The following is a 230686-nucleotide window of genomic DNA, read 5'->3' as shown; positions in this document are numbered from 1 at the left end:
ATGTATGAAAAATCAATGCTTGTGGATGAATTGGAAGAAAATTTTAATGGCATATTTTTTCGAGCAAGGGGCTACTATGCCTTTCAAAATGAGCAGGAATTAAAGCTATTGTATGAAAATTTGGAGAATTTCGAAGTTCTATTACAGCAGTTTTCGCAACTGGATTTAACGGAAGAAGAACGAGGGCTCTATAATGAGCTAGTTGATTTTCATTATAATTATAAAACAGTTACTCTCCCAAAAGGGTTAAGCTTTGCGAAGATGGGGGATTATGAGGCTTTGCGAGAGCTTTCGAATAGTGGCGCAAATGACCTTGTCAATAAATTTATTGCCTATACAAAATCCTATAAGAAAAAAACAGACCACTCCTTAAACCAAATTTTTAGCAAGACAGTGGAGCAGGGGCAATTATTTACTTTTATTTCGCTCATGATTAGCGGTCTCATTTTACTATTTGTTGGGGTCATTTTACGAAGAGTGCTGGATAATATGATTCGACCAATTGAACAATTAACACTTGCGACAAACGCTTTGGCGTCAGGGAAATCCATTGATTTAGGTAATCTTGTACAAAAGGAGGATGAGTTAGGCATTCTAGCGAACTCATTTCTTAAAATGATACTCTCCATTCAGGATAAGGAAGAGGTACTGACCACTCAAAATGAGGAGCTTTTAGCGCAGCAGGACGAGCTTCAAGAAAATCAACTACAATTACAAAATTCATTAAATTATTTAGAAAAGTATAATCAATTAAATCATGTACTAACCTTTACGTTAAATAAACAGAAACTAATCGATAATCTCCATAATTATTTAAACGACATTTATCAATATGATACGAGTGTGCTGTATTGGATGGAGGGTAATGTGTATGCAACAAAAGGCTTATCACATCAATCTGCTGCAGCCCTAGTTGATAATTTTGACATGGATAAACAAGCGCGATTAAAGCAGGAAAAATCCTTTGTTATTAAACGTCAATTAACAGCAAATGAAAAAGGAATTGCACAAGATTCTTATTATGCCTACGATTTGTATTCGTCCGTGTTTAATTCTAAACGAGAGCTAGTCGCTATTTTAATGGCGACACGAGAGGGGCATCCCCACAATGATCGGGATATAGATAGTTTAAACGGACTATTAAATCGTGTGTCCATCGCATTTGAACGCATTCTTATGTATGAAGAGGTGGAAAAATCGAGGACGTTAAATCAAGCGATTATTGATAATGTCAACGAAGGAATCCAGTTAGTTTCTGTTACAGGCGATACCGTTCTTATCAATAGTGCGCTATGTGGCATTGTTAACTTCCTTAACTTGACAACAGAAACAAGTATCCCTAAAAAGGATTGGCTCCAGCATTTCCAAAAATGTAGTGCCCAACCAGATGAATTAATTGAATTTTTAGAGGCATCTATTATGGAAAGCTTTGAGGATACACGAAAATACCGCTATTGTATGACGGCTGAACATGAAATCTTTGTCGAGGTATATGCAACCTGTCTTTTTGATGGACAGGAAAAAGTAGGCACAATTTTTGTGCATCGTGATATTACAAGAGAATATGAAGTAGATCAAATGAAATCCGAATTAGTGAGTACGGTAAGTCATGAACTGCGAACGCCTTTATCGAGCGTACTTGGCTTTACAGAGCTTCTGTTAACGAAAAATATAAAACCCGAACGACAAAATAAATATATCGATACAATTCATAGAGAAGCGGTGCGACTAACCAATCTTATAAATGACTTCTTGGATTTACAGCGAATGGAGTCAGGCAAGCAGCAATATAACATGGAGACACTACAATTAAATGAAATAGCTTTTGAAATTGTCAATCGCTTCCGACATGAGCAAAAGCATAATGTCCATCTAATTGATAAGGCAAGAGAGGTCCATGTCAATGCAGATCAAGATAGACTCGTTCAATTATTTATTAATTTAATAGGAAATGCGATTAAATTTTCTCCACAAGGTGGGGATGTGGAAATTTTGTTAGAAAACAAAAATAATAAAATTCAAGTGAGCATAAAAGATGAGGGCATTGGCATATCTAAACAGGATATTGCTCAGTTGTTCCAAAAATTCAAACGAATCGATAATAGTTTAAGACGTAAAATAGGAGGCACTGGACTGGGTCTCTCCATTTGTAGAGAAATCATCTTAAAGCATGAAGGAGAAATATGGATAGAGTCGGAAGAGGGACAAGGTACTACTGTGTACTTTACTTTACCACTTGCAAATAACACTATCACCTTCGATGAAGAGGATGTAATGGAGGATAGCAAAGGCTTAAACATTATGATCGTCGAGGATGACTTAAGCTTAGCTCTATTGTTGTCTGAAGAGCTTAAAAGCAAGGGCTTTACCGTAATTCATCATCATGACCCAAAAAAAGCTTTTGAAGATACACTCAATACGCCTTTACTTGGTATTGTGATTGACATAATGCTTGGCGAAGAAATGAGCGGCTGGGATTTAGTCCATGCACTAAGAGAAAGAGAGCATACAAAAGAGATACCGATTATTATATCCTCAGCATTAGATGAGGTAAAAGAAATGGTGGACCAATTTCAAATTAAAAAATACTTAACCAAACCATACCCACCTGAAGAAATATCAAAACTGTTTGTAATAGGATAGCTGGATTCATTGTCCGTAGCATTAAATTGTAAATAAAATGTGAGTGCAGTAGCGCAACGATGAACAACTTATGATAAAGCTTATGTCATATTTAGCCTGTTAAATATTTTTTCTGTATATTATAGTGGTATAGAGTAAAGTGCAGACAGTCTACTTATTAGAATGTCTCTGCTTCTATAATAGAAGTCTCTTAAAAAATAGTGAATAAGGTTCTTTCTCTACCAATAAAATAGAAAAATAAGTTTCCCATAAAACCAGGTATTGTTTAACAGTACCTGTTTTTTTTAGTAATCCAGTGTTAATTAAATTAATGTATAAAAATACATCTATTAAAAAAATTAATTTACACCCTTTCCAATTTAGGGGATTTGAAGTAAAATAATTCTTACAAAAATACTGCATGTTTATTTCTAAATTCCTAGGGATTATGTGTAAGTACCTGTTTTTTTAGAATGGTGGTGAAAAAATTATGAATAATAAAAGTTATAATAGTGATTTTTTGCGGAAAAGTAAAAATATCATAAATGGCATGTAAAAATAGTAAAAGAATGCATCACTGGTACATAGTAGCAAATAACGGCTTATTCCCTTGTTTGTTCATAGGGAAAGTATTACCAGATTAGTAAGTGTAAAAATTTTCATTTTAAGGTTTATTTTTGAATGAAAGAGGGGGGATCGTTATGAAGTTCAAATCATTGCGGACAAAAATCTTATTCGGATTTTTCATCATTCTAATAGGGATTATGATACAAAGTGGATATATTATTTATTCAAATATCCAAATGAATAAAGAGATTGAAGATATGGTGCATCGGGAGCTGGAATTGTCTATTGTCGATCAGCACTTAGCCAACTCTATTTCGGTGAGAATCGGTGCTGCCAGAGGATATGTATTAACAGGCAAGAAAGTATATAAAGATACATATGAAGAATATACAAAATTGTCTTTAGCAAACGAGGAAAAAGCTCGGCAAATACTTGAATCGCCAGAACTGGAGGTAGTTGCGGCAAGAGCAAAGGAATGGCGTCAATATGTGGAGGAAAATGTCTTTCCAATCTATGAAGGTGGCAATAAAGAATTAGCCGTTAATAACCTAATTAGTAAAGAGGATGAAATTAGGGCAGTACGTGAAGGCTTTGAAGCGCTGGCAAGCTCACGCGAGGAGTCGATTCGCCAGGCTGGACAAACATTAATAGAGAATAATGAACGTCTCAATACAATTAGTATTGGGGCATTTGGTATCGTTGTTTTATTAGCAATTGGAGCCGGTCTCACTTCGGCATTATCAATTTCTAGACCTGTTCAGCAAATTTCAGAACGAGTGAAGCTGATTGCGCAGGGTGATTTAAGCCATGAGATGCTAGCTATTAAGGCAAAAGATGAAATTGGAGAATTAAGTGCTTCCACCAATACGATGACTACGAGAATGAAGGACATGCTTCAGCGAATTCAAGATGTGTCCAATGAGGTAGCTGCACACAGTGAACAACTTCTACAATCCTCGATTGAAATTAAGTCAGGAACCGGGCAGGTAGCACTGACAATGAATGATATTGCAGAGGGAACAGAATCACAGGCAAATAATACGAGTGACCTATCCAATTTGATGAGTGATTTTGTCATTCGAATGAATGAGGCAAGTCAAAACGGTCAACACGTCCAGAGTAATTCCAATCATGTTCTTTCTCTAACAAATTCAGGTCAACATTTAATTAAAGCGTCTACCAATCAAATGACAAAGATTGATGCCATCGTCCATGATGCAGTTGATAAAGTAGAGGGATTAAATCATAAATCTCAGGATATCTCCAAGCTTGTCGTTGTCATAAATGATATTGCCAAACAAACGAATTTATTGGCACTCAATGCAGCAATTGAGGCGGCACGGGCAGGTGTGCAAGGTCAGGGCTTTGCCGTGGTGGCAGAAGAAGTCCGTAAATTGGCAGAGCAGGTGTCAGTGTCAGTTATCGATATTGAGCTCATCGTCGGGCAAATTATAGAGGAAACCAATGATGTCACAATTTCTTTAAAACGGAGCTATGAAGAGGTACAGCAAGGGACAGAACAAATCTCTCTCACGAGTCAAACATTTATCGAAATTGACCAGGCTGTAACAGAGATGGCCACAAACATTACGAGTGTCTCTCAAAACTTAAATCAGCTGGTAGAAAACTCTGTAAGAATAGATGAAGGCATTGAGGAAATTGCAGCGATATCTCAGGAATCTGCTGCAGGGGTGGAAGAAACCTCCGCAACGATGCAGCAAACTTCGAGTGCGATGGAGGAAATTTCGAATAGCTCCAATCAGCTTGCAAAAATGGCGGAAGAATTAAATAGCCAGGTAGGCCAGTTTAAGCTTAACTAAGCATGAACCCAGGACTCATCAAAATGGTGAGCCCTGGGTTCAGTTTTGGATACCGCATCTCATGGCTTAGATCAAACCAATACACGGTTTCTCCTTTTGTATGACATGGGTTTTATAATTCACTCGTTTTGATAAATCCTCTTTAAAAGGGTATGATTGGTATCGTTGTAAGTTCAGATTTAGTGAAAAGGAGTCGACTCACACATGGAATGTGCATGTCCATCACAAATGACCGATCAGCTAAGAGTAGAAGGGGATATAGGGGCAGACCCAATTTGGTGTCATCGTTGTTTTTGTAATTTAAATATAGAGGATGTCCCACTATCAGCTCAATTAAAACACGAATTAGAAATATGGATTCGACAATATGGAGAATGGATTGATTGGAAGAATGACGGCATTTTTCCGTATGGAGTTGAATTAGAGGAACGATTTAATCAGCAAGGAATGCAGCTAACAGAACGGGTGAGAGCAGAGCTTGCCGATACATACAAGGTATTCTATAAGCCTTCAACTTTTGCGAGGAGATATGCGGATAAGTAATAAGGCGAGGGGGATCGCAATGGAAACAACCGTTTTAATGATTCGACATGCAGAATCACCATTTATCTTTGGAAAGGAACGGACAAGAGGCTTATCTAAAAAGGGTAAGGAAGATGCAAGTGCAATAACGACAGTGCTCCATTCATTTAACATAGATGTGATTGTTTCAAGTCCTTATACACGAGCTATTCAAACAATCCAAGGATTGGCTGATGATCACATGCTGGAGATACATATAATTGAAGGTTTAAGAGAAAAACAGTTAAAGGGAGCTTATCAACTTCCTACCGAAGAAATAGATGAAGCGATAAAAAAATCATTTCAAGACCTCGATTACTGTTTGGAGGGTGGTGAATCAAGCAGAAATGTCCAAAATCGAGCCATTCCAGAAATCATTCATCTATTAGAGAAATATGCAGGTCAAACAATCGTCATTTGTACACATGGTAATATTATGGCAATCATCTTCCATTATTTCGATACCCGTTATGGCTATGATTTTTGGAAAAATACATCTAAACCGGATATCTATCAACTCATTTTTGAAGGCGTACAACTAAATACAGTTCAAAGATTAAACGAGGAAAATACGTTTTGCAAATTTCCTTTATAAATGTGTAACCTTTGCCTAGCTGGCACGACTACTGTACTAGTAGAATACAAAACACTAAAGCAAACTAGTAGGTTTCACTTTTCACAAAAAGATCAGGGCTCCAATTTTTTGAGAACACCTGGTCTTTTTGTGTTCTGGCAACAAAGTGGAAGTAATGCTAAAGATTCGGCCTTTCATCTTTAATGATGGGCATGTTGTCAGAATGGTATGGGATACGAGTTGTTTTTTTTCTTTCAGCTAGTATGCTATTTCTCGTAAGTGTAATTGCCTATAAAAATAAAACATCTTTCACGTAAGAAAGAGTAGCCCTTACTTTTAGAGTAGGGGCTATTTTTTATAAAAAGTTCATATCCTGTTAGTTGATAGTATGGTAAAATATACAAATATTTGTATATTTTAAAAGGAGAGTTAGTATGAATCGTAAAAAAATAAGTTTCATTATCTCTGCACTTATCATAGCAATCTTTATTGGTGTGGCATTAAAAAATGTTTTTTTCCAAGCATCTCTTACACCATCTATGACTGTTTTGGAGGATGGCACCAAACAAATTAATTATGAAACTGCTTTAACAAAGCTAGATCAATCCTCCACAACGTTTGAAGCATATAAGGGCAAAATAGTAGTAGTGAATTTTTGGGCGTCCTGGTGTGGACCTTGTCAACAGGAAGCACCGGAACTAGAGGCATTTTATCAACAAAAATCAAAGGATGTCGAGCTGCTAGCCATCAATGCCACAGCCTATGATAGCTATGCAAAGGCGGTAGCATTTAAGGATACCTATGATTTATCGTTTCCTATCTTTCTAGACGAAGAGGGAGTACTACAGAAAACGTTTGAAGTGATGAATTATCCTAGTACCTTTATCTTTGATGAAGAAGGGAAATTACAGCACAGCGTGAAAGGCGAGCTCACTCAACAACAATTAACACAATTAATTGATGATCTCTAAGAACATCTAAGTCTTAAGACGATATATTGAGAAAAATGAAACTTTTCGCAAAATGATGCGTAGAAGTAGCTGAAGAAAAAAGGAAGGGGGCTCCTTTAATGCTACGGAAACACATGATTATTATCATCATTGCGTGGATTGTAGAAATATCGTTGACGTATTGGGTTGCCACAATATTCTCTGTGCGATTTATCGAAGTGATGTTTTTCACGGGCATTGCCTTTACCTTAGGAACGTTTTACTTTTCGAGTAGCGGTGGAGCGATGTCAAGGCTTTATACATCCCAAGTGAGTGCACAAACAGGGATCATTCATGAGCGAGAACGGTTCAAGGTTAAACTTGGGCCCGTATTTATAGCGTCACTGATATTTTTCCTTATTGGATTGGTATTCTTTATTTTACTTGTAACAGGCATTATTCCACCACAAAAGGTGTGAAAGTTATTGGCTTCCACCTGCAAAAAATCAAGATGGCTAGGTGCTCATTTTGATTTTTTTGCGTTGTATAGAATTTGTAGAGTGCTATATTATAAAATAGGCTTCGATAATTGTATTTTTACAATTATAAAGGAATAAAAAGGTAACTATTATACTATAATTACCCTTCGTTATTAGTAATTTGTCATGCAAAATATGTATATCTATGGAGGTATACAAGATGTTAAAGGAGCTATCAAACCGCAGTGCCCCAAAATCCAAACCAACAAAATAGAGAGATGAGTAGACACCAAGAACCTGACGTTCAGTATAATGCTATGCTAGAAATTCAAACAATGGAAAGTAGCATAAAAAGATACATAACAGTGCATGGTGATCACTTGAATGCAACTGAATATCATTCTTTACTGCAAATGATTAAGAGTTTAGAGGAATTGAAAACAGCGATTAAAGGGGTCTCATTAGATTAGGCAGATTCTTTTAAATTGGATGATCTGACAATACGGTTTGTCAGATCATCCTAAGAATTAAACCACCGGTAATAAGTAAAAGTGAAGTTTTGACCATTCATTTCAAATGATTCTCCGCTTCTATCCAATTGTTTAAAACCGTTTTTTTCTAATACTTTTTGAGAGGCTATATTGTTCGTTGTTGTTTGTGCCTCAATGATGAGCATGCCTTGCTGGCGCATAAGGTCTAATACTAATTGTAAGGCTGTATGGGCAACCCCTTTCCCACTAAATTCTTTTCCTACTCTATAACCGATATGGCCTAATCGTTGATCCTTATCAATATCGATTACATTGATTCTTCCTATAATTTCTTCAAGTTCATTTTTTATTAGATAGAAATAGGAAAGCTGTTGTGCTTGTTCCTCTAAAAGCATGTCATTTTTTCTTATGAAATTTGGTAATTCGTAATAGTCATCCCCTCGACTTGGGACTGTTTTTTCAAAATAGGCCCTATTTTTAACCTCAAATGCATATAAGTTTTCAAAATCACCCTGTGTTAATTTTTCTAATCGAATTTTCATGGCATCTCCAATCAATTTTGGTTTTTCTTTCATTATACCTGTAGTCTAGGGCTAATATCATCTGTTTTTTGATTGTTCAGTTTTGTAGATGTGCGATTAGTACAATGGTTGCGTTCATGGAACGTACGTTAGTTATTATTGGAGCGTAACCTAGGAGGTGAAATAGGCAAAAGTGAATAATATGTTTTTGGTATTGAGCGCATTGGGGTCAGGGATAGACATGAATACTGGTTTGCTGGTTTGCTTCTTTCAGACATCCACTTAAAAAGGACCGTCCTTAAAAAGACCTCCTTCCTGTCGGGTTAAGTGAATTAGATAGTGAGCGAACAAGTAAATTAGTAGAGGCATTGAGTGATTTTTTAAGAGAGTCCAGTAATTTTCAAAATGTGGAAGCACTTGTTCCACTAGTTAAATGAACTTAGGTTGGTTCAAGCCTACCTCTATATTCAGCAGGAGCGTTTTGGCAAGCGTATTCAGGTTGTATGGCAACTAGAGTCGGAGACAAATGTCTTCATTTCAGCACTGACTATCCAGCCATTAATTGAAAATGCATTAGAGCATGGAATGTTAAAGCGTTCTGACGGGGAACGATACATATTCGTATTATCAATTTTTGATACCCATCTTGAAATCACCGTAACGGATAATGCGTTGGAATGGATGAAGAGCAATTGGCAAAACTACTACAGCCTAAAGAACGCTCATCCATCAGATGGCAACACCATTATGGTCAAGGTCTACGTATTACAAGCAAGCTTCACGAAGGAACGGTGGTTTCATTTTGTGGTAGTAGCAAAAAAACGTCTACGTCATTAGATGCATTGCCTCCTGATGAGCAAAGCATCTTTTATTATTTGCAAGTTTGAAAAATAGAAATTTAGAGCACAGCCTGAGGCGTCTTCGTTTTAAAATGTGTGAATAAGTAGCAGCCCAAAATCACGATGATTCCCCCAATGCCTTGCAGCCAGCTTAGCTGTTCACCGATAAATAAAAAGGCGAGCAATGCTGTAAAAATAGGATTAAAGTTTAGAAAAATACCAGAGGTTGTAGCACCTAATTGTTGAACGCCAATATTCCAAAATACCATACAAACTACTGTAGAGATGACCCCTGTATAAAGAAGCGAAAGGATGAAAGAGGAGTCGATCTCAGAGAAGGTAAAATCCTTGATCGTGAATGGGACTAGGATGAGTACCCCAAACAAACCTGCATACAAAGTAGCCATTAACGGAGAGGTTGTTTGCATAGCCCACTTACTACATACAGAATAAAGTCCCCATACGCAAACGGCTGCCACCATCCATAAATCTCCTATATTCAATTGGAAGTGCCATAGCAGCTGCCAATCTCCTTTCGATAGGACAAGAAAAACACCAATTAAAGAGAGTACCATCGCCAGAAGCTGCAAGCCATTTATTTTTTCTTTCAGAAAGGCGAAGGAAAAAAGGGCGATGGACATGGTATTCATTGTAGAAATAAGACCAGCATTCGTGGATGTTGTTCGTTCCAACGCTAAAAATTGAAATATATTAAACAAGGCAACACCTGTAATGCCCATCAGAAATAATGGCACAAGAGCGGCCTTAGCAGGAACCAATCTCTTCTCTTTCCACCAAACTAACGGTAGCAGGACGATCACGGCGATCAGCCATCTAACCAACGTTAAAGTCATCGGAGAGGCATGTGCCACTAGCGTCTTAGCCACAACAAAATTGCCTCCCCATAGTAAGCTCGTGACAAGCATTAAGCCCATATAAAATTTAACCATAGTATAGGTACACTCCTTTTGGCTTTTGTGTATAATAAGAATCATAGCACTATTAGAGATTTGTCAGTATAATATTTTGTATAATTGAATAAAATCAAAATAAATGAAAGTTATTTGACGATTTTCGAAATAACGTTTTGGAATCATGTTAAAAACTTCCTTGTCTAAAAATAATCAAAAGAGGAGAAAACAATGGAGGATATCAAAAATAAAGGATTAGATCATGTGGATTTGCAAATCTTAGCGATTTTGCAGCGAGAGGTTCACATTAGCAATGCGGAATTAGCTAGACGGGTCAATTTGTCCCCACCAGCAACCCATACAAGGGTGAAACGTCTAGAAAATGAAGGCTATATTGATCAACAAGTCGCGATTTTAAATCAGGAAAAATTAGGTTTTGATTTATTGTGCTATATATTTATGAGCACGAATATTCATCAGGAAAAGGAAATAGAGGAGTTAGAAAACAGCTTGAAAACAATGACCGAAATTTTGGAATGCCATTGCTTAACTGGTGCCTATGATTATTTGTTAAAGGTCGTAATTCGAGACCGCCAAGACTTAGATCAATTTATTCGAAAATTAAATAAGCTTGGCGTTTCTAGAATTCAAACGAATTTATCCTTACGAGAAATTAAATATTCTACAGTGTTACCGATCGAAGAAAAACAGCAAGTCTGAGTAAGCTAACTCAGGCTTGCTGTTTTTTTACTCATGATAGGTAAGCAGCCGCTCCAAATGAGTAGAGAAGCGCTCGAAAAAGGTAAGCAGCCGCTTTAAACGAGTAGAAAGTCGTCCTAAAAAAGTTAGTTACCACTCTAAATGAGTAGAATTCCGCTTAAAAAGAATAGACCCCGCTCCTAAAGATTCATCCTGTTCAAATAAGGAGACCACACGTACAAAAATCATACAACCCACAAGTTGCTTATAGTTGACATGCAACCATATAGTTGCCTATAATCAAGCTATGAATTGGGATAAAGACGCTGTTTTTAAAGCACTAGGGGACTCGACTCGTAGACTTATATTAGATGAACTGGCTGAGTGTGATGAGATGACATTGTATGAATTGACGGTGCGTCTTCTAATGAAACATGAACTTTCAATTTCGAGACAGGGGATTGCTAAGCATCTGTCTGTCTTGGAGAGTGCTGGACTCGTCCTATCACAGCGGAAGGGAAAATATCGAGTCATTCTTTTCAATAAGGAACCACTTAAAGATTTACTGAAAGGATGGGTAGAGTAAAGTTTACGTGTGAAGGATGCTTCTTAAACAACTTAAAAGGAGGAAAAGCAATTGAATATTATTGTTAACAGTATCTTTGTACAAGATCAGGAAAAGGCACTGGCATTTTATACGGAAAAGCTAGGGTTTGTAAAAAAGGAGGATGTCCCAGTAGGAAAACATAGATGGCTAACGCTTGTGTCGCCTGATGATTTAGAGGGCACTGAGCTATTACTTGAGCCAGATGAGCATCCTGCAGCAAAGGACTATCAAAGGAGGATTTTCGCTGAAGGCATTCCAGCAACAATGTTTGGAGTTGCTGATTTAGAAAAGGAGTATAGCCGTTTACTGGAGAAAGGCGTTGAATTTACACTTAAGCCGACAAAAGCGGGAGAAGTCACAATAGCAGTTTTTAATGATACATGTGGCAACCTTATTCAGATTATACAAAAATAGTGTAGAAAAGCGTGTTTGATAAAAAATATCAAAACACGCTTTTCTCATTACTCAGCCATTACCCAACCTTTATCATCGTTCAAAACGTTTAGGTTTTCTTTTGGCTGCGCATTTACGGTCTGTTCTTTGGCTTCTGCTTCCTCGCTGGGCGGAGCTTCTTCCGACGAACAAGCAGATAAAAGGAATAGTAGCGCTATACTTAATGATAGGAATTTCTGCATGAGGCAAACCTCCATCAATCAATCGTTGATATGAATATTTTGCACATCTTTTTACAGAATATGTTGTGTATAGCTGCCATTAAAAATTTTTTTAAGCGACCGTATTACTAATTATTTTGCTAAAGCCATTATGATCTGCGCTATTCATCAGCTGCTGTATTGACTTTACAGCTTGTTCAGAGAATAGATACCAGTTATCCTCTGATGCATCATGTAGTAGAACTTTAGGATAGCCCTGTAATAGTTCCTCAGGGAAAGGTTGATTTAATGTATAGATATCATATTGTTTGACACTGTTATTATCATGGCTCATAAAATCGAATTGGCCAAGCTTATAATAAGATCCAGGTGCTTCTAAATTGAAGTGCCAATAATATTCTTTCGGAGCCTCAACTTTGTCACCTTTCATTTCTTGGAAAATTTTGTAAAGCGCTTGGTGATAGGCATTGCCCTTGATGTCCTGAATGATCCCACCCATTGTCATATGGTATTCATAGCGTAGTACCTTGATTTTTTCATCTTCGATTAGCAATGGTTCAGTCGTAATATTTACTGTGCCTTGATTGTAATGCACTTGACTGCCAAATGTTTCAGCAATAAAGCGGATTGGTACATAGGTGCGATTGTTTTTCATGTATGGTTGTACATCCAATTGTTCTTTTTCACCATTTTTAATGACTGTTCGGTTATTAAGATTCAATTTAATGGTTGTTTGATCCATTGCAAGGGTGATTTGTGAATCCTGCCAATGAACTTGTGCACCAAGATTTTCGCTGATCACTCGTAATGGCACCATTGTTCGATTGTTTTTTTGCTCGGGTGCTGTATCAGATTTTACCACAACATCGTCGATTTTGATTTGTGTTGTTGCAGCTTCCGCGGGTGTTGCCATCCACAGCATCGTTGTTAGACATAGCCCTGTAAAAATTTTCTTCATGGTAATAAACCTCCTTTACTTAAAACACTTACCACCTCGAAATTTTACCATAATATTCTTTAGTATATAATAAAAATCTTACTATTTTTTCACTGAATTCGATAAACGTTTTAATTATTAGATGCATAATGACACAAAGTCACCATCGCTAATAGCAACTTTTTGACAGCGTATAATCTGTATTTGTTCTCGAATACTAATGCTGAAAGGAGGTTTTTTAAATGAAGTTTTTGACATGGGGCATTGTTGGTGCAGCATTATTTGCTGTGATGAAAGGCTACGGGAAATCGAATCAAGGACAAAAGGATAGCTTTCAACAAACAACGACGCCTGTACAATTAGTCGCCAATGCAAACCCGCTAACAGCCAATACACCGAAACAGTAAAACAAAAGCTTATAGATTATAGGGATCTATAAGCTTGCTATAATTTTACATAAATATCCTATCATTGGTATAATAGATTGCGAGAAAAGGGGTGTATAGATGCTTCATTTTACAAACTATCATGACGATGATTTAGAAGAAATTCTGCAATTATTTTACGAAACCGTACATAGTGTAAACGCAAAAGATTATTCACAGGCCCAATTGGAGGCTTGGGCACCGTTAGCAATACAGCCAGTTAAAGTAGCGACTTGGCAAAAGACTTTAAGACATAATAAGACCTATGTCGCACGGAAGCATCATCAAATTGTTGGCTTTGGGGATATGACAATGGAGGGCTATTTAGATCGACTTTATGTCCATAAGGATTTTCAAGGACAGGGGATTGCATCAGCCATCGTAGATTTACTAGAAGCAGACGCAAAAAAGCTTGGTCTTACCCATATTTACACGGATGCTAGTCTTACAGCGAGACCATTTTTTGAACGGAAAGGGTACCAAATCATGCAAACACAAACAGTCGAGCGACAAGGCATATCGTTGACGAACGTTAGCATGGTTAAATTATTACCTGATGAAAAGGACGGATGAAAAGGATGAATTATGTAAAGGGTTTTGTTGTATTAATGATGTTATGCTTCATACTTAGTGCCTGTGCACAAACAGAAAAGCCTTCCCATGAAAAACGGGATGTAGATAATATCACGGTTTCATTCGAACATCCAGAAACGAAGCAACCATATAAAATAGTTCATGCTTATGAGCTTTTTCAAAACTATACGGAAAAGGTAGAAAAGGACCCAGATCGTTCACCATTGGATGTCTATCGAAAAGAGGTCATTGATCCTGTTTATAGTGCCTGTTTTGAGAATGGTGAATATATAAATATGGCTGAGACGGTGTTGAATATCACACCCAAACAATTGAAAGAAAATCAATTATTAAGCGAAAAAATTGATAGGGAAGCAACTGAAAAGAGTATCAAAGAGGGTCTATTCAAATCTTCTGAATTTCTTTCAACTAATAATGAAACAACGGTATGTGTGTTTCCAGCCACAGACGTTAACGCGAATATGGTAACGATTGGTGCAGGTAAAATAACAGCACTCTATAATAAATATTATACTGATGAATCTATCAGGGCCATTATCGCTCATGAATATCATCATAGCGTTGCAGCTGAAAAACGTCCACGTGGTGAAAATAAGGTGCTAGACCATCTCATATTTGAAGGAAGGGCTGTGATGTTTGAAAAATTAGTTTATCCTGATTTGAACTTTACGCGAGTTGATTTAGATGACAACAAAGTCTACTGGGCAGATGTTGCAGCAGATTTGGATAAGCCTGATCTGCATCGTGCATTAGATATAATTAGAGGTGGAAATGGTCTACCCTATGAATATGGCTACAGTGAGGGCTATAAAATGGTAAAATCCTATCTGGATTTGCATCCCAATGTATCGATAGAGGAGTGGACTGCTTTAAGTCCGAAAGAAATTTTTGAGAAAGGAAACTATCTCGAAAACTATCAATAAACAAGTAAGCAACAGACCCAGTATCAAACTAGGTCTGTTGCTTCGTTTAGGCATCGATAAATGGTTAAAATCGCTTGTAAATGCATACCTTCATGAAAGATGGTGCGTAACAGTACTTGTTCAATGGTTTGCATACCCATATCAATAGGAGGGAATTCCTCTGACAATCGATGGCCATACTGTTCCTTTAATTGTTCAGGCTGCTGAGCTAAATACTTCTTTAATTCCTCAAAGGATGGCGTTTCGTCGTCAAAATGGTTTGGCGATGTACCAAAGCCAAACCATTTCTTGAGAGCTTCTAAATCTATATCCTTTTCCTTTGTTAATGCCTCTATCCATAAATATTGATCGAGATAAACATGACCCATATTCCAGCGAATATTATTATGAAATCCAGCTGGGATGATGTTCGCTTTTTCTTCTGATACATGCTCGAGTAAGTGAAGCAGCTCGCCACGATAATTGGCTAGCTGCTGAAATAGATTTTCTTGACGTTGATTCAAATGTAACCCTCCTTTTTAATATTATTGGCTATTAAAACTCCATTTTCCTGCAAAAAAAGAAGAACACTTTTTGTGTTCTTCTCCAATTTATCTACTTTGTGTCTGTAATGCTAAACGGACACCGAGACCGATATAAACGAAGCCAACTGTCTTTTCGAGCCAGCGTGAGCTACCGCTTGTTTTTGTAAAGATTTTTTCGCCAATGAAGCTTGTAATTACTGCGAGTAGGATTGTATATAAAGCACTCATCACGACAAATGTTATACCGAGTGTTAGCAATTGGCTTGTGACAGATTGCTCGTTATGCTGAACAAATTGCGGTAGGAAGGCTAGGAAAAACAGTGCCGTCTTTGGATTGAGGATTTCTGCTAAAAAGCCTTGACGGAATGAAGTACTAGCAGGACTTTGTTCGACAGTCGGTTGCTCAATTTTCTTTGGCTTTGTGAGGAGCATCTGAATGCCTAAGTACACAAGGTATGCCACACCAATATATTTCACCACTTCAAAGGCAGTGGCCGATTTCATTAAAATAGCAGAGAGACCTAAAACAGCCGCTAATGTATGAACCAAGTCACCAAGACCAATACCTAAAGCTGTATAAATACCATTCTTTTTTCCGCTTTTTAATGTTTGCGTAATGGTAATAATAACTGCAGGACCTGGAATTAAAAATAATAAAAGAACTATTGCGATAAAAGATAACATGCGAAACCATCCTATTCTAATAAACTAATCATTCTAGGGTGAATGCATGGAATATTATATTCTAGCTATTGTGTGGCTGTCGATAAAGAAATATTGAAAAAATAATGAAAAATAATTCAGAAAACTAATGGATAATACTAATGAAATTTTATTACCTAGTACTAATATTTAGTGTTAGAATAAGATTATAAAAATACGTTGGAGGAATTCATATGTTAACAAGTCAACAATTACAAGCTATTTTGCCACACCGATATCCATTTCTTTTGGTAGACCGTATTGTGGAGTTAGAAGAGGGCAAGCGCGCAGTGGGGTTGAAAAATGTAACGATTAATGAAGAGTTTTTTAAAGGTCATTTTCCACAGTATCCTGTGATGCCAGGTGTACTAATTGTTGAAGCATTAGCACAGGTTAGTGCAGTGATTATGCTGACAAAGGCTGGGAATGAGGGAAGATTAGGTTTATTGGCAGGAATCGATCATTGTCGCTTTAAAAAGCAAGTAAAGCCTGGTGATCAGCTACATCTAGAAGTGGAGATTACGCGTGTGAAGGGCGCTGTTGGGAAAGGCAGAGGGATTGCAATGGTAGATGGAGAAATAGTTTGCGAGACGGATCTTGTTTTCGCTTTTGGATCTTAGAAAATGGAGGTTCTCAGTTGAATTACACATTTATGCTTTATATCGCCGTTTGTATTATGCAAATAGCGCTATTAGCGAATATTACGATTGCTAAAGGCGCTTGGAATGGGTTGACAATGTGGCTTTGTACGGTAGTTTTTGTTTTCGCAACAGCTATTTTTGGATTAAGTAGAGCGCGGCAAAAAGACACTCAAAAATAAACGACTTTGCTTCAATTCGTACTACACGGCTCTCTTTCCTTCATATAGTAAATGGAGTGAAAGTTTTTAATATGAGAGGGTGAGGAGGTTTGAGGGTCGCTTTTATAGAGCATAAAGAAGAACAGCTACAGCCAGAGCAAGCGTTGGCGAACGATTTCTGTGATCAATTTGTGCAAAAGATGCATAAAAATATATTGCATAAAAAGCTTGATGAGGATGTGTATCAGTCCTATTTTGTTATCCTTCAGCAACAATATACAAGGCAAGAGCTGCGATTTATTGTCCATCTGTTAAAGGTACAGGCAAATGAGATAATACGCATGAAGCCCATGTTTATTACCATGAGTGGTGTTATTTTATCCATGTTTACATTGCTTGCTACAACCATGAATAGCAAACTCATGATCGGCATGTCGCTTGCCCAAATTGTTGCATTAGCCGTCTTGAGTTTTAATGTCGCCATTATATGGATTTCCTTTAAAATTGAAATCGAACATAAGCGAGTGCAGGCAGTGATTGCATTATTAGATTATTACGTAACAATTGTTTCAGAAGGGAGTGACCTTCGTGCAAAAGACAGTTGAACAATTACATTATTGGCTTATAAAAGTACCAGAAGTATTTCGTGTGATGACAGAAGCGGAAATAACACAACGACCTGCTACAAAAAAATGGTCCAAAAAAGAAGTAATCGGTCATTTATGTGATTCGGCTATTGTCAATCTTGAACGATTTCTTCAAGTTCAGAATGAAGCTTCACCCTATGTAGTGACTACATACGACCAAGTACAATGGGTCGCGTTACAGGGCTATCAGGAATTACCAATAGAAGATATTTTAATGTTGTGGACAAGCATCAACCAAAAAATCATGTATGTACTGGACCACCTTGATGAAGAGACATTGGCCCAGCCATGTGTGATGAATCAACAACAAAGGACATTGGGATGGTTGATAGAGGAGTATATGCAACATCTGGCACATCATATCCACCATCAAATTTTAATGAATGAATGCGAAACATAAGCATTTTTTTAGGAAATCCTCAAATAATAAAGTACGAAAATAATTATTTGGGGACGTGAAAATGTGAAAAAGTTTTTATTGCTTTTACTACCACTTAGTCTAATCACGGTGTCGCTTTTTTATGTAAAAGTGAGTTCTTCTGAAAATAAAGGAAGAAAATATTATGAGGAAGCAGGTCAAATTCTTTGGGAAATTCAGACAGATGAAAAAATCATTGCCTTAACATTTGATGATGGGCCACATCGCAAATATACAGCGGATATCCTTGATGTATTGGAAAAATATAATGCAAAAGCAACCTTTTTTATTGTCGGTCAAAATGCAGAAAAAAATCCTGAGCTGATTACAAGAATGTACGAAGAAGGACATGAATTGGCCAATCATACCTATACACACCCTTTAAGAACAAATGTTACCAATTTAATGAAAGAAATACAGCAAACAGATGAAGTGATTGCAGGGATTACAGGCTATCAGCCAACATTATTTAGACCAGTTGAAGGACAATATACCGATGCGATGATTGATGCAATTTCAAAAAAAGGCTATAAGGTTGTGATGTGGTCTTGGCATTTAGATACGCTTGACTGGAAAAGCCCTGGTGTTCAGCGCATCGTGAATACCGTTTTAAAAGGTGTGAAAGCAGGCAATATTGTCCTATTTCATGACGGTGGGGGAAATCGAGCACAAACGGTTCAGGCAATGGAACAAATCATACCGGAGCTTGAAAAACAGGGCTATCAGTTTGTGACGGTTTCTGAATTATTGGAAATCCAAAGGACACATAAGAAAATGGAAAAAAAACAGTAGTGTTGAAGCAGAAACATCTTCAACACTTTTCTTTATGTAATGGTTATTTAAACATTTTTTTGATGTGTTTAAGCTCAGCAATTAAATAATCAATTTGTTTCTGCATATTATCTATTTTAACTGTTTGATGCCCATTTCCATTGCCATTATTCGTTTGAGAAGAATCATTGTTCGCGTTTTGGAGCGCTTCTAATGCGAGTCCCGCTGCAATGGTTTGTAAACCATCCCCTAATGTTGAAATGGCTGTGCCAATATAGGATAGCTTAGCCGCATAAATTTCTATGGATTCATTGCCTTGGGTCGGTTTATTATTTCTCCCCATTATTCTTCCTCCTTACATTTGTCATTACTTGCATCATATGCGACAACAAGTGAAAAGGCGATTACTATGATCGTTGAATGATTCACTAAAAATGGTAAAATTAGTACAATCAACGGATGGGGGGACTAGCATTGACACAACATATAGAGCTGATTCAAATGAATAGTGAGCTGTTAGAGGGGAAGGGCAGCTATTGTTTACGAAGCAAGAAGAAAACAGAGGGCTACCAGAACAAAAACAAATGGCTTAATCAACAATTTGAAAAGGGCTTACATTACATACAAGTACTTGAAAATCAAAAACAAGTAGGTTTTATAGAATATACGGACGCGGAATACTCTTCAAGAGTTGTACATGCAGATGGCTATGTGGTGATTCACTGTTTATGGGTAAGTGCAGTGGGCAAGGGCTATGGTACACAATTACTGAAGAGATGCTTAAAGGATGCCAAGGAACGTGGAAAAAAGGGAGTGATGGTCATTACGAATGACCAAACTTCCTGGACGCCAAGCAAGGATTTGTTTTTACAGCACCAGTTTCAACATATGGCAACAGCACTCGATGATTTTGAATTATGGGTCTTTCCATTTCATGAAAGCGTTGAACGGCCATACTTTCCTGATAATTGGCAGGAACGATTAACGAGATTTCCTCATTTAACGATTTTACGTTCCTTTCAATGTCCATATGTAGACGTCGCCACGGAAAATATTCAATTAGCTGCCGAAAAATTAGGCTTGCAGCCAGTGCTGGTGGATCTTCAAACGAGAGAAGATCTGATGGAGAAATCACCGACACCGTATGGTATTTTTTCAGTGGTTTATAAAGGACAATTGATTGCCTTTCATCGATTAACCGTGCATTCCGTATATAAAAAACTGCAAAAACTCATGAATAATTCCTGATAGGATGCAACTTTTTTGGATACTGGCACGTTATATTCTTATAGCATTTCTATGATTCTTTGAGTTTTTTGTTGACTGCTACTAGGAAATGAGTAAAATTAAAAGGCAGTACCATAATATGCCTAAACTTAGTAGTATGATGGCTGAATAGGTGCTGGACTGCTAGTTAGAATGAAGCATGATCGGACAAGGTCTGTCATGAAATTTTGACAGTCTTTTTCTTTTCGTCTTCTGGATAACCTGTTAAGATGGTAGTAGTGTGACAACAAGTTAGTGTAAATGAGAGTGGTGACAATCAAGATGGATGAACAGAAAAAAGAAAGTACAGAACAGCAGCAGGAGCCGACTCCAGCTGAAATAAAGCCGGCAGGACAATTTATACAACTGAAACCGTTTAAATTTATCATGCTAATGTTCTTTACAATTCTTATTACGGCAGGTTTAACGATTTTTGCGTTAACCTTTGGTGATAAGAAAGTAGTGGAAGTGAAAGTTCCGATTGAACGAGAGGAATTTACAAAATTATATGAAGCATTTGATTTACTGAAAAATAACTATTACCAAGATATTGACGATGAAAAAGTGGTCGATGGTGCGATCAATGGTATGTTTGATGCATTAGGCGATCCTTATTCCGATTTCATGGTAAAGGAAGAAGCGGACCAATTTAATTCTGGCCTATCTTCAAGCTTCCAAGGAATTGGTGCAGAAATCCAAGAACGTAATGGTTATATTACAGTTGTGTCACCTATCAAAAATTCTCCTGCTGAAAAGGCAGGCTTATTACCAAAAGATATTATCTTAACAGTTGATGGGAAAAGTATTCAGGGCTTAAGTGCAACAGAGGCAGTTGCACTGATTCGTGGCGAAAAAGGAACACCCGTAAAATTAACGGTAAAACGTGGCGAAAATACGGAACCTATTCAAATGACGATTGTTCGTGATGACATCCCAGTCGAAACCGTTTATGGTGAAATGCTGGATGGCAATATTGCCCATATTCAAGTTACATCATTTAGTGAACAAACTGCCCAAGAGCTTGAAAAAATCCTTACTGAGTATGAAGGTAAAGGAATGAAGGGCATTGTCTTAGATTTACGTCAAAATCCTGGTGGCTACCTAAAGGCTGCAGTCGATATCTCTAATTTCTTTGTACCAGAAGGAAAGGCGATTGTGCAGGTACAAGAAAAAGATGCGGAGCCTCAAATTACAAATGCCATTGCAGGTAAAAAATATAACCTACCGATCACGGTACTAGTTGATAGTGGCAGTGCTTCAGCCTCTGAGATTTTGGCAGGAGCATTAAAAGAGTCAGTTGGTGCTAAAGTTGTTGGTGAAACATCATTCGGTAAAGGAACTGTCCAAAATGTTACACCGTTAAAAGACGGCTCTAATTTGAAATTTACGACAGGTAAATGGTTAACACCGAAGGGCAACTGGATTAATGAAAAAGGAATTGAGCCTGATGTCAAAGTTGCGTATCCATCCTATGCCTCTTTACCATACTTGAATGCCTCTTTAGAAATGAAGACAGGCCTACAATCTGACTCTGTGAAAGCAGCAGAGGAGATGCTTCAGGTGCTAGGGTATGAGCCTGGTGAAGTAGATGGGATCTTTGATGACAATACCGCACAGGCAGTAGAAAAACTACAAGCAGCGAACAACCTTGAAGAAACAGGCATTCTAACGGGTAATACAACGTATGCTTTAATGGATGCGTTACGTGCAAAAATGAAAGCCGATGATCCTCAGTTACTAAAAGCGAAAGAGCTTCTTGTAGGAACAGCCGAAAAAACAGAGGAAACAACAAACTAACAATGTAGCTGTCGCAACAGTTGTCTTTCACGGCATCTGCGACAGCTTTTTTGATGGGAGGAACTACTATGAAAGATGTGTACCTATTTAGTGGCTTTTTAGGGAGTGGCAAAACATCCATGCTGACAGATGTCATTCGCCAGCTAAAAGAAAAGAAATTAAAGCCTGCTGTTATTATGAATGAGCTCGGGAAGCTGCCATTTGACTCGCAGGCAGTGGAAAAGGATATCCCGCTAAAGGAGATGCTAGAGGGCTGTATTTGCTGTTCGGGTGCTGAAAAAACAGAGGCACAAATTCAATCTCTTCTATTAGATAGTGATTTTGATGTGCTCATTATCGAGACAACAGGTGCAGCACATCCTGTAGAAGCTTTGGATGCCGTTTTTTCACCGCTTTTTGCAGATCAGCTCAATGTGAAAGGCATTATCACGGTGGCGGATTCTAAGCTCTGGCTACAACGTAATACATTAACACCACAAGTGCGCTCTTTATTTCTGGAGCAAATTCGCCATGCACATCTATTGTTAGCAAATAAAACAGACTTATTAACAGAGGCAGAGCAAGGTCAGGTCGTCTATGAACTGCAGGGCCTGAACCCTCATGCCTTTATATTGCAAACGACAAATGGGCGCGTACCACTCAGCTTATTAGAGGGGCTGAAGGCAACAACACAGGTCGATAAAGCAGATATAGTTAAAGCGCCAATAGCCTCTATGCAGCTGGGCTCTCGCTTAGTAGATTTTACAGATCAGGAATTTACACAGGAGCAGTTTGAAGATTGGGTGCGTGCATTACCTGAAACGATTTATCGTATGAAAGGCTATGTACCAATTAAGGGCATCAAAAACCCAATGTTGTTCCAATATGCTTATGGAATGGTGCAATGGCTCCCAGAATATCTGAAAATGCCAGCAAAACTTGTTATTATTGGAGAGAATGTTAGTGCTTTACCTATTATTGGGGCGAATTGAAGAATAAAACAACCAGTGAATTTCTGCACGTGAACAACCTGTGTAGCTTTACACAGGTTGTTTTATTTTTATGTAAATGAAATGTAACGCTCTTGTAACACAATTGTAATATTAGGCTGACATGAGGCTACGACACTAGCCATCTCTAGGGTGATGCATTGAAAGTAATGAAGAAAGGCGATTAAAAAATGAGTGTATAAAACATACATTTTTTATTCATATCAGCTGTTTATTTTCTAAAATATTTACGAGTTTAGGAGGGGTGTCAACCCTCTTTCAAACGTAAGTATTTCATAGATTGGTGAAACCTGCTAAAAAATAACGCGAAAAAAACGTGGTTTTTCGCGCATTTTCTTCTTCGTTGGCGTAGTTAGCAGATGTTGGTAAGATTTTAATGAAAATCATCCCTTACGATTAGTGGCAGAGAAGGAGGAATTGCAAACATGAAAAAAACACTAACTGCAATTTGTGCAACATTTCTTTTAGCAGCTCCAATTCAAATAGCTTCTGCTGCTGCAAATACAACAGAGGGGAATTCCGTACAGCAATCAACAAACTGTAATGTTTATTATTATAAATGGTCAAACAATAATCATAAGTGGACGATTAAACTTCCACAGGCATCTACACCATCTAATGAGACGCCAACAACAAATAATACAACACCAACAAAGCCAAATAATAATCAATCATCACAAAATGAAAAGCCAGCAACACCACCAACTACTTCAACACCATCAACAACAACTTCAGATGTGGACGCATTTGAACAAGAAGTAGTAAAATTAACAAACGCTGAGCGTACAAAAGCTGGTTTATCACCACTTCAAACAGATGCGAAATTAATGGCTGCAGCTCGTGAAAAATCACAAGATATGCAAACAAATAAATATTTCTCACATACGAGCCCAACATTTGGTTCACCATTTGATCGTATGAAAGCTTTAGGCATCGCTTATAAAGCTGCAGGTGAAAACATTGCTCAAGGTCAACGTTCACCACAAGAAGTAGTACAAGCGTGGATGGACTCACCAGGACACCGTGCGAACATTTTAAACGGTAAATTTACGCACATCGGTGTAGGTTATGTGAAATCAGGTAACTACTGGACACAACAATTTATCCAAAAATAATCATTTATTAATAGAAAGATGCTCTATAAGTCTATAAAGGCTTATAGAGCATCTTTTTTTATTGAATTAATGGTAAAATTTGATGAGAAAGGGAGGATAGAATTGAAACAATATAGCATAGCAATGGCGATTTTCTCATTAGCCGTGTCGTTTTTAATAGGAAGCTGGCTCATCGCCACTAGTTTAAAAGAGCAGCCAAGGGAATCCGTGCAACACCAGCTATTGTCACAGCAAGAGGCGGCTGATTATTTAGGAATCAGTGTAGTGGAAGTGCTAAAATTAACAGAAGTGCAAGATGGATCAAATAGTTACATAAGCGAAATCCCTCATGTAAAGGTAGGGGACAAAGTCTATTATCCAAAGCAAGCCATTGATCGCTGGCTATTGGATATGGAATTAATCGTAGTACCTTAAGAAAAATTGGATAGGGGCATCCCCTAATAAAAAAGAGTGCTTCTCCAGCGAAAAACGGTCGATGAAACTTTTCTTTCTCTTTTATAAATAGTAGTTTTTAAACTGTATTTTGGGGGAATTGATAAATAAGTAGTGGGTAAAAAGTAGGGAGAGGTGAGATGGATGAAAAAGCCGAATCTATTAAAGCAGTTTTTTACAAAAGAAGAAAGACCGCATACGTTTGCGCTGGCAACAGCTCAAGACCATCGTTTATTTTCATATGCCATGTCCTTTGCCAAGTATCACCCCGATATGATGATAGTGTTTGCGGCAGATGGCGAAATTATTTACGTCAATCAAGAAGCACTCTATGAGCTATTACAATATCGACCTAGTCATGCGGAAGATTTCAAGAAAATTCTGACTGATGTAGATTATAAACGATTAAAAAGAGCGTTCAATCGAACATTACGAGGAAAGTCGGTCAAGATTGATATTGAAAGACTACAGCATCAAGGACAAAACCTAAGCCTCGTACTGACGTTTATACCAATCAAAAATGACGACAATCAGGCGGAGGGGCTCTATTTAATCATTGAAGATATGTCCACGTATTCAGCCATGAAGCATCAGTTAATGCTACATGAGAAGCATTTAAATTACGCCCAGCATATTGCGGCAGTTGGGAGCTGGGAGTACTTTATTCAGCATGACAAACTGTTTTGCTCAGATAACTTTTATCATATTTTTGGCTTTGCACGTTCAGATAACGATGGTATTGAGCACGTTTTCCAGTTCATTCATCCAGATGATTATGAAAGGACATATGATGCATTTAATCATGCGCGAAAAGGGTCTAATTTTGACAGTGACTTCCGAATTTATCACGGTAAAACCAATGAGCTGCGTTTTCTACAGGCAGCCGCCGAAGTCATATGGAAGGATGACAAGCCCTTTAAGATGATTGGGGTTGTCAAAGACGAAACGGCTTTCAAACTACTTGAGAAAACACTAAATGATACATTAGCCAACTATCATTCGATCTTTGACAATTTAGATGCAGGGATTTGGATGCGAGATTCCATTCGTGGCAATATGCTGTTCGCCTCTAAAGGATTGGAAGGAATTCTTGGTATTCCATTAGCTAAGCTTTATGATGACTCAGAAGTATGGATTAATATGATTCATCCTGCACATCGTGAGGAGGTATTAGCGTATACAGATCATCTCGCTTCAGGCAAAAGCTATCAAGTGATTTATCGTATCCTAACGGGGGAGAATCAGACAAAGTGGTTGCTGGAACAAATTGTGCCTAGACTAGATCAGGAGGGAGAGGTCAACCATATTTTCGGCTTAGTAACTGATATGACAAAGGAGATTGAACGGGAAAAGAAGCTTAATTATTTAGTGTATTATGATGAATTGACAGGTTTACCGAATCGCTTGAGCTTGCATGATAAAGTTGATACCTTATGTTTAGCTGGCGAACCCTTCGCACTATTATATATTTCGATTAACCGCTTTCATATCTTAAATAATGCGCTAGGTACGAAAATCGGTGATGAGCTTCTGCGCACGGTAACCAACTACTTTTCAACACTAACAGATGATCACAGTTACATGGCACGTTTAGACAATCAGCATTTTATCATTGTCATGAAAAAATATGTGAGCAAGCAACATATTTACGCGCTGGCTAGCCGTGTACTGAAAACCTTTGATACACCTTTTTCGATAAAAGACTATCGCTTGCACCTATCTGCTAGCATTGGTATTGCTTTTTACCCAGAGGAGGGCTTAACGAGAAACATTTTATTAGAAAATGCATATTCAGCTTTATGCTATGCCCAACAGCAGGGAAGGAATCGTTTTCATATTTATGCCTTTACAGAGGATATTACTTCCTATAAACAGTATGTGTTAGACCGAGATATGCGACAAGCCATGTTAAATGAGGAATTCGAATTATATTTCCAACCATTGGTGGAGCCGCAAAAGGGGGTTATCAACGGTGCAGAAGCGTTAATTCGTTGGCATCATAAAGAATGGGGCCTTGTGTCACCTGGTGAATTTATTCCATTAGCGGAAGAAAACCATATGATTCACATCATTACAGATTGGGTGATTAAAAAAGCATGTGCGTTGTTACAGCACTGGAAGCAGCAAGGGCATGTGCTGCGAACAATTAGTATTAAGATATCGCCAATCCGTCTGATGAAAAAGGGCTTTATTCAGTTTGTCCAAGAGCAATTACAGGTAAATTCGATTGACGCGCATTATATACAGTTCGAGATTAGCGAAAGCACCATCTTAAAAAATAGTACAAGTGTGATGACCGTTCTCAAAGAATTACAAGACATCGGTGTTAAAATTGCTATTGGTGATTTTGGAACAGGCTACTCTTCCTTAGAATCATTGCGAACATTCCAACCAACGACACTCCATATCTATGAAGCGTTTATCCGTGAAATTCGTCATGACCGTCCGATTGAAAATGGACTCATTTCAGCAACGATTTATTTAGCCAAAATGCTTGGTATTCAGGTTGTGGCAAAAGGAGTTGAAAGTTACGAGCAATTTATCTTTTTAAAGCAGCAAGAATGTGATTATTTGCAAGGTAGTATTTATACGAAGGCTGTTCCCGCGAAAGCCTTTGAAAAAATGCTGGCACAAGGCATTTTAACACCACAAAAAGCGATTGTTCATAAAAAACCTGTGGTGGAGCGACGCAAATATTATCGTTTTCAATTCCCGGCCTATGTGAAGGGCTTCATGACAATTATCGAAATGAATGAGCAAAAAATTAATATCGGTCATACCCCGATCATCATTGAAAATATTAGCTTAGGCGGCATGAAGATTCGCTCTTCTTTGAAGCTACCCGTTAATCAAACGATGAAATTTAAATTTAGCTTTATTTTAATGAATCAATCATTTAACCTAGAGGGTACTTTTAGATGGACCTTAGAAGAAAAATACCAAATCTATTCTTATGGCGTCGCCTTTAATTTGACGCAGGAGGATGAAGGAAAATTAGCCCCGATCATCAATCGAATGACAGCCTTGCATAATCACCATGAAAAAATAGAGGGAACGCCCTTTATGTATGAGGATATTGAAGCTTATTTTAAAAAATAGCTGATTATGAAGATGCCCAAATGTTCTAGAGGGCATCTTTTTTTCATGGCGTGGAATCACACGAACTAAGCGTTTGAAATACACGAAAAATGCTTATACTCTCCAGTAGAGGAGGCGTTTTATGGATAAAGTGGAGTATATGATCAAAAGCCTACAAAAAGCATTCTACCATTCCTCGGATTTGACCGTCAGACAAATAGATTGGCATGAAGGGGACACGGCTATTTTATGCTTTTACGCTTCTCTTGTTGATGCGAAGGAAGTCCAAAAAATACTGGATACCATTTATGCACGTTTAGATACAGAAAAACCTTTTTGGAGTGAAACCCTACTTACAACACTCGATAATTTTGCGCTACCGCAAGCGATTGAACGGGTTTGCCAAGGTGAAACGCTCGTGATTTTGCCTGATACGGGAAAAATGCTGACGTTAGCGATTACCAATGAAGTTCGTCGTAATCTTGAGGAGCCAAACAATGAACATATTCTGCGAGGCTCCCATGAGGGTCTTGTGGAGCGGGCGGATACCAATTTAACATTGATACGAAAGCGAGTGAATAATCCCGCTCTTGTGGTCAAATCTTTTACAATTGGACAACAAACTAGCACTAAAGCTTATTATCTCTATATGGATGGGGTTATTCAGCCTGAAACCTTACAAGAGATGGAAAAGCGGATTGCAGACATTAAAATCGACTATTTTTATAGCATTGGCCAGTTAAGTGATGCACTAGAGGATTCCGTGTTATCGCCATTTCCACAATTGTTAAATACAGAGCATCCAGATCGTGTGGTAGCCCACTTAGTGGAGGGTAAAGTTGTGGTCATGACCAATATTTCGCCGTCTGCCTTGATTGGCCCTGTGACATTTTTCTCTTTCTATCAAACACCTGATGACTATAATAGTCGGGTAGTGGTTGGCTCTTTTTATAAAATAGTGCGTTTACTGTCGTTTGTAACGGCGGTTTTTTTACCAGCATTTTATATTGCTGTAATTAGCTTTCACTTTGAGGTATTACCCTTAGAATTAAGTAATCAAGTAAAAAATGATGTTAATGATATACCTTATCGACCGTTAATTGAAGCACTGATACTTGAGATTATTATGGAGCTCATTCGAGAATCAAGTATTCGTTTACCACAATCAGTAGGGCAAACGATTGGGATCGTAGGGGGGTTAGTGATAGGAGATGCTATTGTAAGTGCGGGACTCGTGTCGAACTTAATGGTCATTGTTGTCGCCTTAACGGCCATTTCAAGCTATGTTGTCCCGTCCGTTGAATTGAATAGCACGATTCGCATGCTCCGTTTTCCGTTTATGCTACTTGCCTCATTATTTGGGTTTTTAGGCATTGTGGTAGGAGTTGTCCTCCTATTAATTCATTTAATTAGTTTAACGTCATTGAAACAGCCGTATTTTTCACCTATCGTACCATTTCAACCGAAAGCTGTTTATAAAATTTTTTTACGCTGGCCATTTATTAGACCGACAGTCCAAGTTACTTCCTTTCAACCACCGAAGGATGAAAAGGGAAAAAATGAGGATACACCATGAATTTTTCTCTATCAAAGGCACAATTTTTTTTACTACTCTTTATCATTCAGACAGGTGTTGTCTACATTGCCTTTCAAACACCGTTAATCATATACAGCCAACATAGTGCATGGTATGTCTTCTTCCTTGCTAGCATCTTCCATTACGGCTTGCTGTTATTTTTTGAACGCTATTATCAATTTTTCTTTTTTAATGGGTTCTTTCGCTGGGTCTATCTGATCTATTGGTTATTAATAACAGCTGTATTAATTGCCTATATGGGGTATGTTCTGGCCTCATGGGTCTTGCCCCAAACACCTGAATGGATTGTTGTCATGATGATTGTAGGGCTATCTTTGTATGCCAATTTAGTTAGACCAGAAACCATCATCAATATTGGTGTCATGCTAATTCCTATCATTTTCCTCTTTGTCATTTTTTTAATGCTGGCTATTCCAGATTTAACGTGGAGTAATCTTTTTCCCGTTGAGTGGAACAATACTAGGCAAATCATGGCGGGCATGATTCATAGCATGTATGCCTTTTTTGGGATTGAAATGTACCTTCTTTATCGTCCATTTCTCAAACAGGATTTACAGGTGAAGGGAAAGCCCTTATTGATTTATCAACTCGTCATTTTTATCTTTTATTTTATTTCGGTTGTCTTTACACAAATGTTCTTTGCTTTGGAGGAGGTTCAACTAATACCAGAGCCTATTATGTATATTTTAAAATCACAGGAAGTGAACTTTGTAAAACGGCTGGATATTTTTTTCATCTATATTTGGCTTTCTTGGTCCATTGTTACGGTCATGATCTACGGTTTGTCCTTTCGTGTGCTTTATTTGTCAAAAAAGCGGAAGCATCCGAAACGAAGTATTGTTTTTTTTCATCTTCTCTTAGCCATCCTGCCGCTATTTGTCATGCAATTTCAGCGCATTGAGTTTATCAAAAATTCTATACACTACGTACTCATTGTATTTACGATTCTACTACCAATGATGATAATTTGTTGGAATAAATGGAGGGGAAAACGTGTATCGTAAAGGGATTATGCTCCTCTTGTCCATGTTACTTTTAGCTGGCTGTTGGGATGAACGACTTTATAAAAACGCTTCCGTTGTGACGCTCGTTGGGGTGGACGGATATATAGGGGCATACAAGGGATATTATGCCTATCCGAATACAGCAGCTCAGCAAAATGAAGTGATTGAAGCGGACGGCATTTCACCAAGAGATGTACGGAATCAAGCCAATTTAAAAGTAGAACAAACACTTGATTTATCTGAGCTATCGACCATCCTTGTATCGGATCAAACGGTAAGAGAGCCTCTTTATGATATTTTGGATATTTATTTTCGTGATCCCCAAAACCCGATTTCGATAAAAATTGCTGTAACAGAAGGGGATGTCAAGCCGTTTATAGAGCTAACAAAGGATTTAGCAGGGGGGGCAGGAGGCTATTATGAACGTTTTATGGAAAGCACAGAGGAAAATACAGTTTTTCCGAAATTAGATTTACAGACGGTTGGCTCCATGCTATTTGAACAGACAATTGATATAGCACTACCGTATATTCAGTTAAGTGAGGATAAAAAGCATGCTGTTGCGGCAGGTGTCGCTTTATTCTCAGGTCAAACGTTTACGGGTACAATATTAACACCAAAACAATCTCTCACGATGCTCCTCTTAATGAATCAACCTAGCAAACAAGCGCGGATGAGCTATATGTGGAAGCATGATGGAAAATCGATGCCAATCACGGCTGATGTTATTCATATCAAGCGTCAATGGACGGTGAATGAGGAATTAAAAAGAATAGACATGGATTATCTCATAGAGGTAGAAATTGAGGAATTTGCACATGACCATTTATATAAAGACCCCGTTTTCAAGGAGGTTCAGCAGTTGATTCAAAATCATGTGCAGGGAGAGTTTGAGGAGGTTTTGCGGATTCTTCAAGGTCAGCAATCGGATACGTTGGGGATTGGTCGATATATTCGTGCTTATCACCCCAAAATGTTTCAGAAGGATTGGCATGCTATCTATGCATCCTTACAGCTAGTGCCGTCTGTTCAAGTGAAAATCATTCGTACAGGTGTTTTACGCTAAAAAAATCGCCTTTCTCAAGTTAGAGAAAAGCGATTTTTTGTTGTTAAACAGTGACTCTTTTTTGAACAACCAATAGGCGGATTAAAAGAGTAATTGCGCCCATTGTTAAACCTGCCACAAGGCCAATCCAATAGCCAAATGGGCCGAAATCCGTATGTGTGGCAAGGGTATACCCAACTGGCAAGCCAATCACCCAATAAGATATAATGGCCATGATAAACGTGATCATTACATCTTTATAGCCTCTCAATGCGCCTTGTACTGGTGCTTGTATCGCATCAGATAGCTGGAAAATGGCTGCGTAGACTAAAAATTGTACGGCATACTCAAGTACCATCTGATCTGTCGTATACATATGTGCTACAGGTTCACGTAAAATAAACAAGATGCAAGCTGATATAAAGCTAAATAAAATGGCTGTGCCGACACATAGATAACTATACATACGAGCATCTCGCATGCGACCAGCACCGATCTCAAAACCTACTAATATTGTGACACCCATAGAAATACTGAGCGGAACCATGTATAACAGAGAAGTGAAATTGATGGCAATCTGATGGGCTGCGATGATTTCTGTGCTAAAATTACTCATCATCATGGTCACAGCAGAAAAAATACTTGTTTCTGCAAATAGGGAAATACCGATCGGAACCCCAATCAATAAAATTTCCTTCCATCTAAGCCATTCAAGCTTAGGCCAATCATGAAACAGACGGAATCGTTCGAACGGTACTCGTTTAGCGATGATCCATACTGTAATCATGAATATTAGCCAGTACGTTATTGCTGTCGCTACACCAGCTCCGACGCCGCCAAGCTCAGGCGCACCAAATTTGCCGAAAATAAAGATATAGTTCAGCACGATATTAATGGGTGTTGTCATTAAGGTAATGATCATCGTGACCCGTGTCTGACCAAGGGCGTCAATAAAGCAACGCATAACAAAAAATAAGAAAAGTGGCAAAAGACCCGCACACATCGCATAGATGTAGCCTTTTGCAATGCTATGTACAGCAGACTCTAAGTTCATCTTACTAAGTATCCAATCAATGCCAAAGAAGAGTCCTGTAAAAATAAGGATCGCCAGCAATATGGCGACATAAATGCCTTGCTGGACTGCCTTTTTTGCATCCATCTCTTTTTTCGCTCCCACAAGCTGTGAGACAATTGGCGTAATAGCTAGGAGTATACCTGAAAGTCCAGTATAAATCGGCATCCAGATAGAGGAACCAATCGAAACACCTGCTAAATCAACCGTCCCGTAACGACTGGACATTAAAATATCAAAAAATGAAATAAGATAAATAGCTACCTGTGTCACTAAAATAGGGACAATCATTTTTAAGAGTAGCACGTATTTTTCCTTAATTGTGGATGTTTGATACATATTTTCTACTTCCTTCATGAACATAATGAACAAGTATAGCATATGTAAAGAGAGAAAAGCTGAAATTTTCATGCTTCATCTATATCTTTTCGTCAGCATATAGTAAAATAGAACACTGTAAACAAAAAGTAGTGCTAACTACAATGGTTTTTAAGGAATAGGAGAATTTGTGTGAAACAACAAACAATCATTTTAACCGGTGGTGGGACAGCTGGCCATGTATCGTTAAATCAGGCGATACTCCCGTCTTTACTAGAACTTGGTTATGATGTCCACTATATTGGCTCAGAGCAAGGTATTGAAAAAGAATTAATTGGCGAGGCGTTCCCCGATGTTCCGTTTTATGGCATTGCGAGTGGTAAATTGCGTCGTTATTTCTCCATGAAAAATTTTACAGATCCATTTAAAGTGCTTGCTGGAATGATGCAGGCTTTTCGTATTATTAAAAAAGTAAAGCCACAGGTTGTCTTTTCAAAGGGAGGGTTTGTCTCTGTACCCGTTGTGATGGCAGCGAAATTAGCAGGTGTGCCAGTCGTCATCCATGAATCTGATGTAACACCTGGTCTTGCTAATAAAATAGTCTTACCTTTTGCTTCACATGTATTCACAATTTTTGAAGAAACTCTGAAGCATTTACCTCAAGAGAAGGCTACTTGCACAGGCTCCATTATTCGTCCTGAGTTATTTGAGGGAGAAAGAGCAAGGGGGCTAGCTTTCTGCGGCTTTTCTACTTTAAAGCCTGTTTTACTTGTTATGGGAGGGAGTTTAGGCTCTGTTGTCTTAAATGAGGCACTACGTAAAAACTTACCAGAGCTCCTCAAGCAATTTCACATCATTCATTTATGTGGGAAGGGGAATTATGATGAAGCACTGGAGGCAATGCCAGGCTACAAGCAATTTGAGTATGTGACAACAGAGTTACCTGATTTATTGCATGCTGCAGACTTTATTGTGTCACGAGCAGGCTCTAACTCCATTTTTGAATTTTTAGCGCTTCACAAGCCGATGCTATTAGTACCTCTCTCAGCGCAAAAAAGTCGTGGAGATCAAATTTTAAATGCCAACTTGTTTAAAAAACAAGGTTACGCAGAAGTGTTACAGGAAGACGAGTTGACAAAGGAATCTTTTATGAAGTCTGTTCATACACTAACAGAGCGTAAAGTGGAAATGGTGGAGACAATGGCAAAAACGCAAAAACCAAAAACACCAGATGAAATGGCGTCATTAATTTTACGGTACAAGAAATAAGTGCTATTTGAAAAAAGAAAAGAAGCTATGAGGTAGGTCGAAATGACAAAACCTTATAGCTTCTCTTTTATATATACACACTACATTGCTTGCTCTTCGCCTTCTTGCATTTGATGTGCCGTTGTTAGGTAGAATAAATCTTTTGGAATTTTAAATAAATTAAATTGTGCCTCACCGCTATTAACCTGCGCTAATAATGTTGGATGACTTTCATTGGCACTCACCACATAGGGAAGCTTTAAAGCAGCACGCTGTGATTTTAAATTTTCAACACGTATACGGAGAAAGACCGTATGAAAATTATAGTCAAAAAATAACTCGTTCAAAAATAACATTTTTGCTTTTTGATTATAACCTTTACCTTGGTAAGGGAGTCCAATCCACGTTCCTAGAAAGCCTGCACCGTCCTCCACATCGTGAATACTAATGGTGCCGATTGGTTGACCCCAATCATCAGTTATGGTCCTCGAGATAGCGAGTCCTCTCGCTTCCTCTTCAATCAGTTGTTTTGTCATAAACCAATATTCATCAGCGGATGTGGCTTTTTGACGGACAAAAGGGAATACAGAAGGGTGTGATAATAGCTCATAAAGCTCTGTACATTCATGCAGGTCTCGATGTTTAAGCATACGAAACGCCTCCTTTACTAGGGTAGTTAAAACAATTCCGTTGAAGCATAAAGAAGAAAACTAAAATTCGTACTGGAATTAAAACCCAAAGAACTAGACGTTATAACTATGATATTCCATAATCTCCCGCTGTCTTACTGATTTCGACCATACCGAAAAAAGGCTAGTTTTTTAAATATAATATAACATATAAACTGCTTGATGCAATCATTTTGCTCGTAAAAAAACAAAATTTGAGTTTAATAGTCAGTAAATTCTGATAAATGAAATGTGATTATCCATAATATTGTTGTTTTTTAGCATTAAGACTAACCTATCAATTTTAACTAATATTAATCATTTATCTGCATCTTTAGTAGGATTGTTGGCTTGTTATAATAGGTAATATATCAAATATTATCCTTAAAAGGATATAATTTTTACGATTCTAGAAAGGTAATTTTTTATTTTTATGTTATAATAGTAGTATTATTTTTAATCTAACAACACATACATACGAACATTTCTATCATGATGGCAATGGCTTTTCTGGAGGTGACAGCATGGAGTATATTTTAAGCGAAGATTTCTTTAACTCATTATTTATTGGCAAGGATTTTGTTTTTCTCGTGAAAAAAGTAGGGGACGATTATCAATATATTCGCTTAAATCAAGCAGCTCAAGATCTGTTATCGAATGAGGCGATTGGTAAAATGATTTCGACCGTTACCTCAAAGCGTAATTTTTTGATCATTCAGAAAAATTACCATGAGGCCATTAGAGAACATAAACAGGTTGACTATGTAGATTATGCATATGTTCAGTCGGAGGTTCGTAAATATGAAACATCCGTCAGACCGTTGAAATATAAGAACGAAGACTATATTTTAGCCATCACGAAGGAAATACTTTATGACCGCAGTATTGAAGATAAATTTTTATTTATGCGGTCCATGTTTGACCATGCCTTTTTCTCAACAGTCATTTTATCGGCTGAAGGAATGATATACGAAGTGAATTCAAGCTTTATGGAAGATTTTCAATTAGATAATGAAACCGTCAAACAGAAAATGTTTGTGGATTTACCGATTATTCCAAAGGAAGAAGTTGAACAAATAAAAATTTGTTTGCAGAAAGCTGCAAGAGGGGAAAACGTTGGCGAGAAGTTTATTAAATTGCATACATTGGACCAGCAGGAACGCATGTATTTACTGTCACTATCACCAGTGATGCAGGATGATAATTCCTTTGCCATATTTCTTATCATGCAAGATTTTACACAATTTACTTTACAAAAAGCAGAATTACGCTCGAAGTCTCACGGGCTAGAAGTATTTAAATCTGCATTAAATTCAGCTACAGCCATTGCTGTATTAGATCATAAGGGTAACATTACCGAAGTGAGTGAGATGTTTTTACAGGCTTCTGGCTACACGGCGGAGGAGTTAATCGGTCAGCCCTACGCATTGATCGAACCACGATTCCGTGGGCAAGACCTTTTTCAAATAATTGAAGATAAGCTGGACACGATGGGAATGTGGCGTGGAGAACTTTGCTATCGAACGAAATATCATGCAGATTACTGGGTAGAAACTACCATCGTTCCATTAAAAGATGAGTTTGGTCAAATCGAACAAATTTTAACCATTAACTATGATATTACGGATAAGAAAAGAATGTTCACAGAATTAAAAAATATTGAACGTACTTTCAGACTCATCACAGAAAATACAAATGATTTAATTGTGATTACAAATGAGGATGGCATCATTATTTATGCTTCCCCGTCCTATGGTATTTATTTAGGTTATGAAAATGTAGAGCTACAAGGACAGTTTTACAGTGACATTATTGATCGAGAAAGTAAAGGCGAATGGCAAACATTCTTGAATAATTATACAGGGCAAACAGATTCACAGTTTGAGCTTTTACTGAAGGCGAAAGATGGAACACCGATATGGACAGAAGGAAATGTCACGGTTGTGCACGACCCTGAACGTGAAAAAGTTTCTCAAATTATGATGGTGTCTCGTGAAATTACACATCGCAAAGAAAGGGAAAATGATTTGCTGTATTTAGCCTATCACGACGCTTTAACACAGCTACCTAATCGGCGTTTTTTAGAAAAGGAGTTTCCTAAAATCCTAGCAGAAGCAAATGAAAATCAAACCTGTGTGGCGATGCTCTATATAGATGGTGATGATTTTAAAGAAGTAAATGATCGCTTTGGCCATGAGACGGGCGATGCGTTTATTCAGCGATTCGGCAGTTCCTTGAACAAAACAGTTCGAAGCCATGATATGGTTATTCGAATAGGTGGCGATGAATTTATTGTCATCTTAACTGGCTTAACAAGAGATCAGGAAAAAAGACATCATCAAATTATGCATATTATTCGACGGATTCGTGATGAATTAGCAGAAGGCTGGATGATTGAGGACCATCTTTTTACACCAACTGCTTCAATTGGCATTGCCTATTACCCAGACCATGCTCGAACATTGGATGAGCTAATGGATTTAGCTGACCAAGCATTATATAAATCAAAAGAGTCGGGGAAAAACAACCTCTCCATTTCAGATATACACTAAAAAGTCTGTCCACAAGGTTTTCCTTGTGAGACAGACTTTTTATTTGATGTTATGCTATAACAGTATAGGGATAAAAATCCTACATCGTTATTTTGGAATAGAAGGTGATATGATGCCTAAGAAGATATTGTTGGTAGAAGATGAAAAGCATATCGCTCGCTTTGTCGAACTTGAATTACAACACGAAGGCTATGAAGTAAAAACTGCCTTTGATGGTCGAGAAGGATTGGCTTTGGCAACATCGGAAAATTTTGATGTACTTTTACTGGATGTGATGTTACCAAGTATTAATGGGATTGAGATTTGCCGTCGTATCCGAACACAATCACAAGTACCGATCATTTTATTAACGGCACGAGATGCTGTGATGGATCGTGTAGCAGGACTCGATGCAGGGGCTGATGACTATATCGTCAAACCTTTTGCGATAGAAGAGCTGCTGGCTAGGATACGGACGATTTTACGTCGTGTCACGCCAGAGCAGACAAGTAGTGAATCTTTATGCCTACGTGATATTGAAATAGATGTAGCTGCCTATGAAGTTTTCGTTCAGGGGAATAAACTTGATCTAACAAAGACAGAATATGACTTATTGAAACTATTAATCGAGCACAAAAATAGAGTATGTACACGAGAGCATATTTTAACATCCGTTTGGGGCTATGATACGGATATCGAGACCAACGTGGTAGATGTTTATATCAGACATTTACGTACAAAACTCCCTGGGGCGATGAATGATTATATTGAAACCGTTCGCGGTGTTGGGTATGTGATGCGAGAATGAATAAGTTAAGAAATTATTTACGTCAGCAGTCCCTGCAAAAAAAATGGATGCTGACCTCAAGCAGTGTCATCTTTATTAGCTTTACAATTATTTGTGTAGTCGTCTATGTTTCTCTGCATACATGGTTATTAAATGATGAGGAGAGTAAGGTCAATCGGACAAGTAAGGATATCATCTCTTTTTTAGAGTCCCAAGGTCCTACAATTACCATTCAGCAAATTCAGCAAAATACAGGCTTGCTCAAATCGATTGCGGATCGTGATGAGACGGTCCGAATATTTAATGCTGATGGGGTGGATATTTTACGAATCAATGATACCTCTGCTGCTGCACCACTTAATTCGTTGCAAGAAATTTTTGAGATGACCATTGATAAGCAGGATGTGCTGGTCATCAATGAACCGATTCGGATGGGCTTTTTCCAAGGCTATATTCAGGTGATTCATCCGTTAACTAGTTTTCAATCTCTCATGCATTATCTTTTGACAGCCATGCTGATTGCAGGGTTAGGAGCCTTAGTGTTATCTGGCTCTATTGGCTATTATCTAGCGAACTATTTAATGAAGCCACTACACGAATTGCGTGCATCCATGAAAACTGTGATGGATCAAGGATTTAAGGAGCCTATACAGCTAACCTATACATCACATGACGAAATTGGTGATTTACTGAAGATGTATAATGCCATGATGAATGAGCTGCAAATCTCATTTACCCAGCAGCAGCAATTTGTCGCCGATGCTTCTCATGAGCTGCGTACACCGATTCAAGCAATTGAAGGGCATCTTTCTCTTTTAAAAAGATGGGGCAAACATGATCCTGCCATATTAGAGGAATCTATTAATACCTCCTTAACAGAAATTGCTCGTATGCGCAAAATGATTGAGGAATTATTAGAACTTGCACGGCGTGAGGAAAAAGATGAAACAAGTGAGGCCAATGCATTAGTGGTCATCGAAGCAGTGATGGATGAGGTAAAGCTTGTTCATCCACAAGCGCGAATATCGCTGTCGAAACATGGTGAAATTGGTCCGTTATTTATCACCGAAAATGCACTAAGTCAAATCGTTCGTAATATAATAGAGAATGCCATTCGTTATTGTGAAAAAATTCCTGAGATACAAATTTCTATTTCTGTTGCTGGAAATTATGCATGTTTAGAAATTGCTGATAATGGTATAGGAATAGCACAAGACAATATTCCGTTTATCTTTGATCGTTTTTATCGAGTGGATGAAGCAAGAAATCGCCAAATTGGTGGAACAGGCTTAGGGCTTAGTATTTCGAAGATGTTACTTGAAAAATACAATGCCACAGTAGAAGTCAAGAGTGAGGTTAATATTGGAACCGTTTTCTCGCTGAAAATCCCGCTAAAATATTAAGAAAAATACACGCTTTATTTCATTATTCTATCCTTTGCGAAAAAAATTGCTTAATTTGCTAAAAAGAGTTGTATTTTTTGTGAAGAGTAGTAAGATTGAGATGGAAAAAACGTTCTTTAAAATATGGAAAAGTAGTGAGAAACATTCTTTTAAAGAACGGCTAAATATTATATAATTAATTGCAATTTAATTAATGGAACTGCCGAAAGGCAAAATTTGGAGGTCATTTTTCATGTCGAACAACGTTACAACTGTAAGTTCTCCATGGTCAGCTTTCTCTGGTCCTAACCTAGGATATGTGATGGAGCAATACGACTTATTCTTACAGTCTCCTGAAGAAGTAGAACCGGAGTTAGTTTCTTTATTCCAACAATTTGGTGCACCAGTAGTAGTAGAAGGTGAAGTAGCTGTAGCTAGTCATACAGCAGCGGCTCCTGCTGGCGATTACAAAAAAGTGTTAGCCGCTGTAAAACTAGCAGATGCAATTCGTTCACGCGGTCATTTAGCAGCAGATATCTATCCTCTGAAAAACCGTGAACTACAAACAGCTCAAATTGAAGAAAGCGCGTTCAACTTAAGCGCTGCAGATTTAGCTGAAATTCCTGCAGCAATCTTCTTCAAAGATGTGCCAGCAAACGTGAAAAATGGTAAGGATGCAATCGACTATTTAAAAGCTATTTATACAGATAAAGTAGCATTTGAATATGGTCACGTAGTAGCTACTGAAGAACGTGATTGGATTCAAGCGCAAATCGAATCAGGCTCATTCAAACAAGCATTATCTGCGGATGAGAAGAAAGCCTTATTAGATCGTTTAACTCGCGTTGAAAATTTCGAGAAATTTATTCATAAAACTTTTGTAGGACAAAAGCGTTTCTCTGGTGAGGGCTTAGATACGCAAATCGTTCTATTTGATGAAATTATTAAAACGGCAGAAGCAAAAAATGTGGAAAACGTACGTATTGGTATGGCACACCGTGGTCGCTTAAACGTTTTAACACACATTTTAAATAAACCTTATGACATGATGTTCTCTGATTTTGCACATGTTTCCAATGATTTATTTATGCCAGAGCATGGCCGCCTTGAAATTACAAAAGGTTGGACAGGTGATGTGAAATACCACATGGGTGCTTCTTACAACCGTGAATCCGGTATGAATGTGAAATTGGCTTACAACCCATCTCACTTAGAAGTGGGCAATCCAGTAGTACTTGGTGCTACTCGTGCAACACAAGATGATACATCTAAACCAGGGCAACCTATTTTTGACCGTACAAAGGGCTTAGGCATTCTTGTACACGGTGATGCTGCATTCCCAGGTCAAGGGATTGTAACAGAAGTGTTAAACTTCGCTAAAACAGAAGGCTTTACAACAGGTGGAACAATCCATATTATCGCAAACAATATGATTGGATTCACAACGGAACATTATGATTCTCGTTCTTCTGTGTATTCTTCTGACCCTGCAAAAGGCTATGAAGTACCAGTAATCCATGTCAACGCAGATAGCCCAGAGGCAGTAGTGCAAGTTGGACGTTTTGCGGCAAACTACCGTCAAACATTTGGCAAAGACATTATTGTGGACTTAGTAGGTTACCGTCGCCATGGTCATAATGAAACAGATGACCCAACAGTGACAAACCCAGAAACATACAAATTAGTGTCTAAACATGAAACAGTGCGTGCATTATATGGTGCACAATTAGTGGCAGAAGGTCTTGTAACTGCTGCTGATGTAGCTGCACTAGATACAGCTATCTATGCAGAAATGCAAGCAGCCTATGACCACGTCAAAGAAATGGCAGAAAAAGATGATCATCATCATTTAGAAATGCCAGAAGAATTAAAAGTAGAGTTCCCACAAATTGATACAGCAGTAGGTGCGGAACGTTTAGAAAAAATCAATGAAGAGCTTTTAGTGTTTGAAGAAAACTTTGAACCACAGAAAAAGCTTGGTAAAATCTTAGAAAAACGCCGTGATGCTTATGCGTCTGCAAAAGTTGACTGGGGTCATGCTGAAACTTTAGCGTATGCAACGATTATTCAAGATGGAACACCAGTACGCTTTACAGGTCAAGATGCACAACGTGGTACATTCTCTCAACGTCACTTAGTACTGCATGATAAAAACAATGGCAATGTCTTCACACCACTACACCATATTTCTGGTGCGAACGCATCCTTTACAGTACACAACTCTCCACTGACTGAAGCTGGGGTGGTAGGCTTTGAGTATGGTTACAACCTAGAAAATAGCCATGTACTAACAGTATGGGAAGCACAATTCGGTGACTTTGCGAATATGGCACAAGTGATGTTTGATAACTTTATTTCAGGGGCACGCTCAAAATGGGGTCAAAAATCTGGTCTAGTTATCCTTTTACCTCATGGTTATGAAGGTCAAGGTCCAGAGCACTCTTCAAGCCGTATGGAACGCTATTTACAAATGTCAGCTGAAAATAACTGGTTTGTAGCGAACTGTTCAAATGCAGGAAACTACTACCACTTATTACGCCGTCAAGCAGCATTATTAGGTACAGAAGGGGTACGTCCACTTGTAGTCGTATCACCAAAATCATTATTACGTCACCCATTAGCTGCGGCGAATGCTGAGCAATTAGCAAATGGTTCATTCCAAGAAGTGATTGAACAACCAGGCTTAGGGGCTAAACCAGAAGCTGTAGAGCGTATCGTTTTAGGTACAGGTAAAGTGATGATCGACTTAGCAGAGCGCGTGAAAGACGGCGAAGGCTTCGATCACCTACACATTATTCGTGTAGAACAACTTTACCCATTCCCAAAAGAGCAAGTAGCTGGTATCATTGCTAAGTATCCTAATGCAAAAGAGATTGTTTGGGTACAAGAAGAACCTAAAAACCAAGGCTCATGGAATTATGCATTAGAAACATTATATGAACTTTCAGAAGGTAAAAAACTTCGCTATGTAGGCCGTCCTGCAATGAGCTCAACTTCTGAAGGGGATGCAGATTCTCATAAAGCAGCACAAGCAGCTCTTATTGAAGAAGCGGTTGCTGAGCCAGTAAAGGTTAAATAATATATATCAATTTTTGAAACCGGGCTACTTGCCCTTAAGCAGTAGCCCTTCTATGTGCGTCATGCACGTTAATCAAAGGAGGAAATGAAAGTGGCTGAAATTAAAGTCCCTGAATTAGCAGAATCGATTACAGAAGGTAGTATCGCACAGTGGGTAAAAAAAGTGGGCGATCGCGTTGAAAAAGGTGAATTCATCGTTGAACTTGAAACAGATAAAGTAAACGCTGAGATCATTTCTGAAGAAGCAGGTGTATTAACACAAATTTTAGCTGAAGAAGGCGATACTGTACTAGTTGGTCAAGTTATCGCAGTAGTAGAAGCAGGCGAAGGCGCAGCAGCAGCTCCAGCAGCGGCAGCACCAACTGAGGCAGCACCTGCACCAGCAGCGCCACAAGCAGCACCTGCACCAGTTGCAGCAGCTCCAGCAGTAGAAGAAACTTCTGGTGAGCGTGTAGTTGCATCTCCAGCAGCACGTCGTCTTGCACGTGAAAAAGGTATTGACCTTGCAGCGGTATCTCCAGTAGATCCACAAGGACGTGTACGTGTACAAGATGTAGCAGCTCATGGTACAGCACCAGCTGTAGCACCAGCAGCAGCACCTACATCCGTAGCAACTTCAGGAGGCCCAGTAGTATTCACACCAGCAGCTAATTCTGACCGTGTAACAATTGAAAAAATGAGCCGTCGTCGCCAAACAATTGCAAAACGTTTATTAGAAGTTAAACAATCAACAGCAATGTTAACAACATTCAACGAAATTGACATGACAAACATCATGGCACTTCGTAAACGTAAACAAGAAGAGTTTGTAAAAGCAAACGACATCAAACTTGGTTTCATGTCATTCTTCACTAAAGCTGTTGTTGCAGCACTGAAAAAATACCCATACGTAAACGCTCAAATCTCTGGCGATGAAATTCATTTAAATAACTTCTTTGATATCGGTATTGCTGTATCGACTGAAGAAGGTTTAGTCGTACCAGTTGTACGCGATGCAAATAGCAAAAACTTTGCAGAAATCGAAAAAGATATTGCTAACTTAGCGACAAAAGCTCGTGATAAAAAATTAGGCTTAAATGACATGGCTGGTGGATCATTCACAATCACAAATGGTGGTGTATTCGGTTCATTAATGTCAACACCAATTATGAACGGTACGCAAGCTGGTATTTTAGGTATGCACTCAATTGTAAACCGTCCAGTTGCAGTAAATGGTGAAGTTCAAATCCGTCCAATGATGTATGTAGCACTTTCATACGATCACCGTATCATCGATGGTAAAGATTCTGTAGGATTCTTAAAAACAGTTAAAGAATTAATCGAAAATCCTGAAGATTTATTATTAAATTCATAATTCCATTAAACCCTGCGAACAATGTTCAGCAGGGTTTTTTGTATGACGAAAGGTATTGACCGATTCTATGCTTGAAAGAGTACGAATGTTACATCGTTTAGAGGAGCAAAGAAAGAAAAAAACGCAACTTTTCTCACATATAGAACATACTCTATAATAAATATTTGTTGTAATTTTCAGAAATATCAACAAAAGTTCAACGATTTAAAGTGGAAGCAGAACGCAAAATATCCTAATATTGTCATTAGTCAGAAAAATGTTAAAATCGTCTTGACGAACATATTAGTTTTATAGTAGTATCTAAATATCAATTAAATAAACAAACCTCACGAATTGTTACCAGTGAGGTAGAGGCGCGGTATTTATTAGTTCATTGTTGAGTAAAAGCAAGCGAAGACGCAATGAAGAAGGAAATATCGCCGAAGTATAAAAGGAGCTCGTACTTTTATACTGGGTCTGCAGTGAATAAGTGCAGGACTGTCCTAGTAAATGGATTTCCAGATTTACTAGGTTGTGCTATCTCGGAAACATGGAAATTATAGTGAGGATTTGGGCAACTGTCATAAAAGGTAAGACCTAAGTTCAATAAACTTAGGTCTTTTTTAGTACAGTTGTCTTATTTTTTTACAGAAAAGGGGAGTTTTTCATGAAAAGAAAATGGTTGTTAGTAATGATCTCTATCATGACGGCAATTGTGCTAGCTGCATGTGGCACAAGTGACAAAAAAGAGGGCGGTTCAAGTGATGCTGGAACTGACAAAGAAGAAGGTGGCGGTGAATTCCGAATTGGAATGGAGGCTGGCTACCCACCGTTCAACTGGACACAGCAAGACGATGCAAATGGCGCAGTGAAAATTGCGGATAATGCAGAGTATGCAGGTGGCTATGATGTACAAATGGCAAAGAAAATCGCTGAAGGTCTAGGCAAAGAGTTAGTCATTGTTAAAATGGAGTGGGACGGTTTAGTTCCAGCGCTACAATCAAACAAAATTGATGCAATTATTGCAGGTATGTCACCAACAGAAGAACGCAAGAAAACAATTGATTTTACAGAAAACTATTATACTTCTGATTTTGTTATGGTTATTAAAAAAGGTAGCAAATATGAAGGCGCAAAATCGATTCAAGACTTCTCAGGTGCTAAAATTACATCACAATTAAATACATCAAACTACACAGTTATCGATCAAATTAAAGGCGTAGAAAAGCAAACAGCAATGGAGAGCTTCCCAGCAATGCGTGTGGCGTTAGAAGCAGGTAAAATTGATGGCTATGTAGCTGAACGTCCAGAGGGCATTTCCGCTTCTGCTGCCAACGATAAATTCACATATGTAGCATTTGAAGAAGGCTTTGATACAGACCTATCAAATACTTCAATTGCTGTAGGCTTACGTAAAGATGACGCAAATCGTGAAAAAATCAATGAAATCCTAAAAGGCATTTCAGAAGATGATCGTCAAGCGATTATGGAAGAAGCTATTTCTCAACAACCCGCAGCACAATAATGACATGGCACGGACTAGCAATTAGTCCGTGCATGATCATTTCATCATTATCAAAATGAGAACCTCTCTACATAATGATAATGTCCTAGCGTGACAAATCATAGAATGGTAGAAAGAGCTAGGACACAAAAGAAATAAGCGAGCAAGATGACATTGTTAGGAGGAACATCATGAGTCTTGAATGGATACTTTCAATTATTGAAAACAACTGGCAAATGTTTTTACGAGGTGCGTATTATACGTTACTGATTTCGAGTATTAGTACAATTATTGGTGCATTTATCGGATTTTTCATCGGAATTATGCATACGATTCCAGTTCGTAAAAAAGGTGTGAAATTTTATAGCTTAAAGCTCATTAATTTTATACTAACATGCTATGTTGAATTTTTCCGTGGTACACCAATGATTGTACAAGCTATGGTTGTCTACTACGGATTAGATATCGCATTCGGTATCGATATGCACTTTATTACAGCAGGTATTTTAGTCGTTTCCCTCAATACTGGGGCATATATGGCAGAAATTGTTCGTGGCGGTATTGTATCCATTGATAATGGTCAATACGAGGCAGCATCAGCAATTGGCATGAATCACTTCCAAATTATGCTTCATGTTGTCTTACCACAAGTAGCGCGTAATGTTTTACCAGCGACAGGTAACCAATTAATCATGAATATTAAAGATACAGCCGTATTAAATGTCATTGGAGTAACGGAATTATTCTTCCAAACAAAATCAATTTCGGGTAACAACTTCCGTTATTTCGAATCATTCTTCGTTGCATGTGTTCTTTATTTCATCATGACATTTACCGCATCTCGCATCCTTCTGTATGTTGAAAAACGTCTAGATGGTCCTGATGCCTATCAAAAAGAACAAAAAGAAGCCGTATAGGGGGACGCACAAATGGCAGTCATTAAAATCGAGCATTTAAGTAAATCATTTGGACGTAACCAAGTGTTAAAAGATGTGAATTTCCAAGTGGAAAAAGGGGAGGTAGTTTGTTTAATTGGCTCCTCTGGCTCTGGTAAATCCACATTGCTTCGTTGCATAAATTTATTAGAAACGCCAAGTGGCGGTCAAATTATTTATAAAGGGGAAGACATCCTAGATGAAAAGCACAATATTCAAGAATATCGCACACATTTAGGCATGGTGTTCCAGCAGTTCAATTTATTTAACAACCACAATGTCATAAGTAATTGCACAGTGGGCCAAATCAAAGTGTTAAAACGTTCGAAAAAAGAAGCAGAAGAAACGGCGCTTAAATACTTGAAAATCGTTGGCATGGATCAATATGTGAATGCCAAGCCCCGTCAACTCTCAGGCGGACAAAAGCAGCGTGTGGCCATCGCTCGTGCCTTATCAATGAATCCTGATGTAATGCTATTCGATGAGCCAACATCCGCATTAGACCCAGAAATGGTGGGTGAGGTATTAAAGGTAATGCGTCAGCTAGCAAACGAGGGCAATACGATGCTCATCGTGACACATGAGATGGAATTTGCCAAAGAAGTAGCAGATCGTGTTGTCTTTATGGATAAAGGTGTAATTGTGGAAGAAGGCCCTCCAGCACAAGTATTAGTCAATCCACAACATGAACGTACGAAGGAATTTTTAAAGCGTACATTAAAATAAGCACAAAAAAGTGAGTCCAACCTGTTGGACTCACTTATTTTCTAGAATTCCATTCTGCATAAAGTACAAAGCAGATTGCGAATGCTACAGCAATGATAAAAAACCATTGCGGTACACCACCAAAACTCATCATAACACCTCAAATATTCATTTTTTTTGGATAGAATAGGTATAGTATTTCTTTTTTCTCCACAAAAGACCAAAAATATTATAAAATAAGCAATAGACATTAGCTTTTGCTAGTAAAGAGAGGTAGAGAGAATATGTTACATTTAAAATGGAAAGATGCGCCAACATTACGAACGGTTACTTGCAAACATACAAATGCATCGAAATACTTAGTATCAAACGTATTAACAGTAGGAAAAGAGTATGAAGTGAAAAATGAAACAGAAGAGTTCGTTTTTATCATCGACAACACAGGTAATGTCGGTGGCTACTATAAAGATTATTTTGAATAAAAACAAACAGGGTGGTTCAGAACATTTGCTGAGCCACCCATTTTTTTGTTAATCTCGCTGATAGCTGCTAGCACCCGCCACATCCTGTAGCTGTTGTTTCTCTTGTTCAGTTGCGGTATGCAGGGCAAAGACATCTTTAATTGCTGTTTGCAGCTCTTGCTGTGTTTCTTTAAACTTCGAAACTTGCTGTTCAAACGTGGGACTTGAGAAGCGATCATGAGCCCTTGATAATCGCTCCTCTAAACGTGCATAATGATGATCCATATGCATCGATAGCATCATCGCCAGTTGGTTTTTCCAGAGCGGAATCAAGGTAACGATAGAAAACTCAATTTTTTCAGCTAATGTTTGATTGGCCTGCTGAATCATACGAATTTGAGGAGCTGTTTGCAGAGCGACTTGCTGTGATACTTGTAAATCATAAATACGTTGATCGAGTCTTTCGATTTGAGCAGCAAAGTCATTTAATTGCTGGATCGCAAGTGGCTGTTTGGTAGCTTGGACACTCGTTATTTGTGCAGGTAGCTCTACCTCAATGGCTTGCTGCTTTTTCATTTGTCCTGCGGCAATCGCCGTTGCCAATTCCTCAAAAAATCCTCGATTATGGGCATAAAGCGCCTCTAAGTTTTCAACATCTTTTATCAGCTGAAGCTGTGCACGTTCTAGCTGAACGCCAATGCGCTCCACCTGTATACTAATACGTTCAAATTCTGTGAGTGTTTGCTTCACATTAGGCTCGGTTTTGCCAAAGATTTTTTTGAAAAAGGTTTGCTTTTTTGGTTCCAAAGCAGTCGGATCTACTCGATCTAACGTCTGCATTAAAGAATCCAGCATTTGACCAATTTTAGTGACATCCTTTTGCTTTACTTGAGCAAGCATGCGGTCGGCAAATTGAGACAGAGCTCGCTGTGAATCTTGCCCAAGGGACAGCAATGATTCAAAATCAGTCAAATCGATTTGACTGGCATACAGTAATGCACGACTTTGTGCAAGAGGCGATAGCGTTTCATAAGTCGCCATCGCCTCGTTTTGCGGAGTTGTTTCTAAATAGGATTGGACTAGTGGAGAAAGCCCTGGTATGGTATTTAGTTGAAATGCGTGTTCGTTTGCTGTCATTTATCATCGCCTCGCCAGTCCAATTGTTCTCTACGTCTAAGATTGGAACGATTTGCGAATTCAATCTCCATTTGCAGATGATCGATATCATTTGCAAGCGCATCCTTCAAATCAATTTGAATTGTGTCATTCAAATCAGTTAGGGTTTCACGTGTTTTGGATAAAGTTAATTGAATTTCCTTATCCTTCACTGGCTGCTTGGAAAGCATTGTATATTTATCCGTTAATTCTACAGCAGAAGGTAAGTGTGCATAGAAAAATGGTTCCACATTATAAAATTTACGTGGGTCTGTCTTGACGATTTTGACGATATTTTTGGAGATACGCGTCATTTCAAGTAGTTGTTTAAACGCTGAAACAGAACGTACACGTAAATAGTTTTGACTCAATGTTTGAATATGCTTATTAGCTGTTAATACTTGTGTTTCAATGTGTTTGAATTCTTCTTTTGTGATGCCTGCTATTTGCATGACTTTCTTTTTTTGTCTATGTTTCAGCAACGCTGTACTCGTCGCATAGGAACCCGCAAACAGTAAACCACCAAGGAAGAATCCAGGATTTGCCGCAATTGCTGCGATAGAAACAGTTGTGAGCGAAATAAGAAAGCTGGCACTATGTCTAGAGAAAAACTGTCCGACACTAAGCATTGTTTCATCCTCCTTGCTTTTCAATATGTCTATCTTCTTATACGAAATAATCGACATAAAGTTTCATTGAAAATTAATCCCTTACATAAATTTTACTGCTATTTGTGAACTTTCTCAATGATAATACATAGAATAAGTGAGTTGTTTCGATGAATAAGTCGGTTTTGTTATCCTAAGGAGCCATTCTGACATCGAAATGAGCGATTTTTTGCATCTCGATTACTGAATAGAGGAGCGTAATTTGATTCAAGAGCGGCTTCTGCCTCAAAGCGAGCTGTTAAGTGAGATCCATGAGCGGCTCCAACTCGAAAAGGAGCGGTTTATTCTCTAAGAAGAGCATCTTCATCCAAAATGAATGAGTCTTGTATGAAACTTTTTCCAAATGAATTCGTAACTGATACAAAGGGGGATATAGGATGACGAAAATTTTTCTGGTGTCTATTACAAAAAATATGGATGAACCAGTAAGTGAACAGAAAGTGAAAGAAAAAGTCTTTGAGAAAAAATCAAAATTAAAAGCCTATTTAAACAAAGAAGGCTATATGAAGGAATCTAAAAATCAATATGTGAAAATCACTGATGAATCGATATTAGTTGCTGCCATTCAAAAAATAAAAATCAAAAAATGATGATAGGTCATGTTCTTAAGAGCATGACTTTTTTGATTTCAATAACTAGGAGAGGAGGCATCATTCAAAGAACCCATAGCCCAGTGTCAGCTCTCTAGAAAAACGGCTTCCAATTTGAATCTTTTTCGTCTTTTTCGTTTGGTTTTCTTACAAACGCAATACATCGTTCTTCGCATGCACCAAATATATTAAAATTTTTCTGTGCTTGCCTTAAGGATAGCGTATTAGCTCCACCTCCAAAGTCATAATCATAAAATTGAACGCCGTCATCTTCCCAAAAACAAATTTCACATATCTCGTATGTACCTGGTGGTTTTCCTTTCATTGTCTTATATCCGCAACAAGGACAAGTAAATTTCATTATAATCACTCCCAAATATTTTTCGATAATTTTATCATACTTCCTATATGACAAAACGCCGTGTTAGTTTAAAATTTGTTGAACCCCTCTCTAAAACAACACTACAAAAAAGCCAGACATTAAACAATGTCTGACTCCATACGTATATAGCCTTTTAAATCATCGTATAATTCTAAAGAAAATGAATTGGAATCGGCTTGGGGACTAACGCCTTTTTGGACAAAAAGGAGAAATTCATTGAGTGCCTTTTCTGAGCCCTCCACTTCCACTTCAATTTGCTCTGCGTCATTCAATCGACAGTATCCTTTTAACCCTAATTCAATAGCTTTTTGCTTGATGAAGAATCGGTAGCCTGTGCCATAGACATCACCAAAAAATTTTATACTTGCTCGTTTGTTCAAGGGAATACCTCCTACTTAATAGAGGAGAGGGGCGAACCTCTCCTTTTATTGCATGACACGTTCTTTTTCTAAATAGGCAATTAAGTTATTAATGTGATAAAGTACATGCTTAGATGCCTCATCGACTTCTTTTAGATGAATATCAGCTTGTTCGATATGACCCGCTTTATGAGCTTCAGCCGCAAGCTTCGCTGATTCATGGACGCGTAAATGATAGCCATCTAATTCATGATAGTCCTGTAAATGACCGAAACGTTCGACTGTACGAGGCGCAGTGTACCATTTGCCAAGTCGACAGTCTCTATGAGAAGAAACATCGCTTGGATCAACGTTTTCTAGGCCAAGGAACATGTTATAAATGCGCCATTTCCATAAAATATGATCCGCCTTCGATAATTGTAGTAGGGCAATAGATGAAAGCTGTACATTATTGTTAGCAATAAGATCATTACGGAAACGGTTAATTTCTTTCCCTAATAAATGAATATCGCTGGATGTATTATGACTATAATCACGAATATCTTCCTGCAAGCTTGAAATTTCGATCATTCTTGCTGAAACTTCATCAATCGCGGCTGCTTGTTCCTGGGAAATGGCAGCCGTATTTGTCACATCTAAATTAATACCCTCAATCGCTTGAACAATGGCATTTAATAATGGTAACGAATCTTTTGCTTCAACGGTTGCTTCTTTAATAATAGCTGTCGTATCTGTAATCGAGTTAGAAACATCATTCGAATAACTCTTTAAATGATGAACATTTGCGGATACTTCACTTAGCGCAGCTACCGTGTTTTCAGCAAGCTTTCGTACTTCCTGTGCAACGACCGCAAAGCCTTTCCCATGTTCACCTGCACGCGCTGCTTCAATGGAGGCATTAAGTGCGAGTAGATTCGTTTGATCGGCGATTTGATTGATTAATGTGACAACCTGTTCAATATCATTTACCCTTTTTTGTAATTCTGAAAATGAGTCAACAATGGATGTAAAGGTCTCCTCTGTTTTAAAAATCTCCGATAGGGCATGCTCAATAGCGTTTTTACCTTTTGTAGCATGGTCAACAGATTCAGTTGTTTTCTCTGATATATGAGAAGACATGCGTGCAACCTCATTGATAGAAGCTGCAATCTGTTCTGTGGCAGCAGTAGAGGATTGAATCTCTTCATTTTGCTTATCTAGGCTAAAAACTAAATCTTTCATGTACATAATTTTGGCATTGACATCCATTAAAGAAGATACTTCTCCTACCACATTTTCAATAATGCGTTCTGTTAACACTTCCACTAATAATTCTTGATCGACATTGACAGCGGATTGGAATGATTTCATATATTGAAATGCTTTATTTGGCTTGATACCAAAATTGTATAAAATATATGTAGTAATATAGAAGGCAAATTGGTTGAAGACAACAATTAATTTACCAGGCTCGTATTGATGCTTGCGGAATAGATTGAAAAATTTGACAGTTTCATCTACATAATGATCATCACGAGTTGCTAAGAAAAACTGTGTTAAGTATTGATTAATATTTTCTTCACTAATGATTAATTGAGAGGTAGGGGATATCTCGCTTAAATAATGATGAAAAATGGCATTCATGGAAGGGGTAATGTCTTTGAGCTTTTGATAGAGTGCCTTTAAGTGCTCCTCATCTTGTGAAGTGAAATGATTGAATGCCAGTGTTTGGTAAAATCGGCCTGTTGCATGTAAATCTGTACCACGTTTGAGTAGTTCTTCTAGCTCTGCTTTAGGTCGAATACTTGAAAACATAAAAATACCTCCAAAAAGTATGTATAATAAGGTAATAATAGCATAATTCAGGTGGTTTTAATAGACATTTCAGTTGTGTTTGCTAAAATGAAACTATCTTATGACAGCAAGGAATGGGCAAATATGTATACAATTATTTACATGAAAGCGGACTATGAGCCTTGGTGGAAATTTGAAGGCTGGGAAGCTTATATTCAAACTGAAGATACATTTGACACGAAGGAGCTCTTTGAACGTGCATTACAACAAAAATTAGCGCAATTTCGTTCCTCTTACGATAATGAGGCAACGAAAGAGGAGCAGTATTGGGCTTTTTGGTCTGAGGATGAGAGCTTTTACTGTGAGGCTTGCGATGATGATGCACAAGTATATCATGGAATAATTGCGTGTAAAATAGAAGAGAAGTAAAAAAATTTTGAAAAAAAGTAAAAAAGATTTTTTCTTTATTTGACAAAATTATGGATGGCAGTTATACTTAACTTAACAATTTAATTGCTTCACCGGAAACATGAATTCACATATTACAAAAAGTGATCGCGTTAGTTCGGTACTCTTTGTAATATGTGAATTTTTTTCAATCGCTGAAGAAATTACATATTGTTCACTTTTATTTTTTGGAGGTTTTCTTAAATGAAACAAGGTACAGTAAAATGGTTTAACTCAGAAAAAGGTTTTGGATTCATCGAAGTTGAAGGTGAAAACGACGTATTCGTACACTTCTCAGCTATCCAAGGCGAAGGTTTCAAAACTCTTGACGAAGGTCAAAAAGTGGAATTCGAAGTTGTAGATGGCAACCGCGGACCACAAGCTGCTAACGTAACTAAACTTTAATTCTCAGTAATTAAAATTACTTTCGTTAAACCCAAGACATCCTATGTAAATAGGATGTCTTTTTTGTATCATTTGCAAGTTTAAGGATTACAAATCCTATTTTAGGTTAAATATATAGTAGTGGCGGATAGCCATGCAAAAGTAAAGGATAGCGCTATAAAAGTAGCGGATAGCCATGTGAAACTGGAGGATAGCTGCACAAAAGTAGCGGATAACCCCATAAAATGGAGGGTAGCCCCGCCAAAATAGCGCATCGCTGTAAAGAAGGAGGCAGATGAATGTGAATAATGAAGAAAAATTGCCTGAAGAACAGGAGCAACAGGATTTTTATCAGAAACTACGTACAAAATTAGTAGCTTTCCTTGGGTCGAAAAAGGGAAAAAGTAACAAGTTTACTCCGTATTTAATGTTTGTGCCTGATTTATTTCATTTGTTAATTAAAACAGTAACCGATGCGGGTGTAGATAAAAAGAGTCGTGCATTAATTGGGGCATCCATTGCGTATTTTGTATTACCGATGGATTTAATGCCAGAAGGACTGCTAGGCTTTGGTGGCTATTTAGATGATGTTGTACTAGCAACTTTTGTGGTAAATACCATTATTAATAAGTTGGGTCCAGATGTAGTGGAAAAGCATTGGACAGGGGATGACAAGCTTTTACATGTGCTACAAAAGGTTGCCGAAGTGAGTGATGAGGTTGTCAGTAAAATTCCTGTAAAATCGCCAATTGCTCAGTTCGTCAAGCAAGAAAGTAAAGATAAATAATAATATTATGTAAACCTAAGACACCTTATAAAAATGAACCTGCTTATTACAGGTTCATTTTTTATTGCTCTTCTAATAAATTCCGGAGTTGTTGTACAGGTACAAATAGGCCAACATTTCCAATGGGCTCATATTTCATCGTGGCAAAGATAACCCCAATGACCTCACCATGTTGATCGATTACAGGGCTACCACTATTGCCCCGATAAACAGGAGCTTTTAGCATCCTAACTGGCTCCTGCCAATCTTCTAATTGAATGGCTTCTAGCAATGTTCCTTCATTAGCGATGCCGGTGAAAGCAAGTGGATTTCCAATAAAATAGACATGTTCATTAACAGTGTAAGGTGGATCTTCTGCAAGAGGTAGATAGGGAAGTTGCTCAGCTTGCACCTGTACAAAGGCTAAATCTACGGCTGGATAGCTCTCGATTAATGTTGCTTCCATCAGTCCCTCATCAGGAAAGACAACTGATAATGTTGTGGCATGTTCGACAACATGGGCGTTGGTGACAATCAGACCATCTGGTGAGATGGCAAAACCAGTGCCTTTACTGGAGCCTGTAGAAATTTCAACGACTGCCTTTTTATAGGTTTGTATATCCTCTTGTGCAGAGAGCCGCGTTGAAACCTTGATAAATTCAAGCGCAGGTATGGAGTAGATTTGAAAAATGAGGGCAAATGTATTGAAAAACAGCACTAGTGCCATACCCCACACGATCCAGCGTACAAGAGGCTTTTGTTTTTTTGGCTTTTTTCCATAAATGCGTTCTTCTCGCGCCTGTGCTAATGCTTCTTGCTGTTCCTCGAGTACAAGTTCAATAAATTCTTCTTCCGTTAATTCATCTTGCTTTGGTGTTGCATTATGTATATCACTCATTGATTGGCCTCCTTTGCTAAAAAACAGACGCCCAAGCAGGACGCCTGTTTTCTTTCAATTATTCTATTTTTTGCAAGGTTGATGTCACAACAAATGGCTCATCTTGCTCTGTTTCCATCGTATCCTCTTTGCGAATTAGACCAATGTCCTTTGCAAAATATTTGGTTGTGGTCATTTGATCTTCAGAGCGACTTAGCTGGATGACATCTTGATAGACCGTTGTACCAGTATCAACAGTAGCGGTCGTTGATTCAATTGTCCAACCTTGAAAGCTTGTCCCGACTTGTAAAGGCTTTTGAAGTACGGTTTCCAGTACAGGATAAGATGCTGCCTCAGCTGCACTTGGCATGCTTGGATTACTGTCAACAGGTTCTCGATAGACAAGATCAATACTTGTATCCGTTATGCGGTAGATTTTTAATAGTGTCACACCACCATTATCCTCTATTTGTACGATATGCTGTGTATCGAGGTAGGTAGTTTTTAGTGTGAAGCTAGCAAATTCATTTCCTTCCCCTTGAAAAGAAGCAACAGATCCATCAGGTGGAAAATAGGAGAGAAGTGACGTTTGATCTTGTTCCACTGCTTGCTTGTCTTCCACAGATGGTGTTGGAGCTGGCACAGGCTCTTCCTGAACTTCTTCACGACAGCCAGCCAGTAAAAATACTACAGAAAGTACTAGAACAGGGTATCTCATGGGCACACTCCTTCGCTATTTTCTTTCATTATACGTGAACGAGGAGTGTTATACGAATAATATGAGATTGTATAAATAATATTATTATGTAAACTATTTAATGAAAACTTGTAACAGCATGGAAAATTATCTATGATAGAAATGAAGTGAAAAAATGGGGGGCAAAGACATGTATAGACATGTAGATGATTTCTTACAAGAATGGTCAAATGCATCAAACGGGACACTACAGGTATTACAGGCTTTAACAGATGACAAGCTTCAGCAAAGCATTGTAGAGGGTCACAGTACACTTGGTTGGTTAGGCTGGCACTTAGTTGGAGCAGCAGGATATTTTAGCTATCTAGCAGGGTTAAAAGTACCAATGATTCGTCAAGAAGATCCTGTGCCAACGACTGCGGCTGAGATCGTGACAGCCTATGAAAGCGTAGCAAATGGTATTAAAGAGGAAGTGGCTAAGCTTTCGAATGAAGAGTTACTAGAGGTAGTAACAGGCTTTAAAGCGCCGATGCCAAAAGGGGCTTTATTACGTGTATTAATTGACCATCAAACACATCATCGTGGACAAATGACGGTCCTACTACGTCAAGCAGGTTTACCAGTACCTGGCGTGATGGGACCAACAAAGGAAATGCAATAATTACGCGAGCAGCAGATAAATCGTTTATCTGCTGCATTTTTTAGATTGACACTTACCTACTAGTAAGTTAGTATAAAGCCATGACAAATAGAAAAATGCAAATTATAGAATTAACATTGAAGAATATTCAGGAAAAAGGATTCACATCATTTAGTTATGAGCATTTAGCAAAGGAGCTTGGCGTCACGAAAGCCAGTATTCACTATCATTTCGAGAAGAAGGGAGACTTAGGGATTGCTGTTTGCGAAAGAATTCAACAAGGATTAGAGAGAACTTTTACATTGATGAAGGAGTCCACTTTGCCAGCTGAGGAAAAGCCATTTGCCTTTATTATGCAGCGAATAAAATTTCTAGAGCAAGACGGCATTTGCCCTATATCAGCTTTACAGGCGGATTATCAAGAATTACCGCAACCAATGCAAGAAAAGCTTCAGCAGCTTAGTCAAATGGAAATCGATGTCTTTGTTGAGCTATTGAAAGATGCTAAACAACAGGGCGCACTCCAAGCTACTAATGATTTGGAGGCTCTAGCTGTATTACTTATTTCAAGTACGAAAGGGGCATTACAATATAAACGTGTTGTAGGAGAAGCGTTCTTTCAAAAGATGCTGGAGCAATTAAAGGAACTGTTAAAGTAAGACATGAAACGAGAAGGAGCGATGTGCATGGTACGAAGAGTCGTAGTTACTGGATATGGTGTTGTTTCCCCGTTAGGTAATTCGGTATCAGCCTTATGGGAGAATATTAAAGCAGGAAAATCAGGGATTCAAAAAATTCAAGGGGAGGCATTTAGCGGCATTAATACGCAAATTGCTGGGACGAGTACGGGTTTCGATGCAACGCTATATATGGATAAAAAAGAAACCAGTAAATATGATCTATTTGTGCAATATGCTGTTGCCGCTGCCCAGCAAGCTCTGACACAAGCCAATTTAAATATGGAACAGGTAGATAAGGAGCGTTTAGGCGTTTACATTGGCTCTGGCATTGGGGGCATTGAAACGATTTTAGAAAATCATCAAGCGATGCTCAATCAAGGGCCTAGGAAGGTGTCACCATTTATGGTGCCGATGATGATTAGCAATATGGCTGCAGGAATACTAGCAATCAAAACGGGCTTTAAAGGACCAAGCTTTTCACCTGTTGCTGCCTGTGCGACAGGAAACCAGGCGATTGGAGAAGCTTTCTTAGCGATTCGACATGGCTATGCGGATGGCATTTTAGCAGGCGGAGCGGAGGCACCGATCAATCCACTTAGCTTTGCAGGATTCTCCCGCATGAAAGCCATGTCCACTAGGAATGAAGAGCCAACAAAGGCCAGTCGACCATTCGATAGCGAGCGGGATGGCTTTGTCATGTCTGAAGGAGCTGGCATCGTATTCCTAGAGGAGTATGAACACGCCAAACAAAGGGGTGCTACGATTCTGGGTGAGATTGTTGGCTATGGTGTGACAACAGATGCTTATCATATTACAGCTCCTGATTTTATGGGTGCTGCCAATGCCATGAAGCTGGCATTAAAAATGGGTGCTATCGATGGGGCAGCTATCGATTATATCAACGCACACGGCACAAGTACTCCAGAGGGAGATAAATCTGAAACAAAGGCTATTAAACACGTTTTTGGTGACCATGCCTATCAATTAAAGGTTAGCTCCACAAAATCGATGACAGGACATCTATTTGGCGCGGCCGGTGGAATTGAAGCCATTATTACATTGAAAAGTATAATGGAGGGCATTATTCCACCAACCATCAATTATGAAACACCAGATCCCGAATGTGATTTAAACTATGTTCCTAATGAGGCACTTCATCAAGACGTTAACTTTGCGCTATCGAATGGGTTTGGCTTTGGTGGTCATAATGCTGTGCTAGCATTTAAAAAATTTGAGGAATAAGGCATTAGCTTAGCTAAAAAGAGTGGTATGAATTTAAGTGTTCATACCATTTTTTATGTTTGTTTTATCAACTTGAAAAGAGAAGAGGGAACTTAAGCTATTGCAAGTCAATAAGTTTTCCTTATGATAAATAGCTAGAAATTCGTATTATAACTTATAGTTAGAGTATGGTAAATTCAAAGGAAAAGGGGGATAAATGATGCGAATCTTTGATGCACACTTTCATATCATTGACTTTAATTTTCCGATTATCGAAAATCAAGGTTATACGCCACCAAGCTATGTAGTAGAGGATTATCAAAAGGACACAGTGCGTCTCCAGATAGCGGGAGGCGCCATTGTATCAGGATCTTTTCAAGGATTTGACCAAGCCTATCTTTTAAAAGCATTGAAACAATTGGGTCCCACGTTTTGTGGGGTAACGCAATTACCTAATACGGTCACGGATGATGAAATTGTACATTTACATAACAATGGGGTACGGGCATTACGCTTTAATAGTAGACGAGGTGGCTCAGAGGATTTATCACAGCTAGAAACCTTTGCACGACGGGTTTATGATTTGGTGGGCTGGCATAGTGAATTATATATCGATGCGAAGGAAATACCGGAGATAGCCTCGACAATTGAAGCATTACCAGCCATCTCCATCGATCATTTAGGGTTGTCGGAAGAAGGGCTGCCACATTTATTAAAGCTTGTTGATAAGGGAGTACGTGTCAAGGCGACTGGCTTTGGTCGTGTGGAGCTGGATGTGAAGCATGCTTTACAAGCGATTTATAATGCTAATCCAGATGCCCTCATGTTTGGAACAGATTGCCCGTCTACTAGAGCTAAACGACCTTTTAATTATGGGGATGTGGAATTGATTCAACAGCTATTCGATCAACAGGCTGTTGATAAAATCCTCTACAAGAATGCGCTGCAATGGTATTTTCAGCGTTGAATATAAAAAAGAATCCATGTTGGCATGAAAATGGATTCTTTTTTAATTATGACGGTACTAAGCATTTCGATAGTTGGCAAACATAATTTCATTATAATACTGATCTAATTGAGGCATACCTAGTTCTTTTGCGATCATTAGCTCAGCCTCTCGGTCATATGCTACTCTAATAAATTGGATGGCATTGTTTGACTGTGTTCCATCTAGAATGGCATAGGAAGCAGAAGTTAGGTCAAGTGAATTACCAACACTCCCTACATTACAAAGAATTCCTTGTTTATATGTATGTAAAAAAGTTGTATGGATATCGCCATAGAACACAATATCAGGATGTTTCTTGTAATGGCTTGAATTGGTTACTGCCGTATTCTCAAACATAGATAAACGCTTTTCAAGTGGATGATTTGGTAGGATACGTTCAAATTCACTTCTTGGAGACGCATGGAAAAATCTTATAAGCTGTTCATTTAATTCAAGATCAATATGGAAGGGTAATGACCCGAGATATTGATAGTCTTTTGCTGTTAATCGATCTTTAAACCATTGGAGAAAATCATTGTCAGTAGGGGATTGAATAAATACGTCCCAATTGCCTCGTACGACTTGTTCACAATTCTGTTGGATAAGTTCTATACAGGCAGAACCTTGAGGGCCCTTGCCGATTAAATCACCTAAACAAAAAATTCTGTCAATCTTTCTTAAGCGAATGTCTTTTAATACGGCCTCTAATGCCGTTTTATTCCCATGAATATCTGATATAATTGCAATTTTCTTCACGAAGATTACCCCCTCATTAATGCTATACTATATCATTCAATAAAAATCCTTTTAATCCTTTAAAAACCATATAAACACTAAAGACAAAAAAATCCTCTACCCACTATGGGTAGAGGATTTTTGTAAAGCTTAGCTTAAGCCTTGGCTATCTTTCCACTCTAGGAATTCATCATATGTTAACTGCTTATCTAAAATAGAGCCGTCTTCACGGATTTCGATGACACGGTTAGCAATTGTTTGGATGAACTGATGGTCATGTGATGTGAAAATCATTGCGCCTTTGAAACGAATTAAGCCCTCGTTCAATGCTTGAATAGATTCAAGGTCAAGGTGGTTCGTAGGTTCATCTAATAAAATAACATTTGCTGTCGCAAGCATCATTTTCGATAGCATACAACGTACCTTTTCGCCCCCAGAAAGAACAGCAGGGGATTTCTTCACTTCTTCACCAGAGAACAGCATACGTCCTAGGAAACCACGTAGGAAGCTTTCTGTTTCATCGTCTGGAGAATATTGACGTAACCATTCTACTAATGTTTTTTCAGAACCTTCGAAGTACTTGTCATGATCGTTTTCGAAGTAGCTTTGAGATGTCGTTACACCCCATTTAAATGTGCCAGCATCCGCTTCTTTTTCTTCCATTAAAATATCAAGAAGTGCTGTTTTCGCCATTGGGCTACCAAGTAAAACAATTTTATCTTCTTTGTTCATCGAGAAGCGCATGTCCTTGAAAAGCGTTTCGCCTTCATGACTTGCTGTTAGACCGTCTACTGTTAGGACATCGTTACCAATTTCACGGCCGATTTGGAAGTTGATGAATGGATATTTACGGCTTGATGGCTTAATATCATCCAGCTCAATTTTATCCAGCATTTTTTTACGAGATGTTGCTTGCTTCGATTTAGAAGCATTGGCAGAGAAACGTGCGATAAACGCTTGTAATTCTTTAATTTTCTCTTCTTTTTTCGCATTTTGGTCTTGTGCCATTTTTTGTGCTAATTGAGAAGATTCATACCAGAAATCATAGTTCCCTACATATAATTGGATTTTAGAGAAGTCCAAATCCGCAATATGTGTACATACTTTATTTAAGAAGTGACGGTCATGGGATACAACAATAACTGTATTCTCAAAGTTAATCAGGAACTCTTCCAGCCACTGAATTGCCTTTAAGTCAAGGTGGTTGGTAGGCTCATCGAGTAATAGTACATCAGGCTGACCAAACAGTGCCTGTGCCAGTAATACTTTAACTTTGTCAGAACCTTCAAGATCGCCCATTAGCATGTAATGAAGATCATCGGAGATACCTAAACCGTTTAATAGTGTAGCCGCTTCTGAATCAGCTTCCCAACCGTTTAGCTCTGCAAATTCACCTTCTAACTCTGCAGCACGCATGCCATCCTCATCTGAGAAATCTTCCTTTGCATAGATAGCGTCTTTTTCTGTTTTCACGTCATATAGGCGTTTATTCCCCATAATAACTGTGTCGAGCACTGTATGCTCATCGTATTCGAAGTGGTTTTGTTTCAGGACAGATAAACGTTCGTCCTTACCCATCGATACATTTCCTTCCTGCGCTTCAATTTCACCAGAAAGGATTTTTAAAAATGTTGATTTACCAGCACCATTTGCCCCAATTAAACCGTAGCAATTGCCTGGTGTGAATTTTATATTTACGTCTTCAAATAGTTTACGATCGCCATAGCGAAGACCTACATTACTAACTTGAATCATGCAAGTTCCTCCTTTTTTTCACAATGGCTCTAGTATAGCATGAAATATGTTCCATAGTCTATAAACATTATTAAATCAAGGTTTGGCGTTCTTTCCACATTTTTTGTTAAACATAAACTGAATAAAGATACAATAAAAAAATTAAATTTGGTGTAACTTTCTTTGAGAGTGGAGCGTCTATTGTAGTGTGATTAACTATTTTTGAAAAAGAATAGAAAAATTACATCATTTACCACGGGGATTTTAGTTGCTTATTCACAAAGGTTTCGTCTAAAATGATTCTGACTGTTTATATATCAAGTAAATCATCACTGGTGCCCACAAGCCCATCCCCGTTTTGAATGCCAGCTATTCGTGGCTCTTTCATTTATACTAGATAGATGTTGCTAAAGTTAGACGAAAAACATCACAATCCTCATAAATGATTTCATTCATTTATCTTAATGATAATTTCATAGAGAATGCTGTAAGCTAAAGAATTATTCGTTTGTGGTAATGATATGCTATGCCTGCGTTCAACTAGGACATTCAGCCCTTGTGGCGGGAATGATGATTAAATAAACACATCAATGGAAATTTTAACAATTGGAGGTATATTATGGGTAAGGGCTTATTATGGACAGCCACTTGTGTAATAGTAGTTTTAGTTGGGTTTGGTAGCTACTATTTTATTAAAGAAATAACAAACTCTATGGCATACGATAAATTAGTAGATGAGTATAAAAAGCCAGAACCAATTGAACATATAGAGGAAGAATATGATGTTATTGTCATCGGTGGTGAGCCAGAGGGAGTGGCTGCGGCTGTGGCTGCTGCTCGAAATGGTGCGAAAACATTGCTGGTCGAAAAACGACAAGAGTTAGGTGGATTATTTACATATGGTATGCTGAATTTCCTCGACATTCCTCGTGATGACCATAACAACTCGATTAGTGAGGGAATATTTAAGGAATGGCATGAACTTGTTAGAGGGAATGACGCTTTTGGTATTGTAGGTGCTAAGGCAGCCTTTAAAAAGCTGATCGATGAAGAGCCCAACTTAACGTTATCCGTGCAAACCGAGGTTGTGAAAGCAAATGTTAAACAACAACAATTAACGTCTGTGGAATTAAAAAATGAGTACGGTACATATGTTGTGACGGGGAAATCATTCATAGATGCTACACAGGATGCTGATTTTGCAGCCTTGTCGGGCGTTCCTTTCTTTGTGGGCGGAGAAGATATTGGCATAAAGGATAAGCGTATGGCTGTGACTTTAATGCTACATTTAAAAAATGTCAATTGGGATGAAGTCAAAAAAGCGGCTAATTCCGGTGTATTTGGCGGTGCTAATTTAAATCATACGGTGATGTGGGGCTTTACAAAGCTACATGATGAATACAAGCCATTACAAGAGGGTACTAGATTACGAGGGTTAAACTTAGCTCGTGTAGATGATGAATATTTCATCAATGCCTTACAGATTTTTGGTATTGATGGTTTGAATGAATCCTCAAAACAAGCGGCGATTGTCGCTGGGAAGAAAGAAACGTTACACATTCTAAAATATTTACAAACAAACTTCCCAGGGTTTGAAAAAGCTGAAATTGTCAGCTATCCAGAAGAGCTCTATGTCCGAGAAACGAGACATATTTGGGCAGAGTATCAATTACCAATGGCAGACCTGTGGAAAAATAGTGATCAGTGGGATAGTATTGGCATTGCCTCTTATCCAGTCGATGTGCAAGCGCAAACGCCTCATGATTACGGCTATGTGATCGCTTCACCCAAGCAATATGCTATTCCTTTCCGGTCGTTAGTACCGAAGGATATTGATGGCTTACTGGTTGTCGGACGCTCTGCTGGTTATTCATCACTTGCAGCTGGTAGTGCACGTATTGTTCCAACAGGGATGGTGACAGGTGAAGCGGCTGGGACTGCGGCTGCTCTTGCACAGAAGCACGATGTAACTTTTAGAGACATGAGTAAGGATAAATCATTAATCGCTACATTACGAAAGCAATTAGCTAAACAAGGTGCCTATGTTGATTCATTTTCAATTGAGTATCCATATCAAGGAGAATGGTATGATGAAGCCATTCAAACCCTCATTAATTACGGCCTTGTTGTGGGCGGCTATGATAATGACCTAAAAGTAGACAGTAAGGCGACGAAAATAAAGTTTGCTAAAATGTTAAAAGAGAGCATGCTACGTGCTGGTGGAGAAAGTGCAGCAGGAATGAAGGACCAGCTCGAAATTGTCATCAATAAAGTTTATAATCAAGGCGATGAAGCCATTGAGCGAGATGAGTTAGCTCAATATTTGGCTGACGTCCTCATCGGTGAATCCAATGCGACTAGCTGGGATACATTGGTAGAAAAAGGAATTGTCACGGAGAAAGTAGCGAAGAAAGTCTCTGATAATAAGAAATTAAAATTAAAAGAGATGTATGCGATTATGGCTGATGTGATTCATTATGTAGAAAAGAAACACTCCTCTTCTTGAGGAATGTTTCTTTTTTTCTATTGTCCATCCTTTTGATCCAATTGATAGCTTATATATGTTAGCACTGAAGCTATGAGTGCTAAAATTCCACCAGCCCATGAAAGTTTGTCTAGACTACCCGTGGCAACGACAATCCCACCAATTGCAGCCCCTAATGCAATGCCCACATTAACGGCTACAGGGGTTAACGAGGATGCAAAGTCTTTGGCAGACGGGGAATACCTTTCTGCTAGATCCATGAAGTATAGTTGAACAGTTGCATTCACAGCATAAAGCATGATAGCCATTAACATAATACTCGTGAGTCCCAGCCATGTGGAGGACATCGTGAAATAGAGGGTAAATAAGATAATGGCCTGAAAGATGAATGTATAACGCAATTTACTAAGACCATTATGTTGAGCGATCTTGCCAGCTAAAAGATTACTAAAGATCGAAAAAAAACCATAGATTAAGAGAACAATACTTATATATTTCGTATCAATCCCAAGTTTGTTTTCTAAAATTGGCGTAATAAAAGTATAGATTGTGTATGTTCCAGCAATCGTAAAAACAGGAATGAAGAATGCTAGAATGATTTTAGGTTGCTTAAATAAACTTAATTGGTCTGATAGCGAACCTTTTGTTCCTTTACTATTCCGAGGTAGCACAAAGAGGCTGATGACAAAGGCAATCCCTCCTAATAGAGCCGTTAACCAGAATGTCATATGCCAATTACTCCATTGAACCACCATCGTTCCTAGCGGTACACCCATAACGTTGGCAATGGTAAAACCAGCAAATATTAAGGCAATGATAGAGGATCTTTTTTCCTTTGGCATATTATCATTTGCTAAAGACATAGATAATGCTGTTAGCACACCGCTGACAACAGCCGTAACAACTCTAGAAGTCATTAAAATACCATAGGAACTAGCTAAGGCACTTACTATATTTCCAAGTATAAAGATAGCAATGAACAGTAACATGAGTGGATATTTTGCAAATCTACTAACAAAACCGGTTAAGATAGGTGTACCAATGGCATAGGCAATCGCAAATCCAGAAACTAAGGAACCAGCAGTGGCGATGGTAATGCCTAAATCTGTCGAAACCTCTGTTAATAATCCTACAATGACAAATTCACTTGTTCCCATGACAAAAGTTAATAATGTTAAGGTAAAGGCTAAAATTTTATGTTTATGACTAAGTGTATTTTCTTTCATCAAATAATGCTCTCCTTTTATATTTATATATCGAGAATAATCGATATATTATTCGAAACCTAATCAATATAGCGTATCTATTTATCGTGAATAATCGATATAATAACTAAAACAGAAACCCAATTAATCATTTTGGGTATCTGAGACAAGAAACGAAGCAATTTGATGAATCGTTTCTTCTTTTAATTTATAATACGTCCATTGACCATGACGAAAAGATTCGAGAAGTCCAGCTTTTTGCATCATATTTAAGTAGTGAGAAACGGTTGATTGAGAAGTTTTAGCTTTCTCTTGAATATCACCAACACACACGCCTCCTTCGATACTCACTTTTGGGAAATGTTTCTCAGGTTCCTTCAACCACTGTAAGATGTTTAGCCTCGTCTCGTTTGATAACGCTTTGAAAATTTCAATTGGTTCCATATGACGATAATATATCGAATTATCTCGATATGTCAATTGCTAAGTACCGTCATTTTACAGTAAAAATGGTTGACGCCACTAAGGAAGTCCGGTAATATATGTAAAAATCATAGAAAAATTCGATGAAAAAGAGAGTAATTGATGGGATGACTGGCAAGCGAGTTAGGGATGGTGTGAGCCTAATGCAGGGACCATGAATGAAGCGCACTTTGGAGAAGATTCTCAAACAAGTAGTAGAGAATAGCGGGGCGTCACCTCGTTAACAATGGAAAGTGGTCATGTCACATGGCAACTAGAGTGGTACCACGGGATTATCATGCTCTCGTCTCTAATTTTAGAGGCGAGGGCTTTTTTATTTGAACAGGAGGAGGAGCAAGATGAATCAACAAATCGCCGACAGTTTAGCAGTTGCATTAAAACAACAAATAATAGGAGAGGACATATTGTCATTATTAGAAAAACCCAAAAGCTTGGAGCTAGGGGACGTAGCCTTTCCATGCTTTACTCTAGCAAAAGTGTGGAAAAAATCACCGCAGAGTATCGCAGCACATATAGCAAGTCAATTAAATCATGACAGTATCGAGCGTGTGCAAGCTGTTGGTGGCTATGTCAATATTTTTCTCGATCAACAAAAGGTGACGCAGCAGGTGTTACGCAAGATTCTGCACGACAAGCAACTATATGGTACTACTCCAACAAAGATGGGAACGGTCGTCTTAGATTTTTCCTCTCCTAATATCGCCAAGCCTTTCTCGATGGGACATTTACGTTCAACGGTCATCGGCAATGCCTTAGCAAATATTGCAGAAAAAAATGGCTATCAAGCCATTCGTATCAATCATTTAGGGGACTGGGGTACACAGTTTGGCAAGCTTATTGTTGCTTATCAGCTTTGGGGTGATAAAGAGGCTATTTCAGCGTCACCGATAGAGGAGTTATTAAAGATTTATGTGAAGTTTCATGAAGAGGCAGAGCAAGACCCCACGCTCAATGAACAGGCTCGTGCCGCCTTTAAAGCATTGGAGGACGGTAATGAAGAGGCGCAGGCATTATGGCAATGGTTCCGAGATGTATCATTCGTAGAATTTCAAACAATATATGAACTATTAGGAATTCATTTTGATGCCTTTATAGGTGAAGCCTTTTACAATGACAAAATGCCGTCCGTTGTAACAGAATTAGAAGAAAAAGGGCTCCTTGTGGAATCAGAAGGAGCGTATGTTGTGGAGATGGAGGAGATGCCTCCATGTTTAATAACGAAAACGGATGGAGCCACGCTTTATGCGACGCGTGATTTAGCAGCAGCCCTGTATCGCCAACAGCACTACCAGCCGCAAAAGATGTTCTACGTTGTTGGCAATGAGCAGTCCCTCCACTTTAAACAACTTTTTCAGGTAATCGAAAAAATGGGCTATCCTTGGGCAAAGAATCTGCAGCATGTGTCATTTGGCATGATGCTGAAGGATGGTAAAAAAATGTCGACGCGTAAAGGCAAAGTGGTGTTATTAGCTGATGTACTAGCAGAAGCTATAGCGACTGCACAGCGTAATATGGAGCAGAAAAACCCTTCTCTACCTAACAAAGAGCAAGTCGCAAAGCAAGTGGGGGTTGGAGCGGTAATTTTTAATGATTTAAAATCCCATCGTCTAAACGATATTGAATTTTCAATCGAGCAAATGATGAATTTTGAAGGCGAAACAGGGCCATATGTACAGTATACATATGCACGTATTTGCTCTATTTTAGATAAAAAGAAAGCTCCGACTCAAGCTATGCTATTCAAATCTTTAGGTGAGCAGGCTTGGCCAATTATCTTATTACTAGAACAGTTTCCTAAAACGGTAGCTATGGCTTTTGAGCAGGCTGATCCGTCCCAAATAGCAAAATATGTCTTACAACTGGCACGTTTATTCAATAAATATTATGCACAGTACAAAATATTAGCAGATGATGAACAGCAGGCATCTCGTCTTGCACTATGCCAGAGTGTTGCTATTGTTTTAAAAGAGTCATTAGCCTTATTAGGTATTGAGTCACCTGAAAATATGTAAGAAGCATTAGCCATTTAAAGTCAGACTGTCCAATCATTGACCATCCATCGAAAACATGATAAAAGGATAGAGGAATCCATGCAAGCTTTTCATAAATGAAGGCTGCGTAATAATAGAGAGGATCAAACAAATGGCTAAAAAACATTGGACCGTATCACTCACCTTCGTGGTCATTAGTATATTTTTTGTCGCTCTTAATATGAGGCCAGCTGTCACGGGAATAGGACCGCTTTTTAATGTCCTCATGACGTCCTTACATGTCTCGAATACAAGCATGAGCTTTCTCACAGCTATCCCCGTTTTTTGTATGGGATTATTTGCACCTTTAGCTGTCCCGCTTCAGCGAAAAATGGGCACGAAATCAGCTATCACCCTTTTAGTGGCTATCCTTGTCGTCGCGAATGGGCTACGCTTTTTCCAAGCAAGTTATCTCTTGCTCATCGTGACAAGCTTTGCGGCAGGCTTAGCGATTGCAATGATTGGTCCTATTCTAAATGCTTATATTAAGAAAAAGTTTCCAGAACGCTTTACGACAGTAGTCGGTATCTATTCATTCGGTATTGGCGTTGGGGCTACTTTAAGTGCAGCCTTAACCGTGACTTTTTATCAGGGTTTCAGTAATAGCTGGACAATCGCCCTTGGCATGTGGTCAATCCTTGCTATAGTTGCTCTCGTTATCTGGCTAGCGGCAATTCCATCCGAACACAACGAGCAGCTCCAACAAGTAACTGCGTCAGAAGATGTCCGTAATCCGTGGACATCTAGACGTGCCTGGGTAATTTTACTGTACTTTGGTTTACAAACATCACTCTTTTTCTCTATCATGTCATGGCTTACCCCGCTATTACAGGATAAAGGCCTGTCATTAGAGGCATCCAGTGCCATGCTAACAATTATGTCTATTGTACAAATGATAGGGAATATGGCCGTACCGATTCTCATGGAAAAATGGCCAAATCGAATGGTCTGGCTACTAGTGTTTAGCTTTGTTGGCGTGATTGGATTTATGCTACTCTGGCTGACAGCGGGTATTTACCTATGGCTGGCTGTTTTATTAATTGGTATTGTGCTAAGTGGGCTATTTCCAATCGGACTATTGTTGCCTCTTGATGAAGCCAAAAATGATCAGGAGGCCACTAGCTGGTCATCTATGGTGCTGGCAGGTGGCTTTATGGTAAGTGCCATTATCCCCATTCTAATAGGTGTTTGCTATGACTTAACTGGCAACCATACATGGACGTATCTGATCTTTGTATTGTTAATGCTCGGCATTCTAGTAACGACAGGACTATTAAGAAAAAAATGATTGTAAGAGACATGTGTCAGGTTGCACATGTCTTTTTATGTGAAAATTATTTTGAGGGTATGATAACCTTCCATCTGTCGCTTTGAAATAAAGTTTGATCAAAAACACCCTGCAAACACAAATTTTAAGTTAAAAAGAAAGAATCCGCTTTAAAAAAAGATTGATTAAAACGGATTCTTTCTTTTTGAAGAGTTATGCCATTTTTATAAAATAGTTTGATTAATTACTATCTGTTGTTGTTCCACAATTGCGCCCGATTATTGAATATCCTTATTCGTCCCAAAAAGCCGCTAACATTTTACAGTACAGCGTTTTCTAAAATAGTAAAAGAGCTTGTATTACAATTAATTTCTGCTAATGCACCAAGAGGTAAAATGAATTTTGGTTCGGTATGTCCAAAGTTCATATTGTATAGAATTGGTGTATCCTCCAAGTTAAATTCTTTCATCACTTTTAAAATCTCTTCTTTATATTCTTCGCAATACTTTTCATCTTGTGGTTTACCAAATATAATTCCGTTTGCTTTTTGTAAAATACCTTGTACACCGTAGTTTCTCAACCAATATCTAAGTAGGGTAGGCTCTGGTTGATCTTCAGATGTTTCAAAGAAAAGAATGCAATTTTCCCAGTATTTTTCTTCAGGCCATAGCACGGTACCTTTAGCAAACTCTAGTACTTCAATGCACCCTCCTATTAAACGTCCCTGCACTATACCTTTACCTTGCAGCAATTCGTATCCTTTATTAGGCTGCATTGTGCGTTTTTGATTTTTATTTGATTCTATCCATTCTAAATGCTCACTTGTCCATTCTACAGAAGGAACAATTTCACCTATTACTTCATTAGAAAATAGCGTTTTCTGAATAGATTGAACGGTATATGAGTGCATTTCAACGTTTTCTGCAAAATCGGTTAAAATTGCTGGTCCATAAAATGAAGATATACCTGCCTTCAAACAAAATAAATGAGCAATCGTTACATCTGAGTAACCCATTAAAATTTTGGGATTTTTAGTTATAACCTCAAAATCAGTGTAAGCGAGTAAACGAACACTATCATCTCCACCAATATTTGCAATAATAGCTTTAATCTTGGGGTCCTTAAAAGCCATCATTAAGTCCTCTGCACGTGCTTTTGGATTTTTGTCTAGATAATCTACACCTTTCAAGCTATTTGGCATTGCTATAACTTTCAGTCCAAAAACCTCTTCAAGTCTTTTTACGCCTTGTTCATAACGCCATTTTAATTCTGGTTCTCCAGCACCTCCCCAAGAAGGACTTATTGTGGCGATATAATCTCCTTGCTGGAGTTTATTTGGCTTTAATAACATATAAATTCACCTCAAATTAGATTTAATTTCATTAAAAATAACATATTAAATGGAAATTTTAAACAGTCTATCGTATATGTGAAATAAGCTACTAAATCCTTGTTTGGAGACATTGCACAAAATGATTTTATTCCACAATCTGACCCGTTTGCGGAATACTGACTTTTTATAAAGATCCTTTAGTCTAAGCGTATCTAAAGGAGGATAACGTCGCAACTTTATTTCAAAGCCACAACTTTCATTTGGGAACGTTATTAAAATTATTAGTGAATTATTGATACATTCATTTTTAAAGCAACAAATAGGGTTTAGTCATTGGTTATTATGTCATTATCTTCAAGATTTAATATACCTGGTGTCGCATTCTTTGTTTTTCCAACAGAGCCTATGATTTCTCCATTATACTCGTATAAGATAGCTTGAATATTATCGCCTTCAATATCTTTCTCATTTAATTCATAAGTAGTTACATCTAACTCTTTGCCTACATAATTCTCAAGAAAAGAAAACTGATAAGAGTCATAAAACGTTAAAGATTCCTTAGATAATTCGCGTGTTTCCTTTGTGTCAAAGGATTTAATTGACCAACCTAACTCTTCTAAATATAATCTATGTTTTTCGTTAATCCTTTCATTGTTACAAGCTGTTAAAATAAACAGAATGCACAAAATCATCGTTATTTTTTTCATAATTCCCTCCTATTCACTTTTAACTACTAAAGTATTTCGATAAAACAGACTTTTATTCCTCTAAAAAGCTACCAAAGCGAAGTCATCCACAATATGGCCCGTTTGTGGAATACTGACTTTTTATAAAAAACCTTTAGTCTAAGCGTATCTAAAGGGGTATAACGTCGCGACTTTTTTATAAACATCGCCACTTTTTTTCAAAGCCACACCATCCTATCCTCACAGCAAATTTTGTCTTCCACCAATATTAATGGGTAGAAAGAAATGAGTTTAGGGTAGTTGCTGCATTTTTCTAATATTAATAAGTATATAATAATATTATGTAAACTTGAAACATTACTCATCCTTGATTATGATAGAGAAGAGAGAATGTAGAATAGAAAGTTTTGGTGAAGGTATGTATAAAAAAGTGCTCATTTTAGGAGCGACAGCTTTTCTTGTAGCAGGCTGCGACAGTCAAATAGGGACAGGATGGTTTCAAAATAAAAAGGCAGAGCTGGAAACAGAAGGAGCTGTGATGAAGCAACAGGAAAAAATTGTCCCAGAGGTCAAAGTGATTGGAGAGCATGGTGTTGGAGCAGGCATTATTATCAGGCAACAGGATGATCAACTGTATATTTTAACGAATGGCGCACTAGTGGCATCCAAACCAACTGCCCTTGTTCAATTTGGTCAGGACAAGCTGGTAGCAGCGACTATTCATGTCATGTCAACAGCCTATAATATGGCCCTGCTACGAGTAACCTATCAAGCGGATGTGCAAGTGCCTAATTTATATGAAGGTGAGCTAAATCAGCTAGCTGTTTATGTGAATGGCTTACCCTATACGATTCAAAAATACCGAGATAAAGTAGCGGCTTATTATATAAAAGCGGAACAATCGATACCTCTAGGAAGCCCTGTCATGGAGGCTGAAAACGGAGCCATTGTCGGATTATATGTTAATCGACAACAGCAAGGAGAGTCGCAGCCATACATATTGCCTATAAAGGAATTCCAAGCATCCATCGATGAATGGATTGAGGAGGGCATGACAACCAGTGTACGACTTTCCCAATCGAAAAACTTATACCCCTATATTGAACAAGGGGATAAAGAAGCTGTACAGCAAGCAATCGAACAATATGGAGAAAATATATTTGCGTATAATACCGATGAAATTATGCTATTTTTAGATACGTTTCACAAGCATTTAAAGGGGGCTGTGACAACCCAGGATGCAAGTGTTTTGAAACCGATTGTCGGGACAGAGGCTATACAGGAAACCTTGGCTAGTATGGTTGCCTATTATGCTTCCAAGCAAGCCAAAATTCATTTCTCAGACACGGATATTCAGGCAATTCGCGTAGAAGGGCAGCGTCTTATCGTACAGGCTAAAACGGAATATATCCTGACGAATGCTGCAGGACAGGAGGCACTTGCCTACTCCAACATGTTGTATGAGTTAGAAAAAAATGAACAGGGCGAGTACAAGCTACTTGGTCTCACAAACAAGGAGTGAATTTTGCATGGAGCAAGCTAGACAAATGCTACAGCATCATTTTGGCTATGATACCTTTCGCCAAGGACAAGCCCAAATTATTGAACAAACATTACGAGGACAGTCAAGTCTTTGCGTCATGCCAACAGGTGGAGGGAAATCCATTTGCTATCAAATTCCAGCGTTAATGCTTGAGGGATTAACCATCGTGATTTCGCCACTGATTTCACTGATGCAAGATCAGGTGGAGGCTTTACGTACAGCAAATATTCCAGCAGCCTATATTAATAGTACGCTGACGGCACAGGAAGTGGATGAAACCATGCAGCTTGCTAGTGCGGGTTATTTAAAGCTCCTCTATATTGCACCTGAACGACTGGAAAGTACTACGTTTCTTCAAGCATTGTCGTATTTATCTGTCCCCTTACTTGCGATTGACGAGGCTCATTGTATATCGCAATGGGGGCATGATTTTAGACCAAGCTATCGTTCGATCCACAAGCTTTTTACGCTATGGCCCCAAAAGCCCACTGTTTTAGCGCTGACAGCTACTGCAACGCCAACGGTTTGTGATGATATTCGTCAATTGTTAGCGATTGATGAGCAGGCAACGGTCATGACAGGCTTTTCACGTGAGAATTTGGCACTTTCGGTGTTAATTGGTGAAAATAAAGAACGCTATGTAAAAAATTATGTACAACAAAATAAACAGGAAGTGGGCATCATTTATGCAGCTACTCGAAAAGCTGTGGATGCCATTTATGATGTGCTGAGTCGCTCTGGTGAAGACGTTGCGAAATATCATGCAGGTCTATCAGAGAATTTAAGAATGGCTGAGCAGGAGCGGTTTTTAAAAGATGAGGCACGTATCATGGTGGCAACGAATGCTTTTGGTATGGGTATTGATAAAAGTAATGTGCGCTTTGTGTTGCATTATCAAATGCCTCGTAATATGGAGAGCTATTACCAGGAAGCGGGCCGTGCTGGTCGAGATGGTCTGCCAAGTGCTTGTATTTTATTGTATGCTTCAGGGGACGTTCAAACACAGCGTTTTCTTATCGAACAGTCACAGGATGAGGCTCGTATTACACAGGAGCTAGCTAAACTACAAACAATGGTCGATTATTGCCATACTGAGGGCTGCCTACAGAATGCGATTTTAGCGTATTTTGGAGAAGGTGAGGAGGAGCCATGTGGGCGTTGTAGTAACTGTATTGACGGGCGAGCAGTGACAGATGTGACAGAGGATGCGCAAAAGGTGCTGGCCTGTGTTGTGCGTATGGGACAAAAATTCGGGAAGACCATGGTGGCACAGGTGCTAATTGGCTCTAAAAATCAAAAGATCGCTGAATTTGGCTTTGCCCGTTTATCGACCTATGGCATTTTAAAAGGACAATATACCTCAAAGGATGTCTCCAACTTTATCGAATTTTTAATTGCAGAGGGCTTGCTGGCCGTGAAGCACGGTACATTCCCTACAATTTATGTATCTGCTGAAGGCAAGGAAGTGCTGCTTGGCAATCGACAGGTCATGCGTAAGGAAGCTGTCACAGTGAAGAAGCTGGTGGATAATGATCCATTATTTGAACACTTACGGGTATTACGCAAAGAGATTGCAGACGAGGAAAAGGTCCCACCATTTGTTGTATTTTCTGATAAAACGTTACGTGAATTATGTGATAAGAGACCAACTGTACTGGAGGATTTACGACAGGTGAGTGGTATAGGCGAAGTAAAATTTGAGAAGTATGGTCAACGCTTCTTTGACGCACTACAATCGTTTTTAGAAGCCTCTGTTTAATAAATTTGTTGCTATTGTATAAAAGAGAGGTGTCCCACAAGCTGGAGACACCTCTTTTATATTATTTTTCCCAATGCTTTGCAATGAACGTATCACGCCCAGAAACGGCACGGTCTTGCTGATAGTGTGCTGTCTCTTTTTTATAATAATCCTGGTGATAATCCTCTGCTGGATAAAAGCGTTCAGCATCGCGAATTTTGGTTACAATAGGTTTATCAAAGCGTCCGCTATTGGCAAGCTTTTCTTTCGAGGCCTCTGCGATTTGCTTTTGCTCATCTGTATAGGTAAAGATTGCTGTAGTATAGGATTCACCACGGTCATGGAACTGTCCATACGCATCCGTCGGGTCAATTTGCATCCAATAAATATCAAGGAGCTGCTCATAACTAAAAATAGCAGGGTCGAATTCGATTTCGACTACTTCTAAATGACCTGACGTTCCTTTTTTGACATCTTCATAGGTTGGGTTTTCTAAGTGGCCACCCATATAGCCTGAAGTGACTTTATGTATACCGTCCCACTCGACAAATGGCTTGACCATACACCAAAAACAGCCGCCAGCAAATGTCGCTTTTTCTATCATTTGAATCATCCTTTCTTTTGTGAAAATATTATAGCATTGTTTTACGCCAAACTGTGCAAATGGGTGTAAAATAACGTTTAGCTAGAAAAACATGGAATAGATCCTTTTTATAATGAAACTTTCTAGCTAATCAATCGTTACATTAACTATATCAAAATAGAGGAGTTAGTTGTTATGGAAGAGCAAGATTATACGAGACGCACCCACCGTCCTAAAAAGCGTCGATTACGTAAAGGGAGAGCATTTTTTACACTATTACTATTGTGTATCATTGTGATTGTCGGCTATTCGGTCATGCAATATCGCAGCGGGCTTGAGCTAGCCAACGACACCAAAGTTGCACAGGAGGATTTTACGGGTGATAGCATCAAAGGGGATATCGAAAACTATTTGATTTTAGGGGTCGATACACGTGGAGAGGAAAAATCACGGACTGATACAATGATGGTATTATCCTGGAATAAAGCAAACAACGACATTAAACTCGTATCCTTTATGCGCGATATTTACGCGGATATTCCAGGCTATCAATCCTATAAGCTTAATACAGCTTACTACCTAAACGGTGTTCAGCTATTAAAGGATACATTGACAAATATGTTTGGCCTACCGATTCATCACTATGCACTAATCGATTTTAAAAACTTTGAATCCTTAGTGGATATTTTAGCGCCAAATGGTGTGGAAATGGATGTTGAAAAGGACATGTCTGAAAATATTGGGGTAGAGTTAAAGCAAGGTGTTCATCGTTTAAATGGACAGGAGTTACTAGGTTATGCGCGTTTCCGTCATGATGCAGAAGGAGATTTTGGGCGTGTTGCACGTCAGCAAAAAGTGATTGAGGCATTAAAAACAGAGTTATTAACGCCTACGAATATGTTGCATTTACCAAAATTTGTTGGTGCGGCACAGGGCTATATCACAACAGATTATTCATCTACTGAGGAAATGCAGCAAGTACTTAAATTGCTATCAAAGGGCAAGGTAAACATTGAGAAAGCAACCATCCCTATCGAGGGTAGCTATCAATTCCAAAACTTTAGCCATGCGGGCGATTCTATTGTCATCGATGTGGAGCAAAACAAAGCCTTTTTAAGTGATTTTTTAGGTATTTCACTAGAGTGATGTTTCGCAAAAACCAGCATTATCCTGTAATATAAAGGGAGAGCATTTGGATTGGGGTGGATATATGGAAAAAGAGAGACCAAAAGAGCGTTCAAGCCTGTTAGCAACCAAGTTTATTCGTTTTTTAGGTGGTAGAAACCTATTATTTACACTGGTAATTTTATTACTGGTGGCATGTGTTATTTTTATGTTTAATCAAGTTTCCTTTATCTTTACCCCGCTACAAGTTTTATTTGAAGTAGTCATTTTACCAGGGGTACTAGCCGTCATTGGCTACTATTTATTACGCCCATTGCTGGCGATTCTAGTACGATGGCGCATTCCAAGAATATGGGGTATTTTAATCCTCTATATTGCGGTCATTGGTGTCATTACGTTACTTGTGGTGCTAGTCTATCCGTTTTTACGCGATCAGTTCACGAATTTAGCACAGGAATTCCCAGAGTACTTCATGGCATTTACACAAAACATTGTAGAATTCCTAAATCATTCACGTTTTAATGAGTACTTAGATAAAATTAGTTTTAATTTTGATGAAGTTTTGAATAACTTCACAACGGATATGGTAAAAACAGTGAAGGATATGGCGACCAATGTAGCACAGGGTGTGGCATCTGGTATTACCGGCTTCCTTTCAACGTTAACAGGTATTGTGCTATCACTTGTAACGGTGCCATTCATCCTGTTTTATTTACTAAAAGAGGGCGAAAAATTACCGAAATTTATGCTGAAAGTGTGCCCACCACGTATGCGTAAAGAGGTAACTGACATTTTCCATGACATGGACAAGCAAATTAGTTCGTACATACAGGGACAGATTTTAGTATCCATGTGTATTGGGGCAATGGTGACGATTGGCTTCTTAATTATTGGCATGAAGTATGCTTTATTGCTCGGCTTCCTTGCCATGATTACAAGTGTGGTGCCCTATTTAGGACCCGTTATTGCGATTACACCAGCAGTCATTATCGCTCTTGTTACATCCCCATTGATGCTGATTAAGCTGGCAATTGTATGGACAATCGTTCAGTTAATCGAAGGAAAGTTCATTTCACCGCAAATTATGGGGAAATCACTCAGTATTCACCCGATTACGATTATCTTTGTACTATTAACGGCAGGCTCCTTATTTGGTGTCCCAGGCGTTATTTTAGGGATTCCGGGCTATGCAATCTTTAAGGTACTTGTCACGCATTTATTCAAGCTCTTTAAGCAGCGCTATAATCGCTACGAAGATGACGTTCATCAAAAATATGATATCTAATAAACGACCAGCTACTGCTAGCAACGCAGTAGCTGGTTTTTGCTGTAGAAAACGGCATTATGCTATTCTAGTAGTAGAGAGTCAAAGCAAGGGGGAAAAGGAAATGGCATACATACCGATTAATTTTCAAGAGAAACTGGCTAAATTTCAAGAGCATTGGTCTCCAAAGGTCATTGCTGAAATGAATGATTATCAATTCAAACTCGTCAAAGTTCAGGGGGATTTTGTTTGGCATAAGCATGAGGATACGGATGAGGTATTTATCGTCCTTGAGGGGCAATTAATCATCGAATTCCGAGATGGCCAGGTAAGCCTGCGTGCAGGAGAGATGTTTGTGGTCCCACGCAATGTGGAACATAAACCCTTTGCAGCTTCGGAGTGTAAAATTCTGCTTGTAGAGCCAATGGGTGTCGTAAATACAGGTGAAGAGCAATCAGAGCTTACCGCTGAAAATGATGTGTGGATTTAACCTTCATAGAAAAACCCTTCCAACAAAATGTTAGAAGGGTTTTTACATGGACTAATTATTGCTTTGCTAATAATTGTACTTTTGCTAAGCGATCCACGGCTTCTTGTAGAAGTTCCTTTGGTTGAACTAATGCTAAACGTAAATAGCCTTGTCCAGCTGTACCAAATACGGTTCCTGGAACTGTGACAACGCCTACTTGTTCAATCAATTGAAAGGCTAATTCTGTGCAATCGATAGCATAGGGATATTTAGCCCATACGAACATTCCACCATCAGAGGGTGCTGCTTCCCAGCCTAAAGCTTGTAAGCCATTCATCAGCGTTTTATGGCGCTCTGAGAAAGTGGCACGTAAGCTTTCCGTAATTTCCTCAGCGTTATCCAATGCTACGACAGCCGCATCCTGAATAGGCTCGAAAATACCGAAATCTAAATTTGATTTTAATTGCTTAATAACAGCGATCATTTCTGCATTTCCTGCGATATAGGCAATACGCGTTCCAGCAAGGCTAAAGCTTTTAGAGAGGGAGTTAATCTCCATACCGACCTCTTTTGCTCCTGGTGCAGCTAGGAAGCTAATAGGGCCATCTCCCGTAAAATAGAACTCTGAATAGGCAGCATCATGGAGGACGATGATATTATACTTTTTAGCAAAGGCGATGACTTTTTCAAAGTATGCTAATGACGGCATCGCTGGTACAGGATTTCCTGGTAAGTTTAAAATCAATAACTTTGCTTTCTGTGCAATTTCTTCTGGTACAGCGTCTAAATCAGGTAAATAATCGTTGTCGGCTGTTTGAGGCATGTAATAAGGTGTTGCGCCAGCTAAGTGAATCCCTGCGTCATACGCTACATAAGCTGGGTTTGTGGATAAGACGATGTCTCCTGGATCACAAAAGGCAATTGGTAAATGCACTAAGCCTTCTTGCGAACCAATTGTTTGAATAATTTCTGTCGCGGGATCTAGATCAACATTACTACGACGCTTATAGTAGCGACTCACCGCGTCATAAAAACGCTGTGTGCCAGTCAGTGTATAGCCATAAGACTCGGCTAAACCTGCACGATAGGAAAGATGCTCACGTATTTTGGCATGCGGAGGAAGATCAGGGCTGCCTAAGCTTAAGTCAATTAAGGTCATGCCCTTTGCTTGCTGCTCTCGAGCAAAATTTTTCAAATCTCCGAAAATTGCTGGTGTAAATAATGACATTTTTTTAGATGGTACGATTTTCAAAACTAGTACACTCCTTGTAGTTGTATAACAGAATAGTAGTTCACATTTTATCATACTGAAGCGCAGAAAGGGACAGATATTCTGAAAAAAGAAAATATTTATATAATGGAGAGGATGTGTGCATAGACTAGCGAAAAAAGATTTTCTGCCATTGGGAGAAGCTACTATAAATTCCTTCAAAGAGGAAAGTGTATTATACTGAGTATAAAGCTTTTCAGGTGGGGTGAGTCTTATGAGAACAGAGCAAGAAATGTATGATTTAATCCTAGCCGCTGCACAACAGGACACTAGAATTCGTGCTGTTTACCTAAATGGCTCAAGAGCAAATCCGAATGTACCAAGGGATATGTTTCAGGATTTTGATGTGGTGTATGTCGTAACAGATATAGCCTCTTTCTTACAAGATGATAAATGGATTCAAGTATTTGGTGAGCAGCTGATGGTGCAGGAGCCTGATCGATTGGATAAGGGGCTTGGCTTGGACAAAGACTTTTCTTATAGCTATACATATTTAATGTTATTAAAGGATGGGCATCGCATTGACCTTCGCTTATTATCGACACAAGCTATGCTGGATGAATATGGACAAGACAAGCTGACAGTCCCTTTACTCGATAAGGATCAGCTTTTGCCATCTATCTCTCCATCTTCAGATTGTGGCTATCATATTAGTCCACCGACTGTGGGGCAATTTGCCAGCTGTACCAATGATTTTTGGTGGTGCTTACAAAATATAGCCAAGGGCATTTGGCGAGACGAGCTCCCATATGCCAAGCAAATGTTTGAGGAAACGACAAGGCAGTCCTTACATCAAATGCTTAATTGGTGGATTGGTCAGCATCATCATTTTCAGCTATCTACAGGCAAAATGGGAAAGTATTTAAAAAACTATGTGCCAGCTAATTATTGGGCATTGTACGTAAAAACCTATGCCGACGCTGATTATGCTAACATGTGGAATGCCCTATTTGCGGCATGTACACTCTTTCGAAGCATCGCAAAGGAGGTTGCCCATCACTTCCAGTTCTCGTACCCTCACGAGGATGATGCTCGTATGTCAGCCTATTTGAAGCATGTACGTACATTACCACCAGATGCGAAAACGATTTTGTAAGGGGGAAGAGGGCAGTGAAGGTTTATTCATTAAGTGGACCAAGCGGCACAGGCAAAAGTACAAGTGCGCTGGCCTTTGCCCATAAATTAGGGGTGGAGGCCATTGTTGATGATGGATTACTCATTGTGAATGGCATCAGAGTGGCAGGTCTTTCTGCTAAATTCGAAAAGAATACAATTACTGCTGTACGACGTGCCATTTTTACAGATCCAGTTCATCGTGAGGCTGTCCAAAAGGCGCTAGCTCATCATCAGGTACAATCTATTTTACTGATAGGTACATCGACTAAAATGACGAATAGTATTGCCAAGCAGCTAGAGCTGGGTCCGATTGAACACTATTATAATGTAGAAGATGTCCGTTCATTGAAAGAAATTCAAAAAGCACGCTTTATCCGTCAAACACAGGGCAAGCATGTTATGCCGATTCCATATAGACAAGTGGAGCAAAATTTCTTTAAACGATTGGTGCAAAAGGGCATGGAGATTTTTTCTTCGAAACGAGAAAAAATCGGGGAAACGACGATTGTACGTCCTGATTTTCAGCGGGAATATATAGAAATCAGCAAGCATGTTTATGTACAGCTACTGACATACTGCTGTAGCCAACAGGCAATTGTACAAAAGGTCGAGCAAGCACAATTTGTGCTAGGGGATCAGGTTCAAGCTATCCTCACTATTCAAGTAAAGCTGCCGATCGATTATCCATTAGCAGAGCGTTTAGTGGAATTACAACAAGCTGTGCAACAAGATTTTTATCTACATTTTGGCTATGAATTAGATGCTATTCATGTACATGTAAAAACGGCTTTGCAAAAGAAAAAAGCGTAAAAAACAGGTACTCCGCTCGCACGTTGGCGTTAAGAGTACCTGTTTTTTATTTAGGCTGGCGAGTGAACTGTGGCTGGCGTTTTTCCACAAAGGCACGACAACCCTCTGCGAAATCACTGCCTACAAATGGTGAAGAGCCTTGCCATAAGGTCGGCGCACTATCGAGACATTCTTGAACAGATTGCTTCACGGCAAGTAAGGATTCAGGCGACATTCCTGCAACCAGCTTACCCATTCGAATCATGTATTTATTTAAATCTTTTTCAGCTACTAGGTAGTTAAGCATTCCAAGCTTGAAGGCTTCCTCTGCTTTAAACATTCGTCCTGTAAAGACTAAATCCTTGGTTGTGGCAGGGCCGACAAGCTGGACTAAACGCTGTGCAAATTTGTTATTTAAGGTGATTCCTAATTTACCGACAGGAATGCCGAGCTTGGCCTTTTCAGAGCCAATGCGGATATCGCAGGCTAAGGCTAATTCCAAGCCAGCACCCATCGCAGGCCCATTGATGACGCCAATCGTTGGAATCGGGAGGCGCTCAATGGTAGAAATGGTTTTTTCCATATGTACAAAGGCTTCTTCAGCTTGTTCAAGAGAAATGGCATTGAACTCTTTAATATCGGAGCCCGCTGTAAAGTTTTGGCCAGAGCCTCGTAAAATTAGTACTTTATTTTTCGGATTATCTAATACTTGTAGGGCAATTTTGGCTAATTGATCCCACATGTTTGCGGTTAATGCATTTTTTGCTTGTGGTCGATGAATCGTAATAATCGCTAGTCCAGCTGTTTCTTGATAAATAATTTTCGCATCTTCTGCTTCCAGTCGAGTCGTTTTTACTTGCATATCGGAAAGCCTCCTACATGTTAGTGTCTATCTTTATTATATAACACAATTAACCATAAACACGAAATGATACGAATTTTCACATAAAATTGCATTGTTATACAAGAATGTAGGGAATAGTAAGTAATTATTGTACTACAACAGGGGAGCGGAATTTACTATTGTAAGAAAGCAAAAATTATGAGAAACTACTTTAGGAACATATGTTTCTTTGTTACGTAAAGGGCATTTGAATGGTAGAAGCGGGTTCCTGTTATAGAAATACAGATTATCCGACATTATAATATGATAAAATGCAGTTGAACCTACGCACCCAAAATATAGTAAAATATAAATAACTCACGCAAAGTAGACAAGGAGGGACGATTTGATTACACTCAGGGACGCATGGAATAGCTACTATTTATTGCTACAATCTTTGAAAAAAAGTGCTGCTACAAAAAAACAATACAATATGGACGGGCAGCAATTTTTAACTTTCGCCCATAAGCAAAACTACTTGTATGCAGATCATCAATTGAAAAATTTATTACAGCTTTACTGCGACTATTTAAAGGAAACTTACAGTAATATCAATACTTTTAATCATAAAATAGCGACATTACGAGGCTTTGTAGACTTTATTTTTTTACGAGAATGGGTGGAGCCTTTTGATTATCAGCATCTTTTACAGCCGAAAAAAAGACAAAAAGCAGCACTGCAAGCACTGACAAATAAGCAGATCATGCAAATTGCAAACGTATGGCCCACTTATTTTCAATATGCTAAGACAAAGGAGCATGCATGGCTGGCAAGACGCAATGGCTGTATCGTTCAAGTGTTGATGGAAACAGGTTGTAAGCCTGCCGAGCTCGTTCGCATGAAATGGACACACTTTAATGAAGAAAAAGCGACTCTTTTTATAGCCAACCGAAATGGACGTCGAGAAATAAAGTGTTCACCGATCCTCATGGACATGCTCGCACAGTATAAAAAAGAGACGACCAATTTACATGAGCAAGAGGTAGGGGAATGGGTTTGGGTAAGCGAGGCAAGTTTAGCGAAGCCGATTACTACGAAAACAGTTGAACGCATTTTTCAAACGATGTCACAAGATATAGGGAAGAATGTAAGAGCCACTGACTTGCGTTATACTGTGATGCAACGGGCGTTTCAACAGGAAAAAACGCTGGAGCACATTCAACAAGAAATGGGCTATGTACGGAAATGGGTGCTAACAGAAAGACAGCAGCGCCTAGAATAAAAGCGTGCAGTAATCGCGATTTATCACCATTACTGCACGCCTTTTATAAATGATTCAATGCTTTGACATTTACTTTGACTGTTAAATCATGCTTGCCTCCTGTATATACCCCTTCCACAGGGCTAATGTCACTATAATCGCGTCCAATACATAAAATAATATGGTTTTCTAATACTTCCACATTATTTGTGGGATCAAGACCGATCCAGCCAATACCTGGAATCATGACTTCTACCCAGGCATGTGTAGCGATATCTCCGATGAGGGCTGAGTTTTCATCGACATATAGATAGCCACTGACATAGCGAGCTGGTATTCCTTTCGCCCGTAAAACAGCAAGCATGACATGGGTGAAATCCTGACAAACACCCCGTTTTAATGCAAATGCCTCACTTGCTATTGTAGTTACATTGGTCGCTGTCGGGTCATACTCAAAGCTAGAATATAAATACTGCATTAAATTAAGCGAAAAGAGCACAGGATTTTCAGCATGACCGATCGCATGATAAACTTCCTCTAGCTGCTGCTCTGTCATAAATGTAAAATGTGTTGCTTTTAAATACGGTAAATAATGCTCATAGAATAGCTGTGAGTGAAAGATGGTCTGCATTTCGGGCGAATATTGAATACGATGAATAAATGGTGCACGCTGAATACTTACAATTGAAGATGTATGAATTTCTAGTATTTGATGTTGCTCTGGTATATAAAAGGAACCAACAGTATTGCCCCAAATATCCGTATGCTCACGGGTTAGGGAGGATGGCGTTATGGCAATTCGATAAGATAATAATCGCTGACGCTCATCGCTACGCGGCTTTAAACGAATAGTATTCAAGCTTTGATCGACTTCAGACTCATATTGAAAAATATTTGTATGCTGAATTTCAAATTTCATCGTGTCCGCTTCCTTCTGCTTACTGACTTGCCTGTTGAAAGGGAGCTGTGGTGAATTCCTTTCAAGGTTGTACGCTGGGTTCATATAAATGATAGATTGTCGAAAAGGCATCACTAAAAGCCATACATTGAGACAATCTTTCCTCCATCATTTTTAGGGTTTCCTCAATAGTCATTTGCCAAAAATCGATATGATCGATTGCAAGAACAAGGCTACTAATATCCGACTGAAGCGTTAAAAATCGTGGGGATAAAGAATCATGTTCAATAGCCGCTATGGCTTCTTCTATTTTCTTTACACAGAACATCACAGAACATGGGAAATGCGCATCTTGGACTAAATACCGAATGACCGTTAGTAAATTGGTCTGGCGATGCTTCCGCATGAAAGATTCTCTTGCTGCGGAAAGATCCAATAAAAAGGTACCATCATCCTCTAACAGTGACGTACCTGTTCGCTTCTGTTGTTCTACGATTATCACGATCATCCGAATGGTTTTTTCTGCTCGTTCAAGCCATTTGCCGACCTGCATAAAATAGAAGGGAAGATCGCGATCCATCGAGCCCTCAATTAACCCTGTCTCCATCCATAAAGTCTTTCGTACATCCTGTAAAAAATCTTGAAGGGCAATGAGTGGAATCGGTCGTTCTCTTTTTAGTATGGACTGTTGCTTTGTTAAATAAAAGGAATTTTGAATTTCCCAAAGTTCCGTTGGCATACTATCACGTGTAACTCGTGCATTTTCCCGAATAGCACGCAATGTGGCATGAAGGGCATTGCCATTTTTCTCAGAAAACAGAAGATAATCAATCAAAGGATTAACACGAATCGTTGTGTAATTTGCTAAATACTCCTCCTTAGAGGCACAAATATTTAAAACAGCCTCCCAATGATCAATATAATCATGTTCTTGCCCAGATTGCTCCAACATATTCAACAGCTGTACCTGTAATATATGTGCATTTGTTTGTGTACGTTCACTATAACGTGCCATCCAGTACAACGCGTCGGCTACTCGACTTAGCATGCTGCAATTCCTCCTTTAAAATCCACGTATCCTTTGCACCGCCCCCTTGAGAGGAATTTACCACAAGAGACCCTTCTTGTAGTGCCACTCTAGATAAACCACCAGGCAACACATAGCAATCCTCACCCTTCATGACATAGACACGTAAATCAACATGGCAAGGATAAAATCGCCCATTCTGGAAGGCAGGTGCTCTGGACAATTTAATCGTTGGTTGTGCAATGTATTGATAGGGCTGTTCAACAATTTTTTGCTTAAATAAAGCAATCTCTTCCTTACTCGCATGTGGACCAATTAACATGTCATAGCCACCAGAGGCTCCCACGTTTTTAATAACGAGCTCGTGTATATGCTCTAGCACCCATTTACGCTGACTGTCATCTCCTAGATGATAGGTTTTCACATTCGGTAGAATAGGTTCTTCCTGTAAATAATAGCGAATCATCTCAGGCACATAGGCATACATTGCTTTATCATCTGCTACTCCATTCCCAACGGCATTCAAGATGGATACATGACCTGCTTGATAAGCAGCCATTAAATGTGGAACACCTAATAAAGAATCCTCACGAAAGACAGTAGGATCTAGAAAGTCATCATCAATCCGCCGATAAATAATATCGATTTGCTGTAGGCCATAAATGGTTTTCATATAGACCTTCAAATCCTGTACAACTAAATCACGGCCCTCGACGAGCTGGATGTTTAAATGCTGGGCTAAAAAAACATGATCGTAATAAGCAGAATTGTACATGCCTGCTGTCAGAAGTACAGCTTTAGGCTCTCTTTCTGTTTGCATGGAAGATGGACGATGGGCAAGAAGTGCTTTTTTCATGTAAGCCATTTGTTTATCAAGAGGTCGAATCGTATGCTTGGAGAAAAATTCAGGGTATACTTCCTTCATCACATCCCGATTTTCAAAGACATAGGAAATGCCGGAAGGGTTGCGTAAATTATCTTCGAGTACATGATAATCACCTTTTTCATCCCGAATTAAATCAATCCCTGCTAAAAATATATGATTCGCAATTGGTACTTGAATTCCTCTCATGGTTGGTTTGAAATAAGGATTATTTTCAACAAGCTGCCTCGGAATAAGACCGTCCTGAAAGATCTTTTGCTGTCCATAAACATCCTGTAAAAATTTGTTGAGTGCCTCCACGCGCTGCTTGACACCTGCTTCAATCATGGCCCATTTGGTTTGAGGAATAATAATTGGGACACAATCAAAAGGCATGGTACGTTCTGTTCCATCTTGTGCACCATATACCGTAAAAGTAATCCCTTGTCTGAGAAAGCTCGCTTGCGCTTGTCGGTATTTTTCTTCAAGTTGCTCTCGCGAAAAAAAGGTTAGCTTATGATGAAAAGATCGATAATGAGGCTTTGGCTTATTGCCATCAAACATTTCATCGAAAAACAGACTAGAATCATATAAATTCATCATATGGATCGCCTCCGAATTCAAGTAGTAGTGAAAACATGTTACACTGTGAATAAATACATAAAAGGGGCTAACAACCATGACCATCATTAATTTAATGCAAGCGTATGAATTAGATAAACTATCCAAATTAAATTTATCAGACGAGGAAATTTTACGAGCTTTGCGTTCGGGGGATGTATCAGCTTGGCAAGAACAAGTGCCAAACTATGAATTTAGCGAGACAATGGCTCTATATCAGGAAGGGGAACAACAGTTCTTAAATGCATACCATGGCCATTATCGAATCAAGTATGTAACATTACCAGGCATCCAACGTTTATTGCAGCTACGCTTTCAATTAGAAGAAGGGAAGGATTACCAACTATTAGAAACAGGTATCCAGCATTTAACGTGTGATGAGGAAACAGTCACAAGACTTCAGCAAATGTTATCGACAAACTGGTCACTAACAAAACAAGAGGATGGTAATTATTCAGTTTTTGTAAAATAATCCCATGTGTGTTGTGAGACGAATCGACATGGACAGTTACCCATCTATTGTTTTTTCGAAGCGTCTCACACAACAAATAAAGTCTACTAGATTTTAATATTCATTTACCGAGAACTTTATGCCTAAAATCCTATAACTGTCACAAAATAGTTGTAACAAAAATCCTCTTTTTAAAAAGGGGTTTTTTTATTACCTTCGAACAGAACATTTGTTCTAACATGCGAAAAAGGGCATTTTTTTTCAATAAAGTTCCCAAATTTATATTTGGGAACGTTTTTTCATGGTAAAATAGAGCAAATAGAGGTGATGAGCATGCAAAAAACAAAACAACCAAAATTCATGAAGGATTTTCTTGTCTATTTAACAACCATCAAAGGAAAGTCTCAGCGCACAAGAAAAGAATATGAATATGATCTGACCTTATTTTTCCGCTTCCACAAAGCTGGCCAGGAGGATTTGGATATAGAGAATTTATCCGCCATTGATATTGGCACTATTACAATAGAAGACATACGTGAAATGACATTAGAGGATCTTTATTTATTCATGGAATATTGCGAAGTACAGCGAGGCAATTCAGCTGCTGCACGAGCACGAAAAGTGGCCACATTAAAATCCTTTTTTAAATATTTAAAAGGCAAACGTCGACTTATCGAGGAAAATCCTGCAGATGAATTAGAGACACCAAAGATAGGCAGAAAACGACCCATTTATATGAACCTACAAGAAGCTACACAATTTATAGATGGGATTAAAAGCAATCAGGCATCCCCGAGAAATTATTGCATGATGATGTTTTTCTTAAATTTAGGAATACGTGTCACCGAGCTATGTCAGCTTAATAAGACATCCATTCAAGGACGTTATTTAACGGTAATTGGGAAGGGCAACAAAGAGCGCACAGTCTATTTAAATGATAGCTGTATGCAGGCACTTGCTGACTATGAAAACAGTGGGAAGACACCCTATAAAGGCGAAGGCGAGGAGCCCCTATTTGTGTCTCAGAAGGGAACACGCTTTACACGTCAAACCGTTGCCAAAATCGTTAAACGCATTAATCAGCAGTCAGGTCTTCAAAAAGAACGACTTACACCACACAAGCTACGCCATACATCCGCAACGATGATGTATAAAGCAGGGGCAGATATCCGTAGTTTGCAGCACATTTTAGGGCATTCTAGCGTCGCAACCACGCAAATTTATACACATATTGAAGATGAGCAGCTACAGCATGTTTTAGAGAATAATCCATTTAATATTGTTCGTGAAAGATGATTTTCCCCTCTCCATATCGAATATATAGTAAAAGACCTAATGAAAGGGGAGCCAAGGATGTCAAACGTCAAAGAACATCTCGATACCACAAGAACACAATTGCTTCAGGAAATTCACTTATTGGACGATACAACCTTTAATAAGAAACCAGATGCACAAAGCTGGAGTGTGGCACAAATCTGTCATCATCTCGTATTAGTAGAGGAAGCAACAAAGAAAGCCATTACATGGGGATTAAAGGCAGAGGAACAGTCAACACCCGCTCGAAAAAATGTTCAGCTCATCTTAGATCGAACAAGAAAGTTCCAAGCACCGCCTATTGTAGAGCCAGCAGATGAACCGTTCACTGTTCAAGCGATGCTTGATTTACTAGCTACAACAAGAAAGAACCTCCTCGCCTTTTTGCAAACAATCGAGGAACCTGAAGCATTAGCTAAGCGCGCTGTGAAGCACCCAGCCTTAGGAGAATTACCACTCGACCAATGGATTGAAATGGTCTATATGCACGAGCAGCGTCATATCAAGCAATTACAAGAAATCGTTAAAGAATAACATGTATGAAAGGAATTTGGCCACAGGAGATGAGCTAAATTCCTTTTATTGTTATTCAATTTTTCTGTTATAATCTCTTGACGTGCTACATAATCTGTTATATATTAAATAAAAATAATAACAACTGTTATAAAACAGATTTCGTTAGAGGAGGAAATGTAAATGTCAAAGTATCGTGATGGTTATGAATTTTATTGTGAAATGTGTGAGCGCTATGGATTGGAGCCAATTTCTTTCCGTTACTATGTATTACAATTATCACAGCAACAACTTTCAGCTTACAATATGCAAGCAAAACAATTAGGAATTTAAAAGGAGTGATTATGACGGAAGCCGCCGTGAATATTTTATGAAAAGCCCAGCCATACTAAATAAAATGGTCTGGGCTTTCGTGATTTCAGCAGGAAATTTCAGATAATTTATTGACAAGTGCAGCAGTCTGTTATATATTTTTAAACAAATAACATTTCTGTTATATAACAAAAAAAGACGTATAGTAGCGAATGTGAAAGGAAGTTATGAGGATGACAGATTATCGAGAAGGCTATGAATTTTATCGCCAAGTATGTGAGGAGCATGGGCTAGAGCCTATTAATTTTCACTATTACATTTTAAATTTATCCCAAGAGCAATTAGATGCCTACAATTTGCAGGCAAAATCAATAGGGGGTTCAATAGAATATGAGGTCTCTTAACATATAAAATGCCTTACTTCCTATGTGGGACAGTAAGGCATTTTACTTTAACAAAAATTTTACAAGACATTCAAACATATTATATAAAACTTTTATATTTTGTATTAAAAAGATAAATAGCCTAAATAAACTATTTAATATAGTTCAAAAGTATTGAATATCTATATATTTAGACAATTACAAGGAGGTTATATCCACTAATTTTTGTCTATTTTATTAAAAACTATCAAATACAGCTTTGAATGTTTTTGAGATTTGGGTTGAATTAACTGCTTTTCTAAGACTATAATATAATTACATAAAAAAGGGCGATATACCACAACTTTATACCTCGCTGTAAGATAAAGCAAAAGTACCAAACCCTTCATATTTTAATGAATGGAGAATGAAAATGATGAATATCACGCCTAGTAGTGTTAATCAAATGAACTACAGTCTAAAAGAATTACAAGATATCTTTTCCGCCATGAATAGTTCCATCATTGTAGCGATTACAGATCGCACTGGAAAAATTACTTTTGTTAATGATCATTTTTGTAAAATTTCGAAGTATACGCGTGAAGAATTAGTTGGTCAAGATCACCGTTTACTAAATTCAGGCTTTCATCCCAAATCTTTCTTTAGAGAGATGTGGAAAACAATCGGTAATGGCGATATGTGGAATGGCGAGGTGTGCAATCGTGCAAAGGATGGCAGTTTATATTGGGTGAAAACAACGATTTTTCCGTTCTTAGATGAACGAGGAAAGCCTTATCAATATATTGCCATTCGCGTAGATATTACAGCGCAAAAGGACATTAAAAAAATTACTCATATTGCCTATCACGATGAACTAACGGGGTTACCAAATCGTCGCAAATTAGAACAGCGTTTAGAAAATGAATTTCATCAATCTCGACGTACAGGAGAGAAGTTTGCGTTATTTTTCATTGATGTAAATCGTTTCAAACACATTAACGACGGACTTGGTCATATTATTGGCGATATGTTTTTAGTGGAAATGTCTAATCGTCTGCGCAATATTGATCATACATCGAATTCTTTCTATCGCCACAATAGCGATGAATTTGTCATGATTTTAAATGATGTCAATCGCATTGATGAAATGGCTAAGGAAATTATTGGCGTCTTCAATGATAGCTTTATTGTCGATACCTATGAATTTTATGCGAGTATTAGTATCGGCATCAGTGTATTCCCAGATCATGCAAACTCTGTGGAAGAATTATTGAAAAATGCGGATATTGCTATGTATGCAGCAAAATCTACACGAGGTAATCAATATCGCCTATATCGTGATAATATGGACGAGGCCAATGATAAATGGCTTTTACTGGAAACGAAATTGCATCAAGCATTAAAGCAAGATCGTCTAGAATTACATTATCAGCCAAAGATCGACTTAACAACGGATTCTGTTATTGGTATGGAGGCATTGCTACGCTGGTATGATCCTGAATTAGGTCATATTCCGCCAGATCGTTTTATTCCATTTGCAGAGGATTGTGGACTGATTAATGATATCGGTGTATGGGTTTTACGTAAAGCCAGTGCTCAAGCTCGTCATTGGAATGAATCACATGATTTATCATTACGAGTAGCTGTGAATATTTCACCTATTCATATTAGTACTGGTGGCTTTGTAGATATGGTTCGTGGTGTCATTGCAGAAACAGGCATTGACCCTAATTTATTAGAAATTGAAATTACTGAGATGAGTATGCTTGATTATACGGAAGATTTAATTGATACCATCAAGCAATTACGAGAACTAGGTATAACTATTTCATTAGATGATTTCGGGACAGGCTATTCATCGTTAAATTACTTAAAAAAATTCCCGGTGGATGTGCTCAAAATTGATCGTGCCTTTGTCCGTGATATCGTACCTGAGAAGTCTGGAATCGCTATGATTTCAGCCATGATTTCCTTAGCACATGCCTTAAACCTACAAGTAGTAGCTGAAGGTGTAGAGGAAGAAGCTGAATTAAATGTTCTGCGTGAGCATGGATGTGAGTATGTGCAGGGCTATTATTTTAGTAAGCCTTTATCTGTAGAAGATTTTACGAATCTCATTGTTAATACTGTCACAAATAAATCCAGTTATTAATTGCTATTCCTGAATGATTTTGCTAAAGTGGGATAAAGTAAAACTGTTAACCTGATAAACCATTTGATGATGTGGCCAAGTAAGTAAGAATTGTGAAACAGAAAATATAGCACCTGCTGAGAGCTATATCACCGCTTCTTGACTGAACACCTACCACGGAGATGTTATGCAAACATAACCGAGTCGTTTTCGTTACCAAACGTGAGAGGGCTTTATAATCTACGTAAAGCTAAATCAAGGTGGTACCACGTCATTCCAGCACAAAGACGTCCTTATTCAGAGGACAGCTTTGTGCTTTTTTTCTTGCTTCGGCTAAATCTTCAGACAGGTTGAACAAGTATTCATTTAACAAAATAGGAGGATAACAAATGTCAAAACAACTAGAAGATTTTTCGAAATGGTATATCGAGACCATCCAAAAAGCCGATTTAATGGATTATACACCTGTTCGAGGCTGTATCGCTTTTAAGCCAGACGGCTATGAAATTTGGGAGCATATTCAGGAAGAAATGGATCGTCGCTTTAAAGAGACTGGACATCGTAATGCCTATTTCCCAATGCTTATCCCTGAATCCTTCTTTCAAAAGGAAAAGGATCATATCGAAGGTTTCTCACCTGAGCTTCCTTGGGTAACCGAGGCAGCAGGGGAACAATTAGAAGAACGGCTAGCCCTTCGTCCAACATCTGAGACGATGATTGGTCATCTTTACTCTAATTGGATTAAAAGCTACCGTGACCTACCAGTACTAATCAACCAATGGGCAAATGTCTTCCGTTGGGAAAAGAAAACACTGCCATTTATCCGGACATCAGAATTTTTATGGCAAGAAGGGCATACAGCGCACGTGGATGAAGCAGATGCTCGGCAGGAAACAATGCAAATGCTAGACATTTATAAAGAAGTAGTAGAACAGGTGCTAGCAATTCCTGTCTATGATGGACAAAAAACACCTTCTGAACGTTTCGCAGGTGCTGTCGATACGTATTCTATTGAGGCAATGATGAAAAATGGCAAGGCTGTGCAAGCTGGAACATCCCATTATTTAGGAACAAAATTTGCTGAAGCCTTTAATATCAAGTATTTAAATAAAGCGAACCAGCACGAATACGTACACACAACATCTTGGGGTACATCTACACGCTTAATTGGTTCAGTTATTATGGTGCATGGTGATGAGCAGGGACTTGTTTTACCTCCACGCATCGCACCAACGCAAGTCGTTTTAATTCCAGTAGGACCATGGAAAAAGAACCCTCAAATCATGGAGCATTTAGATGAGATTTTTGCAGCCTTAAAAGCGAAGGGTATTCGAGTACGTTTGGATGATTCAGACCAATCCCCAGGCTATAAGTTCAATGAATGGGAGCTAAAGGGCGTGCCTGTGCGTGTTGAATTAGGGCCACGTGACCTAGAAAACAAGCAAGCTTTACTGAAAGCGCGTGATGAAGAAGAAAAACGAACTGTTGATTTAGCTACAATCATCACAGCTATTGAAGAAGAATTAACAACCATGCAAACGCGCTTATTAGAAAAAGCTCGTCAATTCCGTGAAGCAAATGCTCACACAACAATTGACACACTCTTACAATTACAACAGCACATTGACACAGCAAAAGAAAATGGCACAATCCCAGGCTGGGTGCTTGCTGGCTGGTGTGGCGAGGATGCATGTGAGGAAAAAGTGAAGGAAGAAACAAAATACACATCTCGCAATATTCCATTCAATCCACCAACAACGAAAACCACATGTATTGGCTGTGGAAATGAAGCAAAACATACAGTTTGGTTTGCACAAGCATATTAATTAACAAAGCATGAACAGAACGCCCGAACAATTATGAAGCACACTAGGTTGTTTTATAATTTAGTTCGGGCTTTTGATGTTCTGCTAAAAAGACTTTATTTCCATTTAGATAGTCAAAATTCTCACTCTTGTTTCTCCATGGCTCCTCCAGATAACCTCCAAATAGGCATTGATCCAACGAGCTGTCTTAATCACTCATAATGGTGTTCCACCTTAGCATCTATCGCCAAGTTCTCATCATGATTGTGATAAAATAAAGGGACGTTTGCTTCTGAAAAATCCTAAAGAAATGGAGATGAATGACTGTTTTACAAGAAGTATTTGATCACTACCTAAATATCAAGTTTAATCGGGGTTTACCAGCTGTTCAAATGAAGGACTTTGAATATGTTTTATTAGAAGATACTAGCGCAGAGCTCTTTTTTATTGATCACGAACAGGGGACATTTTTGGAATGGGCAGAGGCATTTCAACCACAAAATCCACATTATGTGCAAAAGCCAGACTGGCAGCCTATGCTTACATCTTGTTTCAAGCAGCTAGATGTTTATGATGAGCAAGTTTGCTATTATTTGCTCTACACAATAAATGCAACGACTAGAATAATTCCACGGAACCCGTATAACAAAATGAATGATTTTATGAAAAACTATTGCTTCTTTCAGCTTGCTCAATTAGAGCATGTCACGATACTCAGCAAAGAGCAGAAACAACAGTTAAAGGACTTTTTATTCTTTTTCTATCTGTATAGCCATCCAGTGAACGAGGAAACACTTTATGCTTTTTCGTTCAAAGAAGGAACTTTAATTCATGCTAAAACGAATATCAATATGGAGCAATATTTTTCTCATTATCATGATTATATTTGTCAGCATAAGCATGACAGAACATTATTAACACCACATGAGATAAATGCTTGCAAGAAGCTGACAATCGAACTTTTGAGAAGCATCGAAGGAAAATCAAAAAGACTCGTTATGCCTTTTGAAGATGGCATAGAGTACCTACATCTAATTAATAATGTAGATGATTTTTTACATATGTTTAATCAAAATAATAAGGCATTCTATCAATTGCTTCATAGCTTTCTATGCGATCATCAATCGAATCCTTATCATGAGCATTGCTTTAGTATGCTATTACAGAATTATGTCACTTATATTTTGACTTTTCACTTTGATGACCTTATTCAGTTAATAGCGTATTTCCATGACTTACCATCAATAGGTAGAATGATTATCAATAAAATTTTTGTCGATACCATCTTTATGCAAAAGATATTAAAAGAGGCTAATATTAACATTCATCATTATCCAACGATTATAGAGTTTTTTGACGAGGATGCTAGAAGCATATATCTTGATGAACAGTAAAAGGAGACAAGGAAATGACCAACACAACAGGCTGGAAAATGAATGCACAAAATCGCACATTTATTGCTTCATTTAGTGGTGGCAAGGATAGTGTTTTAGCTTTATATAAAGCATCACAGGTGGGCCAAGCAATGGGGCTCATAGTGATGCTAGAGGAAGAAGGGAAACGTTCAAGGTCCCACGGGATGCCACCTGCGCTTATCCAGGCACAAGCTGACTCTATTGGGCTGCCAGTCTATACGGCTGCAGCAAGCTGGGCGGATTATGAAGAAGTATTTGTAGGTTTATTAGTAAATGCAAAGCAGCAGGGAGCTGAAGTATTAGTAACAGGAGACTTAGATATGCCTGCACATGGTTGCTGGCACGATAAAGTCACTAAAAAGGTAGGTTTAAAGCTAGGCATGCCATTGTGGGAGATGAACCATCGTGAGGCTGTCGATGAATTTATTCACTTAGGATTTATTACAATGATTGTCACGGTCAACCTATCCTTGGGCATGACGGAGGACGATTTAGGGCGAGTGCTTACCCCTGAATATGTAAAGGAGCTTGAAGCCCGTAGCATTGACCCATGCGGAGAAGGCGGCGAATTCCATACGACCGTCATTGATGGCCCTCTATTCAAGCAGTCAATTGCGGTGCGTAAAGGTTCCGTTATAAGAGATGGAGACTACGCCTTTTTACCCTTAGAGCTAGCATAAATTCACATCAGAAAACCTTTATTGGGATGCGCAATTCATGTCAATAAGGGTTTTTCTTTTAAGGCGTATTGTTATTTTTTTCATCTGTAATAAAATTATTACAGATGAAAAATACATTAAAAGGTGATTTGATGAATTATTAACGGTTTTTGGATTTTTGTCAAATGCTTATCGATTAAAAATTATTTTGCTATTCTTCATCAAGAAAAACAATATGTTAGCCAACTTGCGAGAGAATAGGGATAAGTAGACTGTTACTTTATCTACATTTACAGAAGTTAGAGGAAGCCCAATCAATGGCTATCACCAAATTTCTGATAGTGGCAAAGCGATGAAGTACTATACACTAAATCCTTTCAGACTGACGATAAATTCAGATTTCATCACTGAAGTTGCTAACGATATACCCGATAAAAACAGAAAGGAGTAAGCTTTGAAAATCATTAATTTATGAAAGGAGTCTTATCATATGTCATCAACATCACTTTCCATATTTTCAGCGTTCTTTGGTTTACTTCCACTTCTAGTACTTGTTTTTATTTTTGTATTTGTTATCAGTGTCCTTCGACGAGTGGAACGCCGTGCAGAGGAACGCCTAAAAATAGAGAAAGAAACAGCTCAATTGCAACAGCAGCAGATTCAAGAAATAAATAAACGTTTAACAACTATTGAAAATATATTGAAACAAGTTGATTAGGAGTAATACATTTCAACTATTTCGAGGTAAAAGGCATATGGTTTCATTCAACAATGGTTCATATCCCTGAACATTGCTATAAAATATTATTTGTCTTTCGCTACGAACGTGGAATATCTGTAATAAATGAATAATTACCCGAAAGTACATAGGCTCCTCCTCTGTACTTTTTTGTATTTTAGCTAGTTTTCCTTGTAGGTATAGAACTCCTACCACTTTGACCAAAATAGTATTTGACTGGACACTATTTGGTGTCGTATAATTAAGACACCAATCAGTGTCCTATTAGAAAGGGTGGTGGTTTTGAATAACAATCATCAAGAGCGTGACGTTTATGTAGCCATTGCTGACCCAACAAGACGAAAGTTGATCCGTTTATTGGCAGAGGTAGATGAGTTACCGCTTCACGAATTAACCGCTCAATTTGATATGGGGCGTACTGCTGTCTCGAAACATTTAGCCATTCTAAAAGATGCAGGCCTTGTTCTTGCACGCAAGGAAGGTAGGGAGACGAGATATCGATTGAATGCAGCTCCATTGAAAGAAATACAAGATTGGGTATCGTTTTATGAAGGTTTTTGGAAAGAAAGAATCGCGAAATTACATCTATTATTGGAGGAAAAAAAATGAAACCAGATGTATCATTAGATTTTAAATTTACAAGTTCCATCGAACAAGTATGGCATGCTTTAACAGACTCAGATACACTAGCAAAATGGATCTGGAACAATGACTTCCAACCAATCGTAGGACATAAATTCCAATTCCGTGCTGAACCAAATGAATGGTGGGACGGTATTGTAGACTGTGAGGTACTGGAAGTGGAAGAGCCTCACAAATTATCTTATACTTGGACAAGTGCTGGCGAAACAACAACAGTTACATGGACATTAACACAGGTAGCAGATGGTACGACTCAGCTTCATCTTGATCAAGGTGGCTTCAGCGAAGAAACAAAGGCACGTCAAGGTGCAATCGAGGGAGCAAAATATGCTTGGACAAATATGAGTGCACAGCTTGAAAAAGTATTAGCGTAGTATAAATTAAATAACAGCAAGAAGAGCGCAATTCCGTAGCAAGAATTGTGTTCTTTCATGTTCAGTCTCATCTTTTAATTTTCTTAAATGGAAGGATAACTAAATGAAAATTAATGAACTAATTGCCAATAATATTAACCGTCTAGATGTCGTTTTATCCGACGATCAATCTTTAGCCATAGCAGGTTTGTCTGGTTCAGGGAAGACGACATTTTGTCAAACGATTGGAGAAGAATCCAAAAAACGTCTTGTTTCTTTATTGCCAAAGGCTGAATATCAATATTTATTTCCAAACATTATGGAAACGAACTTCAGTGCCATCAAAATGGAGGACATGCCCCTTGTACTTTTTCTAGGAAAATCCTCGATCTCTAGCAATCCACGTTCCACAATTGGTACGCATACAGGTGTTTTTAAAGAAATTCGTAATCGACTGGCAGATGAGTTTCAGCTATCGCCAGAGATGTTTTCCTTTAACAATGCATTAGGCTGGTGTCCTGCATGTAAGGGGCGAGGCACGACAAAAAATGTAGAATGTAAAAAATGTTTGGGTAAGCGCTATAGTCCAGAAGTAGAGCAGTATAAAATCACTTTATGGAATGAGCCCTATAGTATTTCTGATATTCATCATTTAAGTATAGAGGCCATCTATTCCTTATCAAAAGAATTAAATATCAGTGAAGAAAAACAGCATATTCTGCATAATATTCTGCAAATGAATATTGGCTACTTAACCTTAAATCGTATTATGGGGACTTTATCAGGTGGAGAATTAACAAGGCTGTACTTAGCAGAATTCATGGCAACAAGCGAAAACACCGTGATTATTGTTGATGAAATTTCTGTGGGTCTTGACCATAACACCTTACTAAAAATTTTAGAGCAAATACAACAGCTAGGCGCTAAAAACCAAATTTGGTTGATTGATCATTCTGATACTGTGTTAGACACGGCAGACGAGCATCTATTCTTTGGACCAGGTAGTGGAAAATACGGAGGAAAAATCGTTGAAGAATCTCCACGACCAAAGCCTATCTTTTGGGAACGAAATCCAGCAGCACCAACATCCTATTATCAATTCCGAGATTTATATTGCCGTAATATCCAAATGGATGCAATAGACATTCCACAAAATCGACTTGTTACCTTTACAGGAGAGTCTGGTTGTGGGAAATCAACGCTTGTTAATGAGTGTATTGCTAAAGATTTTATCAAACGCTATCCAAAGGACAAACTCGTGATGGTTGGGCAAGATCGTAACCAATCCATTACGAGTCGTTCCACTGTCGCGACATTCCTTGATATTAAAAAGAAACTAACAAAATATAGTGAGGACATTGATGATATTTTCCAGCGCTCGATTGAAGATATAATCAACGAACTACCTAATGAGGATATCGCACATAAACGCTTAAGCTTATTGATTAAGCTTGGACTAGGCTACTTAACGCTTGAGAGAAAAACGCAATCTCTATCGACTGGTGAATTCCAATGTGTGCATTTAGTCTCAGAGTTATTTGCAAACGCTCGTAATCCCCATACATTATTTATTTTTGATGAGCCTTCTAAAGGACTATCTCAGAACATTTTAAACCAATTCATCGATAGTGTCAGGGACATCCTAGAGGATGAATCTATCTCCATCATCATGATTGAGCATAATGCCTATATGCTGGAAAGCTCTGATTTTGTTGTTGACTTCGGTAAAAGACAGCAGGAGCCTGTAACACATCTAAATGTAGTTAGCCATGAAGATTATTTTAATCAGGATATTCATTCAAGGGGTTCGTCTCCATTACAAATCACATCTACGCTCGCATTAAGGCAGGGCATTCAATACTTAGAAGACAACCATATTAGCTATTTCAAAAATGCGGAAAATATATATAAGGGTGGTATCTTAAAAAGCTTATCTTCCATGGCTCGTCTGATTTACGGTGAATATGAATCAAACAAAATTGCCCCAGTTGTTGCCATTGATTTGGAAAGACATTTATATAGCCAATATAGCTTCCTGTATGAAATAGGTGGTCTAATCAATCATATTGTGGCTGCTCATCCAACAAATAAGGATACGAGAAGCTTCGATTTTTATAGCCAAGAAAATCATTGCCCTAGCTGCTCTGGTCGATTGGAAATTGAAAAATTCGATTTTGATCTTGTGGTACAAGACAAAAACGTGCCATTTTGGGACGGCCTACTACATCCCGATATAATGGAGGTTTTAAAATACTATCAACATTCTAAATTAGAATTTCTCTTTGAGCAGATTAAAATAGAGCTGGGTCAGGACATTAGTAAAAGCTATCATGATATGACTGAGGAAGAAAAGCATACATTTTTATATGGTTATTGGGACAAGTCCTTTTATGATAAGGCAACAAAATCCTCGAAAAAGTGGGAGGGCTTTAATTTTATCATTGGTCGTTATATCGTGATTTCAAAATCCATTATTAAAGAGCAAATGAAGGAAACAAGAGAAATGGTACCATGCCCAATTTGTCATGGGACTGTGCTCAACCACCAAAAGAAATTACGATTTGGGGACACAGATATTCGTGACTTAATTCGCCAGCCGCTTGATGAAGTCATCAACATTGTAGGCAACTTACCACAATTAGAAAAAATCAAAGCCATCGTGGGCGGAGACATGTCACTGCTACAGGATGTTTCCTTATTGCCAAGGGAAACACAGGTATCCCTAAAAATGCTGGAATTAGAGCTAGCAAGCTTTGTCGGCTATGAAATCGTACTACAAAACGCTTTTCCTTTTTGGGCCAAAATCAAAGATAATCTAGAGCGCATCAGCCATAAAAATCAAGTGACCATCTGTGATTTTGCCAATATACAGGAGACAAGAGAAACCATCATCGATCAATATTTTACGAATGGTAAATATAAAAAACTAACATATGTATATGAAGCATTTGGCTACAAGAAAATCGTAACCCAAATCAATAAAGTCAAAGCCAGTCATTCCTGTCCATTCTGTAAAGGGAAAAAGGTGCTCTCTGAAGATGGACTGCATGATGGAGTCCATAAATTAACCGTGCCCTGTGTAAGCTGTGGCGCAAGTGGCATTAATGAGGAGGGACGCCAGCAAATCGTTGATGGCATTGATGTGGAAACATGGCTAACTGGTACTGTAAGCGATGTTGTTACAGAGGGCTCCCATCTTGAGGCCGTTGCCAATATTCCTATTTTTAATCGTATACGCGAATTGAATAAGCAGGAAATGATGGCAGTCTATCAGTTCCTCCAATCAAATCACTAAATCATCAAACCCATGTGCTTCGGCATATGGGTTTCTTTCGTTGGACTAGAATTACTCACTCATTTTTCCACAAAAATTCATAATTCGTGTCATCTTTGATTACTATAAAGATAACAGTAATGGTAGTAAAAGGGAGGACATGGTTTGGTAAAAAAAGTGCTGTTATTCGGGGATATTGGCATTGATGATACGGTGGCATTGATCTATGCACGGCTTAATCAAGAAATAGAAATTGTGGGACTCGTTGCAGATTATGGCAATGTATCGCGAGAGGATGCGGTATCCAATATTTATTATGTCATGAAATTGTTCGACTTCCCTCAAGGTATTCCTGTGATCTTAGGAGCAGAAGTACCCTTAACAGGAGAGCAGCCGACCTATTACCCAGAAATTCATGGTGAACGAGGTCTTGGACCCATCATCCCAAATGATAATCACGAATTAAAAATTGAGAACTTTTTTGAAATAATCAACATTATTGAAAGGTATAAGCATGATGAGCTAATTATTGTCAATATTGGGCGATTAACTTCACTAGCCACGATGTTTATCCTTTATAAAGAGCTTATGAAAAATATCAAGGAATTTTATATTATGGGTGGAGCATTTTGGGTGCCAGGTAATGTAACGACAGTGGCTGAAGCGAATTTCCATGGTGATCCCTTTGCCGTTAATATTGTGCTTACCTATGCAACGAATGTGACAATCATCCCTTTAAATGCGACACAAAAGGCCATTGTCACACCTGGGATGGTGGACTATATTGACTCCTTTGGCAAAACAAAAATTCTAAAGCCCTTAATGGAATACTATACACGTTTTTATAAAGAACGGGACCCCTCACTTCTAGGAAGTCCCGTGCATGATGCGTTAACACTAATGGCCGTTATTTATCCTGACATGTTTATTTATGAGTCCTATCCTGTAACCGTTGTCGACAAGTTAGAAGGACCTGCAAGGGGGCAAAGTATTGCCGAGACAAGACCTTATGAAAATAATAATGGCGAAAAAAAGCATCGTATTGCTTTTGATATTCATTATGAACATTTTTTCCAAAACTTTTTATCGGTTATGACAGGGCAACCATTTCACTAGTTATTCAAAAACACCATCCCTTAAAATTGTAAAATCAACATGGACATTTACCTTCATGTCTTTATATATTTTTTGCCATTTATCCTTTGTTAGCTTAGAATGTCTTACTTCGCTTCGATATTTCTCACCAAAGCCAAAGATATCTGACTCAACTTCCTGACTATGAGCAATCACTCTACGTATTTCCTTTGACAATTTTTTCTCGATTGCTTTTTCCAGTGCCGCCACACTTTTTGGGTCCCCTTGATTGATATCAGGGTACACCTCTAATACTCTCGATTTGATTTTGATGTTCAGGTCAAATGTTGGCGTATCCGCATCAACTAACATCATTTCTCGTTTCGACTGGATTGCATCAAAGGCTACCGTTATTTTATTGGCAGGCTTTTGAAGAATTTCGGAAGGTACATCTTCGTTTTCCAGAACAGTTTCATATAAACTTACTTTAAAGGTATCTCTGACAATCTTTACGTAAAAGCTATCTTTTGCTGGAAGGGTACTGACCATTTTGCTGCCTTTAAAAAGAGCTATCCCACTTAATTCCACCAGCTCGTCATCTCTTTTAAGAATAGGCATGGCAAAATCTTTCCCAGATGAATAGAAATCATGGGCAATTTGATGAAGTGTAGAGGAAATCATATATTCCTGCTTGACATTTTGTTCAATTAACCTAAAAATATGCTGCCCTATATCCTCAATATTTTGATATTCGTATTTCAGTAATGTTTCTGTTTCACCTTCCACAATAGCCATAAAGATTCCATTGCTGACACTAGCATTTTCTAGGTTTGTATCAATATAATAGCAAAGGTCTTTTTTTGCCAATTCCTCTCCAAATAGGATGACTCTCATTTGACCAACCGTGATTTTTTTCGAAAGCTTACGATTGGCTTCCATCTGATTTCCTTTACTCGTATCGTTTTCTGTAGACAGAACTTCCACATTGCTTTGAAATTCGGGATTTACTTCACGAATAACAGCTGTTGTCTTTATTTTATCCTCTGTTCCTACATCATAGCCGACTAAAGTAGTTAATCCAACTTTATCCAAAATATTGGTTTGTGCACATCCATATAAAAAAACAAAGGATAGAAGAATCATCCATCTTCCTTTAAGTTTGTTCATTCTTTTTCACCTTCTTTGATGTGAAGTTCTTCTTTAGTCGTGCTATTGGCCAAAGTAAAATAGGGTAGACAAAGATTACGTAAAAAGCAATCTGTCCAAACACCGTGTTAATTGTATTAATCTGTGTCCGTGTTTGAACCAATAATGTTCCGATTAAAACGATGAATGAAAAGAGCCAAACGAATGTCTTTTCACTTATCGGGAATAAACGAATTGCTCCGCGGTACGCAGCCCATAAGTATAGACATAGATTCGGTAAAATGATTAGCATCCAAAAACAAACAGCTACAAATTCAAAGCGTTCCATAAAGGGGAAGCTAATAAAACTAAATAATGTCAAGGTTGCCCATATCGTTTTCAATAGCTTGCCCTCACTGTAATAAGCAATGGACACCAGCATCACAGCTAAATAGATGATGGTTGTAGCTAATAGTCCTAAATGAACAGGTTTTCTGATTTTTTTCTTGTCTTTTACAAAGGGGTAAATCACGTTTAGAATTTCAAAGCCGATAATCGTAAAGGTCATTGATTGTGCCCCTTTTAAAATGGAGCGAATATCATTTTCTAAAATAGGGAGAAGACTTTCTACTGTAGCGTATTTCATCGGAAATGCTAGCATTGGGAAAATCCATAAGGAGAGAATGATACTAAAAAAAGACACGCCTACAATGACACGAAGCCCTCCCGTAAAGGCATAAATAATAATAATTAATAAAGTTGCTGACAGGAACCAGGTCTCGATGCTAGGAAAAATCCATGCTTGTATAACTTCAATATAATTTCGTAAAACAGAAAAGAACGCCACGGAGCAATAGATGACATAAATTGCATTTAAAAAATTGCCAATCCATTTGCCAAAAATATCAATTTGAATTCCGTAAAGATCATCAGAGCCGTAAATTTCTAACGTTTTAATCATACAAAACGTAACAAGATGTGTGGCAATCCCAGCCAGTAGAACAGAAATCCATGCATCCTGTCTAGCATCCTGATAGATAATGCGTTGAAATCCCTGTATACCAACCCCAATTTGAGCACCGTGTACCACAAAAAAAAGCAAATAAGCATTAATCATATCTTTAGGGCTAAGTTGTATAGGTTTTGCCATTTATTTCACCTTCAGTTCAACTTTTATCAGGTTTCACTGGCTCTGGCACAAATTTATGTTCATCCTTTGGTCTTGTCAAAGCAGGTCTTTTTGATGTTAATGGGACAGGCATTCTAATAATACTATCCCGCATTTCCTTCAACCTCGGTGGATAGAAGGGAGACATATACGGAGCACCCAAGCTTGACTGACGTAACAAATGAATCAGAATAAAACAAAAAGCCAACATGATACCATAAAAACCCCAAAATCCTGCAAGTATAATGATAGGGAAGCGAATAAGACGAATCACATTGCCCATCATATAACTTGGCGACGTAAAAGAGGCTAGGGCACTTAACGCAATGATAATCAGCAATATATTACTGGTAATCCCTGCCTGTACAGCTGCTGTTCCAATAACGATACCACCAACGATACCGATTGTTTGTCCAATTTTAGTTGGTAATCTGGCTCCTGCTTCTCTCAGTAGTTCAATAATAAATTCCAGCAGCAAAGCCTCAAATATGGGCGGGAAAGGAACTAAAGCCCTTGATTCACTTAATGGTACGAGAAAGGCTTGTGGAATCACTTCATAATGAAAGGTAAGAGCTGCCACATAAAATGGTGTTAAATAAACAGATAAAAAGAAGGCAGCCAGTCGTAATAAACGAAGAAAAGTAGCAATTTGCCATCTTAAATTTTGATCTTCTTGACTTTGAAAAAACTCAGTAAATCCTTGAGGGGAAACGATAGCCATTGAACTACCATCTACGAGAACCCCAATTTTTCCATCTAAAATGCCATCACAAAATCTGTCAGGTCTTTCTGTCAATAGCATTTGTGGAAAGACAGATAGTGAATTATCATCAATCATTTCAGCTAATACGGCACTATCGATAAGCTCATCGATATAAAGATCTTTGATTCGTTGACGCATTGTTTGAACCATTTGATCATTGGCAATGCCTCGCATATATAAAAGAGAAACAGAGGTACTTGTCCGTGTACCAATTTTTACTTTTTCATTACAAAGATTAGGACTCACTATGTAGCGACGAATCAAGGAAATATTGGTAGATAGACTCTCATTAAATCCAACCTGTGTACCAATTACCTGCGATTCATTCTCAGGTGCTGACAATGCTCTAGACTCTCTGCTAGCGATATTGGCTAAAATAGTCTGCGGGAAGCCACCTATGTGAATCACAACATGACCATTGACCATCAATTCTACGGTTTCCCTTAGTAGACTGGATTGACTGACTTCTGCAATAGAAAGGGCCATCTCAATTGCCTCGGGTGTATCGTGAGGCTTGCTCTGTAAATTAGCAATAATATCATTATTTAAAGTCTGATCATCGATCAAATTATCGATGTAAATAAGGGTGACGTTTGGTGGAAGAGATTTAATGATTAAATCGGCTGGATGATTCGTTGCATTTTTAATGGATTGAATAAAATGATCTGTGGCATGTGCAACTCTCACAAGATTTTCTTTAGGCGCCTCTTGAACTGGTTGTTGTTGTTGTTGTTTGTTGAAAGGTAGTTTAAATTTCATAGTAAATGGTAGGCTCCCTTCATTGCTAACTTCGTTTATAGAATAGGCTTTAAAGGGGTATTCTATACTTATTTCATTTATTTTCATCATGTAGACATATCTAACAAATAACGGTAATATAATAGTAATCTTAAAAACAGAAGGGAGATTAGCCTTTTTTATGCTAAAACTAATTATCGCAAATTAAATTCCAATGAATTTAATAAAGGGGTTATTCTATAATTTTTTTAAAAATTATAGGGTCTATTTAGTAATGCCTTTTGCGATAAAAGAGAAGCATAATGATGTCTAATCCACAGTTATATTTTATATAACAAAGGACTCTATGAGCTTGTTCTCATAGGGTCTTTTTCTGTTTTTAGGAGGTGATGATTCCCACAAAAATTAGCGATTGAAACATAAAATAGGAGGGAATAGACGTGGCAAAATATGAATTAGTTAGTGATTATCGTCACAATGAAAATTTAAAGGCAAGTTTTAATGATTTAGCAATGAAAACATTTGGTTTGGACTTTCGAGGCTGGTATAACAAAGGCTATTGGAATGACCAATATATTCCTTACTCATTTGTACAAGCAGGAAAAGTAATCGCGAATGCTTCTATTTATAAGATGTCGATTCGCGTAAATGGTGAGCGATTAAAGGGAATTCAGATTGGTACAGTGATGACGGATGAACATTATCGTCATCAAGGCTTGGCAAAGCAGTTGATGCTGCATCTCATGAAAGAGCACGAAGGTGCCTGTGATTTCATGTATCTCTTTGCCAATGAAACAGTACTAGATTTTTATCCGAAGTTTGGCTTTACGCGAATCCATGAAAGTGAATACAGCTTAGATCTTACCACAAGACCTATTCAACCAAAGCAGACCAGCGTCCAACAGCTGACAATTGAGCAGAATCTAGCACTTCTTGAAGAGTATGCAAAAAATCGTTATATCCATTCTAGTATGATTGCTGTTGAGGAAAATGAAAGTTTATTAATGTTTTATTTTACGTTAGTTTTCCCTCATGCTATTTACTATTTAGAAGAATTTGACACAATAGTATTAATGGAGGAGGAGGAAGGGGTATTAAATATTTATGATATCATCTCTTTACAGGCAACCAATGCAGAGACTGTATTAGCAAGCATTATTAAGGATACAACAAAAAAAGTAGTATTCTATTTTACACCTGACTTTACAATCGAAGGTATGACAGCCACCATCACCACAAATGATGACGATGCCTTATTCATTCTCTCGAAAAAGCCCTTCTTACAAGGGCACTTTATGTTTCCTTTAACATCCCATTGCTAAGTTGGGTTTCAGAAGGCTGTATCAGAGCGTTGTGAATTAAAGAATGGGCGCGCTTTTGAATAAAATATGAGCGACTCCTGTCCCCTTGTCCTTTACCAAAACAGACTTTTTTAATTGACACTATAAATATTGGGCAATTCTCTATAGAATGGTATATATAAAGTAATTTTACTAGGAGGAAAAAATGTATACAGTTGGAGTCATTGGCCCTAATTCATCTGTAGAGCGCATCATTCAATTAGGCAAAGAATACGAAATGACTATGAATTTCGTAGCATTTCCCTATCATGATTTTCATGAAACCGTAAATATCGTAAAGGATAATCATCACGCTGTTGATGCATGGTTTTTTTCTGGCCAAATTTCGTATATGGTTGCGAAAAATACGTTACAATCAGGTGAAAACTTAGTTTATATTCAACATACTGAATCCGGCATTTATAAATGTCTATTGCATATGGGCTTTTATCAGGGAGAATTTTTGAACAAGGTAAGCATTGATGAAATCACGACTTCACACTTGGAGCAAGCCGTCAAACAGCTAGATTTTGCGCCTAAAGAAATCTATGTGAAAACCTTTGATGTAAATACCAGTACAAAAGAATTAATGGATTTTCATATCGACTTATGGAATCAACAAAAAACAGCAGGTGCTTTGACTTGCTTTGAAGCTGTTTATCGCGGGCTGAAAGAGGTAGGTGTCCCTGCTTATCACATTTCCACTACAGATATGGAAATCCGCCAAACATTACGAATACTGGAAGAAAAACTTAGAGCCTTCTATTTTAAGGATACACAGATCGGTGTGCAAATTATCGAAATCGAACATTTTGATAAAATCTCTGAAAAAGCGAAGAGCTCCTATCACTTACAGTATTTGGAATTAAAATTAAAGGAAACGTTATTGCGATTTTGTGAGCAACTAGATGGCTCCTTATTAGAAAAAGGAAATGGCCGCTATATCATTTTTAGTTCGAGAGGAGCCATTGAACGTAAAATCAAGGATTTACAGGATACCATCTATCAGCTATCACATGAATCCCATACAACAGTCACTGTCGGAATTGGCTATGGGGTAACCGTTCACTCTGCGGAAATCAATGCGCAGCGAGCCATCCAGCTCTCCAAGGAGAAATCGGAGCAACCAATTGTGATTGTCCAAGAAAATGGAACGATTACTGAATCGGCTGGTGAAGAAGATGAAGTGAGCTTTTCATACCGTATTAATGATGACATTTTATTAGAGAAATTAAAAAAAGCAAAAATTAGTTTAAAAAATTACAGTAAATTATACACACTTATTAAAAAAATGAATTGGCAGGAATTCACCATTAAAGATTTAGCAGCACATCTCTATTGGGATGAAAGTAATGCTAGACGCATTTTAGCCAGTTTATGTGAGGTTGATCTCGTCGAATACACAGGGAAAGACGCACAAATATCCAGAGGACGACCAAGTAAAATTTATCGTTTGAAATAACCATCTAAGTGAGATGGTTATTTTTTTTGTAAAAAAGTGTTGAAAAATTCAAACGATTAAAATAAAATCATTTTAAGGTAAACACCTTTTAATAACCTTTAATTAATGGTGCATGAAAAATGTGTGCAATGTTTCATCATCTAGAAAGGAGCACAATCTATATTAGTCACCTACACTACATTGCACTGCAGAGTAAAATATGTAAATTTTTTCTGTCAAAACGTCATTTTATTGAAGCGTCCAAATTAAAAGGGTCATACCAATATTCTCTTTTCAGAGAGGGGAACATTCATGAGTCAAGAACAATATTTGAAAAAGAAAATGGGGTTTTGGTCACTTACAACATTATCTCTAGGGGGAATAATAGGATCTAGTTGGCTCTTTGGACCATGGGTAGCTGCTAAATTAGCAGGCCCGGCAGCCATACTTTCTTGGATTATTGGTGCGTTTGTTATCACACTCATAGCGCTTGTTTATGCTGAATTAGGAAGAGTAAAACCTGAAACAGGAGGCCTAGCAAGATATCCGCTTTATTCTCACGGAAAAATGCTTGCTACCGTTACTAGTTATTCAATCTGGTTTGGCTATTGTGCTACAGCTCCCGTAGAATCATCAGGTGTTATTCAATATGCCAATCAGTTTTGGCCAGGGTTATATGATGTAGGAAAAGAACAACTGACAACATCAGGTATTCTTGCAGCGATGGTTTTAATGATATTCTTTGTTGTTTTCAATTATTTTGGGGTGAAATTATTCGCAGTCACGAACAATATCATTACAACAATTAAGTTTATAGTCCCTGTACTAACAATCATTGCATTTTTTATGACAGGCTTTCATCCAGAGAATTTTTCAAGCCAAGGATTTGCACCAAATGGCTATAGCGCTGGTTTAAGTGCCATTTTAACAACCGGAATATTTTTTGCTTATACTGGGTTTGGTAACGTCATCATGATGAGTGGGGAAGTCGTCAACCCTAGAAGAAATATTCCACTTGCCCTCATTACATCATTAGGTGTTGCGGCAGTATTATATGTGTTACTTCAAATTACATTTATCGGCGCAGTTCCAACAGAAATGTTAGCGAATGGTTGGAGTGGCATTAAATTTGATTCACCATTTGCTAATTTAGCCATGATGGCTAATATGGTTTGGCTATCTTGGATTATTACAGCTGATGCGATGGTTTCGCCAACAGGTTCAGCTCTTACTTATACAGCTGGTACGTCAAGACATGTATTTGGTATGGCGAAAAGTGGATTCCTACCATCTTATTTTGGAACAATTAATAAAAAATTCGGTGTTCCAACACGTGCACTGGCACTCAATTTCCTAGTAGGATTATTATTTTTATTCCCACTGAAAAGCTGGACAGCTATCGTTGCGATTGTAGGAGCTATCGGTATTTTTAAATATGCTTCAGCATGTGTAACGGTTATGGTTTTCCGTAGAGTAGGTCTGACAAAAAATAATGGGCTACCTGGTATGCAATTCATTGCGCCAATGGCATTCGTTTTTGCCACACTGCTTATTTATTGGACAAATTGGAGTAAGGTACAGCTAGCCATTACTGGATTAATAATAGGTATTGTTTGTTATTTAGTAATTTTCTTTATTCAAAAACACCAATCAGTTGAATTTTTTGGTGGTATCTACATTATTATTTATATTTTAATGCTTGTATTGATGTCTTTCTTAGGGAATTTCGGTGGGAAAGGTATCATTCCTGACCCTTATATGTCCGTAATTGTCGCTATATTTGGCTTAGCCTTTTACTATTTTGCTGTTTACAATGGTGTCTGGTATATGCGTAAAAGAGGAAATATTGAGGAATTACAGGAAAGCATTTCTGAAATATCATAACGTTTAATAGATTGATTGAAGGAGAATGAATGATGAAGCTTTGGGGCGGTCGCTTTAGAAAAGAAGAAAACAAATTAATGGAAGATTTCAATAGTTCATTAAAGGTGGATCAAAGACTTTACAAAGAAGATATTAAAGGCAGTATTGCCCATGTCCATATGCTAGTACAATGCAATTTATTGACTGAGAGGGAAGGACAAGATATTGAGAATGCACTTCTTTCCATTTTAGAGGATATTGATAATGGCACATTACAAATTGAAGGAAATTATGAAGATATTCATAGTTTCGTAGAGTCGAATTTGACTCAACGGATCGGTGACACAGGGAAAAAACTTCATACAGCGAGAAGTCGTAATGACCAAGTAGCAACAGATATTAGACTTTATGCAAAAAACAAGGCGTTTGAGGTGATTGCCTCAATTGAAGCGTTACAACAGAGCTTAGAACAAAAAGCAAAAGACAATAACGTTATGATGCCAGGATACACACATCTTCAACGTGCGCAGGTTGTAACGTTTCAACATCATTTGATGGCTTATTATCATATGTTAAACCGCGATAAAAAAAGAATTGTGAAAGCGATAGAAATTATGAACGAAAGCCCGCTTGGATGTGGAGCATTAGCAGGAACTACTCATGCGATTAACCGTGAGATGACAGCTAATGAGCTAGGCTTCTCTAAGCCTGTAGATAATTTCTTAGATGGCGTAAGTGATCGCGACTATTTATTAGAGTTAATGTCAGATTTTTCAATCATTATGATGCATTTAAGTAGATTAAGTGAAGAGCTCATTTTGTGGAGTAGTCAAGAGTTTAGATTTATTACGATTGATGATGCCTATTCTACTGGCAGCAGTATTATGCCACAGAAGAAAAACCCTGATGCCGCTGAGCTGATACGAGGCAAAACAGGACGTGTATATGGTTCACTGACTTCACTCTTAACAACAATGAAGGGCTTACCACTTGCTTACAATAAAGATATGCAAGAAGATAAGGAGCCATTTTTCGATGCATTGGACACCGTATTATCTTGTCTACAAATTATGTCAAAAATGATTGCTACGATGAAGGTGAACAGTGAAAACATGAAAAAAGCAGTCAAAGGAGGTTTTCTGAATGCAACAGAGGTCGCTGATTATTTAGTGAGCAAAGGCGTTGCGTTCAGAGATGCACACAGCATCGTGGGTTCTATCGTTATTTATTGTGAAGATCATGACAAAGCCATTGAAGATTTAACAATGGATGAATTGAAAGAATTAAGTTCGTTCATCGATGACGATATCTATGACTATATTGACTATCAAAATATTTTAAATAAGGGGATTAAAGTAGGTTTATTATGATAATGAAGCAGGGAAAACGACTTTGTTGAAATGCATGACGGGCTTCTAGGGTGGAAAAAAGGCAAGGCATTCATTGAGGATGTACCACTTAAGCAATGGAAACGAATCGGTTACGTCCCACAAGCTCATAAAAGGTAGCAGAAATTGAAGACAAACACATTGTTCAATTATAAAAATGTGTTTGTCTTTTTATCTATTTTTCTATTTTTAAATTAAAATTCAAAAAATCTACAGTCTGAGGTTGAGAAATTAAATTGTTCACACCATATCTTCTACATTTAAATATTTTGTTTCACAGTAATAGCCTTTGCCGCCAACATAAACTTTTTCTATTTCATTCTTGCTATTGGTTGCTAATTTAACTAATATTTCGGAAGGAGAGTGTAAAGAATAACCTTGTTCAAATATATAGACTTCCTTTTGTAAGTGGTGCTGTTCATAAAGGTAGCAAGCTAATGCACCGTTAGAAGTTCCAGTCGCTGCTTCTTCATTGATGTCGTATAGTGGAGCAAAATTTCTACATATTATTCGATTGTCATTAAACGTATACAGATGCGTCCCAACAACATGATAATACTCGCTGATTTCTTTTATTTTTTCAAAATTAGGTTGCAGTGCATGTAATTGTGTTTCGCTTGTTATCGGAATTAAAATATCTTTTAAGCCAGTGGAAACAATTTGTATTGGGTATTTATTGTCTATATCTTTAATGTCAAAACAATCGATAAAGTCGTTTGGAGAAATAATATCATAGAATATCGGTTTGTTTTGTTCCATGAAAATGATGTCATCTTTTATGGTAATAGTAAGAACACCGCTGTTTGTTTCAATCGTATAGCGATCCTTGAAAAGTTTATTTAAATGCATCAGTATCGTGAAAGCGCCAATTGTGGCATGACCACATAAATCAACCTCTTCTTTTGGTGTAAAATACTCTAATTTATAATCAGCCATTTCAGATGCTGATATAAATGCGGTTTCCGCATAGCCCAATTCTTTAGCTATCGCCATTTTTTGAGTAGTGGTCAATGTATCCTCATTAAATACCACTCCTGCTTTATTCCCGCCTTGATGATCCTTGCTAAATGCACTTGCAACATAAACAGATATTTTCATAAAACATCTTCCTTCCTCATTTATAGTGAATTGTAGCATAAAAAGAACTACGTAAAAATGTTGTTGGGTAAATTTGCTAAAAAGCAAGAGACAAACTATTTTAGCATCTGACATTTTCAAAAATAGAATGTCTACTGTTTGAAACACGGTTTAAAGACGCCTTACTTCATCTACTAGGAAGAACGCGAATAGTAGCTGATTCCATCTTTGTTTTAACCTTTAACGTCAGCACCATGATAATGATGATGATGATGATGATGAATAAGGTGATAAGGGCAACGTCAAATGTATTCGTCATATCTTTGATGACACCAACAAGCATAGGAATGATGCCGCTAATGATATAGCCACCGAATTGAATCATCGCTGTCCATTCACTTGCCTCTTTTGGTGTCGTCGTAGCATCTAAAGGTAAAATCATTGCTAATGGGAACAAACCACCAGCACCGATCCCTGTTAACGTCGCACAGAAAATGGGCGAGATGCCGCCCAGAATTAACATCAAAATGCCAATAAAGGAGCTTGAAGCACACAGTAGCATCCAAGGCTTTCTCTTCATGCTGTTATTAATGATAATGGGAATAATAAAGCTACAAATCATTTGCATGACAGAAAAAATAGTGACCGTTGTTGCGGCGTAGGCATCACTATATCCCATATCCTGTACTTTTGGAGCGAGCCATGTCGCGAGGGAATAATAAACGCCAGATTGTAAACCGAACATGACCATAAGGAGCCAAACATATCGGTTTCCCCAAGGTAGTCGACTTTTTTGACCTGTAGATTTCTCTAATGACTCTTGAGAATGCTTGGATTTTTTGATAATTGGAATCCAAACAATAATACCCATAAAAGCAAATACCGACCATATTGCTAAAGCTGCGTTCCATGATTGATGAAAAGCATGCATAGCAGGCACAACTAAGCCAGCACTTAATGACGCTCCAATTCCCATACCCGCAGAATATACACCGATCATCGTAGAAGAATATTTAGGAAATTCCTTTTTGATATAGCCTGAAATCAGTGGACCTGTAATAGCAATACCTATCCCACTAAGAATAGCTGTTACTAATAAAAATAAAGGAAAAGTTGCCACTAACCGTAAAGCTGTTGATACACCAATTAATAAAACGGATAGCCCAATCGTCCATTCGATACCCCATCGTTCACTTAGCTTGCCAGCCAATGGTGCAAAAATCCCCATACAAAATACGGGAAGTGCTGTTAATAAACTTACAACAACACTTGTCATCTGCAAATCCATTTGAATATTTTTCAATACCGGCGAGATAGATGTGATCGAAGCTCGTAAATTCATAGATAGTATAAACAAAGAAAAAACGCTCCAAATAATCGGAAAGTTTTTTGATTTCGCCATCACTGAAAACACCTCTTTTAGTTATTATTTGATATACTATAGTTAACTTTTAAATTAAAAAAATAAACTATAATTAATCGACTTGTATACTATAATATACTATTTATACAAAGTCAATGGGAGGGGTGCGCAGAATGCAGGAGGAAAATATCGACTTATCTGGACAAGTTGGAGGAAATTTACGGGAAATTAGAAAAAGCAAAAGGATGAGTTTAGAGGAGCTGGCGAATGTCAGCAATGTTAGTAAATTGACGTTAGGGAAAATTGAACGAGGGGAAACGAATCCGACTGTCAATATTCTTTGGAAAATTTGTAGAGGGCTTAATATTCCGCTTGTCGCTTTACTATCTTTTGAAGAAAATATAGAGGTTCATCGTTTTGGCTCAGACTACCAATTCGCAGGTCATAATAACGACTGGTTTGTCGATCCATTATTCAAAACAAATGGAACTGAGTGGTTTAGAGGTCGTCTTGAACCGAATAGTGAATACAGCGAGTGTCACCTAGCAGGTTCCGAGGAAATTGTGCTTGTATTAAATGGGCAATTGGAGCTAAAGGTCGGAGAGAAAACCCATCAGCTAAACCAATGGGATGTCATTAAATTCAAGGGTGAAGAACTTCACACGTATATCAATCACTCGGATGAAAAAGTACATTTAATGCTGTCATTAACATATACAACCCCATGATTGTTCAACAATAATCAAGCAGAAGTTGATCCTATTTTGGGGAGGAAAAAATAATTCTGATTATCGATTTCATCATTGTTTATTATTTTCATGAATATCAATAAAAGCTTGTAAAGGATGTGCTACACGCCAATCATTTAAACGAGGAAATCGTTAAAATTGGCGTTATAAAAATAAACATTGATAAAGGCAATCCTATATTTATCCCATTCAACCAATCTCACAATGATTACTTGATATCACAATGAATGAAAGCGTGGACTCTTACTTTGATGGTGAAAATTTCAAAGAATTGTTGTTTATCCTCATTGTCTTTTGACTATATATCATGCGTTTCCATACAAAAATCGTCCTTACTAAGTTAAGTAAGGACGATTTTTTTCTATTTAGATATAACCCCAAATCATACATAATAATGTTCCGAAAATGGTCACGAGCGCAATAATTAAGCCATAATAAATATTGGTATAGATGGCTGGTTTATCATTTGTTTCACCAGCATGCATAAAGACAACTAACTGCAAGCCTGCCTGAATAAATGCTGTGACTAATAAAATAGTCATAGTAATCGGAAAAGATAGATTGAAAAAATATACACATGCCGCAATGATCGTAAGGATTATGGACACACCAAACCCCATGACTTGTTTCATCGGGAATAAATCACTCATGTTACACCATTCCTTTCAAGTAAATGAAGCTGAAAATAAAAATCCAGACCACATCTAAAAAGTGCCAGTATAAAGAGAAGATAAACGATTTATTGGCTGTTTCTGGTGTTAAACCACGTTGGATGAGCTGATAGACGATGAACATTCCCCAAAATACCCCAAAGGTAACGTGTGCACCATGTGTTCCTAATGTTGTTAAAAGGGCAGCCGTAAAGGCACTCGTCTGTAAGCTCGCACCAACATGAATATAGTGCATAAACTCGTAAACTTCAAAACTAATAAATACGACACCGAGTACTAATGTCAAAACATAAAACCAAATCATTGCTTTCGTATAGCCCTTACGCATAGCATGTATACCTAAGCCAATGGTAAAGCTACTTGTTAAAAGAATAAACGTTTCAAATAAAACAGGTGTAATTTCAAAAATCTCCGCTCCTGTTGGACCATTCCCAGTACGGTCTACTAAAACAAAATAACCTGCGAATAATGTGCCGAAAAGCATAATTTCAGCACCAATAAACACCCAGAAGCCTAATATATTCAATTGATTTTGCTGAGTACTATATTCTAAAGGAAGTGATTGATCGATTTTCATAATTGACTACCTCGCAATTTCGATTCCGTTGCTTTCACTTTTTCGACAGGTACATAGTGTCCTGGATCTTTTTCCAATGAACGGTGAGCCATGCAGATAAAAATACCAATGGTTGTGAGAATTGTTGGTATCCACATACCAAAAACAAAGGAGAAGCCCCATGCAAAGAAAATACAGCCTAATATGAAAGGTACACCGCTATTATTCGGCATATGAATCTTTTCATATGGCTCTGGGAACAGTTCATGCTGATGATATTTTGCATCCCATAACGCTTCTGTTGAAATCACGTGTGGAACCTTGGCAAAATTATAATAAGGCACAGGGCTTGGTGTAGCCCACTCTAATGTGCGAGCGTCCCATGGATCCGACCCAACATTCCTTGGTGAATAACGAATACTGTAAATAACATTGTAAACAATTAAGATAAAACCAATTGTTAAGCCAATTGCACCGATAAACGAAATCATATTCCACAGCCCAAAACCAGTAGAGGCAGAATAAGTGTACATACGGCGTGCTTGTCCATCTAAGCCAGAGACAAACATTGGCATAAAGGCTAGCAGCGTACTGACGGCAATAATCCAAGCCGTCCACTTGCCGATTTTTTCATTCAACATAAAGCCAAACATTTTTGGCCAATAGTAGTGTAAGCCAGCTAGCATAGCAAAGACAACACCAGGAATAATCACCATATGGAAGTGGGCAACCAAGAACATTGTGTTATGGTATTGATAGTCAGCGGCTGACATGCCAAGCATTACACCCGTTACGCCACCTATTGTAAAGGTAGGAATAAATAACATGGAGTAAAGCATTGGCGTTGTAAAAACAATTTTTCCTTTCCAAAGGGTGAATAACCAGTTAAAAATTTTAACCCCAGTTGGGACGGCAATAGCCATCGTTGTAATCGAGAAAATACTATTTGTTAAAGCACCTTGTCCCATCGTAAAGAAATGATGTGTCCATACTAAAAACGAAAGGAAGGAAATGATTACCATGGAGCCGACCATTGATTTATAGCCATAGAGATTGCGTCCTGAAAAAGTAGAAATAATCTCACTGTAGATCCCAAACGCAGGTAAAATCAGGATATAAACCTCAGGATGCCCCCAGACCCAGAAAAAGTTTGCCCACAGCATATCCATACCACCATCGGATGTTGTGAAAAAATTAGTAGCAAATAGACGGTCAAAAGTTCCCATCGTTAAAGCTACCGTTAAAACTGGAAAAGCAAAAACGATAATCACGTTTGCTACTAATGAAGACCACGTAAACATCGGCATTTTCATAAGTGTCATGCCTGGTGCTCTCATTTTAAGTATCGTCACAATCATATTAATACCAGTAATTAATGTGCCAAGACCTGAAATCTGTAAGGCAAATAAATAATAGTTTGTTCCTACAGATTGGCTAAATTCATTATTTGCTAGAGGGAAATAATTCGTCCAGCCAGCATCAGGGGAGCCACCTATAACAAAGGATATATTTAGTAGCATGGCCCCCATGAAAAATAGCCAAAAGCTTAATGCATTCAATCGCGGGAAAGCAACGTCTCTTGCACCGATTTGTAAGGGCACAATATAATTCATAAAGGCCATAATAAAAGGCATGGCCATAAAAATAATCATGACTGTTCCATGTGTTGTGAAGATTTCATTATAATGCTGCGCATCAAGTAATGTATTGTCAGGTACAGCCATTTGGGCGCGCATCATAATCGCATCTGCTCCACCACGGAAAAGCATCAGAAGGGCAGAAATTAGATACATAATACCAATACGTTTATGATCAACCGTTGTTAACCATTCACGCCAAAGGTAGCCCCATTTTTTAAAGTAGGTTAAGCCAACTATAATTGCTATCACCGCCAGTCCAATCGCAACCATCGATGCATAGATAGCTGGGCTTGGATGGGGTATAGCAAATCGTTCGAAGTACTCCATATGACTATGTCTCCTTTTAATTAATGATCGTTTTGTTGAGAAGCATGATCTTTAATGTGTGATGTACCATGCTGATGTCCACCATTCTCACCCTCAGGGGCTGGCAGGAATGTTAAATGTGTACCAGTGTAGGTTGATTGGCCAACGTGTCCTGGTTCTAGCAACGTATTAAATTTTTCTTCTGTTAATGGTTCAGCTGTTGCTTTTACTTCCTTCACCCAATCATCAAACTCATCCTGAGTCACTGCTGTTACGTTAAACGTATTTTCAGCGAACCCTTTACCATTAAAGTTTGCATTTCTCCCCATATACTCCCCAGGTAGATCCGCAGCCAGATGCAATGTATTCACCATATCGGCCATTGCATATTTTTGACCACCCAGTTGAGGAATCCAGAAACTTGTAATTGGTCCATAAGAATAAAGTTTAAATTCGATAGGACGCTCTGCAGGAATATACAAATAATTCACCGTTTCAATATCTTCCTCTGGATAGCTAAAATGCCATTTCCAGTTCGATGTTGAAGCATAAATGATTAACGGCTCTTCCTGTTTGTATTTCTCTGGTGTAGATTCCACCTTATAGTTACTTTCAACAGAAATAAAGGATAGGTACGCTACAATTAAAACGGGTATACCTACACAAATGATTTCCACCTTTGTACTCCCTTTAATGTGGGGAGGCTTATAGTCAGGGCTTTGCTTAGATGCACGAAATTTCACTAACATATAAGCTAACAACACAAAAACAATGAGTACGATAAAGGACATAATCCCTATCGAAAGCATAATATCTTTGGCTTGCACTTGAGCTTGAGGTCCTTTTGGATCTAATACTAACAATGGGTCACAGCCTGTTAGCATAGTGACAATAGTGGAAAGACCAATTAATCTGAGCCAACTTTTTTTCATAAACAAACCCCTTTAACTGTTTCATTGAAGTGCTATAGGCTACTACGGGTTTGTATGGAATTCGATTCACAATTGATTTTTATAATAGGGGGACTTCTTTTGAAAGACAAGGCGTTTTCCAAGATAACACAGAATGTTCTCAAACGAGAAAAATAATTTCAGTATAATTTTATAGAGGGAAATGCGCATCAAATAAGGGCTTTTATCAAAAAAAATGGATTGAAATTGAAAGTGGATGGTGAAATTAATAAGGAAATGGATGGTTAGTTTCAAATATTGTTATAGTATGATTGTCTTTTTAGCTTATTTACTAGAGCTAAGAAAGGATAAGGCATAACTGAGGTGAGTAAACATGGATTGGAAACCTGATCGAACAGTAAAAAAAGCGATTTATAAGCAGCTCGCAGAATACATTGAAAAGGGGATTGCAGATGGGACATTCCCACCCGATAAACCCTTACCATCTGAGCGCTATTTAGCAAACGCTTTGAGTGTAAACAGAAGTACGGTAGTTAATGCATACGATGAATTGGAAGCAATGGGGCTGATTGAACGAAATCGTGGAAGTGGCACAACCATTAGCAAAGACATCTGGGGCATTACGAGGAAACGAATTCCTAGCTGGAATCGCTATATTGAGGCAGGTTCCTTTTTACCGAACCTTCCTGTTACCCAAAAAATTAGAAAAGAGGCTATTGAACATAAATTAATTAATCTAGCTACTGGCGAATTATCCGAGGATCTTTTTCCCAAAAGCGCCTTGAGAGAAATTACCGCAACGCGTTCATTTATCGGTAGCCTTGGGTATGACCATCCTTTAGGGAGTGACATATTACGGACAACTCTTTCACGGCATATTAAAAAAAGCAGAGGAATTGAGACAAAGCCTTCCTCCATACTGATTACTTCAGGAGCACAGCAAGCCCTACATTTGATTGTCCAATGCCTGTTAAAGCCTGGAGATGCAGTCGCCATAGAAGATCCTTCTTACAACTTTAATCTGCCTATATTTAAAACAGCAGGCTTACAAATCCATTATCTTCCTGTCAATAAGGATGGCATTAACCCGGATGATTTGCAAGTATTATATAAAAAACATCGAATTAAAATGATTTTTCTAAATCCTGATTTTCATAATCCTACGGGATCTTCCTTAGATTTAAAGAAAAGAGAAGCTATTCTAGACATATCCTCTAAACTAGGTATACCAGTAGTAGAAGATGACCCCTATAGCCTAACAGCTTTTTCGGGGGATAAAATGCCTACGCTTAAATCGCTCGATAAGAACGGGAATGTTTTATATATTAGCTCTTTGTCCAAAATTGTAGCCTCAGGCTTACGAATAGGATGGATTGTTGGTCCTACATCTGTAATCGAACGACTATCCGATGCCAAGCAACAAATTGACTTTGGGCATTCTAGTTTCACGCAATGGATTGCCAATGATTTTTTAGAATCCCCTAATTTTAATTTGCATATTAAGCATTTAGTGAAGGAATTAGAAACACGACGAGATACCATTGTACAGAGCCTCGATATGTATTTAAAGGACGAAGTGACGTTTTCCATTCCTCAAGGTGGGATACATTTATGGTGTCATGTTCTCAAGGAATATAACGAAACGCAATTACTTGAGGAATCCATTAAGCGAGGCGTCATTTATGTTCCTGGATCTACGATGGGCTCCAAAAAGGGTTTTGTACGCTTCACTTATGCGAGGGAGGATGTTCATTCAATCAATGAGGGGATTAAAAGGTTTGCACAAGCTCTAAATAGCTTCTAGTAATTTTGTAAATTATAGCCAAGTGGATGGCTAAGAAAGTGCTTAAGTGGATGGTTTAAATTCGCTAGAAAGTATTTAAGATAGAGTCATGGATAACAACTATCCATTAAGGCTAACTACTATCATGGCAGTGTGGATGGATTCACAATTATTCACACAAGTAATGAAATTTTTTATGATCTGGAAGGTGATAGGACAAACCTGTTAGTAGCAAGAGAAAGATATCAGTGAAGAGGTAGTTCACTTGATTCGCTATAAAAATAGGCAAACACTTTAATCAAGAGATTTAAAAAATTCACAACAAGTATCGTTGGTTTTCTCAGTTTTACCTGTTCAAACAGTCTCAATCGTTAGCTTTAGGCTGCTGATGAGAAAACATCAAGGCAGTCACACCTTATTATATTTTAATTCCCACAAAGGTATAGTGGGGAAATAGGCACCCCTTCTATACGGACACTTAAATCTTAGTTAAAAAAACACCATCCAGCCACTTAGTCTCGATATTCAATCGATGCTAGGTGGCTGCTTTTTTTCATTAAAAGTAGTTGAGTAGTGCAAGAAGACAATTTGGTGGAGCTATCATTAGTGTTTTGCATAATCGCCGCTACACTTACAAGAAGCCGCCACTACATTATGAATTAACACTAGGGAAGGATTATTTAAAAAATAACGACAACAAAAAAAGCCGCATTCCTGTAGTTCAGGGATCGACTTTTTGGGAAAAAATTTATGAGAAATACATTGAAATATGTATAGTCTTGTGATAAATTTATAGAGATAGACACTGTATAATTATTATACCGCGTATTATCCCTATTTTAATTATACAATACAATCTATTGTGTCGTCAACAATTTTAATTTAAATTTTTTGAGGGGTGGTTGCGATGAAATCAGCAGGGGCAAAACAGCAGATTGGGGGAACAAACACACGAAGAAGCTCCATTGTTTGAGACAATCAAATGGCTTCCTAAAGATGTGAATGAAATTGAAAAAGATAAAGAAAGTAGGACTGATACTATATGTCAGAGAAAACCATTTCAGTTGAGACAAAAGCGCCTTATGGCATGATTGCCATTTTATTTATCGGGGCCTTTGTTGCTATTTTAAATGAGACCTTACTCAACATTGCACTACCAGCCATTATGGACGAATTCGATGTGAAAGCCACTGCAGTACAATGGCTTTCTACAGGCTATATGCTAATTAACGGTATTTTAATTCCTGCCAGTGCATTCTTCATTCAACGCTTTACAGATAAAAAATTATTTATTACAGCGATGGCTCTGTTTACATTAGGTACATTTCTAGCTAGTATTGCACCTGCATTTGGTGTGTTATTAGCAGCACGTATGATCCAAGCTGCAGGCTCAGCAATCATGATGCCTTTATTAATGAATGTGATGCTAACTGCATTTCCAGTTGAAAAGCGAGGAGCTGCAATGGGGATGTTCGGTCTTGTCATGATTACAGCTCCAGCGATCGGGCCGACGCTTTCTGGTTGGATAATCGAGCATTATAGCTGGAGAATGTTATTTGATCTTGTGCTACCAATTGCCATTTTAACTTTAATTTTTGCAGCCTTTAAATTAAAGGATGTGACACCACAACGTGCCATTAAGCTCGATGTAATTTCTCTTATTCTATCAAGCATTGGATTTGGCGGCTTGCTTTATGGCTTTAGTTCCGCAGGTGAAAAAGGATGGGATCATATCCTTGTATATGGAACTATTATTATTGGGACGATTGCTTTAATTACGTTTACCCTTCGTCAGCTACGAATGGATGAGCCCATGCTTGAGTTTCGGATTTTCAAATATCCAATGTTTGCCTTATCCTCAGCCATCTCCATCGTTATTTCGGTGGCGATGTTCTCGGCTATGATTTTAATGCCTATTTACGTACAAACCATTCGTGGTATTTCCCCAATGGATTCAGGTCTACTCATGCTGCCTGGTGCCATTGTGATGGGCATTATGTCTCCGATTACAGGGAAGCTCTTTGATAAATACGGGGCAAGAAGCTTGGCTGTATTTGGCTTGATCATTACCATTGTTACGACATATTACTTCAGTAAAATTAGTATGGATACAGCTTATTCTACATTGGTGCTGCTGTATACATTACGTATGTTTGGGATGTCTATGGTAATGATGCCCGTGATGACAAATGGTTTAAATCAGCTACCAGCACACAATAATCCACACGGTACAGCTATGAACAACACATTACAACAGGTTTCTGGTGCGATTGGTTCTGCGGTGCTGATTACGATTATGAACAATAAAACAACTGCCAAGGCAGAGGAACTGGCTGCAGGTGCGATGAACAATATGAGTGCCAATGCAGCACAGGCTACGACACAGTCTGCCAGCGAAGTAAAACAGCAAATCTTAAACGAAGCCATGCTGCATGGCATCAATTATACGTTCTTCCTTTCCACATTGATTGCGGCCATCGCACTCATACTTGCCTTCTTTATAAAGCGAGTTAAGCCTAACTATGATAATCACTCAGGTGGGGAAGTTGCTGGAAAACAGGTAGAGGAATAATAGTAGACGGGTGTTGCTTCAGTTTAGCAACGCCCGTTTTTTCTTAAGACATTTTATATAGAGGTGGGGAAACCTAGTAAGAATAAAAAAAGGCATTCCATCCATAGATGAAATACCTTTTCTAGTAGTTATTGAGCTAATCGTTGGATAAAGGCTTCTAATTGGACCAATGTGACATTGTCGTTCACACCGAATGTGCCGTCACCTTTACCTACGGTTACTTTATTCGAAGCAAGGATCCCTACATAATGATTTGCCCAATGTGAGCCTGGAACATCAATAAATTGTTCAGCTGTTCCTTGCTGTGTTAAATGAAATGCTTCCACTAAGACTTTAGATAGTTGTCCACGTGTCATTGGAGAACCAGGATTGAACTTTCCATTATCATCACCCGTAAAAACGCCAATTTTTTTAAGTGCCTCTGCAGCACCTGCATATTTAGACGAAGGCAAAATATCTGGGAAACTTGAATTCGTATTACTCGTATCTAAATGTAATTTATTAGCTAATCGAAGAGCTACCTCTCCACGCGATGCATATATGCTAAAGTCAATTTCCGCATCTTTTACTTCTCCATAATCAGAGAAGTTGGCAATACGTTTTGCTCCTACATAACGTGAACCCCAATAGTATGGGTCATTCACTGTATCTACCTTAACCCCAGAACTTGTAGTAGCTGAGATAAAATTATTGTCACCTATGTATATACCAACGTGTGAAACACCGCTTCCAGATGTATTAAAAAATACGAGATCACCCGTTTTTAAATTGTCTTTTGCGATCGAAGTACCTTGTTGGTATTGAGCTTTAGATGTACGCTCTAATGAAATGCCTAGCTTAGAAAAAACTAACTGTGTATATGCTGAGCAATCCACACCTGTCTTAATATCCGTTCCTCCATATTTATAAGGAGCTCCTATATATGCTTTGGCTGTATTTGTTATATCTGCTATTGTTGCCGCTTTCGCATCATGAATACCCATACCTGTAAAGAACATAAACGATGCGAAAATGGGTAGTAACCATTTTTTCTTCAAATCAATCTTACTCCTCTCAAAAAGCTTTCGCCTTTGAACTAAAGTAAGAATAGCATGAAATAGGGCAGAGTTATTTTTCAATAATATTACCAATTACCCCTAATCACCAAAATTGAAACCTTAATTTTAATTGTGTAAAACTTTTGCAATAATAATGGGTAATTTTACTAAAAATATATGAAATTAATGGATTTATAGGGACATAAGTGTTAATTTAAACGTTTTATCCAATTGAAAAATCGTTATTGTAATAGTGGCTTTCCAGCATAACGGTTATTTAAACATTATTATTTTTAGGTGATACTACGTTATGACACTAAGGATAGTGGTAGAAAATTCTGCTTTTATGTAGCTCCCGTAACTGCAAAGTCGTTTACTGTTAGATAGGAAAAGTTAGCCTTAATTTATGTTTTTGAGCAATGGATACGTTAAACTATATAAAATAAGTAGGTTCAACATGAAGAAATACAGCTGCGAGCTAATGAAATAATAAGGAAACATAAATCGAATGAATACTAAAGGAGAAGGAGGTATTCCATTGCAGCAAATTTTTAATGAATTAATAAAACAGGACATCAAGCCATTTCTAATCAAGCTAGGCTTTAAAAAGAAAGGATTGAATTTCTATCGAACAACTGAAAACCTTATCTATCTGATCAATTTCCAAAAATCCTCTGGTAATACAGCCGACACTATGATGTTTTATGTGAACTGTGGGATATATGCGGCAGAGCTAGCACGGCTACAATCAAGAGAAATGGTGACAGCACCCAAAGAAGCAGAATGTCACTTCCGAGCAAGGATTAACTCCATTGTCGAAGATGCACCTGATCGATTTTCCATCACAGCCACTACAAATTTGGACGAAATAACAAAATTATTGCTGCTGGGGTTAGAGGAGGTTCATAATTTCTATGAAACGATGACTTCTGCAAGATCCATTGTTGATTATTATATAGCAGGGCCATTTTTGCACTTGGGCGAAGAAAGTTTTCATTTGTTATTACAAGCCAATGATGTAACAACAGCAAAGCTCTATTATAATGCATTGCAGAAGAAGCATGGAACCGAACAGAGGTGGTCCATTTTTCAAAATAAATACCAAGCCATTTTCAATCAATACGGTGTGGAATTTGGGGGAAATTAGTCATCAAAACCAGAGCTCATTCTTGAACGAGAATCTGGTTTTATATTTTAGGAGTTGTTCAGTATATTATCTAGTATTCTTCCAGTTATCGGCATAAAAAAATGGAGGATATAGCCACCTAAGCAAACTGTTAATAATGTACCGACACCGATGGGGCCATTAAAAATGATAGCTAACATTAAAAATAAAATATAAATAAGGGTTCTTGAGAAGAAAACCGTTTTTCTTGTTAATTCTTTGATGATCAAAGTAAGTCGATCTACAGGAATTGGTGCAAAATTTGTATGTAAATAAGTTGCCGTTCCTAACCCAACTACAACTAATCCAGTGGTAAAACAGACAGCTTGGCTAAACCAAAGATCTGGGGACACTATATCATGTAATAAAAATAACCACATATCAATCCCTATGCCAGTGATCAATGCAGTAACCAAACCTAAAATTTCAGGTCTTTGTCTAGCTAATAGGGAATTACTACCTATTAATAGGAGAGCTAAGATGATTTCCCAACTACCTACAGTTAGCCCCACATTTTTAGATAATCCTACTAGAAGCGCATCGAAAGGTGATGTGCCGAGTTTAGATTGAATCGTGAGCGAAATACCTAGCGTTAAAATTAAAATGCCCACTACATAAAAGACATATTTCAACTAAAAGACCTCCCCCTACTATTTTTTATTGCAAATACAACAAAATTGCGTTAAATTGACTATATACTCTTTTTATTGCATTTGCAATATAAAATCCAGAAAGAGTTTACAACAAAGGAGTGGAATCAATGTCAGTTAAATTAGAGAAGTGTGAGCACGCAGATTTAAAACAGCTTCAAGCAATAAGTATTGAAACATTTAATGATACATTTAAAGACCAGAACTCCCCTGAAAATATGAAGGCTTATTTAGAGCGTGCCTTTCATAAGCAACAGCTAGAGAAGGAATTGGCCAATTTGGATTCAGCATTCTATTTTATCTATTATGAGGAAGAAATAGCTGGTTATTTAAAAGTAAATGTCAACGAAGCACAATCCGAACTAATGGGGAATGAGTCATTAGAGGTGGAGAGAATTTATGTTCGACATCAATATCAAGGAAAAGGGCTTGGCAAATACCTTATGAATAAAGCAATAGAGGAGGCTATGGCACAAAACAAAAAAAGCATTTGGCTAGGGGTTTGGGAGAAAAATGACAGTGCCATCGGTTTCTATCAGAAAATAGGCTTTGTCCAAACAGGCGCCCATTCATTTTATATGGGTGATGAAGAACAAATTGATCTTATCATGACGAAAACACTTGCCTAAATTTTATGGCAGAAACGTTGATTCACAACATTTCTGCCTGCTATTTTAATGGCTTCTATTTTTCTTCATCGCCTCAGCCAACGCATCAGCATGTGGATTTTCCTCTTTATAAAGTTCCTTTATTATATTGGCGTAATCACTAGCATTTCGATTTTGACTTAATTTATAGGCTGCCTGCACTTCTTTCACCTTTATTTTAAACCCTTTTATTCCTTTCATTTCTTGCTGCAAAAGCTCAGGAGATAGTTTATCCCACAACACAGGATTTTCACGGAATGACTCATATTTTTCAAGTAAGCTAGTCAAATCTTGTTCTAAATCCATTCCTTCAATCAGACTTGCCTTTCCATATACATGGACAGCTTGATAATTCCAGGTTGGCACATTTTCATGCTCATACCACGAAGAAGAGATATAGGCATGTGGACCATTAAATATCACGAGAATGTCTTGTACTTCCTCAAAGGTCTTCCATAAAGGGTTACCATAGGCTAAGTGACCTGTCAGATAATAGTCATCCTCGATTTTTTTCAGCAACACGGGTATATGGGCTGCAATAGGCTTACCTTTTCGAATTGAAACGATTGTTGCGAAGGAATTATGTTGAATAAATTCTTTGATTTCTTCTAAATCCGATACTTTGTAATACTTAGGAACATACATGGAAACCTCTCCTTATACATAAAATCATCGTGAGTTTTTTGAATAAACAAATAATTATGTAGGCACATCTTTACATTTTCTACTCAACGATGTAGATTTTATTATAATCAATCACTGGCACCTCATAAAAGTGCCAACAACGCTATTTCTAAAGGAGCCAAGAATCATGCTCGAAATGACACCAAACCTGAATAATGAGGAGCCACTTTACCTTCAATTATATAACTATATAAAAGCAGAAATTCAAAACGGAAAGATAAGGGCTCAAAGCAAATTGCCGTCTCAGCGTAGTCTAGCTAAACATTTACAGATTAGTCGCAACACTGTAGATGCAGCTTATCAGCAGCTCCTTGCAGAGGGCTATGTGATAAGTAAAGAGCGAGATGGACTATATGTGGTTGATCTTGAAAAAGGTTATTTTCAAGGAGGCCCTCATCATTTTGAACCACAATTAGCGACTCAGCAGAAACAAGAACGACCAGCAATTAAGTACGATTTCAATTATGGAGATATTAATTTAAAAGATTTTCCCTTTAAAATATGGCGTAAATTATCAATGCAGAGCCTTGATGAAGAACAGGCTCAACTCCTTTTATATGGAGATCCACAGGGAGAGCTGGAATTAAGAAATTATATGGCAAGCTATCTTTATGAATCAAGAGGGGTGCAATGCAGTGCAGAGCAAATCGTTATAGGAGCAGGCTTGCAGTTTCTTCTTGGTATCGTATGTAACCTAATTGGACGGAATGAGCTTTTTGCTATGGAAGATCCAGGTTATTATCGCGTTCGTTACTTGTTTAAAGATAATGGTATAAAGGTGAAACCAATCCCACTTGACGAGCATGGTATTCATATCGATCCGTTAAGAAACAATAACATCAAGGCTGTTTATGTCACACCCTCCCATCAATTTCCCCTTGGAACGGTTATGCCTATCTCAAGAAGATTAGCATTACTAGAGTGGGCTAAGGAAGAAGATGCTTATATCATCGAGGATGATTATGATGGGGAATTTCGATATGCTGGAAAACCGATTCCTGCACTACAGGGATTAGATTCAAGTGATCGCGTCATCTATATGGGCACCTTTTCAAAATCTTTGATTCCAGCCATTAAGCTAAGCTATATGATATTACCTAGAAAATTAATGGATTTATTTCATCAAAACAATTACTATGTTCAAACTGTGTCTAGACTCCATCAGCATACGTTACAGCTATTTATAGAGAGTGGGCATTGGGAGAGACATTTGAATAAAACACGAAATAGTTATAAGCGAAGATATGAGGCATTACTAAAGTCCATTCAACAAACGTTCGGGGAAAATGGGAAAATTTATGGAGCCAGCAGTGGCTTACATATTTTACTTGAACCAAATAATAAGATGACTGAAGAGGAATTGATTGATACAGCAAAAATGGCTGGTGTTAAGGTCTACCCAACATCTATTTTTTATGCAAATCCCTTGGTTGTTCAGCCTGCAAAGGTATTACTTGGATTTGCTAATCTAGCGGAAGATGAGATTGACACAGGCATTAAGCTATTAAACAATGCTTGGTTTAAAAGTTCTACTATGACGTGAATCTCTTTCAAAGTTCTATTTCCACATTTCTTGTATATACATAATAGAGATAAGTGGGAGGGGATTTTTATGCAATTTTACTATGGCCATCAAATGCCATTACGTGTATTAGATGAAGCTGAATTTTGGAAACATCAAGAAGAGGAGCATACAGTAGTAATAAGAGAGCTTGTGAAAGATTTGGAGCAGCAATATGTCGATGCGTTAAAGGAATGGGAAAAAGCTTTTGCTCAAACACATCAGCAAGTTGTAAGATATATAGAAACCGTCAATCGTTCCCAGGGACAAGTTTCTCCAGCTCTGTTTCAGGATATGTTACAGCTTACTTCCTTCTGTTTGCAACAGAGTGATCAATTTATCCAGTTTTGCCGAACGCTTATGCAAGAAAGTCAACCGATAAGCGCAAATCCTACAGCTAAAGTTGTATTAAATCATATCATTGTAGAATCCGAATATTTTATCGGAATTGCCCAAACCATTTTATATCAACAGAAATACTAGGTCTAGCGTCTGGAAAATGGAGTTTGGAGAAAAAACACTTGCCACACTCCATTTTTTGGACGTTTTCACCATCACAATATTAACTATTCGGAATTTTCTCTTTATATTTAAAGGAAAGGAGACTTAAAGAATAATTTTTAAGTGTATCTGCGTGAACAAAGTCATTTAGAATACTTTCAATTGAATGACAATGTTGATTGATTAAATTAATTTCTTCTATATAATTTGAATCAATCAATACTTCTTTTAATGTTTTAAACACTACTTTCTGCTCGTTAAATAAATAAACCAGTTCAAACCTAGTGTTCAATATTAGAGTGGTAATCTCAGGGAAAATAATTCGATCCTTTAGTACTTCAAGAATGGAATTCACGGATTTTACTCCATCAATAGTTTGTAAAGATGAAAAAACACCATTTAATAACTCTTCAAAATCAACCTTCATCAAAATCCTCCATCAATCAAAATCCTTTCTGATAATAACATTTTTTTAGAAAAATTTTAATGATTAATATTTCCCTTCAATAATGTGGAAAGTCTATTTAGACAATAGTAATTTATTGAAAACAATTCACTTCACATGTTTCCAGAGGCTAATAAAAATTTTTAATCCGCTCACAATCATTTTTTTAAAATAACAACAAACAAAACATCAAGAAAGGTATTATTATTGCTTGTTTAGATTTTGTTCAAACACAGTATGCTACTATCTCAAAAGGGGTTGATTGTAAAAACAGTGAGCAATATGATGTAAAGATACATCATAAATGATCGATCTTTGGGGGCACGAAAATGAAAAAAAATATCATAATTATTGTAAGTATAATCATGCTTTTTGTGATTGTTTTTTTTATTGGTAATTGGCATTACTTCTCCACTAATCAGCCAAAAATTATACATAAAGGTGTAGGAAAATTAGAGGAAGAGCAATTATTAAAGCCTGTAAAGCTAGAAGGAGAATGGGCCTTTTATCCAAATGTATTAATTTCTTTGGGGGAAAATTTTGATAGCTATCAACATAAAAAACTGAATTTAAATATACCCTTTAATTGGCAAGCATATGTAGAGCCAAATGAAGAGGGGCTTTCGGTGGGAACCTATCACGTCAACATAGAGGTACCATCAGATGGAGTTTACGGCCTATATATTCGAACGATTCGTCAAGCTAGTCGTGTATTCATTAATGGCGTTGAAGTAGGGGCTAAAGGAAATCCAAGTACTGTTTTAAGCGCATATGCATCTGAAAATGATGATAAATATACCGTTTTTTCTCCTAGTGTCAATAAAAGACTAGACGTTGTCATCCATGTTGCAAATTACAATTATCCTCAGGCTGGAATTGTTTATCCTATTGAATTTGGTACGATGAAGGCTATTCAAAAGCATTATCACTGGAAAGTGTTTTTAGATATAGTAGTGAGTATAGGTCATATTATAGTTGGTGCGATCTATGTCTTTACATTTTTACAGAATCGCAAGCGTAAGGAAGAGTTATTCTTTGGTCTATTTACTATTTCATTAGGATTTTATATGTCGTTTATCAATCAAAAAGTATTTTTCCTGTTATTTACTGATCTATCGACGGTCAATCAATTACGTCTGCAATTAGGAATCATTCCACTCGCATTGCTTGCTTTAACATTTTTTATAAATGCGATGTACCCACAGTTACTAGAAAGAAAAATTTTATACACGCTTGCCATATTACTTGGTATCGTGTTTGTTATGTACGGTATCTATAATCCCTTTACAAAAAATGAAAGAGCCTCCTCAGAATTTGAAATGATTATGAGAAAAATAATCTATATCAGTGTCACGGCTCCAGTTATTTTCTATAATATTTGGTTGCTTATAAAGGTCATGCTAAAACGTTTAGAGGCTGTGCGTTATGTGCTAATAGTTATTACAGCGATTAGTTGTTATTCTATTTTACTCATTTGTAACTTTTTATTTGGGATGCCTTTTGACTATACAGAATTCATGTTATTTTTACTAATATTATTTGGCTTTTCCTCATTATTAAATTATCGTGCCAATCAAGCTGTTTTAAAAATAGCAGCATTGTCAGAAGAATTGCTTGAACATAATCAAATGAAGAATGAATTTCTTCTGAAAACTTCGCATGAACTCCGTGCCCCCCTAAACGGAATATTAAATATATCCAGATCCTTAATGGAAGGTGCTCAAGGACCATTAAAACGATCTCAACAGGAGCAAGTTATTCTAATTCACAGCGTTACACAGCGCATAGGTCATTTAGTAGAAGATTTATTGTTTTCTTCTAATCAAATGACAGGAGAAGTAAGGATTAGTCTACGCAGTGTATCTCTATCTGTTATACATGAGGTAGTAGCCGAAATTCGTAGTCTTATGCCCAAAAATAGTGAAGTAAGGGTAACAGCAGAGATAAACTTAGATTTGCCAAAGATCTACACGGATGAATTACGCTTTAAACAAATTTTATATAACTTGCTGCATAATGCGATTAAATTTACACAAAATGGAACAATCATAGTCACTGCGCATGTTGAACAGGAGCAGATGGTCATCCAAGTAAGTGATACAGGCTGTGGAATTCCGACACAAGAATTAGATCGTATTTTTAACGCCTTTTATCAAGGAAACAATCATCATAATAAAGAAGGGCTAGGTTTGGGATTAAGTATTACTAAAAATATTGTTGAAAAATTAAATGGTAACATTTATGTGACAAGCACTGTAGGGGAAGGGACAACATTTACATTTACAATGCCCCTCTCAACACTAGAAAACGTAAGTAATGAACAAGCTATCATTACATCACATACAGATACAGAAATACAGCTTCGACTGCCCCTTATTTATAAAGGAAGCGATAAAAAAATACTGGTGGTAGATGACAACCATGTCAATATAAAAACTTTAACGGAAGCACTAAGTTTAAAGGGATATACAGTGATCGCCTTAGATAACGGCTTTGATGCGATCGATTATATTAAAACCAATCATGTAGATTGTATGTTAATCGACCTAATGATGAATGGCATGTCGGGTTATGAGTTATGTAAACGTGTACGTAAACAATATGATATGCTGGAACTACCAATAATTATCTTAACTACAGTTATGAAGCAATCTGACTTACTGCAAACGTTAAAAGTAGGGGCGAATGATTATCTACAAAAGCCGATTTCTACCGATGAACTTTTTATTCGTATTGAATCTTTATTGGCTGTTCGACAATCATCAATCGATGCAATCGAAGTAGAAATGAACTATTTATATTCACAGGTCACACCACATTTTGTATATAACACACTTAATACGATTATTGGTTTAAGTTATACAGATATGGAAAACACACGTGAAGCTCTTTATTGTTTAGCCACTTATTTCCGTGCAAAACTGAATGTTCATTATCGAAATAGCATTGTCCCCATTGATGAGGAGATGGAGCTTGTAAAAGCCTATTTATCAATTGAAAAAATGCGCTTTGGAGATCGTTTACGTATTAAATATGATATTGACGAATCGATACAATTAGGAATCCCTGCATTGTCCATTCAACCTTTAATTGAAAACGCAGTGTTCCATGGTATCTCTAAGAAAGTAGAGGGAGGGACCATAGAATTAAGCCTACAGAGAGAGGGACAATTTGTAAGAATTAATATCTATGATAATGGTGTAGGAATTTCAGAAGAAAAATTGCACCAATTGCTAAATGAAGAAAGTACAAGAATTGGCTTTATGAATCCATTAAAGAAATTTAAATTAATAAAAAATGCTAGTTTACGAATTTACAGCGAAGAAGGAAAGGGAACAACAATTGTCATTTTATTACCAGAGGGTGGTGTCACATGAATATAATGATCGTTGATGATGAAAAATTGGCCATTGATGTTTTATCTATTATGGTTAAACAACTTGCCCAATTTCAGATTAACATTAAGGGAACATTTACAAATCCAACTGAGGTCCTCCAGTTTCTTGAAAAAGAAATAATTGATGTAGTGTTTTTAGATATTGAAATGATTGACACACACGGTATGCAACTTGCAAAGCAGCTCCTACACAAGCAACCATCCTTACAAATCATTTTTGTTACAGCTCATACACAATTTGCCGTGGAGGCTTTTGAAGTTGAGGCAACAGATTATTTATTAAAGCCAGTACAGGAAAAACGACTGATTAATGCGTTAACAAAAGCACAGAAAAAAATGGTCGTGACGGTGGCGCCGAGGGATGAGAAGAAAAACTCATTATATGCGCATACATTAGGCAGCTTTTATCTACTGGATGTTCAACATAATGTGATTAAGTGGCGAACAAGAAAAGTACGTGAACTATTTTTATATTTACTATTTCACCAAAAACGGCCTATGTTAAATGCAGTTCTTTTAGAGGAATTGTGGCCAGATTTGAACTTTGAAAAGGCAGCTAGTAATTTACATACAACTATTTATCATTTAAGAAAGATATTAAAGGACAATGGTATTCAAGATCCCATACTCTTGGTCAATAATCACTATAAATTAAATGCGGAAATTCAAACTGATTATGATGAGCTGAATCAACTATTGGAGCAGGATCAACATGATGAGAAATCCATTCAGCAGTTATTGAATTGCTATGAGGGTGATTTTTTAATAGATGAGGAGTATTTATGGGTTAATCAAATCAGGCTCCGCTTAAAGCAATCTGTATTACATGTGCTTGAACAGTATATTGCACGTACAGACGTTGCCCACACTTTATTAAAGTATAATTGCCTACAAAAGCTTTTAGAGCTAGACGAATACAATGAACAGTATATGTTTCAATTGTTAGAATTCTTAATTCAACAAAATAGGAAACAAGAATGTATAAAATTCTTTGAATCTATAGAGGCAAAATTAGCTGAAATTGATCTCGCTGTGCCAGAAAAATTTTATAGAAAATACAACGAGTTCTTACTCAACGTTTAGAAACGATTTCGGAAAAGTAATTTCTGTTTTAATAGTAGGTAATAATTTTATAAAAAGGAGATGCTTTCGGCATGCAAAAGATTGAAATAATTGAGCTTCACCATATTGAGCAAGATTTGGAGAGGCTTACTGAATTATTGATTATGGTCGTAGATGAAGGAGCATCCGTAGGTTTTTTACCTCCACTCACACAAGAACAAGCGATAAAATATTGGCAATCTGTCTTAGCGTCAGATGTCTTACTGTTCATTGCGAAAATAAATAATGAAATTGCAGGTAGTATTCAATTGCATTTAACTAGCAAACCAAATGGCATTCATCGTGCTGAAATTTGCAAGTTAATGACACATCCCAACTTTAGACGCAACGGTATTGGACGAGCGCTGATGCAACAAGCAGAGGAACGAGCAAAACAAGAAAACCGCTCCTTGCTAGTTTTAGATACGAGAGAAGGGGATCCTTCCAATAAATTATATAAATCATTAGATTATCAAGAAGTGGGGAAAATTCCTCAATATACTATTTCACCAGATGGAGAATTAGAAGCAACCGTAATTTACTATAAATTAATTTAATCCATGGTATTGAATATAACTGAAAACGTGTAGAAAGGGAGCTAGTATATGAACGAAGCACAATTATTTATGCAAATGAAAATGTGGCGTAATTGGACTGTTGAATTTCTACGTACGATCCCTGAGAATATTGCTGATCAGATACCCGCAGGACATCATAACAATATTCGTTGGAATGCTGGTCATCTATTAGTTGGTTGGGATCATACCATTTTTCCAGCTGTTACACAAGAAAGGCATTTGCCTCTATCCTATCATGTAATGTTTCCTAGTGGCAGTAAACCAGATAACTGGACTGAGCAACCGCCAACAATGGATCAAATAATTATGCTCCTAGAGGAACAACCAATTCTGATTGAACAAGCTTGTGCAGGACATCTACATGAACCGCTTAAAGAACCTTTTTTAGGTATGAAAACATTAGGTGATATGGTTGTCTTTCATATGAACCATGAAAATTTTCACATGGGAATTATAAAAAGTATGATGCAAACGCTCTTAAAGAATGAAGCCTAACTGATGGAATCAGTTGGCTTCATTTTTCTATATATACCACGGTAACAGATCCTCCATTTTCTTACCTGGCTTACTTGTTTTATCTGTTACGATCCATGTGCCGTCTTTCTTTTGCAGCTGATAGCTTACATTTGTACCATCCGCTCTTTTAAAGAGCATATAACCTATATTACCCTTGATAAAAGTGACAGGGTCTATGACATTTTTGTAGGGAATCTTTCGCTCAGGAAATAAAATATGGGTCACTATTTCCTCTGCAATCATAGCAAGGGATTTCATATCATTATTAATTTCAGCTTGATATTGCAATTGATCGTATCGGTAGGAAGTATAAGATGCTAAGTCCAGCTTAAAACTCTACTGTATATCTAACAGTGTTGCCCTATAGAATGCGTTTATTGCCTTTTCTACATCATCTGCCTCATGTATATAGCGAAGTGTGATGACACCAGTTGGACTGACTTCAAACGTAATGATTTCCTTACTGTAGGGTGGGGAATGCGCATGCTCAAAGGTCGTAACTTCCACGCTAACTTTAAAGCTAAACTGACTTTCTTTGACAATTTTTAAAATTTTCACATCATACAAGCCATACTGCTTAGGATAGCCATAGTAATGATCAATTTCCTTTTCAATAAATGGATTAAGGATTGTAATGAATGTGTCCCTGATTAGTTGCTCATCAGCTTGTTCACTTTGCGCATAAATCTTACATGGCAGAATGAACATAGTGAAGATAAACATTAAAACATAAGCAAATTTTTTCATGGAATAGTGACCTTTCTGCAGGATGATACTTTATAGAGTGCACCAATCACAGCAAATTATCGAGCATTTTTAAAGAAAGGGAATTGAACAATGGGAAAAATAATACTGCCCTTTTTATGTATGCTTTTGTTATTTCCAACAGCTACTTCGGGGTCAGAACCTGAAGGCTTAAAATGTCCAAATCCAGATGTATTGATGAAAACAACGGTGAAAGACAAAGACGAGCTTAGTCAAGCATTAGCTGACATCATTCCAAAAGTATATGGCTCAAGCCCTGATTATCAGGAGTGGCAAATTGAGGTGATAAAGCCCATGCCCATATTAACTGGCATGGAGGAGAATTACTATAAAATGGCGGTGAACTTCTGTGGAGAAAATGTGGCTAATCACTCCTGGTTTGTTCGATTAAGGTTTCCAAGTTTACTGCCAGCGCAAAGTGCATCACTAGGTGAGCTATATATCGTGAAAGAGACAAATTCTAAATGGATCCATTGGTTTCAATATCATTAAAAAGGAAGAATCCATAAATGGATTCTTCTCTTTACGACATAGCTATCGTTTTCGTTGCTACAGTTTGTTGAAATGCCTGATCATGCTCAACAATCACCATTGTGAGATGAGAGCTTTTTATGAGCTCTTCAATCTGCATGCGTGAATAGATATCAATAAAATTGAGTGGTTCATCCCAAATATATAAATGAGCCTTCTCACACAAGCTTTTAGCAATCAGCAGCTTTTTCTTTTGCCCACCAGAATAATGAGAGATATCCTTCTCAAATTGAATACGCTCAAAATCCATCTTGCGCAGGATTGATTTAAATAACGTCTCATCAATACCATGCTCTTCAATAAATTCCGATAGCAATCCCTTTAAATGGGATGTATCCTGCTGAACATAGGAAATGACTAGACCTGAAGCTAACTTTATCGAGCCTGTATGTTGGATGGGATTACCTAGAATAAGTTTTAACATACTACTTTTTCCGCTTCCATTTTTGCCATCTAAAACAACTCGATCCCCTTGTGCCACTTTGAAGCTAATAGGCTTATTCACGATATGGTCATCGTACCGAATCGATACATCCGTGACAACAACCATTTCTTTTGATGGATATGCCAATGGCTCTACTTTCAATGACTCGGTTTTTTCAACATTTTTTAGCAGTTTTGATTTTTCCTCAATAGCTCTTTGTTGTCTGGATTCTAGGTTCTTCGCTCGTTTCATCATCTTGGCTGCTTTATGTCCAACAAAGCCTTTGTCCAGTTTGGAACCTGAATTGGTTGTGCCGTTTTTGGAGGCTTCCACTTGATTAGACCAACCTGACGAACGCTTTGAGGATTGTTTTAATCGGTCGATATCTTTTTGCAGTCGTTGATTGGTTACTTCTTCGTGTTCCTGCTGACGATCAAAATTTAACTTCCAAGAAGAATAATTTCCACTTTGAACGTCAATATTGGCTCTATTAATCGATAGGATATGGTCAACACAGCCATCTAAAAAGCTTCTGTCATGTGAAATTAAAATAAATCCTTTTTTCCTGCGAAGATAATCGGAAACCGTCTTTCTTGCATCTGTGTCTAGGTGATTGGTTGGTTCATCAATTAATAAAAATTGACCCTCTGTCAAAAACAACGCAGCAAGCAGCACCTTTGTTTGTTCGCCATTGGATAATGTTTTAAAAGGACGATACATGACCTCCGCATCTACATGTAGGTAAGCTATTTCACGTAGACATTCCCAATCTTCTGCCTGAGGACAAATTTCCTCAAATATTTCATGGGTATATTTATTTGGATCAGAAACTGGATAGGGGAAATAAGTGAAGTCTACAGAAGAGATGATTTTTCCGCTATACTCATAATTTCCTAATAACAACTGAAAGAATGTTGTTTTACCTCGTCCGTTTCTACCGATAAATCCAAGTTTCCAATCCGTATCGATTTGAAAGTTGACATTCTCAAAAATATTGTCAAAGCTGCTTGGATAAGAAAAAGTTAGGTTTTGTACTTGTATCATGGACATGATAATTCCTCCTTTGTATTGCAACAGTTTACTTTTCATACAAAGTCGGTCTATCCATCTATGGTTGATTTCTCCGTATAAGCAGATGGATATTAACGACTTATACGGAGTGTTACATGCGTTACAATAGTTTCTGAATCGCTCATATTTTTTCCTCTCCTTTATGGGTAAATGAAAGGTACAAAATCAACTATGAAAGCAAGAAAAAATCCCTCCAATTGTGCATTGGAAGGATTAGTCTTTCTTTGAATTAATGCGATTTGCCATTTGTGTCATGACAAATAAAATGCAAACTGATAGTTAAAAATGGATAGACTAACCCTATATTTTGTGTTTGAAATCATTCAATTCAAATAAAAATATAGTTTAGTTCTTCATTGTCCATTCATCAGTCCTCTCATAATTGTCTTTTTATAGTAACAAATTTTTTTACAGAATACAATGTAACCTTATTTTCATTTAGTACTATACAATAATTCCTATAATATTTATAGAAATAATTTATATAATAGTCGAAAAATAATTTCTACTATTCTGAAATATGTGCTATAGTAGGAGCATAATTGAATATTGTGTAAGACTTGGTGCCAAATGAAAGTTTGGCTTAAAAGGGAAGTCGGTGCAAATCCGACGCTGTCCCGCAACTGTAATTCGGAGCAAATCACAAATGCCACTGGGGAAACTGGGAAGGCTGTGAGGCGTGTTGATGGAAAGCCAGGAGACCTGCCAATTTCTAGTACACACCAAATACCTACGTGGAAATAGGTGGTGAAAAGTGACCAAATAGGCACTGTGCGATAACGTTTATGCGAAAGTAGATACTTTTTCGTATTGTTTTAGCATTATTAATTTTAACATGCAGCCATTTTCCTAATAGGAGAATGGCTTTTTATTTTTTCTAAAAAAGGAGCTTAAAAACATGAACTATACAAGTACATTGATCGGTTATCCCTATATAGGGGAGGAACGCGAATGGAAAAAAGCACTAGAAGCATTTTGGCGCAATGAACTTTCTGAGGAGGACTTTGAGGAAAAATTAAAGAAAATCCGTTTATCAAGAATAAACAAGCAGCTGCAACTTGGAATCGATATGGTGACAGTTGGCGACTTTACGTTTTACGATAGAATGTTAGATACAGCTTTGATGTTTGGTTTAGTTCCAAAGCGCTTTAACTGGCAAGGTGGTAAAGTCGATTTTCATACCTACTTCAGTGTAGCAAGAGGAGACAAAACAGCCGTAGCTAGTGAAATGACAAAATGGTTTAATACAAATTATCACTACATTGTTCCAGAGTATGAGGGACAAGCCTTACAACTAACAGAAAATAAAGTGTTAGCCGACTTTTTAGAGGCGAAGGAAACTTTCGGTATCATTGCGAAGCCGACACTAATTGGTCCCTATACATTTTATAAGTTAACGAAAGGCTACAACAAATTAACACAGGTTGAGTACTTATTAGCTTTATTACCACTCTATACGCAGGTATTAAAAGAATTAGTGGATGCAGGTGCCACTTGGATTCAGCTAGAAGAGCCATCCCTCGTCTTAACACTTGATCCAGCAGAGATAAAGCTGGTGAAAGAAATGTATGACCAGTTAGCCACTGCCGTTCCTGAGGCTAAAATAATGCTACAGACTTATTTCGAAGCTTTAAGTGCCTATGAAGCATTAAGTACATTGCCTGTTCAAGGATTCGGTTTGGACTTTGTTCATGGCTATAAAGGAAATATGGCGTCACTTCGTCAATTTGGTTTCCCGCAGGATAAAGTATTAGGAATAGGGGTTGTGAATGGCCGTGATATTTGGCGTTCAAACCTGGCGGAGGTCAATGCGACAATTCAAGCCATTGAACAGCTAAGTCATGCTGCTGAACTATGGATTCAACCATCAAGTAACCTACAGCACGTTCCAATCACAACCTCTCTTGAAAATGAACTTGACCCTGTTTTAAAGCAGTCTCTGGCCTTCGCAGATGAGAAAATCATAGAAATCACGGGGCTGACTAAATATAGACGAGATAAAGATGGTTCCTTACAACATAATTTTTCAGAAAGTATGAAGGCGATTGAGGCTCTAAAAAAACATCCAATCCGCCAAAATAAGTTAATTCATCAAGCCGTTCAAACTGTGACAAAGCAAGATTTTGAACGACACAGTAATTTTACGAAGCGACAAACGATCCAACAACAAGCCTTAGGATTACCGCTGTTTCCAACAACTACAATCGGTAGCTTCCCGCAATCAGATGAAGTGAAAAGAAATCGTAATGCGTGGCGAAAGAAACAATTATCGAATGAAGCCTATGAAACATTTTTAGAAGACGAAACAAAGCGCTGGATCTCCATACAAGAGGAATTAGATATCGATGTACTTGTTCATGGTGAATTTGAGCGTACAGATATGGTCGAATATTTCGGTGAAAAGCTGACTGGCTTTGCCTTTACAGAGAAAGCGTGGGTTGTTTCATATGGATCACGCTGTGTGAAGCCTCCGATCATTTATGGAGATGTTGCATGGGCTTCACCAATTACCGTAAAAGAATCCGCCTATGCCCAAAGCCTAACGAAGCGATTTGTAAAAGGCATGCTGACAGGGCCAGTAACAATATTAAATTGGTCCTTTGTGCGAGATGATTTGTCCCGTAAAGATGTCGCTTATCAAATTGCATTAGCACTCCGTAAAGAGGTGGAAGCACTAGAAAACGCAGGTATATCAATTATTCAAGTGGACGAGCCAGCGTTAAGAGAAGGTTTACCGCTTAGAAAGGAGGAATGGGGGGCTTACTTAGAGTGGGCTGTCAATTCCTTTAAGCTTGCGACATCTAGTGTCAAAGATGAAACACAAATCCATACACATATGTGTTACTGTGAGTTTAATGATTTCATCGAACCAATTAGCGCACTAGATGCAGATGTGATTTCCATAGAAACATCACGAAGTCATGGGGAACTTATTACCTCACTACAAGTACAGCCCTATAAAAAAGGAATTGGCTTAGGCGTCTATGATATTCATAGCCCTCGTGTACCAAGCGAGGATGAAATGCTCGCTATTATGAAAGATAGTCTACAGGTGCTGGACCGTTATCAATTCTGGGTGAATCCAGATTGTGGCTTAAAAACGAGAAAAGAAGATGAAACCGTTGCAGCTTTAGCGAATATGGTTGCTGCTACTAAAACGTTGCGTCAAGCTGTACAACAATCTACATCAAGCTAACGAAATGATTTTTAATCTACTACATCTACTCTCCAATAACGAAGACTAGGGTAAATCCCTAGTCTTTTTATGTTACGTCGATATATATATTATCTTCAGAAAGTAAAATTGACGTGAACAGGCGAGCATGTTATGTTTATTACTAATTTCATAGCAATCATTACAAGTTTGAGTGAAATCGTCTTTCATTCAATTAAAAGGAAAATGGGTGAAAATCCCATGCTGTCCCGCAGCTGTAAATGAGGAGTTTTGTTTCAAATACCACTGAGTGAGTACTTGGGAAGGTGAAACAAAATGATGATTCATGAGCCAGAATGCCTGCTTGTAAGAAGATTCATTGATGATCTACGAAAGATAGGGAGATGGATGGAGACTTGCTCATCGTGGGTTTTTCTGTCCTTATTCTTTTTTAGAATAAGGTTTTTTTATGCCTTCTCTTCTTCAACAAGTAGATGTATTTGTACTACGAATAGAGATAGGAGACAGAAAATGAGATTGACAAAGTATTTACTTCCTTTCCTGCTTGTCCTGACGTTCAGTTTACTTGCTGGCTGTACAGGCACGAATGAAGAAAAGGAAAAGACCTCAGCAAACCAAACAGATGAAAAAATAATAACGATTGGCTGGCCATTAGATGTCGGTCCATTGAATCCTCATACATATTTACCGAATCAAATGACTGCCCAAGCAATGGTTTATGAATCCTTGGTGGAATACAATGATGATGGTACTGTTACGCCTAAGCTCGCCGAAAGCTGGGACATCTCTGAGGATAAAACTTCGTATACTTTCCATCTAAGAAAAGACGTGAAATATTCAGACGGCACTGTATTTAATGCAGATAATGTCATTCGTAACTTTGACGCCGTTTTAGCGAATCGAGACATGCATTCTTGGATGGGCATGGTTAACCACATGAAAGAGGTTGTAAAAGTAGATGATTTTACAATTCGTCTGCAATTGGATGAGCCTTATTATCCAGTCTTAAACGAACTTGCCTTCGTCAGACCTTTCCGTTTTTTAGGGGATAACGGATTCCCAAAGGATGATATGACGCAAGATTCTATCAAAGCACCGATTGGAACAGGCCCTTGGGTATTAACTGAATACAAAAAGGACGAATATGCATTATTTAGTCGCAATGAAAACTATTGGGGAGAAAAACCACTAGTTGAACAAATAAAAGTAAAAATTATTCCTGACTCAGAATCTATTTCATTAGCATTTGAAAACGAAGAATTAGATTTAATTTATGGGCGTGGCATTATTAGTTTAGATAACTATACGTATTTAAAAGACAGTGGCAAATACAAAACTGCTACCTCTGAGCCTTTATCTACGAAAGCACTGCTATTCAATACACAATCTGGTCCATTATCTGAGCTAAAGGTACGTCAAGCCATTCAATATGCTATTAATAAGGAACAAATGGTCGACAGTATTACACATGGTACGGAAAAAGTAGCGAACACATTGTTCTGGGATGCGATTCCTTATGCCAATATAGATTTAGCACCTATTGTATACAATCCAGAAAAAGCCCAACAATTGCTAGATGAGGCAGGGTGGTTATTACCTAAGGGTGAAAAAATTCGTTCAAAAAACGGACAGCTGTTGTCTTTAGATTTGATTTACATTGCATCCGATGCAATTCAAAAACCAATGGCAGAATTAATGCAAGGTGAACTCGCAAAAATTGGCGTTCAGTTGAATTTAGAAGGGGCAGATGTAATGGTCGGTCTTCAAAAATTGATGGATGACCAGGTGGATATTAATTTCTGGCGTACCAATGGACCACCTACAGATCCACATAGCTTTGCAAATGAATCAGCTACACCAAATGCTAGTGGTGTGTACGAGGCGAAATTAGGCCTAGCAAACGCCAAAGAAATCGATACGAAAATTCACCAATTATTAGTAGGAACAGATGAACAGGAACGCGTGCAGCTTTACACGAATATTTTAACGATGTTTCATGACCAGGCACTCTTTTACCCTATTTCTTACGAAACAAATAATGTGATTTATCAACCATCTCTAAAGGATTTTGCACCACGTGCATCTGAATATGATATACCTTATGCACAAATGGCTAAAGAAAAATAAAAGTGGAGGAGAGAGTGTGTCTAGCAGAGACAGCTCTCTCTTTATCATAGGATTGAGTAGGAAGTGACAGCATGTATGAATCAACATGGATCTTTTGTTTAAAAAGAATTTTAACATTGCCCTTTGTCTTATTAGGCGTTTCCATCCTAACCTTTGTATTTATTCGTTTTGTTCCTGTAGAGCCTGCTGAAGTCATACTACGTTTGGCAAGGGTTGCGCCAACAGAGGAAGCCATTCAGGCATTACGTGAGGAACTGGGAACGGACAAGTCGTTTTTTCTTCAATATTTGCTATGGGGAAAGGGCGTAATCCAGCTAGATTTTGGAAAATCTTTTGTTAGTAAATTACCTGTGGCACATGAACTATTCGTGAAATTACCCGCAACCATTGAATTAGCTATTGCTGCGTTTATCCTCATTTTAGGGCTAAGTATTCCATTCGGAGTAATAAGCGCATTGTATAAGCACACCATCATCGATAAAATCATACGATTCTTTAGCATATTGAGTGTGTCGATTCCAGCCTTTTGGTTAGGTTTCCTATTACTCTATTTATTTAGCTTAAAATTAGGACTCTTTCCGACAAACGGGAAGGGCACACCTGCTCATTTAGTTTTTCCCGCCTTCGCACTGGCGTTACCAACAATTGGATTATTCGTTCAGCTTATCCGTTCAACCATCCTAGAAGAATTACAGCAGCAATATGTTCAATATGCACGGCTAAGAGGATTAAAAAGCTCCGTGATTCTTATCCGTCATGTTTTGCGAAATGCTGCTATTCCCTTGACTTCCTTGCTAGGCATGACCCTTGGCAATCTTTTAGGTGGAGCCGTGATTGTGGAGCAGGTTTTTAGCTGGCCCGGACTCGGCAGGTACTTAATAGAATCCATTATGAACAGGGATTATCCAGTTGTACAATGCTATGTGTTAATTATTGCGGTTATCTATGTGCTTGCCAATTTATGTACAGATATATTGCATCGTTTATTGGACCCTCATCTAATGATGAAGGGTAGGAGAGATTAAAAATGAAATTTGTACGAACAAAAAGTGGCAACTTAACAGGATTAATCAGTCTATTCCTCCTTGTCATTACTGGCTTATTAGGACTGTTGGCGCCAATTTTAATGCCACACGACCCTTTTGCTGTCGATATTGCTAAGAAATTTTCAGTCCCGTCTTGGGACTATCCATTAGGTACAGATCATTTAGGAAGGTGTATCTTGTCACGCCTTCTTTTAGGTATTCGTTATTCTTTAGGTTCAGCGCTCATCATTCAGCTAGTCGCTATTGTTTTAGCTATCCTACTGGGTGCTTTTGTAGCGTTGAAAAGAGGATTAATTGATTTTCTTTTTATTCGATTATGTGATATTTTATTAGCCTTTCCGACACTCGTACTTGCATTTGGGCTGTTAGGTATATTAGGTCCTAGCTTAAAAAATGTTTTAATAGCGCTCATTTTCACACAGCTTATTTATTATGCAAGAATGATCCGAGGTTTGTTTATTGGCATCAATGAGAAAGACTTTGTTCAAGCTGCTAGGATAACGGGCACTACAGGTATCCAATTAATTAGACGCCATTATATACCCAATCTATTGCCATCTATTGTCACGATTGTCGCATTAGATATCGGGAAGGTGATTTTAGAAATTGCAGGCTTTTCCTTTATCGGACTTGGGGTGCAGGCACCGATTCCAGAATGGGGCATGATGATCAATGAAGGAAAGCAATACATGAGACAGCATCCTGAATTAATGCTTTATCCAGGACTTGCCATCATCCTTGTTGTGTTATTGTTTAATCAATTAGCAAATCGTTTAAAAAGGCTTGACTAGGAAAGGGGAAGTTATGGAGAAAGTTTTAGAAGTGATAGACCTCACAGTCAAAATAGGGGAGAAAAATATATTAACCTCTATCAACCTGACAGCTTATAAAGGGCGAGTCCTAGGAATTATCGGGGAAAGTGGCAGTGGCAAGTCTATGCTTTGCCATGCCATCATGCAAACATTACCGTCCTTTGCCCATGTCAGCCAAGGGGAAGTACTCTATCTGCAAGAAAATTTATTAAACGTTTCAGCTACTAAATGGAGAGCTTATCGTGGCAGACATCTTTCGATGATTTTGCAAAACCCACCCGCTGCATTTGATCATATTCAAACGATTGAAAGTCATTTTCGAGAAACATTAAAAGCACACTTTAAGCTTACAAAAAAAGAAATGAGACAGATCGCCCTTGATGCTTTGAAAAAAGTTCATTTACCTCAGCCAGAGCAGCTCTTGTCCTACTATCCTTTCCAGTTAAGTGGAGGCATGCTACAGCGAGTGATGATTGCTCTGTCAATGGCGATACAGGCCTCCCTCTACATCGCAGACGAGCCTACGACTGCTCTGGATACCATCAATCAGAAACAAGTATTAACACTATTTAATCAAATTCGCTCAGAAACAGATGCTACCATACTCCTTGTCTCGCATGATTTAGGTGTCATTGCTGAGCTTGCGGACGATGTGGCTGTGATGTATCAAGGAGAAATCGTTGAGCAAGCAAATGTTTTTGATTTTTTTGATGCGCCTCAGCATCCCTATACCAAGAAACTTTTACAAGCGAGAATGCTATGAGGTGATAAAATGACGCTACTAGAAGTAAAAAATATTGAGAAATACTATGCGCAAAGACCATTTCTATTCAAACGAGGACAGGAAGCCCCTGTATTAGAGAATGTGACATTTTCACTTCAGGAAGGAGAATGTCTTGGCATCGTCGGTCAAAGTGGTTCTGGAAAAAGCACATTAGGGCGCATTATTTTAGGGATTGAACGACCAACAAACGGAGAGCTGATCTTTCAAGGTGTCAATTTATACGAAGCACCCAGCAAAGAGAAAAAAATGATACGAAGAAATTTACAGGCTGTTTTTCAAAATAGTTATCATTCATTTAATCCAAAACAGACGATTTTCGAAATACTCGAAGAACCGTTTTTGAATTTCGAGCATTTTAGCAAAGCAGAGCGACAACAGAAAGTAAGGGAATTACTAGACTGTGTAGAGTTAGAGTGGGCAATGGCTCAAAACTATTCCTCACAGCTAAGTGGGGGACAGCAGCAACGAGTCAACATTGCTAGAGCTCTTGCATTAAAGCCGAAACTGATTGTTTTAGATGAGGCCATTAGTAGTCTTGATATGATTTTGCAAAAGACGATTATAGAGCTACTGCAAAGACTTCAAAAAGAGCTACAGCTTGCTTATCTATTCATTTCACATGATTTACAGGCCACACGTTTTATGTCAGATCGCATCCTTGTGATGCAGCATGGTCAGCTAGTGGAGGAGATAGGCAAGGATGGGACATATCAGCACCCCGCTTCACAAGCGTTATACAATGCAATTTTGCCATCACACCCGCGGGAAAGAAAAAAGAAGGATAGACCCAATTAAACAGAAACGCCATTTTGAGAAATTAAAAATGGCGTTTTCTTAATTTTTAAAGCAATATAGAAACAAAAATAAATAAAATTAATCAAGATATTAATTTTATTTATTTTTTAATTAAAATTATTAATTTTATTATTTACATCTTTAATTTCTTTATTATATAATCAGCTTAACTTAAAGGAAGGAGTTCACTATGGCTTATCAAGTAATCACAAATTGTCCTGTCTGCAGTAAAACATTAAAAATTACGAAGTTACAGTGTTCTCATTGTCACACGACCATTGAAAATGAGTTTGAATTGTCGAAGCTAGCATCCTTATCCCAGGATCAGCTTCATTTTGTGGAAGTATTTTTAACCTGCCGAGGAAATATTAAAGAGGTTGAAAAGGAACTGGGGGTTTCGTATCCAACAGTACGAGGCAAGCTAAATGATATTATTTCATCCCTTGGCTATGCTCAAAGGAAGAAAAATGAAGTAGATGAGAAAAAAATTGTAAGCATGCTTGAAAATGGCGAAATCACAACAGATGAAGCCATAAAGCTCTTAAAAGACGAATAGGGAGGAACGACCATGAAAGAGGAAATTACAAAAGTGTTAACGATGATTCAAGAGGGCAAAATTGATGCGGATAAAGGATCAGAGCTGATTCAAGTGCTACAACAGAAAGAAGAATCAGAGAATAAATTTGTGGAAAAAACAAAGTATTTAGATAAAACGTTAAAGGTCCGTGTTGTATCCACCGAAAATGATAATGTCACGGTAAATTTACCAATTAAACTTGTCAAAGCCGTATTGATGGCAGGACACAGCATCGCTGCAAGTATTCCGCAATCGGAAAAATACGTAAAAGATATCGACATCAATCTTCTTCTTGAAGCGATTGAAAATGAACTAGATGGACAAATTGTAGATATAAAATCAGCAAACGGGGATTCCGTTGCAGTCTTCATTGAGTAGAGGCGACGAATGATGCATGTAAAAGTGAAAGCAAAAGACGTTCGCTTTACCGTCCCTGTTCCCTATACTGTGCTAACCATTGTCCTCTCCATTTTAACTTCTAAATGGATTCAGCAACAAGCCAATAAGTGGACAAAGGCATACTTCGATAAAATGAAAATAGACTTTACCTTTCCGCTCATCGATAAAGAAATGCTAAAGCCGATTATCAAGGAACTACAAAATTATAAAGGACTTGTGCTAGTCGATGTCAAAGCTCAGGACGGGACTGAGGTTAAGGTTAGACTATAATCCCAATGATAGAATGGTAAGAGCATGTTATGATAAAAGCATGCTCTTTATTAATGTAATGAGCATCATTTGAAATGGGTAAGAGATGATCATTATTTCAGAACTTATGATAGAGACAACTATTTTTCAATGGTACATAAAATAGAAGATTTCTTTAAACTCAAATTAGAATTCTAGATCCATTTTAATAGAAAATCACGTACATCGTTAAAAATAGATTTTTGATTTGGGTATAAGTGATTAGTGGTAATCTATTTGGAACTACATAATTAAAAATACTGAATAATCCAAAAATAAAGAAGTTTAGAATCTTGATTTACTTTTCATTTGAAGGATGGTACACTTAAAACTATTGAACAACAACTATATATTGTGTTCGTTTTACAAAGGTACTACTACATGTAGTTTAAAAGGGAAGTTCGGTACAATTCCGACGCTGTCCCCGCAACTGTGAAGCTGACGATGATTGCAACCACTGTGCATTTGCATGGGAAGGGAATCAGAGAATGAAGCAAAGCCAGGAGACCTGCCTTTATAAAACAAATTTATCATTTCTTCGGGGATTAAGAGATGGGAACGTCAGTATTTTTGGTATGTTAACGTTTCCATTTAGCCTATCTCTCTAGAGGAGATAGGCTTTTTTATTTTATGAAAAGAGGGATTTCTATGAAACTTTATACGAAAACAATTTGTCCAAAATGCCTATGGGTAAAATCTGAACTACAACGTGCAGGACTTGAAGCTGAAATTGTTAACATCGATCACGATGAACAAGCAAAGCAAACGATTATTGACGCAGGTTTTTTAAGTGTGCCTGTTTTAGAGATGAATGAAACTTTTATAGGAGATGTTCAGGAAATTGTTTCTCAAATTGAGTTGATTGCCCTATGATTGTTTACGCGAGTCGTACAGGTAATGTCCGAAATGTTGTATCCAAATTAAAGGCAGAATGTATCGAGCTCTCGGAAGAATTGCGATTGAACAAGCCATATCTCTTAATTACCTACACAGATGGTTTAGGTGACATTCCAGCAAAGGTACAACGTTTCTTAGAAAAAAACAGGGATTTTTGTAAAGGAGTAGTTGCCAGTGGGAATAGTAACTTCGGTCATCATGTATTTGGCGCTGCTGGTGAGAAAATCGCTGCTACCTATCATGTACCCTTAGTAAGGAAATTAGATTTACGAGGTAATCAAACGGATTACGAAGCAATACAAACGTTTTATGAAACGAGGGTAATGAGATGAAAACCTATTTAAAGCTTAATAATGACGTACTGAATCGTTATAGTACAACTGGATTACTTGAGTTAGAAAAGGACCGCGAAGCTACGCGCCGCTACTTTTTAGAGTATGTTAACGTACGTTTGCGTTATTTTATAGATATTGAGGAAAAAATACGCTATTTAGTTGATGAGGGCTACTATGAGAAAGCATTTATCGACATGTACGAAATGGAATTTATTAAGAAGCTGTACAAGAAAGCCTATGATTATAATTTCCGCTTTCCATCCTTTATGAGCGCTAGCAAATTTTACGATAGCTATGCTATGAAAAGTCGTGATGGGGAAGAGATCTTAGAAAAGTATGAGGATCGTATTGTCATTATTGCTTTGTATTTAGCTCAAGGAAACACGGCTTTAGCAGAACGCTCTGTCGAAGCAATGATGGAAGCCTATCAGCCTGCAACACCAACTGCTTTAAATAGTGGTAAGAAAGCACGTGGTGAATTAGTCAGCTGCTTTAAATTATCAATGGATGACTCCATGAATAGTATTGCTGAAAATATTGGCTATTGTTTAGAGCTATCACGCCTTGGTGGTGGAGTTGGGGTCAACTTAACAGATTTACGTCCATTAGGTGATCCAATTAAAGAGATATTAAATCGTGCAAGTGGTGTCATCCCAGTAGCGAAACTGTTAGAAAATTCTTTCAGTTATTCTAATCAGCTAGGGCAACGAAATGGCTCAGGTGTTGTCTATCTAAATATTTTCCATGCAGACATAGAAAATTTCATTTCATCAAAAAAACCAAATGCTGATGATAAAATTCGCCTCGCAACCCTTTCAACAGGGATTATTATACCTAGTATTTTCTTCGAACTGATGAAACGTGATAAGGATATTGTGTTGTTTAGCCCATATGATATTTTTAAAGAATATGGTAAACGTATGTCTGAAATTTCCATTTCAGACATGTACTACGAGCTACTTGATAACCCTAAAATTCGTAAAATTAAACGTTTAAATGCACGTAAGCTTTACACAGAGGTGAAAAAAGCACAATTTGAATCAGGCTATCCGTTTGAAATCTTTGATGATAATGTCAATAAGGTACATCCTTTAAAAAATATTGGACGTGTCAAAATGTCCAATTTATGTACAGAAATCTTACAAGTACAAGAGACAAGTATCATTACGGACCAGGATCAACCAAATGACTATGGATTAGATGTATCGTGTAACTTAGGTTCCATCGATATCCATGCAGCAAGTAAAGTTAATGATTTCGGCGCATTAGTCGATACAGCCATGCACCTATTAACGAATGTATCGCAAATGACGCACATTAAGAATGTACCGTCTGTTGCAAAAGCCAATCAATTAATGCATTCTGTAGGGCTTGGCTGTATGAACCTCCATGGGCATCTCGTGACAGAAGGCATCCTGTACGGCTCAAAAGATTCCATTGATTTCATGGATCACTTTATGGAAGCGATGAACTATTATTCTCTGAAATCTTCGATGGAAATGGCGAAAGAAAAAGCTGCAACCTTCTACCGATTTGAGGACAGTGATTATGCATCAGGTAGCTATTTTGACCAATATATCAATAAAACTGAAGAAGAACTATCGCCTGCTGTGTTGAAGGCGCTTGGCAATATTCCAATCATCACAAACAAGATGTGGGAAACGTTAAAGCAGGATGTAATGCAGTACGGTCTATTCCATTCCTATCGTTTGGCTATTGCCCCAACTGGTAGTATTTCATATATTCGTAGCTGTACGGCTTCAATCGCACCATGTACAGAGCGCGTAGAGGTTCGTGATTACGCCGATAGTAGAACCATTTATCCAATGCCTCATTTAACAAATGACAATAGTCATTTATATGTGGAGGCGTATGATGTGAATCCTTATGATTTAATTGATTTATATGCAGCTTCTCAAAAGCACGTTGACCAAGGTATTTCCATGACGCTTTATGTAACGGACAATTGGACAACCGAACAATTGGCTAAAGTATACATTTATGCGTGGATAAAGGGCATTAAGTCTGTTTACTATGTTCGTCAACGATTACAAAGCTTAGAGGAGTGTGTAGCATGTCAAATATAATTTATGAGGCAGTCAATTGGAATAAGGCAACAAGTGAGCTTGCCCAAATATTTTGGGACCAGCAATGGAAGCAAATTTGGTTTCCAGAAGAAATTGCGGTCAGTAAAGATATTAAACAATGGAAAAGCTTTGAGCATCAGGACACATATAAAAAAGTATTTGCAGGATTAACCTTACTGGATACTGTACAAACAAATATCGGGATGAATCGTGTTGCTGCTTATACAGACGATTTACAGGAAAAGGCTGTCCTAACCGTTTTTGATGCATTCGAGGCGATACATGCCAAGTCCTATTCTTATATTTTCACAACGCTTTGTACAAACGAAGAAATCGACGAGCTATTTGAATGGGTCAAAAAAAATGAATTTCTACAGTATAAGGCCAATAAAATAGCAGACATTTATAATAGTATTGAAGAAGGCAATCCAGAGAGCTTATGGAAAGCGATGTTTTCATCCGTTATGCTTGAATCTTTCCTGTTTTATTCTGGCTTTTTCTATCCACTATACTTAGGAGGACAAGGCTTCCTACGAAACAGTGCCGAGATTATTTCACTCATCTTGCGCGATGAATCTATCCATGGGGTAGCAGTTGGATTTTTTGCTCAAAATTTATTCAAGCAATTTTCAAAGGAAAAGCAAGAAGAGCTACATTTATGGGGCTATGAGCTATTATTAGATTTATATCAAAATGAAATGAAGTATACAGATGATATTTATGCGGAAACAGGATTATCACCTGAAGTGCGAGCATATGTACGTTATAATGCTAATAAAGCTTTAATGAATGTCGGCTTTGAAGCCATGTTCCCAGAAGAGGAAGTCAATCCAATTGTGATGAATGGTATTCGTAATGAAGGCTCCACATATGATTTCTTTTCACAAAAGGGTGCTACCTATGCCAAGGCAAAAGTTGCGCCAATCACAGATGACACATTCAATTTTAATCGTTAAGGATGAAGAACAATGAATCTAGAAGTAAAAATTAAAAAAGTTCACGCTGATGCCATGCTACCGATACAAGCCAACCCTGGTGATGCAGGCATGGACCTCTATTCCATAGAAGCAGTAGAAATCCCAGCAGGCGTAGCCAAACTCATTAAGACAGGTATTCAGATTGAGTTACCTAAGGGAACGGAAGCCCAAATTCGACCAAGAAGTGGACTAGCATTAAAGCATAGTGTAACCGTACTGAATAGCCCAGGCACTATAGATGAAGGCTATAGAGGCGAAATCGGTGTTATTTTAATCAACCATGGTCAAGAACCGTTTATCGTAGAAAAATCAATGCGCATTGCTCAAATGGTTATACAATTTGTTCCTTCTATTCAATTAGTGGAAGTAGATGAATTATCTCAAACGGTCCGTGGAGAATCTGGATTTGGTGCAAGTGGTACGAAATAGCGTACCTATATATAAACCGCATAAAGTTTACTTAAAAATCCTGCGAAAATGCAGGATTTTTTTGTTATCGTAGCTCATAGCAGAAGGAAATAATAGGGTTCATATGGAATGAAGTAATGATAGCGAAGTAAAGGAGCTAATAATCATGAAAAAAATATGTTCAGGTATTTTCCTTATGTTGATTGTCATTCTTACATCGATCACAACTGCTACAGCAGCTAGTAGTCAACTAAAAGTGGACGGTATGACAGTACAAACGGATGTGAAGCCCGAAATAAAAAACAATCGAACAATGGTACCTTTACGCGTGATTAGTGAAAATTTAGGGGCTAAGGTGCATTGGTCGGATGGGCAAGTAATACTGACCCAAAGTGAGATGAAAGTCAGTTTAAAGTTAAACAGTAGTAAAGCCACAGTAAATGGAAAAACGGTATTATTGGATGCGAAGCCATACTTAAAGAATGGACGCACCATTGTACCATTACGTTTTCTAGCAGAAACCTTTGGCTGTAAAGTTCAATACGATCATTTAACGATCTCAATCGATACAGAGCCATTGATGATTAAGGGTGTTGAAGTGAAAGCATTACTTCATGAATACCACATGACAATGGGGGGAGTAGTCGAGCAAATCAATGGCAATGCCTATATGCAAGAAATGCACCGTATATTTACTAAAAATATGGGCAAGAAGATAAAACAGCCTAACGACTACACATGGTCTGTCCATAGCACCGTAATTGGGGGCTATTATAAAATGGGCCAATATGATTTCCTGAACAAGGAAGGTAGTAGCATAGCACGTTATGATCTCTATTCGTTGGTGCAATCTTCAGATAAACCTTTGACTGGACAGCCAGACGTGTTGATTTATGACGCAGCTGTTGACCAATGGTATGAGTTTAACAAAACTGCCAGTGACTCTATTTATTCGTTAATGGAAACTGCCACGAGAAATGGCTTTGTGACAGTTATTAGTAATACAGTTCCTTGATTATATAATCCATTAAAAACGCAGTAGAAGAGCACATCTATAAATAAGATGTGCTCTTCTTATTTTAGTGAGGATAAAAAATGCTAATCATTTTTATTTAGAAAAGTACTAGGCATGACTACAAGAACTACTGTTCCACGAGCACAAAGCGTATCCTGCGCGTAAACTTCAGTTTCTACTTTCCATTTTTTCGGGTGAATTTCCTCAACAGTGCCAATTGCCTTTAATGGAACATGTTGGGGTGTTGGCTTTAGGAAATCTACATTAAGGTTAGCAGTTACAAATCGAGGTGGCTCCGCTCCATCACCAATTTCATGTCCATTTTTACGATGCAAGGCAAGCGCTGCTGACCCTGTTCCATGGCAATCAATTAATGAAGCAATTAAACCACCATAGATAAATCCTGGAATACCCATATATTTTGATTCAGGTGTATAGATTGTAATCGTCTTATCACCATGCCACCCCGTGCGAAGATGATGACCATCATCATTCAAACGGCCACACCCATAACACCAAGCGATATCATCTGGATAAATATCTTGAATTGCTTTTTCTACTTTTAATTCTTCCATTCTTCTCTCCCCAATACTCTAGTATTATTTGTTTCTAATCGAACGTTAATCATTTAAGTATAATTAATCATTTCCATTCCATCAATAAAAATCTAAATATTCCATCTATTTAAACTATGTAAAAAAGCACTACCATAAAGTTGGACAAGTTTTATTAATGACAGATGGGGAGGGCTGGTATCAGGAAGAAGGAAAAGCTGCATAGCTTGTAAAACGCTGGCATGGTCAACAAAAGAAAGATGGTATACTAAGATCGTTACATTTTTCTTTTACCGTGCTGAACAAGGAATTAAAGGAGTCAAAAGGTATGTCATTAGAAAATATAATCGATTGTATTTGCAAGGAAGCAACTAATAAAGACAGTAAAAAATTAGAAGAATTACTAGAGCAATTGTATGATTATGAAAGTGCTAAAATACTTGATATTTACCCTTATCAGATAAAAAGTAATGAAAAATATAGTCAAGTTGAAGTATTCTTAGATAAATTAGAGATGGTCGATTTCCAACAAAAAACGCAGGATTATCATTCGTACCAGAAAAGCCTTGAAAAATTCGAGAGATTTTTTGAATTGATGTGGTTAAAATCATCTGAATTTTATGCATTTTATTATTTACCAGATCCTTTATATAAGGATCAATTGTATTATAAAGTCTACGAGAATGAGTGGGGTAAAATTATACCTAAAGATCTTACAGAAGGAACTTTTGTAAACATTGATGAATACACAATGTTAAATTCACTAATAAAATTAGCTGTTTCGGACCATCTCCATTTACATTTTATTTTACCTGAGGAGAATATTGTATTTAGTGGGAATGGCTTAGCCTTTTTAATTTACAGCCAACATAATCTTGAGTTATTAGAAAAGATCGCTAATACGGAGGGGCTCTATATCCGTTGAAAAAGTGAGAGAACATTCCCAGCAACATGAAGCTAGATAATATGAAACATACCCTAAAAAAATAGCAACAATCTATGTTTCTTACAGATCGTTGCTACAATTATTTAAAAATCATTTATTCTGCTCTCGATAATTAATGGCCTCTTTAAATTCATCGGTAGCTAGGATATTGTAGAACATATTTTTACTGTTTACGTTTGCTATTGTCCCAGTGATTGTATTATCAATCCATAGATAGTATTCATCATCGTTTAGTTTGATCTTATACTGCGGAGCAATTTCGTTATCGACCTCACCGAATTCTCTAGCTTTTTTAAATGTTTTTTCTATAATTTTAATATCTTTCGCATCGGAGATTTGTTGTAAAGTATCGGGTTGCACTTCATCGAAATTAATTAATTCTTGAATTTCTATCACCTCCGATGCTTCTTTCTGATCGTTACAAGCAACTAACGCTAAGGAACAAATCATTAACAACAAAAATGTTCTTATTTTCACCTTGTCTCCACCCCTTTTTGTTCAATCTAGTATATTCCCTTATGAACATTTCTTCAAACTGCAAAACCCTCGAAGTATTTACATATTCTAACAGTATAAAAAAGGTTTAACCATAGCATAAAAACTTATTTGAGAGCTTTCCCCTTGAATGGAATTTATAGTATGCTGATTAAAAGGGAGGAGAGGGATTTTATGGTTAAACAATTGATTGTTGGGGATACAACACAGGAATTGGCTTCTACTCGTCGCATGCTGGAACGCTTGCCCGACGAGCATATGACATGGAGGCCACATGAGAAATCAATGACACTAGGAGGTCTGGCCACGCACCTAATCAATCTGCTAAACTGGCAAATGGCTATTTTACAGTACTTAGACTTTGATCTTTCCACCGTTCCGTTACGACGAGAGGCATTAGAAAAGCGAGCTGACATTCTGGATGAGTTCGATACAAACGTAAGAAAACTGGAAATGATGCTTACTGAATGTGATGAGAAAACGCTCGGAGAGGAATGGACACTCCGTCACGGTGACCATATTATTCGCCAAGAGCCTCGAGCAATTGCGTTCCGCACCTTCGGATTAAGCCACATGGTCCATCATCGGGCGCAACTTGGGGTATACTTGCGACTTCTCGATATTCCAGTACCAGGCATCTACGGCCCCTCTGCAGACGAAGAAGCCTAGTAAACTACTTCCATGAATCGCTATTTAGAAAGGTATGAGGTGTTCGATTGACTAAGATAATGACGAAAACAGAACGATTAATTATTCGATTAATGGAAGAGGGAGATTACTCTTCTTGGCTTACGCAATATGAAAATCGTTTACCTTCCCAGCATAAATACGATGAAGGTAAATTAGATATGAGCATCTGTACGAAAGAATGGTTTCGTGATTTAGTTACTAAGCATCATCAGATGGCTGAGGATGATAAGGTGTATGTATTTGGAGTATTTAGAAAAACAGATAATACGCATATTGGTTTTGTAGACTTTTCCACAATTATGAGGGAAGAATTTCAATGGGCTAGGTTCGGGTATACCATTCATAACCATTTTTGGAGAAAAGGTTATGGTAAAGAGGCTGTAAAGGCAGCGATTGATCTAGCATTTGAAAAATTAAATTATCATCGAATAGAAGCTCATATAAACCTCGACAATACGGCATCTATAAAATTAGCAGAAAATGTTGGGATGCTTTATGAATGCACGAGGAAAGGATTCATATACGAGGACAACAAGTGGACTGATCAGCTGGTTTATTTTATAAATGCAGAAGACATTTAAAAGGGAGGAGCTGTATGTACGACATGGAGAACTCTTTAGAAGTGCAAAAGAAAGAGGATATAAAAATTTCAATAGTCATACCAGCCCATAATGAAGAAAAATACATTGGAAAATGCTTAGAATCTATTTTAAAGGCTTCCAAATCCTTTGAAAATCAAGTAGAGATTATTGTTGTTTTAAATCGCTGTACAGATAGAACAGAGGAAATTGCAAAATCGTATAATTGTATCCTACTAAAAAATAGCGATAAGAACCTTTCGAAGATTAGGAACGCTGGCGTTGATATAGCAAGAGGGGAAATCATCGTCACAATTGATGCCGATACACAGATGAACGAACATGTGTTATCGAAGGCAGTGGAGAACTTAATCACAGGTAAGTACATTGGCGGGGGCGTTACAGGAAAGTTTGAAAGAATGTCCTTAGGAATTTTTTTTTCAGCTTTGTTGTTAATCGGACCACTATTTTTAAAATATGGTGCAATTTCTGTAGGCATCTTTTGGTGCTACAAAAAAGATTTTCAAGCAATTAATGGATTTAATGAAAATATGCTCATGGCAGAAGATGCCGATTTTGCTAAACGATTAAAAGATTGGGGAAAAAAGAACGAAAAAAAATACGGAACAATTCAAAATGGAATGATCACTTCAAGCAGAAAATTTGATAAGCATGGAGACTGGGTTTTACTTAAACGTCCTAAAATGATCCTAGCATACCTTAAAGGTACAGATCAGAAACATGCGAATGAAGCATATTATGAAAATGAAGATAGATAAAAAGAAACCGTAACGTTAATCGAACAAGGATTAACGTTTTTTTGTTATCACACTAGCTGGAAAAAAGAAAAGAATTGAATAATTTTTTATAATAAATTATTCTTTATTACATCAATATTGATGATTCATTTTAGCGAAAGGATGGGGATTGATATAGCTGACGTCAATGTGTCAAACCCTAACAATCAGAATGATGAATAACTTTGAAGATTTAATAGAAAAAGAGTATTCCAATATAGCAGGCATCGCTATTAGAAAAGATAATCATTTAATTTACGAAAAATATTTTGATGAGTACACCCAAGATGATGCTTTGCATATAGCATCTGTCACTAAAAGTATCATCTCCATTCTTATTGGAATGGCAATTGATAAAGGATATATGAAAAATATAGAACAGCATGTGTTAGATTTTTTTCCAAATTATACAGTGAAACGTGGCGAAAAAACCATTCAAAACATCACCATAGCAAATTTGTTGTCAATGACTGCACCCTATAAATACAAGTCAGAGCCTTATACGAAAGTATATTCAAGTGATGACTGGGTAAAAGCTGCATTGGATTTGCTAGGAGGCAAAGGTAGTATTGGGGTGTTTAACTATTCTACCGTTGGCACACATATTTTATCAGGTGTTCTTACAACTGCCACTGGTCAATCTGTTCTTGATTTCGCTACAGAAAACTTGTTTAAACCTCTTTCAATCAAAGCTCCCACAAATACAACTATACAAAATAAAGAAGACTATTTCGCTTTTCTGAAGGATAAATATGTCACTGGCTGGATAGTAGATCCTAAGGAAGTAAATACCGCTGGTTGGGGACTTACGTTAACAACCCGAGATATGGCCAAAATAGGTCAGCTCTATTTAAATGGGGGTGTATGGAACGGTCGCCAAATTCTTTCTTCTCAATGGATAGAGGACAGCACTAAAGTACAAAGTCGATCAGGAAAGCGGTCCTATGGTTATTTGTGGTGGATACTTGATGATTGCTATGCAGCTTTGGGGGATGGTGGAAATGTAATATTCATAAATCCTCAAAAGAAGATGGTCATTTCGATTGCTTCGCGCTTTATGCCACGTGCCAAGGATCGTGTTGAATTGATTAGAAAACATATGATGCCATTGTTTGAATAACAGCTAGGGATAATAAGAAATTATGGTAAATACACTCCATTTTGATCATCATCAATCAAAATGGAGTTTTTATATTGAATAAAGGATATTAATGAATCAATTTTGTCAATCATCCTTAATGGGCATAAAAGCAAAATAACACAAGTGAATAATTACAAGCCATCCAAAACAGTTTTGGGGATCCGTTCAACTTTGTTCAAAATGACATTTTTAGCAGTAAAATCAATTAAATCATCGCTTTTTTGATCAAAATTTTTTTAAACTAACAAAAATACTTGCAACACCCATTTTAGTACTGTATAGTTCTAATTATGACAAAAGTAAAATTAATGAATCAAAAACGTGTGATTGAAGTAGCTGCAACATTATTTTTAGAAAAAGGATTTGCTTATACAAGCATGGATGAATTAGTTCGTGTAAGCAAAGTTTCAAAGTCTAATGTGTATTATCACTTCTCTAATAAGGAAGAATTGTTGGAAGGGGTCGTTGATTATTGGATTGAAATGTATCAATCTGCAATAGAGGACTTACTATCTCAAAACCAATTATTAGTTGAAGATCGTATCCAATTGTTTTTAAAGCAAATATCACAAGGAGTTCAGACCAGAGAATATAAGGGGAGCTGTCCATTTATTACGCTTTATATTCAAAGTCCTACAAATGCCACAAAAGTAAAAGAAAAAATAGGTCTTTTTTTTAAAGGCTTACAAACGAAAGTTTCTCTATTCCTTAAACAAGGGGTAGAGAATGGTGAATTTAGAAAGACAATAAATATTGACGAGGTTGCATCTCTTTTTATTACAAATCTTGAAGGAGCGCTATTTATTTCAGAAACACTGGAGGATGCAACTGTAATCATGAAAACAGCAGATCATTTGTTTAACTTGCTTCGATAAAAGAAGCATTTTTTTTACATCAAATTAGTACTACATAGTACTACTAGGAGGATTTTTATGAGAACAGTATTTTTAACGGGTGGAACAGGTTTTATTGGAAAGCAATTAGTGAAGGAATTAGCCAAAGAGGATGTGAACATTCTTCTTTTAGTGAGGTCGAAAAGTAAAGCAACACACATTTTTCAGGAAAGAGGCATCTTAAAAGAGGAAAATATGCACTTTATTGAAGGTGATTTAACGAAAATAGACTTAGGTCTAAGTGCTGAAGATAAGGAGTTGGTATTGAAAACAGATGTGATTATTCACGCAGGAGGCTCTATGGATATTCAAGCGACAAACAAAGAGGCAACTTCTGTATTTTTGAATGGCGCCAAACATATTAGTGAATTCGCTAAAAGTATTCATCAATTGAAGGGCTTACAGCAATTTATTCATGTTGTAGGTTACATGAGTCCCTTTGATGATAATAATAGTAAGGTTGCGATAGATGTATTTAAAGAAGGAAACAAATTTTTAAAAATAAAAAATCCATATGAGAAAACAAAATTTTTAGCTGATCTTTATATCCGTCAACAGGCATCAGCAGTAGGTTATCCGCTGTCTGTCATTAATCCGCCAACTGTGGTTGGTAGTAGTAAAACAGGGAGTACAGAGCAGATAGCAGGATTAGGTTTGCTTGTGACAAGTATGCGAAGAGGGCTCATGCCAGTGATTCCGGGAGGTAAGGGATATAGGTTGCCACTGATTTCAAACGATGAGTTTGCGAAGTTTATTGTGCAGGTTTTCAAATTGGAGCAGCCGGCTATTCAAACATATACACTTGTTGATGACAAAGAGAACGATCCGAACATTGCTGAATTATTAAGTGTTATGTCGGAAAGTATGAATATGAGGGCACCAAAAATCTCTGCTCCAATGCCGCTTATGAAAACAATAATGAAAAGTGGAGTAAGTAAAATAACAAACATTCCTTCTGATGGACTGAATTTTATCACAAAACGAACATTTTCAAATGGTTCGGTGAAAACCATGAGGGGTGGAGATTGGTTTAAGAAGATGAGTGTCATAAACTTTTTCCCTGCCGTAGTAGCTGATCTGGATTATCGATTGATGTATCAAAATGGTGAGCATCATCATTTATTTGAGCGAACATTATGCGATAACAATACCCTTTACCAATTACACGGAGAGGGAAAACCGTTTATTTTATTACATGGTTTATTGAGTGATGGGGAGGATTTATTTCCTTTAGCGCTAGAGCTTCATGAAAAAACGGGTCAACCTGTATGGATCTTGGATCTTCCAGGTTTGGGACGTTCTCCTTTTAAACGAGAGAAAAATCTTTTAAATATCTATTTGAATGTATTAAAACAGATATTGGAGAAAGCTACTAACGGCGCCCATCTAATTGGCCATTCATTTGGTGCGTATATTCTTTTGGAAGCATTAGTACAAAAGTACATAGATAAGAAGTATACAATTACTTTACTTCAGCCACCTATTACTAAAAAAAATGCTAAATCGATAAATGTTCCTCAATTTATGAACAAATGGACATTGAAATTGGCAACTACTAATTTGATAGAGCGATATTTATTAAGTAATGGTTTATTTGAAAATACAGAGAGCATCCCTGAACATTATATTGAAAAACTAAGTAAAAGTTTTACTTCTCCTAGAATTTTAAATACTACGGTTCAGCTTAACAGTTTTCTATCGAAAAACATTCAAGGTGATTTCAATGAAGTAACAAAGTATAATCTTCACATTATTTGGGGGGATTCTGATAGAGGCTACTCTGCTCCTAAGCATCTGGGTAAGGTTGATTTTGTTCCATATGGTCATCATTTTCCTCTTAACCATCCGAGTGAAACGGCTAATTTGGTCATAAAAAACAGTAATGAATTTGCAAAAGAAGATGAGATCTTGCTTCGGTAAAACTACTATTTAGTGTCCTTTCTACAGGTAGCAGTGAAAATTACTGATATATTACAGCCGAAAAAGTATACACCTAACCAGTTGTCAAAATTTATTTGACGACTGGTTATTTAGTATTATTCTTCAGAATTAAGGAATCAAGAAGAACGATTTAATAAAAGGAAACTCGATGCAGTATATTGTTTTATTTAAAGAAAATTCTTTTTTAGAGTATGGGGAAGACGAAAGGGACTACGAAATTATTCATATTCCAACAGAGACATTAAAAGAATTATTTGAAGATAATTCAAGATCTAATTGCATTTTTATAAAACGATTTAATAGATATCGAGGTGATTGAGGATTAATATCTTTTTCAATGAGCATTCGTAAATAATCGCCTATGTTCATTTGTCCTATTATTGGATATGGCAGCTGAAAACAACTTTTTTATTATATGAAATGGGGAAACTATTTTTTAAAGTAATACTATCTTAGGCACCAATGTATTAAGTTTTTTTAACATATATTAAACTTTCATTCAACAATCGGGCCAGATTGTAGAGTAACTTCAGGGCATAACTTCTAACTTCTAACTAATAAATATACTATGCACGTTATTCGTTAGAAGTTATAATACTCAATTTAATAGTAGGTTGTTCCATAAGCTCATCGAATCGGTACGAGTCATGCAATAAGATTAATTGGACTGGTTTGATATTGCCTCAAAATAGTCTAGAACTACCTTGCGGAATTCCAATGAAGCTTGCGTCATGTATCGACTTTTATGCCATAATAAAGCGATATCACGTACAATTTCATGATCCTCAACATGCAAATATTTAATCTTTTCCCATGATATTTTTGCTGTGCTTGGTATGAAGGCAAGTCCAATTTCAGCTTCTACAAGAGTGATCAAACGTGTAGGTTCATCGCCCTCATACACATATTTAAGGTCAATTCCAGCCGATTTGCATACAGCGTCTACTAAATCACGAGTGCCGTATCCTCTTTTCACACCGACAAAGCTTTCATCCTTAAGTTCTGTTAAACATACGCTACTTCGGTCTGCCAGCCGATGCCCATTAGGAACTGCAACAAGAATGGGATCAACAAAGACAACTTGACATTCGATGTCTTGCCCTTGAAAAGGAGAGGACGACAAGCAAAAATCGACTTCGCCTCGATGTAAAAGCGTGACCATTTCCAGTGTGGTCAGCATTTGCACATGAAATTGGATATTAGGACGTTTTTTACGAAACTCTCGCATAATCTGGGGCAAAGTGCTTGCTGTGGTTACCGCAAGCTTAAGTGTACCAGATTCTGCTCTGGACAAATCGCTAATCTCCTGCTTCCCCTGTTCCAACTCAAACAATGCCCTTTCCGCGCGACGAATGAATTTGTTGCCAAATTCATTTAATCGCAGTTTCCTGCCTGTGCGATCAAATAAAGGTACCCCTAAATCTTCTTCCAGACGCTGAATCGTTTTGCTTAGCGACGATTGCGTAACGTGGAGACTTCGGGCAGCTTCGGTTACATGCTCTAATCGAGCTACCTCAAGAAAATATTGTAGTTGAAGAAGTTCCATTTCTTTTTCTCTCCAATCATTCCTTTTGGTCAATGATATCATAACTTTAAATGCGTTGGAATGAATGTAAAATTTCAAGTAAGATATCAATGTAACAAATATAAAGGGGGGGTAAAATATGAATTCTCGTAGCAGGTGGTTAATGATATCCGTTGGACTAGGAATATTATTAAACCCTTTAAATTCATCAATGATTTCTGTTGCTATTGCTAGGTTGCAACATGTGTATAGCATTGATTTTACTACTGTTTCCTGGATTGTGTTTTCATTTTATATCGCTAGTGCTATCGCCCAACCTGTAATGGGGAAGGCTAGTGATTTATTCGGTCGGAGAAAGATATTTCTGGCTGGTCTTCTAGTATCCTTAGTTTCTTCTATTCTGGCTCCATTTTCTCCAGATTTCGGATGGCTTATAGTGTCCAGAATTGTACAATCAATCGGAACTAGTATGCTGATTGCAGTTGGAACAGCTATAGTACGCATTCATATTACAGAAAAGCAAGCAGATGCTTTAGCAGGTTTATCGATTTTCCTATCCGGTGCGGCAGCTATAGGACCTTTTGCTGGAGGAGTACTTATTCAATGGTGGGACTGGCCAGCGATCTTCATCGTCAATATCCCGTTTGTTGTGGCGAGCTTTATATTAGCTTGGAAAATGATTCCTAATGATGGATCGGCAACAATGGTTTCACGTGACATGTCGTTTCGAAAATTACTGGGTGTGATTGATGTGCCAGGAATTCTGCTCTTTACGGTGGGTCTGATTGTACTTCTAGTTGGCTTGCTGTCAGCGAAGTCATCTGGGCATTTCTCTATGTGGAATGTCGTTGTTGTGCTAATCGGGCTCGTTGCGTTGGGAATATTCGTACAACATGAGCTAAAAACAATGTCGCCATTTATTCCTTTACGCACCTTCGCCAAATATCCAGGGATGGCTTGGGTCAATATACAATACTTGCTAGTTAACTTACTTTATTATTCACTCTTTTTTGGGATTCCATCATACCTGCAAATGGTGCGTCATGTCAGTGGATTTCATACAGGGATTCTGATGTTAACCTTGGGCTTGAGCTCGATTGTAGCTTCGCCAATAGCAGGGAAATGGGTCGGTAAATCGGGACCAAGACCTGCATTGATTGTATCCTCATTACTGATGGTAGTGGGGGCAGTGTGGATTGTGACATGGACGCAAAGTTCACCAGTCATCAGTGTGTGCCTGGCGTTAGCCGCATTCGGTTTTAGCAACGGGCTAAACGCTGTTAGTATGCAGGCAGCTTTGTTTAAAAGCTCTCCAAAAGAAATTGCTGGTGTAGCATCTGGCCTATTTAATACATCGAGATACTTGGGAACAATTTTATCTTCACTGTTGACAGGTATCATTATGGGAAGTGCGTTCAACTTGACAGGATTCCGATTGCTGGGAGTTTTCCTAACGGTCATTGCATTGGTCTTAGTATTTATAAGTCTGCGATTCAGAGATTTTGAGCAATTGGATGAATCGCGTACAAGCAATTAAAACAAAAAATAAAAATAGGAGTTGAATGTGACAACTGTTAGTATTAAGGAATGGTCCTCATGAGATCAAGCTTGGAAGGAAATGCAAAAGGATAAACAACCCCAAGATGAGAAAGTCATCCAGAAGTTGAATGCGAGAGCGCAAACTTTCGCCGCGAATACCCTTGGAAATGCAGGTCAAAAACGGATGGAGCAAGTTATTCAATGGTTCAATGGTTCAATGGAATGAGGATTACGACAAAAGAATTGGTTCATACAGATGCAATAATAGAAGACCAATTGACTGTTAATTTGCTAGGTGAATTAATGTTGCACCAAGAGAGCTGGATTCTTTATTATTTGCCATCAATGACTATCTTGGAATAAAAGAGCAGTTGAAATGATGGTGGCTTTAGAGTTTACATTTTAAATCCATTTTGTCTCACTATTATTAGTATACTTTTCAATGAAACGTAACTTCCTATAATTTATATTATGTAAACTAAAATTATTTGGCGAGGAGGAGGGCCTTGATTCATCAACTGCCCATAATATCTGTACTTGTATATGCAAGAACTTTTAGACACTGCCACAAACCTACCTTCTTTGCACTAGGATTTTAAAGCATTTTGATTCTTTGGACAAGAACTTTTAGACATTTTATTTTTATGGACAGATGAAAACTCATTAAGTTTAAATTACTCTGTGTAAATGGTCACTTAAAGCAAATTAATAAGACACAAAAGTGTTGGTTTGGAATAGAGTTTGATTAAAAGTTTGTTGCAATCGTTGATTTTATAGTTGATTTTATAATAGAAGAAACCCACGCATTTTGAAAAAAGTTTGATCAAAATGCGTGGGTTTTATTTAAATGCGAAGTTATTTTTATCAAACTATATTATAAATAATCGAACTTTATTATAAATGCTCAATCTTTTTTACAAACTACAACTCTTTTTTCTTCCATCATTCATTAGGATATTAATTTATTTAGGAAATATTTTTTATCTCTTTACGAACAAATTCACATGTCCAATAACCTAAAAATGAATTTAAACTTCTGTATATTGTCCAATCTTTCTGAATTTCTCATAGCGATCTTTAATTAATTGTTCGCCATTTAGAGAATTTAATGCTTTTAGTGTGACGCTTATACATTCTTTTATATAAGATGCTTGCTTCACAACATTGCGGTGTGCTCCACCCGTTATTTCAGGGATTATTCCATCAATAACGTCAAGCTCTTTTAAGTCAGGTGCTGTTATCCGCATTGCTTCTGCAGCTTGCTTCCCTAGGCTACCATCTCGCCATAAGATCGATGCAGCCCCTTCAGGCGAGATAACCGAATACGTTGAGTTCTTTAACATAAAGACGCGATTAGCTACCCCTAATGCTATGGCACCACCACTTCCGCCTTCCCCTATAACAATACTAATAACTGGTACTGTTAGAATCGCCATTTCAGAGAGAGTTCTAGCAATGGCTTCACTTTGGCCGCGTTCCTCGGCTGCCTTACCCGGATAGGCTCCTTTTGTATCAATAAAACAAATAATTGGGCGCTTAAATTTCTCAGCTTGCTTCATTAAGCGTAATGCCTTACGATATCCTTCAGGGTGTGGCATACCAAAATTTCGTCGAATATTTTCTTTAGTTGATTTTCCGCGCTGATGTCCAACAATTGTTACGGGCTGTCCTTCAAAGAGAGCAATTCCTCCAAGAATAGCTGCATCATCACCAAATGCACGATCTCCATGTAACTCAATAAAGTTTTCACACATCGCTTCTATATATTGTAAAGTTGTTGGTCGTTCTGGATGTCTAGCAACCTGTACACGATCCCATGGCTTCATATTGACATAAATAGATTGTTCTAGCTGTGTTAGACGTGTTTCAAGCTTTTCGATTTCGCCTGTCATGTCTACATTTGCCTCTGTAGCAATCGTTTTTAATTCATCAATTTTTTCTCGTAATTGTACGACTGGTTCTTCAAAAGCTAAATTTTTAGACATGTTGCACACCGCCTTTTGTATGCATTTTTACAAGTATTGCTACTTGGTTTCGTAAATCCTTTCGATGGAAAATTGCATCAAGCTGACCATGCGCTAGTAAAAACTCTGACTTTTGGAAATCATTTGGTAATTTTTCTCTTAATGTTTCTTCGATTACACGGCGACCAGCAAAGCCAATTAATGCTTGCGGTTCTGCAATATTAATATCTCCAACAGAGGCAAAGCTTGCTGAAACGCCACCGTATGTAGGGTGCGTCATGATCGAAATAAATAATAGTCCTTCTTCACTATGACGTTTTAATGCCACACTCGTTTTTACCATTTGCATTAATGATAGAATACCTTCTTGCATGCGCGCTCCACCACTAGCAGTAAAAATAATAACCGGTACACGTAATTCAATAGCTTTTTCAACGGCACGTGTGATTTTTTCTCCTACAACGGAGCCCATTGAGCCCATACGGAAATGAGAATCCATAATGGCTACAACAATTTCTTCTCCATCAAGAGTACCTAACCCAGTCAGTACAGCTTCGCTTAATTCCGTTTGTTGTTTAGCCACTGAAATTTTTTCTACATAATCAGGGAAATTAAGTGGATTACTTGTTTGTAAATGATCATCCATTGAAACAAATGAACCTTCATCTAAGAGATATGCTACGCGCTCCTGTGCAGTCATTTTGAAATGATGGTCGCATTTTGTACACACTTTATGATTTTTTTCTAATTCCTTTGTTAACTGAATGTGACGGCATTCTGGACATTTTGTCATAAGTCCTTCTGGAAATCCCATTTCCTGTCTGTCCTCTTTCTTTTTACTAAATAAGCTACGTACTACCATGTTTTACTCCCCCTTTGTTGTCTAAATGCCTTGTTCAGCATTCATCCACTGTTGGTAAGCTTTTAATGCTTCTTTTTCATAGCCAAGCTGTATCGATTTCAACATAGTTTGAATGATTAATTTTTCTTCTTCTGTTGAGTTTCGATTTAAACGGTCACTGGCATAAACTGCTAACTGAAACCAAACTTTTAGTGAAAGACGATTTCCTGACGTGATGATTATTTCTCGTTAAACATCCCGACAATAAATCGTACTTTCTATCTCTAGCTTTACAAAAAAACTGCCCCACACTGGTAGTGTTCGCAGAGTCTCTGTACAACTTATAACGCGAATGGCTTCCTTATCATGAATTTGTCGCGTTAATTCGCATCCTTTTTTATTTTTCATCTTCTAATATAAACATCGACAATATTTCTACGAGCTGATGCTTTTGTAGAAGCTCGAAACGTCCTTCCACATGTCTCGTTTCAATAAGACCTAATAGCTCTAAACTTCGCAATGCCTCTCTCACAGAGGATCGCCCGACACCTAGACGTTCTGAAAGGACTCTTTCGGAAGGTGACTTTTCACCAGCCTGTATTTTTTCTATTTTAATAAGTTGTCGTAATTGTTGGACGATATCTAAAAACACTTTCTTTTGTTCGGTTTTTTTATCCATACGATCAACTCCTCGGTCAATCTATTCGCCTTGGAATAATTATTGCTGTCGCTTTCCTTTCGCGCATATAAACAATGCATCCAAAGGCTTCATCTTCATTCAGTAGGTGTTTGGATACCTACTAAAAAGAAACAAAATCCACCACCTTCAGATGATGGCGTCTCTTACTGAATGAATTCAAAAGTGGTCTGGCCACTTTTGAAGTTGGCTTTATCTTACAAAATAATTATTTGAAAGTAAAGAAAAAACTGCATAAAAATTTATGCAGTTTCTAAAATTCCCTTCAATTTCATATTCTTTTCGTCATTTGTGCATATTTTATTTTCACTTGAGGTCTACCAAAGCGCTTTTCAAGCGTTCTCTCAATGTAAAGCAATTCATCTTCTAGTAAAAGCTCCTGAACAAGAGGAAAAACTTGCGGGAATAAGGTTACAGAAACCGTTCCTTGCTGCTTTGTTGTTTATTAAAAATGAGTAATGATTAAATTCTAAAAAAGAGCTTTTGAAACAAGAAACTGCCCTTAGAAAGTTTGGAACTTTAAAGGACAGTTCTGATTTTTAAGTATTCTATTTAGATTTTTAATATCAATCAACAATTTTTAATTTTTAACTCCTCTATCCATCCATTTAAACAGCTATTATTTTCTTCTATTTGCACTCTTACCCAATTATTTTTTTCTTTCTATTACCTCAACTATTGTATTTTTAGAAATTTTTGTTTCTTGAATAGTCTAGATTGTCGGCTTTTCCCAAATCTTATATAACTTCCATTACTAATATCCCTAAATCATAAGGTAAATAATCTGATTTAGATTTACGATAATTTTTTTGTATTTCTTGAACTGTTGAATGTTCAGTTATACTAGATTGAATCTTATTAATTGTCTCAGTACTATAAGTGTTTAAAAACATCGAAAAAACCATTAACAAAACTTCATCTCCAATTACTGAAATAGTCTCCTTAGTAAAATCAGTTATTTCTTCAATATAAACAATACCTAATATTCCCTGAATATCAAGGCAGTTGAGTTTAGAAATTACTTTTTAATTCATTAAAGTCGATGGTGCTTCATAACTTTTTTATTTAGGTAGAAAGAACATCTGATAAAAATAAGTGCGAGTATTACGAATAATCCACCAATCCAGCTTAAATTTTCTATATTATTATATTGAATAATGATTCCTCCTAATGCAGAGCCTAGCATCATTCCCACATTCATTAAGGCGGTATTAAAACTGAGTACTGTTTCAGAGGATTGTGGTTTTAGTGAAATCAGATAAAACTGCTTTGCTGGTGTCGTTGTCCAAGTTGCTACTCCCCAAAAAGCTAGTGTGACAAATACACCCACTGCCCTATACTGTGTAAATGCTAGTACAAATAAAGAGATGATATGAACACATAAACTTAATGTTATTGTTCGATTAGGTCCCCATCTATCTACCGCATATCCTCCAAAGCGTGAGCCAATAAAAGCAAATGTGCCTAAAATAAATAATGCGATACTTGTCATTTCTATAGAAAAACCAGCAGTATGACTTAATAATGGAGCAATGTAGGCAAACACCATCGTATAACCTAAAATCCAAAAAATCGTTGTCATTAAACCAGTTAGGACTCGTTTATCATTCATTATTTGTAGCTGTTGTGTAAATGGCAGCGGTTGGTTTCCTTTTATAGTTGGTAATAATTTATAAAGACCTATCATTAAAAAAACTGTACCAAGCACAATGATCAAGAAAATATAGTGCCAATCAAAATGTCCAGCTAAAAATGTTCCAATAGGCACTCCAAGTACTAATGAAACAGTGAAACCTGTAATGACTGTTGCCATTGCACTACCTCTTTTTTCTGGAACTGCAATTTGAGCGGCATAATTGGTGGCAACAACAATATACAGCCCTCCACTCATTGCCATAATGACTCGGGATAACATAAGAATGACGAAATTATAACTGAAAAATGCAACTAGATTTCCTAGAATAAATATAGAGATGGCACTTAAAAGCACTTTTTTACGGTCAAATTTAGACGTTAGCATGACCAATACCAATGCTCCAATAGCATAAGATAAAGAATAAATCGTAATCAACTGGCCAGCTATTGAAATTGAAACATCTAATTCAAAAGAAATCAGTTCTAAAATTCCAGAAACAACAAACTCTGCTGTTCCTGTTACAAAAGCTCCTAAAGCTAAAAGTATGATGATTAGTTGATTTATATTATTTTTCAATTTGTACATCTCCTTATATTTGAACTGCTGTTTTTATTTTAAGTTCCATGTTAACATAAGTAAAATTGATGTTTTTGATAAGGGAGATGAGTAATTACTCATGACTATTGTGCGCTACGAAATCATTGCAAAAGTAGTCGAGCTAGGAAGCTTTACAGAAACTGCTGAAACATTAAATATGACTCAATCTGCCGTGAGCCATGCAGTTGCGAGTTTAGAATCTGAATGGGGAGTTTCTTTATTAATTCGTGATCGAAAAAAAGGAATAACACTTACAGAAATGGGACAAAAAATTCTGCCGCATATCAGAGAAATCTTGAAAAGAGTGGAAGTCATTAATCAAGAAATTGCACTTATGACAAGCTTGGAAACAGGTATAATTCGTATCGGCACTTTTGCAAGTGCTTCTTCCTGCCTATTGCCTAAATTACTTGCAAAATTCCGGAAAAAGCATCCTAAAATAGAATTTAAATTTTATGAAGGAACCTATGAGGAAATTACGGAATGGTTGAGTTCAGGCATTATTGACATTGGATTTGTAGTAAAAGGAAAATCAAGCTCAAATTACGATTTGGTTCCTTTGATTAAAGACAAGATGGTAGTCGCTTATCACTCTGCTCATCATTTCCGTTCTAAAGAAATTGTAGAAATGAATGATTTAATGGATGAATCCTTTATTATGCCAACAGGGATGTACCAATCACATGTTGAGGAATTATTTGCAGAAGCGCAAATTAAACCATCTATTCTTTTTGAAGTACACGACTGTACAACCATCGCTAATATGGTACAGGAAGGACTTGGCGTTACGATAGGTCCAGAATTATACTTAAAAACACAGCAAAACATAAAAATCAGCAAACTAAATATTGAAAACAGCCGTGAAGTAGCACTTGCCTGTCATTCTATTGTAAATGCTTCTCCTGCAGTTAAGGAATTTCTCCATGTGGCAAAAAATGTTTTTAAGTGAACATTTGGAGCGATTACGTTTCAAAATAGAACTTCCTTTATTCATGTAACTCATGATAAAAGGAAAAAAAGGAATTTTTTTATGTATAGCCTTTTAGATTTATTAAAAACACCTAAAAAGTGTAGTGGAACGTCCCAAAGCGCCGTTTTGGAACCTTTCATAAAAAAATGTTTTTCAATAATTGGGCCCTTTTCATGAAGAAAGACGCTTTCCTTTTTTCAGAAAAGCGCCCGATTGTTCAATAAGTACATACTTTATTCAGAAAGGCTGAGTCATTTGCTGCATTGGTTGTGCCATTTGTTGTAGAGGATGCATCATTTGTTGCGTGTTCTGTAAATTTAATTTGTTCGATATATTTTTTGTGAATTGCTGAAGATTTCCACTTTGCAACCTCTTGTTATACCCAAGATAGCAGCTCCAATTACACCCCATGTAAGAAATTTCATTATTAAAAACCCTTTTTCCGTCCCCCATAGTTCATAGCGATTACCATTCAAGCCAGTTTTCTATGTTTGTTCATTACATATCTTCGAGGAATACTCTTTAATTTAACCCGTTATAAAAAGCACATGTTGTTCCCTCTTTGCTGTGATTTAAATAATATTCGTTTAATTTGGTTGTTTCTCTCGATATGAATTCTTTACCCGTTCAATTTGATCAAGGTGGTCGCGAACATGTTGTACGCGAAATTCAAGTAATTGCTTAAATGTGAACCGTTCCTGATCTATGTAAATCCCCACTCGCCTGCTTTGTTCACTCGTTAGATTGTCCAAAATAGGCTGCATACTAGTACGTAACAATTTGAAAAGATGCAAATACTGTTCACGGTCCAATAAATCATAACTCAAGGTATTCGCCCATGCATCTTGGTCAAATGAGACCAGTATTGGCTCATCCTCTGCCAATACTTTTTTTAGCCTAGGTGTGGCTGAAATCTCGGAATCCGTTACATGTATGAGAATTTGATGAATGCTCCATTTGTTTGGTGCGGGTTTGTATCGAAGCTCCTCCTCTGTTAATCCTTCGATGGCATCCCAAATCATTGTGTATCCTAAGCTGTACTCCTTTATTAAATCCTCCAATTCAGTATCTCCTTTCTCAAGTAACGCTTTTTAAAATTTTAATAAATATATATTCTTTTTTATTGGGTAAGAATCCTTGAATTTTACGAAAATTTATTAAACTAACCTGCTCCGTTAGTATAAAGCGACTGTTCTATTGAACAATCGTACACTTTAACGTAATAACTAAAATATGTCTAAGATCGCTTATAGCTAGTTGAACTATCGCTACTGTTAGTTTAACTAGACGAGCACAACCCTTTATTGAGCTTTTGCATATAAGTACTTCCACCTGCTACCATTACTTTTGTTTTAACATCATAAATTGCATAATTACCTCTAAATTCTTTTTCAGTGTCTTTAAAGGAATAAAAGAAATAAACTTGCCTATCGGGGCTAATAGTACTTAATATCAATATCAGGATAGGTACGAAGAATATTTCCATCGAAAGTTATATAATTTAAACTTTCTACCTAATTAAACAATAATTTCTTTCTTACATTTACAGATGCATCAGGTATTTCTTTAAAAAGAACAGTATCCAAATACCTTTGCTGTTGCTTTGGCTTCAGCTTATATCTTTGATTAACATCCTGATGAATAGGATATTTTAGGTCTCTTAATGCCTGGTAAAATTCATCTACAGTTTCATTAATAACTTTTTCCTTATTTGCGGGATGTAATTATTCATTTTTATCTGAAGGTGTAGTTTGTGAAAAAACAGGACTTACTAATAACATAGAAAAACTGAACAAAATATAAACACAATCAAACTAATTAAGAATGGATTTTTCATTTAGATTACTCCTTTTTAGAAGTAACCCCTAGATATTCATTAGCTATCCTGCTCTGTTAGTTTAAGTAAGAAACTTCATAATCTTATTCTATGATTTCAACAATAATATCCAATTTTATTGAAAACGTTCATCAACAATCTGGCCCGCTTGTTGAACAAAAAACTCCCGCATATCAACACAGGATTTTTAATCGAACTTTGTTTTAAATGATCAATCTTTTTTATAAAACTACAATGGCTACCCATGAATTTACTTTATTCTAATTTGTGAATCTTGCACACGTAACTTTATTTCGAAGTTACATTCTTCTTTCCATTAAAACTGTATCATGCCATATCCCATTTAATTGAGCAATTTTTTCTCTTGTACCAACAATTCGAAAGCCCATCTTTTTATGTAATTGGATACTTGATGAATTGATAGCAAAGATGGATGATTGGAGTGTCCAAAACCCTACATTTTCACTCTCTTCAATTAGTATTTTAAGTAGCTTTGAGGCAATACCCATGCCTTTACGATCACTTGATATATAAACACTAACTTCTCCCACTCCAGAATAAACGGCGCGTGTAGAGACGGGCGAAATACCAATCCAACCAACTACTCTATTGTTTTCTTCTGCTACAAAACGCAAGGTCGCATGGTGTCTTTCATCCCATACCTGTTCACTTGGCACTATTGTTTCAAAAGTTGCCATTCCTGTTTCGATTCCCTCTTTATAAATCTTTAATACCTCTTGTAAATCCTTCTTTTCCATTTTACGAATAATAAGTTTGTCCATCCCATTTCCCCCTTGGTATTTTAAAAGGACTGCTAGCTTGCGCTAACAGTCAAATTTTTAACAACATGTATTGGATTGATTGACAAGATTAACACTACATACGCCTGTTTCTGGTAATTCTAATTCCACACGTTTCGACGCTTCTTCATCTCCTGATAAATAGGCTGTTATAGAACGAACTTGTTCATAACCTGTGGCCATTAAGAATGTAGGTGCACGTCCATAACTTTTTGCACCGACAATATAGAAGTCCTTTTCTGGTTGTCGTAGTATTTCTTCTCCATGCGCCCTTACTGTGCCACAACTATGCTCATTAGGATCAATTAAGGGCGCTAATGCTTGCACACTTTCTGTAGCTGTATCGATAGATAAACGCAATTCATTGTTCATGGTAAAATCAGGTCGATTTCCTGCATTAACAATAAGTTCATCGAATCCTGTAAGTACTTTTTGTTCTCCATTTCTAGTACCTACAATATGGATATTCTCTTCTTTTTTCACTTGTGAAATATAGAAAGGTGTTACTACCTCAATCTTTCCTGTATCTACTAACTCATGGATGCGAATACCCAGTGCGCCACGTGCTGCCAACGCATCTTTTTCCTCACCGCCATAGGCCTCTTCTACAGATTTTTTACGCATAATCCACACAAGCTTTGTTGCAGGATTATCTTTTTGTAATTCAGCCAAAGCTAATAAGGTATTGATCGCTGAATGACCACCACCAATGACAGCAACCTTCTTATTTGCATATCTCTTAGGGTTCGTATTTATATCTGGAATACCATACTCAATGTGATCTGCTAATGCTTTTTCATTTTGCAGCCATACACCTGTAGAATTTGCTGGGTTTGGATTTCCCCATGTTCCTGTTGCATCAATAACTGCTTTCGCCTCAATAATATCGATATCATCCTCTTTTTCAACATATATATTAAAGGACTGATTGAATCGATTTTTTGATTTCATTTTATCATTTAATTGTCTTGATATACCTACTACTTTTGAGTTCAATCGGATATTTGGTTTTATTTGTGTTAACTCTGCTAAAGGTTTTAAATAAAGATCTATTAATTCATGCCCCGTAGGTATTGTTTCTAAGTTAGGTTCTATCCAATCAGACCCCTCTAATAATGATTTAGTAGCTTTATTGATGTTATAACGCCATGGTGAAAATAATGTAACATGCCCCCATGTACGAATATTGTGTGCTATTTCATGCCCAGCCTCAAGTAAAATAAATGCTTGCTTTTGCTCCACTAAATGAGCAGCTGCAGCTAATCCAATTGGACCTGCACCAATTATGACAATCGGTAAATTCTTATTGGAATTATTAACAGTCTCTTGGACTTCAATAGCGTTAGTAGTACAACAAGATCCATTTTGGTTGATTATTTTAAGTGTTTTCATCATTAATTTCTCCTCTATTTTCTCTATATAAGCATTCCCTTATATAAAATATATTTTTTACGCCTAGCAGTTAGCTAGACGTTGTAAACTTTGTAATTAAAAAATTTCAATTTCACACATTGTTTTATCAATTTCTTTTATGGCTTTTTCAAATTGCAAACATGTCGAAGTGCCGTAACGATCCATATCTCCTTTAAAGAAGAAATCAAAAGCGAACTCTTTAGCCTGTTTCAAAGTGTAGTCTCTACTATTCATAATTAACTTTAAATAGGCGATAAAATAATCTTTTGTTAATACGCTAGCATGATTTACTGTCATTTTTAATCCTCCATTCAACAGATTGAATAATTGCTAACAGAAGTATTACAGCTGCTCAGCTACAAATTGCTCAATCCGTTTTCCAATTGCATCACGTACAGTTTGGAATACAATCCATTTTTCTTCATCTGTACCTGTCGCTTTCGCAGGATCTTCAAATCCCCAATGCTCCCGACGAACGTGAGAAGGTGTCATCGGGCATTTATCTGCTGCATCCCCACATAACGTGACAACTAACGTTGCACTGTTTAATGTCTCAGTATCAATTACATCTGATGTATGATTCGAAATATCGATGCCTACCTCGGCCATCGCTTTTATAGCATTCGGGTTTACACCATGTGCTTCAATACCCGCACTTTTAACTGTCCAATTGGTAGGTAGTAATTTCTTTGCCCATCCTTCAGCCATCTGACTACGGCATGAGTTCCCTGTACATAGGAAATAAAGTGTATTTGTCATAGTAATTGCTCCTTATAATTTAATGGTTTTAAAGTATTTTTTCTGCCAACGTAGGGCAACCCATACAAGTCCTATGAGAACAGGTACTTCTACAAGTGGACCAATAACAGCAGCAAATGCCACGCCACTATGCAGGCCAAACACACCCACTGCAACCGCAATCGCTAGCTCAAAATTGTTACTTGCAGCTGTAAAAGAAAGAGCTGCTGTGATAGGATAAGATGCCCCAACTTTACGGGAAGAGAAGAATGACACAACAAACATGATCACAAAGTAAATAAATAATGGAATAGCAATTCGCACTACATCGAATGGTAGTTCAACTAATTGCTCACCTTTTAAGGCAAACATCATCACAATCGTGAACAGCAGTGCAATTAGAGTCAGTGGTGAAATCTTCGGTAAGAACTTTTCCTCATACCACTGTTTCCCTTTTGCTTTAATCCCTATCCATCGTGTAAGGAACCCTGCAGCAAACGGGATACCTAAGTATATAAGTACGCTCTTAGTAATCTCCCACATAGAAATGGATACATGGAAATTCTCTAAACCAAACCAACCAGGTAATACATTTAAGAAAAAGTAAGCAAAAATTGAATAAGTCACGATTTGAAAGATGGAGTTAAACGCAACTAAACCAGCTACATATTCACGGTCTCCACGTGCTAAATCGTTCCATACAATCACCATTGCAATACAACGAGCTAAACCAATCATAATCAGTCCAGCCATATACTCTGGATAATCGTGCAGGAAGATGATGGCTAAAAAGAACATTAAGAACGGTCCGAGTAACCAGTTTTGAAAAAGAGAAAGTAAAAGCACTTTCCAATCCTTAAACACACGCCACATTTCTTCATACTTTACTTTCGCTAATGGTGGGTACATCATGACAATTAACCCGGTAGCAATCGGTATGGATGTTGTGCCAATAGACATGGCCTCTAATGCTTCTCCAATATTAGGCATTGTTAAACTTAATAAAACACCTATTCCCATAGCAACAAATATCCATAAGGTAAGGTAACGATCTAGAAAAGAAAGCTGCTTGGTTAAAGAATCATTACTCATTTATATTTCCCCCTACATGGCAACAATCTGTGCCACAGTTGCAACCCTTTAAAGGCTGAATTTGTTCTAAGATGCCCTTCATCAATGGCGTTTGATCCTCTACTAAACGGTAATGTTTCCAAGTCCCTACTTTTCGTTCCGTAATAATGCCTGCCTCCTTTAACTTTCGTAAATGTTGACTAACAGCTGGTTGCGATATTCCGAGAACATCTACAAAATCACATACACATACCTCCCCATTCTTCATGCATGCAAGTAATTTAATGCGGTTTAAATCTGCAGCTGCTTTTAGTTGTTTTTCAATTAGTGTATTTTCCATTTATCTGCACTCCTTATATAATTATTTGCTTATATATTATTTTAAATAAAATCACCTCGTTAAAGAAAGGTGAATTAATTCGTATATAACTATATTCTTATGTTATGATTTAATGTTTTGAATTGCAACAGATTTTTACCCGATTTGAATATTTTTTTATGTAGCTTTGAATTTAGTTTGATCGAAAATATCTTACGAACCAGCATTTTTATAGACAAAAGAGATATTTATTGACTGGTTCTACAAAAAAAGACCAACTTTTTGTTGGTCTTCATCTACGAATTAGTCGTAGTGGGCTAATTGCTATTCTAAAAAATAAAAACAAATTATCTTCTATTTACTCAAAAGGGAACTCTGTGAAATAGCTAAGTGTAATGATCTGTTTCATTACTTGAACTACTTCTGGGTGCTGCTCAATAAATGCACCCTTGAATTGTTCGAGATAGATATCGTCACTATCATCTTTTAAGACTTTCAAAGTATCTCTTTCAATCATTAAGAACGGATAAGTACGATATGGCTTTTTCATTTCTACATAAGTTTGATGGTCAATCCCTTCAAACGAATTATTAGTTGTCTGAATAACAAAAAACTCACCTTGTATTCCATAGTTTGTTTCTAAATATTCTTGTATTGGTTGATTCAGATCATCTTTAGAGAAACATCCACTAAGAATTAGGATTGATGTACTTGCTAAGATAACTTGAATCAATCTTTTAATACTCTTCATTTCCTAAACTCCATTTCCTAAATTTTGATAATATTATAACATTTTCCGTTAAACTAAGCTGCCACGTTGGCATAAGTACATTTCTTCACAATCTTAACGAAACAATTAAGAAAGTCACTCCATAATCTGGCCCTTTCCATGAAGAAAGACGCTTTCCTTATTTCAGAAAAGCGCCCGTTTGTTTAAAAAGAATGAAGGTAAAGGTTAAATTTGGAAACTCAGGAATTAAGAAAAGCTTTTACAGCCGCTAAGAATTCTTGTAAATTAGCATCATGCACAAAGTGTCCAGCATCCTCTACCGTTACAAAATTGCAATTTGGAATAAGCTCAGAAACCTCCTGCAATTTGTTTTGAGGAACATGACTGGTACTCCCACCACCTATAATAAGAGTCGGCATGTTTATGTCAGTAAGACGTGTCCACCATTCGGGATTGGGCTCATTAAGTTGCCCTAGAATCGAAGGTACAACCTGCCAATCAAATGAGAGGGGTTCAGATGGTTTGGAAGGAATTACAAACGGCCTATCAGGAACTGGAGGAGGAGGAGTGTCTTCAACAATCAACCGTTCTATCCTTGAAGGAAATGTTTCCGAAAAAATATATGATACTGTTCCCCCCATGGAATGACCTATTAGCGTAAACCTTTCTAAATTCATTGCATTCGCAAAATGAAGCAAGTCATCGCACATTCGTTCAAAAGTATATGAACTAGTTCTTGCACTACCACCATGACCCCGTTGATCTAAAGCTAAAAATCGATATTTTTCTCCTAATACAGTAGCTACTTGATCCCATGATTCAGCACTTTTTCCCAGTGCGTGAAGTGCAACCACCGGTGGTGCAGAAGGTTCCCCACTCTCACGATATTGAAAAGTGAGCCCATTCAATTCAATTTGATTCACCCGTATTTCCATCTCTGATCATCTCCTAGGGGGGTTCGTCATTTGAAACCCGATTTATTTAATGTCCCATATCTATATAATATTTCAGCGAATGTGTGAATATTTCCTTCTTAAACTCTTTCTCTCTTTAGCCATAATATTCATTGCTCTATCTTCAACAATCTGGCCCTATAATTGAATAAAGCACGTTTCCTATTCAGGAAGGTGCTGCACCGAATTGGGCCCAATTGTTGGATAAGGATTTTTACTAATTCAAAATTTGCGTAATTATATAAATAATAATAATTAGTGTTATCACAATAATACTGATTAAGGCTTTCACTTTTGTATTACGAATTGCACTTTCAGTTAATTGAGGTTCTTCTTTGTACATCCCTCGTTTTCCCCATAATAAACTTTCCTCTGGGTTGAAATAGGTCCAAATTAAAATTCCATATATTATAATGATGACTATAAATAACTCCATCTTTTACAGCACCTTCCTAAATTGTTGCATAACTAATATACGCTTAAATTTCTTGATAGTTTCATAATCTTTATCTACCAGTTTTTTTGTTATTCCACAATATGGCCCTTTAATAAAAAAAGACGCATTCCTTAAAGAAACGCGCCCGATTGCTGTAATCAATAATTGTTTATTTTAACGGTAATCGTAATCGAATATTAATCAGTTTTATTTTGTTTTTTTGATTTAATAATAATAAAAGAGGGTCTACGCTTCTCATTTATTAAATTTGGCATTTGCTCCAGCCCAGTCGAAATTGACTGTGGTTCAATGATTTTATCTAGTACAAGTCCACCTTCAATTAGCGTGTTTATTAAAGTAGAATGGTTCTGTGATACACAACTACTCCATCAACAACCCAATCGTGTTCTCTTATGCCTTCTTCTTGGTAATTATCTAATGCCCAGTGTAGTTTGTTGCCTTCCTCATTCTTAATCCAATGATTACTTCCTTTTCGGGCAGTCGCTATTGGGTGTTCAGTTGAAAAAATAAATTCCCCATTATTTTTTAATAGTCCATTAATTTTTCGAATCAGCGTTCGGTAATCTTCTACATAATGTATAGATAGAGAACTTATAATTAGATCAAATTTTTGATTGGCTAAATTCAAGTCCTCAATCGGTAAACATACAAACTCGATATTGTTATCTTTGTTAATCTTATTAGCCCGCTCAATCATATTATTAGAGATGTCTACACCAATCACTTTTTCTGCTCCGTTTTCTACACAATACTTTGAAAAGTGACCATCGCCACAGCCTAGGTCTAATACCGATTTTCCCTTTAAATTCGAAATCATTGATTTAATTGCTGGTTGCTCTATAAAATCATTATAGGTTATTCCACTTTCACGTAAGTTTATGTAATCCTTAAAAAAAGTTGAATTATCGTAAATATTTTGCTTCATTTTTTTACTCCCCCGTACAGTTTGATTTTGGACGAAAATCTCACGTCATATTTCTATTATCTTTACAAAAGTTTATTCTATTAAATGGCCCTTTAATGAAAACGAGCGCTGATCCTTATGACAGAAATGCGCCCGATTGTTGAATATTAAGGTAGTGGTTACTGCCATTTGTGAAATAAAGTTTAATAGGAAACATACTATAAACGCTGTTATATCAACATGGTTATTTTCTACTAGAAAGGCATTCAAAACTTAATTTGATAGCCTTAAGTAACTGTATGGTTAAAAAAATAATATTATTAATAATCAACACTTAAATTTGGTATCAACGGCTTGTCTTCAATAGGTGATGATAAGGAAATCAATGTAGTTGAATCACCATACTTCATACTAGCATTTTCAAATAATTCGAGTTCCTTTGTTGATTCAACTACTACTTTAATCAAATAATTGTATTCCCCGCTAATTCGATGACATTCTACTACTTGTGAAGCCTGCTTACAATAATCAACGAAATTATTGCACTTTGTGGTACGGAAAAGGATAAAAGCAACAATGGATTTTCCAACTTTCTCATTCGATACTTTAGCTCTATAGCTTTTTATCACGCCTTGTTCCTCTAGTCTTTTTACCCTCTCTGTTATTGCTGGTTGAGATAATCCAATAAGTTTTCCAAGTGCAGTCATTGACAACCGAGCATCTGATTGTAAATGCATTAATATATCTACATCAATACTATCCATTTAAGCACCCCTTCATATAATATACGATACCACCATTTACCATTTAATAGCTATTTTAACTAATCAAATTGTAAGACGAATATGATCCCCTAATCATTATATTATACTTCAAATGTAATATCCCTAAAATACATTGATTTTACAGTTAAATATGAAATTATTCTTTTAATATCAAATGTAAAATCTAAAATACAATTTGTATAATTAATCCTATCAACTAATCAGGGGGCCTTTTATAAATGGATTATAATATTGATTTAGATAACCAAAATGAAAAACCAAATGAAATATCATCAGAACGTCTTCCTTGGGCAGGTTTAATTGCACTAGCTATGGCTGGGTTCATATGTATCCTTACAGAAACTATACCAGCTGGTTTATTAATAGAGATAAGTGAAGGACTCGATGTGTCAGAATCTCTTGCAGGTCAACTTGTTACAGCTTATGCTCTTGGTTCACTAATTGCAGCTATTCCCATAACCACTGCAACACAAGGGTGGCACAGGAAGCCCTTACTGCTTTTATGTATTATTGGGTTCCTTGTATTTAATACTATTACAGCCTTATCTTCTAGTTTGACCTTAACGATAATAGCTCGCTTCTTTGCGGGAGTAACTGCTGGAGTACTGTGGGGAATGACCGCTGGATATGCACGACTTATGGCACCAGAGTCACTGAAGGGAAAAGCAATGGCAGTAGCCATGATTGGTACTCCTCTTGCATTAGCTTTTGGTGTTCCTGTCGGGACATTTCTCGGTTCCTTTGTTGGTTGGAGATTTGTCTTCGGAATAATGTCACTCTTAGCAGTATTTTTGATTTTATGGATTATCTGGAAAATACCAGACTATCCTGGGCAAACATCTGAGAAGCGAATGACACTTCTGGAAGTTTTCAGTACCCCTGGAGTTCGCCCAATTTTGTTTGTTGTATTAGCTTGGATACTTTCTCATAACATACTATATACTTATATTGCCCCATACCTTTCCGAAGCAGGTCTTGCTCAACGAGTCGATTTGGTTTTACTAGTTTTCGGTATTGCATCTTTAGTTGGAATCTGGGTTGTAGGTATGTTCATTGAGCATAGACTACGTACTTTAGTTTTAATGAGTCTGGCCGGATTTGGGTTAGCATCATTAGCATTAGGTATCGGAATTAATCATCCTATTATCATTTACATTGCTGTAACTTTATGGGGGTTAACCTTTGGGGGAGCAGCAACACTGACGCAAACAGCAATAGCAGACAATGCTAAAAAAGGGGCGGATATTGCCCAATCTATGTTAGTTACCGTTTGGAATCTGGCTATTGGTGGTGGGAGTGCAATAGGAGCAATCTTAATAGAATCATTTGATGTGGGTTCTTTTCCAGGGGTAATGTTTATCCTCATTCTTCTTGGGTTCCTAGTAGCATTTCGTGCAAATGTTTATGGGTTTCCTCAAAAACAATGATTGTGTAAAGAAGGTAGTCAGCCTCCTTAGATAAATTTATCTAAGGGGGTATATTTGATATTTGCTGAATCATATACCATGTCGCTCTAGATAGAATTTGGTCTTCTATCGCATTATTTCAAAGACTTTCTCTATCTTTTTAATGTGCCTACTTCTTTTGTTCAATAATCTGGCCCTTTAATGAAAAAGAACTTTTCTTATTCAAGGAAAGCACCCGAGTATTGAATATTGAAGGAAATGATAACCAACCTTCAGTCATCCTTCTCTATATTTTTTAATTCGCATCAGAATTGAATCGTATTAACGTTAAAATTGAGAACAATGGGAAAATCAAATATATAGACCTAAAACCACCAAGAGTAAAGAACCAAATATCAATGCAACCCACCAAAATTAAACCGATAACATTTGTTAGAACAAAAGAAAGTATTTTGTTTTTTATTCTATGAGTTAAATAAATTTCAATAGTGACTACAAAGATAATAGTAAATAAATAGATTCCTAAATAGAGCAGTACAGAAAGCAGTACTTTCTCAGCTGTCGAAGGAGGCATTATATCCGATTGGAATACTCCCTCGATAAACACGATACTTAATGTGGTAACTAATGCTACTATTATCGGGAAAAAAAGTATTTTTGCTATAGAAATCTTTCTCATTCAAGTCACCTCTTTTGTTATTATAATCCAGTCTTTAAGATGACGACTAACCTAAATTACTATAAAGACGTTATTTCACAATCTGGCCCTATTCTTGAAGGAGAAGCGCAATCTCTACTTATTTATTTTGGGGCAATTACTTCTTTACCACCCATGTATGGTCTTAAAACTTCAGGAATTACTACGCTTCCATCTGCTTGTTGGTAGTTTTCTAGTATAGCGGCAACTGTACGACCAATCGCAAGACCTGAACCGTTTAATGTGTGAACATATTCTGGTTTTGCATTTGGCTCACGACGGAAGCGGATATTTGCTCGTCGTGCTTGGAAATCTTCAAAGTTAGAGCAAGAAGAAATTTCACGGTACATGTTTTGTGCTGGGATCCAAACTTCTAAATCATATTTCTTCGCTGCAGTAAATCCTAAATCAGCAGTACACATTTTAAGTTTACGATACGGTAAGCCTAATAATTGCAGCACTTTTTCAGCATGACCTGTTAACAACTCTAATTGCTCATATGACTCCTCTGGTTTTACAAAGCGTACTAATTCCACTTTGTTGAATTGATGCTGACGGATTAAACCACGTGTATCACGACCCGCAGAGCCTGCCTCTGAACGGAAGCACGCACTGTAGGAAGCAAAGCCTTGTGGTAAAGCATCAGCCAGTAAAATTTCATCACGATAGAAGTTTGTTACAGAGACCTCTGCTGTTGGAATCATGAAATAATCTGTTTCCTCTAATTTAAATAAATCTTCTTCAAATTTAGGAAGATTTCCAGTACCCGTCAAGCTATCACGATTAACAATGACAGGTGGTAGCATTTCTTCATAACCATGCTCTTCTGCATGTAAATCCAACATAAAGCTCATTAATGCACGTTCCAAGCGAGCGCCAAGTCCACGATAGAATAAGAATCGGCTACCCGTTACTTTTGCGCCGCGTTCAAAGTCAACAATCTTCAAATCTGTAGCAAGATCCCAGTGTGTTTTAATGTCAAAATCAAATGTTGGAATTTCTCCCCAAGTATATTCTTCTACATTGTCATCCTCTGTTGTGCCTACTGGTACAGATTCATGTGGAATGTTTGGCAAGCGCATCATCATATCTTTAAAACGCTCTTCCACATCATTTAGTTGAAGATCTAACTCTTTAATTTCGTCGCCAACTTGACGCATACGAGCAATCACTTCATCTGCATTTTCCTTGTTGCGTTTCATAATTGAAATTTGTTCAGATACTTTATTTCGTTCTGCTTTTAATTCTTCTGTTTTAGCAATTAACTCACGACGCTTAGCATCTAAATCCTCAAAATCATCTAAGTTTCCTAAATCTTCATTACGTGTTAATAGCATTTCTTTAATTTCCGCGAAATTATCGCGTACGCGTTTGATATCTAACATAGTTATACCTACTGTAGTTTAATGATGGGAATCATTGCATCCTTTAAGTCTTGATGTAATTTCGTTCAGCGGATTACTCAAAAAGCTCTAGTTTAAATCAAAATAAACACAAAAAAGCCCTCATCCCTAAAAAGGGACGAGAGCTACCCGCGTTGCCACCCTAATTGACTAGACACATTTCTGCCTAATCCACTTATTTCATAACGGCATTTCAACCGGCGACAGCCTACTTTACTCACTTCGACTGCGCAACTCCAGGACGGATTCACAAGTGCTTTTATCAGCTTCCACCACCCGCTGACTCTCTAAAAAAAAACGTGCTTGCTACTACTTCCCATCATCGTGTTCAGTTATTTAAATTTTAACCATACTGTACTATATGAAAACAAATTTTTCAAGTCATACCATAGGATACAAATTATTCTAGAACTATTATTACTTTAACAAGATACTTCACAATATGGCTCTTTAGCTAAAGAAAGACGTATTCCTTACTAAAAAGGTACTGCACCCGATTGCTGAAGATTGTTCTAACTAAGGTACACTATAGTTTAAGTAAAATTGTTCACAAAATGTAATCAGTGTTTTAATATCTCGGAGTTCCTCACCATCTAACATCGAAGTAACGATTGTCATAAAATCTTCAGCTCCAATTTCAAAATGACCTCGACGGAATGGTAACCCCCAATTGCGATTTCCACGCGTAAAAGTGAGCTGGTTTAACAACAATGCAATCTTAACTTCTCGACAAGGAATATAACGCATATCTCTGCGAAATGGCACAAACGACTCCGACACTTGATGTTTGTAAGCACCGTTATCCGTAACCTGACCAATAGCAGTAAATGCTTGAACTGGCTTCCCTTTGGACATGTCTGTGCGAGGGGAATAGTATATCAGCCAATCACCTGGAGACATTTTACGCAAAGGTGCTGCCTTACCGTGACATAACTGTGCAAAACCCTTCTATGGCTAAATTCACATGAGAAGCGGATACAACGCCAATCCAATATCTGCTTTTCTGACTTGTTATATTCGACATGATGCATCCCCCTACTCTTCAAATGCTAAACTTTTCAACCGATCCAGTTGTAAAAAATGATGTCTGTAATGCATTTCAATCAACATAAACCATTCCTGCGCGTTTAAAGCACCGAACGCCGGATGAAGTATCTTGTTACTTACAGGCACTTGAAGTAGAACTGATTCCGTATTCCTCATCCGTTCCACTACACTGTGAAGTCCTTCTACCAAATGCTCCATGCTCTCTGGTGGTTGCGGAGTATAGTTTGGCGAAGCAGGGACCTTAATACGAACAGCAGGAAATTGTTCTAGTTTAAAAACAATCTTACCCTGCTCAGTTTTTTCCTTCGCTGGGTTCAATGTCGATTCGCTACCAGCTAAACATTGCTCGACATTATGTAGATGCATGAAAGCTGATTGAATTAAATGTACATACATCTGTCCTATGGACCAATCTTCTTCGTTCAGCTTTCTATGTATTTTATCCATATTGAGTTTTGTCAGTTCTGCCAAATATCTTTCTACTGTAAGTTCAAATGACTTCAATACTTCCTTTGTACTTTTCATCCTTCAAGCAGCTCCTCTTCATCTTGGTATAGTCACAGTATAAAAGAACACTACTGACAGGTGTATGTCAGTAGTGTTCTAGAATTTTTTTCGCTACTTCCCGAATCTTGAAGCGTAAAGACTTCGGCTCAATCACCTCGATATCTCCGCCCCAGCCAAGTAAATGCTGTAATAGTTCCTCTGGATACCGAACACGAAATTGAAAGATTACATCCTCCTTCCGCTCCTCAATAGATTCAATATAAAAATTTACTGCCTCAATGATTTTGTCGGCAATTTCGGGGTTTGCCCTCATTATTATTCTTTCATCTCGATTGTCAGGTGGCCGATAGCTACTTAGGTCAAAATCATTTGGTAGAAGAAATTGATCTTCCAACACAGAAAGCTCGGACATCCGGGACAAGCGAAAATGGCGCATTTCTTGCCTCATATCACAGTATGCTAGTAAAACCCAATTTTCATGGACAAGTGTTAATCCATATGGAGAGACCACACGTTTATTTTTCCGATTCCCATCTGTTCCTGGCATTTTTTTAATATACATAAAACTGATTTTGCACTGTTTCAAAATTGCATCGCGAACTTGATTAAGATACGTTTTTACCCGCTCTTCAGTTGACTGCTCACCTATATGAAGCAGTCGCATTGTTTCCCGAACAAGCCTTGACTCGTTACGAACTGACTCCGACAAAGTAGCCTCAATTTTGCGTTTAGCGGACCTTGCATTAATACCATAATCTGTATCCAACCTTTGCTCGATAAAATCAGCTCCCATGAGCAGGGAGACGGCCTCTTCTGCTGTGAACCTAACCGGGGGTAGAAAATATCCTTCCATTAAGGAATAACCCTGACCAGGGGCGCCTAAAATGGGAACCCCAGCCTCACTTAGTGCTTGAATATCCCTATATATCGTACGTACACTTGTCTCAAATTGAGAAGCTAAATCTTCTGCTCTCAATGTTTTGCTTCGCTGTAATTCAAGCGTGATCGCAAGCTGCCTCTCCGTTTTATTCATTTTTTTCCTCCACAATTTCAGCATTCTATTACAGTACTTGCCCAATAATTGAATAACAGCAAGCAATGTATTGGGGCTATATCCCTGGTTTCCGTTTGTATGCCTCCTAATGATATCAAAGCTTGCTTAGAATCATAGTACAACACATTATTGGAACAATTAATAATAGTTGCTTCGATTTAGAGGTTTTAAACACCATTCAACTAGATTTCCTTGTTAAAACAGGTATTCACGTAATAATTCTTCAGTAATTTTAATCATCCCTAGTCTCAATTTGCAGATAATTTCTTATAGTATCCTAAAAATTTTTGTACTAAACTGCCCCGTTTGTTAAACAAAAAAATCCTGCATATCGATACAGGATGTTTAAACAAACTTTATTATAAATGATCAATCTTTTATATAAAACTACGATGGCTACCCGTGAATTTTTCATACACAAGTTAAATTTTTCCATAATATCCCCATTTTCTATGAATCACTATAGCATGCTATTTTACTATTAAAGCTGGGCAATGAACATTTTTCATAACTTTATGGCTTACACTTCCTAACACCATCTCTTGTAAAGTATTTAAGCCTCTGCTACCAATGATAACTAGATCAACTTGCTTTTCATTTGCATACTTCACAATTATAGGACCAGGTGTACCATGTAAAATCGTTAATTTGAAGTTACTCCCAGCAACTCTTAAAACTTCTTCTACTAGTGCTACCTTTCGTTTACGTTCTAATAATAAACTTTCACTAGATACAGCATGTAACACTTCTGTTTTCGCCTTTTCAAAATCTGCCACATACACCATTTCAATCAGTGAATTCTCAGAAGCAATTTTGACTGCCTCTTTTGCGGCACGCACTGAATTCTCAGAACCATCAACAGCCAATAAAATATGTTTATACAAAAAGTATCCCCCTTAATGTGATACACCTACATTTAATAATTGGTTATATAATTTTTCACTCGCTGGATTCATGCCAATGACTTTCACAGTTTTCCCCTGCTCTTCTAATTTCGTAACGACTTTTACGACAGCACCAACTGCTGATTCATCCCATAAATGGCTACTTGTTAAGTCGATTGTAACGATATCATCCTTAACTGCTTCAATTGTTTGAACAAATTTTTGAGTAGACGCAAAGAATAAAGGACCTTCTACAATAAATTTATCGTTATCTTGATGTATTCGTACCTTTGAAATCGTTGCAACAAAGAATAAAGAACTTAAAATTACGCCCAATACAACTCCAATCGCCAAGTTATCTGTATAGACAACTACAGCTACGGTTGCAAGCATAACGAATGCCTCACTTTTAGGTGCTTTGACAATATATTTAAACGATCCCCAATCAAATGTACCAATGCTTACCATGATCATAATTCCTACAAGTACTGGCATTGGAATATCGACCACGATGTTGCCAAGTACCAGGATTAAGAACATTAGGAACATCCCAGCCACAAGTGTTGATAGGCGTCCTCGACCACCTGATTTTACGTTAATCATCGACTGTCCGATCATTGCACATCCTGCCATACCACCAAAGAAACCGTTAACGATGTTTGCAATTCCTTGTCCACGTGCCTCAATATTTTTATTGGATTTTGTATCCGTCATATCATCAACAATTTGTGCGGTCATTAGTGATTCCATTAACCCAACAAGCGCTAAGGCTAGTGCGTAAGGGAAAATAATTACTAACGTTTCAAAATTAAATGGTACGTCTGGAATGAAAAAATGCGGTAAGCTCTGTGAAATTGCACCTAGATCTCCTATCGTTTTTAGTTCAAAATTAAAAATGAATGTTACAGCCGTTAACATAATAATCGCAATTAACGGTGAAGGTATTGCTTTAATGAATCGAGGTAAAATGTATACGATACATAATGTGACCACGATGAATATATACGTTATATACCCTTCTCGAAAAAAGTGTGGTACTTGAGCCATGAAAATTAAGATTGCTAGTGCATTAACAAAGCCAATCATGACCGAATTTGGTATAAAACGCATGAGCTTAGCAATTCCAAATACACCAAATAAAACTTGAATAATTCCTGTTAAAATGGTTGCTGCTAATAAATATTGTAACCCATGGTCTGCCACCAAATCTGCAATCACGAGTGCCATTGCTCCTGTTGCGGCAGAAATCATTCCCGGTCTTCCCCCAACAAATGCTATAATAACAGCAATAGAAAATGACGCATAAAGGCCGACCATTGGATCGACACCAGCAATGATAGAAAAGGCAATTGCTTCTGGTATAAGTGCTAAGGCAACGACAATCCCTGACAAGATGTCACCACGCACATTACCAAGCCATTGTTGCTTTAAACTTTGCATGATATTCTCCTTCTTTACTAAAATATAATCTTTGAATATCATAGCACACTTTTCCCAAAAAGGAACCTTTACGGAACTAAAATGGAGTGAAATTATATGATTTATGGTTATCAACGACCCTTATTTAATGATGAGGATATGCAAATTCAAACTGCTGCTTTAAAGAATTGTGACCATCTATTTACTGAAAATCATGGTCGTGCGAAAAAGCGATTAGTTCTTGAAGAATTACTCATGACTATAGAAAAAAACGATACCATTCAGGTACTTCGTTTCTTTAGCATTGCGGATACAACTAGGCATTTAGAAGACCTACTAAAAATTTGTAAAAGAGATCAAGTAACAATTCATTTTATGGAGGAAAATATTACGTCCACACAAATTCTTGAAATGCCACTAGAGCAAGTTTTACAATTCTTTTTAACATTTCAAAGTGATATCGTAAAGCAATCAACTACTTTGGGAATGGCTGAAGCAAAAGCAAAAGGAAAATCAATTGGGCGACCTAAGAAATCAGATGAAAATATAAAAAAGGCAATTGAGATGTATCAGTCTGGAAACACATTATTGGATATTAAGAATGAAACAGGTATAAGTAAATCAACACTTTATCGTTATCTAGAGTCAATAGAAGTAAAACCACAGTAATTTGAAATCTTTATAACCACTATTAATTAAATAAAAAACAAGCCAGCTTATGCGTTAATTTGAGCAGGCTTGTTTTTTATTTAATTAATTCTTCAATACTATGCTACGTTAATACAATAAAAATGAGCTGCCTTTGCAATTCCTTGTTCTTCAAACAAAGCACTCGTTAGCTTAAATATTTTTTTTCATAAACTTTGTTTGGTGTTCAACTGATTAACTAATCTTTTGTTCAATTCCCATAACGCCGTTTTATTGCTATCCCATTTCAAAAGTGTTACTGCCTCTTCAAAACATAACCATTTATAGTTAAGGTGCTCTTTGGATAAAGATATATCTTTTGTAGGAACTTTAACTCCAAAAGAAAATTCTTTTAATACATAAACGTTTTCTCCCCAAAGGAAATTCCCCACTACATCTTCTACTGGTAGTGAAGAAATAGAATCTAATTCAATATATGGATAATCTCTTGTAATGCCAGCCTCTTCAAATGCTTCTCGTTTAGCAGATTCAATAGGATTCTCACCCTCTTCTCCACCACCAGCTAATCCCTGCCAATATCCATAATCACTTCTCTTAAAAATTGCATATTCAATAGAATGATCAGTGATTGTATAAGGAAATACCAAAACTTGATAAGGTGCCCTCATTGCTTATCTCCTCCAAAAATAACCTTAAAATTAATTTGTTCTTTCTTTAACTAACCTACTTATATATGTATCGAACTAACCTGGACATTCGTGAATAGCTACAGTTCCATTGAACAATTACATTCCTTAGTTATGTCTTCATTATTGTAACTTTTACCTCTTTATTTTTCTTCATGATTCCATTCAACTTGTATTGTCCCTTTTTTAATGTTCACAGTTAGTTGCATCATCGTAGTTTATTTTTGGCACGTATTTTTTGTCTTATTTTCTTCGTTTTTAAAATAGACCTCCAACATACCCGACCATTTCAACGTTTACCTCTTTTATTTATCAAAATTGTAGTAAAATCCTTAAACTTTCCTAAAGTTCTGGAACTACAATTTTGATAAAATACTATGGGTTTCGTTTTTTCATTTTGTAGCCATACCCCTGTAGAAATTACTGGATTTGGATTCCCCCCATGTATCGTAGCATCCATAACAGCTCACACTTCAATAATTAGGAAAGCTTTGTAAAAGATGTTTACAAACAACTTAAATTTAGATATACTTACAAAGTAAACAAAAAATTCTTAAGGAGGTCGAATAAAATGATCGTTATCGTTAAATTTATGTCATTGGTAGCTACAACTTCATTAAAAATGAAAATCACACATTCGACCGCATCTGAATGGATCGCTTAAGGTTTTTTTGTAAATAAGCATATCCATACCGCAGGGAGAAGTGTACCCCTGCGGTATTTTTGTGCCTTTTTTCGCCGTAGAGGAGTCTCTCTACGGTTTTTTTCATTTTTCATGACAATTTAAGGAGGTGATAATAAATGATATTAAACTTTTTTGCGCTCACGATAACTATTACAAAACGTAAGGTCTCTCTTGAGAAAGCACTTCATGATGAATATGTGAAAAAAATCTTTGAAGAGAACCGAAAAAAAATTGACGATTATATTCGTATTCGTCAATATTAATCTTGTTAATTAAAAAACATGAAAGGTGGTAATTGAAATGTATTATATGATCAAAAGACGTCATGCAGTTTTATGGCTGGAGAAAGACACAACCACCAGATGGAGTAATATAAAGTGATAATATAGCTAATTTTATAATCTCAGTTTAGCTAACCCGTTCTAATCTAGGACGGGTTGCTTCAGGAGTTTTTTTGCACTTTTAATTGTTAAGTTACAAAAAAGTCGTATCCTAGAAGTCTTTAAAGCAACAGAAAGCATCTAAATGGCACGAAATGGCTTTATCTGGTGTTTGAAGTCGTTTAAAATCCACTCTTGAATGACATCTAAAAAACCTCCAAATATATGGAGGTTTTTAAACTATTTTTATTTTACTTCAACTTGACCCATCATCCCATTTTCTTCATGTTCAAGGACATGGCAATGGAACATGTAAATGCCCTTATTATTGAACTTCACTGCTAATTTAACTGTTTGACCAGCTTCAACTGAAACCGTATCCTTCCACCCTTTTAAATTTAAAGGAGGTTCTTTCCCATCAATCGACACGATTTTAAATTGAGTGCCATGTATGTGGAAAGGATGTGTCATGCCACCCATCATATCAGGTTTATTATAAATTTCCCAAATTTCAGTATCTCCCTGTTTTTGAGTGAAATCAATGCGATTCATATCAAACTGTGAACCATTGATTGAAACCATTGTGCCCATACCAAAAAGTTCAAGTTTCTTTGTAACTGGTAAGGTTTTTTCCTCTTCCGTAACACCAAAATCATTTAAATTTTGTGCAATGTTACTTGTACTTGCAGCTTTTTGTTCAATTTTAAATGGTAAAAGGGTAATTCCTTCTTCATTTATTAATGCTATATCAGTTTTGTCATCCATCTTTGAAAAATCCACTATTACCTCTGCTCGCTCACCTGGTGTTAAGGTAATTTCTTTCATATCAGTTGGTTGATTTAAGAAACCTCCATCAGTAGCAATTTGTTGGAATGTAGCTCCATTATTCAATTTAAACGTATAATTACGAGCATTAGAACCGTTTAATAATCGAAGTCTTATTTTTTCTTTACCGACTGTAAGTTTAGGATTCAAAGTACCATTAATTAACAAAGTATCTCCTATTGTACCATCCTCATTAAGGACTGCTTGATAATTTAATTGCTTTTCTTCAGTAAATTGTCTATCTTGGAATACTAACGGAAAATCATTCACACCATACTCATTCGGTAAATTGATTTTTTGCGAATTTTCATCATCAATATAAATTAAGCCAGCTAAACCTTTAAATACTTGCTCTGCTGTAGCACCTTCTGGATGTGGATGGAACCACAGCGTAGATGCTCCTTGATTAACTGTAAAATTTACATCTTCTGTTACACCTGGCTCTAAGACTTGGTGTGGACCGCCATCACCATTTCCGGGGATTTCTAATCCATGCCAGTGAAATGTTGTTGGTTCAGATAAATCATTTTTAGTTCTAAACGTTACCGTTTGATCTTTATAAATACGAATGATTGGCCCTAAAAAGGAACCATTATATCCATATGTCTCTGTTTTAGTTCCCTTAAAGATTTCTGTCGTTCCTTTTTGAGCAGTAATATCAACAATTCCATTTTTAGGTTCAATAATAGGTGGAAGCGCAAGCTCATTTTCCCCAGTTGAATTATTTAATGCTAATGGATTGTTGTGACTCGCATGACCATTTTCCATGCTACTATCTTTATTATCCATACCCTCCATGTTTTTCATTTCTTCATCACTCATATTGGAATGGTCCATACCAGACATAGTAGAATGGTCCATATTTGAATGATTATTAGATTCCGAATTACCCGCACTACATCCCCCCATTATAATAGCGCCTACCAATAATGAAGCAACCAAAAGTTTAGATTTCATTATGTTTCCTCCTTTTATTCTTTACATAGGCACTATAACAAAGAAGTATGGAGAAATTATGGATTTGTAATTAAATAGGACAAGTATTAACCACTCTATCTAACATTAATAAGATACTTATTACAATTTTCCCTATTAAATTTACTTGCATAAAACCATATACGGCTCCTGCTTCAAAGATTAAGGCTGGTATTTTTCCAATCGTACTAGCAAGCGCAAATGTGCCTAAAGACACCTTAGAAAATGCACTAGTAAAAGTCACAAGACCTGATGACATAAAAGGTAAAATCCTTAAACTGACAATTATCCAAAATGCATCAGACCCTTCCAACTCCTTTAATTTTAAAAGTTTAGGGTGTAATACGAACGGTCTTTTCCATTTATTGATTCCTTTTCTATATAAAATAAAGCTAATAACTGCACCAAGTGATTCACCGATAATAGAAATCAACAAACCGTTGAATACGCCAAAAAACACAAGGTTATTCTCACTCAACCTTTCATAGTCCATTTGAAAATAAAGTATAGACTATAAATATGGAGAATATATGCATATGCAGCGTGATATAAGAATTAGAATTTTATTGATAGCTTTCGAATTGAGCATTAATCTAAATAGGGATTAAAAATAAAAATGAGCCGTGTTTCAACTATAGAAACACAGCTCATTTATTAGGCTAATTCTAAACATTGGAAAAATCTTTAATTATATTCCTAGTCTAAGGATTAAAGCATAATCTAACAAGAATATTAAATACGTATCATACATATATTGATTTTAGTATTTCATTAAAACAAAAATCTATTATTCTATTCATGATGGAATTATATTAAATTTTCTATAAAGATAGGATGATGACAATTATTGAAAAGTCGGTTCTTGCTATGGTTATTTTACGTGTATTGTCTGGGAGTATTGAAGTAAGTGCTGGATTGTTGATGCTAAAGTTAAATAATCTAGAAAAAGCATTTTATATTAATACAATGCTTGCTTTGGTTGGTCCAACAGTTTTAATCGTAACAACAGCAATTGCATTATTTGGACTAGCAGATAAAATACCTGTGACAAGAATCGTTTGCTTATTTACGGGTATAACACTTATTATTATTAGCTCACATATTAAGTAAAAATAAAAGATTACTAAAATTCAGCAAAAGCATACAAGTGTCAGAATATGAGTTTGGCGAAAAAATAATCTTCACAACCTTTTGGATCCAAGTTATCTTCTGTATCGAACTTATTTTATAGCATGGTTCCATTCATAATCTTTGTTAAACTCTTTTATGAATCACCTAACATGTTTATTAAATTACTGTAGCGTGTGACGACGCTGCTTTTTTTTATGTATAATTAGCCTTTATTTGCACAAATTTATATTGAGTGTATCGCACGCACTTATACGGTTGTGGCGCTGGTTGACCGTCACGACCTCCCTCAATAAGGGTTACATTATCTCAGTAACCCTTTTATAATTTCTATTCAGATCAGGTAGTTTTCTACTTTGGACTAACCTTAATTAAACCTTTACGACCACTAACCGTATTAGTAAAGATGTTCCTCTATCTTTGATTTTTTCTGTATTAGCTCATTCATATAGTTACGGAACACCCATTTCCTCATAATTTCAAATCTCCTGCATCCTTCCCTATAAATTATGGAATCTGCTTTTATTTATATATATCTTTAATCTACATGGTTTGCACAGCACGCGACATCAGAATGAACATCTTCTAAAACCGTATCAAACATTTCAAGAAGTTCGCGAATACGCTCATTTCTCAAACTATAGTAGCAATATTTTCCTTCATTACGACCAACAATAATGCCACACCCTTTTAAACAGGCTAAGTGTTGAGAGATATTTGACTGATTCCCCTTTAATTCCTCGACGATTTGAGATACTGTCTTCTCTTTCTCTTTGATACACTCTAATATTTGAAGTCTTACCTTGTTTGAAAATCCATGAATTAGTTTAATTTTTAAGTCAATATTTTTTTCTGTCACAAAATCTCCTCCAATTCATATTAGACTTAGCTAATATGTTTTGATATGATCATATTCGATATCACTAATATGTGTGTCAAACATACTAGCACTACCTAATATGTCTGTCAAAAATTTTAAAAAATATGGGTCTCTCTTCAGCTAATAAACGTAGGCATCCTCAAGTTAGATTTTTTACTGTCTGAAAAGGAATATTAGTTTAAGTTTGGGACAGGTTTCGCAACTGGCTGGATACTTGTAATAATGGCTTTAGGGCTAACAAATCCTGATAAAGGCTTATTATACATACTTATTAATGTACTTAGTTTTTCAATTTCCTTTCTTAAGCTGGCGCAAATTACGTTTCTTCCAAAAAGAAGCCATTTATGATTATTGATTTTAATGGGATTTTATTATATTTTGACATGATGACAAAGATTATTGCGTGGGTCACTCCTATTTTCGGAGAGGACACAGGATTTTAGAAGTTCATACGCTCTGTAGAAAGGCTGGATGTAGCATTGAATAATACGTGGAACAAAATTATCTATAAAATTGGCTCTTCCTTTTACGATAAATTTTTTAATACAGGTACTTTTTTAAAGACTAGAAAGAGGATTTTTCAAGAAGTGCCTTTTCAGCGTAAACAAAAAATCCTCTATGTAGGTATTGGTACTGGGGCTGATTTAGAATTAATCAACTATGTTGATTATGATATAACTGCCATTGATTATTCTCCTGATATGCTAGCCAAAGCAAAACATAAATTCGAGCACGCTTCTATCAATTTTTTAGAAATGGATGCTCAAAAAATGTCTTTTGCAGATGAATCATTTGACTATATTGTAGCTAGTTTAATACTTTCTGTGGTTCCTAATGAAAATAAATGCTTTGAAGAGATGATAAGAGTTTTAAAGAAGGATGGTAGAATTCTTATCTTTGATAAATTTGCTCCTAAAAATCAAAAACTAACGCTAACAAAAAAATTGGTAAGGCCATTTATAAGTATGTTAGGAACAGATATTGGTCGAAGTTTTGAGGAGTTGTTTAAACAAAATGATCAAAGGCTCAGAATTATACGAGATGAATCTGTTATGTTAAAGGGTATGTATAGATATATTGAAGTTCTTAAACTCTCTTAGCTAATCATTAAGGGCATAGCTGCACTAGCAGTTAACGTTTTGGAGAAACTCATCAAGAAGCTCAAGCATCTTATCAAGAGTTTAAAAAACAACAATTAGCCAACTTGAATTGGCTGATTGTTGTCTTCGTAATGGATCAGCCCTATAAATGTTAAATACCATGTACTATCGATTTAAGTCTCCCGTGATAAATTGTTACTCTATTTGTTTTTTCATGAGTTGTTTTGAAAAGTTAAAAGATCGAATTTCGCTAACAAATGTAGAACCTAATAAAAATACCCCTCCGATCATTTGCACTAGGGTCATTTGCTCTTGCAATATCATTGCAGAAATCAATATTGCTACAAAAGGATCGACATAACTTAGCATCGCAATACTCTGCCCTTTCAATTTTTCCATTCCCAAGAAAAACAACCAAAATCCAATTCCTGTATTAACGATACCTAAAATTAAAATAAAAGGAATAGATGCGCTTGCTAATCCAAAAATCCCAAAGCCTTCTGTCAAAAAAACATACGGCAGCAGTAATAATGCAGTTGTTCCAAGTTGAATAATGGTTAGCTCAAGCTTGTCCATCTCTTTAATAAATTTGTTTAAAAGTAACAATGCCGCATAAAACGCAGCTGCACTCAATCCAAAGATAAGTCCAAGGAAATCATCTGATGCCGTTGCACTCACCCCTTCTCCTACAATCATTATCATACCGATAATTGCTATGACAATGCATATTATTTTCTTTATGGATAATTGTTCCTTAAGTACAAAAGGTGAAAGAATCATTACAAATACGGGTGCAAAGTAATATCCTAGTGTGGCATTGGCAAGTGATGTGTGGTCGTAGGATTGATAGAGAAAAATCCAGTTTCCTCCCAATGCAACGCCTGAGAGAAACAAAAATAAAGCATTCGATTTCACTAAATTCCAGGATATTTTTTTCTTCATTATGGAGAAGATGAAGAATAAAAATAAGCATCCTAGTAAACTACTTAGTAAAGCTCTTTCACTCGCCGCTAAATCAATGTAACGCACAACTAAACCGATTGTGCCAAAAATAATCATTGATACGATAAATTGAAATTTAGATTTCATGGTCTATTCCCCTAACCTACCGCAATTTAATAGGAGCTATTAGGTGTTTTTTCCGTCCTTTCCTTCCACTCCCTTTCAACTTGCTTTTGTAATGGGAATAGCATAGCATACTTATATGTATTACAAAATTGAATGTTTGTCATGCTACACATAACAAAATAGCATGCAAGGGGGATAGCGCAATGAATATCCAAAAATATATGGCCTTTGTCAAAGCAGTAGAATATGGGAGCTTTACAAGTGCTGCCGATGCATTAAACTATACACAGTCTGGTATCAGCCGTATGATCAACGATTTAGAATCAGAATGGGGAATTTCCCTTTTTGAACGAGGTCGTGCTGGAATCAGTTTAACATCCGATGGCTTAAAGTTACTGCCCCAATTACAACGTATATGTAATGAGCATGAAATGTTAATGATGCAGATCGAAGACTTACATGATATCCAATCAGGAATCATCCGAATTGGTACATTTTCTAGTGTAGCAACACATTGGCTACCTTATATGATCAAATTCTTTAAGCAGGATTATCCAGGGATTGATTTCGAGTTACTCTTAGGAGATTACACCGAAATCGAAAGCTGGATTATCGAAGGTAGGGTCGACTTTGGATTTTTGCGACTACCAACAAAAGCTAAAATGGAAACAATCTTTGTAGAGCAAGACCGATTGTTGGTAGTTATTCATCAGGATCATCCTCTTGCTGATTGCGATAAATTTCCTCTAAGTGAACTATTGAGCAGTCCATTCATGCTTTTAGAAAAAGGCGCAAAAGCTGAAATCTCCGAAATTTTTGAGAAGCACAATATCTCGCCGCACATTTCTTTTACAACATGGGACGACTATGCCATTATGTCAATGGTGGAAAACGGGTTAGGAATCAGTATATTACCTGAACTGATTTTAGAACGCATTCCGTACCAAATTATCGCGAAAGAGCTTGAGATCCCTGCTTTTCGAACTATTGGGATTGCGATGAGAGAGCAAAAATCGCTGTCACTTGCAGCAAATAGATTTATAGAATATTTATCCTATAGAAAGAGAAAATAAGAAGTTTAGCTATTATTTTGCACACTATAAAAAGCGTATTCGAAAAAATCTCGAATACGCTGCATTAATCTTCCACCGCTTCTAAATAGCCTTGCTGTAAACATGTATCTGTCATAAACTGCTTTATCCCTGCATCAAATGACAATTTGATCGTGCTACTTGTGACCTCCAAAATTTTTCCCTCTCCAAACATCACATGCTTCACCTTTGAGCCAACGATTAACGCTGACTCCGTTGTAATTGTCTGATCATTACGGTATTGCTTCAATGCTTTCCTCGGACTTTTCGACGCTTTCTTTGGTAATTCCTGAGGAGAAACGATTTGCTTTAACGCCTTCATAAATATTGATGGCACCACACTTGCTTTAAAGCGCTTGCTGTACGAAATTAATTCCAAATGGCGAATTGCACGAGTGATCCCTACATAAAAGAGCCTTGTTTCTTCCTCTATTGCTTCTTCCGTCTCACTAGGTAAAATCCCATCAATTAAGTCAATCAAATACACACGGTCAAATTCCAAGCCCTTTGAACTGTGTAAGGTTGTTAATGTAATGGCATTCATTTCATTTTTCAGATGAGATGTACGTGCTAAATTTTCAAGGTACTTCAAACGACCCGCAAATTCAGTCATCGTCGACGTATGGCGAGCAATTAGTCCAAGTACATCCACAATATCTAGTAAATTTTCATAATTAAAACCGAGGTCCTCGCTCATTTTCTTTAAGGCACGCTCATAACCAAAGTCATAACGGATATGCTCTAGCATGGCTGTTGGTGTTGTTTGATCAAATTGAATGCTATCATACGTTTGGCGAATTCGCTTAATATATTCAGGCTGATAATCCTTTAATTCCACATGCTCTAGCAATAGTGAGAATACACAGCCATCCTCCGGTACTTTCTGCAGTGCCTTTAATTGCGTTGGTGTAATATAAGCATTCATTTTTCTGTAAACTTTTTCAAATATCGAGATATTTTTTGTATTGTACGCTAGACGCATGAAGTTCATTATATCCTCCACAACCCAATGCGTAAAAAAGCGAATGGTGGAATCTTTCATATAGAAAGGCAAGCCCGCTCTGTCTAATGCGTCCATAAGAGGAATGGCAGACGTATTATTTCGATATAAAACAGCCGTTGAGCCACGCTTAGACAAGCTTTTTAACTGATTCACTACATATTTGGCCTGTAAGCTGTAATTCTCTAGGATTTTAAACGAGATTGGCTCTGCTGCAGGATTTTGCGTAAACATTTGTTTGTTATATCGTTTTTTATTTCGCTGAATGAAAAGATTGGCTGGCTCTACAATCGAGGCAGATGAACGATAATTTTGTGTCATTAGTAAAACACGTGCCTCTGGATAAATCTTTTGGAAATTCAACAAATAATCTGGCTCTGCACCGCGCCAGCTATAAATGGCCTGATCCTCATCGGCAACGACGCATAAATTTTGATGGACAGCGACAAGCTTCTCGATGATCGCATGTTGAACAGGCGATGTATCCTGACTTTCATCCGTTAAATAAAAATCGTATCGACGTTGAAATTGCGCCAACACCTCTCGATTTTTCGTAAAAATATCATTCGCCATTAACAGCATATCGTCAAAATCAATGAGCAATCGGTCACTAGCTGTGCGCTTATATTCCTCATAATGCTGTAAAATCTCGACTTTTCTTGGCACCTTTACTTCTGCAATTGCCCATTCCTGTTCTGGCAGCATTTTATTTTTGATGAACGTTATGTACGTCAGTAGCTCGTCTAACTGATCTTCCGTAATTTTGGAGCCATTTAATTGTTCAAAAATCTCACGAAGCACTCGTTTTTTTGACATTACACCAGGCCCGTCCGCTTCTTCGATAATCCCGTACGAAATGCCCTGACGTTCAAGTGTCTGCCGCACAACTTGAAATGCTAAACTATGAATCGTCGAAAAATCAACTGGTGGCAAATGCGGAAAAAACTTTGCAAAACGTGCCTTCATATCATTTGCAGATGCCTTACTAAACGTAACAGCCTTTATGCGAGCAGGCTTGACACCAAGCGCCTCGATCATATAGCCAATACGCATAATAATCGTCGTCGTTTTTCCTGAACCAGGAGATGCCAATAGTAGCAGCGGTCCATTCGTCTGCAATACAGCCTGCTTCTGCACATCATTTAGATAAACGCCAAGTGAACGCTCCTTTTCTTCAAAAAATGCTTTTTGCGCTCCATTCATATCAATTACTCCGTTCTAAAAAAATCTATTTTCTATTATACCAGATGATACTGAGATCATAAAAAGCAACTAAGCTCAGCTCGACTACTACTCATTCGAGTGATCGGAGATTGTTTGCCTCTTCATCATTTTTAGATCTTATCAAAAACAAAAAAGCGTATATACAAAATGTACAACGCTTTTAGTAGCTCGTTAGTGAAATTTTTTATTTGGCTAGCCATTCATATTGAATATCAGCTAAATTCTCTTCATTTTCATGTCCTCTCCCTATAATTTTAAATCCATGTTTTTCATAAAATCGTTGGGCATTTTCATTAACCTCAAATGTGTATAAAGTTAATCGCCCATTTGATTGTGCTTTTACTTTATCTAGTAATGTATGACCTATGCCCATCCCTTGATAGTCAATATGAATATATAGTTGGCTTATTTCTTCTTCGTTATAGGCAATCATGCCAACTACTTTTTCATCCATTAACGCTAAATCGATGTGAAACTGCTCAGCTAATAGATGATTTAAGAAATATACATGACTTTCAAAGGTATGAATTTCTTTTTGACCAATCGCCTGCTCCTTACTATCTCGCCACATAGCAACTGTTTGTTCAGCGTATTGGGGGGTATATTGCGTAATAATTATTTTGTGTTGGTTCACTACGATGCCTCCTTAAGCATAATGTAAAAAATAGTTTTCCTGTTGATATTTAAAAAATAGATCTTATGAAAAATACTTGGTTGGATTCCTAAATCCTGAATGCATACGACCTTTAACAATGCAATATACTTTAAATCAAATATTTTACATTCAAGACTAAGCCTATGTAGTTTGTATTTCCTCACATCTTCTGGAAAAATATAAGACATTCCTGTATGCTTCAATTTTTAATCGACTACAATAATTATTTTCTCGTCTTGTCAATATCGTGATTCAAACAGCGTGATAGCCTTTTATAAACCACCTGCTATCATTATCAATTACTTCCTACCCTAGTTTGAACCGTAGAATTAAATTTGGATAATTTTCATTCATACTATACTCCTTAATAAAGTAAAGCACATTACTTGAAGAATTAAATGTCCGTTCTACGGATAAAAAAACATCTTCCACTCACACTAATGGTGGAGGTGAGATGAAAATGGGCAATAATAAACATAAAAATAATAAAACGCAAGACAACAAAAAACAGCAGAATCAAAATCAAAATGCTAACAATGAGCGTAAAAACAGAGAAGAGTTTGCTGAAGAAGTAGATTTCAGTCAAATTCAAAATGAAAACAAACGTTAATCATACTATCATGTGAAGAAACCCTAATACTCACTTCAGCAAAGATGGGTATTGGGGCTATTTTTATAATCCATCTATTACAGCATTTTACGGCTCAAACCCAGCCTGACTTATATAAACATGATTTTCTGGAAAGATTTCAATAAATCGGTTGTATACTTTTTTTATTACATCTGGTCCATACCATTCTTCTAAACCAAGTTGGTCATATTTTTTCTCAATCTCAAGTTTTCTTGTGCGTTTTCCACCACTGCCATCTCCCATGAAGTAGTCATCTATACATATCCGATCGACGAGTTGCTTCAATTTCAAAGGAAAATATTCTCCACTTGGTAAAATGGGCGCGATAGCAACTTGGGTCGGTATGTCCGCAGCTGCTAATTTTTCCAATGTCTTAAAACGCGCTTGGATTGGAGGTGCCATTGGCGTAAAATGTTTACGTATCGTTTCCGAATCTGTCTCAATTGTCATACTTACCCGCACTTTTTCTTTAAATTGTCGCAGCAAATCAATATCTCGACTGACAAGTGGACTTCTTGTCTGTACAAATAAGAAATCAGGGGGATCCTCTAGCATAACCTCTAGTAAAGATCGCGTCACTTTTTCCTTATGCTCTATTGGCTGATACGGGTCTGTACTTGAGGACATAAAAATGGTTACAGGCCCTTTGGCTTTAGCACGATGAAGCTCCTTTTTTAATACATTCGCCGCACCGTTTTTAACATCGACCCAACTACCCCATTCCCCTTCTCGAAAAAGAGATACAGGCATTTGACGTACATAGCAATAAGAACATCCAAATGAACAGCCTGTGTAAGGATTGAGCGAATGCGTATAGCCAGAAAGAAAGCCAGTTCCCTTATTCAAAATGGTTTTTGGATGCTTATAGAATAATTCGCTTTTCATACGAAACCTCCATTCCATGTAAAGCAAGTATTACGCATTGCTAGATGAACCTCGCTTTTCAAGTTCCAAGAGCAATTTCTTCATTGCTAATCCGCCCCGATAGCCTGTTAAAGAGCCATTCTTTCCTGTTACACGATGGCACGGTACAGTGAGCAACACTGGATTAGCCCCAATAGCCGCTCCAACAGCACGAACAGCTGCTGGTTTATTGATAGCATGGGCAATGTCTGAATAGGATTTCGTCTGCCCATAAGGAATTTCACAAAGTGCTTGCCAGACTGCTAGCTGAAATGGCGTACCTACGTACTCAAATGGGATAGTAAAGGTTTGCCTCTTTCCTGCTAGATACTGAATGATTTCATTGACATAGGGTTCAAGCTTTTCCCCATCTTCAACAAAAGGACTTCCTGGAAAGCGTTTCTTCGCCCATTCAAACATTTCCTCGATTGGTTTGTTCTGTGAACCAACAAACACAAGGCCCTTGGAGGTAGCAGCAATATAAAAATGCCAATCCTCAAACTTGAGTAAAGACCAAAAAAGGGTTGGTTTATTTTTTATTTCCATCATTCATTTCCTCCATTTTTCTCATTTGACGAAATTGCGCTGGGGTCTGACCTGTTTTCTTTTTAAATAAAGTAATAAAATAGGGCGCATTCGCCATACCCACACATAGGGCAATATCGCCTATTGCTTTATTCGTCTCAATCAAATACTTTTTAGCCTCGTGTACGCGAACTTGTTGTATATACTCAATCGGCGTCAAGCCTTTTATCTTTTTAAATGTTCGATGCATATGATAGGGGCTCCCATGACAAATCATTGCTAATGATTCGAGCGTTAATTTTTCAGCGAAATTTTGATCAATGTATGCTGTGATAATATCAACCCACTCGCTATCAGGTAAATTTTCATTAGTAGGCTTGCAACGTTTACAAGGGCGAAAATTTGCGTGGAGTGCTTGTTCTGCTGTTGCAAAAATACATACATTCTCTTTTTTCGGAACGCGAGACTTACAGGATGGCTTACAGAATATCCCTGTTGACTTGACAGCATAAAAAAATTGATTGTTGTACGCTGTATCATTCGTGATAATGGCTTGCCATTTTTCATCTGTCATCATTTCTACATTATTCAAAATATCATTTTCATCATTCATAGGATCCAGCATTTATCTCACCTCTCCTTACAATATACTCCCTAAAAATTCACAATGTACAATTCTAGATATGGAATAGCAAGATATTGAAGTTTTTTTATTTAGAATCGTGAAAAATAATGCCAAGACCGTATCGTTCTCCAGCAGTAATCGTACTTACTCCATGACGAACCGTATGTTTATAATATCCCCTTTTCCCTAGAACAGGTCTATGGTTTGTAGGAAAGATGAGCGCACTGCCTTGGTCTAACGTAATGACATGTCCCCTACTCTGAGCACGTGGAATTTGTTCCACTAGGAGTGATTCTCCACCAAAAAAGTCTTGTTCGCGTTGATTTAATACAAATACTACTTGAAACGGGAAAAACACATCGCCATATAAATCTTGATGCAAACAATTAAAGCCACCTGTTTCATACTTTAAGAGTAACGGTGTCGGTCTAGTTTGTTCATATTCTTTACAAGTGTTCAAAAAATCTTGAAGCTGAGCTGGAAACTGCGCTGTTTTCTTTAAATAACCTAACCATCGATTAGCTGTTTTGGCCAATTCTTGATAAAAGGACTCTCTTAAACTTTGGATGATTTCAGGCAATGGATAGGAAAAATATTTGTATTCCCCCTCCCCAAAGCGATACCTCGTCATATTAATGGTCGTTCTATATGGCTCTTCTGTACTATACAACCCTATTAAGAATTCACATTCCTCTTTTGTTAAAATTACTGGAAGCTTTGCAAATCCTTGTTTATCTAGTTCCTGTTGAATGGAATCCCACTCCAAGCTGCCAACACGTGTTTGAATATCTTGGACCATTTTTATTCCCTCCTTAGCCTTCTTAATAACTAACACTATAACCTCATCAATAGAAAAAAATAAGGCGTTTAGAATGGAATAGCAAGATAACAAAATGAGTAAAGCTACTTTTATGATAAAGTAAACTAACAAACTGTGTATGTTGAAAAGGAGAATGAAAAAGTGATATGGCATGACGTTGACGATGTGATGATCATTACCTTACCAGCAAATTTTGATATGAATGCAAATCTAGGCTATTTAACAAGAGAAAAAAATGAATGCCTGTATGAAATAGAGAACAATATTATCACAAAAGTGATAGCCATTGGAGAAATGCAGTCTTTAGTACAGATAAGCGTAATCGATAATCAACAAATGGTTGTTCAATTCCTAAATGGTTCTAGGCCTATTGAAAAGAGGGAGCGGGAAAAAATTGCAACATATATACTTGAATGGTTTGATCTTGATAACGATTTAACGCCATTTTATGAAATGGCAAATACAGATCCATTACTTCAAATACCTGCCCAAAAATTCTATGGATTACGAGTTATCGGCATTCCCGATTTATTTGAAGCGTTATGCTGGGGCGTTTTAGGGCAACAAATCAACCTTGCCTTTGCCTACTCTTTAAAGAGACAATTTGTAGAAAGCTTTGGCGATTCTATCGAATGGAATGGTAAAAAGTATTGGGTATTCCCTCCCTACGAACGAATTGCACAGTTAGAACCTACTGACCTAGCAGCTATTAAAATGACGGTTAAAAAAAGTGAATATATCATTGGCATTGCAAGATTAATGGCATGCGGAGAATTATCGAAGGAACAATTAATGAAAATGAATTTTAAAGAGGCAGAAAAAAGCTTAATCAAAATACGAGGAATCGGACCTTGGACAGCCAATTACGTGCTAATGCGCTGCCTACGGTTTCAGACAGCTTTTCCAATCGATGATGTAGGTCTGATTAATTCAATAAAAACATTACGTAATATGAACCAAAAGCCTACGAAAGAGGAAATTTTAGCGCTCTCGATACCATGGAAAAACTGGGAATCCTACGCTACCTTCTATTTATGGCGTGTTCTTTACTAAATATCATCACCTTGATTTGAGCATGTTTTGAAAAAATGAACCAAAACATGCTCTTATGTGGCTACGGTTAATTCTTCTACAAAAAAGCACAATGACGATGAACAATCGCAATGGACACAGAATTCTTATAGCTGTAATTCTTTAATACAATCCATGGTTGTTTTTATAAACTCTTTGACAGCGGGAAGGGGTTGCTTCTTTGAGCGAGTAATAATGCTTATTTCTCGGAAAGGTTCGGGTAAGAGAGGTTTTACAATGGTACCTGCTAAATTATAGGGTAAAGCTAGTTCTGGTATGATTGTAATGCCTAATCCTTCACGTACCATTGCAATGATTGTTTGATTTTCTTCCACATTAAACTCTATGTTTGGGGATACCTCTTGTTCCTGTAAAAACTTCTTAACACTCACTTCACATCCTAGCTGAGGCATAATAAAAGCCTCCCCTTGAAGTTCTTCCGCCTTTACTTGTTCATTTATGGCAAGATGATGATGAATCGGTACGATTGCTACTAATCTATCTCTTACTATGGTGGTAGCCTCCAAATGATCCATGGGGTTACTTAAAGATGTAAAACCTATATCCACTTTTCCCTCTTCTACCCAACGTGTAATTTGGTCATAGCTCCCCTCATAAAAGTTTATTTCAATTCCCTTAAACTCTCCTTTAAACCGTGATATGATCGTTGGCAACACTTTTGAAGCAAAACTTGAAAAGCTGCCAATATTTATTTTTCCGTTTTGTATTCCTAAAATAGAAGCGGCTTCTTGTTTTATGCTTTCTGCTTCGGATAAGATATTTCTCATATTGTTGATGATACGTTCTCCACTATCTGTTAACGAGATGCCATTTCTTCCTCTATTCAAAAGTTTAATACCGAGTTCTGACTCTAATGAAGCGATATTATGGCTTATGCCCGATTGTGTCATCGCCAATATTTCACCTGCTTTTGTGAAATTTCCAATATCGACTACTTTGACGAATATTTCTATTTGCAAAAGGTTCACAAGCTAACCTCCGTATAAGATTTAACTTTCCATTCGACTTCCTCATGTTTAAGATTAAAAACATGAATTTTACTTATCAATTCTATCATACTACAATAATCTTAGAATGAAGGAGGAGATAGCAATGAAAAAAGTGGTAGAGTTTTTTTATGTTGATGCATTCACCACAGAAACGTTTGGAGGAAATCCAGCTGGCGTTATACCTCATGCAGAAAATTTAACAGATGAGGAAATGCTAAACATAGCCAATGAATTAAACCTTTCGGAAACGGCCTTTCTTTTACCATCAACAAATGTAAATGCAGATTATCAAATAAAATATTTTACTCCTACAAAAGAAGTTGACTTTTGCGGTCACGCTACGTTAGGTACAGCATGGTTAATGGCTAATAAGTACAATTGGATTGATAAGGACGAGAAAATAATCTTTGAATCAAACATTGGACTAATTCCTGTAAAATGGATTACGGAAAACAATCACTTAAAGAGCGTGTCCATGACTCAAGTACGTCCCCATATAAAAAGTATAGACATTAGCCCTGAAGTCGTTGCGGACCTTGTGGGTTTAGAGGAAACGGACATTGATGATCGATACCCGATAAAAATAGCGAACACAGGGGTCCCACATCTTATGGTTCCCGTTAAAACACGTCAAGCAATTGATCAAGCAGAACCTAAATTAAATGAGCTTAAAAAGATGAACAATCATTTTAACATATCAACCACTCACCTCTTTACCTTTGACACAAATGGGGAATTTGATATTTATACAAGAGATTTTTGCCCAAATATAGGGATCGATGAAGATCCAGTTACAGGGGCAGCAAACGGTGCATTAGGTGGTTATTTATATCTAGAAAATATACTAGCTCCACAAGAAAAACATCAATTAGTAATTGGGCAAGGACATACGATTAATAGACCTGGGACTCTTTATGTCACGATCACTCCTGATGGGGAGAATGCTGTTATTGAAGTAGCAGGAGCAGCAGTTGTTTCAATAGAAGGAAAAATACTTTTATAATACTATTTTTCTGAATTTTCCGTGTTAATTATCATCATAAAATAAACTTCTCTAAATTCTTCACTTAAATTTAGAGAAGTCTTATTTATGCCAAATAAAGTGGTTAGTTTAATGCATTTAAATGCGTTTTTAAGTATTGCAAAAATGGTTGCTCCATGAGATCGGTTTTTCGAGAACAAATAAATAAACTTTGCTGAATAGCTGCCTGCTCAACATACACTTGAGCAAGTTTCCCGTTTATTATACTTTCAGCCACACTATAGGACGGAGCTAAAGTCATGCCGTACCCCGCTTCCACTACTTTTATGGATTCATGTAAGCCCTGCATTTGAAGCCCTAACTTAGGTAATGGCGCATTAAAGGTGTAAAAAATGGACTCCAATAAATCGAGTGTCGAGCTACCACGTTCCCGATAAATAAAGTCCTCGTTCGATAATTCATAGATGGAGACCGTTTGATTTGCTAGAGGATGTGAAGGATGGACTATAAACCAAAAAGGGATATCCAATACCTTTTCAAATTGTAAATCTTCATGACCAATTTTACTTTGAACGACAAAGCCAAAATCTACTTCATAATTCAGAACTTGCTCCTCCACAGATTGAACATTGCCTAACGATACAAAAAATTCAATTTGAGGATGCGCAAGCTTGTATTTAGCTATGATAGGCGGAAGTATATAATTAATAGGGATGTAAGAGGACGCAATATGTATTTTGTCTTCCTTTGCTAAAAACTTACCAAGCTTCTCATCGATTTGTGCTTCTAAGTAAAATAAACGCATGCCTTGCTCGTATAAAAACTTCCCCTCTGGCGTTAATTGAATTCCACGCCCTTTACCTTCAATCAATTTTGCCCCTATTTCATTCTCTAATTTTCGAATTTGTATGGTCACAGCAGGTTGACTTAGTAGCATACTATTCGCCGCTGCAGTAATTCCTCCAAGCTTGGCTACATTCGTAAAGATCCTCAATGCATGTAAATTCATTCCATTCCAACCTTTCTATTCATAAATAATATTTATGAATAAGCAATAATTATATATTTGTTTTATGTATAGTTTACCAGTAATTTAAGTATTGAGGTGATTGAATGGAAATTTTACTACAGGAATGGTTAACAGTAAAAGGAGTTATTTTATTTACAATTGGTTTACTCGCAGCCATAATAGGCGTTCTTTTTGGTGCAGCAGGCTTTATTTTGATGCCTTCATTGTTGCTCGTCGGCATTCCAATTCATACAACTGTTGCTGTTAATAAATTTGCGACAGGCTTATCAGCCCTATCAAATGTTGTTTCATTTGTCATAAAAGGACATTTATCTGTAAAAAAGTATTTTTCTTTCATGTTTGTTGCTAGTTTAGGTGGAGTATTTGGGGCATTATTCGCAATCCTCTTATCGGAACAAATCATGAATGTCGTCGCTTGTATAAGCTTAATTTTTGCATTTCTGATTGTCCTTTGCAGTAATAAATGGATTGTCAAAGATGTAAAAGAAACAGAGGAACAACCCTTGAACAAGCTGATTCCATTTGCAATTTCCATATATGACGGTGGTTTTGGACCAGGCTCAGCTCTAATGAATATAACCTATTTCTTGAAAAAACAATACCATTATTTAAAAGCAGTCGAGTTAACGAGAATGCTCTCGTTATCAAGCTGTACAGGTGCTTTTCTCTTTTATTACTTTACTGGCATTGTTAATTGGGGAATTGCTATCCCTGTGTCACTTGGCTCTATTGCTGGCTCTTTCTTAGGTTTAAAGATCATTCCGTATATCCAAACAAAATGGATTCAAATTATTTTACCAATCATTTTTTTATTCTTAATTGCTCAAGTAGTGTCGGATTTAATAAAATAAACGAAACAAGTCCTACCTTTTTTGCCCCAAAATTTAAGGACATCTAAGGTGGAGCTTGTTTAGAATCCACAATTTACGACTGTTAGTATAATAGACGAAAGCAATAATAATTTGCCTATTTTTTTATTTATCTACCGCCACTCACATGTATAATTTCTCCAAGGATGTAATTTGAGGCATCAGAAGAAAGGAAGGCAATTACTTCTGCTATCTCTTTAGGCGCTGCAGCTCGTTTAATTGGTACAGCGGAAGCCATTCGTTCAAGCCGATTGTCGCCAGGAGCAAATTTATCGTGAAAGGGTGTCTCTACCATTCCAGGCGCTACCCCGTTCACGATAATTCCATATTCAATTAATTCTCTGGACATACCAATCGTCATTGTATTGATAGCTCCCTTAGCAGATGCGTAATGAATACTTTCCCCTGCCCCACCAATACGTGCAGCTGCAGAAGAGACATTAATAATTTTTCCGCATTTCTTCGGAATCATATATCTTAATACAGCTTGAGAGCATAAGAGCACACTATTGACATTTAGCTTGAATGTTTCTTCCCATAGCTCTTCACTCATCTCCATAAAAGTACTTTGACGGATGCCGCCTCCAGCGTTATTCACTAAAACATCAATTGTGCCGAATGTAGAAATAGCCTGCTCAATCATTGCGTTCACATCTTCTTTATTCACAATATTAGCTTGAATAGCAATGGCGTCTCCACCTTGTTCTTGAATTCGTTGGACAGCTTCGTTGGCACCTTCCACATTTGTATGATAATTGATAATTACTTTAGCCCCGTGTTTTGCCACTAGCTCAGCCGTGGCAAATCCAATACCTGAGCTTGCACCTGTGATAAGAATAACCTTTCCTAACAAGTTATGCATAGCGTCCCACCTAACGTTTTTAATAGTAATTCGTTCATAAACAACTCAATGCTCACGCACCACGATAGTTAATTATATGGTTCTACTACTAGTATATTTTTTAATGATCGTAACTAAAATCGCCAGAATAAATACAATCAAACTATTAATGAGTAAATAATAGGCAATGTTCAATCCATAGAATAATGCAAAGGGATCACGAATAATAATTAGTGCTAATACACTTCCTAGTCCACCAAATACACCTGCCAGTAGTAAAATGATAAAAGCAGCATTATATAGATTTTTCTTTTTTTTGTAGAATACAAACCCAATCACATTTGCAACAACAATTAAAAAGCCTATCAGTATGAAGAAAAAACCTTCCATTCAACTCCCTCTTTTCAAAACGATTTTGTCATGGGATAACTATTTCTTCCCCCTTGAATTAAAGTGGTCCACCCTCAAAACCAAAAGGCCAACCATTTTCTTTAAATTTCACTTTATACTGAAACTCAAAGTGACCCTCATAAATAAAAGCTAAACTAAAGCCTGAAAAGATATAACTATCAAAGTTAGCCATATTTCCAAAGCTTATTGTGGATAAATAATAACTGTTTATTTCTTGATTAGGAAAAAACTTATGTAAATACGCCAATGCGCAGCTTATATGTAAATGGAGTTCATCGAAAATTCTTTCTGCTAGTTCGATTATTCTCACCTCAGGATTTTCATTATTTCCTTGGATAATAATCTCTACATCCTCCCATTCCCCAATATTCATGCTGTATAACCACTGTTCCTGAATAAGATACTTTTCTTTATTGTATACAGGGGGATTGACTAGGTTTAATTCTTTGATGTCATCTTTAGTCAACGGTTTTGCAAGAATAAGCTTATTCTGCAAAATGTCTTTGATATTAGAGACCGTATATTTTGATTTGTTTAATTCTAAAGAGTCCATTTTCCACCTCCGTTTAAAGTAAGTTTACCTTAAATTTCTATAACTACCTACACTATAAGTTCAAAAAGAAAAAAGAGCTAGCTATGTAACTAAATCAAGAAAATATAACCGCTTCAAATTTAAAGATATCGTTACCCCTATTATAACTAAATTAAGTGCCTATTTAATTTATCATCTATCAAGCTGTTTAGAAAAGAAGCCCCCAACCCTTGCAGTCAAAAGAGCAAAACAGCTATTCAAAAAGATTCGTCTTTTTGAATAGCTGTTGCATTTTATTGTAATGGAATGTTTACTTCAATATTTTCCCCAATCGGATTAGGATAATAGTTCAAATATAGCTTAGCTTTCCCATTATATTCTTCAAATTGTGATGTCTCTACTACATACTGCTCGTCTCGTGAAATGGTCAAACTGTTGAATTCTAATGGCGTGCCATCTTCTTTTATGGCGTCAGAGAGCATTAATAGTTTGCCTTCATTATTTTTATTCATCTTAACTGCTACACTTTGCTGTTCTATTGAAATGTCCCCCTTAAAATAAGTAGGCTTCGTGAGTATTTCTTTTGTGCCAAAATCAAATTCGATAAAATCCTCACCCTTCGGCACAGCTTGAACGGCCCCAATCATAACCGTCAATGACGCGGGATCATCGAAATAATTACTTTGCAAATAGAGCGTAAATTGGCCATCGCGAATATTTCCATCTGTTGAAATATCATTTCTAATACTATCTCTACGTTCACCGCTTTCTGTCATGATGGCAACATCATCCAGCGCTAATAGTTGCATTGTATTATCTTTAGCTACCTCAATATCGAGTGCCACTTTTAATGGTGAACGGCGAATTTGGGTAATCGTAAATTTCTGTCCATTGACATCAATCGTACGATTTACAGTAGAAATTTTCTCCTTTGCGATCTCGTTTTTCAGTGAAAACGGTAAAGATATTTCAATGTTACCCTTCTCTTCATCCTGAAAGTGAAAAACTGCTTTAAAATCCTTGGAAGTATAGGCGATAGGCTTTAAAAAACTATATTTCACTGATGAAGAGATGTATGTTTGATTGCTTGCATTCATGGTAAACGTACAGCCGCATTCAATCTCCTCATCTCCTTGAAACAATTGAACTTTCTCTAAGTTTAATTTTGAAATATCAAATGAGGCATCAGCGTCATAGAAGAGGACAAATCCTAAATTATCGGCAATCACGCCCTGCAATGTAAGTGCTAGACCTTTTCTAGATTGCGTCACATTGATTTCTTCATAGTATTCATGATCTACAATATCTTTTATTCCTTTATCTATTGCAATCGCTGTTACAATTGCTTGAAAGCCAGGTATTTTGGCAACTTGACTAGCAATCGTTGGCGAGACGCGAATTGAAAAGAGTAGGCTTAGACAAAGCATGGCGATGAATGTAGCCGAAACAATGCGCTTCTTTCTTCTTTTTTCTCGTTGAACTTTCCGAAACATGTCCATGCGAACTTGTTGCAGTTTCTCCTTTGGAACGTCAATTAATGGTTTACTCATAGCCAGTCCTCCTTTTCTCTAGCAAAGCTTCTTAGCTTCTTTAAAATGTGATGAAGCTTAGATTTTACAGTCCCCTCAGGAATTTGATTGAGCTCAGCAATTTCTTTATTTTTTAGTTGCTGGAAATATTTCATATAGACGAGTTGCTGCTCCGATAAAGACAAATGTTCCAATAATCTCTCCATATCTGAGTAGATGACCCATTCAGATAAGTGGTGTTCCTCAATCTGAACAGTCGGTGGACGTTTTCGTAAATGGTCTTTACAACAATTGATTAAGACGCGCACAAGCCATGTTCTGGCATATTCGTGCTGTTGAACGGTATGCATTTTGTTGAGTGCTTTGTAAACAAGCTCCTGCATTACGTCCATAGCATCTTGCTCATTTTTCATATATGTAAAGGCCATGCGATATAAAATATCCTCATCCATTTCAATGAGTGAAAGTATCGCTTCTTGTTCTCCACGTATAGCACGCTGCTCTAATTCAAATTTCATCCTTTTTCGCCTCCTTCTCTCATTAGACTCACCATTGTTGCATTTCGTTCAAAATTTTTGAAACTTTTTAGGAAACTGTCATTCATCTCCCCATTAATAGTAAGAAGCGATTGCTCTAATTGAACAATCGCCTCTTCCCCTTACCTGTATGTATTGGTAAAAATTAAACACCATAATGAATCATCCATTTATCTTGTTTTATTGCTTCAGCTATTTTTTTGATTAATTCTTCAAGTTCTGCAGATTGGTATTCGACATTGGCTTCACACACCATATTTAAAAATTGTTTATGAGAGCTTGGTGGTATCAAGGTTATTCCCCAATAGGCGAGACTTTTAAATGGCCTATTTGTGTTGTGTGCAAAAGTTTCCAGGTGATGTATTTTTTTGCCAAAATCCTTAGAAAGCAGTTCATCAAAGAGATCACCATCTACACCGATGCAATTGTATTTTTCAGGTTCATAAGCAGCATACTCCTTGTCTTTTTCTATACAAGCAATGATTCCAAACTCATGGATGTATGGCATAGTATCGCAACCCCCAATTCCCTTTATGCCCGGCTAATGATTACGTTTCTTGCAAGAGGATCTTTGCAAGACGAAAAATGCCTTCCTCAATGGCTTGCTCATCAATTTTAGCAAAGCCGAGTACCCATCCTTTTCGATTATTTTCTAAGCAATATTTGCTCAGTGGATAAACACGTATCCCATTTTCGAGTGCGAGGTTCGTCGTTGCTTCTTCATCAAACGATTCTTCCGCCTCAAGAAGCATATGCAAACCCGTTTCAATGCCACTTAGCTTGAAACGTTCGGCTAGTCCTGTCGCCATGATTGCCTTTGTCATCGCTTCATGTCTACGTCGATAGACATTTCTGGCTCTCCTCATATGACGCATAAAATGACCGTGCTCAATAAAATGAGCAAGCGTTAATTGCTCCATAATGGGAAGATGCCGATAGGTTAATTGTTGTACTTGCGCAAGCTGACGAATAGCATCTTTTGGTCCGATAACAGCTGATATACGTATGCCAGGAGCAACCATTTTAGAAAAACTCATCATATATAATGTGTTGTGGGGTTGTTGGCTAAACAAGGTAGGAAGCGGGCCACCTCGATACCTGAACTCACCATCATAATCATCTTCTACAATCCAGAATTGATTTTTCGCGGATTTTTGCAGCAATTGTTGTTTGCGTGGCTCAGACATTATGACACCAACCGCACATTGGTGAGAAGGTGTAACAAAAATAAGCTTGGTTTGTGGATCAATCTGCTCTACTTGTACGCCATACTCATCCACGGGTACAGCAACGACATTCATACGCCTATATTTCATGGTCATCCAGGCTGCAGGAAAGCCTGGATCTTCAACAGAAACCGTTTCTCCTTCCTTTAGAAGGGCTTGAGCAATCAGATCGATGCTATGCTGCGCGCCAGAGGTTAAGATGATTTGGTCAATCTCTACATGTACCCCTCTTTCAAATGTGAGGTAACGTTGAATCTGTTCACGGAGCGGTGTGAAACCGTAGGCATCGCCATAGCCCCAATTGGTCAGATCTGTTTCTGCTGAAGCCTGTAAAAACGATTGTCGCCAAGTTTTTCGGAAATGCTCATCCAAATACGGCTCATGGGGACAAAAATCGATTGCGACGTTTCCATGTTCTTTGCCTCTAAACCAATTGTTTAATTCATCAACTGCCACGTTTAATAAAGGTAATGTTGGCGTGGATGGTCCTTGAGGAATCACCTCATCTGCCAAGTTGGTTTTAAATCCCCATTCACTTACTCTTGTTCCTCCACGCCAATTTGTCACGGTATACCCTCGACTAAATAATTCCTCATACACAATTTGTATGGTTGAGCGTGAAACACCTACTAATAAGGCGAGTTCTCGGGATGGAGGAAGTAACTCTCCTGGGGGCCATTTGCCTGTTGTAATATGATGAATAGCTTGGTCAAGTAACTGTTGCCATATGGGATTTTTATCGTCTCGGTTAACTTGTAACATTCAATTCACTTCCAGTTAGAATAGAGATTGTTAAAATATGCGAAAATTAATCGTTTTGTCCAGTCCATAATTATTATACTATCAAATCGATCATTTTATAGATATAGGATGTTTGTAGTCCACTTTGCATCATCTAATTACACGACATCCTTTTAAAGGCTACATCCGCAGCATGAATCGTTCTATCAATATCATGTGTGGAATGAGCAGTCGAGATAAATATACTTTCATATTGAGAAGGAGGTAGAAGTATACCCTGTTTAAGCATTTCTTTATAAAAACGGCGAAACATCTCAGCATCTATTTTTTGAGCATCATCAAAATTTTGTAAGGGATGATCGATGAATGCGTAGCCAATCATTGTCCCAGCTTTCGTTGTTTTAAGTGGAATATGATTGTTATGCGCTACTTTTGATAAGCCTTGAATAAGCCGCTCTGCTAACGCTTCGATATACGTATAACTGTTATGATTTAATTTATTGATTGTGGTATACCCTGCTACCATAGCCATTGGATTACCCGATAAGGTTCCAGCCTGATAAATACTACCTTCAGGTGCAATGTGATTCATGATTTCTTTTTTTCCACCATATGCCCCAACAGGCATCCCTCCACCAATGATCTTTCCTAAACATGTTAAGTCTGGTTTTATGTTATAAAGCCCTTGAGCAGAGTGGTAATCTATACGAAAACCAGTCATGACCTCATCGAGTATAAATAATCCACCATACTTTGTAGTGAAGGACCGTATTGCTTGAAGAAATTCAGGGTTAGCTGGTATTCCCGCCATATTGCCTGCAAACGGTTCTACGATGACTGCTGCAATTTGTGAGCCATATTTATCAAAGATCGTTTTCAGGACTTCGATATTATTATAAGGAATGGAGATTGTATGCTTAGTGATCTCTAAAGGCACACCCAGACTATCAGGAAGGCTGAATGTGGCAATACCTGAGCCTGCCTTTACTAATAGATGATCACTGTGCCCATGATAGTTTCCATCAAATTTCACAATCATATCTTTGCCAGTAAAGCCTCTAGCTAGTCTAATGGCGCTCATTGTCGCTTCTGTACCCGAATTAACCATTCGAATCTTCTCTATGGAAGGTATGCGAGTAGCTATTAATGTTGCTAGCTTATTTTCTTGTAAAGTTGGCAATCCAAAACTTGTCCCCCTCTTGATGGCTTCAAGGAGTGCATCTGAAACCTCCTTATCTGCATGTCCATGAATTAATGGGCCCCAAGATAGAACATAATCTATATAGCGATTGCCATCAATATCATATATTTGCGAGCCTTTCCCGTGACTCATAAAAATCGGCTCCATCCCAACTGATTGAAATGCTCTCACTGGGCTATTTACCCCACCAGGCATAAGCTTTTTTGCTATTTCGAAGGCTTCTATTGATTTCGTCGTATCGATGTTAAAAACCACCTTTCGTAGTGATATTATCTTTGTCTAATTTGTTGTCCCTCATTTATGCTTTGCTGTTTTCTGAGCAATGGAACATTTATTAATACATGTGCGCCCAAACCAGCTACAAGCCCCCAAAATGCCCCGCCAACTCCAAGTAAAGTAACATTTGCGGCTGTTGCCAAAAAAGTAATGAGTGCTGTTTCGCGTCCAATAGGATTTGTTAAAGCATTGGCAAGGCTACTACCAATTGTGCCTAGCAACGCTAATCCCGCTAATGTTGCAATGAACGTAGCTGGGAGAATTAAAAACAATGCAGCCAATGTTACCCCAAAAATTCCGACAATTATATAAAAAATGCCACAGACAATACCTGCAATATAACGTTTTCTTGAATCCTCATGAGCGTCCTTCCCCGTACAGATGGCTGCTGTAATGGCTGCTATGTTAAAAGCATGTGATCCAAAGGGTGCTGTCAGGAGTGATCCCAATCCTGTTACAAGCAAAATCGGATTGGCACTCGTTTTAAATCCATCATTTCGCAACACTAACATGCCTGGCATGTACTGTCCTGTTAGGGTAATAATAAAAAGCGGCAAAGCGACACCCAATAATGCATGTAGAGAAAATGTTGGCGTAACAAATACAGGAGACGCGAAGGCTAACTCGATATGGCTGAAATCTACCTGCCCCATACTTATTAAATAAATCAAGCCAATGACTAGAATACCGACAATTGCATAGCGAGATGTAAACCTTCTTAATACGATATACGTAGTAAACAGGACGATGACAAGTAAAGGTTCCACTTTCGCACCACCAAAGGCTGAAATACCAAATTGTAATAAAATACCTGCCAGTAGACCTGAAGCAATACCTGGAGGAATAAGTTGGACAAAACGTTCGAACATACCTGATAAACCTAACAAAACAAATGCTATTGCAGAAATAATATAAGCTCCAATGGCTTCAGCATATGGGGTAACAGCTAAAGCTGAAACAAGAAACGCCACGCCTGGTGTTGACCAAGCTGTAATAATGGGTTCACGATATCGGTAACTTAGCCAGATGCCCGTTACCCCCACACCAATGGAAATCGACCATATCCATGATGCAGTCATTTCTGGACTTAGACCAGCAACCTTGGCAGCCTGAAACACCAAGATAAAAGTGCCCCCATAGTTAACTAAGACAGATATAAAAGCAGCGATGGTGGGCGACAGGAAATCACGTACATTCAGTGAAACGGATGTTGAGTTCATACACTTTCCTACCTTTCTACAAATTATTTTAATCTCTTCTTCATACTAGAAATTCATCACGTATTCTCGTCCTTTAAGGACTGTTCCCTTGTGGAATGTCGTTTTCCTATTGTCATTAGCCCTCTTTATGTAACATGTCATTCCATAAAATTTCAATTTGCTTGATTCCAAGTAACGCCTTACTTGCCGCTAGTTGATAAAATATCAATCTACCTGAACTAAACAGTAGCACTTCCCCTCCTTGCTAATAAATGAACGGTCTTAGCATAACGTAATACGGATTGATAAAAAACATCCAAAATTGCGAATTTTAGCAGTCCATAAAATTAGGTACAATAAAAAAACACTATCCTTATATTGTAGTTTTAAAAAAGAATTGAACGTTTAAAACAAAGATTGATCATTCATTTTAAAGTTTGATTAAAAATCCTGTGTTGCTATGTAGGATTTTTTTGTTCAACAAACGGGCCACTTAATTGAATAACGCCTTTGATAAGATTAATGAATTTATGTTAAAATTTAGGTTAAATTGTAAACTGATATACATAAACTAATGACACAATTTAGTGGAGGAGGGGTTATATGTATGAGTGAAATATCTTTTAATGAGTTAGAGAAGAAAGTTAAGAAGATTAAAATTGAAGGTTTTGTCATTTATAAAGGAAATACACGGATCTTTGAATATTTAAAGAATAAAAAAGTCGTAGAAAATCAGACAAAGGTTTATTCGATTACAAAGAGTATTATTTCTATATTAATTGGAATTATGGTTGATAAAGGGCTAATAAAAAATATTCATGAACCTCTTCATCGCTACTTTCCAGAAATATTAGAGCTCAATGACCCAATGAAGGAGGAAATTACACTATTTCATTTGCTAACGATGACTTCGGGGTTACAGGTAGGTAGATACCAAAGTTCAAAAAACTGGGTTAAATTCATACTAGAACAACCAGTTATACATAAACCAGGTTCAACCTTAGAATATAATAGCGGAAACTCTCATTTACTAAGCGCGATTATTCAAAAAATTTCTGGACGTTCTACCGCCTCATTTGCAGAAGAATTTTTATTCCATCCATTAGGGATAAAAAAATACATCTGGGTAAAGGACCCTCAAGGTGTTTACGAGGGTGGCTTTAGTCTTTCATTAAATTTAGAGGACATGGTGAAGTTTGGGTTTTTATTATTAAACGAAGGGCAATTTAAATCAAAACAAGTCGTTTCATCTAACTGGATCCACGAGGCAAGAAAACCATATAAACAATTTGAACCAGAAGAGGACAGAACATTTGGTTATGGTTATCAGCTATGGACTTGTGAAATTGCTAATAGTAACAACAAAATTGAATATTACTATGCAAATGGCTTATACGGGCAATATATATTTATTGTTCCGAAGCTAAATATTATGGCTGTGACAAAAAGCTATCTACAAAATGACCAGCAATCTGCACCGAGACTCTTTTTCGAAAAACTTTTACGTAGTTGGATGGATGAATGAGACATTTAAACAAATGAAAAGGGGTTTTTCTCCTCTTCCGAGAACATAAAAGTATCTTGTAAAATGGAGAAATCACTATCTTGATATTCAACAATCGGGCGCAATTTTGGAACAACATAGCTAAAAAATGTTCAAACTTTTTTATAAAAATCTCATACTTATCTATAGAGAGTAACTCCATTTTGAGCAATCTTTTTTCAAAATGGAGTTTTTGATGTTGCTATTAGATAAGGATTAAGGGATGGGATATTTTTTAATCCATCTTTATTCTAGTTTACAGTGATTTGATTTACCAATTTCTAAAACCAATACTATGTATGTGGGATTTTCTCAATATTGAACATCTCCCCTAAGGCAATTGGATTTTCTTTCGCGGTAATTTGTTGAGGATCAATACGGTAAACCTGAACAGGCCCTCCGAAAACGGCTGATCGATATTTGTCCACGTGTTGCTGGGATAAGGGGCGATTATAGTAACCAGGTACATATTTATTTATCATTTCTTGCAACATGTGTGTCGCTTCATTTAAATCGGAAATAGGCTGAGCCTTGCCAAAAACCATGACACTCATATAAGCTGTGTCTGTCTTTGCAGGTACGGGATTGGTAATGGTTCCATATTCATCACAAACCGTAAAGCAAATCTGTGGATTCTCTTCCATCACTTGATTTCGTCTCCCACCAGTGGCTCCATGGAAATAGAGCACTCCATTTATCCACACAAAATTAAGGGGGACAACATACGGCAAATGACCATCAACCATACCCAAATGCCCAATGCGAGCTTGCTGCAAAAATGCATCAATTTTGTTTTTGTCCAACACTTCTCTTACTTTATAACGTACCTTATCCATTGTTATCACTCCTACTTGTAGTATGATGTGATTTTATCAACCTTTGGATTGAATAAAAACGTCCATAACTATAGCAATTAAGCACTCCATTTCCCAGCTTGAACCAAAGACAAAACCATCGTTTGAACAAATAATGCTCAAACGATGGTTCTATTGTTTAGGAGATAGGTAATTATAAGCTTATTGGCTGACTAACTTTGCTCTATTTGCCTTCAAAGAACACAAGTGGTGAACCATCGCTCATCACAATATTGGACTACAGCTATCCTAAAGCAGATGCCTCTTATTATATTTGAGGTTTGCTGTTATTAGGTACTTTTCTTGTTAAAATACAACATACAGGCTATTTAATTTTTACGATGATCTTCCCTTTTGCTCTACCTGACTCCGCATATTCCATCGCCTTTTGAGCATCTTCAAATGAAAAAGTTCTATCAATGACTGGTTTGATTTTGCCAGACTCAATCAAATCCGCAATAATTCTTAATTGCTCGCCACTTGGCTTCATAAATAAAAAGGAATATTGAGCATGATATTTCTTTTCAAGTGAGGTCAATTTATGACTTGCTGCTGAAAATAACAATGTTTTTAAAAATCCTGAACCATATTCTTTGGCGAAACGAGCATTCGGCCTGCCTGATACGGATACAATTTTCCCACCATCCTTGATAATCTCGAAAGATTTTTCTAAGGTCTTTCCTCCAAGCGTATCAAAGACTGCATCATAATTTTTCAGTATAGCTTCAAAGTTTTCTTTTTTATAATTAATCACTTTATCTGCACCCAAAGATGTAACTAAGTTTGCACCAGCTTCGCTAGCCGTTGTTGCCACTGAGGCGCCCATTACTTTTGCTAGTTGTATAGCAAAGGTACCTACACCACCAGAGCCAGCATGAATTAAAATCTTTTGACCTTTTTGTAATTGCATGATGTCATGTAAAGCTTGGTATGACGTTAAGCCAACCAGTGGGATTGATGCAGCTTCCTCAAAGCTCAAATTTTTAGGCTTTAGGGCTATGTCATCTTCATGAATCGAGATATATTCCGCAAAAGTACCAATTTTACTCTTCCTTGGACGTGCATAAATTTCATCTCCTACTTTAAAGCGAGTCACTTTTTCGCCAACCTTTACGATGACTCCTGAAAAATCATTTCCAAGGATCAGTGGCATTTTATAGTGGATTAACAGCTTTACTTTCCCATCACGGATTTTAAAATCAATCGGATTAATACTTGCTGCATGGATTTCAGCAAGTACCTCATATTCATTTATTTCAGGTGTAGGCACTTCTGCCATGTGCATTGGGGCTTTGCCATATTGATCTATCACCATTGCTTTCATCGTTCATTCCTCCAGATAACCTACTAATTGTCAATAAAATTCCGTTAACAACGTCTCAATATCCAACACCAGATTTTTTAACGAACCTAGTTTTGTCCGTATATCTATATAGTAAAAGTTTTTTGTACCTTCTTTGCGCATTAAAATAACACCAGCATCTCGTAAAATCTTAAGATGATGTGACACAGCTGGTCGAGATAGATGTGTTTGTTCTGTAATTTCACCTACACGCAATCCCGTTTGACAATCTGTGCTCATTAATACCATTAAAATAGCTTGTCTGGTTTCATCACCAATTGCTAATAGTACCTTTTGAGAATTTATAAAGTCGTCCTTAATCAAGTTAAGCTGGTCCTGTTTATTCATTAAAATCCCTCCTCTTACTAATCTGTTGAATAGTTTAAGTTAATGAACCATTGCTGCATATAACGATATAATATTGCCGTATTCGCTGCAATATTGGGAAAGTAAATCGAGACGAATGATTTTTAAAGGCGTACACCTTACTTTCCCCTCCTTCCATAAAAAAACACAGAAGTCACATGGACTTCTGTGTTATTTGCTCTCCTTAATAAGAGCCTTCATATCTCCAACGATTGTTTCAACTGGTACGTTTGTCGCGCCATCATAGTCTTTTACAACTGTGCCGTCTGCGTTTACTAAATAATAGCTCGACATATGTATGACTTGGTCTGAGTTAGGATCGTTTTTAACTAATGAATTAAATGATTTACGTGCAAATTGTTCAATGAATTTTTGTTGATAGCCAGTTAGTAGCTGCCATTTGCTTTCATCTACAACATTATACGTATTTAAGTAATTTGTTAAAACATCAGGCTTATCCACTTCTGGATCCACGCTAAATGCCACAATTTGATAATCTTCAAGGCCTTCATCCTGTAGTGCTTGTTGAACTTCTGTCATATTAAATGTCATGGGTGGACAGATTGTCGTACAGTTTGTAAAAATAAACATGGCTAGCCAAGGCTTACCTTTAAGATCATCTAGGGTCACTTGTTCATTTTTTTGATTCGTTACTGTGAAATCTTGAACCTCGAGATTTAATGTTGGTTCAAACTTGTAACTACCGCAAGCAGCTAGAATGCTACTAAATGCTAGAACTAAAACTAGCAATATACTTTTCTTTGTCATTAGTGGTGCCCACTTCCCTTCATTTCATCACCTTATTTTATTCATTATAGAAGCTAAACACAAGATAATGGACTTACACCCAGATGGCTATTTGTATAACATGTGAACATTAACTGATTCTGGAATTCCACCTCACTAATTCTTCCAAATGACACATCCTTTTTAAAAATTTTTTCATAGCTTTTTTTTATCATTTTCGTTATTTCCCAAAATCTCAGATAATTGTTATATAACAAATTATTTCTACTAAACCAGCTCCCCTGGAATTTAATAGCAGAATAATAAAATACAGAAAATTCTCTTTTATGTTTGTATTTTCTCCTACATTCATTTTTATCAACAACAAACTATTTTAACAATATTATTTCATCAGAAAACCGCATGCTCTTTTAAACGTAATTTTTCTAATAAATCCTTATTATTTCTATGTTATTTCCTCAAAACAAAAGTAACTAAAAATTATAAAAACTCAAAATTTAGTATTGCATTATAGGATTCTCCCCCATAAAATAAGTGAATATAACGACGAACGAAAAAGAAATATGTCGTTTAAAACAGAAATATATAACTTTAGGGGGAATAATAATGGCGAATGTTTCAAGCAAAAAACAGGCCCAATCAATTGATTATCATGCAATTGAAGCAATGGAATCATTTAATAGCTTTGTAAAAAAGAAAAATACCTTTCTTTTCTCGATTACAGCAGTGTTTTTAATTCTTTATATCCTGCTTCCGATTCTTGCTTTCCAGCCTGTACTACAACAAAAATTCTTCGGAAATATTACGGGTGTATGGGTTTATTCTGCAGGATTATTTATCATGACCATTGTGCTTTGTACAGTATATGTAAAAAAAGCTGCTTCATTCGATAAAGCTGCAGCTGCTGTTCTTGCAGAGTACCAGGCGAAAGGTGGAAAATAAATGAATATCGTATCTATAGGTTTCTTTTTAGCTATTGTTGGCTTAACACTTGTTGTTACCTATATTGCAGCAAAGCGTACATCTTCTGCGGCTGATTTTTACACTGCTGGTGGTGGTTTAAAGGGGTGGCAAAACGGCTTTGCGATTGCTGGTGACTATTTATCTGCGGCAGCCTTTCTTGGGGTGTCTGGTGCAATTGCCTTAACTGGCTTTGATGGTTTCTTCTTCTCTGTAGGCTATGTAGTAGCGAATTTAGTGCTGCTTTATGTTATTGCTGAGCCAATGCGAAACTTAGGCCGCTACACGTTAGCAGATATGTTAACGGCTCGTTTTAATGAAAAGCGAATTCGTGGTGTGGCAGCGTCAGGGACCATTATTATCGTAATTCTTTATATGATTGCACAGCTAGTTGGTGCTGGTGCATTGATTAAGCTATTATTCGGTATTGAGTATTGGATTGCCGTTTTAATTGTCGGTGTTATGATGACAACTTATGTATTGTTTGGTGGTATGACAGCGACTTCTTGGGTGCAAATCATTAAAGCAAGTCTTTTATTATTCGGAACAGGTTTATTAGCGGTCTTAGTGTTAATGAAATTTGACTTCTCTCTTATGAAGATGTTCGACACAATTGCAGTAGATCATGGCGAAAAGTTCCTTGTACCTGGAATTAAGTATACAAGCACAATCGACTCCGTTTCGATGATGATGGCTTTAGTTTTAGGAACATCTGGTTTACCACATATTTTAATGCGTTTCTTTACAGTAAAGGATGCAAAGACAGCACGTGCCTCTATTTCTTGGACAACTTGGATTACAGCTATTTTCTTTTCATTAACAATTTTCTTAGGGTTCGGTGCATTAAACTTTGTAGGTTTAGATCAAATTCTTGCTGAAAGTAAGGCTGGTAATACAGCTGCTCCACTTCTTGCGCATTACTTAGGTGGAGATGTATTGATGGCATTTATCGGCGCAGTGGCATTTGCGACTATTTTAGCCGTTGTTTCTGGTTTAGTACTATCAGGGGCTTCAGCCATTTCTCATGATATTTATGGAGAAATCATTAAGGGCGGTAAATTAACAGAGAAGCAACAGGTAGTCGCAGCGCGTACAGGCTCTATCTCGATTGCGATCGTGTCTATTATTCTTGCTCTGTTTGCACAAAACTTAAACGTTTCATTCCTAGTGTCATTCGCCTTTTGTATCGGCGCATCAGCAAACCTACCTGTAATCCTTTATACAATCTATTGGAAGAAATTTAATTCTACAGGTGCTGTAACTGCAATGGTAACGGGGTTAGTATCATGTTTAATTTTAGGAGCAATGGGACCCAATGTGTGGAGCCCAGTTGAAGGTGCGGCTATCTTTGTTGGACAACCACTTGTGCCACTTGCTGTTCCAGCGATTATTACGATTCCATTAGGCTTTATTGCTGGGTACTTAGGTACTGTCCTTTCATCTAACAAAGTGCCACAGGAAGAAGCAGAACGTATTTATAAAGAAATTCGTGTGAAAGCAAATACAGGCGTGTCTGTCTCTGATATTTCACATTAATATTTATACACCTCCTGCATAATGAACCTCAATTCAAAAAATGCAAAAAAATAGGCAAAAAATTCGATTTTTGGTCGAGTTTTTCGCCTTTTTTGTTATTCAATATCTACCAATTTATTTATCGAACAATATTATTTTACTTCCAAAAAACAGAAAAAATCCAATTTTCACTAGGTAAATAGTGTTTAATTTTAATTGAAAAAACAAGATTTTTTTGTAAATTTACCCTTCGTTTTTTGTCAAGAATCTAGATTTCTCTTCACTTCATTTATTTATCTGAATTTTCTAAAACCCTTTATATTCTTGGCTTTGCGCCATTTTTTCTCTCTTAGGAGTATTTTCTAAAAAATTTTTTTTACATAATTTTTCTGAAATGTATTGCAATTTTGTGAACTGTTTCATAAAATGAAAATGTGAATTCACTAAACTAGCAAAATCAAGTCTTGAGGTAGAAAAAATATACACAAAATGGGGAATGTTAATGGCGAACAATCAAGCAAAAAAAGGTATCGTGATTGACTATGATTCAATTGCAAATCAAGAATCATTTAAGTCACTTGTACGAAGAAAGAACTCTTTTCTTTGGTCTATGACTGCCATATTTTTATCGGCATACATGTTGTTACCAATTCTGACATCGTACACGACAATTCTACACCAAAAGGCATTTGGGGAAATTACTTGGGTGTGGATCTATGCAGCAGGACTTTTCATCATGACATGGGGGTTATGTCATTTATATGTAGCAAAGGCAAATAGCTTCGATAGAGAAGCAAAAGCCATAATCGCTGAATACGAGAACGGAGGTGGCCGCCGATGAGTAACGGAATGAGTTTTACAGCCATATTCTTCTTCGTAGCCATTGTTGGTTTAACATTAGTTATTACATGGTGGGCATCAAAACGTACATCTTCAGCAAGTGATTTCTATACTGCTGGTGGTGGCTTAACAGGCTGGCAAAATGGACTAGCTATCGCTGGTGACTATTTATCAGCAGCATCCTTCTTGGGTATCGCTGGTGCTGTAGCATTATTTGGATTCGATGGATTCTTCTTCTCTATTGGTTATTTAGTAGCTTACTTAGTGGTATTATATATCGTTGCTGAGCCATTACGTAACCTCGGGAAATTTACATTAGCTGACATGATTACAGCGCGTTTTGATAACGCCAAAGTTCGTGGAACAGCTGCTTTAAGCACTATTACAATTGTTTTATTCTACATGATTGCACAACTAGTTGGTGCAGGAGCACTTATTCAATTACTTTTAGGAATCGACTATTGGATCGCCGTATTAATCGTAGGATTCATGATGACAACTTACGTACTATTCGGTGGTATGACAGCAACATCTTGGGTACAAATTATTAAAGCTTGTCTTTTAATGTTGGGTACAGTTATTATTTCGTTCTTAGTATTAAAAGAGTTCGGCTTCAGTATCTCTACAATGTTTAAAGAAATGACAACGGTTACTGACAGTGGAGCTGCTTATTTAAACCCAGGTCTTAAATATACAAATGGACTTGATACAATCTCTATGTTAATTGCGTTAGTATTAGGTACTGCGGGTCTTCCACATATCTTAATGCGTTTCTTCACAGTAAAAGACGCAAAAACAGCTCGTTCATCTGTTATTTGGGCTACTTGGATCGTAGGTATCTTCTACGTTCTAACAATTTTCTTAGGCTTCGGTGCAGCAGCATTCGTTGGGAAAGAAGATATTATCGCAGCAAACGCTGCTGGTAACATGGCTGCCCCACTTCTTGCAGAAGCACTTGGTGGCGACATTCTATTCTCATTCGTTTGTGCAGTAGCATTCGCAACAATTTTAGCGGTAGTAGCAGGTCTTGTACTTTCTGGTGCATCTGCCCTATCTCATGATATTTATGGACAAATTATCAAAAAGGGTAAAATTACAGAAAAAGAGCAAGTTCTTGCAGCTCGTATCGGTTCGATTACAATCGCTGTTATTTCTATCCTATTAGCACTTGGTGCACAAACACTAAACGTTGCATTTTTAGTATCTTTAGCATTCTGTATCGCAGGATCTGCTAACCTTCCAGTTATCATCTACACAATTTATTGGAAACGCTTTAATACAGCGGGTGCTGTTACTGCGATGTTAACAGGTTTAATCTCTGCGTTAGTATTAGTTGCTATGTCTCCAAACGTTTGGAATCCAGTTGAAGGTAAGGCAATTTTCGTTGGTGATCCTTTAATTATGTTAACGAACCCAGCCTTAATCTCTGTACCACTTGGTTTCCTTGGTGGTTTCATCGGCACATTACTTTCTAAAGAAACAGATGATGCGAAGTATCGTGAAGTTGACGTTAAAGCAAACACAGGTATTTCTGTACAGGACGTATCTCACTAATACACTCGACAGCCTCGTAAGTATCTTGCTTACGAGGTTTTACTTTTTCTTCCCTATTCGCTACTATAGAATTAAAAATGAATTGGAGGCGATGCTCATGTCACAATCTAAAGCTAAAAAGAAGCGGATGCACATTAAACGCACAGTTGGTAAAGATGTTGAAAAAAATCGACAATCTATCTCTTTTAGTACACATGAACGTCTAACGAAAACAAAAAACGAAAAATTAGAGCATGATTATACGAAATATAAAAAGCAGTATAAGGACGAATAACTCGTACCCTATACTGCTTTTTCTTATTAAAGCCGATAAAATGTTTTCGTGTTTTGCGTAATAATTTTGGCCACTTCCTGTGTTGATAGCCCTTTGATGGAGGCAATCACCTCAATCGTTGAGTGCATCATCCAGGGAGATGTACGCTTCTTCGTAAACGGTCCCTCAAACGGCCAAGGACCATCCGTTTCTACCATCATTAGTTCAATGGGATAAGCATGAATTAGCTGTTGAATTTCCTCTTCGTACAAGCAATCTGGCGTAATAGAAATAAAATAACCTCGCTCTATCATGCGCTTCACAATAGCTTCATCCCCTTTAAACCAATGAAAATGGGCTTCGTGAAGCTGATGCTTTTCCAGCAAATCACACACAATATGGGCGTCCTCATATACTGCGTGTAACACAATTGGCTTGTCCAGCTCCTTCGCCAATACAACAAAACGCTCTAATAGCGCCACATAGGGACGTTCATCAATCGCTTGCTCTTGTTTTAAATAATAAGGTAGACCCACCTCACCAATAGCAACCATATCATCCTGATGCGAGCGAATCCAATCAAATAAAGCTGTCTCATCATTTGGACTTAGTAAAGGCTGTTCAGGATGAAAGCCAAAAGCAGCCTTTACTTGCTGATAGCTATTCGATAAACGCAACGTTCTTTCACAAGAGGAAAGTTGCATACTAACCGCGATTACAGCTTTCACTTCTTCTAATAAGGAAGAAATTTCCTCATCGGTGTACTGATCCAAATGAATATGCGCATCAATCAACATACATATCACCCTTTTCCTCCTGTAAATACATAAACAATTGTTGCTTTAATGCTGTGAATGCTGCAGAATGTCGAATTTCCTCTTTCCGAGGTCTTTCAAACGGCACGATGATTTCCTTTTTAACGGTAGCAGGACGTTTGGATAGTACAAGTATGCGATCTGCTAAAAAGAGAGCTTCCTCAATACTATGTGTAACAAATAGAATGGATTTGCGGTACTCCTCCCAGATAGATAAAAGCCATGCTTGCATTTCCAGTCGAGTAAATTCATCCAACGCAGAAAATGGTTCGTCTAAGCATAAAATCGGCTTATCACTGACCATTGCTCGAATAAAGGACACACGCTGCTGCATGCCTCCAGACAGTTCGTTCGGGTAGGCATGGATAAAAGAGGCAAGACCAACCTTTTCTAACCATTCCTTGGCACGTTCAACATTTGATTTATGTTGTAATTCCTCTACAAGCGTGACATTTTCTACTATTGTACGCCAGGGTAATAGACATGGCTGCTGTGGCATATAGCCAATCGTTCCTTTTTTTTGTTGGATATCCTCTCCATTCAATAAAATGGCTCCTTGATCAATTGGCGAAACACCACCAATTAATTGAAAAAGTGTACTTTTACCACTGCCTGAAGGACCCACGATGGCCACAAACTCTCCATCCTTGACGTCAAAAGAAAGTTGATCAAGGACTTTGAGCGCATCGAAGGATTTAGCGATGTTTTGAATGCTGAGCATGATAGCCTCTTCCCTTCACCATGAATTTTTCAAGTAAACGAATACCACTAAACAATAGT

The 230686-nt window shown here is 37.3% G+C and carries 225 protein-coding genes, 5 pseudogenes, 4 riboswitches and 2 other annotated features (2 of these 236 running past the window's edge); of the genes and pseudogenes, 129 read left to right on the top strand and 101 right to left on the bottom strand.

The features are described 5' to 3' along the window. The 7 genes from EW028_RS06355 to EW028_RS06320 form a co-directional block, all read left to right on the top strand. On the top strand, positions 1–2643 hold the 3' portion of the coding sequence (locus tag EW028_RS06355) for an ATP-binding protein (protein WP_131520280.1). 153 nt of this gene lie to the left of the window's left edge; only the last 2643 of its 2796 coding nucleotides appear in the window; its start codon lies beyond the left edge, outside the window; the stop codon is at positions 2641–2643. Between the two features lie 680 nt (positions 2644–3323). After that, the gene (locus EW028_RS06350) at positions 3324–5009 is read left to right on the top strand and encodes a methyl-accepting chemotaxis protein (RefSeq protein ID WP_131520279.1); all 1686 of its coding nucleotides are present in this window, start codon (positions 3324–3326) and stop codon (positions 5007–5009) included. A 204-nt stretch (positions 5010–5213) separates the two neighbouring features. Then, on the top strand, positions 5214–5552 hold the full coding sequence (locus EW028_RS06345; protein ID WP_131520278.1) for a hypothetical protein: 339 nt from the start codon (positions 5214–5216) through the stop codon (positions 5550–5552). Between the two features lie 19 nt (positions 5553–5571). Then, entirely contained in the window at positions 5572–6165 is a 594-nt protein-coding gene (locus EW028_RS06340) for a histidine phosphatase family protein (RefSeq protein WP_131520277.1), read from the top strand. A gap of 413 nt (positions 6166–6578) precedes the next feature. After that, entirely contained in the window at positions 6579–7115 is a 537-nt protein-coding gene (locus EW028_RS06330) for a TlpA family protein disulfide reductase (RefSeq protein WP_131520276.1), read from the top strand. A 98-nt stretch (positions 7116–7213) separates the two neighbouring features. Next, the gene (locus EW028_RS06325; protein WP_131520275.1) at positions 7214–7552 is read left to right on the top strand and encodes a hypothetical protein; all 339 of its coding nucleotides are present in this window, start codon (positions 7214–7216) and stop codon (positions 7550–7552) included. A gap of 278 nt (positions 7553–7830) precedes the next feature. Then, complete coding sequence (locus EW028_RS06320) at positions 7831–8022, top strand: hypothetical protein (RefSeq protein WP_227744876.1); 192 nt, start codon at positions 7831–7833, stop codon at positions 8020–8022. Positions 8023–8072: 50 nt separating this feature from the next. Here the strand turns inward: EW028_RS06320 and EW028_RS06315 are convergent, their stop codons facing one another. Further along, positions 8073–8585, bottom strand: coding sequence for a GNAT family N-acetyltransferase (locus EW028_RS06315; protein ID WP_131520273.1), 513 nt, complete (start codon positions 8583–8585; stop codon positions 8073–8075). Positions 8586–9008: 423 nt separating this feature from the next. Here EW028_RS06315 and EW028_RS06310 point away from each other — a divergent pair, with 423 nt between their 5' ends. Continuing rightward, a complete protein-coding gene (locus EW028_RS06310; RefSeq protein WP_131520272.1) occupies positions 9009–9401 on the top strand; it encodes a sensor histidine kinase in 393 nt (130 codons plus the stop codon). Between the two features lie 61 nt (positions 9402–9462). Here the strand turns inward: EW028_RS06310 and EW028_RS06305 are convergent, their stop codons facing one another. Beyond that, complete coding sequence (locus EW028_RS06305) at positions 9463–10353, bottom strand: DMT family transporter (RefSeq protein WP_131520271.1); 891 nt, start codon at positions 10351–10353, stop codon at positions 9463–9465. 192 nt (positions 10354–10545) lie between these two features. Between EW028_RS06305 and EW028_RS06300 the strand changes: the two genes are divergently transcribed. The 3 genes from EW028_RS06300 (at position 10546) to EW028_RS06290 (ending at position 12034) form a co-directional block, all read left to right on the top strand. Further along, complete coding sequence (locus EW028_RS06300) at positions 10546–11034, top strand: Lrp/AsnC family transcriptional regulator (RefSeq protein ID WP_131520270.1); 489 nt, start codon at positions 10546–10548, stop codon at positions 11032–11034. A 286-nt stretch (positions 11035–11320) separates the two neighbouring features. Beyond that, positions 11321–11599, top strand: a complete 279-nt coding sequence (locus tag EW028_RS06295; protein WP_054548639.1) for an ArsR/SmtB family transcription factor — start codon at positions 11321–11323, stop codon at positions 11597–11599. A 51-nt stretch (positions 11600–11650) separates the two neighbouring features. Next, entirely contained in the window at positions 11651–12034 is a 384-nt protein-coding gene (locus tag EW028_RS06290) for a VOC family protein (protein WP_054548625.1), read from the top strand. A 47-nt stretch (positions 12035–12081) separates the two neighbouring features. On the opposite strand, the gene EW028_RS25185 is transcribed toward EW028_RS06290, so the two are convergent. Continuing rightward, on the bottom strand, positions 12082–12255 hold the full coding sequence (locus EW028_RS25185; RefSeq protein WP_175400719.1) for a hypothetical protein: 174 nt from the start codon (positions 12253–12255) through the stop codon (positions 12082–12084). A gap of 91 nt (positions 12256–12346) precedes the next feature. Continuing rightward, complete coding sequence (locus EW028_RS06285) at positions 12347–13192, bottom strand: copper amine oxidase N-terminal domain-containing protein (RefSeq protein WP_131520269.1); 846 nt, start codon at positions 13190–13192, stop codon at positions 12347–12349. Between the two features lie 221 nt (positions 13193–13413). On the opposite strand from EW028_RS06285, the gene EW028_RS25180 reads away from it, so the two are divergent. The 3 genes from EW028_RS25180 (at position 13414) to EW028_RS06275 (ending at position 15113) form a co-directional block, all read left to right on the top strand. Continuing rightward, positions 13414–13578 (top strand): hypothetical protein, encoded by a 165-nt coding sequence (locus EW028_RS25180; RefSeq protein ID WP_004230164.1) that lies wholly within the window; start codon positions 13414–13416, stop codon positions 13576–13578. A 99-nt stretch (positions 13579–13677) separates the two neighbouring features. Then, a complete protein-coding gene (locus tag EW028_RS06280; RefSeq protein WP_131520268.1) occupies positions 13678–14169 on the top strand; it encodes a GNAT family N-acetyltransferase in 492 nt (163 codons plus the stop codon). A 5-nt stretch (positions 14170–14174) separates the two neighbouring features. After that, positions 14175–15113: a DUF2268 domain-containing putative Zn-dependent protease gene (locus EW028_RS06275; RefSeq protein ID WP_131520267.1), complete on the top strand. Its 939-nt coding sequence runs from the start codon at positions 14175–14177 to the stop codon at positions 15111–15113. Between the two features lie 23 nt (positions 15114–15136). On the opposite strand, the gene EW028_RS06270 is transcribed toward EW028_RS06275, so the two are convergent. Then, a complete protein-coding gene (locus tag EW028_RS06270) occupies positions 15137–15616 on the bottom strand; it encodes a DinB family protein (RefSeq protein WP_131520266.1) in 480 nt (159 codons plus the stop codon). Between the two features lie 87 nt (positions 15617–15703). After that, positions 15704–16321 carry a LysE family translocator gene (locus tag EW028_RS06265; RefSeq protein ID WP_004230157.1) on the bottom strand — a complete coding sequence of 206 codons (618 nt, stop codon included), beginning with the start codon at positions 16319–16321 and terminating at the stop codon, positions 15704–15706. 212 nt (positions 16322–16533) lie between these two features. On the opposite strand from EW028_RS06265, the gene fabZ reads away from it, so the two are divergent. From fabZ to EW028_RS06240, 5 genes are all read left to right on the top strand, one after another. Beyond that, the gene (gene fabZ, locus EW028_RS06260; RefSeq protein ID WP_048392930.1) at positions 16534–16959 is read left to right on the top strand and encodes a 3-hydroxyacyl-ACP dehydratase FabZ; all 426 of its coding nucleotides are present in this window, start codon (positions 16534–16536) and stop codon (positions 16957–16959) included. Positions 16960–16976: 17 nt separating this feature from the next. After that, on the top strand, positions 16977–17159 hold the full coding sequence (locus EW028_RS06255) for a hypothetical protein (protein ID WP_131520265.1): 183 nt from the start codon (positions 16977–16979) through the stop codon (positions 17157–17159). Between the two features lie 89 nt (positions 17160–17248). Beyond that, positions 17249–17743 (top strand): hydroxymyristoyl-ACP dehydratase, encoded by a 495-nt coding sequence (locus EW028_RS06250; RefSeq protein WP_131520264.1) that lies wholly within the window; start codon positions 17249–17251, stop codon positions 17741–17743. After that, positions 17727–18185 carry a DinB family protein gene (locus EW028_RS06245; protein WP_131520263.1) on the top strand — a complete coding sequence of 153 codons (459 nt, stop codon included), beginning with the start codon at positions 17727–17729 and terminating at the stop codon, positions 18183–18185. The genes EW028_RS06250 and EW028_RS06245 overlap by 17 nt, the downstream gene beginning before the upstream one ends. A gap of 63 nt (positions 18186–18248) precedes the next feature. Further along, entirely contained in the window at positions 18249–18995 is a 747-nt protein-coding gene (locus EW028_RS06240; RefSeq protein WP_131520262.1) for a polysaccharide deacetylase family protein, read from the top strand. Between the two features lie 43 nt (positions 18996–19038). Here the strand turns inward: EW028_RS06240 and EW028_RS06235 are convergent, their stop codons facing one another. Beyond that, positions 19039–19317 (bottom strand): translation initiation factor 2, encoded by a 279-nt coding sequence (locus EW028_RS06235; protein ID WP_131520261.1) that lies wholly within the window; start codon positions 19315–19317, stop codon positions 19039–19041. A 131-nt stretch (positions 19318–19448) separates the two neighbouring features. Between EW028_RS06235 and EW028_RS06230 the strand changes: the two genes are divergently transcribed. The 9 genes from EW028_RS06230 to EW028_RS06190 all read left to right on the top strand — a co-directional run bounded on the left by EW028_RS06230 (position 19449) and on the right by EW028_RS06190 (position 31318). Further along, positions 19449–20222: a GNAT family N-acetyltransferase gene (locus EW028_RS06230; RefSeq protein ID WP_131520260.1), complete on the top strand. Its 774-nt coding sequence runs from the start codon at positions 19449–19451 to the stop codon at positions 20220–20222. Between the two features lie 300 nt (positions 20223–20522). After that, positions 20523–22037, top strand: coding sequence for a lmo1851 family serine protease (locus tag EW028_RS06225; RefSeq protein ID WP_048392917.1), 1515 nt, complete (start codon positions 20523–20525; stop codon positions 22035–22037). Between the two features lie 68 nt (positions 22038–22105). Further along, positions 22106–23008, top strand: a complete 903-nt coding sequence (locus EW028_RS06220) for a CobW family GTP-binding protein (RefSeq protein ID WP_131520259.1) — start codon at positions 22106–22108, stop codon at positions 23006–23008. Between the two features lie 443 nt (positions 23009–23451). Further along, on the top strand, positions 23452–24141 hold the full coding sequence (locus EW028_RS06215; RefSeq protein WP_048392912.1) for a CAP domain-containing protein: 690 nt from the start codon (positions 23452–23454) through the stop codon (positions 24139–24141). 102 nt (positions 24142–24243) lie between these two features. After that, positions 24244–24555, top strand: a complete 312-nt coding sequence (locus EW028_RS06210) for a helix-turn-helix domain-containing protein (RefSeq protein WP_131520258.1) — start codon at positions 24244–24246, stop codon at positions 24553–24555. Between the two features lie 162 nt (positions 24556–24717). Next, complete coding sequence (locus tag EW028_RS06205; protein WP_131520257.1) at positions 24718–27672, top strand: EAL domain-containing protein; 2955 nt, start codon at positions 24718–24720, stop codon at positions 27670–27672. Positions 27673–27793: 121 nt separating this feature from the next. After that, the gene (locus EW028_RS06200; protein ID WP_131520256.1) at positions 27794–29227 is read left to right on the top strand and encodes a spore germination protein; all 1434 of its coding nucleotides are present in this window, start codon (positions 27794–27796) and stop codon (positions 29225–29227) included. Beyond that, on the top strand, positions 29224–30252 hold the full coding sequence (locus EW028_RS06195) for a GerAB/ArcD/ProY family transporter (protein ID WP_131520255.1): 1029 nt from the start codon (positions 29224–29226) through the stop codon (positions 30250–30252). Before EW028_RS06200 ends, EW028_RS06195 begins: the two co-directional genes overlap by 4 nt. Then, positions 30242–31318, top strand: a complete 1077-nt coding sequence (locus tag EW028_RS06190) for a Ger(x)C family spore germination protein (protein WP_131520254.1) — start codon at positions 30242–30244, stop codon at positions 31316–31318. The genes EW028_RS06195 and EW028_RS06190 overlap by 11 nt, the downstream gene beginning before the upstream one ends. 43 nt (positions 31319–31361) lie before the next feature. Here EW028_RS06190 and EW028_RS06185 read toward each other — a convergent pair whose 3' ends face one another. Then, a complete protein-coding gene (locus tag EW028_RS06185; protein WP_048392901.1) occupies positions 31362–32708 on the bottom strand; it encodes an MATE family efflux transporter in 1347 nt (448 codons plus the stop codon). A 171-nt stretch (positions 32709–32879) separates the two neighbouring features. Between EW028_RS06185 and EW028_RS06180 the strand changes: the two genes are divergently transcribed. Continuing rightward, entirely contained in the window at positions 32880–33956 is a 1077-nt protein-coding gene (locus EW028_RS06180) for an undecaprenyldiphospho-muramoylpentapeptide beta-N-acetylglucosaminyltransferase (protein WP_131520253.1), read from the top strand. An 80-nt stretch (positions 33957–34036) separates the two neighbouring features. Here the strand turns inward: EW028_RS06180 and EW028_RS06175 are convergent, their stop codons facing one another. After that, positions 34037–34585 carry a GNAT family N-acetyltransferase gene (locus EW028_RS06175; protein WP_004230128.1) on the bottom strand — a complete coding sequence of 183 codons (549 nt, stop codon included), beginning with the start codon at positions 34583–34585 and terminating at the stop codon, positions 34037–34039. Positions 34586–35127: 542 nt separating this feature from the next. Between EW028_RS06175 and EW028_RS06170 the strand changes: the two genes are divergently transcribed. From EW028_RS06170 to EW028_RS06130, 9 genes are all read left to right on the top strand, one after another. Then, positions 35128–37155: a diguanylate cyclase domain-containing protein gene (locus EW028_RS06170; protein WP_048392897.1), complete on the top strand. Its 2028-nt coding sequence runs from the start codon at positions 35128–35130 to the stop codon at positions 37153–37155. Positions 37156–37267: 112 nt separating this feature from the next. Continuing rightward, complete coding sequence (locus EW028_RS06165) at positions 37268–37942, top strand: response regulator transcription factor (protein ID WP_048392894.1); 675 nt, start codon at positions 37268–37270, stop codon at positions 37940–37942. Then, entirely contained in the window at positions 37939–39324 is a 1386-nt protein-coding gene (locus tag EW028_RS06160) for a HAMP domain-containing sensor histidine kinase (protein WP_131520252.1), read from the top strand. The genes EW028_RS06165 and EW028_RS06160 overlap by 4 nt, the downstream gene beginning before the upstream one ends. 232 nt (positions 39325–39556) lie before the next feature. Then, positions 39557–42382, top strand: a complete 2826-nt coding sequence (locus EW028_RS06155; protein WP_131520251.1) for a 2-oxoglutarate dehydrogenase E1 component — start codon at positions 39557–39559, stop codon at positions 42380–42382. A gap of 90 nt (positions 42383–42472) precedes the next feature. Then, a complete protein-coding gene (gene odhB, locus EW028_RS06150; RefSeq protein WP_131520250.1) occupies positions 42473–43735 on the top strand; it encodes a 2-oxoglutarate dehydrogenase complex dihydrolipoyllysine-residue succinyltransferase in 1263 nt (420 codons plus the stop codon). A 340-nt stretch (positions 43736–44075) separates the two neighbouring features. Then, positions 44076–44262: riboswitch (Lysine riboswitch) on the top strand. Positions 44263–44381: 119 nt separating this feature from the next. Beyond that, complete coding sequence (locus tag EW028_RS06145) at positions 44382–45239, top strand: transporter substrate-binding domain-containing protein (protein WP_004230114.1); 858 nt, start codon at positions 44382–44384, stop codon at positions 45237–45239. Positions 45240–45409: 170 nt separating this feature from the next. After that, entirely contained in the window at positions 45410–46135 is a 726-nt protein-coding gene (locus EW028_RS06140; RefSeq protein WP_004230111.1) for an amino acid ABC transporter permease, read from the top strand. A 12-nt stretch (positions 46136–46147) separates the two neighbouring features. Next, positions 46148–46879: an amino acid ABC transporter ATP-binding protein gene (locus EW028_RS06135; RefSeq protein WP_004230107.1), complete on the top strand. Its 732-nt coding sequence runs from the start codon at positions 46148–46150 to the stop codon at positions 46877–46879. Positions 46880–47142: 263 nt separating this feature from the next. Next, on the top strand, positions 47143–47340 hold the full coding sequence (locus tag EW028_RS06130; protein WP_048392887.1) for a DUF6501 family protein: 198 nt from the start codon (positions 47143–47145) through the stop codon (positions 47338–47340). Between the two features lie 48 nt (positions 47341–47388). Here the strand turns inward: EW028_RS06130 and EW028_RS06125 are convergent, their stop codons facing one another. After that, positions 47389–48456, bottom strand: a complete 1068-nt coding sequence (locus tag EW028_RS06125) for a toxic anion resistance protein (protein WP_009371332.1) — start codon at positions 48454–48456, stop codon at positions 47389–47391. Further along, positions 48453–49103, bottom strand: coding sequence for a 5-bromo-4-chloroindolyl phosphate hydrolysis family protein (locus EW028_RS06120; protein WP_004230101.1), 651 nt, complete (start codon positions 49101–49103; stop codon positions 48453–48455). The genes EW028_RS06125 and EW028_RS06120 overlap by 4 nt, the downstream gene beginning before the upstream one ends. Before the next feature lie 416 nt (positions 49104–49519). On the opposite strand from EW028_RS06120, the gene EW028_RS06115 reads away from it, so the two are divergent. Further along, the gene (locus tag EW028_RS06115; protein WP_048392884.1) at positions 49520–49732 is read left to right on the top strand and encodes a hypothetical protein; all 213 of its coding nucleotides are present in this window, start codon (positions 49520–49522) and stop codon (positions 49730–49732) included. A 94-nt stretch (positions 49733–49826) separates the two neighbouring features. Here EW028_RS06115 and EW028_RS06110 read toward each other — a convergent pair whose 3' ends face one another. The 3 genes from EW028_RS06110 to EW028_RS06100 all read right to left on the bottom strand — a co-directional run bounded on the left by EW028_RS06110 (position 49827) and on the right by EW028_RS06100 (position 52267). Then, the gene (locus EW028_RS06110) at positions 49827–50093 is read right to left on the bottom strand and encodes a CPCC family cysteine-rich protein (protein WP_016994024.1); all 267 of its coding nucleotides are present in this window, start codon (positions 50091–50093) and stop codon (positions 49827–49829) included. Between the two features lie 119 nt (positions 50094–50212). Further along, positions 50213–50494, bottom strand: coding sequence for an acylphosphatase (locus tag EW028_RS06105; RefSeq protein ID WP_016994023.1), 282 nt, complete (start codon positions 50492–50494; stop codon positions 50213–50215). Positions 50495–50539: 45 nt separating this feature from the next. Further along, positions 50540–52267, bottom strand: coding sequence for a globin-coupled sensor protein (locus tag EW028_RS06100; RefSeq protein WP_066036792.1), 1728 nt, complete (start codon positions 52265–52267; stop codon positions 50540–50542). 87 nt (positions 52268–52354) lie between these two features. On the opposite strand from EW028_RS06100, the gene EW028_RS06095 reads away from it, so the two are divergent. The 3 genes from EW028_RS06095 to EW028_RS06085 all read left to right on the top strand — a co-directional run bounded on the left by EW028_RS06095 (position 52355) and on the right by EW028_RS06085 (position 53864). After that, entirely contained in the window at positions 52355–52675 is a 321-nt protein-coding gene (locus EW028_RS06095; RefSeq protein WP_227744875.1) for a DUF1033 family protein, read from the top strand. Between the two features lie 222 nt (positions 52676–52897). Then, entirely contained in the window at positions 52898–53098 is a 201-nt protein-coding gene (locus EW028_RS06090; protein WP_004230088.1) for a cold-shock protein, read from the top strand. 274 nt (positions 53099–53372) lie between these two features. After that, positions 53373–53864 carry a YkvA family protein gene (locus tag EW028_RS06085; protein ID WP_066036791.1) on the top strand — a complete coding sequence of 164 codons (492 nt, stop codon included), beginning with the start codon at positions 53373–53375 and terminating at the stop codon, positions 53862–53864. A gap of 61 nt (positions 53865–53925) precedes the next feature. On the opposite strand, the gene EW028_RS06080 is transcribed toward EW028_RS06085, so the two are convergent. Together EW028_RS06080 and EW028_RS06075 are read right to left on the bottom strand one after the other, a co-directional pair. After that, positions 53926–54741, bottom strand: coding sequence for a S1C family serine protease (locus tag EW028_RS06080; protein ID WP_016994019.1), 816 nt, complete (start codon positions 54739–54741; stop codon positions 53926–53928). 58 nt (positions 54742–54799) lie between these two features. Further along, positions 54800–55438 (bottom strand): hypothetical protein, encoded by a 639-nt coding sequence (locus tag EW028_RS06075; RefSeq protein WP_048392874.1) that lies wholly within the window; start codon positions 55436–55438, stop codon positions 54800–54802. 169 nt (positions 55439–55607) lie between these two features. Between EW028_RS06075 and EW028_RS06070 the strand changes: the two genes are divergently transcribed. From EW028_RS06070 to EW028_RS06055, 4 genes are all read left to right on the top strand, one after another. Then, the gene (locus EW028_RS06070; protein ID WP_016993631.1) at positions 55608–56078 is read left to right on the top strand and encodes a DinB family protein; all 471 of its coding nucleotides are present in this window, start codon (positions 55608–55610) and stop codon (positions 56076–56078) included. A gap of 80 nt (positions 56079–56158) precedes the next feature. Further along, on the top strand, positions 56159–56716 hold the full coding sequence (locus EW028_RS06065; protein ID WP_016993630.1) for a TetR/AcrR family transcriptional regulator: 558 nt from the start codon (positions 56159–56161) through the stop codon (positions 56714–56716). Between the two features lie 27 nt (positions 56717–56743). Then, complete coding sequence (gene fabF / locus EW028_RS06060; RefSeq protein ID WP_016993629.1) at positions 56744–57979, top strand: beta-ketoacyl-ACP synthase II; 1236 nt, start codon at positions 56744–56746, stop codon at positions 57977–57979. Positions 57980–58178: 199 nt separating this feature from the next. Then, positions 58179–58925 (top strand): amidohydrolase family protein, encoded by a 747-nt coding sequence (locus tag EW028_RS06055; RefSeq protein WP_016993628.1) that lies wholly within the window; start codon positions 58179–58181, stop codon positions 58923–58925. Between the two features lie 57 nt (positions 58926–58982). Here the strand turns inward: EW028_RS06055 and EW028_RS06050 are convergent, their stop codons facing one another. Both EW028_RS06050 and EW028_RS06045 read right to left on the bottom strand, forming a co-directional pair. Then, the gene (locus EW028_RS06050; RefSeq protein WP_048392870.1) at positions 58983–59702 is read right to left on the bottom strand and encodes a metallophosphoesterase family protein; all 720 of its coding nucleotides are present in this window, start codon (positions 59700–59702) and stop codon (positions 58983–58985) included. 129 nt (positions 59703–59831) lie between these two features. Continuing rightward, a complete protein-coding gene (locus tag EW028_RS06045) occupies positions 59832–61436 on the bottom strand; it encodes an ABC-F family ATP-binding cassette domain-containing protein (RefSeq protein ID WP_004230062.1) in 1605 nt (534 codons plus the stop codon). A 598-nt stretch (positions 61437–62034) separates the two neighbouring features. On the opposite strand from EW028_RS06045, the gene EW028_RS06040 reads away from it, so the two are divergent. Further along, positions 62035–63921: an FAD-dependent oxidoreductase gene (locus EW028_RS06040; protein ID WP_131520249.1), complete on the top strand. Its 1887-nt coding sequence runs from the start codon at positions 62035–62037 to the stop codon at positions 63919–63921. Between the two features lie 17 nt (positions 63922–63938). Here the strand turns inward: EW028_RS06040 and EW028_RS06035 are convergent, their stop codons facing one another. Together EW028_RS06035 and EW028_RS06030 are read right to left on the bottom strand one after the other, a co-directional pair. Further along, positions 63939–65126: an MFS transporter gene (locus EW028_RS06035; protein ID WP_131520405.1), complete on the bottom strand. Its 1188-nt coding sequence runs from the start codon at positions 65124–65126 to the stop codon at positions 63939–63941. Positions 65127–65249: 123 nt separating this feature from the next. Next, a complete protein-coding gene (locus tag EW028_RS06030; protein WP_131520404.1) occupies positions 65250–65549 on the bottom strand; it encodes an ArsR/SmtB family transcription factor in 300 nt (99 codons plus the stop codon). A 113-nt stretch (positions 65550–65662) separates the two neighbouring features. Then, positions 65663–65882, top strand: a binding site (T-box leader). Positions 65883–65926: 44 nt separating this feature from the next. On the opposite strand from EW028_RS06030, the gene argS reads away from it, so the two are divergent. Next, a complete protein-coding gene (argS, locus tag EW028_RS06025; RefSeq protein ID WP_131520248.1) occupies positions 65927–67600 on the top strand; it encodes an arginine--tRNA ligase in 1674 nt (557 codons plus the stop codon). A gap of 33 nt (positions 67601–67633) precedes the next feature. Here the strand turns inward: argS and EW028_RS25550 are convergent, their stop codons facing one another. Beyond that, complete coding sequence (locus EW028_RS25550; protein WP_227744893.1) at positions 67634–67846, bottom strand: hypothetical protein; 213 nt, start codon at positions 67844–67846, stop codon at positions 67634–67636. Here EW028_RS25550 and EW028_RS06020 point away from each other — a divergent pair. Continuing rightward, entirely contained in the window at positions 67767–68906 is a 1140-nt protein-coding gene (locus EW028_RS06020; protein WP_227744890.1) for an MFS transporter, read from the top strand. The two genes, EW028_RS25550 and EW028_RS06020, sit on opposite strands and share 80 nt — an antisense overlap. A 298-nt stretch (positions 68907–69204) precedes the next feature. Here EW028_RS06020 and EW028_RS06015 read toward each other — a convergent pair whose 3' ends face one another. After that, positions 69205–70236, bottom strand: coding sequence for a S66 family peptidase (locus EW028_RS06015; RefSeq protein ID WP_131520246.1), 1032 nt, complete (start codon positions 70234–70236; stop codon positions 69205–69207). Between the two features lie 308 nt (positions 70237–70544). After that, complete coding sequence (locus EW028_RS06010; protein WP_131520245.1) at positions 70545–70925, bottom strand: DUF4830 domain-containing protein; 381 nt, start codon at positions 70923–70925, stop codon at positions 70545–70547. 397 nt (positions 70926–71322) lie between these two features. Between EW028_RS06010 and EW028_RS06005 the strand changes: the two genes are divergently transcribed. Further along, complete coding sequence (locus tag EW028_RS06005; RefSeq protein ID WP_193767327.1) at positions 71323–72426, top strand: TcaA NTF2-like domain-containing protein; 1104 nt, start codon at positions 71323–71325, stop codon at positions 72424–72426. Between the two features lie 7 nt (positions 72427–72433). Beyond that, positions 72434–74206 (top strand): DNA helicase RecQ, encoded by a 1773-nt coding sequence (gene recQ / locus EW028_RS06000; protein ID WP_131520244.1) that lies wholly within the window; start codon positions 72434–72436, stop codon positions 74204–74206. A 61-nt stretch (positions 74207–74267) separates the two neighbouring features. Here the strand turns inward: recQ and msrA are convergent, their stop codons facing one another. Next, a complete protein-coding gene (msrA, locus tag EW028_RS05995) occupies positions 74268–74789 on the bottom strand; it encodes a peptide-methionine (S)-S-oxide reductase MsrA (protein ID WP_081011039.1) in 522 nt (173 codons plus the stop codon). Positions 74790–74963: 174 nt separating this feature from the next. Here msrA and EW028_RS05990 point away from each other — a divergent pair, with 174 nt between their 5' ends. The 3 genes from EW028_RS05990 to EW028_RS05980 all read left to right on the top strand — a co-directional run bounded on the left by EW028_RS05990 (position 74964) and on the right by EW028_RS05980 (position 77647). Continuing rightward, the gene (locus tag EW028_RS05990) at positions 74964–75914 is read left to right on the top strand and encodes an LCP family protein (protein WP_131520243.1); all 951 of its coding nucleotides are present in this window, start codon (positions 74964–74966) and stop codon (positions 75912–75914) included. 64 nt (positions 75915–75978) lie between these two features. Continuing rightward, on the top strand, positions 75979–77178 hold the full coding sequence (locus EW028_RS05985) for an AI-2E family transporter (RefSeq protein ID WP_048392857.1): 1200 nt from the start codon (positions 75979–75981) through the stop codon (positions 77176–77178). 103 nt (positions 77179–77281) lie between these two features. Next, positions 77282–77647 (top strand): cupin domain-containing protein, encoded by a 366-nt coding sequence (locus EW028_RS05980; RefSeq protein ID WP_048392856.1) that lies wholly within the window; start codon positions 77282–77284, stop codon positions 77645–77647. A gap of 55 nt (positions 77648–77702) precedes the next feature. Here EW028_RS05980 and EW028_RS05975 read toward each other — a convergent pair whose 3' ends face one another. Further along, entirely contained in the window at positions 77703–78878 is a 1176-nt protein-coding gene (locus EW028_RS05975; RefSeq protein ID WP_016992684.1) for an aminotransferase class I/II-fold pyridoxal phosphate-dependent enzyme, read from the bottom strand. A gap of 232 nt (positions 78879–79110) precedes the next feature. On the opposite strand from EW028_RS05975, the gene EW028_RS05970 reads away from it, so the two are divergent. Together EW028_RS05970 and EW028_RS05965 are read left to right on the top strand one after the other, a co-directional pair. Beyond that, positions 79111–79992 (top strand): aminoglycoside 6-adenylyltransferase, encoded by an 882-nt coding sequence (locus EW028_RS05970; protein ID WP_131520242.1) that lies wholly within the window; start codon positions 79111–79113, stop codon positions 79990–79992. 14 nt (positions 79993–80006) lie between these two features. Next, complete coding sequence (locus EW028_RS05965) at positions 80007–80822, top strand: hypothetical protein (RefSeq protein WP_131520241.1); 816 nt, start codon at positions 80007–80009, stop codon at positions 80820–80822. A gap of 46 nt (positions 80823–80868) precedes the next feature. Here the strand turns inward: EW028_RS05965 and EW028_RS05960 are convergent, their stop codons facing one another. Further along, complete coding sequence (locus EW028_RS05960; protein ID WP_048392847.1) at positions 80869–81663, bottom strand: enoyl-CoA hydratase/isomerase family protein; 795 nt, start codon at positions 81661–81663, stop codon at positions 80869–80871. 367 nt (positions 81664–82030) lie between these two features. Here EW028_RS05960 and EW028_RS05955 point away from each other — a divergent pair, with 367 nt between their 5' ends. Next, entirely contained in the window at positions 82031–82906 is an 876-nt protein-coding gene (locus EW028_RS05955) for a tyrosine-type recombinase/integrase (RefSeq protein WP_131520240.1), read from the top strand. 43 nt (positions 82907–82949) lie between these two features. Here EW028_RS05955 and EW028_RS05950 read toward each other — a convergent pair whose 3' ends face one another. The 3 genes from EW028_RS05950 to EW028_RS05940 form a co-directional block, all read right to left on the bottom strand. After that, positions 82950–83804, bottom strand: coding sequence for a transglutaminase family protein (locus tag EW028_RS05950; RefSeq protein ID WP_048392841.1), 855 nt, complete (start codon positions 83802–83804; stop codon positions 82950–82952). 61 nt (positions 83805–83865) lie between these two features. Further along, the gene (locus EW028_RS05945; RefSeq protein ID WP_131520239.1) at positions 83866–84831 is read right to left on the bottom strand and encodes an alpha-E domain-containing protein; all 966 of its coding nucleotides are present in this window, start codon (positions 84829–84831) and stop codon (positions 83866–83868) included. After that, complete coding sequence (locus tag EW028_RS05940) at positions 84785–86275, bottom strand: circularly permuted type 2 ATP-grasp protein (RefSeq protein WP_131520238.1); 1491 nt, start codon at positions 86273–86275, stop codon at positions 84785–84787. Before EW028_RS05940 ends, EW028_RS05945 begins: the two co-directional genes overlap by 47 nt. A gap of 76 nt (positions 86276–86351) precedes the next feature. Here EW028_RS05940 and EW028_RS05935 point away from each other — a divergent pair, with 76 nt between their 5' ends. The 14 genes from EW028_RS05935 (at position 86352) to EW028_RS05865 (ending at position 101379) form a co-directional block, all read left to right on the top strand. After that, entirely contained in the window at positions 86352–86765 is a 414-nt protein-coding gene (locus tag EW028_RS05935) for a hypothetical protein (RefSeq protein ID WP_103118120.1), read from the top strand. A gap of 312 nt (positions 86766–87077) precedes the next feature. After that, complete coding sequence (locus tag EW028_RS05930; protein ID WP_131520237.1) at positions 87078–88040, top strand: tyrosine recombinase XerC; 963 nt, start codon at positions 87078–87080, stop codon at positions 88038–88040. 57 nt (positions 88041–88097) lie between these two features. Continuing rightward, positions 88098–88592, top strand: a complete 495-nt coding sequence (locus tag EW028_RS05925) for a DinB family protein (protein ID WP_131520236.1) — start codon at positions 88098–88100, stop codon at positions 88590–88592. A gap of 162 nt (positions 88593–88754) precedes the next feature. Then, positions 88755–88904, top strand: a complete 150-nt coding sequence (locus EW028_RS05920; RefSeq protein ID WP_004230023.1) for a hypothetical protein — start codon at positions 88755–88757, stop codon at positions 88902–88904. A 212-nt stretch (positions 88905–89116) separates the two neighbouring features. Continuing rightward, positions 89117–89287: a transcriptional regulator gene (locus tag EW028_RS05915; RefSeq protein WP_131520235.1), complete on the top strand. Its 171-nt coding sequence runs from the start codon at positions 89117–89119 to the stop codon at positions 89285–89287. 391 nt (positions 89288–89678) lie between these two features. Further along, positions 89679–91397 (top strand): putative bifunctional diguanylate cyclase/phosphodiesterase, encoded by a 1719-nt coding sequence (locus EW028_RS05910; protein ID WP_131520234.1) that lies wholly within the window; start codon positions 89679–89681, stop codon positions 91395–91397. Positions 91398–91765: 368 nt separating this feature from the next. After that, positions 91766–93202, top strand: a complete 1437-nt coding sequence (gene proS, locus EW028_RS05905) for a proline--tRNA ligase (RefSeq protein ID WP_131520233.1) — start codon at positions 91766–91768, stop codon at positions 93200–93202. 299 nt (positions 93203–93501) lie between these two features. Continuing rightward, positions 93502–94575: a hypothetical protein gene (locus tag EW028_RS05900; RefSeq protein WP_131520232.1), complete on the top strand. Its 1074-nt coding sequence runs from the start codon at positions 93502–93504 to the stop codon at positions 94573–94575. 14 nt (positions 94576–94589) lie between these two features. Next, a complete protein-coding gene (locus tag EW028_RS05895) occupies positions 94590–95276 on the top strand; it encodes a Dph6-related ATP pyrophosphatase (RefSeq protein WP_131520231.1) in 687 nt (228 codons plus the stop codon). 469 nt (positions 95277–95745) lie between these two features. Continuing rightward, positions 95746–95973: a hypothetical protein gene (locus tag EW028_RS05885; protein WP_131520230.1), complete on the top strand. Its 228-nt coding sequence runs from the start codon at positions 95746–95748 to the stop codon at positions 95971–95973. A 303-nt stretch (positions 95974–96276) separates the two neighbouring features. Continuing rightward, the gene (locus EW028_RS05880) at positions 96277–96603 is read left to right on the top strand and encodes an ArsR/SmtB family transcription factor (protein WP_048392816.1); all 327 of its coding nucleotides are present in this window, start codon (positions 96277–96279) and stop codon (positions 96601–96603) included. After that, entirely contained in the window at positions 96600–97010 is a 411-nt protein-coding gene (locus tag EW028_RS05875; protein WP_048392814.1) for an SRPBCC family protein, read from the top strand. The genes EW028_RS05880 and EW028_RS05875 overlap by 4 nt, the downstream gene beginning before the upstream one ends. Before the next feature lie 103 nt (positions 97011–97113). Next, entirely contained in the window at positions 97114–100284 is a 3171-nt protein-coding gene (locus tag EW028_RS05870) for an ATP-binding cassette domain-containing protein (RefSeq protein WP_131520229.1), read from the top strand. A 144-nt stretch (positions 100285–100428) separates the two neighbouring features. Continuing rightward, on the top strand, positions 100429–101379 hold the full coding sequence (locus EW028_RS05865; RefSeq protein ID WP_131520228.1) for a nucleoside hydrolase: 951 nt from the start codon (positions 100429–100431) through the stop codon (positions 101377–101379). Here the strand turns inward: EW028_RS05865 and EW028_RS05860 are convergent, their stop codons facing one another. The 3 genes from EW028_RS05860 to EW028_RS05850 are packed head-to-tail and all read right to left on the bottom strand — an operon-like array spanning position 101380 to position 105152. After that, positions 101380–102504: a Ger(x)C family spore germination protein gene (locus EW028_RS05860; protein WP_131520227.1), complete on the bottom strand. Its 1125-nt coding sequence runs from the start codon at positions 102502–102504 to the stop codon at positions 101380–101382. It abuts the gene before it with no gap. Next, positions 102491–103612: a GerAB/ArcD/ProY family transporter gene (locus EW028_RS05855; protein WP_131520226.1), complete on the bottom strand. Its 1122-nt coding sequence runs from the start codon at positions 103610–103612 to the stop codon at positions 102491–102493. Before EW028_RS05855 ends, EW028_RS05860 begins: the two co-directional genes overlap by 14 nt. A 16-nt stretch (positions 103613–103628) precedes the next feature. Next, a complete protein-coding gene (locus tag EW028_RS05850) occupies positions 103629–105152 on the bottom strand; it encodes a spore germination protein (protein ID WP_066036767.1) in 1524 nt (507 codons plus the stop codon). A gap of 419 nt (positions 105153–105571) precedes the next feature. Here EW028_RS05850 and EW028_RS05845 point away from each other — a divergent pair, with 419 nt between their 5' ends. The 5 genes and pseudogenes from EW028_RS05845 to EW028_RS26045 form a co-directional block, all read left to right on the top strand. Next, positions 105572–106453, top strand: coding sequence for a GNAT family N-acetyltransferase (locus EW028_RS05845; RefSeq protein ID WP_131520225.1), 882 nt, complete (start codon positions 105572–105574; stop codon positions 106451–106453). Between the two features lie 184 nt (positions 106454–106637). After that, positions 106638–107933: a helix-turn-helix domain-containing protein gene (locus tag EW028_RS05840; RefSeq protein ID WP_054550140.1), complete on the top strand. Its 1296-nt coding sequence runs from the start codon at positions 106638–106640 to the stop codon at positions 107931–107933. A 291-nt stretch (positions 107934–108224) separates the two neighbouring features. Further along, positions 108225–109796, top strand: coding sequence for an APC family permease (locus EW028_RS05835; RefSeq protein WP_048392799.1), 1572 nt, complete (start codon positions 108225–108227; stop codon positions 109794–109796). A gap of 32 nt (positions 109797–109828) precedes the next feature. After that, complete coding sequence (gene argH, locus EW028_RS05830; protein WP_131520402.1) at positions 109829–111145, top strand: argininosuccinate lyase; 1317 nt, start codon at positions 109829–109831, stop codon at positions 111143–111145. A gap of 1 nt (position 111146) precedes the next feature. Continuing rightward, a pseudogene (locus EW028_RS26045) lies at positions 111147–111277 on the top strand (ABC transporter ATP-binding protein); the annotation flags it as partial. A gap of 126 nt (positions 111278–111403) precedes the next feature. Here EW028_RS26045 and EW028_RS05825 read toward each other — a convergent pair. After that, on the bottom strand, positions 111404–112261 hold the full coding sequence (locus EW028_RS05825; RefSeq protein WP_066036764.1) for a PhzF family phenazine biosynthesis protein: 858 nt from the start codon (positions 112259–112261) through the stop codon (positions 111404–111406). Between the two features lie 166 nt (positions 112262–112427). Further along, the gene (locus EW028_RS05820) at positions 112428–113642 is read right to left on the bottom strand and encodes an MFS transporter (protein WP_131520224.1); all 1215 of its coding nucleotides are present in this window, start codon (positions 113640–113642) and stop codon (positions 112428–112430) included. A 134-nt stretch (positions 113643–113776) separates the two neighbouring features. On the opposite strand from EW028_RS05820, the gene EW028_RS05815 reads away from it, so the two are divergent. Continuing rightward, complete coding sequence (locus EW028_RS05815; RefSeq protein WP_131520223.1) at positions 113777–114331, top strand: helix-turn-helix domain-containing protein; 555 nt, start codon at positions 113777–113779, stop codon at positions 114329–114331. A gap of 386 nt (positions 114332–114717) precedes the next feature. Here the strand turns inward: EW028_RS05815 and qoxD are convergent, their stop codons facing one another. Genes qoxD through qoxA form a run of 4 tightly spaced genes read right to left on the bottom strand, consistent with a single transcriptional unit; the run spans position 114718 to position 118457 of the window. Beyond that, on the bottom strand, positions 114718–115002 hold the full coding sequence (gene qoxD, locus EW028_RS05810; RefSeq protein ID WP_036079092.1) for a cytochrome aa3 quinol oxidase subunit IV: 285 nt from the start codon (positions 115000–115002) through the stop codon (positions 114718–114720). A gap of 1 nt (position 115003) precedes the next feature. Continuing rightward, complete coding sequence (gene qoxC / locus EW028_RS05805; protein ID WP_036079094.1) at positions 115004–115600, bottom strand: cytochrome aa3 quinol oxidase subunit III; 597 nt, start codon at positions 115598–115600, stop codon at positions 115004–115006. Further along, positions 115597–117546 carry a cytochrome aa3 quinol oxidase subunit I gene (qoxB, locus tag EW028_RS05800; RefSeq protein ID WP_131520222.1) on the bottom strand — a complete coding sequence of 650 codons (1950 nt, stop codon included), beginning with the start codon at positions 117544–117546 and terminating at the stop codon, positions 115597–115599. Before qoxB ends, qoxC begins: the two co-directional genes overlap by 4 nt. A gap of 20 nt (positions 117547–117566) precedes the next feature. Further along, positions 117567–118457, bottom strand: a complete 891-nt coding sequence (gene qoxA / locus EW028_RS05795; RefSeq protein WP_054550145.1) for a cytochrome aa3 quinol oxidase subunit II — start codon at positions 118455–118457, stop codon at positions 117567–117569. Between the two features lie 352 nt (positions 118458–118809). On the opposite strand from qoxA, the gene pdxR (EW028_RS05790) reads away from it, so the two are divergent. Continuing rightward, positions 118810–120240, top strand: a complete 1431-nt coding sequence (gene pdxR, locus EW028_RS05790; RefSeq protein WP_054550146.1) for a MocR-like pyridoxine biosynthesis transcription factor PdxR — start codon at positions 118810–118812, stop codon at positions 120238–120240. A 1021-nt stretch (positions 120241–121261) separates the two neighbouring features. Beyond that, positions 121262–122791: a DHA2 family efflux MFS transporter permease subunit gene (locus tag EW028_RS05785; RefSeq protein WP_048392785.1), complete on the top strand. Its 1530-nt coding sequence runs from the start codon at positions 121262–121264 to the stop codon at positions 122789–122791. Positions 122792–122919: 128 nt separating this feature from the next. Here EW028_RS05785 and EW028_RS05780 read toward each other — a convergent pair whose 3' ends face one another. Further along, positions 122920–123828 carry a C40 family peptidase gene (locus EW028_RS05780; RefSeq protein ID WP_131520221.1) on the bottom strand — a complete coding sequence of 303 codons (909 nt, stop codon included), beginning with the start codon at positions 123826–123828 and terminating at the stop codon, positions 122920–122922. Between the two features lie 538 nt (positions 123829–124366). Here EW028_RS05780 and EW028_RS05775 point away from each other — a divergent pair. Beyond that, a complete protein-coding gene (locus EW028_RS05775) occupies positions 124367–124975 on the top strand; it encodes a DUF4304 domain-containing protein (RefSeq protein ID WP_131520220.1) in 609 nt (202 codons plus the stop codon). Between the two features lie 47 nt (positions 124976–125022). On the opposite strand, the gene EW028_RS05770 is transcribed toward EW028_RS05775, so the two are convergent. Continuing rightward, entirely contained in the window at positions 125023–125625 is a 603-nt protein-coding gene (locus EW028_RS05770) for a YczE/YyaS/YitT family protein (protein ID WP_131520219.1), read from the bottom strand. Positions 125626–125753: 128 nt separating this feature from the next. Here EW028_RS05770 and paiA point away from each other — a divergent pair, with 128 nt between their 5' ends. Next, complete coding sequence (paiA, locus tag EW028_RS05765) at positions 125754–126272, top strand: spermidine/spermine N(1)-acetyltransferase (RefSeq protein WP_131520218.1); 519 nt, start codon at positions 125754–125756, stop codon at positions 126270–126272. A 45-nt stretch (positions 126273–126317) separates the two neighbouring features. Here paiA and EW028_RS05760 read toward each other — a convergent pair whose 3' ends face one another. Further along, positions 126318–126935 (bottom strand): FMN-binding negative transcriptional regulator, encoded by a 618-nt coding sequence (locus EW028_RS05760; RefSeq protein WP_131520217.1) that lies wholly within the window; start codon positions 126933–126935, stop codon positions 126318–126320. Positions 126936–127101: 166 nt separating this feature from the next. Between EW028_RS05760 and pdxR (EW028_RS05755) the strand changes: the two genes are divergently transcribed. Continuing rightward, positions 127102–128517, top strand: a complete 1416-nt coding sequence (gene pdxR, locus EW028_RS05755) for a MocR-like pyridoxine biosynthesis transcription factor PdxR (RefSeq protein WP_131520216.1) — start codon at positions 127102–127104, stop codon at positions 128515–128517. A gap of 69 nt (positions 128518–128586) precedes the next feature. Beyond that, entirely contained in the window at positions 128587–129018 is a 432-nt protein-coding gene (locus tag EW028_RS05750) for a DUF2935 domain-containing protein (RefSeq protein ID WP_131520215.1), read from the top strand. A gap of 79 nt (positions 129019–129097) precedes the next feature. On the opposite strand, the gene EW028_RS05745 is transcribed toward EW028_RS05750, so the two are convergent. Then, the gene (locus tag EW028_RS05745) at positions 129098–129463 is read right to left on the bottom strand and encodes a hypothetical protein (protein ID WP_131520214.1); all 366 of its coding nucleotides are present in this window, start codon (positions 129461–129463) and stop codon (positions 129098–129100) included. 347 nt (positions 129464–129810) lie between these two features. Between EW028_RS05745 and EW028_RS05740 the strand changes: the two genes are divergently transcribed. The 4 genes from EW028_RS05740 to EW028_RS05725 all read left to right on the top strand — a co-directional run bounded on the left by EW028_RS05740 (position 129811) and on the right by EW028_RS05725 (position 135052). Then, complete coding sequence (locus EW028_RS05740) at positions 129811–132858, top strand: sensor histidine kinase (protein ID WP_131520213.1); 3048 nt, start codon at positions 129811–129813, stop codon at positions 132856–132858. Continuing rightward, positions 132855–133961 carry a response regulator gene (locus tag EW028_RS05735; protein ID WP_131520212.1) on the top strand — a complete coding sequence of 369 codons (1107 nt, stop codon included), beginning with the start codon at positions 132855–132857 and terminating at the stop codon, positions 133959–133961. Before EW028_RS05740 ends, EW028_RS05735 begins: the two co-directional genes overlap by 4 nt. A 71-nt stretch (positions 133962–134032) precedes the next feature. After that, positions 134033–134536 carry a GNAT family N-acetyltransferase gene (locus EW028_RS05730; RefSeq protein ID WP_048392764.1) on the top strand — a complete coding sequence of 168 codons (504 nt, stop codon included), beginning with the start codon at positions 134033–134035 and terminating at the stop codon, positions 134534–134536. 48 nt (positions 134537–134584) lie between these two features. Beyond that, positions 134585–135052, top strand: coding sequence for a DinB family protein (locus tag EW028_RS05725; protein ID WP_131520211.1), 468 nt, complete (start codon positions 134585–134587; stop codon positions 135050–135052). Between the two features lie 27 nt (positions 135053–135079). Here the strand turns inward: EW028_RS05725 and EW028_RS25545 are convergent, their stop codons facing one another. Both EW028_RS25545 and EW028_RS25540 read right to left on the bottom strand, forming a co-directional pair. Continuing rightward, complete coding sequence (locus tag EW028_RS25545) at positions 135080–135361, bottom strand: hypothetical protein (RefSeq protein ID WP_227744874.1); 282 nt, start codon at positions 135359–135361, stop codon at positions 135080–135082. 48 nt (positions 135362–135409) lie between these two features. Beyond that, positions 135410–135820, bottom strand: a complete 411-nt coding sequence (locus tag EW028_RS25540; protein WP_227744873.1) for a DUF3888 domain-containing protein — start codon at positions 135818–135820, stop codon at positions 135410–135412. Between the two features lie 90 nt (positions 135821–135910). On the opposite strand from EW028_RS25540, the gene EW028_RS05715 reads away from it, so the two are divergent. After that, complete coding sequence (locus tag EW028_RS05715; protein ID WP_131520210.1) at positions 135911–136330, top strand: hypothetical protein; 420 nt, start codon at positions 135911–135913, stop codon at positions 136328–136330. A gap of 31 nt (positions 136331–136361) precedes the next feature. Here the strand turns inward: EW028_RS05715 and EW028_RS05710 are convergent, their stop codons facing one another. After that, positions 136362–137843 (bottom strand): Lsa family ABC-F type ribosomal protection protein, encoded by a 1482-nt coding sequence (locus tag EW028_RS05710; RefSeq protein ID WP_048392759.1) that lies wholly within the window; start codon positions 137841–137843, stop codon positions 136362–136364. A 565-nt stretch (positions 137844–138408) separates the two neighbouring features. Next, a riboswitch (cobalamin riboswitch) is annotated at positions 138409–138588 on the top strand. A 174-nt stretch (positions 138589–138762) separates the two neighbouring features. Between EW028_RS05710 and metE the strand changes: the two genes are divergently transcribed. The 15 genes from metE (at position 138763) to EW028_RS05635 (ending at position 153586) form a co-directional block, all read left to right on the top strand. Then, on the top strand, positions 138763–141060 hold the full coding sequence (metE, locus tag EW028_RS05705; protein ID WP_131520209.1) for a 5-methyltetrahydropteroyltriglutamate--homocysteine S-methyltransferase: 2298 nt from the start codon (positions 138763–138765) through the stop codon (positions 141058–141060). A 147-nt stretch (positions 141061–141207) separates the two neighbouring features. Further along, positions 141208–141400: riboswitch (cobalamin riboswitch) on the top strand. Positions 141401–141549: 149 nt separating this feature from the next. Continuing rightward, a complete protein-coding gene (nikA, locus tag EW028_RS05700; protein ID WP_227744872.1) occupies positions 141550–143166 on the top strand; it encodes a nickel ABC transporter substrate-binding protein in 1617 nt (538 codons plus the stop codon). A 71-nt stretch (positions 143167–143237) separates the two neighbouring features. Further along, complete coding sequence (gene nikB, locus EW028_RS05695) at positions 143238–144191, top strand: nickel ABC transporter permease (protein ID WP_131520208.1); 954 nt, start codon at positions 143238–143240, stop codon at positions 144189–144191. 2 nt (positions 144192–144193) lie between these two features. Continuing rightward, a complete protein-coding gene (locus EW028_RS05690) occupies positions 144194–145003 on the top strand; it encodes an ABC transporter permease subunit (RefSeq protein ID WP_227744871.1) in 810 nt (269 codons plus the stop codon). Between the two features lie 13 nt (positions 145004–145016). After that, complete coding sequence (locus tag EW028_RS05685) at positions 145017–145787, top strand: ABC transporter ATP-binding protein (RefSeq protein WP_131520207.1); 771 nt, start codon at positions 145017–145019, stop codon at positions 145785–145787. A 9-nt stretch (positions 145788–145796) separates the two neighbouring features. Next, complete coding sequence (locus tag EW028_RS05680) at positions 145797–146603, top strand: ABC transporter ATP-binding protein (RefSeq protein WP_131520206.1); 807 nt, start codon at positions 145797–145799, stop codon at positions 146601–146603. Between the two features lie 190 nt (positions 146604–146793). Continuing rightward, positions 146794–147159, top strand: a complete 366-nt coding sequence (locus EW028_RS05675) for a DUF2089 domain-containing protein (RefSeq protein ID WP_112118645.1) — start codon at positions 146794–146796, stop codon at positions 147157–147159. Positions 147160–147171: 12 nt separating this feature from the next. Next, positions 147172–147558 (top strand): SHOCT-like domain-containing protein, encoded by a 387-nt coding sequence (locus EW028_RS05670; RefSeq protein ID WP_016991732.1) that lies wholly within the window; start codon positions 147172–147174, stop codon positions 147556–147558. A gap of 9 nt (positions 147559–147567) precedes the next feature. Next, positions 147568–147849, top strand: coding sequence for a hypothetical protein (locus tag EW028_RS05665; protein WP_131520205.1), 282 nt, complete (start codon positions 147568–147570; stop codon positions 147847–147849). Between the two features lie 370 nt (positions 147850–148219). Further along, a riboswitch (cobalamin riboswitch) is annotated at positions 148220–148397 on the top strand. A gap of 118 nt (positions 148398–148515) precedes the next feature. After that, complete coding sequence (locus tag EW028_RS05660) at positions 148516–148740, top strand: glutaredoxin family protein (protein ID WP_004229925.1); 225 nt, start codon at positions 148516–148518, stop codon at positions 148738–148740. Beyond that, the gene (gene nrdI / locus EW028_RS05655) at positions 148737–149096 is read left to right on the top strand and encodes a class Ib ribonucleoside-diphosphate reductase assembly flavoprotein NrdI (protein WP_048392755.1); all 360 of its coding nucleotides are present in this window, start codon (positions 148737–148739) and stop codon (positions 149094–149096) included. The genes EW028_RS05660 and nrdI overlap by 4 nt, the downstream gene beginning before the upstream one ends. Beyond that, entirely contained in the window at positions 149093–151186 is a 2094-nt protein-coding gene (nrdE, locus tag EW028_RS05650) for a class 1b ribonucleoside-diphosphate reductase subunit alpha (protein WP_054550167.1), read from the top strand. The genes nrdI and nrdE overlap by 4 nt, the downstream gene beginning before the upstream one ends. After that, positions 151174–152142, top strand: coding sequence for a class 1b ribonucleoside-diphosphate reductase subunit beta (gene nrdF, locus EW028_RS05645; protein ID WP_004229921.1), 969 nt, complete (start codon positions 151174–151176; stop codon positions 152140–152142). The genes nrdE and nrdF overlap by 13 nt, the downstream gene beginning before the upstream one ends. A 12-nt stretch (positions 152143–152154) precedes the next feature. Next, positions 152155–152592 carry a dUTP diphosphatase gene (gene dut, locus EW028_RS05640; RefSeq protein WP_048392753.1) on the top strand — a complete coding sequence of 146 codons (438 nt, stop codon included), beginning with the start codon at positions 152155–152157 and terminating at the stop codon, positions 152590–152592. A 145-nt stretch (positions 152593–152737) separates the two neighbouring features. Then, the gene (locus EW028_RS05635; protein ID WP_103118140.1) at positions 152738–153586 is read left to right on the top strand and encodes a copper amine oxidase N-terminal domain-containing protein; all 849 of its coding nucleotides are present in this window, start codon (positions 152738–152740) and stop codon (positions 153584–153586) included. An 83-nt stretch (positions 153587–153669) separates the two neighbouring features. Here the strand turns inward: EW028_RS05635 and EW028_RS05630 are convergent, their stop codons facing one another. Further along, the gene (locus EW028_RS05630; protein ID WP_048392750.1) at positions 153670–154161 is read right to left on the bottom strand and encodes a PaaI family thioesterase; all 492 of its coding nucleotides are present in this window, start codon (positions 154159–154161) and stop codon (positions 153670–153672) included. Positions 154162–154468: 307 nt separating this feature from the next. On the opposite strand from EW028_RS05630, the gene EW028_RS05620 reads away from it, so the two are divergent. Further along, positions 154469–155065, top strand: coding sequence for a hypothetical protein (locus EW028_RS05620; protein ID WP_131520204.1), 597 nt, complete (start codon positions 154469–154471; stop codon positions 155063–155065). Positions 155066–155176: 111 nt separating this feature from the next. Here EW028_RS05620 and EW028_RS05615 read toward each other — a convergent pair whose 3' ends face one another. Continuing rightward, on the bottom strand, positions 155177–155563 hold the full coding sequence (locus EW028_RS05615) for a hypothetical protein (protein WP_054550170.1): 387 nt from the start codon (positions 155561–155563) through the stop codon (positions 155177–155179). Positions 155564–155755: 192 nt separating this feature from the next. Between EW028_RS05615 and EW028_RS05610 the strand changes: the two genes are divergently transcribed. The 6 genes from EW028_RS05610 to EW028_RS05585 all read left to right on the top strand — a co-directional run bounded on the left by EW028_RS05610 (position 155756) and on the right by EW028_RS05585 (position 161600). Beyond that, the gene (locus EW028_RS05610) at positions 155756–156250 is read left to right on the top strand and encodes a DinB family protein (RefSeq protein ID WP_048392745.1); all 495 of its coding nucleotides are present in this window, start codon (positions 155756–155758) and stop codon (positions 156248–156250) included. A 47-nt stretch (positions 156251–156297) separates the two neighbouring features. Beyond that, positions 156298–156852 (top strand): GNAT family N-acetyltransferase, encoded by a 555-nt coding sequence (locus EW028_RS05605; RefSeq protein WP_016991743.1) that lies wholly within the window; start codon positions 156298–156300, stop codon positions 156850–156852. A 14-nt stretch (positions 156853–156866) separates the two neighbouring features. Further along, complete coding sequence (locus EW028_RS05600; RefSeq protein ID WP_131520203.1) at positions 156867–157628, top strand: glycosyltransferase; 762 nt, start codon at positions 156867–156869, stop codon at positions 157626–157628. A gap of 193 nt (positions 157629–157821) precedes the next feature. Continuing rightward, positions 157822–158766, top strand: a complete 945-nt coding sequence (locus EW028_RS05595) for a serine hydrolase domain-containing protein (RefSeq protein WP_227744870.1) — start codon at positions 157822–157824, stop codon at positions 158764–158766. Positions 158767–159095: 329 nt separating this feature from the next. Then, positions 159096–159662 carry a TetR/AcrR family transcriptional regulator gene (locus tag EW028_RS05590; protein WP_131520400.1) on the top strand — a complete coding sequence of 189 codons (567 nt, stop codon included), beginning with the start codon at positions 159096–159098 and terminating at the stop codon, positions 159660–159662. Between the two features lie 57 nt (positions 159663–159719). Beyond that, positions 159720–161600: an alpha/beta fold hydrolase gene (locus tag EW028_RS05585; protein WP_131520201.1), complete on the top strand. Its 1881-nt coding sequence runs from the start codon at positions 159720–159722 to the stop codon at positions 161598–161600. 679 nt (positions 161601–162279) lie between these two features. Here the strand turns inward: EW028_RS05585 and EW028_RS05580 are convergent. Continuing rightward, the gene (locus EW028_RS05580) at positions 162280–163167 is read right to left on the bottom strand and encodes a LysR family transcriptional regulator (protein WP_131520200.1); all 888 of its coding nucleotides are present in this window, start codon (positions 163165–163167) and stop codon (positions 162280–162282) included. Positions 163168–163285: 118 nt separating this feature from the next. Between EW028_RS05580 and EW028_RS05575 the strand changes: the two genes are divergently transcribed. Then, on the top strand, positions 163286–164683 hold the full coding sequence (locus tag EW028_RS05575; RefSeq protein WP_131520199.1) for an MFS transporter: 1398 nt from the start codon (positions 163286–163288) through the stop codon (positions 164681–164683). 203 nt (positions 164684–164886) lie between these two features. Beyond that, on the top strand, positions 164887–165048 hold the full coding sequence (locus EW028_RS05570) for a hypothetical protein (RefSeq protein ID WP_227744869.1): 162 nt from the start codon (positions 164887–164889) through the stop codon (positions 165046–165048). Positions 165049–165713: 665 nt separating this feature from the next. On the opposite strand, the gene EW028_RS05565 is transcribed toward EW028_RS05570, so the two are convergent. The 4 genes and pseudogenes from EW028_RS05565 to EW028_RS05550 all read right to left on the bottom strand — a co-directional run bounded on the left by EW028_RS05565 (position 165714) and on the right by EW028_RS05550 (position 170408). Next, on the bottom strand, positions 165714–166670 hold the full coding sequence (locus EW028_RS05565; RefSeq protein WP_131520198.1) for an acetyl-CoA carboxylase carboxyltransferase subunit alpha: 957 nt from the start codon (positions 166668–166670) through the stop codon (positions 165714–165716). After that, entirely contained in the window at positions 166663–167511 is an 849-nt protein-coding gene (gene accD / locus EW028_RS05560; protein ID WP_131520197.1) for an acetyl-CoA carboxylase, carboxyltransferase subunit beta, read from the bottom strand. Before accD ends, EW028_RS05565 begins: the two co-directional genes overlap by 8 nt. A 21-nt stretch (positions 167512–167532) precedes the next feature. Then, a pseudogene (locus tag EW028_RS05555) lies at positions 167533–168169 on the bottom strand (FadR/GntR family transcriptional regulator). A gap of 1051 nt (positions 168170–169220) precedes the next feature. Beyond that, on the bottom strand, positions 169221–170408 hold the full coding sequence (locus EW028_RS05550; protein ID WP_131520196.1) for an MFS transporter: 1188 nt from the start codon (positions 170406–170408) through the stop codon (positions 169221–169223). Between the two features lie 91 nt (positions 170409–170499). Here EW028_RS05550 and EW028_RS05545 point away from each other — a divergent pair, with 91 nt between their 5' ends. Beyond that, complete coding sequence (locus EW028_RS05545; RefSeq protein ID WP_131520195.1) at positions 170500–171369, top strand: LysR family transcriptional regulator; 870 nt, start codon at positions 170500–170502, stop codon at positions 171367–171369. A 608-nt stretch (positions 171370–171977) separates the two neighbouring features. Here the strand turns inward: EW028_RS05545 and EW028_RS05535 are convergent. The 12 genes and pseudogenes from EW028_RS05535 to EW028_RS05480 all read right to left on the bottom strand — a co-directional run bounded on the left by EW028_RS05535 (position 171978) and on the right by EW028_RS05480 (position 181376). Further along, positions 171978–172451, bottom strand: coding sequence for a DinB family protein (locus EW028_RS05535; protein WP_131520194.1), 474 nt, complete (start codon positions 172449–172451; stop codon positions 171978–171980). Between the two features lie 1075 nt (positions 172452–173526). Further along, positions 173527–174009: a GNAT family N-acetyltransferase gene (locus tag EW028_RS05530; protein ID WP_131520193.1), complete on the bottom strand. Its 483-nt coding sequence runs from the start codon at positions 174007–174009 to the stop codon at positions 173527–173529. 57 nt (positions 174010–174066) lie between these two features. Then, positions 174067–175419 (bottom strand): NAD(P)-binding domain-containing protein, encoded by a 1353-nt coding sequence (locus tag EW028_RS05525; protein WP_131520192.1) that lies wholly within the window; start codon positions 175417–175419, stop codon positions 174067–174069. Between the two features lie 96 nt (positions 175420–175515). Next, the gene (locus EW028_RS05520) at positions 175516–175737 is read right to left on the bottom strand and encodes a hypothetical protein (RefSeq protein ID WP_048395860.1); all 222 of its coding nucleotides are present in this window, start codon (positions 175735–175737) and stop codon (positions 175516–175518) included. A 45-nt stretch (positions 175738–175782) separates the two neighbouring features. Continuing rightward, complete coding sequence (arsC, locus tag EW028_RS05515; protein WP_131520191.1) at positions 175783–176199, bottom strand: arsenate reductase (thioredoxin); 417 nt, start codon at positions 176197–176199, stop codon at positions 175783–175785. Positions 176200–176211: 12 nt separating this feature from the next. After that, positions 176212–177270, bottom strand: a complete 1059-nt coding sequence (gene arsB, locus EW028_RS05510; protein WP_131520190.1) for an ACR3 family arsenite efflux transporter — start codon at positions 177268–177270, stop codon at positions 176212–176214. Continuing rightward, positions 177263–177589, bottom strand: coding sequence for an ArsR/SmtB family transcription factor (locus EW028_RS05505; protein ID WP_048395856.1), 327 nt, complete (start codon positions 177587–177589; stop codon positions 177263–177265). The genes arsB and EW028_RS05505 overlap by 8 nt, the downstream gene beginning before the upstream one ends. Positions 177590–177935: 346 nt before the next feature. Continuing rightward, positions 177936–178319, bottom strand: a pseudogene (locus EW028_RS05500) (hypothetical protein); the annotation flags it as partial. A 218-nt stretch (positions 178320–178537) separates the two neighbouring features. Next, a complete protein-coding gene (locus EW028_RS05495; protein WP_131520189.1) occupies positions 178538–179233 on the bottom strand; it encodes an alpha/beta fold hydrolase in 696 nt (231 codons plus the stop codon). Between the two features lie 235 nt (positions 179234–179468). Beyond that, positions 179469–179687 (bottom strand): hypothetical protein, encoded by a 219-nt coding sequence (locus EW028_RS05490; protein ID WP_131520188.1) that lies wholly within the window; start codon positions 179685–179687, stop codon positions 179469–179471. A 197-nt stretch (positions 179688–179884) separates the two neighbouring features. Next, positions 179885–180633 (bottom strand): annotated as a pseudogene (locus EW028_RS05485) (class I SAM-dependent methyltransferase). A gap of 299 nt (positions 180634–180932) precedes the next feature. Beyond that, a complete protein-coding gene (locus EW028_RS05480) occupies positions 180933–181376 on the bottom strand; it encodes an Lrp/AsnC family transcriptional regulator (RefSeq protein WP_131520187.1) in 444 nt (147 codons plus the stop codon). A 239-nt stretch (positions 181377–181615) separates the two neighbouring features. Here EW028_RS05480 and EW028_RS05475 point away from each other — a divergent pair, with 239 nt between their 5' ends. Next, positions 181616–182824, top strand: a complete 1209-nt coding sequence (locus EW028_RS05475) for an MFS transporter (RefSeq protein ID WP_131520186.1) — start codon at positions 181616–181618, stop codon at positions 182822–182824. Positions 182825–183098: 274 nt separating this feature from the next. On the opposite strand, the gene EW028_RS05470 is transcribed toward EW028_RS05475, so the two are convergent. The 7 genes and pseudogenes from EW028_RS05470 to EW028_RS05440 form a co-directional block, all read right to left on the bottom strand. Then, entirely contained in the window at positions 183099–183482 is a 384-nt protein-coding gene (locus EW028_RS05470) for a pilus assembly protein PilB (protein WP_131520185.1), read from the bottom strand. Between the two features lie 122 nt (positions 183483–183604). Next, a complete protein-coding gene (serS, locus tag EW028_RS05465; RefSeq protein ID WP_131520184.1) occupies positions 183605–184885 on the bottom strand; it encodes a serine--tRNA ligase in 1281 nt (426 codons plus the stop codon). 129 nt (positions 184886–185014) lie between these two features. After that, positions 185015–185235: a binding site (T-box leader), on the bottom strand. Positions 185236–185419: 184 nt separating this feature from the next. Next, positions 185420–185927: pseudogene (locus EW028_RS05460) on the bottom strand (EVE domain-containing protein). Between the two features lie 11 nt (positions 185928–185938). Further along, the gene (locus tag EW028_RS05455; RefSeq protein WP_131520183.1) at positions 185939–186475 is read right to left on the bottom strand and encodes a DinB family protein; all 537 of its coding nucleotides are present in this window, start codon (positions 186473–186475) and stop codon (positions 185939–185941) included. 67 nt (positions 186476–186542) lie between these two features. Continuing rightward, positions 186543–187490 carry a helix-turn-helix transcriptional regulator gene (locus EW028_RS05450; RefSeq protein ID WP_066036714.1) on the bottom strand — a complete coding sequence of 316 codons (948 nt, stop codon included), beginning with the start codon at positions 187488–187490 and terminating at the stop codon, positions 186543–186545. 491 nt (positions 187491–187981) lie between these two features. Next, on the bottom strand, positions 187982–188395 hold the full coding sequence (locus EW028_RS05445; RefSeq protein WP_131520182.1) for a universal stress protein: 414 nt from the start codon (positions 188393–188395) through the stop codon (positions 187982–187984). A gap of 12 nt (positions 188396–188407) precedes the next feature. Then, entirely contained in the window at positions 188408–189838 is a 1431-nt protein-coding gene (locus tag EW028_RS05440; RefSeq protein WP_131520399.1) for a SulP family inorganic anion transporter, read from the bottom strand. Positions 189839–189931: 93 nt separating this feature from the next. Between EW028_RS05440 and EW028_RS05435 the strand changes: the two genes are divergently transcribed. Next, positions 189932–190483, top strand: a complete 552-nt coding sequence (locus EW028_RS05435; RefSeq protein WP_112118614.1) for a recombinase family protein — start codon at positions 189932–189934, stop codon at positions 190481–190483. Between the two features lie 185 nt (positions 190484–190668). Here the strand turns inward: EW028_RS05435 and EW028_RS05430 are convergent, their stop codons facing one another. Beyond that, complete coding sequence (locus EW028_RS05430) at positions 190669–191130, bottom strand: NUDIX hydrolase (RefSeq protein ID WP_103118171.1); 462 nt, start codon at positions 191128–191130, stop codon at positions 190669–190671. An 819-nt stretch (positions 191131–191949) separates the two neighbouring features. On the opposite strand from EW028_RS05430, the gene EW028_RS05425 reads away from it, so the two are divergent. Next, positions 191950–192096 (top strand): YrzI family small protein, encoded by a 147-nt coding sequence (locus EW028_RS05425; protein ID WP_081011020.1) that lies wholly within the window; start codon positions 191950–191952, stop codon positions 192094–192096. Between the two features lie 363 nt (positions 192097–192459). On the opposite strand, the gene EW028_RS05420 is transcribed toward EW028_RS05425, so the two are convergent. Together EW028_RS05420 and EW028_RS05415 are read right to left on the bottom strand one after the other, a co-directional pair. Then, positions 192460–193995, bottom strand: a complete 1536-nt coding sequence (locus EW028_RS05420; protein WP_131520181.1) for a multicopper oxidase family protein — start codon at positions 193993–193995, stop codon at positions 192460–192462. 70 nt (positions 193996–194065) lie between these two features. Then, complete coding sequence (locus EW028_RS05415; RefSeq protein WP_131520180.1) at positions 194066–194506, bottom strand: TVP38/TMEM64 family protein; 441 nt, start codon at positions 194504–194506, stop codon at positions 194066–194068. A 341-nt stretch (positions 194507–194847) separates the two neighbouring features. Here EW028_RS05415 and EW028_RS05410 point away from each other — a divergent pair, with 341 nt between their 5' ends. Further along, entirely contained in the window at positions 194848–195123 is a 276-nt protein-coding gene (locus EW028_RS05410) for a YqhV family protein (RefSeq protein WP_048395961.1), read from the top strand. Positions 195124–195679: 556 nt separating this feature from the next. On the opposite strand, the gene EW028_RS05405 is transcribed toward EW028_RS05410, so the two are convergent. Further along, complete coding sequence (locus EW028_RS05405; protein ID WP_048392987.1) at positions 195680–196000, bottom strand: ArsR/SmtB family transcription factor; 321 nt, start codon at positions 195998–196000, stop codon at positions 195680–195682. 500 nt (positions 196001–196500) lie between these two features. On the opposite strand from EW028_RS05405, the gene EW028_RS05400 reads away from it, so the two are divergent. Further along, positions 196501–197121 carry a class I SAM-dependent methyltransferase gene (locus tag EW028_RS05400; RefSeq protein ID WP_131520179.1) on the top strand — a complete coding sequence of 207 codons (621 nt, stop codon included), beginning with the start codon at positions 196501–196503 and terminating at the stop codon, positions 197119–197121. A 195-nt stretch (positions 197122–197316) separates the two neighbouring features. Here the strand turns inward: EW028_RS05400 and EW028_RS05395 are convergent, their stop codons facing one another. Beyond that, on the bottom strand, positions 197317–198210 hold the full coding sequence (locus tag EW028_RS05395; RefSeq protein ID WP_131520178.1) for a DMT family transporter: 894 nt from the start codon (positions 198208–198210) through the stop codon (positions 197317–197319). Between the two features lie 182 nt (positions 198211–198392). Between EW028_RS05395 and EW028_RS05390 the strand changes: the two genes are divergently transcribed. After that, a complete protein-coding gene (locus tag EW028_RS05390) occupies positions 198393–199262 on the top strand; it encodes a LysR family transcriptional regulator (protein ID WP_131520177.1) in 870 nt (289 codons plus the stop codon). 64 nt (positions 199263–199326) lie between these two features. Here EW028_RS05390 and EW028_RS05385 read toward each other — a convergent pair whose 3' ends face one another. The 3 genes from EW028_RS05385 to EW028_RS26405 all read right to left on the bottom strand — a co-directional run bounded on the left by EW028_RS05385 (position 199327) and on the right by EW028_RS26405 (position 202347). Continuing rightward, positions 199327–201483 carry an ATP-dependent helicase gene (locus EW028_RS05385; RefSeq protein WP_131520176.1) on the bottom strand — a complete coding sequence of 719 codons (2157 nt, stop codon included), beginning with the start codon at positions 201481–201483 and terminating at the stop codon, positions 199327–199329. 205 nt (positions 201484–201688) lie between these two features. Beyond that, entirely contained in the window at positions 201689–202138 is a 450-nt protein-coding gene (locus EW028_RS05380; protein ID WP_131520175.1) for a GNAT family N-acetyltransferase, read from the bottom strand. Then, complete coding sequence (locus tag EW028_RS26405) at positions 202138–202347, bottom strand: DUF3885 domain-containing protein (protein ID WP_483308053.1); 210 nt, start codon at positions 202345–202347, stop codon at positions 202138–202140. Before EW028_RS26405 ends, EW028_RS05380 begins: the two co-directional genes overlap by 1 nt. Positions 202348–202619: 272 nt before the next feature. Between EW028_RS26405 and EW028_RS25175 the strand changes: the two genes are divergently transcribed. Then, a complete protein-coding gene (locus tag EW028_RS25175; protein ID WP_016992948.1) occupies positions 202620–202769 on the top strand; it encodes a hypothetical protein in 150 nt (49 codons plus the stop codon). An 87-nt stretch (positions 202770–202856) separates the two neighbouring features. On the opposite strand, the gene EW028_RS05375 is transcribed toward EW028_RS25175, so the two are convergent. The 4 genes from EW028_RS05375 to EW028_RS05360 all read right to left on the bottom strand — a co-directional run bounded on the left by EW028_RS05375 (position 202857) and on the right by EW028_RS05360 (position 205642). After that, positions 202857–203675 (bottom strand): SPL family radical SAM protein, encoded by an 819-nt coding sequence (locus EW028_RS05375; protein ID WP_054550211.1) that lies wholly within the window; start codon positions 203673–203675, stop codon positions 202857–202859. 30 nt (positions 203676–203705) lie between these two features. Then, positions 203706–204239, bottom strand: coding sequence for a methylated-DNA--[protein]-cysteine S-methyltransferase (gene adaB, locus EW028_RS05370; protein ID WP_131520398.1), 534 nt, complete (start codon positions 204237–204239; stop codon positions 203706–203708). Further along, positions 204223–204843 carry a bifunctional transcriptional activator/DNA repair enzyme AdaA gene (locus EW028_RS05365; protein ID WP_131520174.1) on the bottom strand — a complete coding sequence of 207 codons (621 nt, stop codon included), beginning with the start codon at positions 204841–204843 and terminating at the stop codon, positions 204223–204225. Before EW028_RS05365 ends, adaB begins: the two co-directional genes overlap by 17 nt. Before the next feature lie 85 nt (positions 204844–204928). After that, the gene (locus tag EW028_RS05360) at positions 204929–205642 is read right to left on the bottom strand and encodes a 2OG-Fe(II) oxygenase (protein WP_131520173.1); all 714 of its coding nucleotides are present in this window, start codon (positions 205640–205642) and stop codon (positions 204929–204931) included. A 162-nt stretch (positions 205643–205804) separates the two neighbouring features. Here EW028_RS05360 and EW028_RS05355 point away from each other — a divergent pair, with 162 nt between their 5' ends. After that, the gene (locus tag EW028_RS05355) at positions 205805–206716 is read left to right on the top strand and encodes a DNA-3-methyladenine glycosylase 2 (protein WP_131520172.1); all 912 of its coding nucleotides are present in this window, start codon (positions 205805–205807) and stop codon (positions 206714–206716) included. A gap of 125 nt (positions 206717–206841) precedes the next feature. On the opposite strand, the gene EW028_RS05350 is transcribed toward EW028_RS05355, so the two are convergent. Further along, positions 206842–207723, bottom strand: coding sequence for a LysR family transcriptional regulator (locus EW028_RS05350; RefSeq protein ID WP_112118595.1), 882 nt, complete (start codon positions 207721–207723; stop codon positions 206842–206844). Positions 207724–207847: 124 nt separating this feature from the next. On the opposite strand from EW028_RS05350, the gene EW028_RS05345 reads away from it, so the two are divergent. Then, entirely contained in the window at positions 207848–208747 is a 900-nt protein-coding gene (locus EW028_RS05345) for a PhzF family phenazine biosynthesis protein (protein ID WP_131520171.1), read from the top strand. 103 nt (positions 208748–208850) lie between these two features. Here the strand turns inward: EW028_RS05345 and EW028_RS05340 are convergent, their stop codons facing one another. Next, the gene (locus EW028_RS05340; RefSeq protein ID WP_131520170.1) at positions 208851–209735 is read right to left on the bottom strand and encodes a LysR family transcriptional regulator; all 885 of its coding nucleotides are present in this window, start codon (positions 209733–209735) and stop codon (positions 208851–208853) included. A gap of 104 nt (positions 209736–209839) precedes the next feature. Between EW028_RS05340 and EW028_RS05335 the strand changes: the two genes are divergently transcribed. Beyond that, positions 209840–210607 carry a sulfite exporter TauE/SafE family protein gene (locus tag EW028_RS05335; RefSeq protein ID WP_131520169.1) on the top strand — a complete coding sequence of 256 codons (768 nt, stop codon included), beginning with the start codon at positions 209840–209842 and terminating at the stop codon, positions 210605–210607. Positions 210608–210734: 127 nt separating this feature from the next. Here EW028_RS05335 and EW028_RS05330 read toward each other — a convergent pair whose 3' ends face one another. From EW028_RS05330 to EW028_RS05290, 9 genes are all read right to left on the bottom strand, one after another. Further along, entirely contained in the window at positions 210735–211487 is a 753-nt protein-coding gene (locus EW028_RS05330) for an SDR family NAD(P)-dependent oxidoreductase (RefSeq protein WP_131520168.1), read from the bottom strand. Positions 211488–211559: 72 nt separating this feature from the next. Next, entirely contained in the window at positions 211560–211856 is a 297-nt protein-coding gene (locus EW028_RS05325; RefSeq protein ID WP_048393027.1) for a hypothetical protein, read from the bottom strand. Positions 211857–211914: 58 nt separating this feature from the next. After that, positions 211915–212430, bottom strand: a complete 516-nt coding sequence (locus tag EW028_RS05320; RefSeq protein WP_131520167.1) for a hypothetical protein — start codon at positions 212428–212430, stop codon at positions 211915–211917. Between the two features lie 272 nt (positions 212431–212702). After that, a complete protein-coding gene (locus tag EW028_RS05315) occupies positions 212703–213959 on the bottom strand; it encodes a DUF4179 domain-containing protein (RefSeq protein WP_131520166.1) in 1257 nt (418 codons plus the stop codon). Next, on the bottom strand, positions 213956–214456 hold the full coding sequence (locus EW028_RS05310) for a sigma-70 family RNA polymerase sigma factor (RefSeq protein ID WP_131520165.1): 501 nt from the start codon (positions 214454–214456) through the stop codon (positions 213956–213958). Before EW028_RS05310 ends, EW028_RS05315 begins: the two co-directional genes overlap by 4 nt. Before the next feature lie 163 nt (positions 214457–214619). Then, positions 214620–214982, bottom strand: a complete 363-nt coding sequence (locus EW028_RS05305; protein WP_131520164.1) for a hypothetical protein — start codon at positions 214980–214982, stop codon at positions 214620–214622. 40 nt (positions 214983–215022) lie between these two features. Further along, on the bottom strand, positions 215023–216462 hold the full coding sequence (pdxR, locus tag EW028_RS05300) for a MocR-like pyridoxine biosynthesis transcription factor PdxR (RefSeq protein WP_131520163.1): 1440 nt from the start codon (positions 216460–216462) through the stop codon (positions 215023–215025). Between the two features lie 133 nt (positions 216463–216595). Next, positions 216596–217897, bottom strand: coding sequence for a glutamate-1-semialdehyde 2,1-aminomutase (gene hemL, locus EW028_RS05295; RefSeq protein ID WP_131520162.1), 1302 nt, complete (start codon positions 217895–217897; stop codon positions 216596–216598). Between the two features lie 14 nt (positions 217898–217911). Continuing rightward, a complete protein-coding gene (locus tag EW028_RS05290; protein WP_131520161.1) occupies positions 217912–219138 on the bottom strand; it encodes a benzoate/H(+) symporter BenE family transporter in 1227 nt (408 codons plus the stop codon). Positions 219139–219724: 586 nt separating this feature from the next. On the opposite strand from EW028_RS05290, the gene EW028_RS05285 reads away from it, so the two are divergent. Next, complete coding sequence (locus EW028_RS05285) at positions 219725–220642, top strand: serine hydrolase domain-containing protein (protein WP_193767324.1); 918 nt, start codon at positions 219725–219727, stop codon at positions 220640–220642. Positions 220643–220953: 311 nt separating this feature from the next. On the opposite strand, the gene EW028_RS05280 is transcribed toward EW028_RS05285, so the two are convergent. The 4 genes from EW028_RS05280 to EW028_RS05265 form a co-directional block, all read right to left on the bottom strand. Then, positions 220954–221496 (bottom strand): pyridoxamine 5'-phosphate oxidase family protein, encoded by a 543-nt coding sequence (locus EW028_RS05280; RefSeq protein WP_131520159.1) that lies wholly within the window; start codon positions 221494–221496, stop codon positions 220954–220956. Between the two features lie 343 nt (positions 221497–221839). After that, on the bottom strand, positions 221840–222838 hold the full coding sequence (locus tag EW028_RS05275) for an NADP-dependent oxidoreductase (RefSeq protein ID WP_131520158.1): 999 nt from the start codon (positions 222836–222838) through the stop codon (positions 221840–221842). Positions 222839–222868: 30 nt separating this feature from the next. Continuing rightward, positions 222869–223204, bottom strand: a complete 336-nt coding sequence (locus EW028_RS05270) for an ArsR/SmtB family transcription factor (protein ID WP_054550229.1) — start codon at positions 223202–223204, stop codon at positions 222869–222871. 189 nt (positions 223205–223393) lie between these two features. Beyond that, the gene (locus EW028_RS05265) at positions 223394–223990 is read right to left on the bottom strand and encodes an SCO family protein (RefSeq protein WP_004227948.1); all 597 of its coding nucleotides are present in this window, start codon (positions 223988–223990) and stop codon (positions 223394–223396) included. A gap of 585 nt (positions 223991–224575) precedes the next feature. Between EW028_RS05265 and EW028_RS05260 the strand changes: the two genes are divergently transcribed. The 5 genes from EW028_RS05260 to EW028_RS25170 all read left to right on the top strand — a co-directional run bounded on the left by EW028_RS05260 (position 224576) and on the right by EW028_RS25170 (position 229112). Further along, entirely contained in the window at positions 224576–224911 is a 336-nt protein-coding gene (locus EW028_RS05260) for a DUF485 domain-containing protein (RefSeq protein WP_004227946.1), read from the top strand. Further along, entirely contained in the window at positions 224912–226465 is a 1554-nt protein-coding gene (locus EW028_RS05255; RefSeq protein WP_131520157.1) for a solute symporter family protein, read from the top strand. A 481-nt stretch (positions 226466–226946) separates the two neighbouring features. Beyond that, entirely contained in the window at positions 226947–227285 is a 339-nt protein-coding gene (locus tag EW028_RS05250) for a DUF485 domain-containing protein (RefSeq protein ID WP_048393058.1), read from the top strand. 8 nt (positions 227286–227293) lie between these two features. Continuing rightward, positions 227294–228838 carry a solute symporter family protein gene (locus tag EW028_RS05245; protein WP_036079363.1) on the top strand — a complete coding sequence of 515 codons (1545 nt, stop codon included), beginning with the start codon at positions 227294–227296 and terminating at the stop codon, positions 228836–228838. A 97-nt stretch (positions 228839–228935) separates the two neighbouring features. Further along, positions 228936–229112, top strand: a complete 177-nt coding sequence (locus EW028_RS25170) for a hypothetical protein (protein WP_004227938.1) — start codon at positions 228936–228938, stop codon at positions 229110–229112. A gap of 26 nt (positions 229113–229138) precedes the next feature. Here EW028_RS25170 and EW028_RS05240 read toward each other — a convergent pair whose 3' ends face one another. The 3 genes in view from EW028_RS05240 to EW028_RS05230 are tightly spaced (each overlapping or abutting the next) and all read right to left on the bottom strand, a layout consistent with a single transcriptional unit that may run on beyond the window. Beyond that, positions 229139–229888, bottom strand: a complete 750-nt coding sequence (locus EW028_RS05240) for a TatD family hydrolase (protein ID WP_131520397.1) — start codon at positions 229886–229888, stop codon at positions 229139–229141. Then, positions 229878–230627: an ABC transporter ATP-binding protein gene (locus EW028_RS05235; protein WP_131520156.1), complete on the bottom strand. Its 750-nt coding sequence runs from the start codon at positions 230625–230627 to the stop codon at positions 229878–229880. Before EW028_RS05235 ends, EW028_RS05240 begins: the two co-directional genes overlap by 11 nt. Further along, a protein-coding gene (locus tag EW028_RS05230; RefSeq protein ID WP_131520155.1) for an ABC transporter permease crosses the window boundary here: on the bottom strand, positions 230602–230686 show its end. 689 nt of this gene lie beyond the right edge of the window; only the last 85 of its 774 coding nucleotides appear in the window; the start codon falls outside the window, past its right edge; its stop codon occupies positions 230602–230604. The genes EW028_RS05235 and EW028_RS05230 overlap by 26 nt, the downstream gene beginning before the upstream one ends.

This window comes from Lysinibacillus sp. OL1 (genome assembly GCF_004332175.1).
GTDB lineage: Bacteria > Bacillota > Bacilli > Bacillales_A > Planococcaceae > Lysinibacillus > Lysinibacillus capsici.
The sequence above is the reverse complement of the archived record's forward strand: the minus strand, read 5'-3'. Positions and strand labels throughout refer to the sequence as shown.

Excerpts from the sequence above, each read along its gene's own strand:
- EW028_RS06295 (WP_054548639.1), top strand. The coding sequence starts at position 11,321 with ATGAATTGGGATAAAGACGCTGTTTTTAAAGCACTAGGGGACTCGACT.
- EW028_RS06090 (WP_004230088.1), top strand. The coding sequence starts at position 52,898 with ATGAAACAAGGTACAGTAAAATGGTTTAACTCAGAAAAAGGTTTTGGA.
- EW028_RS25170 (WP_004227938.1), top strand. The coding sequence starts at position 228,936 with ATGTCACAATCTAAAGCTAAAAAGAAGCGGATGCACATTAAACGCACA.
- recQ (WP_131520244.1), top strand. The coding sequence starts at position 72,434 with ATGGAGCAAGCTAGACAAATGCTACAGCATCATTTTGGCTATGATACC.
- EW028_RS05935 (WP_103118120.1), top strand. The coding sequence starts at position 86,352 with ATGACCATCATTAATTTAATGCAAGCGTATGAATTAGATAAACTATCC.
- EW028_RS05455 (WP_131520183.1), bottom strand. The coding sequence starts at position 186,475 with ATGAAAAGTACAAAGGAAGTATTGAAGTCATTTGAACTTACAGTAGAA.
- EW028_RS06035 (WP_131520405.1), bottom strand. The coding sequence starts at position 65,126 with ATGAAAGAAAATACACTTAGTCATAAACATAAAATTTTAGCCTTTACC.
- EW028_RS06300 (WP_131520270.1), top strand. The coding sequence starts at position 10,546 with ATGGAGGATATCAAAAATAAAGGATTAGATCATGTGGATTTGCAAATC.
- EW028_RS05375 (WP_054550211.1), bottom strand. The coding sequence starts at position 203,675 with ATGAAAAGCGAATTATTCTATAAGCATCCAAAAACCATTTTGAATAAG.
- EW028_RS05820 (WP_131520224.1), bottom strand. The coding sequence starts at position 113,642 with ATGGCGAAATCAAAAAACTTTCCGATTATTTGGAGCGTTTTTTCTTTG.
- EW028_RS05675 (WP_112118645.1), top strand. The coding sequence starts at position 146,794 with ATGGCTTATCAAGTAATCACAAATTGTCCTGTCTGCAGTAAAACATTA.
- EW028_RS06010 (WP_131520245.1), bottom strand. The coding sequence starts at position 70,925 with ATGAAAAAAATAACGATGATTTTGTGCATTCTGTTTATTTTAACAGCT.
- EW028_RS05940 (WP_131520238.1), bottom strand. The coding sequence starts at position 86,275 with ATGATGAATTTATATGATTCTAGTCTGTTTTTCGATGAAATGTTTGAT.
- adaB (WP_131520398.1), bottom strand. The coding sequence starts at position 204,239 with ATGGAAATAAAAAATAAACCAACCCTTTTTTGGTCTTTACTCAAGTTT.
- EW028_RS05420 (WP_131520181.1), bottom strand. The coding sequence starts at position 193,995 with ATGAAATCTAAACTTTTGGTTGCTTCATTATTGGTAGGCGCTATTATA.
- EW028_RS05910 (WP_131520234.1), top strand. The coding sequence starts at position 89,679 with ATGATGAATATCACGCCTAGTAGTGTTAATCAAATGAACTACAGTCTA.
- EW028_RS05620 (WP_131520204.1), top strand. The coding sequence starts at position 154,469 with ATGTCATTAGAAAATATAATCGATTGTATTTGCAAGGAAGCAACTAAT.
- pdxR (WP_131520163.1), bottom strand. The coding sequence starts at position 216,462 with ATGTTACAAGTTAACCGAGACGATAAAAATCCCATATGGCAACAGTTA.
- EW028_RS06265 (WP_004230157.1), bottom strand. The coding sequence starts at position 16,321 with ATGTTATCTTTTATCGCAATAGTTCTTTTATTATTTTTAATTCCAGGT.
- EW028_RS06185 (WP_048392901.1), bottom strand. The coding sequence starts at position 32,708 with ATGTATCAAACATCCACAATTAAGGAAAAATACGTGCTACTCTTAAAA.
- EW028_RS05630 (WP_048392750.1), bottom strand. The coding sequence starts at position 154,161 with ATGGAAGAATTAAAAGTAGAAAAAGCAATTCAAGATATTTATCCAGAT.
- EW028_RS06040 (WP_131520249.1), top strand. The coding sequence starts at position 62,035 with ATGGGTAAGGGCTTATTATGGACAGCCACTTGTGTAATAGTAGTTTTA.
- EW028_RS06125 (WP_009371332.1), bottom strand. The coding sequence starts at position 48,456 with ATGACAGCAAACGAACACGCATTTCAACTAAATACCATACCAGGGCTT.
- nrdI (WP_048392755.1), top strand. The coding sequence starts at position 148,737 with ATGATTGTTTACGCGAGTCGTACAGGTAATGTCCGAAATGTTGTATCC.
- EW028_RS05270 (WP_054550229.1), bottom strand. The coding sequence starts at position 223,204 with ATGAATAAACAGGACCAGCTTAACTTGATTAAGGACGACTTTATAAAT.
- EW028_RS05945 (WP_131520239.1), bottom strand. The coding sequence starts at position 84,831 with ATGCTAAGTCGAGTAGCCGACGCGTTGTACTGGATGGCACGTTATAGT.
- EW028_RS06285 (WP_131520269.1), bottom strand. The coding sequence starts at position 13,192 with ATGAAGAAAATTTTTACAGGGCTATGTCTAACAACGATGCTGTGGATG.
- EW028_RS05275 (WP_131520158.1), bottom strand. The coding sequence starts at position 222,838 with ATGAAAGCAATGGTGATAGATCAATATGGCAAAGCCCCAATGCACATG.
- EW028_RS05735 (WP_131520212.1), top strand. The coding sequence starts at position 132,855 with ATGAATATAATGATCGTTGATGATGAAAAATTGGCCATTGATGTTTTA.
- EW028_RS05505 (WP_048395856.1), bottom strand. The coding sequence starts at position 177,589 with ATGGAAAATACACTAATTGAAAAACAACTAAAAGCAGCTGCAGATTTA.
- EW028_RS05520 (WP_048395860.1), bottom strand. The coding sequence starts at position 175,737 with ATGACAGTAAATCATGCTAGCGTATTAACAAAAGATTATTTTATCGCC.
- EW028_RS05320 (WP_131520167.1), bottom strand. The coding sequence starts at position 212,430 with ATGGACTCTTTAGAATTAAACAAATCAAAATATACGGTCTCTAATATC.
- metE (WP_131520209.1), top strand. The coding sequence starts at position 138,763 with ATGAACTATACAAGTACATTGATCGGTTATCCCTATATAGGGGAGGAA.
- EW028_RS05495 (WP_131520189.1), bottom strand. The coding sequence starts at position 179,233 with ATGGAAATACGGGTGAATCAAATTGAATTGAATGGGCTCACTTTTCAA.
- EW028_RS06030 (WP_131520404.1), bottom strand. The coding sequence starts at position 65,549 with ATGGAACCAATTGAAATTTTCAAAGCGTTATCAAACGAGACGAGGCTA.
- EW028_RS06005 (WP_193767327.1), top strand. The coding sequence starts at position 71,323 with ATGTATAAAAAAGTGCTCATTTTAGGAGCGACAGCTTTTCTTGTAGCA.
- EW028_RS06220 (WP_131520259.1), top strand. The coding sequence starts at position 22,106 with ATGAAAGATGTGTACCTATTTAGTGGCTTTTTAGGGAGTGGCAAAACA.
- EW028_RS06225 (WP_048392917.1), top strand. The coding sequence starts at position 20,523 with ATGGATGAACAGAAAAAAGAAAGTACAGAACAGCAGCAGGAGCCGACT.
- argH (WP_131520402.1), top strand. The coding sequence starts at position 109,829 with ATGAAGCTTTGGGGCGGTCGCTTTAGAAAAGAAGAAAACAAATTAATG.
- EW028_RS05265 (WP_004227948.1), bottom strand. The coding sequence starts at position 223,990 with ATGACAAAGAAAAGTATATTGCTAGTTTTAGTTCTAGCATTTAGTAGC.
- fabF (WP_016993629.1), top strand. The coding sequence starts at position 56,744 with ATGGTACGAAGAGTCGTAGTTACTGGATATGGTGTTGTTTCCCCGTTA.
- EW028_RS05760 (WP_131520217.1), bottom strand. The coding sequence starts at position 126,935 with ATGTATGTTCCTAAGTATTACAAAGTATCGGATTTAGAAGAAATCAAA.
- EW028_RS05580 (WP_131520200.1), bottom strand. The coding sequence starts at position 163,167 with ATGGAACTTCTTCAACTACAATATTTTCTTGAGGTAGCTCGATTAGAG.
- EW028_RS06215 (WP_048392912.1), top strand. The coding sequence starts at position 23,452 with ATGAAAAAAACACTAACTGCAATTTGTGCAACATTTCTTTTAGCAGCT.
- EW028_RS06085 (WP_066036791.1), top strand. The coding sequence starts at position 53,373 with ATGAATGTGAATAATGAAGAAAAATTGCCTGAAGAACAGGAGCAACAG.
- EW028_RS06080 (WP_016994019.1), bottom strand. The coding sequence starts at position 54,741 with ATGAGTGATATACATAATGCAACACCAAAGCAAGATGAATTAACGGAA.
- EW028_RS05690 (WP_227744871.1), top strand. The coding sequence starts at position 144,194 with ATGAAATTTGTACGAACAAAAAGTGGCAACTTAACAGGATTAATCAGT.
- EW028_RS05345 (WP_131520171.1), top strand. The coding sequence starts at position 207,848 with ATGAAAAAAGTGGTAGAGTTTTTTTATGTTGATGCATTCACCACAGAA.
- accD (WP_131520197.1), bottom strand. The coding sequence starts at position 167,511 with ATGGTAGTACGTAGCTTATTTAGTAAAAAGAAAGAGGACAGACAGGAA.
- EW028_RS05480 (WP_131520187.1), bottom strand. The coding sequence starts at position 181,376 with ATGGATAGTATTGATGTAGATATATTAATGCATTTACAATCAGATGCT.
- EW028_RS05920 (WP_004230023.1), top strand. The coding sequence starts at position 88,755 with ATGTCAAAGTATCGTGATGGTTATGAATTTTATTGTGAAATGTGTGAG.
- EW028_RS05255 (WP_131520157.1), top strand. The coding sequence starts at position 224,912 with ATGAATATCGTATCTATAGGTTTCTTTTTAGCTATTGTTGGCTTAACA.
- EW028_RS05575 (WP_131520199.1), top strand. The coding sequence starts at position 163,286 with ATGAATTCTCGTAGCAGGTGGTTAATGATATCCGTTGGACTAGGAATA.
- EW028_RS25175 (WP_016992948.1), top strand. The coding sequence starts at position 202,620 with ATGGGCAATAATAAACATAAAAATAATAAAACGCAAGACAACAAAAAA.
- EW028_RS06200 (WP_131520256.1), top strand. The coding sequence starts at position 27,794 with ATGGATAAAGTGGAGTATATGATCAAAAGCCTACAAAAAGCATTCTAC.
- EW028_RS06065 (WP_016993630.1), top strand. The coding sequence starts at position 56,159 with ATGACAAATAGAAAAATGCAAATTATAGAATTAACATTGAAGAATATT.
- EW028_RS05305 (WP_131520164.1), bottom strand. The coding sequence starts at position 214,982 with ATGCCATACATCCATGAGTTTGGAATCATTGCTTGTATAGAAAAAGAC.
- EW028_RS05595 (WP_227744870.1), top strand. The coding sequence starts at position 157,822 with ATGAATAACTTTGAAGATTTAATAGAAAAAGAGTATTCCAATATAGCA.
- EW028_RS05610 (WP_048392745.1), top strand. The coding sequence starts at position 155,756 with ATGGTTAAACAATTGATTGTTGGGGATACAACACAGGAATTGGCTTCT.
- EW028_RS06045 (WP_004230062.1), bottom strand. The coding sequence starts at position 61,436 with ATGATTCAAGTTAGTAATGTAGGTCTTCGCTATGGCGATCGTAAACTA.
- EW028_RS05665 (WP_131520205.1), top strand. The coding sequence starts at position 147,568 with ATGATGCATGTAAAAGTGAAAGCAAAAGACGTTCGCTTTACCGTCCCT.
- EW028_RS05385 (WP_131520176.1), bottom strand. The coding sequence starts at position 201,483 with ATGAATGGAGCGCAAAAAGCATTTTTTGAAGAAAAGGAGCGTTCACTT.
- EW028_RS05840 (WP_054550140.1), top strand. The coding sequence starts at position 106,638 with ATGTATACAGTTGGAGTCATTGGCCCTAATTCATCTGTAGAGCGCATC.
- EW028_RS06205 (WP_131520257.1), top strand. The coding sequence starts at position 24,718 with ATGAAAAAGCCGAATCTATTAAAGCAGTTTTTTACAAAAGAAGAAAGA.
- EW028_RS05250 (WP_048393058.1), top strand. The coding sequence starts at position 226,947 with ATGGCGAACAATCAAGCAAAAAAAGGTATCGTGATTGACTATGATTCA.
- EW028_RS06165 (WP_048392894.1), top strand. The coding sequence starts at position 37,268 with ATGCCTAAGAAGATATTGTTGGTAGAAGATGAAAAGCATATCGCTCGC.
- EW028_RS05340 (WP_131520170.1), bottom strand. The coding sequence starts at position 209,735 with ATGAATTTACATGCATTGAGGATCTTTACGAATGTAGCCAAGCTTGGA.
- EW028_RS05425 (WP_081011020.1), top strand. The coding sequence starts at position 191,950 with ATGATATTAAACTTTTTTGCGCTCACGATAACTATTACAAAACGTAAG.
- arsB (WP_131520190.1), bottom strand. The coding sequence starts at position 177,270 with ATGAGTAATGATTCTTTAACCAAGCAGCTTTCTTTTCTAGATCGTTAC.
- EW028_RS05860 (WP_131520227.1), bottom strand. The coding sequence starts at position 102,504 with ATGAACAAACTTAAAGGAAGATGGATGATTCTTCTATCCTTTGTTTTT.
- EW028_RS06095 (WP_227744875.1), top strand. The coding sequence starts at position 52,355 with ATGAAACTATCTTATGACAGCAAGGAATGGGCAAATATGTATACAATT.
- EW028_RS25550 (WP_227744893.1), bottom strand. The coding sequence starts at position 67,846 with ATGAGGACATTAAAAAGCGGTCCTATTCCCGTGACAGCTGGCCTCATA.
- EW028_RS05825 (WP_066036764.1), bottom strand. The coding sequence starts at position 112,261 with ATGAAAATATCTGTTTATGTTGCAAGTGCATTTAGCAAGGATCATCAA.
- EW028_RS06015 (WP_131520246.1), bottom strand. The coding sequence starts at position 70,236 with ATGTTATTAAAGCCAAATAAACTCCAGCAAGGAGATTATATCGCCACA.
- EW028_RS06315 (WP_131520273.1), bottom strand. The coding sequence starts at position 8,585 with ATGAAAATTCGATTAGAAAAATTAACACAGGGTGATTTTGAAAACTTA.
- pdxR (WP_131520216.1), top strand. The coding sequence starts at position 127,102 with ATGCTCGAAATGACACCAAACCTGAATAATGAGGAGCCACTTTACCTT.
- paiA (WP_131520218.1), top strand. The coding sequence starts at position 125,754 with ATGTCAGTTAAATTAGAGAAGTGTGAGCACGCAGATTTAAAACAGCTT.
- EW028_RS05925 (WP_131520236.1), top strand. The coding sequence starts at position 88,098 with ATGTCAAACGTCAAAGAACATCTCGATACCACAAGAACACAATTGCTT.
- EW028_RS05335 (WP_131520169.1), top strand. The coding sequence starts at position 209,840 with ATGGAAATTTTACTACAGGAATGGTTAACAGTAAAAGGAGTTATTTTA.
- EW028_RS25180 (WP_004230164.1), top strand. The coding sequence starts at position 13,414 with ATGAAGTTTTTGACATGGGGCATTGTTGGTGCAGCATTATTTGCTGTG.
- EW028_RS06305 (WP_131520271.1), bottom strand. The coding sequence starts at position 10,353 with ATGGTTAAATTTTATATGGGCTTAATGCTTGTCACGAGCTTACTATGG.
- EW028_RS05585 (WP_131520201.1), top strand. The coding sequence starts at position 159,720 with ATGAGAACAGTATTTTTAACGGGTGGAACAGGTTTTATTGGAAAGCAA.
- argS (WP_131520248.1), top strand. The coding sequence starts at position 65,927 with ATGAATCAACAAATCGCCGACAGTTTAGCAGTTGCATTAAAACAACAA.
- EW028_RS05365 (WP_131520174.1), bottom strand. The coding sequence starts at position 204,843 with ATGCTGGATCCTATGAATGATGAAAATGATATTTTGAATAATGTAGAA.
- nikA (WP_227744872.1), top strand. The coding sequence starts at position 141,550 with ATGAGATTGACAAAGTATTTACTTCCTTTCCTGCTTGTCCTGACGTTC.
- EW028_RS05730 (WP_048392764.1), top strand. The coding sequence starts at position 134,033 with ATGCAAAAGATTGAAATAATTGAGCTTCACCATATTGAGCAAGATTTG.
- EW028_RS05260 (WP_004227946.1), top strand. The coding sequence starts at position 224,576 with ATGGCGAATGTTTCAAGCAAAAAACAGGCCCAATCAATTGATTATCAT.
- EW028_RS05545 (WP_131520195.1), top strand. The coding sequence starts at position 170,500 with ATGACTATTGTGCGCTACGAAATCATTGCAAAAGTAGTCGAGCTAGGA.
- EW028_RS05870 (WP_131520229.1), top strand. The coding sequence starts at position 97,114 with ATGAAAATTAATGAACTAATTGCCAATAATATTAACCGTCTAGATGTC.
- EW028_RS06195 (WP_131520255.1), top strand. The coding sequence starts at position 29,224 with ATGAATTTTTCTCTATCAAAGGCACAATTTTTTTTACTACTCTTTATC.
- EW028_RS05360 (WP_131520173.1), bottom strand. The coding sequence starts at position 205,642 with ATGGTCCAAGATATTCAAACACGTGTTGGCAGCTTGGAGTGGGATTCC.
- EW028_RS05245 (WP_036079363.1), top strand. The coding sequence starts at position 227,294 with ATGAGTTTTACAGCCATATTCTTCTTCGTAGCCATTGTTGGTTTAACA.
- EW028_RS05740 (WP_131520213.1), top strand. The coding sequence starts at position 129,811 with ATGAAAAAAAATATCATAATTATTGTAAGTATAATCATGCTTTTTGTG.
- qoxD (WP_036079092.1), bottom strand. The coding sequence starts at position 115,002 with ATGAGTGATTTATTCCCGATGAAACAAGTCATGGGGTTTGGTGTGTCC.
- EW028_RS05550 (WP_131520196.1), bottom strand. The coding sequence starts at position 170,408 with ATGTACAAATTGAAAAATAATATAAATCAACTAATCATCATACTTTTA.
- nrdF (WP_004229921.1), top strand. The coding sequence starts at position 151,174 with ATGTCAAATATAATTTATGAGGCAGTCAATTGGAATAAGGCAACAAGT.
- EW028_RS05850 (WP_066036767.1), bottom strand. The coding sequence starts at position 105,152 with ATGAAATTTAAACTACCTTTCAACAAACAACAACAACAACAACCAGTT.
- EW028_RS05835 (WP_048392799.1), top strand. The coding sequence starts at position 108,225 with ATGAGTCAAGAACAATATTTGAAAAAGAAAATGGGGTTTTGGTCACTT.
- EW028_RS06075 (WP_048392874.1), bottom strand. The coding sequence starts at position 55,438 with ATGAGATACCCTGTTCTAGTACTTTCTGTAGTATTTTTACTGGCTGGC.
- EW028_RS05980 (WP_048392856.1), top strand. The coding sequence starts at position 77,282 with ATGGCATACATACCGATTAATTTTCAAGAGAAACTGGCTAAATTTCAA.
- EW028_RS06155 (WP_131520251.1), top strand. The coding sequence starts at position 39,557 with ATGTCGAACAACGTTACAACTGTAAGTTCTCCATGGTCAGCTTTCTCT.
- EW028_RS05315 (WP_131520166.1), bottom strand. The coding sequence starts at position 213,959 with ATGAGTAAACCATTAATTGACGTTCCAAAGGAGAAACTGCAACAAGTT.
- EW028_RS06145 (WP_004230114.1), top strand. The coding sequence starts at position 44,382 with ATGAAAAGAAAATGGTTGTTAGTAATGATCTCTATCATGACGGCAATT.
- EW028_RS05815 (WP_131520223.1), top strand. The coding sequence starts at position 113,777 with ATGCAGGAGGAAAATATCGACTTATCTGGACAAGTTGGAGGAAATTTA.
- EW028_RS05745 (WP_131520214.1), bottom strand. The coding sequence starts at position 129,463 with ATGAAGGTTGATTTTGAAGAGTTATTAAATGGTGTTTTTTCATCTTTA.
- EW028_RS05990 (WP_131520243.1), top strand. The coding sequence starts at position 74,964 with ATGGAAGAGCAAGATTATACGAGACGCACCCACCGTCCTAAAAAGCGT.
- EW028_RS05785 (WP_048392785.1), top strand. The coding sequence starts at position 121,262 with ATGTCAGAGAAAACCATTTCAGTTGAGACAAAAGCGCCTTATGGCATG.
- EW028_RS05685 (WP_131520207.1), top strand. The coding sequence starts at position 145,017 with ATGGAGAAAGTTTTAGAAGTGATAGACCTCACAGTCAAAATAGGGGAG.
- dut (WP_048392753.1), top strand. The coding sequence starts at position 152,155 with ATGAATCTAGAAGTAAAAATTAAAAAAGTTCACGCTGATGCCATGCTA.
- EW028_RS05930 (WP_131520237.1), top strand. The coding sequence starts at position 87,078 with ATGCAAAAAACAAAACAACCAAAATTCATGAAGGATTTTCTTGTCTAT.
- qoxA (WP_054550145.1), bottom strand. The coding sequence starts at position 118,457 with ATGAAAAAAAGTTGGCTCAGATTAATTGGTCTTTCCACTATTGTCACT.
- EW028_RS06280 (WP_131520268.1), top strand. The coding sequence starts at position 13,678 with ATGCTTCATTTTACAAACTATCATGACGATGATTTAGAAGAAATTCTG.
- EW028_RS06330 (WP_131520276.1), top strand. The coding sequence starts at position 6,579 with ATGAATCGTAAAAAAATAAGTTTCATTATCTCTGCACTTATCATAGCA.
- EW028_RS05240 (WP_131520397.1), bottom strand. The coding sequence starts at position 229,888 with ATGTTGATTGATGCGCATATTCATTTGGATCAGTACACCGATGAGGAA.
- EW028_RS05895 (WP_131520231.1), top strand. The coding sequence starts at position 94,590 with ATGACCAACACAACAGGCTGGAAAATGAATGCACAAAATCGCACATTT.
- EW028_RS05395 (WP_131520178.1), bottom strand. The coding sequence starts at position 198,210 with ATGAAATCTAAATTTCAATTTATCGTATCAATGATTATTTTTGGCACA.
- EW028_RS06135 (WP_004230107.1), top strand. The coding sequence starts at position 46,148 with ATGGCAGTCATTAAAATCGAGCATTTAAGTAAATCATTTGGACGTAAC.
- EW028_RS05530 (WP_131520193.1), bottom strand. The coding sequence starts at position 174,009 with ATGGACAAACTTATTATTCGTAAAATGGAAAAGAAGGATTTACAAGAG.
- nikB (WP_131520208.1), top strand. The coding sequence starts at position 143,238 with ATGTATGAATCAACATGGATCTTTTGTTTAAAAAGAATTTTAACATTG.
- fabZ (WP_048392930.1), top strand. The coding sequence starts at position 16,534 with ATGTTAACAAGTCAACAATTACAAGCTATTTTGCCACACCGATATCCA.
- EW028_RS05330 (WP_131520168.1), bottom strand. The coding sequence starts at position 211,487 with ATGCATAACTTGTTAGGAAAGGTTATTCTTATCACAGGTGCAAGCTCA.
- EW028_RS06120 (WP_004230101.1), bottom strand. The coding sequence starts at position 49,103 with ATGCTTAGTGTCGGACAGTTTTTCTCTAGACATAGTGCCAGCTTTCTT.
- EW028_RS06115 (WP_048392884.1), top strand. The coding sequence starts at position 49,520 with ATGACGAAAATTTTTCTGGTGTCTATTACAAAAAATATGGATGAACCA.
- EW028_RS05885 (WP_131520230.1), top strand. The coding sequence starts at position 95,746 with ATGTCATCAACATCACTTTCCATATTTTCAGCGTTCTTTGGTTTACTT.
- EW028_RS05525 (WP_131520192.1), bottom strand. The coding sequence starts at position 175,419 with ATGAAAACACTTAAAATAATCAACCAAAATGGATCTTGTTGTACTACT.
- EW028_RS06175 (WP_004230128.1), bottom strand. The coding sequence starts at position 34,585 with ATGCTTAAACATCGAGACCTGCATGAATGTACAGAGCTTTATGAGCTA.
- EW028_RS06110 (WP_016994024.1), bottom strand. The coding sequence starts at position 50,093 with ATGAAATTTACTTGTCCTTGTTGCGGATATAAGACAATGAAAGGAAAA.
- EW028_RS05635 (WP_103118140.1), top strand. The coding sequence starts at position 152,738 with ATGAAAAAAATATGTTCAGGTATTTTCCTTATGTTGATTGTCATTCTT.
- EW028_RS05415 (WP_131520180.1), bottom strand. The coding sequence starts at position 194,506 with ATGGACTATGAAAGGTTGAGTGAGAATAACCTTGTGTTTTTTGGCGTA.
- EW028_RS05390 (WP_131520177.1), top strand. The coding sequence starts at position 198,393 with ATGAATATCCAAAAATATATGGCCTTTGTCAAAGCAGTAGAATATGGG.
- EW028_RS05565 (WP_131520198.1), bottom strand. The coding sequence starts at position 166,670 with ATGTCTAAAAATTTAGCTTTTGAAGAACCAGTCGTACAATTACGAGAA.
- EW028_RS06275 (WP_131520267.1), top strand. The coding sequence starts at position 14,175 with ATGAATTATGTAAAGGGTTTTGTTGTATTAATGATGTTATGCTTCATA.
- EW028_RS05290 (WP_131520161.1), bottom strand. The coding sequence starts at position 219,138 with ATGAACTCAACATCCGTTTCACTGAATGTACGTGATTTCCTGTCGCCC.
- EW028_RS05960 (WP_048392847.1), bottom strand. The coding sequence starts at position 81,663 with ATGCAAGTAAAAACGACTCGACTGGAAGCAGAAGATGCGAAAATTATT.
- qoxB (WP_131520222.1), bottom strand. The coding sequence starts at position 117,546 with ATGGAGTACTTCGAACGATTTGCTATACCCCATCCAAGCCCAGCTATC.
- EW028_RS06340 (WP_131520277.1), top strand. The coding sequence starts at position 5,572 with ATGGAAACAACCGTTTTAATGATTCGACATGCAGAATCACCATTTATC.
- EW028_RS06130 (WP_048392887.1), top strand. The coding sequence starts at position 47,143 with ATGTTACATTTAAAATGGAAAGATGCGCCAACATTACGAACGGTTACT.
- nrdE (WP_054550167.1), top strand. The coding sequence starts at position 149,093 with ATGAAAACCTATTTAAAGCTTAATAATGACGTACTGAATCGTTATAGT.
- EW028_RS06325 (WP_131520275.1), top strand. The coding sequence starts at position 7,214 with ATGCTACGGAAACACATGATTATTATCATCATTGCGTGGATTGTAGAA.
- EW028_RS05900 (WP_131520232.1), top strand. The coding sequence starts at position 93,502 with ATGACTGTTTTACAAGAAGTATTTGATCACTACCTAAATATCAAGTTT.
- EW028_RS05570 (WP_227744869.1), top strand. The coding sequence starts at position 164,887 with ATGGTTCAATGGTTCAATGGAATGAGGATTACGACAAAAGAATTGGTT.
- EW028_RS05285 (WP_193767324.1), top strand. The coding sequence starts at position 219,725 with ATGAGTGAAATATCTTTTAATGAGTTAGAGAAGAAAGTTAAGAAGATT.
- EW028_RS06055 (WP_016993628.1), top strand. The coding sequence starts at position 58,179 with ATGCGAATCTTTGATGCACACTTTCATATCATTGACTTTAATTTTCCG.
- EW028_RS05970 (WP_131520242.1), top strand. The coding sequence starts at position 79,111 with ATGAGAACAGAGCAAGAAATGTATGATTTAATCCTAGCCGCTGCACAA.
- EW028_RS05325 (WP_048393027.1), bottom strand. The coding sequence starts at position 211,856 with ATGGAAGGTTTTTTCTTCATACTGATAGGCTTTTTAATTGTTGTTGCA.
- EW028_RS05710 (WP_048392759.1), bottom strand. The coding sequence starts at position 137,843 with ATGTCCATGATACAAGTACAAAACCTAACTTTTTCTTATCCAAGCAGC.
- EW028_RS05715 (WP_131520210.1), top strand. The coding sequence starts at position 135,911 with ATGGGAAAAATAATACTGCCCTTTTTATGTATGCTTTTGTTATTTCCA.
- EW028_RS05590 (WP_131520400.1), top strand. The coding sequence starts at position 159,096 with ATGAATCAAAAACGTGTGATTGAAGTAGCTGCAACATTATTTTTAGAA.
- msrA (WP_081011039.1), bottom strand. The coding sequence starts at position 74,789 with ATGATAGAAAAAGCGACATTTGCTGGCGGCTGTTTTTGGTGTATGGTC.
- EW028_RS05725 (WP_131520211.1), top strand. The coding sequence starts at position 134,585 with ATGAACGAAGCACAATTATTTATGCAAATGAAAATGTGGCGTAATTGG.
- EW028_RS25540 (WP_227744873.1), bottom strand. The coding sequence starts at position 135,820 with ATGAAAAAATTTGCTTATGTTTTAATGTTTATCTTCACTATGTTCATT.
- EW028_RS05490 (WP_131520188.1), bottom strand. The coding sequence starts at position 179,687 with ATGGAGTTATTTATAGTCATCATTATAATATATGGAATTTTAATTTGG.
- EW028_RS06100 (WP_066036792.1), bottom strand. The coding sequence starts at position 52,267 with ATGTTTTCAAGTATTCGACCTAAAGCAGAGCTAGAAGAACTACTCAAA.
- EW028_RS05475 (WP_131520186.1), top strand. The coding sequence starts at position 181,616 with ATGGATTATAATATTGATTTAGATAACCAAAATGAAAAACCAAATGAA.
- EW028_RS06320 (WP_227744876.1), top strand. The coding sequence starts at position 7,831 with ATGAGTAGACACCAAGAACCTGACGTTCAGTATAATGCTATGCTAGAA.
- serS (WP_131520184.1), bottom strand. The coding sequence starts at position 184,885 with ATGTTAGATATCAAACGCGTACGCGATAATTTCGCGGAAATTAAAGAA.
- EW028_RS05450 (WP_066036714.1), bottom strand. The coding sequence starts at position 187,490 with ATGAATAAAACGGAGAGGCAGCTTGCGATCACGCTTGAATTACAGCGA.
- EW028_RS05310 (WP_131520165.1), bottom strand. The coding sequence starts at position 214,456 with ATGAAATTTGAATTAGAGCAGCGTGCTATACGTGGAGAACAAGAAGCG.
- EW028_RS06160 (WP_131520252.1), top strand. The coding sequence starts at position 37,939 with ATGAATAAGTTAAGAAATTATTTACGTCAGCAGTCCCTGCAAAAAAAA.
- EW028_RS05915 (WP_131520235.1), top strand. The coding sequence starts at position 89,117 with ATGACAGATTATCGAGAAGGCTATGAATTTTATCGCCAAGTATGTGAG.
- EW028_RS06350 (WP_131520279.1), top strand. The coding sequence starts at position 3,324 with ATGAAGTTCAAATCATTGCGGACAAAAATCTTATTCGGATTTTTCATC.
- qoxC (WP_036079094.1), bottom strand. The coding sequence starts at position 115,600 with ATGAAAATCGATCAATCACTTCCTTTAGAATATAGTACTCAGCAAAAT.
- arsC (WP_131520191.1), bottom strand. The coding sequence starts at position 176,199 with ATGACAAATACACTTTATTTCCTATGTACAGGGAACTCATGCCGTAGT.
- proS (WP_131520233.1), top strand. The coding sequence starts at position 91,766 with ATGTCAAAACAACTAGAAGATTTTTCGAAATGGTATATCGAGACCATC.
- EW028_RS25185 (WP_175400719.1), bottom strand. The coding sequence starts at position 12,255 with ATGCAGAAATTCCTATCATTAAGTATAGCGCTACTATTCCTTTTATCT.
- EW028_RS05855 (WP_131520226.1), bottom strand. The coding sequence starts at position 103,612 with ATGGCAAAACCTATACAACTTAGCCCTAAAGATATGATTAATGCTTAT.
- EW028_RS05680 (WP_131520206.1), top strand. The coding sequence starts at position 145,797 with ATGACGCTACTAGAAGTAAAAAATATTGAGAAATACTATGCGCAAAGA.
- EW028_RS05280 (WP_131520159.1), bottom strand. The coding sequence starts at position 221,496 with ATGGATAAGGTACGTTATAAAGTAAGAGAAGTGTTGGACAAAAACAAA.
- EW028_RS05875 (WP_048392814.1), top strand. The coding sequence starts at position 96,600 with ATGAAACCAGATGTATCATTAGATTTTAAATTTACAAGTTCCATCGAA.
- EW028_RS05600 (WP_131520203.1), top strand. The coding sequence starts at position 156,867 with ATGTACGACATGGAGAACTCTTTAGAAGTGCAAAAGAAAGAGGATATA.
- EW028_RS05750 (WP_131520215.1), top strand. The coding sequence starts at position 128,587 with ATGCAATTTTACTATGGCCATCAAATGCCATTACGTGTATTAGATGAA.
- EW028_RS05660 (WP_004229925.1), top strand. The coding sequence starts at position 148,516 with ATGAAACTTTATACGAAAACAATTTGTCCAAAATGCCTATGGGTAAAA.
- EW028_RS06235 (WP_131520261.1), bottom strand. The coding sequence starts at position 19,317 with ATGGGGAGAAATAATAAACCGACCCAAGGCAATGAATCCATAGAAATT.
- pdxR (WP_054550146.1), top strand. The coding sequence starts at position 118,810 with ATGGATTGGAAACCTGATCGAACAGTAAAAAAAGCGATTTATAAGCAG.
- EW028_RS05950 (WP_048392841.1), bottom strand. The coding sequence starts at position 83,804 with ATGAAATTTGAAATTCAGCATACAAATATTTTTCAATATGAGTCTGAA.
- EW028_RS26405 (WP_483308053.1), bottom strand. The coding sequence starts at position 202,347 with ATGTCTTATATTTTTCCAGAAGATGTGAGGAAATACAAACTACATAGG.
- EW028_RS06170 (WP_048392897.1), top strand. The coding sequence starts at position 35,128 with ATGGAGTATATTTTAAGCGAAGATTTCTTTAACTCATTATTTATTGGC.
- EW028_RS05235 (WP_131520156.1), bottom strand. The coding sequence starts at position 230,627 with ATGCTCAGCATTCAAAACATCGCTAAATCCTTCGATGCGCTCAAAGTC.
- EW028_RS06140 (WP_004230111.1), top strand. The coding sequence starts at position 45,410 with ATGAGTCTTGAATGGATACTTTCAATTATTGAAAACAACTGGCAAATG.
- EW028_RS05470 (WP_131520185.1), bottom strand. The coding sequence starts at position 183,482 with ATGAGAAAGATTTCTATAGCAAAAATACTTTTTTTCCCGATAATAGTA.
- EW028_RS06345 (WP_131520278.1), top strand. The coding sequence starts at position 5,214 with ATGGAATGTGCATGTCCATCACAAATGACCGATCAGCTAAGAGTAGAA.
- EW028_RS05430 (WP_103118171.1), bottom strand. The coding sequence starts at position 191,130 with ATGAGGGCACCTTATCAAGTTTTGGTATTTCCTTATACAATCACTGAT.
- EW028_RS05435 (WP_112118614.1), top strand. The coding sequence starts at position 189,932 with ATGATTTATGGTTATCAACGACCCTTATTTAATGATGAGGATATGCAA.
- EW028_RS05985 (WP_048392857.1), top strand. The coding sequence starts at position 75,979 with ATGGAAAAAGAGAGACCAAAAGAGCGTTCAAGCCTGTTAGCAACCAAG.
- EW028_RS05670 (WP_016991732.1), top strand. The coding sequence starts at position 147,172 with ATGAAAGAGGAAATTACAAAAGTGTTAACGATGATTCAAGAGGGCAAA.
- EW028_RS05410 (WP_048395961.1), top strand. The coding sequence starts at position 194,848 with ATGATGACAATTATTGAAAAGTCGGTTCTTGCTATGGTTATTTTACGT.
- EW028_RS06070 (WP_016993631.1), top strand. The coding sequence starts at position 55,608 with ATGTATAGACATGTAGATGATTTCTTACAAGAATGGTCAAATGCATCA.